Source organism: Streptomyces flaveolus, from assembly GCF_000716535.1.
Classification (GTDB): Bacteria; Actinomycetota; Actinomycetes; order Streptomycetales; family Streptomycetaceae; genus Streptomyces; species Streptomyces flaveolus_A.
On sequence record NZ_JNWV01000011.1, the window covers coordinates 54,675 to 277,551 of the forward strand.

A 222,877-nucleotide genomic window follows, 5' to 3' on the forward strand; every position below is an offset into this window, starting at 1 on the left:
CCCCGTGGACACCAGCGTGACCAGCCAGATCACCAGCGTCTGCAGCCGCCGCCGGCGCACGGCCGCCCGCGCGGCCAGCCATACCGCCCTCATACCGACGGCTCCAGACTCTGCTCGCCGGTCACCCGTCCGTCGGCCAGCCGCACCAGACGGCTCGCGCAGCGCTGGGCGAGATGCTCGTCGTGCGTGACGATGACCAGGGTCTGACCGATCTGGTTCAGATCGATCAGCAGGTCCATCACCTGGTCCCCGGCCCGGCTGTCCAGCGCGCCGGTCGGCTCGTCCGCGAGCAGCAGCCCCGGCCGGTTCATCAACGCCCGGGCCACCGCGACCCGTTGTCGCTCGCCGCCGCTGAGCACCGCCGGATAGGCGTGGCGGCGGCCGGCGATGCCCAGCTCCTCGAACAGCTCCAGCGCGCGCCGCCGGGCCTGCCGGGCGGGAGTCCCGGTCAACTGGGCCGCCAGCGCCACGTTGTCCAGGGCCGAGAGGTCGTCGACGAGGTTGAAGAACTGGAAGATCATGCCGATCCGGCGTCGCCGGTACAGCGCGAGCCCCTTCTCGCTCAACTCCCCGACGTTCTCGCCGTGGACGACGACCCGGCCGGCCGACGGACGGTCCAGGCCGGCGATCATGTTGAGCAGTGTCGACTTGCCGCACCCCGAGGGACCCATCACCGCCACCGCCTCCCCGGCCCGGATCTCCAGCGACACCCCGTCGAGGGCCACCGTCTCGCCGTACTCCTTGCGCACCCCGTCGAGCCGTACGACGGCGTCTGCCGATCTCACCTCAGTGACCATGGACAGGACGCTAGACGCGGGCCCGCGGCCCCGGCATCCCTCCCGGGACGGCATTCCCGCGCGGGACTCATCCTCCGGATGCACAGGACTGAACCCCCAGGTCGATGCGGATGTCAGTGCCGTCTGCGAGAGTGGGGGCCATGGGGGAGTACGACGTGCTGACGGCGGCGCTCGCGGTGGCGTGCGCGGCCGTTCTGGGGCTGACCGTGGCGTTGCTGCGGACCCGGCGCCGCTGGCAGGCGGCGGTCGGCGAGCGGGGCTGGCTGCTGGAGCGGGAGCGGGAGAGCGCCGCCGAGGCCGCCGTCGCGGCCGAACGCGACCGGATCGCCCGCGAGTTGCACGACATCGTCAGCCACAACGTCAGCCTGATGGTCGTCCAGGCGAGCGCCGCCCGCGAAGTGCTCGGCACGATGCCCGACGAGGCGGCGACCGCGCTCCGGGCCGTGGAGGACGCGGGCCGCGGCGCGATGACCGACCTCAGACATCTGCTGGGCCTGCTGGCGCCCGCGCAGGACGGCACGGACCCCGGTCCCGGAGCGGACGCGGACCCGGGGCGAACACCGCTCACCCCGCAGCCCGGCCTCGACCGGCTCGGCCCGCTGGTGGACCGGATATCGTTCGCCGGGCTGCCCGTCGAGGTCCGCGTCTCCGGCGAGCCGCGCCCACTGCCCCAGGGCATCGACGTGACCGCCTACCGCATCATCCAGGAGGCTTTGACCAACGCGCTCCGGCACGGCGACGGCGGCAAGGCCGAGGTGACCGTGCGCTACGCCGACCACGCCCTGCGGGTCGAGGTCCTCAACACCGGCCCCAGTGTCCTGACCGGCACCGCGCCGGCCGGGCGGGCGCCGCGCGCCGAGGGCGCCGGGCGCGGCCTGCTCGGCCTGCGTGAGCGGGTCGCCGTCCACGGCGGTGACCTGGACGCCCGGCGAAGACTCGGCGGCGGCTTCCGGGTCCGGGCCCGCATCCCCCTGGACCGTCCGTGACCCCGGACGTGCCCGAGCGGGCGCCGCGCGTCCTGATCGCCGACGACCAGACGCTGATCAGGACCGGCTTCCGGCTGATCCTCACCGCCCGGGGCATCGAGGTGGCCGGCGAGGCCGCGGACGGGGCCGAGGCCGTCGCCGCCGTCCGCGAACTCAGGCCGGACGTCGTCCTCATGGACATCCGCATGCCGGTCATGGACGGTCTGGAGGCCACCCGGCACATCCTGGCCGAGGCCCCCGGCTGCCGGGTGCTCATGCTGACCACCTTCGACCTGGACCGGTACGTGTACACGGCCTTGTCGATCGGGGCCAGCGGTTTCCTGCTCAAGGACGTCACCCCCGAGCACCTGGCGGCGGCCGTACGGCTCGTCGGCAGCGGCGACGCCCTGCTCGCGCCGCAGATCACCCGGCGCCTGGTGGAGCGGTACGCGGCCGAGGCCGAGCGGACCAACCCGGCGGTACCGGCCGGCCTGACCGCGCTCACACCGCGCGAGCGGGAAGTGCTGACGCTGATGGGCCGCGGCCTGTCCAACGGCGAACTGGCCATCGAACTGACGCTGAGCGAGGCCACGGTCAAGTCCCACGTGGCCCGCGTCTTCGCCAAGCTCGGCCTGCGCGACCGCGCCCAGGCGGTGGTCCTCGCCTACGAGACGGGACTGGTGAGACCGGGTGAGCAACCGCGCCGCGACGCCGTGCGGGAACCGCGGAGCCGTACCTGAGTAGCCGTACTCATGCGGGGCCTCGCACCCGCCCGGGACCGCCTCCAGGAAGCCACTCTTCCGTACGACGACCCGTGCGGGGCGCTCGGTCGAACTCCCCGCCTCGGCAGCGAGCGAGAGGACGGGGAGCAGGCGGGGAAGGACGGCGCCGGCAACCGGTCCGTGGCCGCCCGCACGCCGTCCGAGGGCCTCGAGTTCATCAGGTTCATGAAGGTGCTCGACTCGGTCGCGGAGCCGTGCGTGCCGCGGGCGCCGGCCACCGTAGCGCCCGAGCCGCCCGACCCGGGACGGCCGAGGACCGTGACCACGTCCCTGCCCCCACTCCCCGGCGGGCCGCCGGCCCCGGACGCCACCGGCACCCCGGTGGACCCCCGTGCGGAGGTGGCACTGAGCGGCGTCGAGAAGTGCGCCGCCTCGGTTACCTCGACGAGCGCGTCGGCGGTCCCCGGCCCTCGACCTGCGGATCATGGGCGGACAACTGTGCCAGGAGGTGCTCCGCGGCGCACCGACGTCACGTCGAGTCGCGCTTGACCAGCTCCGTCGGCAGGATCACCGCCGCCGGGTCCTCACCGCCGATCTGGGCGAGCAGCACCCGCACCATCTCGTTGCTGATCCGGTCCCACGGCTGCCGGATGGTGGTGAGCGCCGGGGTGGCGGCGGTCGCCGCCGGCGAGTCGTCGAAACCGCCGACGGCGATGTCCTCCGGGACCCGCTTCCCGGCCCGGTGCAGGGCCGCCAGCACCCCCTGCGCCATCAGGTCGGAGGCGACGAACACGGCGTCCATGTCCGGCGCCTGCGCCAGCAGCCGCTCCGCGCCCGCCTCACCGCTGGCCCGGCTGTAGTCGCCGGAGACGACGAGCCGCTCGTCGGCCGCGATGCCCGCCTCGGCGAGCACCTCCCGGTACCCGGCGAGCCGCTCCACACCGCCCGGGGTGTCCAGCGGACCGGTGACCACCCCGATCCGGCGCCGGCCCAGCGACAGCAGATGCCGGACCATGTCCCGGGCGCCGTCCCGGTCGTCGGCGGCCACGTAACTCACCTTCGAGCCGAGCCCGATCGGCTTGCCGCAGGCCACCAGCGGCACGCCCGCCTCCCGCAGTTCCTCGGCGACCGGATCGCCGGAGTGACTGGAGACCAGCAGCACCCCGTCGACGTGCCCGGCGGTGATGTACCGCGTGATGCGCCGCCGTTCGTCCTCGGTGCCCGCCAGCATCAGCAGCAGCGGGACGTCGTGCGCGGCCAGCGCCTGGGTGCAGCCGCGCAGCAGGACATTGAAGTTGGGGTCCTCGAAGAACCGCTCCTGCGGCTCGGTCAGCAGGAAGCCCACCGAGTCGGAACGACCCGTGATCAGCGAACGGGCGTGCCGGTTCACGACGTACCCGGTCTTGCGGATGGCGGCGTTGACCGCCTCCTGGGCGGCGGGGCTGACGTAGTGGCCGCCGTTGAGCACACGCGAGACGGTGCCGCGCGAGACGCCTGCCTCGCGCGCCACGTCGTGGATCGTCGGCGGTCTGCGCCGGCCCCCCGTATTGCTCATGGTCATGACTTTACGGCCCCGGACAGCAGATCGAGGCTCCAGAAGCGCTGGATGACCAGGAAGAGGGCGATCAGCGGGAGCACCGCGAGGAACGCGCCCGTGATCACCAGGGTGTACAGCGCGGGTGTGTTCGCGCCCTGCTCCAGCAGCGTGTACAGCCCCAGCGTGAGCGGGAACCTCTCGTCGTCGCTGAGCATGATGTACGGCAGCAGGAAGTTGTTCCAGATCGCGACGAACTGGAACAGGAACACGGTGACCATGCCGGGGATCATCATCGGCAGCGCGACCCGGGTGAAGATCCGCCACTCGCTCGCCCCGTCCATCCGCCCGGCCTCGACCACGTCGGCGGGCACGGCGGCGGACGCGTAGATCCGGGCCAGGTAGACGCCGTACGGGGAGAGGATCTGGGGCAGCAGCACGGACAGGTAGGAGTCCGTCAGGTCGGCCTTCGCCAGCAGCAGGTACTGCGGAATCGCGAGGATCACCGGCGGCATCAGGACGCCCGCGAGCAGGACGTTGAACATCGTCTCGCGGCCCTTGAAGCGGTAGGTCGCGAGCGCGTAGCCGCTGAACGCCGAGACGGCGGTGGACAGCAGGGCGCCGAGACCGGCGTACAGGGCGGAGTTGCCCATCCACTGCCAGTAGATCCCGCCCCGGTAGGCGTTCAGGTCCTTGAGGTTGTCGGCGAAGCCGGTGCCGGGCAGGAAGGTGAACGTGGAGAACAGTTCGTGCCCGGACTTCGTCGACGCGATCACCACCCAGGCGACCGGGAGCAGCGTGTAGATCGCGCCGAGCAGCAGTGTGACCGTCGGGATCAGCGCGATCCGGCGGCGCGTGGGGGTCCCCCCGCCGAAGGCAGGGGGAGGGCCCTGCGCGGTACCGGGGGTGGTGCCGGCGGCCGGGGCCGCCTTGCGGACGGCGAGGGTCCTCATCCCGCTGCCTCCTGCTTGTTCCGGCGGTTCGCGGCCCGCAGGAAGCCGAACGACAGCAGCAGCGTGACCACGGCGATCAGCGTGGCCTCGGCCGCCGCCGAGTAGATGTCGTTCCGGCCGAAGGCGTCCTGGTACACCTTCATCAGCGGGCTCCAGGTCGTGTTGACCGAGTTGGTGAGGGGCTTCAGGGTGGTCGGCTCGTTGAACACCTGGAGCGTCGCGATGATCGAGAAGAAGAAGGTCAGCACCAGCGAGGGCGCCACCATCGGGATCTTGATCCGCACCGCGACCTGCAACGGGGTGGCGCCGTCCAGCTTGGCCGCCTCGTGGACCTCGGCCGGGATGGACCGCAGCGAGGTGTAGATGACGATCATGTTGAAGCCGGTGCCGCCCCAGACCGCGATGTTCGACAGGGCGAGGTAGAGCGGACCGCCGTCCAGCAGGTCCGGCTGCGGCAGGCCCAGCTTGTCGAGCACGAAGTAGAACGGGCTGACGTCCGGCAGGTACAGGAAGCCCCACAGCAGCGCGGCCACCACGCCGGGGATGGCGTACGGCAGGAAGATCGCGAGCCGGGTGAACGGGGCGAGCCGCACCTTCTCGGAGTCCAGCATCAGCGCGAACAGCAGGGCGAGGCCGAGCATCACCGGGACGACGACGCAGCCGTAGCCGAGCACGCGCAGCGCGCCGTGCAGCAACTCGCTGTCCTGGAAGGCCTGGGTGTAGTTCTCGAAGCCCGCCCACACCTCCTTCCGGGCACCCGACCCCAGGCCGAGGCCAAAGACGCGCACCTTGCGGAAGCTGAGCCAGACCGCGTAGCCGATGGGCAGCGCGAAGAAGAGGGCGAACAGGATCGTGGCGGGGAGGAGGAAGCCGTACGGGGCCCCCTTGACCCCGTACGACCTCCGGCTGGTGGAGCTGCTCACCGAGCGACCTCGAAGCCCTGCTTCTTCATGTCGGCCACCGTGTCGTCCTGCATCTTCTTCAGGGCGGCGGTGAAGTCCGACTTGTTCTTGGCGGCGGCGCCGAAGGCGTCCTTGAAGGAGGTGTAGGCGACGTTCACGTTCGGGCCCCACGCGGACGGCGCGGTGGTCTTCGCGATCCCGGCGGCCTTGGTGTAGAAGTCCGCCTGGTTGGAGAAGTACGCCGGCGGGTTGGAGAAGGCGCCGCTGAGCTGGGCGGAGGTGGAGGCGGGGTAGATGCCGCCCTCCTTCGCCAGCGCGTTCAGGGCGTCGTGGTCGGTGTTCAGCCAGGCCGCGAACTCGGCGGCGGCCTCCTTGTGCGCGGAGTCGGTGGTGACCGCCGTCGAGGAGCCGCCCCAGCTACCGGTGACATCCTGGTCGGCCGACCACTGGGGGAGCGGGGCCATGGCCCACTTGCCCTCGGTGTCCGGTGCCGCCGTGGTCAGCGTGCCGGGCGCCCACACGGCACTCACCCAGGCGATCTGCTTGCCGGTGTTCAGCGCCTTGTTCCAGGCCGGGGTGTACATCGGCTGGTTGTCGATGACGCCCTCCTTGACCAGACCGCCCCAGAACTCGGCGACCTTCCGGGTGGCGGCGTCGTCGATGCCGACCTTCCACTTGTCGCCGGAGGTGGTCCACCACTTGGCGCCGGCCTGCTGGGCGAGGCCGGCGAAGAGACCGGAGTCGTTGGCGGAGAAGGTGGTCAGGTCCTTGTCCGGCGCCTTCTTCTTCAGCAGGCGGGCGGTCTCGGCGAACTGCTCCCAGGTGGTGGGGACCTTGAGGCCGTACCGCTTGAAGAGGTCCTCGCGGTAGTAGAACATCATCGGCCCGATGTCCTGCGGCACCGCGTAGACCGCGTCCGTGCCGAGCGTGGTCTGCTGCCAGACGCCTTCGGCGAACTTGGTCTTGACGTCGCCGACCTCGTCGGCGATGTCGGCCAGCGCGTCGTTGCTGACCAGCGTCGGCAGCGCCTGGTACTCGGCCTGCACCAGGTCGGGGGCCTTCTTCGCCTTGTGCGCGGTGAGGATCTTGGTGACCAGTGTGTCGCCGGACGCCTGCTTCTTCACCGTGACGGTGATCCGGTCCTTCTTCCCCGGCCCCTTGTTCCACAGGTCCACGACCTTGTCCATGCCGGGTGTCCAGGTCCAGTACGTGAGCGAGACGGGACCCGACTCGGCCTTGGTGTCGTCCTCGGAACCGCAGGCGGCGAGGGCGGTGGCGCCGAGGGACACGGCGACGGCGGTTGTCACGAGGCGACGGCGCTTCGTGTGCGGCATGGTTTCTCCCCTGACCTGGGTCCCCGCCCGCTGCGGGGACCTGCCATGCAGATGTGCACGTTCACATGACCTGGGTGCCCGCAGCTCCGGAGCCCCTGGCATGCTTCTGTGAGCGTTCACAGTAGAGAAACATCCCGGACACTTGTCAATGGTTGTTGCTGTGCGGTTATGTTGGGCTCGCACCGCCGAAGATGTGTGTGCACGTTCCCAAATGATCGATTTCCCGGGAGAGATCCATGCCGGACACCAGCCCCAGGGGCCTCACCAGGCTCGCCTTCGGCGGGGACTACAACCCCGAGCAGTGGCCGGAGTCCGTCTGGCAGGAAGACGTCAGGCTGATGCGCGAGGCCGGCGTCACGATGGTGAGTGTCGGGATCTTCTCCTGGGCGCTGCTGGAGCCGGCGCCCAGGGAGTACGACTTCGGCTGGCTCGACCGGGTCATCGGCCTCCTGCACGAGAACGGCATCCGCGTCGACCTCGGAACGCCCACCGTGGTGCCGCCCGCCTGGTTCTACCGGGCCCACCCCGAGGCCCTGCCGGTCACCGCCGAGGGCGTGCGTTACGAGTTCGGCTCGCGCGGCGCGATCTGTCACAGCAACGCCGACTACCGTGCCGCCGCCGCGAACATCACCACCCGGCTCGCCGAGCGCTACGGCGACCACCCGGCGCTGGCCCTGTGGCACGTCCACAACGAGTACGGCGTCCCCGTCTCGGCCTGCTACTGCGAGTCCTGCGCGAACCGGTTCCGCCACTGGCTCGCCGACACCTACGGCAGCGTGGAAGCCGTCAACGAGGCCTGGGGCACGGCCTTCTGGGGCCAGCGCTACACCGACCTGGCGCAGATCAACCCGCCCCGGGCCACCCCGACCGTCGGCAACCCGGGCCAGGCACTCGACTACAAGCGCTTCGCCGACGCCACCATCCGGGAGAACTTCCGCGCCGAGCGGGACATCCTGCACCGCCTCTCACCGGGCGTGCCGGTCACCACCAACTTCATGACCGCGCTCAGCCAGTGCGACTCCATGGACTACTGGGCGTGGGGCCGCGAGGTCGACCTCGTCACCAACGACCACTACCTGATCACCGACGGCCGCCGCACCCACGTCAACCTCGCGATGGCCGCCGACCTCACCCGCTCCGTCGCCGGCGGCGCCCCCTGGCTGCTGCTGGAGCACTCCACCTCGGGCGTCAACTGGCAGCCCCGCAACCCCGCCAAGGCCCCGGGCCAGATGGCCCGCAACTCCCTCGCGCACGTGGCGCGCGGCTCCGAGGGCGCGATGTTCTTCCAGTGGCGGCAGTCCCGGCGCGGCGCCGAGAAGTTCCACTCGGCGATGCTGCCGCACGGCGGCACCGACACCCGCGTCTGGCGTGAAGTGGTCGAACTCGGCGCCTCGGTGGGAGCGTTGGACGAGATCCGGGGCACCCGCACCGAGGCCGACGCGGCCATGCTGTGGGACTGGCAGTCCTGGTGGGCGCAGAACCTCGCCTGGCGCCCCAGCGAGGACCACGACCCGCGCGAGCGCGCCGACTCCTTCTACGAGGCGCTCTACGACCGTCACCTCACGGTCGACTTCGCCCACCCCGAGGCCGACCTGTCGAGGTACCCCCTGGTCGTCGTGCCGGCCCTGTACCTGATGACCGAGGCCGCCGGGAACAACGTCCGGGAGTACGTCGAGAACGGCGGCACGCTCGTGGTGTCGTACTTCTCCGGCATCGTGGACGAGTACGACGCCGTCCACGAGGGCGCCTACCCGGGTGCGCTGCGCGATGTCCTCGGCCTCACCGTGGAGGAGTTCTCGCCGCTGCTCAAGGACGAGCGGGTCCGCCTGACCGGCCCGGACGGCTCCGAGCTGACCGGGGACGTGTGGACCGAGTTCGTGGTCCCGCGCGGCGCCGAGACCGTGTGGACCTACGCCGACGGGCTCACCGCCGGCCGCCCCGCCGTCACCCGGCACCGGCTCGGCCGGGGCACCGCCTGGTACGTCTCCACCCGCCTCGACGCCCAGGGCCTGGACGCGCTCGTCGGCTGGGCGGCCGACGACGCCGGTCTCGCTCCGCGCGCCGACCTGCCCCGGGACGTCGAGGTCGTGCGCCGCCACGGCGACTCGGGCACCTACCTCTTCGTCATCAACCACACCGCCGGCGACACCAAGGTGCCGCTGGACGCGCCCGGGACCGAGCTGCTGACGGGCGAAGCCGCCGCGGGCCGCCTCGCGGTCCCGGCGGGGGCCGTCCGGGTCGTGCGACTCGACGGCTGAGCCGGCTCCCCTCCGCCCGCGTGTGCCACGAGAGCCGTGGGCGGAGGGGTTCTCCTCCAGCCCCACCGGAGGACACCCCTCCCAGTTACGTCGAAGGGACGACGGACGATGAAGTTCCATCCCAGACGCACCATCAGGGCCCTGCTGCTGCCGCTCGCGGCCGGGCTCGCACTCACCGCCCTGCCCGCCCAGACCGCCCAGGCCGCGAGCACCCTCGCCAACGGCGGCTTCGAGTCCGACGGCACGGGCACGGCCACGCCCGCCGGCTGGTCGGAGTACGGCGACACGGGCGCCTCGTACACCGAGTCCGGTGGCCACGGCGGGAGTTACCGCCTCAGCCACTACGCGTCGTCCGCCTACAAGGTGGAGACGTACCAGTACCTGTCGGGGCTGACCAACGGGACGTACACGTTGACGGCGTGGGTCCGGTCCAGTGGCGGGCAGAAGGCCGCGTACATGGCACTCAAGAATTGCGGCAGTGCGGAACAGCGCACCGATCTGCCGATATCGTCCAGTGGGTGGATACGGATCGTCACGTCGGTCAAGGTGACCAACAACCAGTGCACCATCAGCGTCAACAGTGACGCGAATGCGGGCAACTGGATCAACGTTGACGATCTCACCTTCACACCCGGCACCACGGGTACATCCATCCACGGCGCCGACATCTCCTCCCTCGCCAAGAGCGAGGCCAAGGGCGGCGTCTACAGGACGAGTTCCGGAACGACCGGGGACGCGCTGTCCGTCCTCAAGTCGTACGGCATGAACTACGCGCGCCTGAAGGTATGGGTGAACCCGGCCGACGGCTTCAACGACAAGGCGCACGTCCTCGCGACGGCCAAGCGCGTCAAGGCGCAGGGCATGAAGCTGCTGGTGGACTTCCACTACTCCGACAGCTGGGCGGACCCGGGCCAGCAGAACAAGCCGGCCGCGTGGGCGGGCCATACGTACAGTCAGCTCAAGACGGACGTGTACAACCACACGTACGACGTGTTGAACGCCTTGAAGGCTCAAGGCACCACCGCCGACATGGTCCAGGTGGGCAATGAGATCAACGGCGGCATGCTGTGGTCCGAGGGATCCACCGACAACTGGAGCCAACTCGCCGGGTTGATCAACTCGGGCTACGCCGCCGTCAAGGCGGTCAACTCGTCGACCACGGTCGCGCTGCACCTGGCCAAGGGCGGGGACAAGGCCGGCACCGAGTGGTGGTTCGACAACGCGGTGGCGAACGGCGTCAAGTTCGACGCGATCGGCCTGTCGTACTACGGCTACTGGCACGGCCCGCTCTCCGACTTCCAGAGCACGCTGGACGACGCGGCCTCCCGCTACGGCAAGCCGGTGTTCGTCGCCGAGACGGCCTATCCCTTCCGGCTGGACAGTGACGACGCGCTCACCAACCAGATCGACACCACCGGTGAACTGGTCTCCGGCTACCCGGCCACCGTGGCCGGCCAGACCAAGTGGATGAACGACGTGGCGAGCATCGTGGAGGCCGTCCCGAACGGCCGCGGTCTCGGCGTCTTCTACTGGGAGGCGACCTGGACCGCCATCACCGGCAACGGCTGGGACCCGGCGGACGCCACGTCCGGCAACGGCTGGGAGAACCAGGCCCTGTTCGGCTACGACGACAAGGCGCTGTCCTCCATGACGTGGTTCGGTCACCGCTGAACCGCCCGTGACGGGGCCCGGTCGCGCGGCGGCCGGGCCCTCGCCGTGTCCCCGGCGACGGGACCCCGCCTCGGTCGCAAAGCCGTTCGGTACCGGACAACGGCCGCCGAGTCCCGGACATGACGGCGTCGGCCGCGCCACAGTGGGAAGACTGCGTACGAGGAGGCCGGGGACGGGAGGGCGGACGGATGACGGGGACTCCCTCGGGCCGGATGCGGCGGACCATCCTGGAATGGCTCAAGGACCCGCCGGCCCACTTCCCGGCCCCGCGCCGCCGCGATCCCGCCGAGACCGGCGTCACCGCGCGGGCCGTCGCCGCCAAGCTGGGCGTGCCCCGCCGGACCGCACTCGCCCACCTCGACTTCCTCACCCGACTCGGCGTCCTGCGCACCCGCCGGATCCACGGCCGCACCTACTACCGGCGCGACGAGGTCCGCATCGCCGAGGTGGCCCGGATGTTCGAGAAGGGCTGGTGACGGGGACAGCCACGGGGCGGCTGCCGGCAGGGGCACCGACGGAAGGGACCGCACATGGACCGATCCACGGCACTCGTACCGCTCCACTACGTCTCCCTGCGCGCCCGCGGCCCCGAGGACGTCGTCGCCGACCCGCACGGGCGCGTGCTGACCGGAGTGGCGGACGGGCGCATCCTCCGCGTCCACCACCCCGGCGACCCGCTCACGGCCCGCACCGAGGTGGTGGCCGAGACCGGAGGCCGTCCCCTCGGGCTCGAACTGCTGCCGGACGGCGACCTCGTGGTGTGCGACGCCGAACGCGGCCTGCTGCGCGTCGGTCCGCACGACGGCACGGTCCGCGTCCTCGCGGACGCGGTGGCGGGGGAGCGGCTCCGCTTCTGCAGCAACGCCGTCGCCCAGCCCGACGGCACCGTGTACTTCACCGTCTCCAGCCGCCGCCACCCCCTGGACCGGTGGATCGGCGACATCGTCGAACACACCGGCACCGGACGCCTGCTCCGGCTCGCCCCCGGGGACCGGGAACCCGAAGTCCTGCTGGAGGGGCTGCAGTTCGCCAACGGGCTCGCCCTCAGCGCCGACGGCTCCTTCCTGGTGGTCGCCGAGACCGGCTCCTGCCGGCTCACCCGCTGCCGGCTCACCGGCCCCCGCGCCGGACACGCCGAACCCTTCGCCGACCTGCCCGGCATGCCGGACAACCTCTGGCGCGAGGGCCCCGACGGGCCGGTCTGGGTCGCCCTGGCGAGCCCCCGTGTCCCCCCGCTCGACCTGCTGCACCGCACCCCGCCGGCCGTCCGCCGCGTCACCGCCCGGGCCGCCGTCCACGCGCCGTACCGCCCGAGCGGGACCGTCGGCGTCGTCGCCGTCGACGACCGGGGCCGGACCGTCCACCACCTCACCCGCCGGCACTCCGGATTCCGCATGGTCACCAGCGTGTGCGCCGTCGGCGACCACCTGGTGCTCGGCAGCCTCTGGGAGTCCGGTGTGGCGGTCTGCGCCCGGCCTGCCGCCCACTGAGGCGGCGGTACCCTGGTCCCGGCCTTGATCGCCCGTCGGGACCGGGGCCGAACAGGAGACGTACCAGCATGACCTTCCCGGAGACGGAGATCCGCGGCGTCCGGCCCACCCGGCGGCGGTCCGCGTGGCGTGCGCAGGCGCCCGTCGTCGCGGTCGTCGCGGTGGGCGGCGCGCTGGGCGCGGTGGCCCGCTACGCACTCGCGCTCGCCTGGCCCACGCCCGCCGGCGGCTTCCCCTGGGCCACCTTCTGGACCAACGTCTCCGGCTGCGCGGCGATGGGCGTGCTCATGGTGCTCGTCACCGAGGTGTGGGCCGCCCACCGCCTGCTGCGGCCGTTCTTCGGCACCGGTGTCCTCGGCGGCTTCACCACGTTCTCCACCTACGCGGTCGACATCCGGGGGCTGGTCGGCGCCGGCCGCCCCGGCGTGGGACTCGCCTACCTCGCCGTGACGCTCCTCGCGGCCCTCGCGGCGGTGTGGCTGGCCTCGGCCGCCGCCCGCCGGGTGCTGACCGGGAGGCGCCGATGACGTCACCCACCGGGGGCTTCGCGTCTTCCTCCGCATCCGCCTGCCAGGGTGTCCTCCCACCCACCTCGGACAAAACGGACAGCGGAGGTAAGAAGTCGTTGTGAACTGGCTGCTCGTCGTCGCGGGAGCCCTCGTCGGCGCACCGCTGCGCTATCTCACCGACCGCGCCGTGCGGGCCCGTCACGACTCGGTCTTCCCGTGGGGCACCTTCGTGGTGAACGTGGTCGGCTGTCTGGTCCTCGGGCTGCTCACCGGGGCCGTCGCCGCCGGGGCCGCCGGGCCGCGACTGCAGCTCCTGGGGGGCACCGGGCTGTGCGGTGCGCTGACGACGTACTCGACCTTCTCCTACGAGACCCTGCGGCTGACCGAGACCGGCTCGGGCCTCTACGCTGCCCTGAACGTCGCGGCAAGCGTCGCGGCGGGGCTCGCGGCGGCCTTCACCGGGGTCTCACTCGCCGACGCCCTGTGGGCCTAGGTGCTTGCCGTACGGCCGGGCACAGCAAGTACTGTCTACAGCAATGTCGACCAACTCTCCTCAGAACTGGATCCCATGAGCGCCATCTCCGTCGGTCAGGCCGTCGTCCTCGGAGTAGTCGAGGGGGTGACCGAGTTCCTGCCCGTGTCCTCCACCGGCCACCTGAAGATCGCCGAGGGGCTCATGGACATCCCCGTCGACGACAAGTCCGTCGTCGGGTTCTCCGCCGTCATCCAGGTCGGCGCCATCGCCGCCGTGCTCGTGTACTTCTTCAAGGACATCAAGCGGATCGTCACCGCCTGGTTCCGAGGTCTGGCCAACCGCGAGGAGCGCTACCACCACGACTACAAGTTCGCCTGGTGGGTCATCGCCGCGACCATTCCGATCGTGCTGGTGGGTCTGGCCGCGAAGCCGCTGATCGACGGCCCGCTGGCCTCGCTGTGGGTGGTCGCCGGATCGCTGATCGTCGGCTCGGGCGTGATGTGGGCCGCCGACCAGATGGGCCGGCACAAGCGCGGCGAGGACGACACGTCGTTCAAGGACGCGATGTGGGTCGGCTGCTCCCAGATCCTCGCCCTGCTCTTCCCCGGCTTCTCCCGTTCCGGCGCCACCATGTCCACCGCGCTCATCCTGGACCTTGACCGCGTCGCCGCCACCCGGCTCTCCTTCTTCCTCGGCATCCCGGCCCTGACCGGCGCGGGCCTGTACGAGCTGAAGGACGCCCTCGGCGCTGGGGTCGGCGCCGCCCCGCTGGCCGTCGGCACGATCGTCTCGTTCGTGGTCGCCTACGCCTCCATCGCCTGGCTGCTCAAGTTCGTCGCCAAGCACTCCTTCAACGCCTTCGTGATCTACCGGATCGTCATCGGCGCCGGCCTCCTCGGCCTGCTGGCCACCGGCACACTGAGCAGCTGAGAGAACGCCGCTGATCACCCACGGGGTGCGGATGCCTGCATTCAGGCGCCGCACCCCGTGAATGTTTCCTTACGGGATGTCTTGACAGTCCCTGCCCGCAACCCGCAGGATCGCTCCCGTGAACCTGTCAGACAGCCAGACAGGTGGTCCGGCCCCGCGGCGCGTCAGCGCCATGGAAGCGGTGCTCGCCCACCTCCGCGACGCCATCGAGCGCGGCCGGTACGCCATCGGCGACAAGCTTCCCTCCGAGGCCGAGCTCTGCCGCACCCTGGAGGTGTCCCGGCCCGTGCTGCGCGAGGCGCTGCGCGCGCTGCAGACGATGGGCCTCACCGTCTCCCGGACCGGCAAGGGCACCTTCGTCGTCGCGAACGCGGTCGAGGACCCGACCTTCGGCGACTACGCGGCCAGCGACCTGCTCGAAGTGCGCCGCCACATCGAGATCCCGGTCGCCGGGTACGCGGCCCTGCGCCGCACCCCGGAGAACCTGGACCACCTGGCCCACCTGCTCGACCGCATGGAGCGGGAGACGGACACCACCGCCTGGGTCGCGATGGACACCCTCTTCCACCTCGCCGTGGCCGAGGCCGCCCAGAACCCGGTCTTCCGCCGGGTCATCGAGGAGATCCGCGACGCACTGGCGCGCCAGTCGGCCTTCCTCAACGAACTGGGCGGGCGCCGCGAGCAGTCCAACCGCGAGCACCGGGCGATCGTCGAGGCGCTGGCCGACGGTTCCGAGCACGACGCGGTGGAGGCCATGAGCCACCACCTGGACCGCGTCGAGACGACCCTCACCGACATCGTGCGTCCCCAGCGGACGGACGCCCCCACGGAAGGCGGACCCGAGGCGTGAGCGAGCAGCACCTCAAAGACGAGACGCGCCCCTCGTCCGGCCATGTCGACGCCGGAGACGCCGGCTACAGCAAAGGTCTGAAGCACCGGCACGTCAACATGATCGCCATCGGCGGTGCCATAGGCACCGGCCTCTTCCTCGGCGCGGGCGGCCGGCTCGCCGACGCCGGGCCCTCCCTCTTCATCGCGTACGCCGTCTGCGGCGTCTTCGCCTTCCTGGTCGTCCGGGCCCTCGGCGAACTCGTCCTGTACCGCCCGTCCTCCGGTGCCTTCGTGTCGTACGCCCGGGAGTTCCTGGGCGAGAAGGGCGCGTACACCGCGGGCTGGATGTACTTCCTGAACTGGGCGACCACCGGCATCGCCGACATCACGGCGGTCGCCACCTACACCCACTACTGGGGCATGTTCTCGGACATCCCCCAATGGTTGATCGCATTGATCGCCCTCGCGGTCGTGTTGACCGTCAATCTGATCTCGGTCAAGATTTTCGGCGAACTGGAGTTCTGGTTCGCGATCGTCAAGGTCGGCGCGCTCGTCGTGTTCATGTGCATCGGCATCTTCCTGCTGGTCACCCAGCACCCGGTCGACGGCCACCAGCCCGGCCCGTCCCTGATCACCGACAACGGCGGCGTCTTCCCGAGCGGCCTGCTGCCCATGCTGCTGATCATCCAGGGCGTCGTCTTCGCCTACGCCTCCGTCGAACTGGTCGGCGTCGCCGCCGGCGAGACCGAGAACCCCGAGAAGATCATGCCCAAGGCGATCAACTCGATCATGTGGCGCGTGGGCCTGTTCTACGTCGGCTCGGTCGTCCTGCTCTCGATGCTGCTCCCCTGGAACAAGTACTCCGCCGGCGAGAGCCCGTTCGTCACGGTCCTGTCCAACATCGGCGTCCCGGCGGCCGGCGGGGTGATGAACCTGGTCGTCCTGACCGCCGCCATGTCGTCGCTGAACTCCGGCCTGTACTCCACCGGCCGCATCCTGCGCTCCATGGCGATGAGCGGCTCGGCCCCGAAGTTCACCGGACGGATGAGCCGCAGCCAGGTGCCGTACGGCGGAATCCTGCTCACCAGCGGTATCTGTGTCCTCGGCGTGGGCCTGAACTACGTCGTCCCCTCCGACGCGTTCGAGATCGTCCTCAACTTCGCGGCGATCGGTATCCTCGCCACCTGGGGCATGATCATGATCTGTCACCTGATGTTCTGGCGGAAGACCCGGAACGGCGAGCTGACCCGGCCGTCGTACCGGCTGCCGGGCTCCCCCTGGACCGAACTCGTGACGCTGGCGTTCCTCGCCTCCGTCCTGGTCCTCATGTACGCCGACGGCGGCGCCGGACGCACCACCGTGCTCTGCCTGCCGCTGATCGTCGCCGCACTGGTCGCGGGCTGGTACGTCATCCGAGCCCGCATGACCCGCACGTCCACCGGCGCCGACGCGTGACCCGCGTACCGGCCGACCCCGACCCCATGATGCAGGCAGTGATGCACAGCAGTTCCCCCGCCGACGCCCCCGTCGTCCGCGAACCCCTCCACGCCCCCGTCGCCCACCTCGTCCGCGGCGGGGTCGTCGAGGGCATCCATTACGGCTCCGTCGTCGTCCTCGGCACCGACGGCCAGGTACGGTTCCAGCTCGGCGACATCGAGGCGGCCTTCTACCCGCGCTCGGCCATCAAGCCCGTCCAGGCCGTGGCCATGCTGCGGGCCGGACTGCCGCTCGACGGCGAACTGCTGTCGCTGGCCGCCGCGAGCCACTCCGGCGAGGAGCGCCACCTCGCCGGCACCCGGCGCATCCTCGAACTCGCCGGTCTCGCCGAGGACGACCTGCGCAACGTGCCCGACATGCCGTTCGACCCGGTCGTCCGGGACGCCTGGGTCCGCGAGGGCCGGCTGCCCTCCCGGCTCGCCCAGAACTGCTCCGGCAAGCACGCCGCCATGCTGTGGACCGCCAAGCTCAACGGCTGGTCCCTGGACGACTACCTCGCCCCGGAGCACCCGCTCCAGCAGGCCGTCGCCGCGACCGTCGAGGAGCTGACCGGCCAGCGCGTCGCCCGGGTCACCGTCGACGGCTGCGGCGCGCCGCTGTTCTCCATCTCCCTGCACGGACTCGCCCGCGCCCTCGCCCGGATCACCTCCGCCGCGCCCGGTACGCCCGAGGCCCGGGTCGCCGACGCGATGCGCGAGCACGCCGAGATGGCCTCCGGCTCGGGGCGTGACGTGGCCGCGCTGATGCGGGCCGTGCCGGGGCTGCTGGCCAAGGACGGCTTCGAGGGCGTGCAGGTCGCCGCGCTGCCCGACGGCCGCGCCGTCGCCGTGAAGATCGCCGACGGGGCGAACCGGGCGCGGATCCCGGTCGCCGCGGCGGCGCTCGCGCGTGCGGGCGTCGACCCCGCCCTGCTCACCGAGTTCGCGGGGGAGCCGCTGCTCGGGGGCGGGGAGCCGGTGGGATGCGTGCGGGCGGTGCGCGCGCTGGACCCGGTTCCGCTCACTGCCTGCGCGTAGCGCTCCGCTGCCTCGGCCGTCCCGGATCCGCGGGTCCGTCGTGGTCCATCGCGCAGTTCCCCACGCCCCTTTCGGGGGCGCTCTCACCTCCGTACCTCAGGAAGAGGACCGTACCCTCATGACCGCCGCCACCCGCAGCGAACACGATCTGCTCGGCGACCGCGATGTGCCCGCCGACGCGTACTGGGGTGTCCACACCCTGCGCGCGACGGAGAACTTCCCCATCACCGGCACGCCGATCTCCGCCTACCCGCATCTGATCGACGCCCTGGCCGCCGTGAAGGAGGCCGCCGCTCTCGCCAACGAGGAACTCGGGCTGCTGGCGCCCGAGAAGGCGGCCGCGATCGTCGCCGCCTGCCGGGAGATCCGGGCCGGCGAGCTGCACGACCAGTTCGTCGTGGACGTCATCCAGGGCGGTGCCGGCACCTCCACCAACATGAACGCCAACGAGGTCGTGGCGAACCGCGCGCTGGAACTGCTCGGCCACGCCAAGGGGCAGTACACGCATCTGCACCCCAACGAGGACGTCAACCTCGGCCAGTCGACCAATGACGTCTACCCGACGGCCGTCAAGGTAGCGACGATCTTCGCGGTACGTGGACTGCTCAAGGCGATGTCCGTACTCCAGGACGCGTTCGCCCGTAAGGCCGTCGAGTTCCGTGACGTGCTCAAGATGGGCCGTACACAGTTGCAGGACGCGGTACCGATGACGCTGGGCCAGGAGTTCTCCGCATTCGCCGTGATGATCGAGGAGGACCGCAGCCGTCTCGCCGAGGCCGTCGAGCTGATCCATGAGATCAACCTCGGCGCCACGGCCATCGGCACCGGCCTCAACGCTCCCGCCGGGTATGCCGAGGCGGCCCGCCGGCACCTGTCCGCCATCACGGGCCTGCCGCTCGTCACGGCGGCCAACCTGGTGGAGGCCACGCAGGACTGCGGCGCCTTCGTCCAGACGTCCGGCGTGCTGAAGCGCATCGCGGTCAAGCTCTCCAAGAGCTGCAACGACCTGCGGCTGCTGTCCTCCGGTCCGCGCGCGGGTCTCGGCGAGATCAACCTGCCGCCGGTGCAGGCCGGTTCGTCGATCATGCCGGGCAAGGTCAACCCGGTCATCCCCGAAGTGGTCAACCAGGTCGCCTTCGAGGTGATCGGCAACGACGTCGCCATCACCATGGCCGCCGAGGCCGGACAGCTCCAGCTCAACGCCTTCGAGCCGGTCATCCTGCACTCCCTGTCGGAGTCCGTCACGCACCTGCGCGCGGCCTGCCTGACGCTGGCCGAGCGCTGTGTGTCCGGCATCACCGCCAACACCGAACGGCTGCGCGCCACCGTCGAGAACTCCATCGGCCTGGTCACCGCGCTGAACCCGCACATCGGCTACACCGCCGCCACCGACATAGCCAAGGAGGCCCTCGCGACGGGCCGTGGCGTGGCCGAACTGGTCCTGGAGAAGGGCCTGCTGCCCGCCGAACAGCTCACGGGACTCCTCCGGCCCGAGGTGCTCGCGGGCAGCGGGACCACGTCGGCGATCTGACCCGACGGCACCCGCGTGCCACCCGGGCCGGTCTCCCACCCGGGCCGGTCCTCCCGCCCGGCCCGGTTCTCCCGGCCGGCCCGGTCCGGGTGCCGTCACACCCCGGGGACTCCCCTGTGGGCCTCCCGGCACTGCCGCGAACGGAGTCGCCCGACGTCCCCGGAGCGCCCCGGCGTCAGGGGTGCGGCATGATGACGATCATGTCCTCGCAGTTCCAGCCGGTCCTCGATCGCATCATGGCGGAGATCGATCGCACTCCCGGGCGCGGCCGGTCCGCCGACTACATCCCGGCGCTCGCCGCCCGCGACCCGCGCCGGTTCGGCATGGCCGTCGCCGAACTGGACGGCACGGTGTACGGGGTGGGGGAGTGGCGGCAGCCGTTCTCCACCCAGTCGATCACCAAGGTCTTCACGCTCGCCCTGGACCTGGCCCGCGAGGGCGACGAACTCTGGGAGCACGTGGGCCGCGAGCCCTCCGGCAACCCGTTCAACTCCCTGGTCCAGCTGGAGTACGAGAACGGCATCCCGCGGAACCCCTTCATCAACGCGGGCGCGCTCGTCGTCACCGACCGTCTGCACACCCGTACCGGGGACGCGGCCGGCGAACTGCTGTCCTTCCTGCGTGCCGAGAGCGGCAACCCCGATCTCGGGTTCGACGAGGAGGTCGCCGCCTCCGAGACCGCCCACGGTGACCGCAACGCCGCCCTCGCCCACTTCATGGCGTCCTACGGCAACATCGACAACGAGGTGCCGGTCCTGCTCGACCAGTACTTCCGGCAGTGCTCCATCGCCGCCTCCTGTGCCGACCTGGCCCTCGCCACCGGCTTCCTCGCCCGGCACGGCATCCGCGCCGACGGCAGCCGGCTGCTCAGCCGCAGCCAGGCCAAGCAGGTCAACGCGGTCATGCTGACGTGCGGCACGTACGACGCGGCCGGCGACTTCGCCTACCGGGTCGGCCTGCCCGGCAAGAGCGGGGTCGGCGGCGGGATCATCGCCGTCGTACCGGGCCGGTGCACGCTCTGCGTGTGGAGCCCGGGCCTGGACGAGCGCGGCAACTCGGTGGCGGGTGTGGCGGCCCTGGACCGTTTCACGACGCTGACCGGGCTGTCGGTGTTCTGAGGGTCACTCGGGGGACCTCGGGGGGAGCGACCGGCCACGGCGGACCGGCAGGCCGATCCAGCCGGAACACACCACGCGCCGGTCACACCTCGGCCCCCGCCCCGCAGGGCTGACGTCGCCTTCCGGCCACCCGGCGTTGACACGCTGCCCCGGTGTTGGCCATGGCATTCCCCGTCGATCTCCGCCGCTGCCAGGTGATGGGCCTGGCCGGTACCGCCTCTCTCGCGCTCGGCGGTGAGACGGCCGGCGCCCTCCCCGTCCGGGACCTGCTGGCGCCCGCCTCGGTGCAGGCGGCGCTCGGCCTGGTCGGGGTGTACTTCGGGGTCGTACTCCTCGTCGCCGCCTGGGTGCTCCTCGGCCGGCTGGTGCGCGGGCCCGAGGCGCCCACGCCGCGCGCCCTGCTGCTCGTCCTGGCCGTGTGGGCGGCCCCGCTGCTGCTGGCCCCGCCGCTGTTCAGCCGGGACGTCTACAGCTATCTCGCGCAGGGCGCCATGGTCGACGCCCACATGGACGTCTACGCGCACGGCCCGGCGCAGCTCGGCGGGCCGCTCGCCGACGAGGTCGCCCCGATGTGGCGGCACACCGGCGCACCCTACGGGCCCGCCTTCCTGGGCCTCGCCTCGGCGCTGTCCGGACTGACCCGCGGCGAGGTGCCCGCCGGCCTGCTCGGCATGCGCCTGGTCGCCCTGGCCGGCGTGGCCCTCATGGCGGTGGCGCTGCCCCGCCTCGCCCGGCACAGCGGGGCCGACCCGGCCGCCGCCCTGTGGCTCGGCGCCCTGAACCCGCTGGTGCTGCTGCACCTGGTCGCGGGCGCCCACAACGACGCCCTCATGCTCGGCCTGCTCGGGCTCGGCCTGGTCGCCGCGCGGGGCCGCAGACCCGTCGTCGGCGCCGTCCTCGTCACCCTCGCCGCCCTGGTCAAGGCACCGGCGGCGCTCGGCCTGCCGGCCGTCGTGGCCCTGTGGATCCGTTCCGGCCGCCGTCCGCTGCCGGCCGTGCTGTCCACGGCGGCGGCCTCCGCCTCGACGACGGTCGCCGCCACGGCCGTCGCCGGCACCGGCTACGGCTGGATCGGCGCCCTGGACACCCCGGTCTCCCCGCACAACTGGGCGCTGACCAGCCTGCTCGGCCGCGCCACCGGCGCCCTGCTGGAACACCTCGGCAGCGGCCTGGCCCCGCTGGCCCTCCCGGCCTGGCACCTGCTGGGCCTGGCCGCCACCGCCGTGGCCGTCGTGCTGATATGGCTCCGGCTGAGGCCCCGGCCGGTGTACGCGGTGGGCCTGAGCCTGCTCGCGGTCGCCGTCCTCGGCCCGGCGATCCGCCCCTGGTACGTGCTGTGGGGCCTGTTCCTCATCGCCGCCGCCGCGCCCAGCACCTCGGTACGGCACCGGGTGGCCGCCCTGGCGGGAGTGCTCGCCCTCGCCGTACTGCCCAGCGGCGGCCCGGCCGACCTCGGGCAGTTGGTGCTCGCGGTCTCCGGCGGGGCGCTGGGGGTGGTCGTCCTGTGGCAGGCCCACCAGGCGGCCCGGGCCCCGGTTCCGGGACGCGTGGCATGACGGGCCGGTGGGGGCGGCCGGGAGAGCCGTGGCCGCGCACGGACCGGGGCCGGCTGCTCATCGTCCTGCTCCTCGTGGTGGCCGTGACCGTGTTCACGGCCACGGTGCCGCTGCTGCGCGGCTTCTTCGACCTGCGGGTGTACTACGGCACCGTGCACACCTGGGTGCACCACGGCGGCCGGATCTACGACTACAAGGTGCCGGGCACCGCCTACGGCTTCACGTATCCGCCGTTCGCCGCCGTCGCCATGCTGCCGCTGGCCCTGCTCGGCCGGACCGCGGCGATCGTCGTGTCCCTGCTGGTGAACCTGGCCGCGCTCGCGGTGGTCCTGCGGATCCTGGCCGGCCCGCGCCGGCGCCGCCACGGCTGGTACCGGTGGGCGCTGCGCCTGTGCCTGCTCGCCCTGTTCGAACCGCTGCGGGACACCGTCAGCTTCGGCCAGGTCAACCTGGTGCTGCTCGCCCTCGTCCTCGGCGACTCCTGGCTGCTCGCGAGCGGCCGGGGCCGCTGGGCGGGCGCGGGGATCGGGCTCGCCGCCGCCGTGAAGCTCACCCCCGCCCTCTTCATCGGTCTGCTGCTGCTCGCCGGGCGCCGGCGGGCGGCCGGCACCGCGGCGGCCGTCACCGTGGCCGCGACCGCGCTGGCCGTCTGGGCGGACCCGGCGGCCTCCCGCTTCTACTGGACCGAGGCGCTCTGGGACACCGGCCGGGTGGGCCGCCTCGACTACGTGTCGAACCAGTCGCTGCAAGGGGTGCTGGCCCGCCTCGGTGAGACCGGCCGCCCCCTGTGGGCGACGGCGGTCCTGCTGACCCTCTGCGTCTGGGCGTGGCGCGGGCGGCGGGCGGTCGCGGCCGGCGACTGGGCGGCGGCGTTCGCGCTCACCGGTGCGGCGGCCTGCCTGGTCAGCCCGGTCACCTGGGTGCACCATCTGGTGTGGCTGCTGCCCTCCTTCGCGGTGCTGGTCCGCGCCGGGCACACGCGGATCGCGGCCGCCCTGTACGCGGTGCTGTGCACCAGCGTGGTGTGGCTGTGGTTCGACGACGCCTCCGGCCTCGACGGGTTCCTGGGCGGCAATCTCTACACGTGGATCTCGCTGGGCCTGCTGCTCGGCGTGCCGGTGGGTCAGTCGCGGGCGCCCCGGTTCGCCTTGGCCCGCAGCACCAGCGCCACGGCCCCCGCGCCGAGCCCGGAGAGCCCCGCGACGACGGCGGTGCCGGACCAGTCCGAGTCGTCGTCCGGTGCCACGGCCGCCACCACCGGCGTCGCGGACGCCGCCGGACGGGAGGAGTGCGGCCGCAGTCCGTCCAGCGAGCCGACCGGGTCGACCCGCCCGGCCGCCGCGAAGCCCCAGTCGAGCAGGGCGCGGGCCTCCTCGTACACGGTGAACCCGCCGTCGGCCTGAGGGTTCAGCACGGTCACCACGAGGGTGCGCCCGCCCCGGCGTGCCGCGGCCACCAGGGTGTTGCCCGCGTTGCTGGTGTAGCCGTTCTTGATGCCGATGAGCCCGGGGTACGGCGCCACGCCGTCCTCGCCGGTCAGCAGCCGGTTGGTGTTCTCGATGGCGTACGGCGTCCCGTCACCGGGGAAGGGGGCCTCGGCGGTGGCGCAGTACCGGGCGAAGTCGGGATTGCGCAGGCCCGCCCGGCCGAACACCGCGAGGTCGTAGGCGGAGGACACCTGGCCGGGGGCGTCGTAGCCGTCCGGGGAGACGACATGGGTGTCCAGGGCGCCGAGGGAGCGGGCCTTGTCCTGCATCCGGGCGGCCGTGGCCTCCCAGCCGCCGCCCATCCGGGCGAGCACGTGCACGGCGTCGTTGCCGGAGCTGAGGAAGACACCGCGCCACAGGTCGGCCACCTGGTAGGTGTGCCCTTCCTCGACACCGACCAGGCTGCTGCCCTCGCCGACGTCGTCCAGTTCGCCGTACCGCACGGTGTGCTGCTGCCCGCTGGGCAGCACCGGCAGCACGGTGAGCGCGAAGAGGGTCTTCAGGGTGCTCGCGGGCGGGAGCTCGCGGTGGGCGTCGTACGCGGCCAGCACCTCGCCGCTGCCCGCGTCGGCGACGAGCCAGGAGAGCGCCGAGACGTCCGGCAGCCCGGGCGAGTCCCGGTGCGGCCGGACCTGGATGCCGGAGTGGTAGAGCAGGGAGGGGCCCGGCACCGTCGCCCGGGGGCGGGGCGGGGCGGGCTCCCCGGCGGGTTGCGCGGCCCGGGGTCCGGCGGCGGCAGCGGCCGGCGTGAGCGCCAGCAGGCCCGCCACACAGAGGGAGCAGGCCGACACCGCCGCGCGATAAGAGAATCCGGTGATCATATGATCAAAGTACGAACTTGGTGCGTATGCACCACGCCGCCGGGCCGTTCGGGTCGCCGGGGCAACCCGGATGCCGCACCCGGCCGCCCCGGGGCCGCGCGTCAGGCGCCCGGCAGGGTGGGCCGGACCTGCCGCAGGAACGCGGCGTTGCCGGGTGTGGCGCGCAGCCGCTCCAGCAGGGTCTCCAGCCCGGAGGGTCCGCCGTCCCGGGAGCGCAGGACGCGTCGCAGACCGTGTACGGCCGTCAACTCGGCCGGGGTGAGCAGGAGTTCCTCGCGCCGGGTGCCGCTGGCGTCGATGTCGACGGCGGGGAAGACACGGCGGCCGGCGAGTTCCCGGTCCAGGCGCAGTTCCATGTTGCCCGTGCTCTTGAGCTCTTCGAAGAAGTAGCCGTCGGCGCGTGAGCCGGTGTCCACGAGGGCCGTGGCGAGGATGGTGAGCGAGCCGCCCCCCTCCGCCTGGCGCGCGGCGCCGAAGAACCGCTTGGGGCCGAGCAGCGCACCGGCGTCGACACCGCCGCTCAGGGTACGGCCGCCGGCGGCGGAGGCGTTGTTGTGGGCCCGGCACAGCCGGGTCAGCGAGTCCAGCAGGACGACGACGTCCTCACCGGCCTCCACCAGGCGCTTGGCCCGCTCCACGACCAGGTCGGCGAGGGCGATGTGCTCCTTGGCCGACCGGTCGAAGGTGGAGGCGTACACCTCGCCGCGTACCGAGCGGCGCATCTCGGTGACCTCCTCGGGCCGCTCGTCCAGGAGGAGGACCATCAGCCGGCACTCGGGGTGGTTGCCGGCCACGGCAGCGGCGAACTGCTGGAGCAGCACCGTCTTGCCGGTCTTCGGCGGGGCCACGATCAGGCCGCGCTGGCCCTTGCCGACCGGTGCCAGCAGATCGGTGACGCGTCCGGCCAGGCCGGAGGCGGGGTGCTCCAGGCGGATGCGGCGGTGCGGGTGGAGCGGGGTGAGGTCGCGGAAGTGCGGCCGGGAGCCCAGCTCGCCGGGGGTGCGTCCGTTGACGCGCGCGACCTCGGTCAGGGCCCGCTGTGCGCCCCGGACGCCTTCGACCAGGTCGCCCTTGCGCAGACCGTGGCGGCGGATCAGGGCCGGTGCGACCTGCGGATCGGCGGGGGAGGGCAGGAGGTTCGCGGCCCTCAGGTGCCCCTTGCCGTGCGTGTCGATGTCGAGGACACCGGTGACGAGCGTGGCCGCCGGGGTCTGCCGGGTCACGGGCGGGTGTTCGAGTGTGGTGGTCATGGGGTGGAGTCCTTTCGCGGACGGATCAGGGCGAAGAAGGGGGAGGGCCGCGAGCGGGAGGCGTCTGTGACTGCCTCGGGGCGGCGGGAACGGCACCTCGGGTACGGAGCGGAAGACCCGTCACAGGGTGCTGAGAAGCTGACGCGCCGGGAACCGGACATCCGGAAAACGGCGGACGGATCAGCGTGAAGAAGAGAAACTGGCACCGGCGGCCACGGTGGCCGTACACGAGTGCTGAGGGAACGGTACCACTCGGGGGAGTGCCACGTCCGTGATCCGGTCAACAAACCGCCGGATCGGGCTATTCCCGTGGGCGTCCTCTCAGGGAGACGTCGGGAGGATTCGCCTTGTCAGGGGAACGTCAGGACCATCGGCCGGACACCTCGGCCGCCCGCACCCCGCACCGCCTGGACCCCGCCGGCGGCTGCCCGCACGCCGTCAACGCGCGCTTGCTGGCCCAGGGTGCCGTGGCGCCGGTCGAGCTGCCCGGCGGGATCGAGGGCATGGCCGTACTCGGGCACGAGGCGCTGAAGGAGTTCCTGCAGCACCCCGGGGTCGCCAAGAACGCCCGCCACTTCACCGCCCTGCGCGAGGGGAGGATCCCCGAGGGCTGGCCGTTGCTGACGTTCGCCACCGTGCCGGGCATGACCACCGCCGACGGCGACGACCACCGGCGGCTGCGGTCCCTGGCCGCCGGTGCCTTCGCGCCGCGCCGGGTGGCGGAACTGCGGCCGCGCGTCGAGGAGTTGACGGATTCGCTGCTCGACGACCTGGCGCGGGCCGCCGCCGCGGGCGACGGGGTCGCCGATCTGCGACGGCACTTCGCCCTGCCCCTGCCGATGGGTGTGATCTGCGAACTCCTCGGCGTGGACACGGAGTTCCGGGACCGCCTGCACCGGCTCGGCAGCCTGGTCGTGGCGACCGACACCGCACCGGCCGAGGCCGTCGCGGCCAACCGCGAACTCGTCGCACTCCTCGGCGAGATCGCCGCGGCGAAGGCCGCGCTGCCCGGCGACGACCTCACCAGCGCGCTCCTCGCCGCCCGCGACGAGGGCGGCGACCGGCTCGGCGAGCAGGAGCTGATCGGCACTCTGCTGCTGATGATCATCGCCGGGCACGAGACCACCCTGAACCTGATCACCAACGCCGTGCGCGCCCTGTGCGCCCACCCCGAGCAGCTCGGCCTGGTGCGCGCGGGCCGGGCGAGCTGGGCGGACGTGGTGGAGGAGACGCTCCGCTGGGACGCGCCGGTCAGCTACTTCCCGTTCCGCTATCCCGTGCGGGACCTGACCGTGGCCGGCACGCTCATCCCCGCCGGAACCCCCGTGCTCGCCGGTTACTCCGCCGCAGGCCGCGACCCGGCGGCGCACGGCCCGGACGCCGACCGCTTCGACGTCGCCCGCTCCGCCCGCCCCGGCGCCGTACGGCACCTCTCCCTCGGGCACGGTGCCCACTACTGCCTGGGCGCACCGCTCGCCCGGCTGGAGGCCACCGTCGCCCTGGAGCGGCTGTTCACCCGCTTCCCCTCGCTGCGACTCGCCGTGCCCGACGCCGACCTGGCGCCGCACGCGGGCTTCGTCGGCAACAGCGTGCGCGGCCTGCCGGTGCGGCTCGCGGCGGGGTGACCCGCCCCGCGGCCGCGCACCCGCCGGACCGTCAGGGACCGGGAACAGAAGTCCGCAGACCATAACGATCCAGGACGTCGGGGGACTTGACCACCAACCGTGCACTATCTTCGCGACATGTCCACGCCACCGCAGCCCCCGCAGCCGGCCGGCCAACCCGACCAGCGGCCCCCACAGGCCCAGCAGCCCGCGCAGCAGCCGACCGTCCCGCCGCAGCCGACGGCCTACCCGTACCCGAACCCGCAGTCGGCTCCGCCGGGAACCTTCCACGCCCAGCCCACCCTGGCCGCCCAGCCCGCGCCGGGACAGCCGCAGCCGGGGAACCCGTACGCGCAGCCACCCCAGTACGGGCCCCTGCCGCCCGTTTCTCCCGCCAGTGGCGGTGGCGGGGCCGCCCGTGCGGTGCTGTGGGCCGCCGTCGGCGCGGTCGTGGCCTCCGCCGCGTGGGCGGCCGGTGTCTTCCTCGTCGGCGGGCGCGGCGACAGCGCGGACCTGCGCGGTTACTCGGCGCCCTCCAACATGTGCTCCAGTGCCGACTACTCGTCCTTCAAGGACGAGTACACCGAGAACGACTCCTCGCCGACCCGCACCTCGCTCAGGGACAAGGCGCTGGACGAGAGTTACTGCAGCCTGGGCCTGAAGAAGTCCGGCTCGTCGTACGCGGACGCCTATCTGACCATGCAGCTCGACCTGCACAAGAAGACCGATCCCGCTCCCGAGTTCACCGCCACCTGGAAGAACTACGGGGACAGTCACACCGGTTACGACGTCGACCCGGTCGAGGGCATCGGCGACGAGGCCTACCTGGTCAGCCAGGACACCACGAACGGCTCCTCCTCCAGCGGCTCCCGGTACGCCACGCTCGCCGTCCGCGACGGCTGGGTGACGTACACGATGAGCTACAGCGTCTACCTCACCTCGTACGACGAGGACAAGGACCCGCCCGCGCTGACCGACGTCACCGACTGGCTGAAGACCGACGCGAAGGCCACGCTGCGGCAGCTCCAGGACTGACCGCCGCGGCGGGCGCGGCGGTTCACGCCGACCGCGCCTCGGCATCCTTGACGATCTGCTCGAACCGCGCGGCCATGGCCTCGCGGAGGGCCTGCGCGCCCGACAGCGGACGGACCATGACCATGAGGTCGTCGATCAGGCCGTCCTCGTTCACGTGCAGGAAGTCGCAGCCGGTCAGCTCCCGGTCGCCGACCCGCGCCCGGAAGACCAGCGCGTGGTCCGAGCCGTCCGGGTCGCCGATCTCCCGGACGTACCGGAAGTCGTCGAAGACGTGGACCACCGCGCGCAACACCGCCGCGGTGATCGCCTTGCCCGGGTACGGCTTGAAGACGACCGGGCTGGTGAAGACGACGTCCTCGGCCAGCAGTGCCTCGACGGCGTCCAGGTCCCCGGCCTCCACCGCCTCGCGGAACGCGCGCATCGGCTCACCCCACTCACTAGTCAACTTGTTGAATAAGTGTGGATGAGATTAGTCAACTGACTGCTAGCCTGTCCACATGTCGCTCAAGTACGCCGTCCTGGCCGCCCTGCTGGAGGGCGAGGCCTCGGGCTACGAGCTCTCGAAGGCCTTCGACGTCTCGTTCGCCAACTTCTGGCCCGCGACCCCCCAGCAGCTCTACCGGGAGCTGGAGCGCCTCGCCGGTGACGGGCTGGTCCAGGCCCGCACCGTGCAGCAGGAACGCCGGCCCAACAAGCGGATGTTCACGCTCACCGAGACCGGCCGGGCCGAGCTGAGCGCGTTCGCCGCCGAGCCCCCGAAGCGGCCCACCGCGATCCGGGACGAACTCCTCATCAAGGTCCAGGCCATGGACGGGGGTGACCCGGAGGTCACCCGGGAGCTGATCGAGGAACGCATGGGCTGGGCGCGCGGCAAGCTCGACCGCTACCGGCGGGTGCGCGAGCGCCTGCTCGACGGCCGTACGGAGGAGGAGTTCCTGGAGGCCGCCGACCGGGTCGGGCCGTACCTCACGCTCATGGCCGGGATCGCCTTCGAGGAGGAGAACCTGCGCTGGTGCGAGCGGGTCCTCGCGGTGCTCCGACGGCGCCGTGCCGCCGCGTCGGCCCCGCGGATCGCTCATCAGGGTGGTGATCCCCTGCGGAACGGGTCGTGACCCCGGGCGGTGCGGCACAGTGGGCGGGTGCCTCGCCGACTTCTTCCGCTGCTGGTGGCGGCGCTGGTGACCGTCGCCGGCTGCACCACCGTCAGCTCCGTTCCCCCGCCCGATGCCGCCCGGCCCCGGCGCTCCCTCGCGCCCGACACGGCGGTGCGGCCCTCGGTGCTCCAGGAGCCGGTCGCAGCGCCGTCCGGGTACGCGGCGCTGGTCCGCACCGGCCACGGGCCGCGACGCAGTCACCGGACCGGACCCGGGCCGGTGCCCGCGGCGCCTCCCCGGGCGGTGGCACCGGCCGCCCCGCCGGTGCGACACCCCCGCCCGGAGCACCGGACACCGGTACGACGCCCGGTCCGACGCCCCCGCCCGGCCTCCCGGCCGCCCGCCGCCGTCCGGATGCGCGACCTGTGCCGCCAGGCGGACGGCGTGACCACACCGGAGATCGCGCGGCTGTGCCACGACACCTTCGGTTGAACGCGGTCGCTGCGGCCGGTGCCGGGCCCGCGGTGGGAGCCGGTCGTCGCTCCGGTTCGCCTTCTCCCGTGCCGGGACACCGCCGTCATAGGCTGACGTCATGTTCGGTCCCGAAGGCCCCACGCTCCGCGAGCTGGCCGTGCAGGCGCTGTCCTCCGTGGAGCACGGCTACGACCTGCTCGCGCCGAAGTTCGACCACACCCCCTTCCGGACGCCCGACGCCGTGCTGGACTCCGTGGCGAAGGCGCTCGCCCCGCTCGGCCCCTTCACGGACGGACTGGACCTGTGCTGCGGCACCGGCGCCGGAACGCACCTGCTGACCGGACTGTGCCGCCGCAGCGTCACCGGGGTCGACTTCAGCGCCGGCATGCTCGACGTCGCCCGCCGGCGGGTGCCGGCCGCCGACGGGCCCGCGGTCGCATGGGTGCGCGGCGACGCCCGGGCCCTGCCGTTCACGGCCGCCTTCGATCTCGTCGTCTCCTTCGGGGCGTTCGGTCACTTCCTGCCCCGCGAACTGCCCGGGCTCTTCGCCCAGGTCCACTCGGTGCTGCGGCCCGGCGGCCGCTTCGCCTTCCCGGTGTTCGCGCCGCCCGGCCCGGCACACCCCGGCTTCTGGACGCTGCTCGGCTTCGACGCGGTGATGCGGGTGCGCAACGCGCTGTGGCGACCGCCGTTCGTCATGTACTACCGGACCTTCCGACTCGGCACCGTGCTGCGCGAGTTGGAGCGCGCGGGCCTGACGGTCGAGCTGGGTGCCCTGCCGGGCTTCGGCCGGCGAGCCGACGGCTCCCCGCGCGCCCGGCTGGTGGTCGCCCGACGGGCCGACGCGGCGCCCCTCGGTGGTCAGCCGGCGGCGGGCAGCGTGAACTCGTAGACCAAGGCGTCGCGTTCGGCGTTCACCACCAGGTCGGTGATCTCCAGCGGGCGCGCGTACTGGTCGTGCACGCGCCGGGTCACCCGCACCGAGGAGGCGTCGCCGACCTGGGTGATGGCGTCCCGGTGGTGCAGGGTCAGGCCCGCCCTGCGCATCCAGTCGTAGGCCCGCCGTAGCTGCGCGGGCGTGGCCCCGTCGGCCCGGTCCCGGTAGCGGCCCAGCTCGGCCACCTCGGCCAGCGCCACGGCGGAGAACGACGTCACCGCCGTGCGCAGCGACCGGCCGTCCGGCGTCACCGACCGGTAGCGGTGCACCAGCGTCGGCCGGTGCGGGGCCAGGCCCAGAGCCCGTGCGTGCTCCGGTGGCGGCTCCTCCCAGGTCACCGTGGCCCGGTCGACCGCGTAGGGGTCCACCGGCCGCGCGCCCACCGGGAAGGCGAGCGATTCCGCCGTCTCGACGGGCCGGCCGGGCAGCGTCGCGTGACTGCCCCGCCGGTCGGTGGCGACCGCACCGCTGCGGCGCAGCACCTCCAGCGCCTGACGGACGGTCTCCCGGCTGACCCCGTAGTGCGCGGCCAAGTGCCGTTCGCCCGGCAGTCGTTCGCCCGGTGGAATGGTGCCGGCGCGCAGTTCGTCGAGCAGCAGCGCCGCGATCCGCCCGTACAGGGGCCGGTCGTCGCCGGGCGGGGGATCGTGCGGGGTGGTGCGGGCCATGCCGCGCCCTCCTGTCGGTGACAAAAGGTAGTCATGCGGGTTCAGTGCGCGACCATGACTACCATTGGTCTAAACCACGACGGAAGAGCGGTCCGCCGGTTCGACCGAAATCCACCCGCGCGCACGGCGGTCACCAGGCGCCGCGCCCCGCCCTCACAGGGCGCTGTAGAGGGCGTCCACCAGCGCTGTTTTCCGTGGATCATTGGCGATGTGCGGCCCCATCCGGTTCATCACGTACCCCAGCGACACCCCCGCGTCCGGGTCGGCGAGCCCGCAGGAACCGCCGAATCCGTCATGGCCGAAAGCCCGTGGATTCGGGCCGTACGACCCCTGGGGCCCGCTCAGCCACAACCCGAGCCCCGCCTCCGTCTCGCTCTCGAAGCCCGCGCCGATCACGAGGTCGCGACAGCGGCCCTGACCCTCGCGCACCCGCTCCGCCGCCTCCGGTGACAGGATCCGCCGGCCGCCGTACGAGCCGCGCCCGGCGAAGACGCCGTACAGCGCCGCGACGGCCCGGGCGGTGCCGTGGCCGTTGGCCGCCGGGATCTCCGCCGCCCGCCAGGCGGGGGTGTTCGCCTCCGCCGCCCCGACGAGGGGGTTGGTCAGGGCCGCCAGCGCGGCCGGTGCCAACTGGCTGAAGACCGCCGCCTGTTCACCGCGCGACGCGGCCGGTGGATGCACCAGTTCCGCCGCCCGGCCGGAGTCCCGCTCCGGCAGGCCCACCGTGAAGTCCAGTCCGAGCGGTCCGGTCACCTCCCGCTCCAGGAAGGCCCCCGGCCGCAGTCCCGAGACGCGCCGCACGACCTCCCCGACCAGGAAGCCGTACGTCAGCGCGTGGTAGCCCGACCGGGTGCCCGGCTCCCACCAGGGCGCCGTCGCCGCGAGCCGCGCGGTGGTCAGCTCCCAGTCGTACAGCTCCTCCAGGGTGTGCGGCTCGCGCAGCCCGGACAGCCCGGAGCGGTGCGACAGCAGGTGCCGTACGAGCACCTTGTCCTTGCCTTCGGCGGCGAATTCCGGCCAGTAGGTGGCCACCGGAGCGTCGAGGTCGAGCAGCCCCCGGTCGGCGAGGATGTGCGCGCACAGGGCCACGGGTCCCTTGGTGGTCGACCACACGTTCACCACGGTGTCCCGTGCCCAGGGCCGGGTGCGGGCCGCGTCCGCCCAGCCGCCCCACAGGTCCACGACCGTCTCCCCGGCGACGGTCACCGCCACCGCCGCGCCGAGTTCACCGCGTTCGCGGAAGTTCTCCGCGAACGCCTCCCGTACCGCTGCGAACCGCGGATCGCAGTGCCCGTGGATCCGTGCGTCCGTCTCCGGTGTCTGCCGGTTCTGCTGGGCTTCGTGCGCGGACATGTGGCCTCCGTCGTCGCCGGGGACCGGGCCGCGGCACCGCGGCCCGGGCGCTCCGAACGTACCGACTGGTCGGACCGGAGGAAAGACCGGTGCTGTCCGTCAGGCGTACGACCGCAGCCAGCGCATCTTCTCCGCCTCCTGGAAGGGGCCGCCGCCCTCGTGGTCGTTGAAGTCGTACACCTCGATCGCCTTGTCCTCGTGCGCCCACGCGTTGAACGCCGCGAACACGGTCGACGGCGGGCAGGTCTGGTCCTCCAAGGCCGCCGAGAACAGGGCCGGTGCCCGGCCCCGGGCCGCGAAGTGCACCCCGTCGAAGTAGGACAGCGTGCGCAGCACATCCGCCGAGCGCCCGCGGTGCGTCTTCAGGAACAGGCCGATCTCCCGGTACGGGTGACGGTCCGTCAGGGTCGCGGCGCGCGGGAAGTCGCACAGGAACGGCACGTCCGGGGCGACCGCCACCAGGTCGGGGACCAGGCCGCCGACGGCCAGGGCGATGCCGCCGCCCTGACTTCCGCCGGTCACCGCCGTCCGCGCCGGGTCGGCCAGCGGGTGGGAACGGGCGGCCTCGACCGCCCGCACGGCGTCCGTGAACACCCGGCGGTAGTAGTAGTTCTCCGGCGCGTCGATGCCCCGCGTCATGAACCCGGGGTACGCGGGCGCCGCGCCCACCGGGTCCGGCGTGCCGCCCCCGCCGCCCCAGGCGCTGCCCTGGCCGCGGGTATCCATCGCGAAGTGGGCCCGGCCCGTCGACGCCCACAGCAGGTTCTCGTGCGGCAGGCCGCGCCCGCCGCCGTAGCCGATGAACTCCACGACCAGCGGCAGCGGTTCCGTGGCCCCGGCCGGCAGCCGCAGCCAGCCCTTCACCGGGTGGCCGCCGAACCCGGCGAACGTCACGTCGTACACCTCGACCGTGGACAGTCCGGTCTCCACCGGCTCGAAGCGCGCGTCCAGCTCGTGCTCGCGGGCCTGCCGGAGCGTCTTGTCCCAGAAGGCGTCGAAGTCGTCCGGCTCGGAGGACTCGCTGCGGTACGCGCGGAGTTCGTCGAGGGGGAGATCGAACAGGGCCATCAACAACCGCCTTCGTGAAGGGAGACTGCGTCGCCTCACCGTACGTGGGTGATCGGATGACTCGCCAGGGTCGGATGGGGGTACGGACCGGGTTCGGTTGTTCCTACCGGTGTCTCATCGTGGCTGGCCGACCGATGAGTAAGCGCTTGCTCCCGGATGGTGGGAGGGTGACGAGGACGCTCGCAGTGGTCGGGTCACCTGACAGCAACTGGCAGCCGACTGACACCCGCGTCCGGCGGCCGGGGTCATGCGCGCGGCTGGGTCCACCGGGGTCCTGTCCGGGCCCACTCCCGCTCCCACTCGGCCAGCCGGTGGCGCAGGGCGATCCGGCGCTCGATCGCGTGCCCGAGGAAGACGAGGGTCGCCGTACCGCCCGCCGCGCACAGCCCCACGGTGACGGCGTGCTGCCACACCGCGACGTCGTCCGGCGGCGGTGCGGCACTACGGCCCCGGGAGTCGAACCACACCGACACCGGCTCCCCGGCGCGGGTCCCCGCCGGCACCCGCGCCCACGCCGTCCGGACGCCCTTGCCAGGCTCGGTCCAGCGGACCTGGGCGCGGTAGGGCTGCCGCTGGTCGCTCTGCGAAGCGGTCAGCCGCTGGGGCGTCTCGCCGACCACCACGGCACGCACCTGATGGCGTTCGGCACGCTGGGCCGCGGCGAGCGCCCGGGCCTGGTCGTGCGCGTGCAGACCCGCGGCCACCCCGACCAGGGGGGCGACCACGAACATCAGGACGGCGACCACCAGCACCGTCCACGCCTCCACGACGTCCGACCGGCGCCGCAGCGGATTGCGCCGCCAGCGCCAGCCACGCACCCGGGTACGCATGTCCACCTCCTCGCCACCGCCGGAGCCGGAGAGCGGGAGGAGCCGGGTCGCCGGTCCACCGCCCCCGCCGCTCACGGACACGAGCGTCCACACCCGTCTCGTACCCCGTTCGGCGCACCTCGCGCATGCCGCGAACCGCGAGATCCAGCCCATATGGCGCACGGCACACACCATGCGCCCCACGATCGCGCGCCGTGCCCCGCCCCGCGACCCGAACGCCCGGCCGGGTCCCGGCCGAGCCGTTTGAGCGGGCCGGTGCGCGAACCACTCCGTGCCCGCGGACGGTCGGTCCCGGCCTGCCTGCTCGGTGCCGCCGGACCCACCGCCCCTCGGCTCGCCCGGTCCGCCCCTCGGCGTCAGCCGAAGCGCTCGATCCGGATGCGGTCCACCGGCTGGCCGGCCGCTACCAGCAGCCGGGAAGCGTGTTCGGCGAAGCCGTTGGACCCGCACACATAGGCCTCCCACCCACCGACGGGCTGTTGGGCCAGGAGCGGCGCCACATGTGCGGCCGTCATACGTCCCACCGGCACCCCGGGCGGAGCGCTGCGTGTGAACACCGGCGTCGTCTCCGCACCCAGCTCGGACGCGTAGATCAGCTCCTCGGGACTGCGCGCCGACACCAGCATCCGCACCGGGACGGAGAGGCCGCGCGCCCGCTGGTGCCGGATCATCGACATCAGCGGTACGACCCCGGAGCCGGCCCCGATCAGCAGCGCGGGCCGGTCGCCCGCCCAGGCGAAGAAGCCGCTGAGCGGACCCCGCACCTCCACCGTGTCACCGGGGCGGGCCACGGTGTGGAACCAGCCGGAGACCTCGCCGTCCGGCACCCGGTCCAGGGTCAGCTCGATGTGCCCGGAGCCGTCCGGCGCCGACGCGATCGAATAGTGGCGCTGCGCCGCATAGCCGTCGGCCGCGGTCAGCCGCAGCAGCAGATGCTGGCCCGGCAGATGTCCGGCCCAGCCCGGTACCGCCAGCCGGAACGTGGCCGCGTGCGGTGTCTCGCGCCGGATCTCCGTCAGCGTGGCCGTCTGCCACACGGAGGCCGCCTGCTCGCTCACGGCGATCCGCCCGGGCACCGCGAACCGCGTCACGGAAGTCGTCGTCTCAGTCACCGGAGTACCGCTGTTCCTCCCACGGGTTGCCGCGCGCGTGGTAGCCGTTGCGCTCCCAGAAACCCGGCTCGTCGTGGTCGAGGAGTGTGATGCCCGCGATCCACTTGGCGCTCTTCCAGAAGTACAGGTGGGGCACCAGGAGCCGCGCCGGGCCGCCGTGTTCGGGCGGCAGCGGTGCGCCGTCGTACTCCCAGACGATCCACGCCCGCCCGCCGGTGAGGTCGGCCAGCGGCAGGTTGGTGGTGTAGCCCGTGTGGGAGTGGGCGACGGCATGTGTGGCGGACCCATGGGGGCGCACCACATGGAAGAAGGCGTCCAGCGAGACGCCGCCGAACCGCACGCCGAACTTCGACCAGCCGGTCACACAGTGGATGTCGCCGTCGTACGCCGACGCCGGCAGGGCGTGCGCCGCATCCCAGTCCCAGGTGTGCGGGCGCTCGACCAGACCGTCGATGCGGAAGGACCAGTCGGCGGGGGCGAGGTCCGGGGTGACCTCGGCGGACAGGACGGGCCAGTCGTCGCGCGCGTCGTACTGCCCGGGCGGCAGCCCCGGGTTGTGGACGCGCGGGCGACCCGTGAAGCCTCGCGTGACGTTCATGGTTCAACCGTACGCGGTCGGCCGGGATGCCCCGTCCCCGGCCGCCGGCCCCGCGGCGCGCGCGTCCTGGCGCCCCGTGGCGCCGTGCCGCGGGTCATGGCACGGCATTGCAGCCGTATGAACTCCGTCCCGGGCCGGGAATACCGGCCCGACGTCGCTCCTTGCCGCTCAGTGCCGGCTCCGGTGCGCCGGTGACAGCACGAGAGAAGTGAGGAAACGAGGATGCCCCAGGCCCATGTCCGCAGGACCGTGACCGAGGTGGCCGGATGAGTGTCGTGAGCAGCCAGGGCGCCCCCGGTTCGGCCCCCGCCGGTGTCCCGCACGTCCTCGACAACCCGGCGCTCGCCTCCCTGACCGGCCCGCACGCCCACTTCGCCGAGCGGCGCGGCCGGGTGCTGCGCTATCCGGTCGACGTCTCCCCGTGGCTGGCTCTCCCCGACGAGCCGGACGCGCGGGACTGGGCGGACGTCGCCGCGCTGGCCGGTCCCGGCGCCGAGATCCCGCTGCTCGGCTTCCGCGGGGAGGTCCCGGAGGGGTGGGAGACCACCTTCCGGGTCGAGGGCGTGCAGTTCGTGGACGACGGCCTCGCCGCGGCGCCGGACCCGGAGGCGGTCCGCCTCGGTCCGGCGGACGTGCCCGAGATGCTGGACCTGGTGGCGCGGACCCAGCCGGGGCCGTTCCTGGCGCGCACCGTGGAACTCGGCACCTACCTGGGCATCCGTCGCGGCGGCGCGCTCATCGCCATGGCGGGGGAGCGGCTGCATCCGCCGGGCTGGACCGAGATCAGCGCGGTCTGCACCGACCCCGCGTTCCGGGGCGAGGGCCTGGCCACCCGCCTGATCCTCGCGGTCGCGCACGGCATCCGGGAGCGCGGGGAGACGCCGTTCCTGCACACGGGCGCCCAGAACACGAACGCCATCCGGCTGTACGAGTCCCTCGGCTTCCGGCTGCGCCTGCGTACGGCGTTCCTCGCGGCCAGGGCACCGCAACGGCACGCGGACGACCGGGTCGCGGTACCGGTGCCGTAACCCGGCACCGCCTCCTGGGCCGGGCCGCGGTGCCGCGGCCCGGCGCCGCCCCTGGCCCGGGCCGCCGCCTCAGTCCGGGGCCGTGCTCCCGGGACCGGCGTTGTACCGCTCCAGGTAGGCCGCGAAGCGCACCAGGTCCTCCTCCGGCCAGTCCGCGAGCCGTTCCCGGAACGCGGCCCGTCGGCTGTGGGTGACCTGGGCCAGGATCTCCTGACCGGCCTCCGTCAGGTGCAGCACCTGGACCCGGTGGTCCTCCGGGTCCAGCCGGCGCTCGATCAGCCCGGCCCGCTCCAGCGCCGCCACCTGGCGGCTCACCGTGGACTTGTCCAGGGCGTAGTGTGCCGCCAGGTCCGTCGCCCGGCAGCCGCCGCGCTCCTCCAGGTGGCCGAGCAGGGTGTACGACACCAGGGACAGCTCGGGGTGCATGCGGCCCGCCGAGGCGCGGGCCCGGCGGGCGAAGATGGTCATCTCGCGCTGGATCGTCTCGACGGCCGACTCCGCTGCGCTCACGGGAATACCTCCTCCGGCTTTCTAGTTGTATAGTACAACTTGAAGTGAGAGTTGTATAAGCCAACCTTTGGAGGGCCGCGCGCGATGAGGTCACCGGCACTGCGCCATGTGCTCACGCACCTGATCACCCCGCTGCTGATGTGCCTGGGCATGGGGCTCGCGTACATGGGTGCGTTCGTCACCCCGGAGCCGAACCACCTGCCGGTCGCCGTCGTCGGCACCGCCCCGAAGGCGAAGGTCTTCGCACAGACCGTCAAGGACGCCGCGGGGGACAAGCTCGACGTCCGCACGGTCGCCACCCGGGCCGCCGCCGTCGACCTGCTCAGGTCCCGTGAGGTGACCGGCGCCTATGTGCCGAGCGCCAAGGCGCCCGAGCTGCTGGTGGCGACCGCCGCGTCCGACATGGGCGCCACGGCCGTGGAGAAGGTCTTCACGCCGGTCGCCGCCCAGGAGGGCGTCCCGCTGAAGGTCACCGACGTGGCCGCCCCGGTCGCCGACGACCCCACCGGCCAGGGCCTGTTCTTCCTGCTGGTCGCGGTCAGCATCGGCTCGTACGCCTCGGTCGCCGCGCTCGGCGCCGCGGGTGCCGCCCTCGCGATGCGGGTCCGGGCGCTGCTCGCGCTCGGTGTCGCCGCCGTGGTCGGCGGCATCGGCGCGCTGCTCGCCGGGCCCGTGTTCCACCTCGCCCACCACGACCTCGCGGGCGTCTGGGGCATGGCCTCGCTCTACTCGGCGGGCATCCTCCTCATCGGCGTCGGTCTGCACACGTTCCTGAAGCGGTGGACCACGCTCACCATGATGGTGCTGTTCGTGATGCTGAACTTCACCAGCTCCGGCGGCCTGTTCCGGCCCGAGCTGCAGAACGGCTTCTTCGGCACCCTGCACGCCTTCTGGAACGGCGCCGGCTTCGTCGAGGGCGCCCGCAGCCTGCTCTACTTCGGCGACGACGGCCTCGCCCGCAGCGTGTGGACCCTGGTGGGCTGGCTGCTCGCCGGTGTCCTGGTGACCGCGGTGGCGGCCCTGTACGAGCGCACCCGCACCGCCCGCCAGGAAGCCGCCGCCCCCGCGGCACAGTCCGTACCCGCTGTGGCCGGGCCCGGTCTGGGGGCCCGGCGGGCCGCCGAGGAGGAGGCCGCGCAGGAGGCCGAGGAAGAGGTCGAGGAGACGGTCGGCGTCTGAACCCGGCGTCCCCGAGGGCCCGTCGGGGCCGTGGGGTAAGGTGGGCGTCCGGCCGCGGACGCCCGCGGCTTCGACGACGAGGAGGTGAGACCCATTACCGCTGTGTCGGCTGGGGTGCTCTCTCCTCGTGACGGCGCGGTTCGCCGGAACCGGTGACCGCGGGAGCGCCCTGAAGGCTTCGCGCTCCCGAAAGGCTCTCGGCTTCCATGCCCACTCCCGTTCCGCTCTCCCCGTCCGCCGTCGTCTCCGCGTTGCGCGCCGCAGGGTGCGTCTTCGCCGAGGACGAGGCCGACTTGATCCTCGCCACCGCCCGCACCCCCGAGGAGGCGGCCGGCATGGTGGACCGGCGCGCCGCCGGACTGCCGCTCGAACAGGTCCTCGGCTGGGCCGAGTTCCACGGGCTGCGCGTCACCCTGGAACCAGGGGTGTTCGTCCCCCGCCGCCGTACCGAGTTCCTGGTCGACCAGGCGCTGGCCGCCGCGCCGGACGCGACCGTCGTCGTGGACCTGTGCTGCGGTTCCGGCGCGCTCGGCGCGGCCCTGGCCGCCGCCCTGGCCGGGGCGGAGGTGCACGCCGCCGACATCGATCCGGCCGCCGTGCGCTGCGCCGCCCGCAATCTGGCCGCGTTCGGCGGGCGGACGCACCACGGCGACCTGTACGACGCCCTGCCCCCCGGCCTGCGCGGCCGGGTGGGTGTCCTGACCGCGAACGTGCCCTACGTACCCACCGACGAGGTGGCCCTGCTGCCGGCGGAGGCCCGCGAACACGAGCCGTTGGTCGCGCTGGACGGCGGAGCCGACGGGCTCGACGTGCTGCGCCGGGTGGCCGCCGGGGCACCCGAGTGGCTCGCCCCCGGCGGCTGCCTGCTGACCGAGACCAGCGAACGCCAGGCACCGGCCGCCGTACGGGCCTTCGAGACCGCGGGCCTGACGACCCGTCTGGCGGTGAGCGAGGAGATGTACGCGCACGTGGTGATCGGCGTACGGCCCCGGGCCGGAGGGTGATTCCGGTCGGCCACGGGCCGCCGGTTCCTCGAACCACGTGACTCGCTCGACCGCCCGGGGCCGCAGGGGCCCTACGGCAGTTCCTGCGCCCGGGCGATGAGCAGGGCGACGTCGTCGTGGTTGTCCGGGTGGTGCAGCGTGCTCAGCAGGAGGTCGCAGGCCTCCTCCAGCGGGCGGGCCGGGTCGTCGAGCAGGGACAGCAGGGAGGCCAGGCGCTCGTCCAGCGAGTGCGAGCGGGTCTCCACCAGTCCGTCGGTGTAGAACACCAGCTCGTCGCCGGGCTCGAAGTCGACCGTCACGGTGGAGAAGCCGACCCCGCCCACCCCCAGCGGCACCCCGGTGGGCAGGTCGAGCAGCTCCGCCGGGTGGCCGGGCCGTACCCGGGCCGGCGGCAGGTGGCCGGCGTTGGCGATCCGGCACTGCCGCAGATGCGGGTCGTGGACGGCGTAGACACAGGTGGCGATCGAGTGGTTCAGCGCCGAGGTCGTCTTGTCCAGGTGCTCCAGCAGTCGCGCCGGGTCGAGATCCAGGGCGGCCAGGGTGGTCGTCGCGGTGCGCAGCCGGCCCATCGTGGCGGCGGCGCTGATGCCGCTGCCCATCACGTCGCCGACGACGAGCGCGGTCTTGCCCCCCTCCAGCGGGATCACGTCGAACCAGTCCCCGCCGACCTCGCTGGTGGCGCCCGCCGGCTGGTACCGGGAGGCCACCTCCAGGCCGGTGGTGACCGGCGGATGGCTGGGCAGCAGGCTGCGCTGCAGGGTCAGCGCGGTGTTGCGGGCGTTCTGGTACCAGCGCGCGTTGTCGATCTGCACGGCCGCGCGGGCGGCCAGCTCCCGCGCCAGCAGCACGTCGTCCTCGTCGAAGGGTGCCGGATTGCGGGTGCGTTTGAGGTCGAGCGCGCCCAGCACCTCGCCGCGCGCGATCAGCGGCACCGCCAGATACGAGTGCAGGCCCGCCCGGCCCAGCAGCACCGCCGCCTCGGGGGAGCGGGCGATGCGCGGCAGGTCCTCGTCCTTCACCTGCGGCACCAGGACCGCCTCGCCGGTGCGCACGCATTCGGTGACCAGGCGGTCGGGCGCGTACCGGGCGATCTGGCCGGGCGGGTCGGCGGCCAGCACCGCCTCCGAGCCCTCCGCCGGACGGACCGCGAGGGCCCGGATCACCGCTGCCTCGGAGGGGCCCAGGGTGCTGCGCCGGCCCTCGACCACCGCTTCCAGCAGATCCACGGCCGCCACGTCCGCCAGTTCCGGCACGGCGACGTCGGCCAGCTCGCAGGCGGTGCGTTCCAGCTCCAGCGTCGTACCGATCCGGGCGGAGGCGTCCGCGATGATCGCGAGCCGGCGCCGGGCGGCCTCCCGCTCCACCGAGGCCCGGTGCTGCTCGGTGATGTCGGTCATCGAGACCGCCACCCCGAGCACGTTGCCCATGGAGTCCTCCAGCCGGTACAGCGAGTGCGCCCAGGTGTGGTCCGCGTCCGGGTCGGCGGGGGTGCGGCCGACGAGCGTGGCGTCGATCATCGGCACGCCCGTCTCCAGCACCCGCCGGGCGGCGGTCTCCAGGGACTCGGTGTCCAGCATCGGCAGCACCTCGCGCAGCGTCCGGCCCACGTGCCCGGCGGCCGGCACCCCGTTCATCTTCTCGAGGGCCGGGTTGACCGAGGCGAACCGCAGGGCGGTGTCCAGGACGGCGTAGCCGATCGGTGACTGCATCACCATCCGCTCCGACAGCGCCACGTCCTGCTCAAGCCGCCGTACGGTCGACTGGTCGGCGGCGAGCCCGAGCGCGTACACGTCCCCCTGGTCGTCCAGCAGCCGCATGTTGCGGAACTCCACCAGACGGGTGCTGCCGTCCTTGTGCCGGACCGGGAAGCCGCCGGCCCAGCTCTGCCCGGTGCGCATCACGTCGGCGAAGAGCTTGCCGACGAGCTGGATGTGCCGTTCGTGCACCATCAGCCGGGCGGCGTACTGGCCGAGGGCCTCCTGCGCGGTGTACCCGAACAGCTCCTCCGCCTGCGGGCTCCACAGCACGATCCGCCCGTCGGTGTCCAGCACCACCGACGCCACGCCGAGGACGTCGAGCAGGCCGCCCGGAGGCACCGGCCCACGCGCCGGCTCGCCGCTCTCCGTCGCCGGAGCCTCGGGTGCACTCATGCCACGCACCGCCTTCGCCCGTCCGCACGGCACGCCGTCCCCCGTGCCGACTCCCCTTGTTCTACCGCGCTCACACCCGACTCTCCGACGCGTTCGCCGTCTACCTCCACCATCCCTCAACACGGCGCGGCCGTCCGCCGAAGCCGTCGTGCCGGCGGCGCGCGCGGTGCCGGACCTCCTGCCGAGACCGTACAGCGCGGTCCCGCGGGCCGTGAGAGTTCACGCTCATGTTGCTCTGTTGGTCTGTACATGACTACGGCGCCACGCCAGACTGTCCGCCGACCGAGTGTTCCCGCCCGCTCACCCTGGGTCCCCAACCCCGTCAGAGGAGTCGGCCATGCCCGCGTCCGCCCGGCAACGTTGTCACGCAGTTCTCGCCGGACTCGTCACCCTCGCCACCGCCGCCGTCGTGTCGCTCGCCGCAACCGCGCCCGCCAGCGCGGCCGACACCTGGACCGAGACCGGCTCCGACCGCGCCGACCCGCTGACCGAGAGCCAGGGCCTGACCTCGGTGGAGGTCCCGGCGAACAGCCCCAACCGCTACACCGGAATCGGCACCATCCCCCTCGGCGTCTCCAGCCGCGGCTGGAACCACGTCGGCGACCCCGACGCCTCGTACGACGGCTACTACATCGAGCCCTACCAGCGGGACTCCGGCAACTCCAAGATGTTCCGGGTGCAGGCACCCGGCGGCGCCTGGTCGGAGTACGTCCACACGCTGAGCGCGGGTGAGGCGCTGAACAACTCCTGGGCCGCGATCTCGCCCGACGGCCAGTGGATGCTGTCCGGGGAATGGGGCACGATGACCCGGCTGCTGGTCTTCCCGACCCCCGGGGTCAACCCGGCCACCTCCCCCTCGGCCAACCTCCCGCAGGCCTCCACCGTCCGCCTGGACCACGCCGTCCGCGACGTCCAGGGCTGCGACTTCTCCGGCCCGACCACCCTGCTGTGCTCCTCCGACGACCCGGAGGGCAGCCTGTTCGGCCTCACCAAGCCGCTGCTCCAGATCGACCTGTCGGCCGCGCCGAACGGCACGGCCGACGTCTCGGGCCATGTCACGGCGCTTCGCCAGTTGCCGCTGCGCAGCTCCTGCTCGGGCACCTTCGAGGCGGAGGGCATCGACTACGACCGCCGGAGCGGCACCCTGCGCGTGATCGTGGTCTCGCCCGGCTTCTGCGTGCTGACGGACAGCAAGACGTACAAGTTCTCCCGCGGCTGAGGTGTGTCCGGCGGCCGGTGGTGCTTTGCTGAGGATGGATGCGGTTCGGCGGGGTACCCCGTTCCACCGCAGCGCGGCCACGAAAGGAGCGATCATGGCAGACACGGAGCGGTCGCATCCGGAAACCGTCTCGGTGGAGATCAGCGGTTATTCCAAGGACGACGCCCGGCTCGTCTTCGAAGCGCTCAGCGCCTGCTTCGCCTCCGACCGGGCTCCGGAAGAGGTACCGCAGCAGCTCCACGAGACCCGTCCGATGGTATGGCTCGGCACGTACGACGTCGCGGAAGCCCGCGGCGGGGGCTGCCCGCCGGTGCACCTCGACTCGCCCGTCCAGGCGGACGTGCAGGGCAGCTACTGGGCGGTCGAGCGGTTCCGTCACACCCTGGACTCGATGTTCACCGTGCAGGAGACCTGCACGGCCTCCGGCGACCAGGAGCGGGACCTGCACCTGCGCCTGGAAAGCCGCTGAACACGCCGGAGTTCCAGCCCTGCGCCCCGGCCGGCCCATCGCCGGCCGGGGCGTCGTCGCGTCCGGCCGTCCGTTCCCGCGCACCACCACGGTTGTGCAACTAGTTGCACAAAGCCTCGGGCTTCCTCTACAACAAGAGGTGACGACACCGCGCACGGAGGGCCCGATGAGCCGTTACCCGCATCTGATGACCCCGCTCGACCTGGGCTTCACCACGCTGCCCAACCGCGTGCTCATGGGCTCCATGCACGTCGGCCTGGAGGAGGCCGAGCGCGGCTTCGAACGGATGGCGGCGTTCTACGCGGCACGCGCGCGTGGGGGAGTGGGACTCATCGTCACCGGCGGCATCGCGCCCAACGAGGAGGGACGGCCGTACGAGGGCGGAGCCATGCTCACCACCGAGGCGGAGGCCGAGCGGCACCGGACCGTCACCGAGGCCGTGCACCGCGAGGGCGGCCGGATCGCGATGCAGATCCTGCACTTCGGCCGCTACGCCTACCACCAGGACCTCGTCGCGCCGAGCCCGCTCCAGGCGCCCATCAGCCCCTTCGCGCCCCGGGAGCTGACCGACGCCGACGTCGAGCGCACCATCGAGGACTACGCCCGCGCCGCCCGCCTCGCGCGGCAGGCCGGCTACGACGGCGTCGAGATCATGGGCTCCGAGGGCTATCTGATCAACGAGTTCATCGCCGCGCGGACGAACCGGCGCACGGACCGCTGGGGCGGCTCCTACGAGAACCGGATGCGGTTCCCCGTCGAGATCGTCCGGCGGGTGCGCGAGGCCGTCGGCGAGGACTTCATCGTCGTCTACCGGCTGTCCATGCTGGACCTGGTCCCGGGCGGCTCCTCGCTGGACGAGGTGATCGCGCTCGGCAAGGCCGTCGAGGCCGCCGGGGCCACGATCATCAACACCGGCATCGGCTGGCACGAGGCCCGCATCCCCACCATCGCCACCTCCGTGCCGCGCGGCGCCTACACCTGGGTCACCAAGAAGCTCATGGGCGAGGTGTCCGTGCCCCTGGTGACCACCAACCGCATCAACACCCCGGAACTCGCCGAACAGTTGCTGGCCGACGGCTGCGCGGACATGGTCTCCATGGCCCGCCCGATGCTCGCCGACCCCGACTTCGTCGCCAAGGCCGCCGCCGGCACCCCCGAGGCCATCAACACCTGCATCGGCTGCAACCAGGCCTGCCTCGACCACACCTTCAGCGGGCAGATCACCTCCTGCCTGGTCAACCCGCGCGCCTGCCACGAGACCGAGTTGGTCCTCGCGCCGACCCGGCTGAGGAAGCGCGTCGCCGTCGTCGGCGCCGGCCCGGCCGGTCTCGCCTGCGCGGTCTCCGCCGCCGAACGCGGCCACACCGTCACGCTCTTCGACGCGGCGAGCGAGATCGGCGGACAGCTCAACGTCGCCCGCAAGGTGCCCGGCAAGCAGGAGTTCGACGAGACGCTGCGCTACTTCCGCCACCAGCTCGACGCCCACGGCGTCGACGTCCGCCTGGAGACCTGGGTGGAGGCCGGCGACCTGGAGGACTTCGACGAGGTCGTCGTCGCCACCGGCGTCACCCCGCGCACCCCGGACATCCCCGGCGTCGACCACCCCCGCGTCCTCGGCTACCTCGACGTGCTGCGCGACAACGCCCCCGTCGGCGACCGCGTCGCCGTCCTCGGCGCCGGCGGCATCGGCTTCGACGTCGCCGAGTTCCTCACCGACGGCGGCGACAAGGCGAGCGAGGACCCGGAGACGTACTTCCGGAACTGGGGCGTCGACATGGCCTACCGGGCGCCGGGCGGGCTCGCCGCCCCCGAGCGGCCCGCGCCGCCCCGCCAGGTCCACCTGCTCCAGCGCAAGACCAGCAAGGTCGGCGCCGGACTCGGCAAGACCACCGGCTGGATCCACCGCACCGAGCTGAAGCACCGGGGCGTGACCATGGTGCCGGGCGTGCGCTACGACCGCATCGACGACGCCGGGCTGCACATCACCGTCGGCGAGGAGAGCACGGTCCTGGAGGTCGACACGGTCGTGCTCTGCACCGGCCAGGAACCGCGCCGGGAGCTGTACGAGGAGCTGGTGGCCGCCGGGCGCGGCGCGCACCTGATCGGCGGCGCGGACGTCGCGGCCGAACTCGACGCCAAGCGGGCGATCAAGCAGGGCACGGAGCTGGCGGCGGCGCTGTAGGGGCCGCGCACGCGTCCCTAGGATGAGCCCATGTCACTCCCGCACGCGATCCTCACCGCCCTGCTGGAAAAGCCGTCGTCGGGACTGGAGCTGACCCGCCGGTTCGACAAGTCGATCGGCTACTTCTGGTCCGCGACGCACCAGCAGATCTATCGCGAGCTGGGGAAACTGGAGGCGGAGGGCCTCATCCGCACCTTGCCGGCCGTGCAGCCGGCCCGCGGGCAGAAGAAGAGCTACGAGGTCCTGCCCGCGGGCCGCGCCGAGCTGGCCCGCTGGACCGCCGCCGCACAGGACCCGAAGACCATGCGGGATCCGCTCCTGCTGCGGCTGCGCGCGGCGGCCGTGGTCGGCACCGCGGGCCTGGAGGCGGATCTGCGCCGCCATCTGGAGCTGCACCGGCGGCAGCTGGCCGAGTACCGGCAGATCGAGGAGCGCGACTTCCCGCCCGACCGGGACGCCCCGCAGGACCGGCTGCGGCACCTGGTCCTGCGGGCGGGCATCGACCTGGAGACCTTCTGGACCCAGTGGCTCACCCACGCCCTGACGGAGTTCGCCGAGCTGCCGGACACCGACTGAGGCGCGCTCGTTCGCCGGTACGGCCGTGAGGACCGCTCAGAGCCGGTAGGGCTTCGAGCGGCGGCGCAGGACCCAGCCCGTGGCCACGACCCCGGCGCCGACCAGGGCAGCGCCGACGCCCAGGGTCAGCGGGCCGTAGTCGCGGGCGGCGCCGCCGAGTCCGCCCATCACGCCCCGGGACGGTGCCGGGACGGACGTCGAGGAGATCGTCGGTTTCGCGGGTGCCGGCGTGGACACGGGAGCGGAAGCGGGCGCGGACCCGGACACGATCACCGACTGGCTGCCCGCCGTGAGGCCGCTGGAGCAGACCACCACCACGGTGTACGTCCCCGGGCTCACCCCCGTCCAGGCCGCTGACTGGCTGACGGACGTGCCGGACAGGGCCACCTGCCGGCCCTGGGCGAAGTTCGCCTGCCGGCTGGTGAGCAGGGCTGCCGTTCCCCAGCTGCCGTTGATCTGGGTGCAGGCGCTGGTGACCACGGAGACCGTGGTGCCAGTGGTGCTGACCGAGATGCCCGAGACCGCGGCGGACGGCCCGGCGAGCGCGGCCGGCAGGGCGGCGGCGGCCGCCAGGGTCAGGCCGGAGCGGAGCAGAAGTCGCGAGGTGTGCATGGGCTGGCCTCCGGCGGCACGGTCGGCGGTACGTCCCATGCGCCGCCGGGGGTCGGGAAACGTCCGTGCTGCCTCAACCGCAGCCAACGCGTCACCGGACCCACCCGCATGCGGGACGCGTCCGGCCGGGTGACGGGCTACTCCGTCCGGCGCACACGGACACGCCGACCCGATGCTCCGGTCAGCCGCGCGTCGTCACGCCTGCGGGGTGCGCCGGTCAGCCGCCCGTGGTCACCGTCCGCTCCACCGACCAGCCGCCCCAGGTGCCGTCCGGGAGTCGGGCCCGCAGTCGCACCCGGTGTTCCTCCCCGGCGGTGGTGCCCACGTAGAAGCTGTGGCGTGCCCGGCCTCGCGGCGGTGTGCCGCCCCAGACCAGGGAGGTGGTCGCGGTGCGGTCCAGCTCGATCCGGTACTCGGTGATCACTCCGTCCGTGCGCGGCGGGTCCCAGGCCAGGTCGATGTAGTGGGCCCCGCCGGAGCGGTGGGTGGCGGCGGTGAACCCGGTGGGCGCGGTGTTCCGGCCGTCGTCGGTGCCCGGCGTGGTGAGGCGGACCGGGGCGCCGGCGGGGGAGAGGTTGTCGGCGGCGTCGCGGGCCCGGACCGTGAAGACGTAACGGCTGCCGGGGCGCAGGCCGGTGACGACGGTGGCGGTCTGGTCGCCGCCGACGCTGTGGATCTTCACTCCGCCCTGGTAGACGTCGTACGACAGCACGCCCCGGTCGTCCCGCGACGCGCCCCAGGACAGCTGGACCGCGCGGCTGCCCACGGCCCGCCCGGTGGTCGTCGCCGGCCGGGTCGGCGCCGAGTGGTCCGCCGCCGCCACAGCCGGCGTCCGGGCGCGCACCGCCCGGCTCGGCGGGCCCGAACGGCCCGCGCCGTCCCGGGCCCGCACGGTGAACGCATACATGGTGGACGGCCTGAGCCTGGTGACGTCCACCATGTGCTGTGAACCCGGTACTTCCGCCACCTTGGTGGGGCCGCGATAGACCTCGTAGACGCGGACGCCTGAGCCGTCCGGTGCCGCGTTCCACATCACGTGGACGCTGGTGGCGCTGCCCGCCGCGGCGGTGACCCCGACCGGGGCGCCGGGCACCCGGCCCTCGCCGCCACCGTCGTCGGCACGGCTCCAGCCGCAGGACGCGACCAGCAGCAGCGAGCCGCAGACCAGTACGAGCGGAACGGGAACGCGTCGCACGGTTCTGCCTCCCCCGGACGGCCTCGGCATCCCTAAAGGTCCGGACCAATATGGCCCGGCCGGTGCGGCCACAGCAAGGGGGCCGCGTTGGTGAGCATCCCCGGACGTTACGTATGCTGAGCGTCCCAACGGCTGAACTACCCAAGAGGGCGGGGAAGTTCATGCCCGTGGCGCGGACACGCTGTCGTCGCCGAAACCGCGCCGGCGCGGGTGGCCGGGGGATCCGGGTCGGTACCCGGTCCGGATCCCCGGCCCCTGTTGTCTCCGCCGAGCCCCGAGGCTCGCCCAGTTGTCCCCTTACGGGGTGTCAGAAGCGTGCTCCATCCGGCCCCTTCGCGGCGGCCCCCGTGGCCCTGCGCCCGGAGCCGCACCACAGTGTGCTGGATGTCCGCCATGTCCCCGACGAGAGGGTCCCTCATCGTGCGTGTCCCGTCGCTGATCCTGGCCGCGGCCGGCGCCGCCCTGATCGCCCCGGCGGCGCTGCCCGCCCCGGCCACCGCCGTCCCGCCCCGCGAGCGGCCCGCGGCCCGGGGTGAGGGCGGGGTCACCGCCGCCGACCTGCTGGCTCGGACCGGCACGTGCACCGAGCTCTCCCGGGGCCGGTACCGCACCGACGCCGGCAGCCCCGCGACCGTCCCCGTCTGCGGCACCGACGACGCCGTCTTCTGGAAGGCCGACCTGGACGTTGACTGCGACGGGCGGCCCACCACCCACTGCAACTCCGGCACCGACCCGGTCTTCGCCCCCACCACGGCCTTCCAGCAGTCCGACGGCCTCCACCTGAACGCCGAGACGCTGCCCTACATCGTGGTCCCCGCGCCCAGCTCCCGCTGGGACTACCGCGAGCACGGCATCCAGGGCGGCTCCGTGGCGGCCGTCGTCCACGGCGACCGGGTGCGGTACGCGGTCGTCGGCGACACCGGCCCGAGCGACCTCATCGGCGAGGCCTCCTACGCCACCGCCGAGGACCTCGGCATCGACCCCGACCCGCTCACCGGCGGCGCGCCGTCCGACGTCACCTACATCCTCTTCCGGAACTCCCGGATCACCCCGATCGAGGACCACGAGGCAGCGGTGTCGACGGGCGAACGGCTGGCCAAACAGTTCCTCACGACCGACTGACCGACCGGTCCGGGGTACCCGGCGCTCCTCCGGCGCCCGCGCGGGCCGCCATGCCTCGGCGGCCACTGGCCGGCCCGGCACGGAAGCCCGAGCCGATCGTCACTGGCCGGCCCCTCAGGGAACCCCGGCCGACCGTCGGCCGGGCCGGGGCCCCGGTGGCACACCTTGCGGTACCCCGGTGTCACACCTTGCGGTAGCTGTACGCCTCCGCCGCCGCGGCCTCCACCGCGTCGAGGTCCGCCCCGGCGGCGGAGGTGACCACGGCGGCCACCGCGCCCTCCACGAACGGCGCGTCCACCAGGCGCGTGCCGTCCGGCAGTTCGTCGCCCTCGGCGAGCAGCGCCTTCACCGTGAGCACCGCGCTGCCCAGGTCGGTGAGGACCGCCACCCCGGCCCCCCGGTCCACCGAGGCCGCCGCGGCGGAGACCAGCTCGGCGCTGGTGCCGAGCCCGCCGTCCGCGGTGCCGCCCGCCGGGGCCACCGGTACCGCGGTCGCCCCGCCCGCCAGCCTCTTGGCCAGCTCGGCGACCGAGGCGGCCACCTCCGCGCTGTGCGACACCAGCACGATCCCGACCAGCTTCCCCTCGCTCACTGCTCCGCCTCCGCCGTCTCGGCCAGCGCGGCGATCAGCAGCGCCGACGAGGTCGCCCCCGGGTCCTGGTGGCCGATGCTGCGCTCGCCCAGATAGCTCGCCCGCCCCTTGCGGGCCTGCAACGGGATGGTCGCCCGCGCGCCCTCCTCGGCGGCGGCCCGCGCGGCGCCGAACCCGGTCCCGAGCGCGTCCACGGCCGGCACCAGGGCGTCGATCATGGTCTTGTCGCCGGGTGCCGCCCCGCCGAGCGTCATCACCCCCTCCACGCCCGCGCGCAGCGCCGCGGCCAGCTCCTCCTCGCCGACCTCGGCGGCGTCCCCGAGCGCCTTGCCGGTCCGGCGCAGCAGGGTGCCGTACAGCGGTCCGGACGCACCGCCGACCGTCGAGATCAACTGCCGCCCGGCCAGCGTCAGCACGGCACCCGGGGTGTCCGGCGCCTCCTTCTCCAGGACGGCCGTCACGGCCGTGAACCCGCGCTGCAGATTGCTGCCGTGGTCCGCGTCCCCGATGGCCGAGTCGAGGGCGGTGAGCCGTTCCGCCTCGCGGCTGACGGCCGCGGCGGCCGTCGCCATCCAACGGCGGAAGAATTCGGCGTCGAGCACTGGATCTCCTCGCGTGGTAGGGCTGTCGGCCGTTCGGCCGGGATGGGTCGCCGTCTGCTCCGCCGTGTCACATTCCCCAGCGCAGCGCCGGGGTCTTCACCGGCGCGTCCCACAGCCGCAGCAGCTCCTCGTCGGCCTGGCACAGCGTCACCGAGGCGCCCGCCATGTCCAGCGAGGTCACGTAGTTGCCGACGAGGATGCGGGCCACGGCGACCCCGCGTTCCCGCAGCACCCGCTGCACCTCCGCGTTGAAGCCGTACAGCTCCAGCAGCGGCGTCGCGCCCATCCCGTTGACCAGCACCAGGACCGGGCTGCGCGGCGGCATGTCCTCCAGGATGGCGTTGACCGCGAAGTCGGCGATCTCCCCGGAGGTCATCATCGGCCGCCGCTCGCGGCCCGGCTCACCGTGGATGCCGATGCCCAACTCCAGTTCGCCGTCGGGCAGGTCGAAGGTCGGGCTGCCCTTCGCCGGGGTCGTGCAGGCGCTCAGGGCCACGCCGAAACTGCGGGAGTTCTCGTTGACCTGGCGGCCGATGGCCTCCACGCGCTCCAGCGGCTGCCCCTCGGCCGCGGCGGCGCCCGCGATCTTCTCCACGAAGAGCGTCGCGCCGGTGCCGCGCCGGCCGGCCGTGTAGAGGCTGTCGGTGACGGCCACGTCGTCGTCGACGAGCACCTTGGCGACCTGGATGCCCTCGTCCTCGGCGAGCTCGGCCGCCATGTCGAAGTTGAGCACGTCGCCGGTGTAGTTCTTCACCACGAACAGCACGCCCGCGCCGCTGTCCACGGCTGCCGCGGCACGCGCCATCTGGTCGGGCACCGGCGAGGTGAACACCTCTCCGGGGCAGGCCGCGGACAGCATGCCCGGGCCGACGAACCCGCCGTGCAGCGGCTCGTGCCCCGAGCCTCCGCCCGACACGAGCGCGACCTGACCGGCCACGGGGGCGTCCCGGCGGACGATCACCCGGTTCTCCACGTCCACGTTCAGGTCCGGATACGCGGCCGCCATACCGCGCAGCGCGTCCGCCACGACGGTCTCCGGGACGTTGATCAGCATCTTCATGCGTATCTCCTCGTGAGCTCGGCGCTTTCGCCCAGGACCGGCGTCGACAGGACGTCAGGTGCCGACGGCCGCCCGAGGGGGGAGGCCGCCCGTCCCGTCTACTGGAAGTATCGACCTTGCGGCGGCGAAGGTCACCTGCGACCGCGCCGCTTCACGGTGCGTAGCCGCCTCTCGACCCACAGTGCCCGCCGGGCGATCTGCGCGGTCGGGCCGAACCGCGCCAGGACGGTCATGGTCGGCCGGACGTTGCGTGCTCCGGGCAGCCGCCGCAGCACGGGCCGGACCACGCCGAAGTACGCGCCGCGTCCCCGGGGCAGCGGCAGTTCGCGCACCTCGGTGACGGCCGGGTGCGCCGTGCGGATCTTCGGCACCTCACCGGCGACGAGCCCCCAGGACATGGGCGGAGCGAGATAGCCCTGCGCCGTCTTCATCCGACCGCGCCGGGTGCGTTCGCTGAACCACCGCGGCACCGCGTCGAAGACCAGTGCTCCGCAGGGGAACGCCTCGGCGCAGCCGGCGATCAGGTGCCGCACCTCGGCCGGGCGCAGGTACATCAGCAGGCCCTGGGCGGTGACGAGCACGCCGTGCGACGGGTCGACCTCGTCCCGCCAGGACAGGTCCAGTGCCGACCGCGCCGGCGTCCGGCGGCGTTCCCGGTCCGGCAGCAGTGCCCGGCGCACCTTCGCCGTCTTCGGGGGTTCCACGCAGAGCCAGTGCGCACGGCCGTTGTCGACCCGCCAGAACTGCGTCTCCAGCCCTTCGGCGAGCGTGACGACGGTGCCGCGGGGATGCTCCTGGAGGAAGGCCCTGACGGCGTCGTCGAAGGTGCGCACCCGCAGGGCCTGCCCCTGGGCGAGGAGTGGGGAGGGCGTGCCGAAGGTCTCTTCGAAGGGGTAGTCGATGCGCTCGACGAGCTCGATCGCCTTCGGGTCGTCGAGCACGGGTCGCGGCTGCCGTGCCTCGAAGGCCCGCTGGTGGAGGTTCCACAACAGTGTCTCGGGGACGCCCTCCAGGTCGATGCGCCGCCGCCCGTCGTCGTCCGTCGCGCCCGTCCCCCCACCGGTCCGTCGCCGCCGTGCTACTCGAGTCTCTCGGCCCGGTCCTCCTCCCCGACGGGCAGGCCCACCGGACGGCGGCTCGGCGGCTGCTGGGGTTCCGGGAGCGCGGGCGCGGGGGGCATCGGGCGGTCGACCGGCTCGCCGGTGGTCAGGGTCATCAGCTCCCCGTTGTGGAGCACGTCGAGTGGTTCGCCCTCCACGAGCTGGTAGCGCGCGCGCGACCGGCCGATCTCCACCTTCAGTCTGCGTCCGCGTACCAGCACGGTGAACGCCAGCCTGGACAGCGCTTCCGGCAAGCGCGGTGTGAACGCCAGCCGGCCTGTACTCCCGTCCTCGTCGAGGTACCGGCGCAGCCCTCCGAAGCCCGCGACGAGGGCGATCCAGGTCCCGGCGAGGGAGGCGATGTGCAGCCCGTCACGGGTGTTGTGTTCCAGGTCGTCCAGGTCCATCAGCGCGGCCTCACCGAGGTAGGCGTAGGCCAGGCGCAGATGGCCGGTCTCGGCGGCGAGCACCGCCTGACAGCACGCCGAGAGGGAGGAGTCGCGGACGGTCAGCGCCTCGTAGTAGGCGAAGTTGCGCGCCTTCTGCTCGTCGGTGAAGGCGTGCGGGCACTCCATCATGGCCAGCACCAGGTCGGCCTGCTTCACCACCTGTTTGCGGTACAGGTCGAAGTAGGGGTAGTGCAGCAGCAGCGGGTAGTTCTCGGGCGGGGTGGCCTCGAAGTCCCAGCGCTGGAAGGTCGTGAACCCGGCCGACTGTTCGTGGACACCGAGGGATTCGTTGTACGGCAGCGCAATCCGGGCCGCCGCGTCCCGCCACACCGCGGCCTCCTCGTCGTCGACGCCGAGTTCCGCCGCCCGGTGGGGATGACGCACCGCCGCGTCCGCGGCGGCCAGGAGGTTGTGACGGGCCATCAGGTTCGTGTACAGGTTGTCCCGGGCGAAGGCGCTGTACTCGTCGGGACCCGTGACCCCGTCGATGTGGAAGACGCCTTCCGGGTCGTGGTGACCGAGCGAGCGCCACAACCGGGCGGTTTCCACGAGGAGGTCGAGCCCCTCGGCCCGCTCGAAGTCCTCGTCCTGGGTCACCATGACGTACCGTACGACGGCCATGGCGATGTCGGCGTTGACGTGGAAGGCGGCCGTACCGGCGGGCCAGTAGGCGGAGCACTCGGCGCCGTCGATGGTCCGCCAGGGGAACGTCGCTCCCGACAGCCCGAGTTGACTCGCGCGTTCCCGCGCCGCCGGCAGCGTCCGGTGCCGCCAGCGCAGCGCCGACGCGACGGCCTCCGGCGCGGTGAAGGTCAGGACGGGCAGCACATAGGACTCGGTGTCCCAGAAGGAGTGCCCGTCGTACCCCGTGCCGGTCAGGCCCTTCGCGGGAATCGCCCGGTTCTCGCCGCGGGCCGCCGCCTGGAGCACGTGGAAGAGGGCGAACCGCACCGCCTGCTGGATCTGCGCGTCACCGTCCACCTCGACGTCCGCACCGGCCCAGAAGCGGTCCAGGTACGCCCGCTGTTCGGCGACCAGTCCGTCCCAGCCGGTGCTGACGGCGGCCGCGACCGCCCCGTCCACCTGGTCGTGCACGGCCGGCAGCGAACGCTCGCCGGACCAGCCGTAGGCCACGAACTTGACCAGCCGCAGCGGCTGTCCGGGCACCAGGTCCGCGGTCACCGTCAGCCGGCTGACGTCGGGCTCGCTCTGCGCCGTCCACTTGGTGCTCTCGGGCCCCTCCACGAGATGGTCGGCCGCCGCTCCCACCCGCAGCCTGCTGCGGCCGGTGCAGTGCACGAGCCGGAGCCGGGTGTCCTGCGCGAAGTACTCCTCGGGCATCAGCGGGGACTCGGTCGCCGCGGCGACGCGCGGGTCGCCCTGGAAGCGGGGCAGCTGTTCGTTGGCGACGAGTTCGGACTGCACGGCGACCGTGGTCGGCCCGTCGACCGGCTCCACCTCGTACACCACCGCGGCCACGGCTCGCTGGGTGAAGGACACGAGCCGGCGGGAGGTGATCCGGACGGTACGGCCGCCGGGTGACGTCCACCGCGCGGTACGGCTGAGCACACCGGTGCGGAAGTCCAGCACCCGCTCGTGCGCCAGCAGCCGGCCGTAGCGCAGATCGCACGGGTGGTCGTCCACGAGCAGCCTGATGATCTTGCCGTCGGTGACGTTGATCATCGTCTCGCCGGACTCGGGATACCCGTAGCCCGCTTCCGCGTACGGCAGCGGGTGCCGCTCGTACACGCCGTTGAGGTAGGCGCCGGGCAGCCCGTGCGGCTCTCCCTCGTCGAGGTTGCCGCGCCAGCCGACGTGCCCGTTGGACAGCGCGAACACCGATTCGCTCTGGGCCAGCACGTCGAGGTTCAGCTCGGTTTCGCGCAGGCACCACGGTTCGACCGTGTAGCTGGGATGAGTGATCAACGCGACTCCAGAAGCTCGGCCAGGTCCCGGACCACCACATCGGCCCCGTGCTCGCGCAGTTGCTCCGCCTGGCCCACCCGGTCGACACCCACGACGATGCCGAACCGTCCCGCCCGGCCCGACTCGACGCCGGCCAGGGCGTCCTCGAACACGGCCGCCTCGCCCGGCTCGACGCCGAGTTCGCGGGCCGCCTCCAGGTAGGTGTCCGGGGCGGGCTTGCCGCGCAGATGACGCTCGCGTGTCACCACGCCGTCGATCCGCTCGTCGAACAGGTCCTCGATCCCCGCCGCCACCAGGACGTCCCGGCAGTTGGCGCTGGACGACACGACCGCGCAGCGCAGCCCGGCCTCCCGCACCGCGTGCACGAAACGGACCGAGCCCTCGTAGGGCTCCACCCCTTCCTCGTGGATCCGCCGCAGGACCAGGTCGTTCTTCCGGTTGCCCAGTCCGTTCACGGTCTCCGCCTCCGGCGGGTCGTCCGGTGATCCCTCGGGCAGGTGCACCCCGCGCGAGGCGAGGAACGTGCGCACCCCGTCCTCACGAGGCCGGCCGTCCACGTATTCGTCGTAGTCGTCGACCGCGTCGAAGGGGACGAACGCGGTGCCCTCACGGGTCGCGCGCTCGCGGAGATAGCCGTCGAACATCTCCTTCCAGGCGGCCGCGTGCACTTTCGCGGTCTGGGTGAGCACCCCGTCGAGGTCGAACAGGCAGGCACGGACGTGAGCAGGAAGCCCCAACATGCCGTCGAGGCTAGAAGCCCGGTGCGGCCCGCGGCGGCAGGACACCGCCCGGCGGGCCGGAAGGCACCCACTCGGTGGAGGCGGGAACGGCGGCGGGGCAGGGGGCCACCGACCGTGCCGCGGTGGCCCGGCCCGGCCTCACCAGGTGACCGGCAGACTCAGCGGGAAGCGGCGGATGGTGCCGTTGTCCCATTCGATCTCGTCGGCGGGGACGTCGAGGCGCAGCTTGGGGAAGCGGGCCAGCAGGCCGGAGACCGCGCTGTCCAGCTCCGCCCGGGCGAGCGGTGCCGCGAGGCAGTGGTGCCCGCCCCAGCCGAAGGTCATGTGCGGGCGCACCGGCCGTTCCAGGTCGAGCTTGTGCGGGTCGGGGAAGACGGCCGGGTCCCGGTTCGCCGCGAGGTAGGACACGTGCACGTAGTCGCCCTTGCGGATCGAAACGCCCTCGATCTCCGCGTCCTCCAGCGCGATCCGCGGAATGCCCACGCCCTTGCGGAACGGGATGAACCGCAGCAGCTCCTCCAGCGCGGCGGGGAACCGCTCGGGGTCGCGCGCGAGCGCGGCCGTCTCCTCGGGCCGGGTCAGCAGCAGATAGGCGATGTCGCTGATCTGGCAGGTCGCGGTGTCGTTGCCGCTGAGGATGAGCGTCACCGCCAGGACCGCCAACTCGTCGTCGCTCAGGGGCTCCTCGCCCTCCGGCACCGGGGCGTTGGCCAGCGTGCTGAGCAGGTCCTCACCCGGCGAGCTCCGCCGGGCCGGGATCAGCTCGGCGAAGTACGTCCGCAGGCAGGCCTTGGCGTCGGCCGCATCCTGCCGCGCGTCCGGCGACGTGGCCAGCAGCCGCATGGTGTGCGCGCGCAGCTCGTCGCGGTCGGCCTCGGGGACCGCGAGCAGCTCGCAGATCGTCAGGTGGGGCAGCGGTACGGACAGATGGGTGACCAGGTCCGCGGGCGGCCCCGCCTCGTCCATCGCCGTCAGCAGCCCGGCCACCACCCGGTCCACGGCCGGCCGCATGGCCGCCACCCGCTCCCGGGTGAACGCCTGGGCCGCCACGTGCCGCAGCCGGGTGGCGTGCGGCGGGTCCGTCACGTTGATCGACTCGGGTGACACGATCGGCTCGGGCGTCATCCGCGGATAGTCGCGTCCGACGATCGCCGCCCGGCTGAACCGGGGATCGCACGTCACCTGCCGCACTCCGGCGAAGCTGGTCACCAGCCACGCCTCCGCCTCGCCGTAGGGCAACCGGATCCGGCTGACCGGGCCGCGCCGTGCCAGCGCGTCAAGCGCGGGGTCGTACTCCAGTGCGTCGGCGAAGTCGAAGGGGCAGTCGAGCACTGCCGGGTCGTGGGACGACATACAGCCTCCTTTGCGCGCCGCCGGGCGCGTCGCTTCCGGGGGGCCGGTCCTACCCGTGCCGGCCGCTGAGCGTCGTCGCGGCGGCCCCGGGGGCGAAGGCGTGGTGCGCGGGCAGCCCCGGTCCTCCCCAGCCGACCTGGTGCGAGAGCTGTGTTCACTATGCGGTACTTCGACCGGTCTCGCACCACGGGCGCCTCAGGCGACGAACCGGCTCAGGCCGTCAGCAGTACGTTCACCAGGACGACGACCACACCGGCCGCGACGGCCGCGACGACCACCCAGGGCCACATCGCGTGTTCCTCGGCCGGCTGGACCGCCGGACGAGCCTGCGGCCGGAGCGTCGGCTGGACCTCGGTGGACTTGGGCACGGTGGCTCCTCGCGGGGCGGACGACGGGACGGACGGCCGGAAGTACGGGGGCTGACCGGCTCCATCGTGGACCGTGCTGGGGCCGCGCCGCAGTCGGGGTGGCCACCGGTCCCCGGGTGGAGTTTTCTCCACCCGCGCCTTCGCCGGCATTTCCGACCGGCCCGGCGCGGCACCGCATCGGCCGGGCCGGCCGGGGAACTCGGTGGCCCGGGGCCCGGGATGCCGCCGATCGGCGGAGGAGGTGCCGTTGCCGTGGACGACTGGGAGATGTGGGAGATGCGCGACGAGGTACGGCTGTCGACGCGCGAGCGGCTGGTGCTGTTGCGGATCGAGGCGGACCTGCGACGGGACCGGCGGTTCGCGCGCCGTATGGGCGCCGCCCCGCGCGAGGTCTGGCTTCCGGCGGCGGTGCTGCTGCTGACGGTCGCGTCGGTGTTCGTCGCCGTCATGGGCATCCGCACCTCGGACCCCGCGTTGCTGTGGTGCTTCGCGCTGCTGTGGCCGCTGACCCTCTTCCAGGCGTTCCGGCTGCTGTGCCGGGCGACCCGCACCCGTCCCCGGAGCGGTGCCCGGACGCCCCGTGGCACGGAACCGTGGCTGTGAACCGTGGCTCTCCGGAGCGCAGATGAGCCAGCACGGAACCGTGGCTCGGCCCTCCGGGACGAGCCCCGACGCCTGTCGTGCGTCCAGCCGACGCCGCCCGGCCCCCGCGGGCCCGGGCGGCGTCGTTCTCCGTCAGCCCCCGCTCTCCACGCCCAGCCTCAGCTCTCCTTGCCCCGCCCCGTCAGCGCGTCGCGCATCCGGTCGACCAGACCGGCCCCCGGTGCCAGCAGCTTATTGGCCGGGGGCTTGTCCGGTGCCGACGGGTGCGGACGGGTGGGCGCCATCTTCTTCGCCCGGCGGACCTTGTCGCCGAGATCCATCAGCGCGTCCGGGGGACAGGCCGCCTCCAGTTGCGGGAAGAGGTTCTGCTCCTCGTCCGTCACATGGGACCGGATCTCGCTCATCAGTTGCGCCATCAACGAGTCGAACTGCGGATCGTCCGCCTGGCAGCCCTCCAGGTCCTTCATGATCTGCTCGGCCTTGGCGTGGTCCTCCAGTTCCTTGTCGGCCAGGGCGTCCCCGCCCGTCAGGTGCCGGCGCACCGCCGGGTAGAGGTAGGCCTCCTCCGCGACCGAGTGGCGCACCAGCTCGATCGTGGCCTGGTCGCAGAGGTTCTTGCGTTCCTGGGAGCCGGGCGGCAGCGCCTCGATGCGGCCGAAGATCTCCTCGACCTCGCGGTGGTCCGTGGTCAGCTCCTGGATGACGTTTCCGCCGTGACCCATGGTCGTTACCTCCTGCGTGAAACGCGGCGGCCCGTGAACGGCCGGCCGTCGCCGCGCCGAGTGCCCCGGGCCGGGCCCGCTACACGGCCCGTCGCGCCCGGTCAGCGCATCGAGTGGCAGGCTGCGGCCGTCCGGCCCGCCCCGGACAGCGCCCACGCCCACCAGTGGTCCAGGATGTCCGGGTTCAGCGCGTCCGCCGCCACCAGCGCCGGCCAGTCCAGGGCCCGGGCCTGGGCGCTCAGCTTGGCGCCGCCCGCCACCGGGTCGACCGCGATCACCGGGGTGCCGGTGCGCAGGCCCAGCACCAGGCCGTGCAGCCGGGTGGTGACGACCAGGTCGAGGCGGGCCACGAGGGCGAGGAACTGCTCGGCGGTGGCGCACAGGCGCCAGTCGTCGGTGGCCAGCCGGGTGTCGGCCGGCACCCGGGCGCAGTCCTTGCCGGCCAGCCAGCCGGTGATCCGATCGGTCACCTCCCCGTGCCGCCGGCGTGCTCCGTACTCGCCCTGGCCGTGGGAGAGGACCACCCCGGCCACGGGCGGCAGCGGGCCCGCCGGCGCGTCGGCCGCGAGATCGCGCCGGGCCGGGGCGGCGGTGCCGTCCCGCGCGACGACCGCGTGGAAACCGGCGACCGCCGGGTCCGCCGGATCGACCACCGAGACCCCGGCGGCCAGTCGTCTGCAGAACCTGAACCTTCCATGCAGAGCGGCGACTTGGGACCCGTACACCGGGCCGCACACGAAGAGGAGAGTGTCGTAGGCCCGCGGGTCGGCCGTCTCCAGCGACAGCGCACCGGGCCGGAAGCCGGGGCTCCACGCCGTCTCGTGCCGGACGCCCGCCCCGGTCAGCGCGGCTGACATGTGCTGCTGCGCGAGCACGTCCCCGGCCGTCGCCTCGCCGTCCCGGAAGCTGAACCAGCCGGTGAGCAGCAGCCGCTTAGGAGGCCGGCCCGGCCCGCGCAGGGCACGCAGCACCGCCTCCGCGACGTCGTCGTGCATGAACCTCTCCCCTGTGGTGATCGGGGCGCAGGAGTCGCGCGAGTACCCCTGAGTCCGGACAATAAGGATGCAACGTGTGAATCCAACTGGCAGGGGAACTCAGCTGCCAGTGCCGTCCAGCAAGCGGCGGCCGACGAGGCCGGTCCTCCAGTTCAGTGGGGACCCGGGCCGGATCCCTTTTCCTCCCAGCGGGCCGACGACGTCGGTCCCGGCGACGCGGCGCGCGCCGAACGCCCAGGCAGAGGCGTTCCCAGGCGCGATCGACGTGGACGAAGGAACAGCCCCATGACTGGTGACACACCGTTCTCCTGGCGGCGCGCCCTCGTGACCGGCGGCGCCGGCTTCCTCGGCTCCCATCTGTGCGAGCGGCTGCTGGATTCAGGTGTCGAAGTCGACTGCGCCGACAACCTGGCCTGCGGGCGGCGCCAGAACGTCGCGCACCTGGAGGACCGGCCCGGTTTCCGGTACGTCCACTGCGACGTCTCCGCCCCCGACTGCACCGAGCGGCTCGCGGGCCCGTACGACCTGGTGCTGCACTTCGCCTGCCCGGCCTCGCCCGCCGACTATCTGCGCATGCCCCTGGAGACCCTGGACGTGGGCAGCCTCGGCACCCGCAACGTGCTGGCGGTCACCGAACGCGACGACGCCCGCTTCGTGCTCGCCTCCACCTCCGAGGTGTACGGCGATCCCCTTGTGCACCCGCAGCACGAGGGCTACTGGGGCAACGTGAACCCGGTCGGACCGCGCAGCGTGTACGACGAGTCGAAACGGTTCGCCGAGGCCCTGGTCACGGCGCACGCCGGCACCAGGGGGACGAACGCCGGGATCGTACGGCTGTTCAACACCTACGGACCGCGGATGCGGGCCCACGACGGCCGCGCCGTGCCCACCTTCATATGCCAGGCCCTCGCCGGGGAGCCGCTCACGGTCACCGGCGACGGCAGCCAGACCCGCTCGCTGTGCTACGTGGACGACACGGTCGACGGCATCCTGCGGGTGGCCGCGAGCAGGTCCGTACGACCGGTCAACATCGGCGGCAGCGACGAGATCACCGTCGCCGACCTGGCCCGCCGGGTGGTCGCCCTCACCGGTTCCCGCTCCCCGATCGCGTTCATAGACCGGCCCGTCGACGACCCCGGCCGGCGCCGCCCCGACACCACCCTCGCACGCGAACTGCTCGGCTGGTCGCCGCAGGTCCCCTGGGAAGAGGGCCTGAAGCAGACCATCGCCTACTTCGCGGCCCTGCCCCCGGAACCGGCCCCGCGCGCGGAGGAACCGGCCCCGCGGACCTGACCCGGTCCCGCCCCCTGCACGTTCCCCGGCCCTGGAGACAGCGCATGCACGTCCTCGGTATCAACGCACTCTTCCACGACCCGGCCGCCGCCCTCGTCACCGACGGCAGGGTCGTGGCGGCGGCGGAGGAGGAACGGTTCTCCCGCCGTAAGCACGGCAAGCGGCCCGTTCCCTTCTCGGCCTGGGAACTGCCCGAACAGTCGGCCCGCTGGTGTCTGGAGCAGGCCGGCCTCACCCCCTCCGACCTGGACGCCGTCGCCTACTCCTACGACCCCGCGCTGGCCCGCCCCGCCGACGAGATGGGGCTGCACGACCCCTGGGACCACCTGCGGCAGCAGTACGCCCGCGAGGCGCCCGACTTCCTCGCCGAGGCCCTGCCCGGACTCGACCCGGCGAAGGTGCGGTTCGTCCCGCACCACGTCGCGCACGCGGCCTCCGCCGGGCCCGTCTCGCCGTACCCGGACTGCGCCGTCCTCGTCCTGGACGGCCGCGGCGAATGCGGCTCCCACCTGGCCGGCCGCTACACCGACCGCGAACTGACCGTCCTCGCCACCCAGCGACTGCCGGACTCCCTCGGCCTCTTCTACGAGGACCTCACCCAGCACCTCGGATTCCTGCGCAGCAGCGACGAGTTCAAGGTCATGGCCCTCGCCTCGTACGGCACCCCGCGCTTCGCCGGCCGGCTGCGGGAGTACGTCCGGGCCGACGACGACGGCGGCTTCCGGGCCCGCCCGGTGCCCTGGGCCGAGTTCGTCCCGCCGCGCCCGGCCGGCGGCACCTGGAGCCAGGACCACGCCGACCTCGCCGCGAGCGCCCAGCTCTGCCTGGAGGAGGCCGTGCTGGCCCTCGCCCGGTGGCTGCGCGAGCGCACCGGCGAGGACGCGCTCACCATGGCCGGCGGTGTCGCCCTGAACTGCGTCGCCAACACCCGGCTGTGGCGGGAGAGCGGCTTCGAGCACGTATGGGTGCAGCCCGCCGCCGGCGACGCCGGCACGGCCCTGGGCGCGGCCGCGCACGTCGCCGGGCAGAAGGACACCCTGGAGCCGATGCCGACCGCCGCGCTCGGCCGGGGCTGGAGCGACGCCGAACTGCGCGCGTGGCTGGAGCGGGCGGCCGTACCGTACGAGGAACCCGCCGACATCGCCGAGACCGCCGCCCAGGCGCTGGCCGATGACGGGATCGTGGCCTGGTTCCAGGGGCGCAGCGAGTACGGGCCGCGCGCGCTCGGACACCGCTCGCTGCTCGCCCACCCCGGCAAGGCGGAGAACCTGGAGCGGCTCAACGCGGTCAAGGGACGCGAGGAGTTCCGGCCCGTCGCGCCCATGGTGCTCGCCGAACGCGCGGGCGAGATCTTCGACGGGCCGCTGCCCAGCCCCCACATGCTGTTCGTGCACGACGTGGCCGCCGAGTGGAAGGCCCGCATCCCGGCCGTGGTGCACGTCGACGGCACGGCCCGCATCCAGACCGTGGACCGCGCCCAGGAACCCCTCGTGGCCCGTGTCATCGAGGGCTTCGAACGGCGCACCGGACTGCCCGTGGTGGTCAACACCAGCCTCAACACCGCCGGACGGCCCATGGTCGACGACCCCCGGGACGCCCTGGAGTGCTTCGGCTCGGCACCGGTCGACCTGTTGGTGCTCGGCCCGTTCGCGATCCGCCGTGGGAAGGCCTTCGCATGACCGACGCCCCCGCCTACACCGTCGTCGTCCCGACGATCGGCCGCCCCTGCCTCGCCGAGTGCCTGCGCGCGCTAGCCGCGGCCGACGGCCATCCGCCGCACGAGGTGGTCGTCGTGGACGACCGGCCCACGCCCGACGGCGACCTGCCCCTGGAACCGGCCGCGCAACTGCTCGACCGGGTGCGCACCCTGCGCACCGGCGGCAAGGGGCCGGCCGCCGCCCGCAACGCCGGCTGGCAGACCGTCCGTACGCCCTGGACGGTCTTCCTGGACGACGACGTCCAGGTGCTGCCGGACTGGTCCCGGCGGCTCGCCGACGACCTGCGGCAGGCCGGCCCCGACGTCGGCGGTGTCCAGGGGCAGTTGCGTGTCCCCCTGCCCCTGGACCGCCGGCCCACCGACTGGGAACGCACCACCAAGGGCCTGGAGAACGCCGCCTGGGCCACCGCCGACATGGCCTACCGCACCGAGGCGCTCAAGCGGACCGGCGGCTTCGACGAACGCTTCCCGCGGGCCTTCCGCGAGGACGCAGACCTCGCCCTGCGCGTGCAGCGGGCCGGCTGGTCGCTGACCCGGGGCACACGGGTCACCCGGCACCCGGTCCGCCCCGCCCACTGGTGGGCCTCGATGCCCGCGCAGCGCGGCAACGCCGACGACGCGCTGATGAACCGGCTGCACGGCCGCGACTGGTGGGACCGCGCGCAGGCACCGCGCGGCCGGCTGCCCCGCCACCTGATGGTCACCGGCGCCGCCCTCGCCGCGGCCGGCTGCGCCCTGGCCGGGCGGCGCCGGGCCGCGACCGCCTGCGCCGCCCTGTGGACGCTCGGCACCACCGAGTTCGCCCTCGCCCGCATCCTGCCCGGGCCGCGCACCGCCCGCGAGATCGCCGGGATGCTCGGCACCAGCGTGCTCATCCCGCCGCTCGCCGTCCGGCACTGGCTGCGCGGAGCCGTCCGGCACCGGCACGCCGAACCCCTGGGAGGTGCCGGGTGAGCAGGCTGTCCGCCGTCCTGTTCGACCGTGACGGCACCCTCGTCGTGGACGTGCCGTACAACGGCGATCCCGACCGGGTGCGGCTGATGCCGGGCGCCGCCGCGGCCGTCGCGCTGGCCCGGTCCGCCGGGCTGCCCACCGGGGTGGTCAGCAACCAGTCCGGCATCGGCCGCGGGCTGCTCACCGTCGACCAGGTCGTCCGCGTCAACGAGCGCGCGGACGAACTGCTGGGCGGGCTGGACACCTGGGTGTTCTGCCCGCACGCCCCCGACGCCGGCTGCGCCTGCCGCAAGCCCCGCCCCGGCCTGATCCACATCGCAGCCGCCCGGCTGGGCGTACCGCCGTCGGAGTGCCTGGTGATCGGCGACATCGCCGCGGACGTACTGGCCGCCCGCGCGGCCGGCGCCCGGGGCGTCCTGGTCCCGAACACGGCCACCGCGCCGGCAGAGGTGGAACGTTTCGCCACGGAGAGTGCCCCCGATCCCCTCACCGCCGTCCGCGCGGCCCTGACCGAGGCGGGCCTGGCCCCGGCAAGGCGCCGCCCCCCGCACGCCCCGCCCGCACGGACCGCACCGGCCGGTGACGGGATGCGGTGGTCCCGCCAGGGCACCGCGGTGGTCTCCGAAGGCCGGTGGTCCTCCGTGCGGGACGCGGAGAGGCCTGAGGGGATACGGCCGACCGGGCAGGGCGCCGCCACGGTCACCGAGTCCCGGCGACCGTCTGCGCCGGGTGCGGGGGGTTCGGACGGGGTTCGGTCGGTCGTGTCGGGGGCGGCGGCTTCGGATGTGGCTCGGTCCGCTGTGCCGGGGGCGGTGGCTTCGGATGTGCCGGGGGCGGTGGCTTCGGATGTGGCTCGGTCGTCCGTGCCGGGTGCGGCGGCCTCGGATCGGTCCCGGTCGTCCGTGCCGGGTGCGGCGGTTCCGGATGAGGCTCGGTCGGCTGTGCCGGGCGTGGCAGGTCCGGAGGGGTCGCGGTCGGCTGCGATGGATGCGGTGGCTTCTGACCGGACCCGGCCGCCGTCTATGCCGGGTGTGGCCGCCTCGGACGGGTTGCGGTCGTCTGCGCCGGGTGCGGGGGGTTCGGACCGGTCCCGGTCGTCCGTGCCGGGTACGGCGGCCTCAAACCAGACGCGACCACCGTCTATGCCGGGCGTGGCAGGCCCGGACGGGTCTCGTTCGGCCGTGCCTGGTGCGGTTCCGGACGGGACTCGGTCGGTCGTGTCGGGCGTGGCGGCTTCAGAGGCGTCCCCGTCGTCCGTGTCGGGCGAGGCCACCCCGCAGCGGCCCCGCTCGTCTGCGCCCGACCCGTCGGCCCCTGACCGGTCCCGGTCGGCCGTCGCCGGCGTCGGTCGGGGCCTTCGGAGGTGGTCGGCGTGAAATCGCTCGTCGTCCGGCTCGACAGTTTCGGTGATGTGCTGCTCGCCGGTCCCGCCGTGCGTGCCGTCGCCGCCCGTTCCTTCCACGTCACCCTGTTGTGCGGCCCGCGCGGCGCGGACGCGGCCCGGCTGCTGCCCGGGGTGGACGAGGTGCTGGTGTGGGAGGCGCCCTGGGAGGGGTTCGACCCGCCCCCGGTCAGCCCCGCGGACATCGACGGGCTGGTGGGGCGGCTGCGTGCCGGGGCCTACGACACCGCGCTCGTCCTCACCTCCTTCCACCAGAGCCCGCTGCCGACCGCCCTGCTGCTCCGGCTCGCCGGTGTCGGCCGGATCGGCGCCGACAGCGTCGACCACCCCGGCCGGCTCCTCGACGTACGCCACCGGCGGCTGGAGGGCCGGCACGAGGCCGAGGCGGCCCTGGACACCGCCGCCGCGCTCGGCTTCCCGCGGCCGCCCGGCGACGACGGGCGGCTGCGCGTCCTCCCGCCCCCGGACACCAGCAGCCTCACCGGCCACGGCCCCTACGTCGTCCTGCACCCCGGCGCCAGCGCCCCCGCCCGCGCCTGGAGCCCGCACCGCTGCGCCGAGGCGGTCGCGCTGCTCGCGGACGCCGGGCACCGCGTGGTCGTCACCGGCGGCCCCGAGGAGACCGACCTCACCCGGCGGGTCGGCGGGGATCTGGCCGTGGACCTCGGCGGCCGGACCTCCCCGCGCACCCTCGCCGGCGTGCTGCGCATGGCCGACGTCGTGATCAGCGCCAACACCGGCCCCGCCCACCTCGCCGCGGCCGTCGGCACCCCGGTCGTCTCGCTGTTCGCGCCCGTCGTACCGGCCGAGCGCTGGGCGCCGTACGGCGTCCCCGTCATCCTGCTCGGCGACCAGTCGGCGCCCTGCGCGGACACCCGGGCCCTCACCTGCCCGGTGCCCGGCCACCCCTGTCTGGACGAGGTCACCGGACAGGACGTGGTGCGCGCCGTGCACAAGCTCATCCAGGAGCGGCACTCATGAACATCCTCGTCTGGCACGTGCACGGATCCTGGCTCACCGCCCTCGTGCAGGGCCCGCACACCTACCTCGTCCCGGTCACCGACAACCGCGGACCCGACGGCCTCGGCCGCGCCCTGACCTGGAACTGGCCGGAGAGCGTGCGGGAACGCACGCCGAAGGAACTGTGGGACTGCGACATCGACCTGATGGTCCTGCAACGCCCGCACGAACTCGACCTCGCCCTGCGCTGGACCGGCCGCCGGCCCGGCGTGGACGTGCCCGCCGTGTACGTCGAGCACAACAGCCCCGACGAGTCGCCCGAGCGCCAACTCCACCCGCTGGCCGGGCAGTCGGCGATCCCCCTGGTACACGTCACCCACTTCAACCGGCTGATGTGGGACAACGGCCAGGCCCCCACCGAGGTCGTCGAACACGGCATCATCGACCCCGGCGCGCTCTACACGGGCACCGAGCGGCGCGCGGCCGTCGTGGTCAACGAGCCCGTGCGCAGAGGCCGTACCACCGGCACCGACCTGCTGCCCCGGTTCGCCCGGTCCGCCCCCCTGGACGTCTTCGGCATGCGCACCGAAGGACTCGCCGAGCACCTCGGCCTGCCGCCCGAGCGCTGCCGCACCCGGGACCTGCCGCAGCACGAACTGCACCGGGAGATGGCCCGGTGCCGGGTCTACCTGCACCCCGTGCGCTGGACCTCGCTCGGTCTGTCCCTGCTGGAGGCCATGTTCCTGGGCATGCCCGTGGTCGCCCTGGACACCACGGAGGCCCGGGAGGCGATACCCGAGGGCGCCGGGGTGGTCTCGAACCGCCTCGACGTCCTGGAGGACGCCGTACGGGCCTTCCTCGCCGACCCGGGGCTGGCCCGCCGCACCGGCGCGGCGGCCCGGGCCGCGGCCCAGGGCCGCTACGGAGAGCGGCGCTTCCTGGACGACTGGGAGCGCCTGATCAAGGAGGTCACCCGATGAGCCGCATTCCGCACACGGCCGGGCGCGTCGCCATGGTCTCCGAGCACGCCAGCCCCCTGGCCGCGCTCGGCGGGCCGGACGCGGGCGGCCAGAACGTGTACGTGGCGCAGGTCGCCCGGCAGCTCGCCAGGAAGGGATACCGGGTCACGGTGTACACCCGGCGGGACTCCGCGGGCCTCCCGGACCGGGTCACCCTCATCGACGGCGTCCAGGTGGTGCACGTGCCCGTCGGACCGCCCGCACCCGTCCCCAAGGACGAACTCCTGCCCCACATGGCCGAATTCGGGAACTTCCTGGCCAGGCAGTGGGCCCAGAGCCCGCCCGACGTGGTGCACGCCCACTTCTGGATGTCGGGCCTGGCCGCCCTGGCCGGCGCCCGCGACCTCGGCATCCCGGTCGTGCAGACCTACCACGCGCTGGGCACGGTGAAGAAGCGCTACCAGGGCGTCGCCGACACCAGCCCGCCGCAGCGCCTCGCCGTCGAGGAGGCCATCGGCCACGAGTGCGCCCGGATCATCGCCACGTGCAGCGACGAGGTGGCCGAACTGAAGGCCATGGGGCTGCCGGAGGACCGGATCAGCGTCGTGCCGTGCGGGGTCGACCCCGACCAGTTCGCCCCCGTCGCCCGCACCCGCCCCTCCGGCGCCCGCAGACGGCTGCTGGCCGTCGGCCGGCTCGTGCCCCGCAAGGGCTTCGACCGCGCCATCCGCGCCCTGGCCGGCGTTCCCGACGCCGAACTCCTCATCGCCGGCGGCCCCGAGGCCGACCTGCTCGGCGCCGAACCCGAGGCCGCACGCCTCTACGGCATCGCGGGCGAGTACGGCGTCTCGGACCGGGTCACCCTCCTCGGCGGGGTCAGCAGGGCCCGGATGCCCCGGCTGATGTCCAGCGCCGACCTGGTGCTGTCGCTGCCCCGGTACGAGCCCTTCGGCATCGTTCCCCTGGAGGCCATGGCCTGCGCCACGCCGGTCGTCGCCACCGCCGTCGGCGGTCAGCTCGACACGGTCGTGGACGGCACCACGGGCGTCCTGGTCCCGGCCGACGACGACCACGACCTCGGCGCGGTCGTCCGCGCCCTCCTCGCCGACCCCGACCGGCTCGCCCGGTACGGGGCCGCCGGCCGCGCCCGGGTGCTCAGCCACTACACCTGGGACCGGGTGGCCGACGGCGTGGCCGGGGTGTACGGCGCCGTGTCCGCCATCCGCTCGCTCTCGGGAGTGGTCCGATGAAGAGTCCGACGAAGACCGTCACCGACGCGGCGCACGGGAACACCGCCACCGCGCACTGCGACGACCTCGCCAAGGCCCTGGAGGCGTTCCGCGACCACGGTCCGCTCATCGAGCGCTGGGGCACGGAACTCGCCCGGCGGCTGGGCGCCGGTGCCCGGCTGCTCGTCGCGGGCAACGGAGGCAGCGCCGCCCAGGCCCAGCACCTCACCGCCGAACTCGTCGGCCGCTACCGCGACGACCGGCCGCCGTTCTCCGCGGTCGCCCTGCACGCCGACACCTCCTCCACCACGGCGATCGCCAACGACTACGGCGTCCAGGAGGTGTTCGCCCGCCAGACCGCCGCGCACGGCCGCCCCGGCGACGTGCTCCTGCTGCTGTCCACGAGCGGCGCCAGCGCCAACCTGCTGGCCGCCGCCGACCGCGCGCACCGGCTCGGCATGACGGTGTGGGCGCTGACCGGACGGGCACCCAACCCGCTGCAACTCGGCGCGGACGCGACGCTGTGCGTGGACGCCCCCGTCGCGGCCACCGTCCAGGAACTGCACCTGGTCGCCGTCCACATGCTCTGCGAGGCCTTCGACGCGGCCGTCGAACGGGGGGAGGCCGACCACGGGGTGGCGGACACCGGCGCCGACGAACGGGCGGACGCCGGGGGCAGGCCGGGCGGCGGTGGCGGGCGGGGCGCCAAGGGCAAGCGCGTCGTCGACGGCCAACGGGGTCCCGACGGCGGGCCGGACGCCAGTCGTCGGCCGGGTACGGATGGCCGGCCGGGTACCGAGGGCCGGCCGGATGCCGGTGGTCGGCCCGGTGACGATGGGCGGCCGGGTGCCGACGGCAAACCCGGCGTCGTGGGGCGGCTCGTGGGCCGTGCCCGCACCGTCGGCCGGGCCACGCCCGGCGCGCCCGTAGCCCCCAGGAAGGGACACACATGACCGCCTCCCAGGCACCCTTGGTCGTCGTGGGCGACGCCCTGCTCGACCACGACCTGTGCGGCCGGGCCGAGCGGCTGGCCCCGGACGCGCCCGTCCCCGTCGTCCACGGCACCCGGCGCAGCTCCCGCCCGGGCGGCGCCGCCCTCGCCGCCTGCCTCGCGGCGGCCGACGGACGCGCCGTCACCCTGGTCACCGCCCTCGGCGCCGACGCCGCCAGCGACACCCTGCGGGAGCTGCTGGCGGGCCGGGTCGGCCTGGTCGAGGTGCCGCTGGAGGGCAGCCTGAGCAGCAAGACCCGCGTCCTGGCCGGGGACCGGCCGCTGCTCCGCCTCGACGACGGCGAGGGCCGGGCCCGCGAGGCGACCCAGGAGGCGGTGTCCACGATCGCGGCGGCCGGCGGTGTCCTCGTCGCCGACTACGGCCGCGGTACCGCCGACGTCCTCCGCGACGCCCTCACGCACACGGCGGCCGCCATCGTCTGGGACCCGCACGTGCGCGGCCGGCCCCCGGTCCCCGGCGTCCGCCTGGCCACGCCCTCGGCCCAGGAGGCCCGCGCCTTCGCCCGGCAGCTCGACGACGCCGAGCCCGGCGACGCGGCCGGGCTGCGCACCGCCGCCCGGGACGCCCGCGCCCTCGTGCGGGCCTGGCGCGCCCAGGCCGTCGCGGTGACCCTCGGCGAACGCGGCGCCCTGCTCTCCCACGGCGAGACCCCGCTGCTCGTGCCGACCCCGGCCGCCGCCACGGGCGACCCCTGCGGCGCCGGCGACCGGTTCGCCGCTGCCGCCGCCGGCCTGCTCGCCGACGGCGCCCTCACCGAGGCCGCCGTGCAGGCCGCCGTCCACGCCGCCACCCGCTACGTCGCCGAGGGCGGCGCCCGCGCGGTCGCCGTCCCGGAGCAGCCGGAGGGGGCCGAGGAGGCGCCGGGTGACGGCGACACCACCGCGGACGCCGTGCGCACGGCCGCGCGGGTGCGGGCCGCGGGCGGCACCGTGGTCGCCGCGGGCGGCTGCTTCGACCTGCTGCACGCCGGGCACGTCGCCCTGCTCCAGGCCGCCCGCCGGGCCGGGGACTGCCTCATCGTGTGCGTCAACTCGGACGACTCGGTACGCCGTCGCAAGGGCGACGGCCGCCCGCTCGTCCCGGCCGCCGACCGGGTGCGGGTGCTGCGGGCCCTGGAGTGCGTGGACGCCGTCGCCGTGTTCGACGAGGACACGCCCGAACGCATCCTCGGCGAACTCCGCCCGCACATCTGGGCCAAGGGCGGCGACTACGCCCGGACCCGGCTGCCCGAACAGCCCCTCGTGGAGAGCTGGGGCGGCCAGGTCCTCCTCCTGCCCTACCTCGACGGCCGCTCCACCACCGGCCTCGCCCGCCGCGCGGCCCTGTCCCCGGCGCCCACGGGAGGAGACCCGAGGTGACGGGGGACTGGCCGATGAGCGTCGGCCGCGCAGCACATCCCGCGCCCCGGGCCGCCCTGCCGCCCGAGGGCCCGGACGCGGGGTGCCTTCGGCGCGCCCGGGGTCGGGATGCGGGGTGCCTTCGGCGCGCCTGGGGTCGGGATGCCATACCGGCCGGTGGCGCGGGTGTGGGGCCTCTGGTGTCGGCCGGAGGAGTGTCGGTCCCGCCCTCGCGGCACATCCCGGGCCTGGACGGGCCTTTGGCGGCAGACGTGGGCGTTTCGCCGTCGTTGTATGTCCCGGGTCGGGGTGGGCCACCGGCCGCAGGTGCAGGCGTCTCACCGGTGCCCTGCGTCCCGGGCCTGGACGCGCCATCGACCGCAGACGTAGGCGTCTCACCCGAGCCCCGCATCGTCGGTCGGGACGCGCCATCGGCCGCAGGCGTAGCCGGTTCACAGGTGCCCTGCATCCCGGGTCTGGGTGGGCCATCGACCCCAGGCGTGGGCGCCGCACCGACGCCCCGCATCGCCGGCCGGGGCGCGCCACCGGCCGCAGGCGTAACCGGCTCGCACACGCCCCGCATCCCCGGCCGGGACGCGCCACCGGCCGCAGACGCAGCGGGCTCGCCCACGCCCCGCATCCCCGGCCCGGCCGGTCCATCAGCCGCAGGCGCACACGCCTCGCCCACGCCCCGCCTCCCCGGCAGAGGCGCACCGCCCGCTCCAGTGGCCCGCGTCGGCGGACGGAGCCCGGCCCGCCGTCCGTCCCCGGCTTCCGCACGCAACGGAGGACCCACTCGGTGACCCGCACCCCGATCCCTACCCCGGACCCCCCGACCGTCCTGGTCCTGCGCGCCCTGGGCCTGGGCGATCTACTGGCCGGTGTGCCCGCGTTGCGGGGCGTCCGGCGAGCCTTCCCCGGGCACCGGGTCGTCCTCGCCCAGCCGCCGGGCCTCACCGAACTCGCCCTGGAGAGCGGGGCGGTCGACGCCGTGTTCCCGGCCGAGGCGCCGGGCCGCGCGGTGCCGGACCTCGGCCACTGGCCCGGCCCGCCCCCCGACGTGGCGATCGACCTGCACGGCAACGGCCCCGAGAGCCGCGACGCCCTGGCCGCCCTGCGCCCGCGCCGGCTGCTCGCCCACGCCTGCCCGGACGGCCCGCCGTGGCGGGACCAGGCGAACGAACGGGACCGCTGGTGCGGCTTCCTGCGCGGCTACGGCATCGCGGCCGACCCCCTGGACCTACGGCTGCCCCGGCCCACCACGCCGTCCCCGGCCCCGGGCGCGGTCGTCGTGCACCCCGGCGCGGCCTCGGGCTCCCGCCGCTGGCCGGGGGAGCGGTTCGCCGCCGTCGTACGGTGTCTGCGTGCCGCGGACCACCACGTGGTCCTCACCGGCGGCCCCGGCGAGGACGCCCTGGTCCGCTCGGTCGCCGAACGCAGCGGCCAGCGCGGCTGCGACGTGCTGACCGGCGGCCTGCCGTTCGGGGAACTGTCCGCGCTGGTCGCCGGTGCGTCCCTGGTGCTCAGCGGCGACACCGGCCTCGCCCATCTCGCGGTGGCCCACGGCACCCGCTCCGTCACCCTGTTCGGACCGGTCTCCCCGCGCCTGTGGGGGCCACCGCCGAGCCCGGACCACCTCGCCCTGTGGAAGTCCGGACCGCCCGGCGACCCGCACGGCCGCACCCCCGACGCCCGCCTGCTGCGCATCCGTGCCGGTGAGGTCGCCGCCGCCTGTCTGATGCTGCTGCGGGACGTGCGCGGCCGGCAGCGGCCGACGGGACCGGAGGTGGCCCATGTCCACTGAGCAGGCCCCGGCCCGCGTCCGCCGGCCCACGACGCCGGGCGACCCGCGCGTCACGGTCGCCGTCATCACCCGCGACCGCAGCGCCAGCCTGGTGCGCACCCTGGACGCGCTGGCCGCGCTGCCCGAGCGGCCGCCGGTCATCGTCGTCGACAACTCCCGTGACGACACCACCCGTCGTGCCGTGGCCGGCCACCCGGCGATCGCCCGCCTGTTGCGGCCCCCCGCCAACACCGGCGCCCTCGGCCGCAACCTGGCCGTCCGGCACGCCGACACCCCCTACGTCGCCTTCAGCGACGACGACTCCTGGTGGGAACCCGGGAGCCTCGCCCGCGCCGCCGACCTCCTCGACGAGCACCCCCGGCTCGGCCTGCTCGCCGCCCGCACCCTGGTCGGCGACCAGGGCGTCGAGGACCCCCTCAACGCGGTGCTCGCCGACTCCCCGCTGCCCCTGGAACCGGACCTGCCCGGCCGCCCGGTGCTCGGGTTCCTCGGCTGCGCCTGCGTGGTCCGCCGCGAGGCCTTCCTGAGCGCCGGCGGCTACCACCCGTTGCTGTTCTTCGGCGGCGAGGAGACCCTGCTCGCCTACGACCTGGCCGCCGCGGGCTGGGGCGTCGCCTACGAACCCTCCCTGCGCGCCCGCCACCACCCCGAGGACCACGACCGCACCGGCCGCTCCTTCCTCGTCCGGCGCAACCACGTGCTGACGACCTGCCTGCGCCGCCCCTGGCCCGTGGTCCTGCGCGCCGGCGCCGACCTGGCGCTGGCCGCCGCGACCGGCCGCCCCGGCGCGCGCCGCGCCCTCAAGGAGACCGTCGCCCGGTTCCCGGCCGCCCTCGCCCGCCGCCGTCCCCTGCCCCCGCGCGTCGAACACGCCGCGGGCCTGCTCGACCGCGAGACACCCGGCCGCCCCCGGCAAGGCACCAGGCAATGACCGGGCCGGCGGCGCGGCTCATGCTCGCGACCCGCCTTCACACCCCCCCGCGAAGGCACGGCCCGCGGACCGCGACCGCGCTCCGCCCGGCCATCCACGGGGAGGCGCCGGACGATGACCATCCCGACCGCCCTCACCACCCACGGGAAGGGCGCGCCACACGCCCCGGCCCACCACGGGAAGGCGCGCCGGACGATGACCACCCCAACCGGCCCTGACCACCCACGGGGAGGCGCCAGACGATGACCAGCACCGCTCCCGAGGCCGCTACCCGGATCGTCCCCGACGACCGTACGACCGTCGTCCTGATCACCCACAACCGCCGTGACGAACTGCTGCGCACCCTCGGCCTGTTGCGCCGGCTGCCCGAGCGGCCGCCCGTGATCGTCACCGACAACGCCTCCACCGACGGCACCGCCGATGCGGTCGCCCGGGACTACCCGGAGATGACCCTGCTGCGTCCCGGACGGAACCTCGGCGCCATCGGCCGCAACCTGGCCGTGCAGCGGGTGCGCACGCCCTACGTCGCCTTCTGCGACGACGACACCTGGTGGGAACCCGGCAGCCTGCGCCGGGCCGCCGATCTGCTGGACGCCAGGCCCCGGCTCGCGGGCGTCACCGCACGGATCCTCGTGGAACCGGAGGGCACCGAGGACCCGGTCGTGCGCGAGCTGCGCGAGTCCCCGCTGTCCGGACCCGACTGGCTGCCGGGACCCGCCCTCGGCTCCTTCCTCGCCGCCGCCACCGTGCTGCGCACCGAGGCCTTCCGCGCCGGCGGCGGCTTCCACCCGGGCCTGTGGCTCGGCGGCGAGGAAGAACTGCTCGCCTGCGACCTGCTGCGCCAGGGCTGGTGGCTCGCCTACGCCGAGGAACTCACCGTGCACCACCACGCCTCCCGGCTGCGCGACAGCACGGCCCGGCGGGTCCTCGGACTGCGGAACACGCTGTGGTTCACCTGGCTGCGCCGGCCACTGCTGCCGGCGCTCCGCCGCACCGGGCACCTCGTCCGGACCGTGCCCCGGGACGCCGCCTCCGCCCGCGCCTTCGCCCACGCCACCGCCGGGCTGCCGTGGGTGCTGCGCCAGCGCGACCCCGTACCGCCGGACCTGGAACGCCGGCTCGCCGCACTGGAACGGGCCCGCAGGGACTCACCCGCCCGGCGGTACGTCGGCTGAGACGCGAGCGGTACGTCGGCTCATCCGCCGACGGCGCGACACGCCCCGGGGAACGTCGTTGCATCCCCCTCACGGCGCGGGCACAGTGATGTCCCGGTCAAGACGCGGCCGGCTGATCCTTCCTCCCCCTCCAGGAAGCCCGATCCCCGTGGAAACCCGATCACCCATGGAAGACGGTCAGCCGTCCCCCGCCCGCGTCCGCCCCGGCGGGCCGGCCCCGCTGCTCCTGCAGACCGTGCACGAGCACCGCCCGGGGCTCGGCGGCATCAGCGTCCTGAAGACCCGGGGCACGGTCGACGCCTCCAACGCCCGGCTGTTCTCCGAAGCCCTCGCCGAGCACGTGGCCCACGCCGGCCAGGCCGGAGAACACCCCCTGCTGGACCTGAGCGAGGCGTATCTCGCCTGCGCCGACGCGGTGCGCTCGCTGGACCGGGCGACCGGGGCCCTCGCCCGCACCGGCCGCGCCCTGTCCGTCGTACAGCCCCGGCCGCACGTCCGGGAGGCCCTGACCTCGGCCGGCCTGCCGGGCATCCGGGTGCACGCCACCCTGGCGTCGGCCCTGGACGCCCTGACGTCCCGCGAACCGGCCCGCGAACGGGTGTGCGAGCCGGCGTACGAACCGGCCCGCCCGGAGCCCGGCGGCCTCGGATAGCGGCCGCGCGGCCCACCGCTCCGCCGCACGGCGCGGTGGATGGCGCGGCAGATGGCCCGGGGCCTACCGTGCGGGATGGCGCGTAGGTCGGGAAGAGGCCGATCGAGTTCTTTGGGACGTTCTGTCTGGGTGATGCGATGAAACCTTCTTCCGGCCGACCTGCGGCACCGGCTCCCCTCGTGATCGAGTCCTCCGTCGTCGAGGGGCTGCCCGCCGAGGGCGCCCTCCTGCTGCGCATGTCGGGCAGTCTCGACGCCGACGGTGCCCAGGCCTGGTCGGAGGAGCTGCGCGGTCACCTGGAACAGGCCGACCGCGCCGGGCTGCGCCCCGTGCTCGACATGGCGCACGTCCAGCTCGGCGGCGCCGCCGTACTGCGCACGCTCAGCGAGACGACCCGGGCGCGCACCGGACGCCCCGACCTGATCATCGTCCGCGCCCGGCCCGGGGTCCGCGAGGCGGTGCACCTGGCCCGCCTGGACGGCGTCCAGCTGTACGCCACCCTGGACGAGGCGCTGCGCGAGCTGGCCCGCGCGGCGTCCCGCGTGGAGGAACTGCCCGCCTGGCGGTCGCAGATGGCGGACCCGCTGCGGCCCTCGTACGAGGACCTGCACAAGGAGGTCCGCGCGCTGCGCGCCCGGGTGCGCACCGCGCCGGTGATCGGCATGGCGCAGGGCACGCTCATGGTCCGCTACGGACTGCCGGACTCCGGCAGCGCCTTCCGGGTGCTGCGCGAGGCCTCCCAGCGGTTCAACGTGCCGCTGCGGGTCCTCGTCTCGGCCGTGGTGGTGGCCCGGCCCCCGGACGGCGACGTGTGGTTCCCGGGCCGCCGTTCGCTGCCGGTGCCGCAGCTGCGGATGCTGGGCCGCGGCGGCCGGGACCCGCGGTACCGGCGGCAGATGATCGACGCCGTCCTGCACGAGGCGCTGGCCATCGGCCGGGCGCCCGCCGGGTACGTGCAGTTCGTGGACCCGGCCGTGAACACCCTGATGCTGGAGACCCACTACGGCTGTGCGGAGACGCTCCTCGACCAGCTCGTGCGCGGCCGGGGCGACGGCACGGCCGACGCGGCGGCCCGGATCCGGGGCCGCCAGGTGAGCGTGCCCGACGTCGCGACGGACGCGGAGCTCTCCGACGACTGCCGGCGCGTGCTGCTGGCCACCGGTACCCAGGCCGTGCACAGCGTCCCGGTGCTCTCCTCCGCCGGCTCGTGCACCGGCGTGATCACCCTGCACTGGCCCGACGCCGGCCACCGGACGACCCCCGCGCAGGCCGAGGCGCTGGCCCTGCTCGCCTCGGACACGTCGGCCTGGCTGAGCTGGTACCACCGCTCGGTGCTCCTGGACGCCCTCGAACACCTCCACCGGGCGCTGACCCGCCCGGCGCCGTGAGCTCCGGTCCGCCGCCGGTGTGCGTCACCCCCGGCCCTCTGGGAACCCGGACGCGGAACGGAGCACGCACCATCCGGAGGGAGTCCGGCGCATGTCCAATCCGCAGCAGCCCGAACAGCGGCGCAGTGACAAGGGTGGCGCCACCCCGCAGGACAGCGGCGAGCTGAAGGCCCGCCAGACGGCCGAGCGGGACGCGGGCGGCCGTCCGCACGGCTCCGACAAGGCAGGAAAGGGCGGCAAGGGCGGGGGAGAGGGCGGCGGGGTGCCTCCGGCACAGCAGCCCGACCACCCCTGACCTGGTAGGCCCGATGCCCTGCCGAACGGCCCCTCCGCGGGGCCGTTCGGCACGTCCGGCCGGGTCCAGGCGCTACGCTCCGGAGTATGCGGATCTCCGTCTCCTCCGACATGGACGAACCCGTCGCCCGGCTGCTGGTCGCTGAGCTGCGGCGGCGTGGTCACGAGGTCCGGGAGCACGGCGCGCTGCGGCCCGGGGCCGACGCGCAGTGGGCGGTCTGTTCGGAGGCCGCCGCCCGGGACGTGGCCGAGGGTGCGGCCGACCAGGCCGTGGTGTGCTGCTGGACGGGTACCGGCGCGTCCATCGCGGCCAACAAGGTGCCGGGCGTGCGCGCGGCGCTGTGCACGGACGCCGGTACCGCCGACGGAGCGCGCCGCTGGAACGACGCCAACGTCCTCGCGCTGAGCCTCAGACTCACCTCGGAACCGGTGCTGAAGGAGATCCTCGACGCGTGGTTCGCGGCCGAGCCCAGCCAGGACGCGGAGGACCGGCAGAACGTGGCCCGCGTCGGCCGCCTGGACGCCGCCCGGAAGTCTTCCTAGGGGCGTACGGCGGTCCGGCGCGGGCCGGGTTGCCGGGATCGACGGGGGCCGGGATCGGCGCGGCCGGGGCTCAGTGGGCGCCGAGTCCGCCGCCGCCGAACGAGCCGCTGGAGCCCTTGCTCCAGCGCGGACGCTCCTTCGACTGGCTCGTCCGGGTGTCCATGTTGGTCAGCTCGTACGGGGTGAGCGGGCGGTCGCCCTTGGGGATCCGCGGTATCTCCGCGGACTCCCGGTTCTCCCGGACCTCGTGCACGGGTCCCTCCGGCGGCAGCTTGGGCTGTTCCTCGGGGCGGGGGCGCGGGGACTCGCGGTATCTGACGCGAGAGGTCATCCAGAAGCCGCCGGCCAGCAGCGCGAGCACGGCCACGGCCACGATGAACAGGAACAGGCTCATCAGGCCGCTCGCCGCGGCCAGCTGCATCGATGCAGTGTTCATAGAACAGGAATACCCGGCCAGAACCGGACGAACCCGGACACTATGGGTTACGGCGCATGGTCGCGCGGTATCCGTCCGCCCGGCCCCAGGGACAGTGGTTTGTGGCCGCCCGCCCCGGCTACCCGCACGGTGTGACATCGCCGACTTCGCAGCAGCAGCTCTACCGGTTCCTGGAGGACCGTTTCACCTGTGCCCAGGCGTGCACGGAGTGCGCCCGGGCCTGTGCCGTGCGCGCGAGCCTGGTCGACCCGGACGGGAGTGAGCACCAGGAGCGGGCGCGCCGGCTGGGCATCATGTGCGCCGAGGTGTGCGACGCCACCTGCCGCGTGCTGTGCGAGGAGAACCGACAGGACGAGGAGGCGATCCGGGTCCGGGTGGACTGGTGCCGCTCGGTCTGCCTGGAGTGCGCCCGCGCGTTCGACGAGCACCCCGGTGCCGAGTCCGCCGCGGCCGCCTGCCGGGCCTGCGCCGACGCCTGCGCGGACTTCCTGGAAACGCTCGGGTGAGCGCCCCCGGCCGTAGGCGCCCCCGAATCCGCCCGGGCCCCGGCATTCCCAATTTCTGAAACACGTTCTACGGTGTGCGCCGTCAGGACCGCCCTTGGGGAGCCTGGAGGCGCCGTGCACCTCGACCACACGCCCGAGCAACAGCGGCTGCGCACCGAACTGCGGGCCTACTTCGCCGAGCTGGTTCCGGACAACGCCTACGCCCGGTACGCCGACCCGGGCGCGCAGAAGCGGTTCTACCGCGACACCGTCCGCCGGCTCGGCGCCGACGGCTGGCTCGGCGTCGGCTGGCCCGAGGAGTACGGCGGGCGCGGGATGACGGCGATGGAGCAGTTCATCTTCTTCGACGAGGCCGCGCAGGCCGGCGTACCCCTGCCGCTGATGGCCCTCAACACCGTCGGGCCGACGATCATGCGGTACGGCACCGACGAGCAGAAGGCGTACTTCCTGCCGCGCATCCTCTCCGGCGAGATCGACTTCGCGATCGGCTACAGCGAGCCCGGTGCGGGCACGGACCTCGCGTCCCTGACGACCCGCGCGGTCCGGGAAGGCGACGAGTACGTCGTCAACGGCCACAAGATCTGGACGACCAACGGCGACACCGCCGACTGGGTGTGGCTGGCCGTGCGCACCGACCCCGAGGCCCCGCCGCACAAGGGCATCACCATGCTGCTGGTGCCGACCTCCGACCCCGGCTACTCCTGCACCCTCATCCGCACCCTCGCCTCCCACGACACCACCGCGAGCTACTACGAGAACGTCCGCGTCCCCGTCTCCCGCCGCGTCGGCGCCGAGAACGAGGGCTGGCGTCTGATCACCAACCAGCTCAACCACGAACGCGTGACCCTCGCCGCCCACGGCACCATGGCGATCCGCGCCCTGCACGACGTGCAGCGCTGGGCGATGGGGACCAAGCTCGCCGACGGCCGCCGGGTCGCCGACCTGGCCTGGGTACGCCGCCTCCTCGCCCGCACCCACACCCGCCTCGACGCGCTCAGACTCCTCAACTGGCAGATGGTCACCGCCGTCCAGGACGGCACGCTCGCCCCGCAGGACGCCTCCGCCGTCAAGGTGTACGGCTCCGAGGCCCGCCGGGACGCCTACGCCTGGCTCATGGAGATCGTCGCCGCGGCCGCCCCCCTGAAGGAGGGCTCGGCGAGCACCGTCCTGCACGGCGAACTGGAACGCGGCTACCGCTCGGCGGTCATCTTCACCTTCGGCGGCGGCAACAACGAGATCCAGCGCGAAATCATCTCCTGGACCGGCCTGGGGATGCCACGCGTACGGCGTTAGCCCTGTCTGCGTCAGCCCTGTCCGCCCGGCGCGGGACCCGGGCGATTAGGCTGCACGGAGGAAGTCCGGCGTGCGCTTCGGCGCACGCGCGGGTCGGCGGCGGCAAGGGGTGACGTCCGGTGGCTGTGGGCACATCCGTGGGCACTTCTGCGAGCGCGGGCGATCCCGGACTGTTCACCCCGGCCTCCGTGACCTGGCAGATGCACGGCGACCCCATGATGTGGATCGCCGGGGTCCGCGCGCTCTACCTCCAGGCGTTGCATCCGCGTGCGGTCCGGGGGGTCATGCAGAACTCCGACTTCCGGCGGGACGCCTGGGGGCGGCTGATGCGCACCGCGCACTTCGTCGGGACCACGACCTACGGCACGAGCGAGGCCGCCGAGCGGGCCGGCGCGCGGGTGCGGAAGATCCACAGCATGCTCACCGCGACCGACCCGGACACCGGCGAGCGGTACGGCGTCGGTGAACCGGAGCTGCTGCTGTGGGTGCACTGCGCGGAGATCGACTCCTATCTGCACGTCCTGCGCCGCTCCGGCTTCCCGCTCACCGACGCCCAGGCCGACCGGTACATAGCGGAACACCGCGTCAGCGCCCGCCTGGTGGGGCTCGACCCGCACACGGTGCCGGCGAGCCGGGCGGAGCTGGCCGCGTACTTCGAGGCGGTCCGGCCGGAGCTGGCCGCCGGCCCCGAGGCACACGACGTGGACGACTTCCTGCTCCGCCCGCCGACGCACCCGCTGCTCGTCCCGGCGCGCGAGCTGCTGTGGCGGCGGGTGGCGCTGCTGGCGTACGCGGCCCTGCCGCCGTACGCCCATGAGCTGTACGGCAGGCCCGCCCCCGCGCCCGCCGTCGTCACCCGCCGGCTGCGCGTCACCGGAGCCGTGCTCCGCCGCGTCCCCGCACGGCTGCGCTGGCAGCTCCCGCCGAAGCACATCCTGCGGGCCATGGCGCGGCTCGGCCCGCAGGCGCGTCCGGCACCGCACAAGGTGAGGGGCTGACCCGGCCCCGGCCCGCCTCTGGCCGTCGTGGATCACCGCGTGCTACGAAGAACCATGTCCGCGAACGAGGGAACCCGCGCGTACGACGCCGTCATCGTCGGCGCAGGCCACAACGGCCTGGTCGCCGCCGCCTACCTGGCCCGGGCCGGCCGCTCGGTGCTGGTGCTGGAGCGCCTGGACCACACCGGTGGCGCGGCCGTCTCCACCCGCCCGTTCGCCGGGGTCGACGCCCGACTGTCGCGCTACTCCTACCTGGTCAGCCTGCTGCCGGAGAAGATCGTGCGCGACCTCGGGCTCGACTTCCGCGTCCGCTCCCGGACCATCTCGTCGTACACCCCGGCCGAGCGCGCGGGCCGGCCCACCGGCCTCCTCGTCGGCGGCGGCGAGCAGCGCACCCGGGAGGCCTTCGCCCGGCTCACCGGCGGCGACCGCGAGTACGAGGCCTGGCAGCGCTTCTACGGCATGACCGGCCACGTCGCCCAGCGCGTCTTCCCCACGCTCACCGAACCGTTGCCCACCCGCGACGAACTGCGCGGCCGCATCGACGACGAGGCCGCCTGGCGTACCCTGTTCGAGGAGCCGGTCGGCGTCGCCATCGAGCGGACCTTCACCGACGACCTGGTCCGGGGCGTCGTCCTCACCGACGCGCTCATCGGCACCTTCGCCGACGCCCACGACCCGACCCTCGTCCAGAACCGCTGCTTCCTCTACCACGTCATCGGCGGCGGAACCGGCGCCTGGGACGTGCCCGTCGGTGGCATGGGCGCGCTGACCGACGCGCTGGCCGCCGCGGCGCGCGCGGCGGGCGCGCGCATCGCCACCGGGCACGAGGCGATCCGGATCGACACGGACGGGAAGACCGCCGAGGTCGTCTACCGCACCGCCGCGGGGGAGGGCACCGCCGCCGCCCGGCACGTCCTGGTGAACGCCTCCCCGCACGAACTGGCCGTCCTCACCGGCGACCCGGCGCCCGAACCCGTCGAGGGGGCCCAGCTCAAGGTCAACATGCTGCTCACCCGGCTGCCCCGGCTGCGCGACCCCGAGGCCGACCCGCGCGAGGCGTTCGCCGGCACCTTCCACATCGCCGAGGGCTACCGGCAACTGGCCACCGCCCACGCCCAGGCCGCCGCCGGCGAACTCCCCGCCAGCCCGCCCTCGGAGATCTACTGCCACTCCCTGACCGACCCCACCATCCTCGGCGCCGACCTCGCCGAGCGCGGCTACCAGACCCTCACCCTCTTCGGCCTGCACGCCCCGGCCCGGCTCTTCGACCGGGACAACGACGCCGTACGCGAGGAACTGCTGACGTCCACCCTCGCCCAGCTCGACGCCCACCTCGCCGAACCCCTCGCGGACTGCCTGGCCACCGACGCCGACGGCCGCCCCTGCATCGAGGCGAAGACACCGCTCGACCTCGAACGGGACCTGCGGCTGCCCGGCGGCAACATCTTCCACCGGGCCCTGTCCTGGCCCTACGCCCAGGAGGACAGCGGCCGTTGGGGCGTGGAGACGCGGCACCCCAACGTGCTGCTGTGCGGGGCCGGCGCGGTGCGCGGGGGCGGTGTCAGCGGGGTGCCCGGGCACAACGCGGCGATGGCGGTGCTGGAGCGGGACTGACCACGGGGCGCGGGCTCAGTCGGCCGAGCCCTGCCACCCCACCGCCGCGATCCGTGCCGCGTCCGCCGGGCGCGCCCCGTCGAACAGCACCGTCCCGCCCGCGTCGACGCGCAGCGCGTCGACGTACGCGCCCCGGCCGACGTACAGCGCGTCCGTGGTGTACCGCCAGCGCAGGGCCAGCCGGGGGTCGGCGGGCAGGGCCGCGGTCAGCCGGTGCCAGACGCGGCCCGACCAGCCGGTGACCGTGCCCTCCGGGTGGTCCTCGGGGTCCTCGCCGTGGCGGGTGGTGGTGAAGGGAACCGGGTGCCAGGAGGCGCCGCCGTCCGTGGTGGACTCCAGGGCCACCAGGTCGGAGCGGGGTTCGGTGTCCCACCACAGGGCACAGCGCAGCCGGGCCGTGCCGGAGGAGGTGTCCAGCGCCGGCAGGGTGAGCGTGGCGGCCGTGGCGTTCGCCATGCCCGAGAACCAGGCCGTACGGCCGCTCGCCGGGCGGACCGGCACCGCGCGGGCGAGGTGGTTGCCGGCGGCGACCCGGGGAGCCGAACCGGACCGCCAGGTACGCACCGGATGCACGGAGTTGCCGAGGACGACCAGGAAGGAGTCGGTCGTGGGGTCGAGCACGAGAGAGGTGCCGGTGAAGCCGGTGTGGCCGGCCGTGCGCGGGGTGGCCATCGCCCCCATGTACCAGTGCTGGTACAGCTCGAAGCCGAGGCCGTGCTCGTCGCCGGGGAAGGCCGTGTTGAAGTCGGTGAACATCAGGTCCACCGACTCGGGCCGCAGGATGCGGGCCCGGCCGTAGCGGCCGCCGTTGAGCAGCGTACGGCCGAGGACCGCGAGGTCCCACGCGCTCGCGAACACGCCGGCGTGACCGGCCACGCCGCCCAGGCTGTACGCGTTCTCGTCGTGCACCTCGCCCCACACCAGCCCGCGGTCCAGCCCGGACCAGGGCTTGCGCGCGTCCTCGGTCGCCGCGATCCGCGGCTTCCAGGAGGCGGGCGGGTTGTAGCGGGTGCTGCCCAGGCCGAGCGGACCGGTGATCTCCTCGCGCAGCAGCACGTCCAGGGCGCGGCCGGTGACCTTCTCCAGGACGAGCTGGAGCGAGATCAGGTTCAGGTCCGAGTAGAGGTAGGCGGTGCCCGGCGGGTTGAGGGGTGCCTCGTTCCAGATGAGCTGGAGCTTCTCCTCGTACGTCGGCGCGTTGTACAGCGGGATCCACGCGCGGAAGCCCGAGGTGTGGGTGAGGAGCTGACGGATCGTCACCGACTGTTTGCCCGCGCGCCCGAACTCCGGGAGGTACGAGGCGACCGTCCCCTCCAGGGCCAGCGTGCCGCGCTCGATCTGCTGCACGGCGAGCAGCGAGGTGAACAGCTTGGAGACGGAGGCCAGGTCGAACACGGTGTCCCGGGTCATCGGGAGCTGCTGTTCGGGCGGCAGTTCGACGCCGGTGTCGGTCTTCTCGTCGTACCGGGCGTAGCGCACCGCCATGCCGATCGGCTCGTGCAGCGCCACGGTGCCGCCGCGCCCGGCGAGCAGCACGGCACCCGCGTACCAGGGGTGCCGGGGGGAGGGCGCGAGGAACGCCTCGGCGTCCGTGACGAGTTGCCGCAGGTGCGCGGGGAGCAGCCCGGCGCGTTCGGGTGAGCCGTGGCGCAGGGTGGGGTGACGGCCGGAGGCGGGTGCGGCGGCGGCCGGGCCCGCCGGGAGCACGCCGAGGGCGAGTGCGCCGCTCGCTGCCAGTGTGCCCGCGACGAGCCGGCGGCGGGTCGGCCCGCTCGCTCGTCCGCCTGCCACGTCGTCCGTCATGCTGCGGCCTCCCGCGTGAAAGTATTTTTCGGCGCCTGCCTTGCACCGTGAAACTTTCCTGTCAGGAAGGGGATGTGTCAACGGGGCGCGTGACCTTCCGAGAAATCTGACGAGCAGTCAGAAAAGGTCTTCCGTCGTCCGGTCGGCTGCGGCATCCTGCGCCCATGCAGACGGAGCTGAGCAGGAAACTGGGAATCGAGCACGCCGTCTTCGGCTTCACGCCGTTCCCCGCCGTCGCCGCGGCCATCAGCCGGGCCGGCGGCTTCGGCGTGCTCGGCGCGGTCCGCTACACCGCCCCCGACGACCTCAAACGCGACCTCGACTGGCTCGACGCCCACGCCGGGGGCCGGCCCTACGGGCTGGACGTGGTCATGCCCGCGAAGAAGGTCGAGGGCGTCACGGAGGCCGACGTCGAGGCGATGATCCCCGAGGAACACCGCCGGTTCGTACGGGACACCCTCGCCGCGCACGGCGTCCCCGAACTGGCCGATGGCGAGGCCTCCGGGTGGCGCATCACCGGCTGGATGGAACAGGTCGCCCGCACCCAGCTCGACGTCGCCTTCGACTACCCCATCAGGCTGCTCGCCAACGCCCTCGGCTCCCCGCCCGCCGACGTCGTCGCACGCGCCCACGACCGCGACGTCCTGGTCGCCGCGCTCGCCGGCAGCGCCCGGCACGCCCGCAAGCACCAGGAAGCCGGCATCGACATCGTGGTGGCCCAGGGCTACGAGGCCGGCGGCCACACCGGGGAGATCGCCACCATGGTGCTCACCCCCGAGGTCGTGGAGGCCGTCGACCCGCTGCCCGTCCTGGCCGCGGGCGGCATCGGCAGCGGACCGCAGGTGGCCGCCGCGCTCGCCCTCGGCGCCCAAGGTGTATGGCTGGGCTCCATATGGCTCACCACCACAGAAGCCGACCTCCACTCGCCCGCCCTGACCCGCAAACTGCTCGCCGCCGGGTCCGGGGACACCGTCCGCTCCCGCGCCCTGACCGGGAAACCCGCACGCCAGCTCCGCACCGCGTGGACCGAAGCCTGGGACGACCCGGCCGGACCCGGCACCCTGCCCGTGCCCCTGCAGGGCCTGCTGGTCGCCGACGCCGTCTCCCGCATCCAGAAGTACGAGGTCGAGCCCCTGCTCGGCACGCCGGTCGGCCAGATCGTCGGCCGGATGACCGCCGAACGCAGCGTCCAGGCCGTCTTCGACGACCTCACCCGCGGCTTCGAGAAGGCCGTGGACCGCGTCAACCGCATCGCCGGAAGGAGCGGCCGGTCGTGAGCGCACCCGCCGGCACAGCCCCCGGTTTCTGGGTCCAGGCCGCCCAGGACCCCGGCCGTACGGTCCTGATCGCGCCGGACGGAGAGGAGTGGACGGCCGGACGGCTGCACGCCGCCGCCAACCGTCTCGTCCACGGCCTGCGCGCCGCTGGCCTGCGCCGCGGGGACGCCTTCGCGGTCGTCCTGCCCAACGGCCCCGACTTCTTCACCGCGTACCTCGCCGCCAGCCAGGCCGGTCTCTACCTCGTCCCCGTCAACCACCACTTCGCGGGCCCGGAGATCGCCTGGATCGTCGCCGACTCCGGCGCCAAGGTGCTCCTCGCCCACGAGCGGTTCGCCGGCCCGGCCCGCCGGGCGGCCGACGAGGCCGGGCTCCCGCCGAGCCACCGGTACGCCGTCGGCACGGTCGAGGGCTTCCGGCCGTACGCCGAACTCCTCGACAAACAGCCCGAGTCGGCACCGCGGGACCGCGAGCTGGGCTGGGTCATGAACTACACCTCGGGCACCACCGGCCGCCCGCGCGGCATCCGCCGCCCGCTGCCCGGCAAGCGCCCCGAGGAGGCCTACCTCGGCGGCTTCCTCGGCATCTTCGGCATCAAGCCGTACGACGACAACGTGCACCTCGTCTGCTCGCCGCTGTACCACACCGCGGTCCTCCAGTTCGCGGGCGCCTCCCTGCACATCGGCCACCGCCTGGTGCTGATGGACAAGTGGACGCCCGAGGAGATGCTCCGCCTCATCGACACGCACAAGTGCACGCACACCCATATGGTCCCGACCCAGTTCCACCGGTTGCTGGCCCTCCCGGACGACGTCAGGGCCCGCTACGACGTCTCGTCCATGCGGCATGCCATCCACGGGGCCGCACCCTGCCCGGACCATGTGAAGCGGGCCATGATCGACTGGTGGGGGAACTGTGTGGAGGAGTACTACGCCGCCAGTGAGGGCGGCGGGGCCTTCGCCACCGCCGAGGACTGGCTGAAGAAGCCCGGCACCGTCGGCAAGGCCTGGCCCATCAGCGAACTCGCGATCTTCGACGAGGACGGCGAGCGGCTGCCGCCCGGTGAACTCGGCACCGTCTACCTGAAGATGAACACCGGCGGCTTCTCGTACCACAAGGACGAGGCCAAGACGCGGAAGAACCGCATCGGCGACTTCTTCACCGTCGGCGACCTCGGCTGCCTGGACGAGGACGGCTACCTCTTCCTCCGCGACCGCAAGATCGACATGATCATCTCCGGCGGGGTGAACATCTACCCCGCCGAGATCGAGTCCGCCCTGCTCGCCCACCCCGCCGTCGCCGACGCAGCCGTCTTCGGCATCCCGCACGACGACTGGGGCGAGGAGGTCAAGGCCGTGGTCGAGCCGGCCCCGGGCCACCAACCGGGCCCGGAACTGGCCGCCGCGCTCCTCGACCACTGCGCCGCGCGGCTCGCCGGCTACAAACGGCCCAGGAGCGTCGACTTCATCGCCGAGATGCCCCGCGACCCCAACGGCAAGCTGTACAAGCGGCGGCTGCGGGACCCGTACTGGGAGGGACGCACACGCCCCGTATGAGACCGGTGTGGTCCCGCCCCATGGGGGACGGGACCACAGACGGGGCGCGGATCAGTGTTCGCGCCGGATCGCCCCCGATCCGCACGTCGTGCCTCCCAACGTCGTGGAGGAAATCAACGGTTGGCGCGCCGACCGGTACGCGTCCGGGCCGGCCGGGTGCTTGACCCACCCAGGCGACGGACCCAGGATCTTGAGTCATGACGCAGGGACAGGGCAGCACGGTGGACGGGGTGCTGCGGCGCAGCGCCCGGCGCACCCCGGCACGGATCGCGGTCGAGTACGCCGACCGTACCTGGACGTACGAGGAACTGGACGAGGCCGTCTCCCGCGCGGCGGGCGTCCTGCTCGGCCAGGGCCTCACCCCCGGCGACCGGGTCGGCTCCTACGGCCACAACTCGGACGCCTACCTGATCGGCTTCCTGGCCTGCGCCCGCGCCGGTCTCGTGCACGTGCCGGTCAACCACAACCTCACCGGCGACGACCTCGCGTACATCGTCCGCCAGTCCGGCAGCTCCCTGGTCCTCACCGACCCCGGCCTCGCGGACCGGCTCCCCGGTGACGTCCGCACGCTGCCCCTGCGCGACACCGACGACGCACTCCTGGCCCGACTCGCGACGACACCCCCGTACGACGGCCCGGAGCCGCGCACCGAGGATCTGGTGCAGCTCCTCTACACCTCGGGCACCACCGCCCTGCCCAAGGGCGCGATGATGACGCACCGCGCCCTGGTCCACGAGTACCTGAGCGCGATCACCGCCCTCGACCTCAGCGCCGGCGACCGCCCCGCGCACTCCCTGCCGCTCTACCACTCCGCGCAGCTGCACGTCTTCCTGCTGCCCTACCTGGCGGTCGGCGCCACCAACCTGATCCTCGACGCGCCCGACGGGGACCGCCTGTTCGACCTGATCGAAGCGGGGCGCGTGGACAGCCTGTTCGCCCCGCCGACGGTCTGGATCGGCCTCGCGGGCCGCCCGGACTTCACGACCCGGGACCTGTCCGGACTGCGCAAGGCCTACTACGGCGCGTCGATCATGCCGGTGCCGGTCCTGGAGCGTCTGCGCGAGCGGCTGCCGGAACTCGGCTTCTACAACTGCTTCGGCCAGAGCGAGATCGGCCCGCTGGCCACCGTCCTCGCGCCCCACGAACACCAGGGCCGGATGGACTCCTGCGGCCGTCCCGTCCTGTTCGTCGACGCCCGCGTGGTCGACGAGGACGGCAAGGACGTCCCGGCCGGCACGCCCGGCGAGATCGTGTACCGCTCACCGCAGTTGTGCGAGGGCTACTGGGACAAGCCCGAGGAGACCGCCGAGGCCTTCCGCGACGGCTGGTTCCACTCCGGGGACCTCGCGGTACGGGACGCCGATGGGTACTTCACCATCGTGGACCGGGTGAAGGACGTCATCAACTCCGGCGGTGTACTGGTGGCTTCGCGCCAGGTCGAGGACGCCCTGTACACCCATGAGGCGGTCGCAGAGGCCGCCGTGATCGGCCTGCCCGACGAGCGGTGGATCGAGGCCGTCACGGCGGTCGTCGTCCCGCGCGGCGAGGTGACGGAGGAGGAGCTGATCGCGCATGTGAGGGCGCGGCTCGCGCCGTTCAAGGCACCCAAACGGGTGGTGTTCGTGGGGGAGTTGCCGCGCAACGCGAGCGGCAAGATCCTCAAGCGCGAGCTGCGCGACCGCTTCGGCGGCTAGCGGGCGCGTACGGCCACCGACCCGGGGGCGCGGTGCTCGGGCCCGGGCACACGGCGCTCGGTCAGGGCGTACGGCGCCTGGCCGGGGCGTACGGCCGCCAGCCGACCGCTCAGCGGCCGGCCGGGTCCTTCGCCGGCAGCAGCGCGTCGGCCAGCGACCGCCAGTGCGGCAGCGCCGACTCGCCCGGCTGCACGCCGATCACCTGCACGGCCACGTGGTCGGCGCCCGCGTCGACGTGGCCGCGCAGCTTCCGTACGACGGCGTCCGGGTCGCCCCAGAACACCAGGTCGTCCACGAAGCGGTCGCTGCCGCCGCCGGAGAGGTCGTCGTCGGTGTAGCCCAGCCGGCGGAACTTGGCGAGGTTGTACGGCGTCCGCAGATAGCCGTCCAGATGTTCGCGCGCGAGGCCGCGGGCGCGGACCGGGTCGGTCTCGAACAGCACGGCGTGCTCGACGGCCAGGAACGCGTCCGGGCCGAGGGTCTCCCGGGCCTGTGCGGTGTGGGCCGTGTTCACGTGGTAGGTGTGGGCGCCCGCGGCGCGGTCGCGGGCGAGCTGGAGCATCTTCGGCCCGTAGGCGGCCAGCAGCCGCCGGACCGGGGTCCGCGGGAGCGGGTTCGGCGTCTCCAGGGTGTCCAGCTCGTCCAGGTACGCGGACATGGCCGCCAGCGGCTTGACCCCCGGCCGGGGGTCACCGCCGAAGCCCAGGCCCAGTACGTGCCGGCCCGGGTAGGCGTCCGCCAGCAGCAGCGCGGCGCCGTGCGTCCAGCGGGCCTCGCGGGACCAGATCCGGGCGATGCCGTTGACGACCGTCAGCCGCCGGCCGGCGGAGAGCAGCAGGCCGGCGTGGGTGAACGCGTCCCGGCCGAGCGCCTCGGGGATCCACAGCGTCCGCCAGCCCATGTCCTCGAGCTGCTGGACGGAGTCCCGGATCCGCGTGGCCGGCAGGTGCTCGAAGTCGAAGGTGTAGATCCCGAACGTGCCGAGGTCCATGGGTGTGCTCCCTCGCAGGACAGAACTTGTTTCGTCGATTCGGAATATCGCAGATTCTCGATATGAGATGCAAGGGGGAGCGCCGGCGGCGGAAACGCCAGTGGTGGGACGGTGGCGCCGGGAAGGAGACGGCTAGAGGGTCTGCCCGAGCCGGGCGACGAGGTCGGCGATGCGCTGCTCGTCCCGCTTGTAGTGGGTCCACTTGCCGACCCGGGTCGCCCGGACCAGACCCGCGCGCTGGAGTTCCGCCATGTAGGCCGACACGGTGGACTGCGCCAGCCCCGCCTTCGCCTGAATGTGGCTCACGCACACACCCACCTCGGCGGGGTCGGCGATGGCCGCCTCCATCGGAAAGTGCCGCTCGGGCTCGCGCAGCCATCGCAGCATCTGCAGGCGCATCGGGTTGGACAGCGCCCGCAGCGCGTTGACCAGGTCCGGCTCCGGGGTGGGGGCGGTGTCCGTCATGGCTCCGGAGTATAGGCCGCGGCCGACGTTTCGAGGTACGTCGATACGAATACAGGGAGCGGCTGTCCCGCGCGGTCGTGGCTGTCCCGGTCGTGGCTGTCCCGCACGGTCAGGGCTGTCCACGCGGTCGGGGCCGTGCTGTCCACGCGGTCGGGGCCGTCCCGTATGCCGGTTCCCTACCCGGCGTCGCGCGGCCGCAGGTCCACGATCCGGCGGATCTTGCCCACCGAGCGCTCCAGTGACTCGGGCTCCACGATCTCCACGCCGACCGACACCCCGATGCCGTCCTTGACCGCCGCGACGATGGCCCGCTCCGCCGCCTCCCGGACCTCCGGCGGTGCGTCCGGGCGGGCCTCGGCCCGCACGGTCAGCGCGTCCATGCGGCCCTCGCGGGTGAGGCGCAACTGGAAGTGCGGCGCCACACCGGGCGTGCGCAGCACGATCTCCTCGATCTGGGTCGGGAACAGATTGACCCCGCGCAGGATCACCATGTCGTCACTGCGCCCGGTGATCTTCTCCATCCGCCGGAACACCCGGGCCGTGCCGGGCAGCAGCCGCGTCAGGTCCCGTGTGCGGTACCGGACGATCGGCATGGCCTCCTTGGTCAGCGAGGTGAACACCAGCTCGCCCCGCTCGCCCTCCGGGAGCACCTCACCGGTGATCGGATCCACGACTTCCGGGTAGAAGTGGTCCTCCCACACATGGAGGCCGTCCTTGGTCTCCGCGCACTCCTGGGCGACGCCGGGGCCGATCACCTCGGAGAGTCCGTAGATGTCGACGGCGTCGATCGCGAACCGCTCCTCGATCTCCCGCCGCATCTGCTCGGTCCAGGGTTCGGCCCCGAAGACGCCCACCCGCAGCGAGGTGGCGCGCGGGTCCACGCCCTGCCGTTCGAACTCGTCCAGCAAGGTGAGCATGTAGGACGGCGTCACCATGATGACGGACGGTTCCAGGTCCTGGATCAGCTGCACCTGCCGGGCCGTCATGCCGCCGGACGCGGGGACGACCGTACAGCCCAGGCGCTCGGCGCCATAGTGGGCGCCGAGCCCCCCGGTGAACAGCCCATAGCCGTACGCCACATGTACGACATCCCCCGGCCGGCCGCCGGCCGCCCTGATCGACCGCGCCACCATGTCGGCCCACATGGAAAGGTCGTTGTCCGTGTAGCCGACGACCGTGGGGCGTCCCGTGGTGCCGCTGGAGGCGTGCAGCCGGCGGATCCTCTCCCGGGGCACGGCGAACATGCCGTACGGGTAGTTCTCCCGGAGGTCCGCCTTGGTCGTGAAGGGGAAGTGCGCGAGGTCGGCGAGGGTGCGGCAGTCCTCCGGGCGGACGCCCGCCTTGTCGAAGGACTCGCGGTAGAACGGCACGTTCTCGTACGTGTGCCGGAGCGACGCGCGCAGCCGCTCCAGCTGGAGCGCCCGCAGTTCCTCGGGTCCGAGCCGTTCGCCCGCGTCGAGCAGGTCCGTCACATCCGCCATCGCGACGTCTCCCTCACCAGCAGCACCATTCCACCGACCGATCATTCGGTTGATGTGTTCCGGGTCAGTAAATGCAGCTCACGGACCCTGAGGCAAGAGGGCGGCGAAGATTTTCCGTGCGGGGCATGGCACAGGCGTTGCGGTCGAGGGGCGAGGAACACCATGATCAGCGGCATGCCGATCTTCACCGCGTCCGATGGCACCCGGCTCGCCTACCACCTGCGGGGGGAGGGGGAGCCGCTCGCCGTGGTGCCCGGCGGGCCCATGCGGGCCTCCGAGTATCTCGGGGAGCTGGGCGGGCTGACCGCGCACCGCAGGCTGGCCCTGCTCGACCTGCGGGGGACCGGTGGCTCCGAGGCGCCGGCGGACCCCGCGACGTACCGCTGCGACCGGATGGTCGAGGACCTTGAGGTATGGCGGGTCCACATGGGTCTGGAACACATGGATCTGCTCGCCCACTCGGCGGGTGCCGCCCTGGCGATGCTCTACGCGGCCCGTCACCCGCAGCGGATACGACGGCTGATGCTGATCACCCCCAATCCGTCCGCCCTGGGGCTGCGGGCCGTACCCGAGGACCGGCTCGCCGCGGCCCGGCTGCGTGAGGGCGAGCCGTGGTTCGGGCGGGCGTTCCCCGCCTTCCGGGCCTGGCTCACGGGCGAGGCGGACTTCGACGACGTGTTCCTGCCGTTCTTCTACGGCCGCTGGGACGACACCGCCCGGGCTCACACGGACGCCGAACTGCGACAGACCAACGAGGAGGCCGGCGAGCGCTACTTCGCCGAGGGCGCCTTCGCCCCGGACGCGACCCGGAACGCCCTCGCGGCCCTGACCGCGCCGGTCCTCGTGTACGCGGGCGCGCTCGACGGCTGGCCGAGCCCCGCCGTCGCCCGCCGCGCCGCCGAGGCCTTCCCGCACGCCGAGTACGCCGTCCAGCCCGGCGCCGCGCACTACCCCTGGCTGGACGACCCGGAACGCTTCGTCAGCCGGACGCTCGCCTTCCTGGACCGGTGACGGGTTCCCCGGCCGACGGCGGGTTCGCCAGTCCTTGAGGGGTGCCTCACCAGTCCTTGAGGGTGCCTCGACGCTTGTCGGCTTCCTCGGCCGCAGGCCCGAGGCCGGAGGTCAGCCCGGCCGCGGGCCGTACGCCCGCAGGAACCGGTCCCGGAAGGCGTCCATCGCCCAGACGGGGGCGTCCGCGGCCGGCTTCAGATCCTCGGTCCAGCCCCAGCCGGAGATCCGCTCCAGCACCCGGGGTCGTGGGCGACGACAGGCCGCTCGCGACGGGTCGACCCGGGCAGCCGGGGCGCTCGCACCCCCGCCCTGTCGTCACTCTCCGTCAGTGAACAGCCCGGCCGTGCACACAGAGTATTCCTCGGCTGCGGACCCGGCGGCGCGGGGCACCCCGGGCTACGGCCGCTCCGCCGCCGCCACCTGCCGCGCCCACCGGTAGTCCGCCTTACCGCTCGGCGACCGCTGGATGGCGTCCGTGATGACCAGCCGGCGGGGGACCTTGTAACCGGCCAGGCGGGTACGGCAGTGGCTCTGGATGTCGGCCAGCGAGGGGCGCGGCGCCCCCGCGCGCAGCTGCACCACGGCCGCCACATGGTTGCCCCACCTGGAGTCCGGCACGCCGGCGACCAGCGCGTCGTACACGTCCGGGTGCGCCTTGAGCGCCTGCTCGACCTCCTCCGGGTACACCTTCTCGCCCCCGGTGTTGATGCACTGCGAGCCCCGGCCCAGGACGGTGACCACGCCGTCCGCGTCGACCGTCGCCATGTCTCCGAGCAGCACCCAGCGCCGCCCGTCCTTCTCGAAGAACGTCTCGGCGGTCTTCACCGGGTCGTTGTAGTAGCCGAGCGGTACATGACCGCACTGCGCGACCCGGCCCACCTCGCCCGGCGCGACCGGCTCGTACGTCACCGGGTCCACCACCCGGGTACGGGAGTTGACCCGGATGCGGAACCCGCGCTCGGGCCCCGCGTCCTCGGTCGCGGTGCCGTTGAAGCCGGACTCGGAGGAGCCGAAGTTGTTCAGGAGCATCGCGTGCGGGACCAGCTCGTGGAACTGCCGGCGCACCGTCTCCGACATGATCGCGCCCGACGAGGAGACGCTGAACAGGGCGGAGCAGTCGGTGCCCTTCAGGGGGCCGCCGAGCGCGTCGATGAGCGGCCGGAGCATGGCGTCCCCCACCAGGGACATGCTGGTGACCCTCTCGCGCTCGACGGTCCGCAACACCTCCTCCGGCACGAACCTGCGGTGCAGCACGACCCGTTGGCCGAAGTTGAAACCGATGAACGCGGTGAGCGTCGACGTGCCGTGCATCAGCGGGGGAGTGGGGAAGAAGGTGATCCCGGCGCCGCCCGCGGCCACCCGCCGGGCCAGCTCCTCGGGGGCCCGCACCGGCTCCCCGGTCGGCGCGCCGCCGCCCAGTCCGGCGAAGAACAGATCCTCCTGACGCCACATCACGCCCTTGGGCATGCCGGTCGTACCGCCGGTGTAGATGATGAACTGGTCGTCCCCGGAGCGCGCGGGGAAGCCTCGCCCGGGCGACCCGGCGGCCTCCGCGTCGGCGAACGGCACCGCGCCGGGCACCGCCTCCACGGCCGGCGCGCCCACCCGCAACAGATGCCGTAGCTTCGGCGCCCGCGGCAGCGCCCGCGCGACCCGGTCCTCGAACTCCGCGTCGAAGACCAGCGCCACCAGGTCCGCGTCCCGGTAGAGGTACACCAGCTCCTCTTCGACATAGCGGTAGTTGACGTTGACCGGGACGACCCTGGCCTTCAGGCAGCCCAGGACCGTCTGGAGGTACTCGACGCCGTTGTACAGGTGCAGGCCGAGGTGTTCGCCGGGGCGTACACCCCGGTCGGTCAGGTGGTGCGCGACGCGGTTGGCTGCGGCGTCCAGCTCCGCGTAGGTCAGCCGGCGCTCCGAGCCCGTGCCGGGATGGTCGAGGTACACGAGCGCCTCACGGTCCGGGACCACGTCGACGACCGACTCGAACAGGTCGGCAAGGTTGTACTCCACCGCTTCCTCCTGACCCCGGCAGCGCTGTCGAAGAGAGGCGCATCCGTCGGTTCGCCGGTCATCAGAGCGAAGCGCGCCGCAACTGTGAAGGGTCCGCACCGAAGGAATCTGACTGTCTGTCAGAAAACCCTTGAAGTGCCCCCTCGCCTCCTGCAACCTGTTCTCGCTCCGACCGAGGGGAGATGGCCCATGGGTGGGACGGAACACCTCACCGTGCAGCGAGAAGGCGCCACACTGGTGCTCACGCTCAACCGGCCCGACGCCAGGAACGCGCTCTCACCGGCGATGCTCGTCGGCCTGTACGACGGCTGGATCGAGGCCGACGCGGACGACTCCGTCCGCTCGATCGTGCTCACCGGCGCCGGCGGCTCCTTCTGCGCCGGCATGGACCTCAAGGCGCTGGCCGGCGACCGCATGCGGGGGGAGGAGCACCGCGACCGGCTGAAGGCCGATCCCGACCTGCACTGGAAGGCGATGCTGCGCCACCACCGCCCCCGCAAACCCGTGATCGCCGCCGTCGAGGGCCCCTGCGTCGCGGGCGGCACCGAGATCCTCCAGGGCACCGACATCAGGGTCGCGGGCGAGTCCGCGACCTTCGGTCTGTACGAGGTGAGACGCGGCCTGTTCCCGATCGGCGGCTCCACCGTCCGCCTCCAGCGCCAGATCCCGCGCACCCACGCCCTGGAGATGCTGCTCACCGGACGCCCCTACAGCGCCCGGGAGGCGGCCGGGATCGGCCTGATCGGACATGTCGTCCCCGACGGCACCGCCCTCGCCAAGGCCCTGGAGATCGCCGAGCGGGTCAACGCGTGCGGCCCGCTCGCCGTCGAAGCCGTCAAGGCCTCCGTGTACGAGACCGCCGAGATGACCGAGACCGACGGACTGGCCGCCGAACTCGTCCGGGGATGGCCGGTCTTCGACACCGCCGACGCCAAGGAGGGCGTCCGCGCCTTCGCGGAGAAACGGCCGCCCCTCTACAAGCGTGCGTGACGCTCCGCCGGGGGGCGGCAGACGCCGTTCGCGGCACCGCGGGCCGGCCTCGGCCGGTCGCGCGGTTCCCCGCGCCCCTCACGGGGGGCCCGCCTTCACCGTCGACCTCCCAAGGAGGCAGTCGATGCCAGACGTCCTCACAGCCCCGCTCGTCGCCGAGTTCCCCTTCACCCGCTCCCTCGGCCCCGTCCAGAGCGCCTTCCTCACCGGCCTGCGCGAACGCGTCGTCCTGGGCGTGCGCACCACCGACGGCCGCACCCTGGTCCCGCCCGTCGAGTACGACCCCGTCACCGCGGAGGAGATCCGCGATCTGGTGGAGGTCGCCCCCACCGGCACGGTCACCACGTGGGCCTGGAACCACGCCCCCCGCCGCGGCCAGCCCCTCGCCACGCCGTTCGCCTGGGTCCTGGTCCGGCTCGACGGCGCCGACACCGCCCTGCTGCACGCCCTCGACGCCCCCGGCCCCGACGCCGTCCGCACCGGCATGCGCGTCCGCGTCCGCTGGGCCGGGGAACGCACCGGCGCCATCACCGACATCGCCTGCTTCGAACCGTACGACGGACCGCCCGCCGAACCGGGCGGTCACAGCAGCACGTTCGAGAACCCGCTCACCGGCATCGTCGCCCCCGCCCGTCTCGACTACACCTACTCGCCCGGCCGCGCCCAGTCCGCCTACATCGAGGCCCTCTCCGCGCGGCGCACCGTCGGCGAGCGCTGCCCGTCCTGCCGCAAGGTGTACGTGCCGCCGAGGGGTGCCTGCCCCACATGTGGGATCGCCACAGCCGAACAGGTCGAAGTGGGTCCCCGGGGCACAGTCACCACCTTCTGCATCGTCAACATCAAGGCGAAGAACCTCGACATCGAGGTCCCGTACGTCTACGCCCACATCGCCCTGGACGGCGCCGACCTCGCCCTGCACGCCCGCATCGGCGGCATCCCCTACGACCAGGTCCGCATGGGCCTGCGCGTGGAACCGGTGTGGACCGAGGGCGCCCGCCACCCCGACCACTACCGGCCCACCGGCGAACCCGACGCGGCCTACGAGACGTACAAGGAGCTGCTGTGACCAGTGAGGAAGCACCCGGCCCCCGGGACGTCGCCGTCGTCGCCTTCGCCCAGACCGACCACCGGCGCTCCACCCAGGAATCCTCCGAGGTCGAGATGCTCATGCCGGTCCTGCACGACGTCCTGGCACAGACCGGCCTGAGGACCGCCGACATCGGCTTCACCTGCTCCGGCTCCAGCGACTACCTCGCCGGCCGCGCCTTCTCCTTCACCCTCGCCCTCGACGGCGTCGGCGCCTGGCTGCCGATCTCCGAGTCGCACGTCGAGACGGACGGCGCCTGGGCCCTGTACGAAGCCTGGACCAAGCTGCTCACCGGAGACGCCGACACCGCGCTCGTCTACTCCTACGGCAAGTGCTCGCCCGGCTCCGTCCGCGATGTCCTCACCCGCCAGCTCGACCCGTACTACCTCGCCCCCCTGTGGCCCGACACCATAGCGCTCGCCGCCCTCCAGGCCCAGGCACTCATGGACGCCGGACACACCGACGAACCCGCGCTCGCCGCCGTCGGCGCCCGCAGCCGCTCCGACGCCACCGCCAACCCCCACGCCCAGCTCACCGGCCGCGTACCGCAGGGCGACTACGTGGTACGGCCGCTGCGCACCGGTGACTGCCCGCCCATCGGTGACGGCGCCGCCGCCGTGATCCTCGCGGCGGGGGAGCGGGCCCGCCGGCTGTGCGAGCGGCCCGCCTGGATCCGGGGCATCGACCACCGCATCGAAGCCCACGGCCTGGGCGTGCGCGACCTCACCGACTCACCCTCCACCCGGCTCGCCGCCGAGAACGCGGGCGCCTTCGAACGGCCCGTCGACACCGCCGAACTGCACGCGCCGTTCAGCGCACAGGAGGTGATCCTGCGCCGGGCCCTCCGCCTCGGCGACAGCGTGCGCGTCAACCCCTCCGGCGGTGCCCTCGCCGCCAACCCCGTCATGGCCGCCGGACTCGTCCGCATCGGCGAGGCCTCCGCCCGCATCCACCGCGGCGCCTCCGACCGCGCCCTCGCCCACGCCACCTCCGGCCCCTGCCTCCAGCAGAACCTGGTCGCCGTACTCGAAGGGGATCCACGATGAGCAAGGAACCCGTGGCCGTCGTCGGGATCGGCCAGACCGGGCACGTGGCCGCCCGCCGGGACGTGTCGATCGCCGGACTCGTCCGCGAGGCCGCCCAACGCGCGCTGAGCGACGCCGAGTTGACGTGGGCCGACATCGACGCCGTCGTCATCGGCAAGGCGCCCGACTTCTTCGAGGGCGTGATGATGCCCGAGCTGTACCTCGCCGACGCGCTCGGCGCGGTCGGCAAACCCATGCTGCGGGTGCACACGGCGGGCTCCGTCGGCGGCTCCACCGCGCTCGTCGCCGCGAACCTCGTCGCCGCCCGCGTCCACGGCACGGTCCTCACCCTCGCCTTCGAAAAACAGTCCGAGTCCAACGCCATGTGGGGCCTGTCCCTGCCCATCCCCTTCCAGCAGCCCCTGCTCGCCGGAGCGGGCGGCTTCTTCGCCCCCCATGTGCGCGCCTACATGCGACGCAGCGGCGCCCCGACAGCATCGGCGCCCTCGTCGCCTACAAGGACCGGCGCAACGCCCTGAAGAACCCCTACGCCCACCTCCACGAACACGACATCACCCTGGAAAAGGTGGTGGCGTCACCCATGTTGTGGGACCCCATTCGCTACTCCGAGACCTGCCCGTCCTCCGACGGAGCCTGCGCCATGGTCCTCACCGACCGCGCCGGGGCCACCCGCGCACCCCGGCCGCCCGCCTGGCTGCTCGGCGGCGCCATGCGCAGCGAGCCCACCCTGTTCGCCGGCAAGGACTTCGTGTCCCCGCGGGCCGGCCAGGACTGCGCCGCCGACGTCTGCCGGCAGGCCGGCATCGCCGACCCGCGCCGGGACATCGACGCCGCCGAACTGTACGTGCCGTTCTCCTGGTACGAGCCCATGTGGCTGGAGAACCTGGGCTTCGCCGCGCAGGGCGAGGGCTGGAAGCTCACCGAGTCCGGCGTGACCGAGCTCGACGGGGACCTGCCCGTCAACATGTCGGGCGGCGTGCTCTCCACCAACCCCATCGGCGCCTCCGGCATGATCCGCTTCGCCGAGGCCGCCCTCCAGGTGCGCGGCCAGGCCGGAGAACACCAGGTGGACGGCGCCCGCAGGGTGCTCGGGCACGCGTACGGCGGCGGCTCCCAGTTCTTCTCGATGTGGCTCGTGGGCGCCGAGCCCCCCGACTCCTGACGGTCCCGCCGGAGCGGCCGGCCGGCCTGCCGGAGGGTTCTCCCCGCGTGCCCTGTCCGCCGTAGCGACCGGTCGCTAGGCTGACCCGCGGACGACGAACCGGGAGGAGCAGGGACGTGGCCGAGAGCACCATCCAGCAGCAGCCGTTCGCGGGCTGGGACAAGCCGGAGCTGGACCTCAGCAAGGCCGAGTGGCAGTCCAGCAGCCGCGGTCTGGGCGATGTCCAGATCGCCTTTGTCGAGGGCTTCATCGCGATGCGCAACAGCGGCCGGCCGGAGAGCCCCTCCCTGATCTTCACCCCCGCGGAATGGGGCGCCTTCGTCTCCGGCGCGCGGGAGGGCGAGTTCGACCTCACCTGACAGCTCGTCCGAAGCCGTACCCGGACCTGACGGTTCCTCGCCCCGCCTCACCTGAACCGGGGGTGTTCCGGCCGGATTTCCGGACACGCGACCGGCAGCGCCCCGCGGAGGCCGGACCTGAGCCAGGCTGGCCCCAGCAAGGGGGAGGTCGTGTTCCGGAGGTGAGGCAAGGATGAACGCTGCGCCGGTCATCGCCGCGGTCGACGGTTCCGCGGACAGCCTGCGGGCCCTGGACTGGGCCCTGGACGCCGCCCGCCGCCGCGCGGCACCGCTGCGCGTGGTGCACGTACGGCAGTACGCCGCCTGGGGCCAGGCCGACGTACTGGTCGCCGGGCCGCCCGAGGCGGAGGGCGATCCGGTGCTCGACGAGGTGCGCGGCCGGCTCGCGGACCACGCGGGGCCTCCGGCCGTGGAGTACCTCGCCCTGGAGGGCGTACCGGGTGCCGTCCTGCCCGAACTGGGGGGCGACGCCCAGCTCCTGGTGCTCGGCTCCCGGGGCCGCGGTGGCTTCGCCAGCCTGCTGCTCGGCTCCAACGGCCTCGCCGCCGCCCGGGACGCCGAGTGCCCGGTGGTCGTCGTACCCCGGCCGGGCCGGGAGGTGCACGGGGAAGGACCGGCAGAGCCCGGGCCCCGGGTCGTCGTCGGCCTGCACGTCGACAGCCCCGACGAGTCCGTCCTCGCCTTCGCGTTCGCCGAGGCCGCCCTGCGCGACGCCCGGCTCCAGGTGATCGCCGCCTACCCGTGGCCGGTGCAGACCTGGTCGGCGCCCGGCCAGCTGGTGCCGCCCCTGATCGACCAGGACTCCGTGGCGCACGAGACCCGCACCCTCGCCGAGGGCTTCCTCAGCCCGCACCGCGAGCGGCACCCCGGGGTACGCGCCGACGCCGAGGCGCTGCCCGGCGACGCGGCCGGCCACCTCGTCGCCGCCTCGAAGGACGCCGACCTGGTCGTCGTCGGCCGCCACCGGCGGCGGCTGCTCGCCCCGGCCCGCATGATGGGCTCGGTCACCCAGGCGGTACTGCTGCACGCGGCGAGCCCGATCGCGGTGGTGCCGCCCGCCCCACCACAGGAGTGAGGTCGAGGAGCGACGACAGGGGAGTGCGGTCGGCGCAGTGCGGTCGGGGCGCGAGGCCGGTACCGGCGAGGTGATGCAGGCGTGACGTCGGCTTAGCAGACCGCACCGTGCTCCGCAATCCGTCCGGTGCCGACGGACGCTCCGACCGCTGTGGTGCGCCGCGCCATGGTGCCCGGACACACCCGAACCTATGGTTCCGGCACTCCCGGCTGGTTCCACCGCGCTCGGCGCGCCAGGCGCCGCCCCTGCGCGGGAGCGGCCGGGACCGTGTGTCCACCCGAAGGAGCCGCCATGTCACTGTCCCCGTTCAGCAGGGCACCCGGAGCGCCACCACGGGCCCGCCTGCTGCCTCGCCTCCTGCCCCGCCTTCTCGCCGTCCTCGCCGTCGTCCTCGGCACCGTGCTCGCCGGCCCCGCACCCCGGGCCCACGCCGCCGTCACGCTCACCCGGGTGAGCGACTTCGGCACCAACCCGGGCGCCCTCACCATGTACGTGTACCGCCCCGCCACCCTGCCGGCCCACCCGCCGGTGGTCGTGGCCCTGCACGGCTGCACCCAGAACGCCCAGGTCTACGCCGACGACTCCGGGCTGCCGCAACTCGCCGACCGTGACGGCTTCCTCCTGGTGCTCGCCGAGACCGGCACCGCCAACAACGCGAGCAAGTGCTTCAACTGGTTCCAGGCAGGCGACAATCAGCGCGGAGGGGGCGAGGCCCTGTCCGTCCGGCAGATGGTGAGCCGAGCCGTCACCGCCTACGACGCCGACCCGCAGCGCGTCTATGTCACCGGCCTGTCCGCCGGCGGCGCGATGACCGCGGTCATGCTCGCCGCCTACCCCGACGTCTTCTCGGCCGGCGCGGTCGTCGCCGGCCTGCCCTACGACTGCACCAGGGACAACAGCCCCTACACCTGCATGAACCCAGGCGTCGACCTGAGCCCGGCCGCGTGGGCCCAGCGGGTGCGGGACGCCTACCCGTCGTACGGCGGGCCGTGGCCGCGCACCGCCATCTGGTACGGCGACCAGGACAGCACCGTCGTACCGCGCAACGCCACCGAGCTGCGCGACCAGTGGACGGCCCTGCACGGCCTGTCCCAGACGCCCACGCGTACGACGACGATCGGGCCGGACGCCACCCGTCAGGACCAGTACCTGGCCGCCGACGGCACGGTCGCCGTCGAGGTCGACCGGGTCCCGGGCATCGGGCACGGCACCCCGGTCGACCCCGGCACCGGCAGCGAACAGTGCGGAAGCACCGGAGCCCCGTATTTCCTCGACTCGATCTGCTCCAGCCGCTGGATCGCCCGGTTCTTCGGCCTGGACACCAGCGACCCGGGCGACCCGGACCCGGACCCGGGCGGCGGCACCGCCGCCTGCTGGACGGCGAGCAACTACGCCCATGTACAGGCGGGACGGGCCACCACCAGCGGCGGCTACACCTACGCCAAGGGGTCCCAGCAGAACATGGGCCTGTACAACACGTTCGTCACCCACACCCTGAAGGAGTCGCCCCCGGGCTACTTCACCCTCGCCGACACCGGCTGCCCCTGACAGCCGGTCAGTGACCCACAAGGGCCGCCATGGTGCCCGACGCCGCCGAACGCGCCGTCATCATGGCGGCCCCACACATGTCCGGAACCCCCACACCACTCCTAACCTCCAGCGCGTCCCCAACCCGCCGGAGGAACCACATGCTTCCCCACCACATGCCACCGCTCGGCCCGCCCGGACGGCGCACCCGGGCCGCGCGGCGCACCGCCCGGCGCACCGCGCTGGGCGCCCTCTCCCTCGCCGCCGCCTGCTCCCTCCTGGTCACCCCCGCGACCGCCGCACCCGTCGCCCCGGGCACACCGGACGCCCACTGCGCGGAGCAGGCCCTGCTGCACGTCCCCGGCGCCGCCCGCCAGCAGGCCGACTGCCTGGACGAGCTGACCACCGCCGGGACCGTGGCCACCGGTCACACGGACCCGGCCGACTACGCGGGCCTCACCCCCAAGGACCTGTCCACGCCCAGCGGCGTCCCCGGCATCCAGATCGACGGCTACTTCCCGGACACCTCCACCACCAACACCAACCACGGCTGGCACCACGACTCCCAGTTCGTCATCCGGCTGCCCGACCACTGGAACGGCGGCCTGGTGGTCGCCGGCACCCCGGGCAACCGCGAGCAGTACGCGAACGACCGGGCCATCGCCGACTGGGTGCTCGCCCGTGGCTACGCCTACGCCGCCACCGACAAGGGCAACACCGGCACGGCCTTCTACCGCGACGGCCGCCGTCCCGGCGACGCCATCGCCGAATGGAACAGCCGCCTCACCCAGCTCACCCGCGCCGCGCGCACCATCGTCACCCAGCGCTACCACCAGCCCCCCACCCGCACCCTCGCCACCGGCATGTCCAACGGCGGCTACCTGGTGCGCTGGCAGCTCGAGCACCACCCCGAGCTGTACGACGGCGGGGTCGACTGGGAGGGCACCCTCTGGCGCACCGACGGCCCCAACCTGCTCACCTTCCTGCCGGCCGCGCTGCGCCACTACCCCGCCTACGCCGCCGGCGGCCCCGGCGCCACCGAGGCCGAGGCGGCGCTGCACCGGGCCGGCTTCCCGGCCGGCTCCGAGTTCCTGTGGCCGTACCACCACCAGGTCTACTGGGACCTCACCCAGCGGATCTACCGCGAGGAAGTCGACCCCGGCTACGACGGCGACACCGAGGCGGGCACCCCGTACTGCGCCTCCGGCACCCCGGCCTGCGACGCCGACTACGCCTACCCGGACCGGCCCGCCGCCGTCCACCGGGCGGTCGACCGCATCGCCCTGACCGGACGCATCGGCAAGCCCTTGATCACCCTCCAGGGCACCCTCGACGTACTGCTGCCGATCAGCCAGGACTCCGACGTCTACGCGCGCATGGTCCACCAGGCCGGCCGCGGCTCCCTGCTGCGCTACTACCGCATCGAGGACGGCACCCACACCGACTCGCTCGCCGATGCCTTCCCCGACCGGCTCCGCCCGATGGTGCCCTGCCACCGCTCGGCCTTCACGGCCCTGGAACGCTGGATCGCCGGAACCGGCCGCCCGCCCGCCGACCGCACCGTCGCCCGCCCGGCCGACGCGGACCCCGCCACCCTGCTCACCAGCTGCCCCCTGCGCTAGCCGATCACCCGGGCGCCCACAGGTCACCCACCGGAGCCCGGACACGTACCATGGCCGCATGTCGTTCCTCCGCCGCCGCAGCGCGACCCCCGCCGGACCCGACTTCGACGTGCTGGCCATGGACCCGGGCGACTGGCCGGGCAACCTCGGCGCGGGCCTGCTGCCCGCCCCCGACGGCACCTGCCAGGGCGTCTTCCTGCGTTACGACCTGTTCGGCGGACGCGGCCCCGCCATGATCATCGGCAACCTCCCCGAGGGCTCCCCGGCCCGTGACGTCGCCGAGGGCGAGATCCCCTTCGAGGTGGGGCAGCTGCTGCTGGCACTGGAGAACGACGAGGAGGTCACCGTCGTCGGCGTGGAGGACACCCCGGTGCTCCAGGGCGACAACCTCCTCATCGTGCGACGGCTGAAGCTCTCCGAGAGCCGGATCTCCTGTGTCCAGTTCGACCGCAGCGACGGCGTCCTCGTCACCATCGCCGCCTGGGACCGCCCGATCACCGACGACCTGTACGCCCTGCTGAAGCCGCTCCCGGCGGAGCTTTTCCAGCAGGGCTGAGAACAGGGACGGGCGCCGGGACAGACACCCCGGCTAGTGCGCCGCCGCTTCGAGCGTCACGTCCGCCGCACGGACGAACCCGACCCGGTGGCCGTACTGGATCTCGTAGTACAGGTCCTTGCCCACCACGACCCGGTGCGAGTCGGGAGTGAAGGTGACCGCGTAGTAGTACTCGCCCGGCACCTCGTCGCCGACCACGTACTTCTGCCCGGCCGGGATCGTGTAGGGCAGCGGCACCACCGACTGGGCGGGGACGTCCGCCGGGTAGGCCTCCTTCTCCGGGTAGGCGCGGCCGTACACCGGGACGCTCGTCAGACCGTCCCTCGGCGTCACCACGAGGCCCCTCGCCGGTACGGCCGCCGGGTCCTCGGACGGGTTGCGGAACCAGGCCTTCTGCCCCAGGTACCAGATGGCCGTCCAGTCGCCCCAGCGGTCGGCCACCGCGAACTGCTGGCCGGTGGAGACCCGTGAGGACAGATCGTTCACCCCGTCGGTCGGGTCGGTCTTCAGGCCGATGTCCTTGACCAGCGGGGCGGTCACGTCATGGTCGGTGTACAGCCGGACCTCGCTGGAGCCGTGCGCCGCGCACGGCTCGCCCTTGGTGGTGCAGCCGGTGTACACGGGCCGGTTCGAGGCGTAGTCCGGCAGGATCGTCACCACTGAGGCGTGCCGGCCGGCCGTGGGCCGGAACGGGTGGCCGAGCAGCTGGAAGTAGTGCCGCCAGTCCCAGTAGGGGCCGGGGTCCGTGTGCATCCCCGGGACGGTGGACGCGGTCGGGCCGGGCACGTTGTCGTGGCCCAGGACGTGCTGCCGGTCCAGCGGGACGTCGTACGTCCGGGCCAGGTACCGCACCAGCCGCGCCGAGGACCGGTACATCGCCTCCGTGTACCAGGCGTCCGGCGAGGCGAGGAAGCCCTCGTGCTCGATGCCGATCGACTTGGCGTTGACGTACCAGTTGCCGGCGTGCCACGCCACGTCCTTGCCCTTGACGTGCTGGGCGATCAGACCGTCGGTGGAGCGGATCGTGTAGTTCCAGGAGACATAGGTGGGGTCCTTGATGAGGTTCATGACCCCGTCCCAGGCGCCCTCCGTGTCATGGATGACGATGTACTTGACGCTCTGCGACGCCGGGCGGTCGCCGAGGTCGTGGTTGCCGTAGTCGTTGTCCCCGAACTCCTCGTAGGGCGCCGGAACCGACACACAGGACACCGACTTCGGGCACTCGGTGCCGTCCGTGGGCAGCGTGCGCAGGCCGGCCCGCTCCAGCCGGCCGGTGTCGGCGGTCAGCCGCGGCTGGGAGGCCAGGGCCACCTGCTGGCCGTCGTCCGTGACGCGCTCCTCGCCGGTGCGCAGCACGTCGTACACGTCGTCGGCGTACGCGGCGGCGGTCGCCCTGTCGTCCGCCCCGGAGAACCGGGCCACCGCGCCGTACCAGTCGGCCGGGTCGGCGCTCAGCGGTTCGCCCAGCTCCTTCTGCGCGGCGGCGAGCAGCGCGGCGCCGCCCGCCACGTTCGCCGCCGGGTCGGTGCGCAGCTCCTCGGCGGGGAGGCCGGTCAGCTCCGCGGCCCTCGGCAGCGTCTTCAGACGGGCCGGGACCGCCGACTCGGCCGGCACCTCGACGACGGGGTGCAGGGCGGCACGGGCACTGTCGCCCCGGGCGTCCTCCGTACCCTCGGCGAAGTGCTCCGCGGTCGCGAGCGCGGTCCGGGCGTCGGTGAGGTGCATCGGGCCGTAGCCGCCGGTCACGCTCGGCGCGCCGCCGTGCGCGTCCCAACGGGACTGGAGATAGGAGACGGCCAGCAGAACGCTCTGCGGCACGTGGTAGTCGGCCGCCGCGGTGGCGAACGCCTGCTGCAGCCGGTGCGTGGCGGAATCCGCGGCGGTGGGGGCCGGGGCCGCGCCGAGCAGGGGCAGCAGCAGGGCGGCGGAGGCGAGCGGGACGGCGGTCCGCCGTAGACGTCTGTGGCCGGGTGTGGACGTGGGGTCGGTGGCGGATCCTCGCAATGCGGCCTCCTGTGACGGGCGGGGCGTGGCGGGGCGTACGGCGCTGAGCTGGGTCAGTGGTACCGGCTTGCCGACGATCCGTCAATGATGCCTTCGGGACAGCGATTTCCCACGTCACGGAGGGTTTCCGGCGAGTTTCGCGGCGGCGGTGCGCGGGCCTGCGCGGCGTCACTGGCATACACCAGTGGCTGTGGACGCCCAGGCGTGCGAGGAAGGCTCCGCGGTGCGCCGCCGCTCAGGACGCACCGCGGAGAGCCATCGCCCCGTCAGCGAGTGCCGACCGCCGCGCGGACGGCCTTGCGGGCCATCTGGCAGTCGTCGTGCAACCGCCGGAGCAGCAGCCGCTGTTCCTCGCCGGACGGCATGGCACCGGGGTGGGCCGAGGCCGGTGCCGCCGGGGCCGTGTCGTGCATCGAACGCTGCACGGCCGTCTCGTACCTACGGATCTCCCGGGTCAGCAGGAGCATCAGGTTCACCAGGAAGGCGTCCCGGGAGGCCGTACCCGCCGACTGGGCGATCTGGCTGATCTGCCGCCGGGCCACCGGCGCGTCCCCGAGGACCAGCCACAGCGTCGCCAAGTCGTACCCCGGCAGATACCAGCCCGCGTGCTCCCAGTCCACCAGCACTGGACCGGCCGGTGACAACAGGATGTTCGACAGCAGGGCGTCGCCGTGGCAGAACTGGAGCATGCCGTGCCGGCCCACCTCGTGGGCGATGCCGTGCAGCAGCTTCTGCAGGTCGCCGAGGTCCCGGTCGGTGAGCAGGCCCAGCTCGTGGTACCGGGAGATCCGCGCCGCGTAGTCCAGCGGCATGTCGAAGGTGCCCGCCGGGGGCCGCCAGGCGTTCAGCCGGCAGATCGCACCGAGCGCGGCCCGGATGTCCGCGCGTGGTGGGGCCTCCATCGGATGCCGCTGGAACGCCGCCGTCCGGCCCGGCATCCGTTCGATCACCAGCGTGCAGTTGTCCGGGTCCGCCGCGATCAGCCTCGGCACCCGGACCGGCGGCCGGTGCCGGACGAACGAGCGGTATGCGGCTATTTCCTGGCGGCTCCGCTCCGCCCAGGCCGGTGAGTGGTCCAGGAGACACTTGGCGACGGCCGTGCTGCGCCCTGTCGTCCCGACGAGGAGGACGGACCGTCCGCTGCGCCGCAGGACCTGCACCGGGGCGAACTCCGGGCAGATCCGGTGCACCGAGGCGAGCGCGGTGCGTAGCTGCGCGCCCTGGGGGCCGGACAGGTCCAGCCTCCCGCTGAGCGGTTGGGTCCCGGGCTGGCCCGGCACCCGCCGGGCCCGGCCCGCGACCGGTACGGGACCGCCCGGGCGTGGCGCCGGGTCGAGGTAGGGCGCGCCGCCCGCCGGGCGGGGGCGCAGCGGCCGGGGCGGGGCGGACACGGAGGACGATGCTGCGTACATGGGAGAAACAGATCCCTTCGTGTGCCTGCGGTGCCTGCCTGTACGTCCGCGTTCCGAACTCATGCTCAGGTCCAGTGCCCCGTGAGCGTGGTTCCGGAAGCGTGCGCCCCCCGGCCCGGCCGTGCGGGTACACCCTGGGGAGTGTGCCCGTCATCGCCCGCCGTGCTCGGCCTCATACGGCCGTCATATGCGGGTGGCGACCGGGTCGGGGTGGCGCGTTCCTACCTGACACCCGATCGCCGGTGGCACACCATCTGGCGGACCCTGGCGAACCGTGGCGAATAGTCGCCCGGCAACCTCCACGGGGCTACTGTCAACTCAGCCGAGAACCTGGGGGCTTGACGTGAGCGGACAACCCAACACCCGCCTTGCGGACCTGTTCGGCCTGGCCGGCTGGTCCAAGGGTGAACTCGCGAGGCTGGTCAACCGGCAGGCGGCGGCCATGGGCCACCCCCAGCTGTCGACCGACACCTCCCGGGTGCGGCGGTGGATCGACATGGGAGAGATCCCGCGCGATCCGGTGCCGCGGGTGCTGGCGGCCCTGTTCACCGAGCGTCTCGGCCGTGTCGTGACCATCGAGGACCTAGGTCTGGTGCGGCACGGGCGTACGGGGAAACGGCAGAGCGACGGGATCCAGGAACATCCCGACGGTGTGCCGTGGGCGCCCGAACGGACCGCCGCGGTCCTCACCGAATTCACGGGAATGGACCTCATGCTCAACCGACGCGGCTTGGTGGGCGCGGGTGCAGCGCTCGCCGCGGGATCCACACTCAGCAGCGCCATGCGCGACTGGCTGCACACCGACCCGGCCCTGAAGGCCGACGCCCCTGTCCTCGACGACCCCCTGCACGCCGACCCCGCCGGGTTCGACCGCTACGAGGCCGCCCCCATCGGGTCCCAGGAGATCGAGGAACTGGAGCGCTCGGTCGAGGTGTTCCGCGCCTGGGACGCGGCCCGTGGCGGCGGGCTGCAGCGCAAGGCGGTCGTGGGCCAGCTCAACGAGGTGGGCGGCATGCTCGCCTACCACCATCCACCCCACCTCCAGCGGCGCCTGTGGGGCGTCGCGGCCAACCTCGCCGTCCTCGCGGGCTGGATGTCGCACGACGTCGGTCTGGAGCCCACGGCACAGAAGTACTTCGTCATCGCCGCCCACGCCGCCAGAGAGGGCGGTGACCGGCCGCGCGCGGGTGAGGCGCTGTCCCGGGCGGCCCGGCAGATGGTGCACCTCGGCCGGCCGGACGACGCCCTCGACCTGATGAAGCTCGCCCAGTCCGGCGCAGGAGACCGCCTGCAGCCACGGACGAAGGCGATGTTCCACACGATCGAGGCCTGGGCGCAGGCGTCGATGGGCAAGGGCCAGGCGATGCGCCGCACGCTCGGGCAGGCGGAGGACCTCTTCGTCTCCGACGGGCAGGACGTGGAACCGCCGGACTGGATGCAGACCTTCAAGGACGAGGATCTGTACGGCATGCAGGCGCTCGCGTACCGCACGCTGGCGGAGTTCGACCCGGGCGCCGCCGCGCACGCCCAGTACTACGCGGAGAAGGCCCTCGCCCTGCGCGTCGACGGGCGGGAGCGGTCGAAGATCTTCGACCATCTGTCCATGGCGTCGGCCTGCTTCATCGCCGACGACCCCGAACAGGCCGACCGCTACGCCCGGCTGGCCCTGATGTCGATGGGCTCGAACTCCTCCCGGCGCACCTGGGACCGGCTGCGGCAGATGTACCGGCTGACCGCGGAGTACGCCGGCTATCCGAAGATCCATGAGCTGCGGGAGGAGATCAGGCTCGCCCTGCCCAAACAGAGGGCCAAGGCGGACGGCAACAGCACACAGGCGTAAGGGGCCTGTGCGCCGCCCGACCCGTCGGGTCGGTCATGTGGTGACCGTCAGGTCGTGACCTTGGCGACGAGCACGCACGCGTCGTCCTCGCGCCCGGATCCACCGAACTCCTCGACGACCGTTCGCACACAGTCCTGCGCGGTGCGCGCCGCGCCGAACCGTGGGGCGAGGCCGAGAAGCCGGTCCACAGCCGCCGTCCTGCCGTGGCCCGACATCAGCCCGTCGGTGTGCAGGAGGAGCAGGTCGCCCGGGAGCAGGGTGACGACGGACTGTCCGTAGACGGCGCCCGAGGAGGCGCCGAGCAGCACGCCGTCCGGTGTGTCCAGCACGCGCCCCGTCCCGTCGCGGTACAGCAGCGGGGCGGGGTGTCCTGCCTGCGCCCAGACCAGCGTGCGGGTTTCGGGCCGGTAGCGGCAGCAGACGGCGCTGCCGAGGGCGGGCTGCACGGTGGTGTCGAGTAACTGGTTGAGCAGGGTGAGCAGTTGACCGGGCTCCGTGCCGGCCATCGCCATCCCGCGTACGGCGCCCAGCAGCGTGGCCATGCCGGAGGCGACGGCGACGCCCTGGCCGGTGAGGTCGCCGACGCTGAGCAGCGTCTGGCCGTCGGTCAGCTCCAGGGCGTCGTACCAGTCGCCGCCGAGCGGCGTGGCGGTCGCGGCCGGGAGGCGGTGGGCCGCCAGGTCCAGCGCGCCCGGCCCCTGGCGCGGGAGCCGCTGGGAGCCGCGCCATGGCGGCAGCACGGCTTCCTGCAGCTCTGCCGCGATCCGGTGCTCGGTCTGCTCCTGCCGGCGGTGTCGGTGCAGCGAGTCACGGGTCTCGCGCACCGTCCGCTGGCTGCGGCGCAGTTCGCTGACGTCGCGCAGCACGGCCCACATGGACGTCGTGCCGCCGTCGGCGCCGAGCACCGGCTCGCCCATCATGTGCACGGTCCGCACGGAGGCGTCGGGCCGTACGACACGGAACTCGCCGTCGATCGGCTTGGCGTCGACCAGGCAGTCCGTGACCATCGCGGTGAGTGTCGGCCGGTCCTCGTCCACCACCAGGCTGGGCAGCTCGTCCAGGGTGAGGGCCGGGCGGGCCGGATCGAGGCCGAGGATCTGGTACAGCTCGCCGGACCAGGTGGCCTCGTCCGTCAGCAGGTTCCACTCGGCGCTGCCGACGCGGCTGAGCAGCGAGCCGCTCGGGGCGGCGGCCGGCGCGGGCCGTGCCGCGGGCGGCGCCGCGGGCTCGGCCGGGGCGGGCTGCGGGCCGTCCCGCAGCTGGGCCAAGTGGGCGTCCAGATCGTCGAGTTGGTGCAGGGCTAGGTCGCACAGGGCGCGCTGCCAGCGTTCCTCGGGGTCCGCACCGTCGCTCCGGGTGTCCCGCCGTACGGCGTCCACGTCACCCTTGAGCCGCCGCGCCTGCGTTATCAGCGCCTCGACCGAGCCGCGCCCGGGCGGCTGGGCGGCTGGGTGGTCCGCGGAGACTGGGGACGGCATGACGCACTCCGATGCGGGACGGTACGACGGGGACGACGGGGGACCGCTACGACTGTCGCACAGCCCGCGACGCCCTGTAAGGGATTTGGCAACACACGATACGGTGGTGCTTCCGGCATATGCCAGAGTCTTCCCGGAGTGATCCGCGGGTACGAATGACGTACGCGCAGGGTTGGCCAAGCCGTAGCAACGGTACGCGAGTTGAGCCAGGCGACGGCGTCCGCGCCCAGTGTTCAAGCGTGTGTTCGACGCTTCTCTGTTCCATGGCGATGCGGAGCGGCCGGTACCTGCCGAACTCTGACCGGAATTGACGGCATGCGACAGGGTGGCGCGGACTCCTTAAGAGCATGGACATCACCGTCGAACAGCTCGCCGAGGCCCGGCTCGTCACCGCCCAGGACCAGGAGGTCCCGGTGTCCGCCACGCTCCGCTACACCGCCGACGACCCCCTCGCCGTGTTCGTGGACTTCCCGGCCGAGGCCGCGCTGCACGGCGAGGAGGTCACCTGGACCTTCGCGCGCACCCTGCTCGACGAGGGGCTGAGGGCCCCGTCCGGCCACGGGGACGTGCAGATATGGCCGTACGGCCGCACCCGGACGGTCGTGGAGTTCCACTCCCCGCACGGCATGGCCCTGCTGCTGTTCCCGGCGTCGGTGCTGCGGCGCTTCCTGGTGCGCACGTACGCGGTGGTGGCGAACGGGCACGAGGACGTGGAGAGCGTGGTGGAGCGGGGGCTGAGCGCGTTGTTCGGCGGGGTGTGAGCCGGCGCGGGAAGTGGTTGGGGCCGATCCCTCGCGATCTCCTCGGAGATCACCGACTCGCCTCGAGACGACCGACTCGGCTTCCTCGGCGGTGAAGTTCACCCCGGAGCCTGCGCCGCCTGCCTCAGCGGCTGGGCACGGCGTACAGGTCCGGGCGCGGGGCGAGGTCGACGGCCACCCGGCCTCCGGTCTCCAGCGCCCGGACCCCCGCCTCGGCGACGACGGACGCCGCGTAGCCGTCCCACACGTCCGGCCCGGTGACCTCCCCGCGCCGGGTCGCGTCGACCCACGCCTGCAGCTCACGGTCGTAGGCGTCGGCGAAGCGGACGAGATAGTCCTGCGCCACCTCTTCCCGGGCGCCGTCCCGGGTGGTGACCACCATGGTGTGCTCGTCCCCGATCCGGGCGCTGCCCGCCTCGCACACGGCCTCGCAGCGCACCTGGTAGCCGAAGCCGCTGTTCACGAAGACCTCCACGTCCACCAGGGCGCCGCGCTCGGTCTCGAACAGCACGAACTGCGGGTCGAGAAGGCCCTCGGGGGCGCCCGAGGACGGTGTGGGCCGCAGCACGGTGACCGCCGTCAGCTCCTGCCCGAGCAGCCAGCGGGCCGCGTCGATCTCGTGCGAGACGGAACTGTTGATCAGCATGGCGCTGGTGAAGCCGGCGGGGGAGGACACGTTGCGGTGCGTGCAGTGCAGCATCAGGGGCCGGCCCAGACCGCCCCCGTCCAGCAGGGCCTTCAGCCGCCGGTACTCGGGGTCGTAGCGGCGCATGAAGCCGATCTGCGCCAGTCGGCGGCCGAGCGCCGCCTCGGCCTCCACGACCCGCAGGGCACCGGCGGAGTCCGGCACCATGGGCTTCTCGCACAGCACGGGCAACCGGCGGGCGAAGGCGGCGAGCAGCGCCTCCTCGTGCGCGGGGCCGGGGGAGGCGATCAGGACGGCCGCCACACCGGGCGCGTCGAGCGCGGCCACCGGGTCCGTGTGCACGCTGACCCCGTCGAGCCCGGCCACCGCTGACGCGGCGCGCTCGGCATCAGGGTCGGCCACCGCCGCCACCCTGGCTCCGCTGACCACCTGGTCGAGCCGTCGTATGTGATCGGCCCCCATGTGCCCGGCACCCAGTACCGCCACACCCAGCAGGTCACCCATGTGTGCGCTCCCTTACGCCGACGATCACGCCGTAGCGTACGCCGACGCAAGGGCGGGCCCTCAGGGTCAGTACCGCAGCACTCCCGCGATGCCGTGGGCGTCGTCCAGCGTGCCGTCGGGCACGAAGCGCACCTCGGCGCCCGTCTCCAGACACTGCTCGACGATCTCGTCCACGATGTCGTCGCGGGCGTCCAGGTCGCCGGGTTCGGCCGGCACCAGATGCTCGCCGAGATCGCGGACGGTGGCCCGGAAGTTCTCCTCCACGGCCAGCAGCCGGACCCGGCCCTCGCGGGCGCTCTGCCACAGCTCGTCCAGCCCGGCCGCGTACGTCCGGTGGCCGCGCGCCGAGGTCAGCTCCCCGACGACGGCCGTGGCGTCCTTGCGGGACTCCTCCGTCAGCACCGGGCGCAGTGCCTGCCGGACCGCGTCGGGGCCGGCGTGCCCGAGGCCGCCGTGCGGGACGTGGACGGCGGACTTGGCGACGCTGCCGACCTCGTCCAGCAGGGACAGCGCCGCCTGCTCGCCCATGACGTAGAGCGGCCGGGGCTGCTCGCGCAGGACCGTGCTCATGGCGGTGTCCGCCTCGCGCAGGAACTGCCGGGTGCCCTCGTCGCGGAAGGTGCTCGGCAGATCGCCGATCTGCATCTGACGCTCGGCGTCGAAGTTCTCCCGTCTGCGCTCCAGCGGGAAGCCGCCCAGGTGGTCCTCGACGACCCGGTCCGGGCCGCCGCTCCACAGGGTGACGCGGTCCGCGGAGACGGACAGCACCCAGTAGGGCCGCTCGGCCGTGTGCGCGGCGACCAGGTTGCGGGTGAGGAAGGTGTCGGACAGCACCACCCTCTCGGGGACGGGCCGGGCCAGGGACCAGACCTGGTGCTCACCCGGCGCGGCGAAGATCACCAGGCCGTCCTCGGCGTGCGTCAGATCGACCTCCGCGAGGGCCCGGTCGAGCTGTGCCTCGACGTCGGCGCGCCGCTCGCGGGTGACGGCGGGGTCGGACTCCAGGCGCCTGCGCGCCTCGGTCAGCGCGTTGCGCAGCCGGACCGGATCCTGGCCGCTTCCGCGCTCCCGGCGGTGCGTCGGGGTCAGCACGGAGACTGCCGGATAGGGGCGCGGGCGCCGCAGTTCGGCGAGGGTCGCGGGACTCAGTGCGTGCTCCATGACACGACGATAGGGCGGATTCACCTTTACGGCATTCGGGGTAATCCGGGCCTCGCCACCTTCGCCGACCACCGCCCGGAATCCCGGCTGACGGCGGTGACGTGGGCGCCGCCGCCGGTTACCGTACTCGTCGGTAACCGGACCGTGCCGCACCCAGGAGGCCCTCATGCCGCAGCTCGACGTCGACGGGGCGAGGCTGACGTACGACGACGAGGGACCGCGCGACGCGGTCGAGGTGCCCGTGGTGTTCGTGCACGGCTGGACCGCGAACCGGCACCGCTGGGACCACCAGATGGCGCACTTCTCCGCACGGCGCCGGGCGATCCGGCTGGACCTGCGCGGACACGGTGAGAGCACGGGCACCGGGGCGCGGACCATCGCCGAGCCGGCGCGGGACGTCGTCGCACTCCTCGATCACCTCGGCGTGGAGCGGTGTGCGCTGGTCGGCCACTCGATGGGCGGGATGATCGCGCAGACCGTCGCCCTCGCGCACCCCGCGCGGCTGGAGCGGATGGTGCTGGTCAACTCCATCGGCCGGATGGCCTACAGCCGCGGCCGGGGCCTGTTGCTGGCGGCCTCCACCCTGGTGCCGTTCCGGCTGTTCGTGGCCGCCAACATCCGACGCGCTTTCGCGCCCGGCCATCCGCGCGAGGAGGTCCGGGCGCACATCCGCGCCTCCGCCGCCACACCGCGCGAGGTCGTCATGACCCTCTATGGCGCGATGCGGGCCTTCGACGTCCTGGACCGGGCCGGGGAGATCGCCGTACCGACCCTGATGGTGCACGGCTACCACGACGTCCAGCTGCCGGTGCGGCAGATGCTCCGGCTGGCCAAGGCCTACCCCGACGCGGTCGTCCGCGTCCTGGACGCCGGCCACGAACTGCCGGTGGAGAAGCCGGCCGAACTGACCGGGGCGCTGGACTCGTTTCTGACCGCGAAGCCGTAGCGACGGCCTACCGCTCCGGCCGCTTGAGGAAGTTTTTGCCCGTGGCCGGTTCATTTCGCCCGATGCCCGGTGGCGGGCCTGTCCGTGGATTTTGCTGGGGCAAAACGCGGCTGAAATCATGGGGCAGTCGCCCGTGCCGTGTTACAGCCCAGTTGACTCGGGCGACCATCCGACGGACGCTCGTCATATAGGTGCTCGATACAACTGGTTCGCCCGGCCGGTCCTCCGCGACCGCGAAAGCGCAGGTGAACGCGTGCTGAGGCGCAGCCGGAGGCAGGAGGTAGCGCATGTGCGGCATCACCGGATGGGTCTCCTTCGACCGTGACCTGGCGACCGAGGCCACCACATTGCATGCGATGACCGAGACGATGGCCTGCCGGGGCCCGGACGACCGCGGCACCTGGTCCGAGGGCCCCGCCGCCCTGGGACACCGCCGGCTCGCCATCATCGACCTCCCCGGCGGCCGTCAGCCGATGTCCCTGCGGACCCCCGAGGGCACCGTCGCCCTCGTCTACTCCGGGGAGACCTACAACTTCACCGAACTGCGCCGGGAACTCACGGACCGCGGCCACCGGTTCACCACCGACTCCGACACCGAGGTCGTGCTGCACGGCTACCTGGAGTGGGGCGACGCCGTCGCCGAACGGCTCAACGGCATGTACGCGTTCGCCGTGTGGGACGGCCGCCACGACAAGCTGGTGATGATCCGCGACCGCATGGGCATCAAGCCGTTCTACTACCAGCCCACCGACGACGGCGTCCTCTTCGGCTCGGAACCCAAGGCCATCCTCGCCAACCCGCTGATCCGGCCCCGCGTCACGCTGGACGGCCTGCGCGAGCTGTTCGTCATGATCAAGACGCCGGGCCACGCCTTCTGGGACGGCATGCGCGAGGTGGAGCCCGGCACGGTCGTCACCGTCGACCGCTCCGGCCTGTCCACCCGCGTGTACTGGCGCCTGGAGACCCGCCCGCACACCGACGACCGCGGCACCACCATCGCCACCGTGCGCTCGCTCCTCGACGACATCGTGCGCCGCCAGCTCGTCGCCGACGTGCCGCGCTGCACCCTGCTCTCCGGCGGACTCGACTCCTCGGCCATGACCGCCCTGGCCGCCCGGCAACTCGCCGCGCAGGGCGAGAAGGTGCGCAGCTTCGCCGTCGACTTCGTCGGCCAGACCGACAACTTCGTCGCCGACGAACTGCGCGGCACCCCCGACACGCCCTTCGTGCACGACGTGGCCCGGCTCGCCGGCACCGACCACCAGGACATCGTGCTCGGCGCCGACGCCCTCGCCGACCCCGCCGTCCGCGCCCAGGTCATCCGGGCCCGCGACCTGCCGTCGGGTCTCGGCGACATGGACAGTTCGCTGCTGCTGCTCTTCCGCGCCATCCGGGAGAAGTCCACGGTGGCCCTGTCCGGCGAGTCCGCCGACGAGGTCTTCGGCGGCTACCTCCAGTTCTTCGATGAGGAGGCGCGCCGCGCCGACACCTTCCCGTGGCTGACGACCATGGGCCGCCACTTCGGCGAGGACGCCGGCGTGGTGCGCGCCGACCTCGCCAAGTCCCTGGACCTGGAGAGCTACGTCGCCGACGGCTACCGCACCGCCGTCGCCGGCATCGACCGGCTGGACGGCGAGAGCGACTTCGAGTACCGGATGCGGCAGATCAGCCACCTGCACCTGACCCGCTTCGTGCGCATGCTGCTCGACCGCAAGGACCGCATGAGCATGGCCGTCGGACTGGAGGTCCGGGTGCCGTTCTGCGACCACCGCCTGGTCGAGTACGTCTACAACGCGCCCTGGGCCCTGAAGTCCTTCGACGGCCGGGAGAAGAGCCTGCTCCGGGAGGCGGCGGCGGACGTCCTGCCGCGCTCGGTGTACGAGCGCGTCAAGAGCCCGTACCCGTCCACGCAGGACCCCCGGTACGCCCGCGCCCTCCAGGAGCAGGCCAAGGAACTGCTCGCCCGGCCCTCCCACCCCGTCTTCGACCTCGTCGACCGGGACCGGGTCCGGCAGGCCGCCGAACGCGAAGAGCCGGTCAGCACCCAGGCGGCCCGGCGCGGCCTGGAACGCACCCTGGACCTCGCGGAGTGGCTGGACCTCTACTCGCCCGAGGTGGTGCTCGACTGAACTGATCAGCCGAGCCCGATGGCGCGGTCAGCGGCCGCCGCCGACCGCTGCCACCACGTGGTCACCGGCTCCCACACCAGCACCTGGCGCCCGGTGCCGAGCCGCCCCGCGGTGAAGGAGCGGCCCCAGTGCGCGGCCGACGCCGCCACCCCGACCCCCACCACCCGGCGGGCCTCCGGGTCCGCCGGGTCGGCGATGGTCCGCACGTCGGCGTAGGCCGTGCCGCCCGCCGCGAGCCGGTAGGTGCCCGTGCCGCCCTCCGGCACGGGCAACGCGATCCCGTCCAGGTCCCCGAAGGTCACCGTGGGCACGCGGTCGACGGCACACGCGCGCGGCCCGTGGTTGGTGACGCTGGTGCGCAGCACGGTCGGGTGGCCGGCCACGGCCTTCGCCCGGATCGTCAGCGCCTTCTCGGTACAGCGGGCGGGCAGGTCCTGGCCGGTGGCGGCCTGGCTCTGCGGAGCGGTCAGCAGCAGGGCCGCCACGGCGGCCGAGGCGGCGGGTACGGCGGTGACGGCGCGCATGCGCATGACGGGCTCCCTGTCGCGGTCACGTACGGGATACGGCGGGATACGGCGGCCTGGGCGCGCCTTGTCGAGTGGGACGGCCGACGCGGCCGGGAGGTTGCCCCGGTGCACGGCATTCACCCGGATGCGCCACGTTCGACACCGGCCGGCGCGGAGGGAGACCGGCGGCCGGAGGCGTGCGGCCCTCAGCCGGTGCTGTCCGAGGTGACATTCTGGCGGGTCGCGTCGGCCGGGCAGGAGCTGCCGCTCGCGGGCAGCGAGCCGTACAGCAGGAAGTCATTGACCTTGCGGTGCACACACATGGAGGACGAGTACCCGGTGTGGCCCTCGCCCTTGTTGTCGAGCACCACCGCCGACGGGCCGAGCCGGTGTGCCGTCTCCACGGTCCACCGGTACGGCGTCGCCGGATCACCGCGCGTGCCGACGAGCAGCATCTTCGCGGAGCGCACGTTCTTCACCCGGTCGCGGATGAAGTCGGTGCCCTTGGGCCGGCCGTAGCACAGCAGCAGCTGGGTGAGCCGGTAGCGGCCGAAGACCGGCGAGGCCTGGTCGTAGGCGGCCCGCAGGTCCTTCAGGTCCTTGGTGAGCCGTGCGGCGGTGGGCCGGTCGGGGTCGTCCGCGCAGTTGATCGCCATCAGCGCGGCCGGCAGGTTGTCCGCCGGGACGTCCTGGGCGTCGACCAGCCCGCCGTCCGTCCGGGGCCGCTCACGGGGCAGGCCGATGCCGCCCGTGGCGAAGGCCATGACGCGCCGGGTGTCGCCGTCCTCGATCAGCGAGGCCAGCGCCCGCTCCAGCGAGGGCCACAGCTCCCTGCTGTACAGAGCCTGCCCGATGGCGCCCACCAGGTCCTGGCCGGAGAACGAGCCGCCGAAGTCCGTGGGCACCGGGTTCTCGTCGAGCGAGCGCACCAGCCGGATCACCTTGGCCCCGGCCGCGCGCCGGTCCTGCCCGAACGGACAGCCGAGGTCCGTCGCACACCAGTCCAGGAAGTCGTCCAGAGCCGTCTGCTGCCCCTCGGCCCCCGCCACCCCCTGCTCGGCCAGCGACTCGGTCAGCGTGTCCACGCCGTCCAGGACGATCCGGCCGACCTTGCCGGGGAACTGCGCCGCGTACACCGCGCCGAGCCGGCTGCCGTAGGAGAAGCCGAGGTAGTTGAGGTGGTCGTCGCCGAGCGCCTGGCGAATGACGTCCAGGTCGCGGGAGGCGTTCACGGTGCCGATGTGCGGCAGCACCGGGCCGGAGAACCGGGCGCACTGGTCGGCGGCCTGCCGCAACCGCTCGAGCAGCGTCCGCGGATGACGGATGTCGGCGTCCTTCTCCGTCACGGCCGAGGCCACGTCGCTGCCCTCGCCGCAGCTGACGGGGGAGGACCGGCCGACCCCGCGCGGGTCGAAGGTGACCAGGTCGTAGCCCTTGGTCAGGTCCATGAACTGCTTGCCCTCGGCGGCCAGCGCGGGGATGCCGGCGCCGCCCGGGCCGCCGAAGTTCAGCAGCACCGAGCCCTGGGACGCCCCGCTGGCGCGGTAGCGGGCCAGTGCCACGTCGAGCGTCCCGGCGCGTGGCCGCGCGTAGTCGAGCGGGACGGTGACCTTCGCGCACTGCAGGTCCTTCGGCATGTCCCTGCCCCGACAGGCGGCCCAGGTCAGCTTCTGCCGGTAGAACCGGGACAGGTCGGGCTGCGGCTGGTCGGCGGCAGCCGCGGGCAGCCCGGCTCCGAGCAGCGCGAGAGCGAGGGCCGAGGCACCCGCGCAGCGCCGGACGGCGGGCCGTGTGGACAGCTTGGCCAGCATCGTTCGCCTCCCGGGGCGCCCGCCGCGGACCGGGACGGCGCCCTCGGAACAGGTTAAGCGGGCCCCGGACGGCCCGCCTCCGGGCGAGCGGAGCGGCTCCCTCCGGGGTAGCCTGCGCGGCCTTCATGCCCCGTTGGTGATCTTTCAGCGGCTTTACATGCAGTTCGATAACCGTGCCGCTCGATGGGGTGAAAGACCGATTAGCCATAACTCCGATTGGTTCGACTCCGTTTTAGGTGGTGCGGGTGAGTGCTCGCGATGATGTCTGGAAGGCAGGGAACCTATGAGACGGGCTACCCGAAACGGTGTGATCGCCGTCGCCGCCGCGTCCGGCGCGATGGCCGTGGCGCTGCCGGTGTCCACCGCCTTCGCGGCGGGCGGGGCCGACGCCCACGGTTCGGCGGCCGGCTCGCCCGGGCTGGTCTCCGGCAACGGCATCCAGCTGCCGGTGCATGTGCCGGTGAACGTCTGCGGCAACACGGTGGACGTCGTGGGGCTGCTCAACCCGGCCGCGGGCAACGCGTGCGCGAACACCGGCGGCGGGAAGAGCGGCGGTACGGGGAAGAACAGCGGCACGGGGAAGGACGGGGCGTCGGCCGCGTCCGGCGGGGCCTCCGCCCGCGGCGGTGCCGAGGACTCGCCCGGAGTGCTCTCGGGCAACGGCATCCAGCTCCCCGTCGACCTGCCGGTCAACGTCAGCGGGAACAGCGTCGACGTCGTCGGCATCGGCAACCCGGCCCACGGCAACCAGTCGGTCAACGGCCCCGGCGACGAGCCGACCCGGCCCCCGCGGACCCCGGTTCCGACGTCCCGGGCCCCGAAGCCGCCGGCCCCCGTCCGGTCGCACCCCGCCCCGCACCCGGCGACCTCCACGCTGGCCCACACGGGAGCGGACGTGACGGCCCCGGCCGTCGCCGGCAGCGCCGCGCTCCTCCTCACCGGCGCGGTCCTGTACCGCCGCTTCCGCCCGGGCCGCCCGCACTGACGCGCCCCCCACACGGCCCCACCGGACCCCGGCCCGGCGGGGCCGTGCCCTCCGGGGGTGGCACAGAACGGTCCCGGTCCGGCGCACACGCCGGCAAGCGCCGCATGCGGGGGCGGAGGCGGAGACGGTCGGCAAGGCGGAACCGTACCCATCGGTCCCCGGTTCCGTGCGAGCGGCTGCGTCGAGCGCCGGCCCGGTGGGAACGTGTCCTCCGCGCGGTGGGGTGGAGCGGTGGCCGCTCGGGCAGGGGAGGGCCGGCTGCATGGCGACCGAGACCCGGTCATGACGTGTGCGCAGCGCCCGATGCCGCACGCCCCGCAGAGCGGCCGACGGCATGGCGACCCCGATCCGGCCGATCCCCGCGTCCCCCACGCCCCGCTTTTTCGAGAAGGTGGCCGACCTCGGCTCCTTCCGAGGAGGTGGCCGACCTCCCGATACCCCAGCATCCCCCAACTCCCTTGCCGCGCGCGCGGAGTCCGGCCGCAACGGCCGATCTCCCCGTGGCGCGGCCCCCGTTGATCCGGAAGGATGCTGTGGGCGGGCCGGCGGACGGCCGTGCCGTGTGGCAGCCCCCTCGACGGAAACGGAGCGCATCGATGACCTCGGCGACCCCCCACGACCTCGTCGTCACCCAGGCCACCCTCGACGACTGGCCGGTGATCAGCGGGTGGGCGGCCGCGGAGGGCTGGAATCCCGGGCTGTCCGACGGGCCCGCGTTCTTCGCGCAGGACCCTGAAGGGTTCTTCCTCGGCCGGATCGACGGGGAGCCGGTGTCGGCCATCTCCGTCGTCAACCACGGCCCCGACTACGCCTTCCTCGGCTGCTACCTGGTCCGCCCCGACCTGCGCGGCCGGGGGCACGGGCTCACCACGTGGAAGACCGCGCTGGCGCACGCCGGGAACCGGACCGTCGGCCTGGACGGAGTCGTCGCCCAGCAGGACAACTACCGCCAGTCCGGCTTCCACCCCGCCTACCGCACCATCCGCTTCACCGGCACCGCCCCCGAGAGCGGCACGCCCGCCGGCGTCCGCCCGGTCGGACCCGCCGACCTGGCCGCGCTCACCGCCTACGACAGCGCCTGCCACCCCGCCGACCGCCCACGCTTCCTCGCCGAGTGGCTCGGCACGCCCGGCCACCGTGCCGTCGTCCGTGAGGACGGCGGTCGCCCGACCGGCTACGGCGTGCTCCGTCCCGGCCACGACACCTTGCGGATCGGTCCCCTCTTCGCGGACACCGCCGACGACGCCCGGGCCCTGTTCGCCGCCCTCACCGCCGAGGCGGCCGGCAGCGAGGTGGCGATCGACGTCCCCGAGCCGAACGCGGCCGGCGTCGCCCTCGCCGAAGAGGCCGGCCTGCGCCCCTCGTTCGAGACCGCCCGCATGTACACGGGTCCGGTGCGCGCGTACGCCCGGGAGCGGGTGTTCGGCGTCACCACGCTCGAACTCGGCTGACGTCAGGCGGGACGGGCGCGCCCGGCGTGGTAGCGGCGGTGCAAATCCCGTACCTCGTCCACCCGTCCAACTCGGCAAGCATGCCGGAGAGCTGGACGGAGGAGACGATGTACACGACCCGGCCGAGCCCCACCCAGGCGTGCGCCGCCGCGCACATCGGGCAGTGCTCCCCGGAGGTGTAGACGGCCGCCTCCGCCCGTTCCCCGGGCGTCAGGTGCCCCGTCGACCAGCGGGCCGGCTCAACTCAGGCGGGACGGGCGTGCCCTGCGTGGTAGCGGCGGTGCAAATCCCGTACCTCGTCGGCACGCCCAACTCGGCGAGTATGCCGGAGAGCTGGACGGAGGAGACGATGTACACGATCCGGCCGAGCCCCACCCAGGCGTGCGCCGCCGCGCACATCGGGCAGTGCTCCCCGGAGGTGTAGACGGTCGCCTCCGCCCGTTCCCCGGGCGTCAGGTGCGCGGCCGACCAGCGGGCCAGCTCGAACTCGGGATGCCGGGTACGGTCCCCGTCCGCCACCCGGTTGCGGTCCTCCGCCAGCACGGTCCCGTCTCCGGCCACGAGCACCGACCCGAAGGGCTCGTCACCGGCGTCCAGCGCCTCGGTCGCCAGCTCCACACAGCGGCGCAGATAGCGCAGCTCACTGTCCCGTACCATCGGCCCACCTCCTCACGGCATGATCTCCGGCGGGGCAGGTTACGGCCACCGCGGCCGATCCGGCCAGCGCGTCCGTCCGAGCGGCGACGGCCGGTCGCCGGGCCGGGAAGGCGTGCCGGCGCCCGCCCGCGACCGTCGCGAGAGCCAGCAGGACCGGCGGCAGCGCGGTCCAGGGCAGCGCCCCGGCGCCCGCCGCGTCCAGCGCCAAGCCACCGGTGAGCGAACCGGCGGCGATGCCCGCGTTGTACACCGTGGTCTGCAACGAGGTCGCCACATCGGCGTCCGTCGGCCCCGACGCGTCGACCAGCGCGGTCTGGATCAAGGTGGGCGCCCCGCCGAAGGCCACACCCCACACCGCCACCGCGCCGACCAGCAGCCCGGGCACCCGGGCCCCCGCGCCCAGCACCAGCAGCACGGCCGCGACGAGAGCGAGCGCCGTGAGCAGGACGGGCCGTGGCCTGCTGTCGACCTGCACACCGGTGAGCCAGATGCCGGCCACCGTGGCGGACCCGAACACCGCGAGCAGCACGCCCGTACGGCCGTACCCCGCATGCGCGGCGAACGGGGCGACGTACGTGTACATCACCTGGTGCCCCAGCAGCAGGCACAGCGTCACGGACAGCACCGGGCGGATGCCGGGACGTAGGGCGACCCGGACCAGGGGCACGCGCGCGTGCGGCGGCTCGCCCGGGAAGCCGGGCACCCGCAGCCGTACCCAGCCCACGAGCAGTGCGGCGAGCACGGCGAGCGCCGCGAACGCGGCACGCCAGCCCACCGCTGCGGCCAGCGCGGTACCGGCGGGCACGCCCAGCGCCAGGGCCAGCGTGATCCCGGCCAGCACCACCGCGATGGCCCGGCCCCGCCGCTCGGCCGGCACCATCCGGGCCGCGTACCCGGCGAGCATCGCCCACAGCGTGCCGCCCATCGCCCCGGCCAGCAGCCGGGCCGCGACGGTGAGCGGGTACGACGACGACAGGGCGACCAGCGCGTCGCTGACGGCGAACCCCAGCAGCGTGCCGCACAGCACCGGCCGCCGGGGGAGCCCCCGCAGGGCCGCGGTCACCGGGATCGCGGCCACGAACGAGGTGGCGGCGTACGCGGTGACGAGGAAACCGATCCGGGACTCGGCCACCCCGAGCGGGGGCGCCATCGCGGGCAGCAGGCCCGCCGGGAGGAGCTCGGTCAGTACGGCGGTGAACGCGGCGCAGGACAGGGCGAGCAGCCCCGACCACGGCAGGCGACCGCCCCCGACCTGGGAGGACAGGGTCATGCGACCATGGTGGAAGCCTCACATCAGTGTGAAGGTCAAGCGTGGGTCCGGAGGCCGGAATGCGGATCGGTGAGCTGTCCCGCCGTACGGGCGTCCCCGCCCGGCTGCTGCGGTACTACGAGGAACAGCACCTGCTCCACCCGGAACGCACCGGCAACGGCTACCGCAGCTATCCGGAGTCAGCGGTCGCGCGGGTCGGGCAGATCCGCGGCCTGCTGGACTCCGGCCTGACCACCGAGATGATCCGCGCGATCCTGCCGTACCTCTGCGGTCCGGGGCATCTCGTGCCGGCTCCCGGGGACGTGCCTGCGGAGACGGCCGCCCTGCTCCAGGGGCACATCGACCGCATCCAGGCCCGCATCGACTGCCTGGCCCGCAACCGCGACCGTCTCACCGCCTACCTGGCGGCGGTACGGCAGGACGGCCGCTGACGGCCTGTCACCTCGTGCGGGCCTGCCTGTTAAATCCTTTGTGCCTGCCCGGTCGTCGTGCTGAAGTGAGGCCATGGATCACGCTGCTGTGCTCGCTGTGTACGACCGGGATCTGCGCGAGGGTGCCCGGCCCGACGGACCCGAGGTCCGGATCGAGCGGGTCGGCGGGGTGGTGCGTCAGGTCGCGGACGCGCACGGCTGGAACGGCGTGCTCTGGTCCGGTCTGGACGCGGCGGACGCGGACCGGGCGGTCCGCGACCAGATCGCCTACTTCGGCGGCCTGGGCCTGGACTTCGAATGGAAGCTCTACGCCCATGACGAGCCGGCCGATCTCGGCGACCGGCTGCTCGCCGCCGGATTCCGGGCCGAGCCCGCGGAGACGCTGATGGTGGCCGAGGTGGCCGGGCTCCCGCTGGACACCGCGCCGCCGGCCGGTGTCCGCTTCGTCGAGGCCGCCGATCCGGCCGGCGTCGACCTCGTCGTGGACGTGCACGAAAGGGTCTTCGGGACCGACGGCAGCGGGCTGCGGCACCAGTTGCTCGCCCGTCTGGCCGCCGACCCCGGCACGGTCGTCGCCGTGGCCGCCCTCGCCGGCGGCGAACCCGTGGCCGCCGCCCGCATGGAGCTGGCGCCCGGCACCCGGTTCGCCGGGCTGTGGGGCGGCGGCACGGTCGCGGCCTGGCGGGGCCGGGGCATCTACCGCGCCCTGATCGCCCACCGCGCCCGTGTCGCCGCCGCCCAGGGCTACCGCTACGTCCACGTCGACGCCTCGTCCATGAGCCGCCCGATCCTGGCCCGTCTCGGCTTCCACGCGCTGAGCACCACGACGCCCTACGTGTACGAGAACTGACTCAGCGCCGGGCCCGGCTCCGGTCCAGCGCGGCCACTCCGACGGCCGCCAGGGCTATCTGGATGAGCCACTCGATCCAGTCGGGCCCGTTCGTGTCGGCGACCCCCAGCCCGGCGGCGATCGCCGAGCCCAGCAGCGCGGCCACGATGCCGACGACGATGGTCCACAGGACCCCGATGTGCTGTCGTCCAGGGACGACCAGCCGGCCCAGTACGCCGATGACGAGGCCGATGATGACGGCGCTGATGATGCCTGAGATCTCCATGGCCGACCCTCCTTGACGGTCTTGTTCTTGATCCCCGCTGAAGTGGCATGTGCCCGCTGTAAGCGGAGCCACTCCGCTCCGGTTGCCCCCGGAAGCCTCTGTTCACCGCCCCTTCATGCCATGTACCTTTCAACCGTTCGACGCGTGTAGAACCCTCAAGCGGGCTCTACGCGCGCAGACTTGGCGCCCGCACCGCCCTCTTCCCCACCCCTTCATGGAGGTTCGACGGATGCCCGGATCCGGGAGATCCCGCCGCAGATTCACCACTGCCCTGGCCGGCCTGGGCCTGTTGGCCACCGGAGCCGCCCTCCAGGTCGGCACCGGCACCCCCGCCCACGCGGCGACCACGCACCGCGTCCTGTTCGACAACGCCCACGCCGAGACGGCCGGCAACGCCGACTGGATCATCTCCACCAGCCAGCCCGACCCGCTGGGCCAGGACTCCACCCCGTCCGCCGAGACGGACTGGACCGGCGCCCTGTCCTCCTGGGGCGTGGCCCTGCAGAAGACCGGCGAGTACAGCCTGAAGACACTGCCGTCGGGCTCCAGCCTCGGCTACGGCGGCACGTCCGCGACCGACCTGTCGAACTTCGACACGCTGGTCCTGCCGGAACCCAACACGCTGTTCACCAGCGCCGAGAAGACGGCGATCATGAACTTCGTGAAGAACGGCGGCGGGCTGTTCATGATCTCCGACCACACCGGCGCCGACCGCAACAACGACGGCTACGACGCGGTCGAGATCTTCAACGACCTGATGACGAACAACAGCGTCGACTCCACCGACCCGTTCGGCTTCTCCGTCGACTCGCTGAGCATCAGCTCCGACCACCCGTCCGCGATCAGCGACAGCAGCGACCCGGTGCTCCACGGCTCCTTCGGCACGGTCACCAAGAGCCTGATCGCCAGCGGTACGACCGCCACCCTCAAGCCGGCCGACAACGCCGCCGTCAAGGGCCTGCTCTACCGCACCGGTTACTCCGGCAACACCGGCGCCTTCTTCGCCACCAGCACCTTCGGCAGCGGCCGGGTCGCCTTCTGGGGCGACAGCTCACCCATCGACGACGGCACCGGCCAGTCCGGCAACACCCTGTACGACGGCTGGAACGACTCCAGCGCCACCGACGCGGCCCTCGCCCTCAACGCCACCGAGTGGCTGTCCGGCGCGAGCGGCGGCAGCGGCGGCGGGGGCGGTGGCGGCACCTGCACGGCCGCCCAGCTCCTGGCCAACCCCGGCTTCGAGTCCGGGGCCACCTCCTGGACCGCCTCCAGCGGTGTGATCACCAACGACACCGGCGAGGCCGCCCGCACCGGCTCTTACAAGGCCTGGCTGAACGGCTACGGCTCGGCCCACACCGACACCCTCGCGCAGTCGGTGACCATCCCCGCCGGCTGCACGAGCGCCACCCTCAGCTTCTACCTCCACGTCGACACCGCCGAGACGACCACCTCGACGGCCTACGACACCCTCAAGGCGCAGGTACTGGGCAGCGGCGGAACGGTGCTGTCCACCCTCGCGACCTACTCGAACCTGAACGCGGCGAGCGGCTACACCCAGCGCAGCTTCAACCTCGCGAGCTACGCGGGGCAGACGGTGACGATCAAGTTCACCGGCACCGAGGGCTCCACCCTCCAGACCTCGTTCGTCCTCGACGACACCGCGCTCACCGTGAGCTGAGCCGGGACAGGGGGTGGGCCGCCAGGGTCCACCCCCTGCGCGGTCAGGCCGCCGGCACCGTCCGCTCCGGCGTGTTCCAGCCGGAGACCCGCACGCTCGGTGCCGAGCCGCGCAGGTCGGCCGTCCGGTAGGTGGCCGTCAGCGTCACCGACTCGCCCGGCCACAGGCTCACCTCGTTGTCCGACCAGCGCACCGGCAGCACCGGCTTCCCCCGCTCGTCCACGAGGTGCACGTCCGTCAGCAGCGCCGGGGTCTTCCCGCTCCCGCCGTGGCGCAGGGTCACCGTCGTGGTCGACGTGCCGTCCGACGCACGCGTGGTCGCCGTCGCCGTCACGGGCACCCGCGCCATCGAGGCGAGCCCCTTCATGTCGGCGTAGCTCGTCGTCGGCGTGTGGTACCAGGTGGTGCCGTTCCAGTCGAGGGTGTCGGGCCGGGTGGAGAGCCAGTACACGTTCCGGCTCACCTCCGTGCCGTCCGCGTCCGTCAGCACCAGCCGGAGCAGATACGTCCGCGACAGTCCGCTCACCGAGGACGGCAGGGTCAGCGGTGTGCCGTGCGCCCCGTCCCCGTCCACCGCCACGCCGGTGACGGTCCTGTCGTACTTCTGCGAACCGTCGGTGTCGTACAGCGTGGCCCGCGCGGTGAGGCCCTTGGCGGCAGCGGGACGGTTGTTCACCACCACGACCGAGCGGTCGTCGTAGGAGTACTGGATGTGCAGCGGCTCGTTCGCCTTCTTCGCCCCGAAGTAGGAGCCGTTCTGGTCGAGGTAGCGGTCGGTCAGCTGCCAGTGCAGGGACGTCCAGCCGCTGTTGAACATCCAGTGGATCACCCCGGTGGCGGGCCGGTCCCGATCGGTCGCGTTGCGCCCGTACGCCTCGAACTGGGCGCGGACGTTCTCGTACTGGGCCAGCTGGGCCTTGCGGACGTAGTCGGTGAGGCCGGTCGGGGCGCCGTAGCGGCCGGCGAGGGCGTCGTCGTAGATCTTCAGCGTGCCGAAGACGGGGGACGGCGAGCGGTGGTACTGCCTGGCCCCAGGGTCCTTCCACAGGGTGTCGAGCTCGGCGGGCGTCATCATCCGGCGCAGGGTGTCGAGGGTGGGGATGCTCGGGCCCGCGCTGGTCTCGGAGTTGAAGCCGGTCGCCCCGCCCTCCCGCTTGGCGTACCAGTAGCCGGGCGGCACCCAGTCGTAGGGGCCGGTCATCTTCATGCCCGAGCTGCCCAGCCGTGGGGAGGAGCGGTCGGAGGCGGAGGAGACGACGGGGGTGGGCCAGTCGGCGGACTCCAGGGCGTCCAGGTAACCCTTCTCGATCGTCGCGTCGGGGGCGAAGTCGCTGCCGATCAGGAAGGAGATGACGCTCGGGTGGTCACGCAGCCGGGCGGCCTCGGCGGCCATGGACGCCCTGGCGACCGGGTAGTCGGCGTCGGTCCACCGGTTGCCCTTCTCGTCGCCGTTGAACGCGCCCTCCCATTTGTCGCAGCACTCCCAGCCCGGCAGGGTGAGCACGCCGTAGCGGTCGGCCAGGTCGAAGAACTCGTCCGGTTCCAGGTGGCCTTCCAGGCGGAGGGTGTTGAGGCCCAGGTCGAGGGCGTACTTCAAGCGGTCCTCGACGTAGGCGGGGTCCCAGCGCAGGAACTCGTCCGGGGACCAGCCGCCGCCCTTGATCAGCAGCTTGCGGCCGTTGATCCGGTACTGCCGGGCGCCGTCGGAGTTCAGCGGGGCCCGCACGTCCCGGATGCCGAAGGTCTCGTGCGCGGTGTCCGACGTCGTGCCGGCCACGGTGGCGGTCAGGTCGAGGTCGTACAGCGGCTGCCCGCCCATGCCGGCCGGCCACCACACCTTCGGGTCGGTGAGGTGCAGGCCGGGAGTGTCGGCGGGGGAGAAGGTGACGGTCTTCGTCTCGTGTGCGGCGAGCGAGACCGTCGTGCGGAACTCCGTCCCGTCGACGCTGCCGCCGACCTCAGCGGTGACCGGCGCGTCCGTGGCGTTGCTGGCCCGCGCCTCGACGGTCAGGTCGGCCGTGGCGAGCGACGGCACCGCCAGCTTCGTGACCACGTGCGCGTCGCGCAGCGCGACCGGGCCGCCCCTGCGGACCAGGACGTCCCGGACGAGGCCCATGTTCTGGTCGGGCGGCGGCTGGATCCAGTCGATCCAGCCCATGGTCAGGTCGTCGAGCGGGTCGTTGGGCCGGACGCGGAAGGCCACCGTGTTGGTGCCGGACCTGACCAGCGAGGTGATGTCCAGCTCGTGACGGGTGTAGGCGCCGGTCACGTCGGCGGCCTTCGCCACCTGCCGGCCGTTCACGTAGACGTCCGCCGCCGAGACGACCCCGCTGAAGTCGAGGGAGGTGCGCTGCCGCGTGTCCCGGACGGTGAAGTCGGCGCGGTACCACCAGGGCACCTCGAAGTCGGCCCGTGGGATCTTCTGCTGGTCCGTGGAGTGGAACGGATCGGGGTAGACGCCGTTCGCCAGCAGGGCGGCCAGCACCGTGGAGCGCGGGCCCGCCGGGTACCAGCCCCGCGCCGGATAGCCGGGGGAGGACACGTCCGCCGCCGAGTCGCCCACCTTCGCCGTGGACTGGACGGCGTAGCCGGACAGCGGGGTGCTGCTGCCGGGGGCGGAAGGGACGTGGGTGATCCGGGCGGACCGGTGGGGCTCCGCCGTGTCCCGGGGGCCGGCCCAGGCGCCGGTGGCCAGGGAGCCGACCAGGGCGAGGAGCGCGGCGGTCATGGGGAGCCGGCGGGCGGGGCGAGGGAACACGGCGGTCTCCAGCCTCGTAAAGTTAGGAAACTTTACTAACTTGGGCCACGCTAGGGGGCGCCACGGGCCGTGTCAACGACCCCCGCCGTGGTGGCCGTTGAACGGGTCAGGTTCCGGCCGTCCGGCGTTCGAACACCAGGTCGCGGGCCGTGTCCAGCGCCGTGGCCACCGCGCCCAGCAGGACGGCGTCCTCGCCGAGCCGGCTCGGCGCGATCCGCGGCCGCAACGGGGTCAGTGCGCGCAACCGCTCCCGCACCGGCCGCAGCAGCAGGTCGACGCTGTGCCCGACACCGCCGCCGAGCACCACGAGATCCGGGTCCAGCACGGCGGCGGCCGCCGCCACGGTGTGCGCTATCCGCTCGCCCTCCAGCTCCACCGCCCGCACCGCGGCCGGATGCCCCTGCCGGGCCGCGTCGAAGACGGCCTTCGCCGTGAGCTGCCCGCGCATCCCGAACTGCCGGGCGGACTCCACCACCGCCACCCCCGACACCGCGTCCTCCAGCCGCTCCGGCTTCTGCCGGCCGTGCCACGGCAGGAATCCGATCTCCCCGGCCAGCCCGCGCGCGCCCGTGAACAGCCGTCCCTCGCTGACCACACCCATCCCCAGACCGGTGCCGATCAGGATGTACGCGAAGAGCCGGCTGCCCGCGCCGACGCCGTAGGTGTACTCGCCGAGCGCCGCCAGATTGGCGTCGTTGTGCACCTCCAACGGCACACCCAGCTCCGTGCGTATGCCGTCCACCAGCCCGGCCCGTCCCCAGCCCGGCAGGTGCATCGCGTAGCGCACCCGCCGCTGCTTCTCGTCGTACACCCCCGGCGTGCCCACCACCCCGTGCACCACCTCCGCCGGGTCCACGCCCGAGTTGGCGATCACCTGGCGGGCGGTGGTCACGACCAGGTCGGTGAGGGCGGCCGAGGCGCGGGCCCGGTTGCGTATGTCGGCCCGGGCCACGACCGTGCCGTCCAGGTCGACCACCGCCACGCGCAGCCAGCCCCGGCCGATGTCCACGCCGAGCGCGTACCCGGCGGCCGGATCGGGGGCGTAGAGCACGGCGGTGCGCCCGCGCTCCGGGGCCTGCGTGCCGACCTCGTGCACCAGGCCGGCCGCCGCCAGCGAGGCCAGCGCGCTGGAGACCGTCGGCTTCGACAGGCCCGTCTCCCGGGCCAGTTGGGCGCGCGAGGCGGCGCCGAGCGCGCGCAGCCGGTCCAGCAGCAGCCGCTCGTTGGTACTGCGCAGACGCCGGCGGCTCCAGGGCTGTTCCGGCTGCTCTACGACGTCGCTGGCGGGCATCGCACCATTCTCGTGCATTCCTGTCGCACACTTGACGCCTCTAGTAAGGCTCCTTAACTTTATCCGCCAGTCACCCTCCGCCGGGCGTCGCACGCCCGTCGCGTCAGGAGTCCCCATGTCCGGTAGCCCGCCACCCCCGGGTGGATTCGTCCGCCGTGTCGGCCTGTTCCAGGCCACGGCGATCAACATGAGCCAGATGTGCGGCATCGGGCCGTTCGTGACGATCCCGCTGATGGTCGCCGCGTTCGGCGGCCCCCAGGCGGTCATCGGGTTCGTCGCCGGCGCGGTCCTGGCGCTGTGCGACGGCCTGGTCTGGGCCGAGCTCGGCGCCTCCCTGCCCGGCTCGGGAGGCAGTTACGTCTATCTGCGCCAGGCCTTCCAGTACCGCACCGGCCGTCTGATGCCGTTCCTGTTCGTGTGGACGGCGATGCTCTTCATCCCGCTGATCATGTCCACGGGCGTGGTCGGCTTCGTCCAGTACCTGGGCTATCTCGCCCCCGGCCTCGGGCAGACCGCCGGCGACCTGATCGGCCTCGGCGTCATCGCCCTGGTGGTGATCCTGCTCTGGCGCGGCATCGAGCACATCGCCCGGATCACCGCCGTGATGTGGACCGTGATGATCGCCTCCGTGCTGCTGGTGATCGTCGCCGCCGCCACTCACTTCAGCCCGCACATGGCCTTCACCTACCCGGCGGGGGCGTTCAATGTGACGAGCAACCACTTCTGGCTCGGCTTCGCGGCGGGGCTGACCATCGGCATCTACGACTACCTCGGCTACAACACGACCGCTTACATGGGCGCCGAGATCAAGGAGCCGGGACGTACGCTGCCGCGCTCCATCCTCCTGTCGATCCTCGGCATCATGGCGATCTACCTGCTGCTGCAGATCGGCACCCTCGGTGTCGTCGACTGGCACCGGATGACCGACCCGGACGACATCGCCTCCTCGTCGGTGGCCTCCGCCGTGCTGGAGGAGACCTGGGGCAAGGGCGCCGCCGACACGGTGACCGTGCTGATCCTGATCACCGCGTTCGCCTCCGTCTTCGCCGGCCTGCTCGGCGGGTCCCGGGTGCCCTACGACGCGGCTCGCGACCGGGTCTTCTTCCGCCCGTACGGGAAGCTGCACCCGCGCCACCGCTTCCCGATGCTCGGCCTCGCCACCATGGGCGTGATCACCGCCGTCGGCTTCCTGATCGGCCGCCACACCGACCTCGCGACTCTCATCCAACTGCTCACCACGGTCATGGTCATCGTGCAGGCACTGGCCCAGATCGTCGCGCTGACGGTCCTGCGCCGCCGGCGGCCGGACCTGCCCCGTCCCTACCGGATGTGGCTGTACCCCCTGCCCAGCGTCGTCGCCTTCGTCGGCTGGTGCGTGATCTACGGCTACGCCGACAAGAACTCCCCGGGCCGTCATCCCATCGAGTGGTCCCTGGCCTGGCTGGCCCTCGGCGGCGTGGCCTTCCTGATCTGGGCCCGGCTGGAGAAGGTGTGGCCGTTCGGGCCGAAGGAGATCCGCGAGGAGACCGGCGCGGAGCCCGCGGGGGCGGTCACCGCAACTCCCTTGGCATGAGCTAGGATCACCGGCATCAAAGCGCACCTCCCCGGCGGACCGCGGTCCGCCGGGGAGGCTTTGTTTCATGACCGACATCATGACCGCGGACGTCGCCGTCCGCCCCGCGACCCCCGAGGACCAGCCCGCCGTGGAGCGGCTGTGGCTGATGTTCCGCCACGACCTGTCCGAGTTCACGGGCCTCCTGCCCGCCGCCGACGGCACCTTCTGCAGTGAACGCGTGGCATGCGCCTTCACCGAGCCGGGCTGGGCGCCGTACCTGCTGACCTGCGAGGAGCGCCCCGCCGGGTTCGCCTTCGTCCGTGGACTGGACGGTCCGGTCCGCGTGCTGAACAGCTTCTTCGTGGCGCGCGGCGCCCGGCGCCGGGGCATCGGGCTGCGGGCCGTGCGCGAGGTCCTGACGCGGCACCCCGGGCCGTGGGAGATCGCCTTCCAGCAGGACAACCCGGCCGCGGTGAGCTTCTGGCCGCGGGTCGCCGAGGATCTGGCCGGCGACGCGTGGACCCGCGAGCCACGGCCGGTGCCGGGCCGGCCGGAGCTGCCTTGGGACGTGTGGATCTCCTTCACGGTGACCGGCTGACCGTGCCGGACGGGAGACGGGCTTCCTTGACACGCAGGTAATTACCTGCATAACGTGAAGTGTGCGATCGGAGGACGACACCAGGATGGACAAGGTCTTCAAGGCGCTGGCCGACGACACACGCCGGCGCCTGCTCGACCGGCTCCACGAGAACAACGGCCAGACCCTGGGCGAGCTGTGCGAGCGCATCGCCATGACGCGCCAGTCGGTGACCCAGCACCTGGCCGTCCTGGAGGCCGCCAACCTGATCAGCACGGTGCGGCGGGGGCGGGAGAAGCTGCACTACCTCAACCCGGTGCCGCTCCACGAGATCCAGGAGCGGTGGATCGACAAGTTCGAGCGCCCGCGCCTCGCCGCGCTCGGCGCCGTGAAGCGACGAGCCGAGGAAGCCATGACCGACAAGCCCCGTTTCGTGTACGTCACCTACATTGCGAGCACGCCCGAGAAGGTCTGGGAGGCGCTCACCGACGCCGACCTCACGGCGGCCTACTGGGGGCACCGCAACGTCTCCGACTGGCGGCCCGGTTCCCGCTGGGAGCACGTGCGCGCCGACGGCTCCGGCATCGCCGACGTGGTCGGCCGGGTCGTGGAGAGCGAGCCGCCGAGCCGTCTGGTGACCACCTGGGCCGCGCCCGACCGGGAGGGGCAGGAGGACCGGCACTCCCGGGTCACCTTCGAGATCCGGCCGTACGAGGACATCGTCCGGCTGACCGTCACCCACGAGGACCTCGACGACGAGGGCGAGCGCGCGGACGTCGCGTCCGGCTGGCCGGCCGTGCTGTCCAACCTGAAGTCGCTGCTGGAGACCGGCCGGACCCTGCCGCAGGAGCCGTGGCTGGTGCCGTCCCGCTGACGGGTGGCTGGTGCCGTCCGCTACCGGTCGTGGCTGGTGCCGTCCGGCTCGGGCTGTGGCCGGTTTCGTCCCGCTGTGCGGGCGTGGGCACGCGGAGGCCGGTCCGCCCGGGGCGGACCGGCCCGCGTTCCTTCCTTCCTTTCCTCGGTCTTCTCTTTCAGGGCTCTTCTACGGCCTGGGGGCGCTCTTCGCCGCCGTACCGGCGCAAATCAGTCCGAGGACGAGGGCCAGGGCTCCGATGACGACGTTGTTGACGATGACGCCCACGTCGGGGCTGCTGCCCACGATCCACGGAGCGATGATCATCCAGATGCCCAGGGCGCACATGGCCCAGCTCAGGCCGTACATGCGCTCGGGTGCCCGGGTGAATCCCAGCGCCAGCAAGCCGATCGCGATGCCCATGATCAGGTTGTGGGTCGTCAGGGCGGGCTGGTTGGCGGTGTAGTGCAGGATCCACGGGGAGGCGGCGCAGTACAGGCCGAGCAGGAACACCGGACCGTCCACGAGCGCCACATCACGACCGCCGAGCATGCGGGCGTAGCGGTCCCGCATTTCGGAGACATCGGGGTGGCTGGATATGTCACCCCTGTGCAAGTTGGCCATGAGTCGTCTCCTTTTGACTTTGCTGGCCAGACCGCGTCTGGTGCGGCATGCGGTTAGCGCCGCATACTCCAGTTTGCCCTTATTTCTTCCTTATGTGTAGAGCTGGGAGCGGCGACGGGCTGTGACGCCTCGCAGCGTTTGTGCGCGCTTCCTCGTGTCCCCGGTCAGGACCCCGCCGCACGGTCCGGGTCCGGCCCGGTGCGCCGCTGGAGGCCGCAGCGCAACCGGTGCAGGCCCCGGCGGGCGTGGCTCTTGACCGTGCCCAGCGGCCACCCGGTGCGCTCCGCGATCTGGAGCTGGGTGAGGTCCTCGTAGTAGGCCAGGCGCAGCACACGCTGCTGGGGCGCGGGGAGCCGGGCCAGTTCGCGGCCGACCAGGACGCGGTCCAGGACCGCCTCGGGCCGGTCGGCGGCGGACTCGTCAGGCAGGGCGGTCGCCGCGGCCGCGACCAGCTCCCCGCGGCGCGTCCGCGCGGAGAGGGCGTCGGCGATCCTGCGACGGGTGATGCCGACGATCCACCCGGCCACCGACCCGCGACCGGGCCGGTAGCCGGCGCGGCCGCGCCAGACGGCGAGGAACACCTGCTGCGTGACGTCCTCGGCCTCCCCCGCGTCGCCCAGCGCGCGCCACGCGAGGGCGTGCACCATCGGGGCCCAGCGGCGGTGGATCGCGGCGAGACAGACGTCGTCGCCGGCGACCAGCCCCCGCACCAGGTCCGCGTCGCTGGGCGGCTCCTCGGCGGTCCGCCCCGGCGGCGCATCGGCGGTCGGTCCGGACGGGACCGTGGCGCCCGCCGCGACGGCGGTCGAACGCGAGCTCATGGCAACAGCTCCTTCGCGTCGGAGGGACGGGCCGGGCGGGGGCGGACCGGTGGCAAACACCCTCGGAGGGGCCGGTCGGGCGGTGCGGGGCCCATGCGCTCATCGTGTGAGCCGGTGTCCGGGGCGGACAACACGCATCGCTTCTGCGTCGTATGGTCGGCCGTATGGACGTGACCGGAGAACCGGGGACACCGCGGAGCGGGCGGACCGGTCCCAACGGCGCCGCGCTGCCCGGGCTGCCCGCGCTGACCACCGGAGCCCTGGCCCGCCGGCTCGGCGTGTCCCCGACCACCCTGCGGTCCTGGGACCGCCGTTACGGCATCGGCCCCGCCGCGCGCACCGGCGGCCGCCACCGGCGCTGGACGGCCGAGGACGTGGCGGCGCTGGAGACGATGTGCCGGCTGACCGCTTCCGGCGTGCCCCCGGCCGAGGCCGCCCGCGCCGTGAAGGAGCGGGCCGCCCCGGCGGCCACCGGGCGTCCGGCCGGATCGGCACCCGCATCGGTCGGCCCCGCCGGCGCCCGCCCCCCGGCCCACGGTGACGTCCGGCAGGAGGGCCGCGGGCTGGCCCGGGCCGCCGTCCGGCTCGACGCCGCGGCCGTCGAGGAGCGGTTGGAGGCCGCCGTCGCCGAGTACGGCGTCGTGACCGCGTGGCAGGAGGTGATGGTGCCGACCCTGCACGCCGTGGGCCGCAGATGGGTCTCGGCGGGGGACCGGTACGTCGAGGTGGAACACCTGTTGGCCTGGCATGTCTCCACCACTCTTCGGCGGCACACCCCGCGGCCCGCGGTGCCGGCGGGAGCGGGCCCCGTGCTGCTGGCCTGCGTCCCCGGCGAACAGCACACCCTCCCGCTGGAGGCGCTCAACGCCGCACTGGGCGGACTCGGCATCCCGGCGCGGATGTTCGGCGCCGCGGTCCCGGCGGAGGCACTGGTGGCGGCGGTGCGGCGGCTCGGCCCGGCCGTCGTGGTGCTGTGGGCGCAGGCCCGCTCCACCGCGAGCCTGCCGCTGGCGGAGCATCTCGCCGGCATGGAGTGGGGCACCAGGGGCGCCCGCACGACACCGCTGGTGATGCTCGGCGGCCCCGGCTGGGCCGGGCGGCCCGCTCGCGGCATGCTCCGCCCGGCCACCCTGTCCGACGCCCTCGACACCCTGGCGGCCCGCTACGCGGCCGGGCCGCCGGCCGGCCCGCTCAGTCGCGGCTCCGCGCCCGCCTGAACCGGGCCAGCCCCTCGGCGAGGTCGACGATCGGTTCGGGGTACGCGGCGACGCGCTCCCGGTCCGGGCCCGCCGTCCTCCACGGCTCGTGCACCGCCGCGCCCGCCACCTCCGCCAGCTCCGGCACCCACCGCCGGACGTACGCGCCGTCGGGGTCGTGCCGCTTGGCCTGGGTCACCGGGTTGAGGACCCGGTTGGGGCGGGTGTCCGTGCCGGTGCCCGCGACCCACTGCCAGTTCAGCTGGTTGTTGGCCAGGTCCCCGTCGACCAGCCACTCCAGGAAGTACCGGGCGCCGACGCGCCAGTCGACGTACAGCGTCTTCGTCAGGAAGCTCGCCGTCAGCAGGCGGGCCCGGTTGTGCATCCACCCCTCGTGGCGCAGCTGGCGCATCGCCGCGTCGACCACCGGATAGCCGGTACGCCCCTCCCGCCAGGCCTCGATGTCGTCCCGCGCCGTCCGCTCGGACCGCCAGCGGTCGTGCCGGGTGCGGTAGTCGGCGCGGGCCGCGCCCGGACGGGCCGCCAGCACCTGGCGGTGGAAGTCCCGCCAGGCGACCTGCCGTACGAACGCCTCAGCCCCCTCACCGCCCGCACGGCGCGCCCGGTGGACCAGCTCGACGGGGGACAGCGTGCCGAAGTGCAGGTGCGGGGAGAGCCGGGACGTCGCGTCCCCGGCCAGGTCGTCGTTCCGGTCCGCGTAGGCGGCGACGCCGGAGCGCAGCCACGCGGCGAGCCGTCTCCGGCCGGCCGTCTCGCCCCCCTCCGCCAGCCCCGGCGAGACGCCCGGCAGCGAGGCCCGGGACGGCAGCTCCTCCGAGCCGATGCCGGGCGGCACCCGGACCGAGCGGGGCGCGCCGAGGACGTCCCGGGGCCGCTGCCCCGACCACTGCCGGAAGTACGGCGTGAAGACCGCGAAGTGGTCCGCGGACGCGGGTGTCACCCGGCCGGGCGGCACCACCGTGGTCACACTCTCGTGGACGTGCAGCCGCCGCCCCTCGGCCTCCAGGGCGCGCCGCAGCCGCCGCTCCCGCTGCTGGGCGTAGCCGCTCACGTCGGCCGCCATGTGCACCTCGTCGGCGTCCGCCTCCGCGGCCACCGCGCACACCTCCTCGACGACGTCACCGGAGCGCACCACCAGCCGTCCGCCGCGTTCCCGCAGCCCGGCGTCCAGATCCCGCAGACAGTCGGCGAGGAACGCCAGCCGATTGGGCGCGGCGAAGCCCGCGTCGGCCACGCCCCGGTCGCGGACGAACAGCGGGACGACCTGACGGGGGCCGTCCAGCGCGGCCCGCAGCGGTGGATGGTCGTGCAGGCGCAGGTCGGCGGTGAACAGGACGACCGAGACGTACATGGCGGCTCCGAACGGGAAAGGGGGACAACCGGGTGGTTCCGGCCCGGCGGGTCCGGTGGATGCGGTGTCAGCGGGCGCCGTCGGTGCCCTGCCGGGCCGCCGCCCGCGCGATGTTGCGGGCCATGCCGCCGAAGACCAGGGCGTGGAACGGCGAGACGCCCCACCAGTAGGCGTGGCCCAGCAGCCCGCGCGGGTGGAACATGGCCCGCTGCCGGTACCGGCTGCGACCGTCGCCGGCCGGTTCCGCGCACATCTCGAGCCAGGCCAGCCCGGGCAGCCGCATCTCCGCCCGCAGGCGCAACAGGCGGCCCCGCTCGATCTCCTCCACCCGCCAGAAGTCCAGCCCGTCGCCCGCGCGCAAGCGTTCCGCGTCCCGTCGGCCCCGGCGCAGTCCCACGCCGCCGACCAGCCGGTCCAGCCACCCGCGCAGGCTCCAGGCCAGCGGGAAGGAGTACCAGCCGTGCTCTCCGCCCACGCCCTCGATCACCCGCCACAGCTCGTGCGCCGGGGCGTCCACCACCGTCTCGCGACGGTCCGTGTACAGGCTGCCGCCGGCCCAGTCGGGGTCGGTGGGCAGCGGATCACTGGGCGCGCCGGGTACCGCGGCGGACGACCAGCGGGTGGTCACCCGTGCCTCGCGCACCCGGCGCAGGGCCAGCCGTACGGCCTGCTCGAAGCCGAGCGGATGCCCCGGTGGGTCGGGCAGGTACCGGGTGATGTCGTGCTCGCGGCAGACCACCTCGTGCCGCAGCGACTCGGTCAGCGGCCGCGCGATGGACGCCGGGACGGGCGTGACGAGTCCCACCCAGAGGCTGGACAGGCGGGGGGTGAGGACCGGCACGGGCACGATGAGCCGCCGGTGCAGCCCCGCCACCCGCGCGTACCGGGCCATCATGTCCCGGTAGGTGAGGATGTCCGGCCCGCCGATGTCGAAGGCCCGGTTCACGTCGTCCGGCAGGCCCGCGCTGCCGACCAGCAGCCGCAGCACGTCCCGTACGGCGACGGGCTGGATGCGGGTGCGCACCCAGCTGGGCGTGACCATCACCGGGAGCCGTTCGGTCAGGTAGCGCAGCATCTCGAAGGAGGCCGAGCCCGAGCCGATGATCACGGCGGCACGCAGGACGGCGGTCGGCACCCCGGACGCCAGCAGCATGCGGCCCACTTCCGTCCGGGACCTCAGGTGCGGGGAGAGCCGGTCCTCGGGCACTCCGGCGGGCGCGAGACCGCCGAGATACACGATGCGCCGCACACCGGCCGCCTTCGCCCGTTCCCCGAAGACGCGGGCCGCGCGGCGGTCGGTGTCCTCGAAGTCCTTGCCGCTGCCGAGCGCGTGCACCAGGTAGTAGGCCACGTGGACGTCCCGCATCGCCGCGGCGACCGAGTCCGCGTCCGTGACATCCCCTCGCACCACTTCCGCCTCACCGGCCCACGGGTGGTCGCGCAGCTTGCCGGGGGAGCGGGCCAGACAGCGCACCCGGTGACCGGCGGCCAGCAGTTCGGGCACCAGCCGGCCGCCGATGTAGCCCGTGGCTCCGGTCACCAGGCAGTGGAGCCGGTCCGTCGAGTCGTCGTGGTTCATCCCGTGCAGGTCCTCCGCGTCGGCGGTCCCCCGGGAATCACTTCCCGCCGTGCGCGGCGCGCGGATGCGTGTCCTCCGGTCGGCCGATCGGCTGGGCGTGGTCTCCCTACGGCCGGTCGACCGGTGCGAGTCGATCCCACGTCCCGCGCGGTGGCCGGTGCCCGGTGCCCGGCGAACGTGAACGGTGAACGGTGAACGGTTGGTGACATGTCCTCACCGATCGGGGGCAGCCGGACCGGTACAAGCCGTACATTCCGTTCGGTCAGCGACGCAGGAGGTGTCCGCCGCCATGAGTGCCAAGGTGCTGGAGCGATTTCCCGCAGGGTCTCCACGTGGATCGTGGCCCGCGGAGGAGTACGCCGCCGCCAGGCGAGCCGAGGGGGAGCCGGCGACCGTGGTGATGGACCTGAATTCCGACGCGTTCCTCGTGGTGGTCGAGGGACAGGAGGAGGACGGCCGCGCCTGACCGCCCGGTCCCCGGCGTCCGAGCCGCCCGGCCCCGTGTCGCGTGACGGGAGCCGGGCGGTCCGGGTCCGGAGGGTTTCCCTCACCCGCCCGTCCCCATCTCGGGAATGCGCTGGTCCGTGATGCGAGACCGGCCTGGTTTTCCTTGACGGCTGTCGTCGGCGGCTGCCACGATCACGGCATGATGATGCGACTGGACCTCACGCGGCGACGCCATGTCGACCTCGCGCGCGTCTCCAGCGCCTCCTGTCGCCTCGCGGTCTGATCAGCCGTTTCCCCGCCGGTTCCCGGTTCTCCCCGCACGCCCGGCCTCCTCGCCCCCGACGTTCTTCTCCCGCTGCGACCGGCGTGCCCGAAAACGCGCCGTCCAGCCAATCGGCGAAGGCGGTTCCCGGAGTTCCGTGCGGCATTCTCCGCTGACCTCACCGGGCCGTCGTCTCCGTACGCAGGCCCGGCGCATTCCCGAAACGAGGCACTCATGGCCACCGTCCTGTCCGTCTCCGGCAGCCCCTCCGCCTCCTCGCGCACCGGCCGTCTGCTGCGCCACCTGGACCAGCGGCTCATCGCCCAGGGCCACGAGGTGATCCCGCTGGACGTCCGTACCGTCCCGGCCCAGGCCCTGCTCGGCGCGGACTTCCGGCACCCCGCCGTCGTCGAGGCCACCGAACTGTTCGCCCGCGCCGACGGCGTCGTGGTCGGCACCCCCGTCTACAAGGCGTCGTACTCCGGCGTCCTCAAGGCCCTTCTGGACCTGCTCCCGCAGTACGCGCTCACCGGCAAGACCGTGCTGCCCCTCGCCACCGGCGGCTCGACCGCCCATGTCCTCGCCATCGACTACGCCCTGCGCCCGGTGCTGAACTCCATGGGTGCCGCGCACATAGTCCAGGGCTGGTTCACCCTCGACAAGGACATCACCGTGGGGGAGGACGGCTCGGTCACCCTCGCGCCCACCACCGCCGAGGCCCTCGGGCACGTGGTGGACCAGTTCGCCGCGGCCCTGGACCGCACCCCGCTGCTGGCGGCGGCGGGCTGACGGCCCCGGCCGCCGAGTCCCCGCACCCGCCCCCCGCCCCCACCCCCGGCGAGGCGCCTCGCGCCGCACCGCTCGATCCGGCCGCCCCGGCACGGCCCGCTCTGATCGGAGACCCCACGTGTCCCTCACCTTCCACTGGTTCCTGCCCACCAACGGCGACAGCCGCCATGTCGTCGGCGGCGGACACGGCACCCCGGCGACCGCCTCCGGCCGGGACCGGCCGCCGACCGTCGCGTACCTGAGCCAGATCGCCCGGGCCGCCGAAGACCTGGGCTTCGCCGGCGCGCTCACCCCGACCGGCGCCTGGTGCGAGGACGCGTGGCTGACCACCGCCATGGTCAGCCGGCACACCGAGCGGCTGAAGTTCCTGGTCGCCTTCCGGCCCGGCTTCGTCTCTCCCACGCTCGCCGCCCAGATGGCCTCCACCTTCCAGCGGCACACCGGCGGACGGCTGCTGCTCAACGTCGTCACCGGCGGCGAGAGCCAGGAACAGCGGGCCTACGGCGACTTCCTCGACAAGGACGCCCGGTACCGCCGCACTGGCGAATTCCTGCACATCGTGCGGCAGTTGTGGGACGGCAAGAGCGTCGACCTGCACGGCGAGCACCTCCGGGTCGAGGAGGCGAGGCTCAGCCGGCTGCCCGATCCGGTCCCCGAGGTGTACTTCGGCGGCTCCTCGCCCGCCGCCGGGGAGGTCGCGGCCCGGTACGCCGACGTGTACCTCACCTGGGGCGAACCGCCCGCGCAGGTCGCCGAGAAGATCGCCTGGATCCGGAAGCTCGCCGCGGAGCACGGCCGCACCCCGCGCTTCGGGATCCGGCTGCACGTCATCACCCGGGACACCTCGGCGCAGGCATGGGCGGAGGCGGACCGGCTGCTCGAGGGCTTCGACCCCGAGACCGTACGGGCCGTCCAGACCGGCCTCGCACGCAGCGAGTCGGAAGGGCAGCGGCGGATGCTCGCGCTGCACGGCGGCAGCCGGGAGAGCCTGGAGATCCATCCCAACCTGTGGGCCGGCATCGGGCTGGTGCGCGGCGGTGCGGGCACGGCGCTGGTCGGCAGCCATGAGGAGGTCGCCGAGCGCATCGAGGAGTACCACGCCCTGGGCATCGACGAGTTCGTCCTCTCCGGGTATCCGCACCTGGAGGAGGCCTACTGGTTCGGCGAGGGCGTCCTGCCCCGCCTCACCGCACAGGGGCTGTGGGCACACCCCGACAGCAGGGCGGCCGCGTCGACGGGGGTGCCGGTCGCGGGCTGAGCCAGTGGCCGGGGCCGAGCAGGTGGAGCAGGTGGAGCAGGTGGAGCAGGTGGAGCAGGTCAGCGGCGATCTCGACGGCGGTCCGTCGTACGCACAGGGGAGTGGCTGAAGGCCGGCGGCCAAGGCCGCGGCAGGCATGCGCGGGCGTGGGCCGGGGGGAGAAGGAACCGGACGCAGGCCGTCGGCCGACAGCGGCTGCTTCTATCGGTGCCGTTCCCCGGTGGCGGCCGGCGCCCCGCTCAGCGCCCGCAGATGCGCCGCGCGCGATTTCGCCGTCTGGCCCTGCACCAGCAGGAACAGCCCCTCCCGGGCCAGGCGTTGGGCGCGGCTCGTCAGAGCCATCGCACGGCCGCCGCCGGCCACCACCGCGGCGGTGGTGGCCGCGCGCAGCACGTCGTACGCCTCCGCGCGCACGGCCAGCCGCTCCTCGGCCCAGTCGTCCGCGCCTTCCCCGGCCCGCTCTCCCCGCACCGTCAGCCCGTGCCCAGCCCCCGCGGCGCCCGCCGTCCCCTGTTCCTCTGCCCACGTCTGAGGAACCGGAGCGTCGGCCAAGGCGTAGGCCCGTTCGCGGAGGTCGGCCAGGCGGGAGCGGAGTGGGGTGGCCGTGGCCTCGTCCAGGAGGGACAGCGCCGCCTCCGCCACGCCGAAGACCGCCGGGCTGGTGGTCAGGGTCTTGACCCGGTCGCCGGCGGCCCACCGGTCGTACGGCGTGTGCAGGGCCACCGCCTCCGCGGGCAGCCACAGGCCGTCCAGTTCCAGCGAGACCGTGCGCGCGGCGGTGAGGGCCGCCAGCCGCATCGGAGGCGAGGCCCGCAGCCCGGGCTGTTCGCGTGCCTCGGCGAAGGCGAACAGCACCTCGTCGGAGTCGGTCACCCCGGCCAGCAGCATCACGTCGTTCAGGCCCCATCCGGTGTACCAGGGGACGGTCCCGTCGAACCGCCAGCCGGCGCCCTCCCTGCGGACCCGCACCGGGCGGCGCGGATACGACCGCAGGTGTGCGTACGCCACCCCGGACAGCAGTTCCCCACGCGACAGCGGGCCCAACAGCCTTTCCCGCACCGGGAGTTCGCTGCGCGCCAGCGTCTGCACGGGTGTGTGGTGCTGGGTCTGCACGAACCAGGTCGCACAGCACGCGCCGGACAGGATCTCCGCGGTCGCCCGCTGCACGGCCGGCGACGCCCCCGCGCCGCCGTGTTCCGCCGGCGCGGCCACCCCGAGCAGCCCCGACCGCTTCACCGCCTCGAGGTGGCTCGCGGGCACCCACTCCTGGTCGACCCGCTCGGCCTCGGGGACCAGCAGGTCCGTGGCGAGCCGACGGGCGCGGACGACGAGCTGATGCGAGGTGAGGTCCATGCGGGAGATTCTTCCGTTCTTCCCTCCGCCTGGTCATTCCGGCTTTCCGGCATCCCGGTCTTTCCGGCAGGCCGACACGACAGCACTCCGCGCTCCGGTCTTCCGGCGGGCTGGCGCGGCAGCGCTCCGCGCTCCGGATTTTTTTCGCCACTCATGGCGCGCGGTGTCGATCCCGGGCCCGGCCGTTCGTGTAGGAGGTGAGACAGAGCCCGCCCCGGGCCCGACGCCTTGGAGGACGTCATGAAGCACTACCTGCTCAGCGTGGTCCAGCCGGCCGGCGCGACCCCGCCCGGTCCCGAAGCCCTCGCCGGGATCATGCGCAACGTCGAGGCCTTCAACGACGAGTTGCGCGCCGCCGGCGCCTGGGTCTTCGCCGGCGGTCTGCACGGCCCGGAGACCGCGACCATGCTCCGCCCCCAGGACGGTGACGTGCTCGTCACCGACGGCCCGTACGCCGAGGGCAAGGAGTACCTGGGCGGCCTGTGCCTCATCCGGGCCGCCGACCTGGACGAGGCCCTGGAGTGGGGCCGCAAGGCCGCCCTCGCGACCACCCTGCCCATCGAGGTACGGCCCTTCGTGGACCAGCACTGACGACGGAGCGGCACCGATGGCCGAGGCCCGCGACATCGAGGCCGTCTTCCGCGCCGAGTACGGGCGCGCGGTCGCCGTCCTCGTCCGCTTCCTCGGCGACATCGACCTCGCCGAGGAAGCGGTCCAGGACGCCTTCGCCACGGCCGTCACCCGGTGGCCGGAGACCGGTGTGCCGCCGAGCCCGGCCGGCTGGATCATCACGACCGCCCGCAACCGGGCCGTCGACCGGCTGCGCCGGGAGTCCTCCCGGGACGCCCGGCACGCCGAGGCCGCCCGGCTGCACGCCCCCGACGCACCGCCCGAGGAGGGCCCCGTGCGCGACGACCGGCTGCGACTGATCTTCACCTGCTGCCACCCCGCGCTCGCCCCGCAGTCCCGGGTCGCGCTCACCCTGCGCCTGCTCGGCGGCCTGAGCACCGCGCAGATCGCCCGTGCCTTCCTGGTGCCCGAGACCACCCTGGCCCAGCGACTGGTGCGGGCCAAGGCCAAGATCCGGGACGCGGGCATCCCGTACCGCGTGCCCCGGGACGCCGACCTGCCCGACCGGCTCTCCGCCGTCCTCGCCGTCGTCTACCTGATCTTCAACGAGGGCTACACCGGCGACCCGTCCCTGTGCGTCGAGGCGCTGCGCCTCGGCAGACTGCTCGCCGAGCTGATGCCGGACGAACCCGAGGTCACCGGTCTGCTCGCGCTGATGTTGCTGGTGGAGGCCCGGCGGCCGGCCCGGGAGGACGCGGACGGCGTGCTCGTCCCGCTGCCCGAGCAGGACCGCGCCCGGTGGGACCGCGCGCTGATCGCCGAGGGTCAGGAACTGGTCCGCCGCTGCCTGCGCCGCAACCAGCCGGGGCCGTACCAGATCCAGGCCGCCGTCAACGCGGTGCACAGCGACGCGTCCAGTGCGGCAGACACGGACTGGCACCAGATCCTCGCTCTCTACGACCAGTTGATGGCCGTGGCGCCGTCTCCGGTCGTCGCCCTGAACCGCGCCGTGGCGGTCGCCGAGACCGAGGGCCCCGCGGCGGCCCTGGAGCTGGTCGACGCCCTCGGCCTCGGCCGGTACCACGTGCTGCACGCCGTCCGTGCCGACCTGCTGCGCCGACTGGACCGGACCGCCGAGGCGGCGGCGGAGTACGGCCACGCCGCGGAGCTGGCGCCGAGCGAGGCCGAACGGACGTACCTGGAACGCCGACGACGGGAGACGGAACGGCGGGGGCCGGGCCGTAAGGGGACGTGACCCTCTTCACCCCTGCGCGGCTTCGGAATGAAATATGAAAGGTTGGTATCTACACCTGACCGACCGGAAACCCGGGCCCGGCCCGAACCGGCCTGTGCACCCAGTGAGGCACCCGTGAACGACTCCCTGCCCGAGCAGCCCGCCGACGTCGTGGCCCGGCTGCGCGCCACCTTCGCAGCCGGCCGGACCAAGCCCGTCGAGTGGCGCACCGGCCAGCTTCGCCGGCTGCGCGCGATGCTCACGGAACGCGGCGCCGACCTCGCCGCCGCCCTCCACGCCGACCTGGGCAAGAGCGGCACGGAGGCCCACCGCACCGAGATCGACTTCACGGTCCGGGAGATCGACCACACCCTGGAGCACCTGGCGGACTGGCTGCGCCCCGAGCCCGCGCCCGTCCCGGCGCACCTCGGTGCCGACGCCACGGCCTGGACGCAGTACGACCCCCTGGGCGTCGTCCTCGTCATCGCGCCCTGGAACTACCCGGCACAGCTCCTGCTCGCCCCCATGGTCGGCGCGCTGGCCTCGGGCAACGCGGTCGTCGCCAAGCCGAGCGAGCTGGCGCCGGCCACCTCGGCCGTCCTGGCCGAGTTGCTGCCGGCCTATCTGGACACCGACGCGGTCGCCGTCGTCGAGGGCGGCATACCGGAGACCACGGCCCTGCTGGCCGAGCGCTTCGACCACATCTTCTACACCGGCAACGGCACCGTCGGCCGTATCGTCATGCGGGCCGCCGCCGAGCACCTCACCCCGGTCACCCTCGAACTGGGCGGCAAGTCACCGGTGTTCGTGGACCGCGGCACCGACCTGGACACGGTCGCGGACCGGCTCGCCCGGGGCAAGTTCCTCAACGCGGGCCAGACCTGTGTCGCCCCGGACTACGTCCTGACCGACCCGGAGACCGCGACCGCCCTGGAGGCCGCGCTGGTCCGCGCGATCGAGGGACTGTTCGGCGCGGACCCACGCCACTGCGAGGAGTTCGGCCGGATCGTCGACGAACGCCACTTCGACCGGCTTTCCGCCCTGCTCGACTCGGGCCGCGTCGCCGTCGGCGGCGTGGGCGACCGGACGGCGAAGTACCTCGCGCCCACCGTCCTCGCGGACGTCGACCCGAATGCGCCCGTCATGCGGGAGGAGATCTTCGGCCCCATCCTGCCGATCGTCACCGTGCCGGGCCTGGACGAGGCGATCGACTTCATCAACGACCGCGACAAGCCGCTCGCCCTGTACGTCTTCAGCGAGTCCGCGGACACCCGTGACCGCATCGCCGCCGAGACCTCCTCGGGCGGCCTCGGCCACGGCCTGCCCCTCGCCCATCTCACCGTCTCCGACCTGCCGTTCGGCGGGGTGGGGGAGAGCGGCATGGGCAGCTACCACGGCCGCTACTCCATCGAGACGTTCAGCCACCGCAAGGCCGTGCTGTCGAAGCCGCTGCGCTGACGTCCTCCACAGTGCGGGCCCCGGCCGCGTGCGCGCGGCCGGGCCCGGCCTCCGTGTGCGCAACTCCGCTCCACCTCGCCGGTGTTCGCCGACGCAACCGGTCGACGATTGACTGGTCTACACCCTTGACTGGTACAGACCAAGGCGGTTGAGTGGGCCCAACCCCCCACCACGGCCGCTCCCACCTCTGTGGGTGCGGCCGTGCCGCACAAAGGAGTTGGTCCATGCCGAGGCGTCGCATCGCCGCGCTCCTGACCTCGCTCGCCCTGGGCACCTCCGTCCTGGTGCTCCAGGCGGCCCCCACGGCCTCCGCCGCCGGCTTCGTGGTCAGCGAGGCCCAGTTCAACCAGATGTTCCCGAACCGGAATTCCTTCTACACGTACAGCGGTCTGACCGCCGCCCTCGGCGCCTACCCCGCCTTCGCGAACACCGGCAGCGACACCGTGAAGAAGCAGGAGGCCGCCGCCTTCCTCGCCAACGTCAGCCACGAGAACTTCAACTACAAGGCCGCCGGCGACGCGCTCTGCTCAACAACCCGTCCCTGGTGCAGAACAACGCGTCCGTGGCCTGGAAGACCGGCCTGTGGTACTGGAACACCCAGTCCGGGCCCGGCAGCATGACCCCGCACAACGCCATGGTGAACGGCGCCGGGTTCGGGCAGACCATACGCAGCATCAACGGCTTCCTGGAGTGCGACGGCAAGAACCCCTCCCAGGTGCAGAGCCGGGTCTCCGTCTACCAGCGCTTCGCCCAGGTCCTCGGGGTCTCACCGGGCGCCGGCCTGTACTGCTGACGGGCCGTGACGGCGGCCGGGTGCCGTGTGCGAGACTCCGCCGATGACTGCAGACACGATCACCGCGGACGCCTCCGGCACCTGGGAACTCGGCGACCTGCCCGTCCACCGCGTCGGCTTCGGCGCGATGCGGCTGACGGGCAGCGCCGCCTTCCACCACGGCACCCCGAGCGACCGGGAACGGTCCCTCGCCGTCCTGCGCGAGGCCGTCGGGCTGGGTGTGAACCACATCGACACGGCGGCCTTCTACTTCTCCTCGCTGCGGTCCGCCAACGAACTCATCAACAGCGCGCTGTCCCCGTACCCCGACGACCTGGTCATCGCCACCAAGGTCGGCCCCTACCGCGACTACCACGGCGAGTGGGGCACCTCCGCCCGGCCCGACCAACTGCGCGGGCACGTCGAGGAGAACCTGCGCCAGCTCGGGCGGGACCACCTCGACCTGGTCTATCTCCGCCGGATGCGCCAGGACTCCATCGCCGAACACTTCGGCGCCCTCGCCGAACTGCGCGAGGCCGGTCTGATCCGGCACCTCGGGATCTCCGGCGTCGAACCCCGGCACCTCGCCGAGGCGCTGGAGATCGCGCCGGTGGTGTCCGTGCAGAACCGGTACGCGGTGGACCGGCCCGACCCCGTGGACGACGAGGTGCTGCGGCTGTGCGGCGAGCACGGCATCGCCTTCGTCCCCTTCTACGCCGTGGCCGGCAGGACCGGAGAGCGCGGTGCGACGACCGCTCACGACGACGCCGTGCTCTCCGTCGCCCGGGCCCATGGCGTCAGCCCCGCGCAGGTCCGCATCGCCTGGACCCTGCACCAGGGCCCGCACGTCCTCGCCATCCCCGGCACCGGCAACCCCGCCCACCTGGTCGAGAACATCGCGGCCGGCGCGCTGCGGCTGACCGAGGAGGAGCTGGCACGGCTCGGCGAGGGCCGCGCGCAGGCGGGCTGACCGGGGTGGGCGGCGCGCGGTACCCGCGCGGGGGCGGGCGGGGTGACCGGCACCGAGGGCCGGCAGGTCTACCCGTGAGGACGGCCAGGTCCTGGGCGCGTCCGGGAGCGAGCCGTACCCCGCTGCGTGATCACGACGGCGTGCGGCCGGGGCCGGCGCCGGCTGACTACGATGGCGTAGACGCCCTGCCGGACCGCACACGAAGCCGACCGCGCACGAAGCCGACCGCACACGAGGACGGGTGAAGAACCTCCCCATGACCGACGCCAAGGACGAACGCCGGCCGGCCGGCGAGCTCGAAGCGAGCGTCCTGGCCGCGCTCTGGGCCGCCGGCGCACCCCAGACTCCCGGCCAGGTCCAGCTCAGCCTCGGTGCGGACCTCGCCCGTACGACGGTGACGACGATCCTCACCCGACTGCACGACAAGGGCGTCGTCCACCGGCGGCGCCAGGGCCGCGGGTACGCCTACTTCCCGGCCCAGGACGTCCAGGACGCCCACGGCCTCACCGCTCGTCGGATGCACAGCGAACTGGACCGGGACAGCGACCGCGAGACGGTCCTCGCCCGGTTCGTCGCCCAGCTCAGCCCGGACGACGAACGCATCCTGCGAGACCTGCTCGAAGCCGACGGCCGATGACCGCCCCGCTCCTGCTGCTCCTGCCGCTGCTGCTGCCGTTCGCCCTGCCGCCCCTGGCCCGCCGGGCCCTGGAGCGGCTGACCCCGGTCGCGGCGCTGTGGTCCGTCACCGGCTGCGCGGTGCTCCTCGCCGGCTGCTCGACGCTGGCACTCGGCACGTCCGTCCTGACCGGGCTGCTGAAGCTGCCGCTCTTCGCCGCGCTCGGCGAACTGGTCCACCCGTTGCGTACCGCCTCCGACGCCTTCGTCGTCCCGGCCGCCATCGCCTCGGCCGGCGTGCTGGCCGGGTGCGGCGTGAGCCTCGTCCGCGCGGTCCTGGGCCAGGCCCGTGCCTTCCGGGCGGCCCGTGCGGAGGCCGCGTGCGGGGCCGTCGCCGGTGACCTGTGCGTGATCGACTCGCCCCGACCCGACGCCTACGCCCTGCCGGGCCGCCCGCGCCGGGTCGTCGTCACCACGGCGATGCTGCGCAGCCTGGACGGTCCCGAGCGGGAGGCACTGCTCGCCCACGAGCGTGCCCACACCGCGGGGCGCCACCACTACGCCCTCGCCGCCGCCGAACTCGCGGCGCACTGCCACCCCGCGCTGCGCCCGGTCCGGGCGACGATCCGGCTGGCCGCCGAGCGCGCCGCCGACGAGGCCGCCGCGGTCTCGGTCGGCGACCGGCGTCTGACCGCCCGCGCCATCGCCCGCGCGGCCCTCGCCGGGCAGGCCGCCCGGCCCGCGCGGCCGGGCTTCGCGCCCGGCGCGGCGACGGGCCCCGTTCCCCAACGTGTCCAGGCCCTGCTGGCCACCCCCCGCGCCCGTACCGCCCGCGCGATCTCCACACTCCTCATCGCCTGCACCGCCCTCTCCTGCGTGGCCTCGGCCACGGCGACGGCCGACGTCCACCACCGCGTGGAAATCGCGCAGGGCGACGAAGGCCCCTGAACCGAGACGTCGCCGACCCGCTCGGCGGCCACGACCTGCACACCGACCCGCCCTGACGCCCCCACGAGGCCCCAGACGGCGGAGCCGCCGCCCCCACCCCGCAACGCGCGTAGACCGAGACTGGCGTCCGAGTAGTTTTACGTATAACCTCACCGGCTAACCACCCCCACCGGAAGGTCGCCATGCGTCGCGTCGCCCTGGTCACCCTCGTCGTGCACAACTACGACGAGGCCATCCGCTTCTACACCGAAGCCCTCGGCTTCCGTCTCGTCGAGGACGCCCCGCGTCCGGACGGCTCGCGCTGGGTCGTCGTGGAGCCCGGGGGCGACGGACCCGGGCTGGTGCTGGCCCGCGCGAAGGGGGAGGAGCAGCGGGCCCGCGTCGGCGACCAGACCGGCGGGCGCGTCGGCTTCTTCCTGCACACCGACGACTTCGCGCGCGACCACGCCCGGATGACCGCCGCCGGCGTGACCTTCCTGGAGGAGCCGCGCCACGAGCCGTACGGCACGGTCGCCGTCTTCCAGGACCTGTACGGCAACCGCTGGGACCTGCTCCAGCCCGCCGGCCACTGAACCACCACCGCACCACCTGCCCGAGGACCCGAGGAAACGAAACGCCCATGACCGCGTCCCGCATCGACACCGAGACCCTCCGCCGGCTCCCCAAGGCCGTCCTGCACGACCACCTCGACGGTGGCCTGCGCCCCGCCACCGTCGTCGAGCTCGCGGCCGCGGTCGGCCACACCTTGCCCACCACCGACCCCGACGAGCTGGCCGCCTGGTACGTCGAGGCCGCCAACTCCGGTGACCTGGTCCGTTACATAGCCACCTTCGAGCACACCCTCGCCGTCATGCAGACCCGCGAGGGCTTGCTGCGCACGGCCGAGGAGTACGTCCTCGACCTCGCCGCCGACGGTGTCGTCTACGCCGAGGTCCGCTACGCCCCCGAGCTGAACACGAGCGGCGGGCTCACGATGCGCGAGGTCGTGGAGACCGTGCAGGAAGGTTTCGCCGCCGGTATGGCCAAGGCGGCCGCCGCCGGCACCCCCGTCCGCGTCGGCACCCTGCTGTGCGGCATGCGCATGTTCGACCGCGTCCGCGAGGCCGCGGACCTGGCCGTCGCCTACCGCGACGCGGGCGTCGTCGGCTTCGACATCGCCGGCGCCGAGGACGGCTTCCCGCCCGCCGACCACCTCGACGCCTTCGAGCACCTGCGCCGCGAGAGCGTGCCGTTCACCATCCACGCCGGCGAGGCGCACGGGCTGCCCAGCATCCACCAGGCCCTCCAGGTCTGCGGCGCCCAGCGCATCGGCCACGGCGTCCGCATCACCGAGGACATCCCCGACCTCGCGGCCGGCAAGCTCGGCCGTCTCGCCTCCTGGGTGCGCGACCGCCGCATCGCCCTGGAGATGTGCCCCACCTCCAACCTCCAGACGGGCTGCGCGACCTCGATCGCCGAGCACCCGATCACGGCCCTGAAGGACCTCGGCTTCCGGGTCACCCTGAACACCGACAACCGTCTGGTGTCCGGGACGACGATGACCCGCGAGATGGCCCTGCTGGTGGAGCAGGCGGGCTGGACCGTCGAGGACCTGCGCACGGTCACGGTGAACGCCCTGAAGAGCGCGTTCCTCCCGTACGACGAGCGCAAGGCCCTCATCGAGGACGTGGTCCTGCCGGCCTACGAAGCCGCGCTCTAGAGGAGTCCCCTGAGGTAGGCGGCCTGTCCGACGTGCTGAAGGTCGTCGGACAGGACGCTCACCAGGCGCACCCCCAGCGACACCGGCGGGTCCCAGCGCTCGTCCACGATGCGTTCCAGGTCCTTGGCGGCCAGCGCGCGCAGGCAGCCGAGGGTCTGTTGGTGGACGGCGTCGTAGTACCCGGTCAGCAGGTCCGCCGACTCCACCCGCACCTTCGCGACCTTGCCGGGGGTGTGCGCGTACCCCGTGTCGTGCCGGGGCAGGTCGAAGCCGCAACGCTTCTCCCAGCCCTGCGCGAGCCACACCTGGTCCAGGTCGAAGGCGTCGGCGATGTGGTCGTCCTGCACCCGTGTGAGGTGCCAGACCAGCCAGGCGATGGAGTTGGCGCCGGGGGCCGGGCGGTGGTGCAGCTCGTCCGGGCCGAGGCCGTCGAGGGCGGCATGGACTTCTTCCTGGATGCGGCCGTAGCCGTCGATGAGGATGTCCTTCGCATGCATACCGTCCACCATCGCAAATCGCCGGCGCTCACGCGCCCGGAACCCGGCTTCCCCTGGGCCCCGCCGGCACCCGCCCCCGCGGCCCTGTCGGCGCCACCGGCCGCGGGCCGGCGGCCGGCGCGCCGTCGGCCGACGTGAGTGGCTCCCGACCAGCGTCACCGCACCTGGTCGGAGGGACCGGTCAGGACCCCGTTTCGAGCAGGGTGACCAGCGCTCGCGCGGCCGGGCTCGTGGCCCGTTCCGGCGGCAGCAGGGCGACCGTCTCGTACTCCGGCTCGTCCGCGCCCTTCAGCGGGAGCGCCGTGAGCGACGGCCGCTTGAGCCGGAAGTGCCGGGGTACGACGGCGATCCCCAGGTTCTCGTCCACCAGGTCCAGCAGGCTGTGCACGTCGTTGACCTCCAGCGCGACCGTGCGCCGGACGCCGGCCGCGGCGAACGCGGCGTCGGTGGTGCGGCGCGGGCCCCAGTCGGGGTGGAAGTCGACGAAGACCTCCCCGGCGAGGTCCGCCGGGCCGAGCACGGCCGGGGCGGAGGCCAGGCGGTGGCTCGGATGGCACAGCACGGTCATGGACTCGCTGGTCAGCGACACCGAGCGGAGCTGGTCGGTGTCGGCCTGGGTGCGGTAGGCGAAGGCCAGGTCGAGCCGGCCGGCCGCGACCTCCTCGGCCAGCGCGCCGGAGCCGGCCTGCCGCAGCTGGATCTCCACGTCCGGGTGCCGGCGCCGGAAGGCCGCCAGCAGCCGGGCCACGTTCACCCCGGCGATGCACTGCTCGGTGCCGAGGGCCAGCGTGCCCCGCAGCACGCCCTGCACCGCGGCCACCGCCTCGTGCGCGGAGCGCACCTGCGCCAGGATCCGTTCGGCCTCCGCCAGCAGCGCGCGCCCGGCCTCGGTGAGCGTCACCCGGCGGGTCGTCCGCACGAACAGCGGCGCCCGCAGCTCCCGCTCCAGCGCCCGGATGGACGCCGACAGGCCGGACTGGGACACCATCAGGCGTTCGGCGGCCCGGGTGAAGTGCTGGTCCTCGGCGACCGCGACGAAGTGCTGGAGATGGCGCAGTTCCATGATTGAGAAGCTTATCCGCTGAATTCCATCGGATTCTTCTGTTGGACCGCTGCCCGCCGCCCGGGGAAGAGTGGCACCGGTAGATCGTGTGCCAACCCCTCTGGAGTCGCGTTGTACACCGCACACCCCGACCGCTACGCCGACATGCCCTACCGGCGCACCGGACGCAGCGGCCTGAAGCTCCCCGCCCTGTCGCTCGGCCTGTGGCACAACTTCGGGCCCGACCGGCCCGTGGAGACCCAGCGGGCCATCCTCCGCCGCGCCTTCGACCTCGGCGTCACCCACTTCGACCTGGCGAACAACTACGGCCCGCCGCCCGGCGCCGCCGAGTCCGCCTTCGGCGAGGCGATGAAGGCGGACTTCGCCGGCTACCGCGACGAACTGGTGATCTCCACCAAGGCCGGCTATCTGATGTGGCCCGGCCCGTACGGCGAGTGGGGTTCGCGCAAGTACGTGCTGTCCTCGCTGGACCAGAGCCTGAGCCGGATGGGTCTGGACTACGTCGACATCTTCTACTCGCACCGCTTCGACCCGGACACTCCCCTGGAGGAGACGATGGGCGCCCTGCACACGGCGGTGCAGCAGGGCAAGGCCCTCTACGTCGGGGTCTCCAACTACTCCGCCGAGCAGACCCGCGAGGCCGCCCGCATCCTCGGCGAGCTGGGCACGCCGCTCCTCATCCACCAGCCGCGCTACTCGATGCTCGACCGGCGCCCCGAGGACGAGGGCCTGCTCGACGCCCTGGACGAGCTCCAGGTCGGTTCCATCGTGTACTCCCCGCTGGAGCAGGGCCTGCTCACCGGCCGCTACCTCGACGGCATCCCCGAGGACTCCCGGGCGGCGAGCGACAGCCCGTTCCTGAACTCGGACGCGGTCACCGAGGACCTGGTCGCCCGGCTGCGCGCGCTGGACGAGATCGCCAAGTCCCGCGGCCAGACCCTGGCCCAGCTCGCCCTCGCCTGGGTGCTGCGCGGCGGCCGGGTGACCTCCGCCCTGGTCGGCGCGAGCAGCCCGCGGCAGATCGAGGACAGCGTCGCGGCCATCGGCAACCTCGACTTCGACGCCGACGAGCTCGCGCGGATCGACGGGATCGTCCGGCGGTAGCACCGGCGCACCGGACGGTACAGGGGAGCGGCCGCGACATCCGCGGCCGCTCCCTCAGTCGTACCGTCACGCCGTCGCCCTCCGGAGCGCGACGGCACCGGTCCGGTCAGGCGCCCGCCGGCACCCGGTCCAGGAATCCCAGCACCCGCCGGATGCGTCCCTCCTCGTCCAGCGTGACCACGTCGAACCCGGCCACCGGCGCCGAGCCGTCCACTTCGTTCACCAGCTCCCAGCCGAAGCGCGCGGTGTCGTGGTGGCCGTCGACCGCGCCGAGCGGACGGAACACGAAGCCGGGGAACTGCTCGTGGGCCGCCGCGATCACGGCCGCGATCTGCTCGTGCCCGCGGACGTCCACGAGCGGGTCGGTGTAGACGCCGTCCTCGGTCCAGGCGGCGGCGACGGCCTTCTCGACGTCCTCCGGCCGGGTGGCGTTCCAGGCCTCGAAGTAACGGGCGGCGGCGTTCTCGTGACGGTCGGTGTGAGCGGCCATGGCGAAGCATCCTCCATCGAGGTCGTCTCTGCTGGTCAGGTCCCGGATCCGGGGTTCGCCGATCCGGTGTGACCACCATGCGGGAGGAGCGGGGCCCGGGTCGATTACCTCCGGGGTCATGGCCGACGTCGGTGGGGCCGTCTCATTTCGGCCAGAACGGACGCGGAATATGCCAAGAGAGTGGCCGGAAAGTCATGGTGACAGTGGTTCAGTAGTGAACATACTCGACTGTGAGGACTTCACTTCCAGCGAGGTTCCGATCACGCACCGCACACGGCCGCACCGCAGATGAGCCGCACCGAAAGCGAGGCCCGCCGGCAGGCGAACGACGCGACGGGGGAGTGCGCATGCACGACGAGTTCCTGTGCCATGTCACCGCGTACGGCACCTGCGGCGGACAGCGCGTCGGAGTGCCCCTGGGCACCTACCGGGCGCCCACCCTGGCCCTCGCCCTGTGGTGGCTGCGGGACCGTGCCAACTGGATCGCCGACCGCCTCGACCCGCGGCCCGAGGCCGGGCACTTCCCGCCCAACGCGCTCGTCCCGGTCGCGGACACCGTGCCCGACGTGCCGGCCGTCCTGCGCGCGTGGTGCGGCGACCCGGCCCAGCAGGAGCTGGTCGCCGACGAGCTGGCCGCCGGGAGGCTGGTGCGGATCGCGACCGGCGACGACACGACCGAGTACGAGCTGCTGGCGGAGTCCGTCGACGCGCTGCGCATGCAGCGGACCATCCCGGCCCTCGTCGTACCCGTCGCCTGACCGGATTCCATTCGCCCCGCGCGGGGCGCACTGGTGAACGAACAGCCGGCATTCATGCTCGCCCCGGCCGGTGGTACCGGGGCCACGCTGCGCCGACGGCTGGTCCGCGTCGCCGGAGAAGCCCCTGGTGACCGAGGCCCCGGTGACGGAGACCGTGAGCCTCGGCACTGTGCGCGGTCGGCGAACGCATCCGGTGGACTGGCGGGCCGGGCTCGGGGTACGAGGACTGGTGCAACAGCGACCGGCCGGACCGGGTTTTCGAGAGAGACAGCATGACCAAGCACCTGGGCGAGGCAGTGATACCGACTGGTTTCGACGTACCCGTGGAGCCGCTGCGGCGCGCGGCGCACTACACCGGCGAACCCGGATGCATCGCCGAGGCACGCGCCTTCGCGGCCCAGTTCCTCCAGCAGCTGCGTACCGAGTGGTGCGCCACCGCCGACGGCCGGGTTGACGGCGAGCTGCTGCTGATGGTGAGCGAACTGGTCACCAACGCCGACCAGCACAGCAACGGCCCCTACATCCTGGAGCTGGAGGGCACCGACTCCTCGGTCGCGGTGTCCGTGTACGACAGCAGCACGGCCCTGCCCCGCCGTTACCCGAAGGACCCCGAGCGCGTCGGACGGCACGGGCTGGAGATCGTGCACGCCCTCGCCACGGAGGTCACCGTCGAGCGGGTGCCCGTGGGCAAACGCGTGCGGGCCGTCTTCCCGCTCCGGCCGAACGGGGACGGCCCGCCCCGGACCCGCTGAGGCGTCGGGTCGACGCCGCGACGCCGGCCCGACCGGGAGGTCAGGCGCAGCCGAGTTCGCCCAGCATCCCCTGCCGCAGCCGGGTGATGATCCGCTTGATCAGCCGGGAGACGTGCATCTGGGAGCACCCCAGCCGCTCCCCGATCTCGGCCTGGGTGGCCTCCTCCACGAACCGCATGTGGATGATCTGCCGGTCACGGTCGCTCAGCTCCGCCATGAGGGGGGCGAGCGCGTGGAAGTCCTCGACGAGCCGCAGCCCCTCCTCCTCCACACCGATGAAGTCGGCGAGCACGGCCTCGCCGTCCTCGGGGCCGTCGCCGGTGAGCGCGGCGTCCAGGGAGGCGGAGTTGTAGCCGTTCGAGGCGATCTGGGCCTCGACCACCTCGTCCTGGGAGATGTTCATCAGCGTGGCCAGCTCGGCGACCGTCGGGTCCCGGTCCAGCCGGCTGGACAACTCCTCACGCGCCTTCGCCAGCTCCACCCGCAGCTCCTGGAGCCGGCGCGGCACGTGGACGGCCCAGGTGGTGTCCCGGAAGAACCGCTTGATCTCGCCGACGATGTACGGCAGCGCGAACGACGTGAACTCGACCTCGCGCGCCAGTTCGAACCGGTCGATGGCCTTGATCAGGCCGATCATGCCGGTCTGGACGATGTCCTCCATGTCGTCGCCGCGGCCCCGGAACCGTCCGGCGGCGAACCGCACCAGCGACATGTTCATCTCGATGAGCGTGTTGCGCGCGTACTGGTACTCGTGCGTCCCCTCTTCCAGCTCGGTCAGCCGGCGGAAGAACTGGCGGGACAGCTCCCGTGCGTCCCGGGGGGCGACGGACGCGGGGTCCGCGATGCCAGGCAGTGATCCCTCGCCCGTCCTGTCCTGCTCGGTCCGCTCGATGACCTCTGCTTCCGACCGGATCCCGGCGGCGGTGTTCATTACCTCTCCCACGAAAGTCACGGTTCGACGTCTCCCTGTACGGCGGCTTCGACGGCCCCGGACGCAGGTCGCGTGCCCTGCGGTTACCCGGTGCGCGGCGGGTTATTCCTCCCGACGAAGCCGCTCACGGCGCGAGTACCCCCGGTGACGGCACGCATGCGTCCGCCGCGCCGCAGTGGCGCGAAACCGCCGCTCCGGCCGGGTTTCCCTGAGGGCGGAACGCCGCGCCCTTGTACCGCACCGTACCGCTCCTAGGCTGACGGGATGAGCAACCCGCTGAGCGAGGAAGCCCGAGTGATCCCCCTGCGCCCGGACCCCGTCCGCCCGGAAGCGCCGGACGGCGAGGCCGCCCCCAGGGAGCCCCTGTGGCGGGATCTCGTCGGCGAGGTGCTGCGCCGGGAGCGGCAGGCGCAGGAGCGCACGCTCAAGGACGTGGCCGACGCGGCCCGGATCTCGCTGCCCTATCTGTCGGAGGTCGAGCGGGGCCGCAAGGAGGCCTCGTCGGAGGTGCTGGCCGCTGCGGCCCACGCGCTCGGCCTGGGCCTCGGCGACCTGCTGTCGCTGGCGCACGGCGAGCTGATTCGGCGCACGGCCGAGCGGCACCGGCCCGCCGTCGTGCCCCGCCGGCCCGCCAGCGCGCCGCACCGGCCGTACCGGGGGCTCTGCCTGGCCGCCTGACCGGACGCGCCACGACCGCGGCGTCCGCTCACGTTCCTCGGCGTCGGGCCCGGCCGGGTCCTCTCCTGGCCCGGCCCGGTGTACGCGTGCCTGCCGGACCGCAGGTCGAGGCGGACGCCGCTCGCTGTCCCACCGTCCGGCCGTGCCTCGGCGGCCCGCCGGTCATGAGGGCCGCCGGTGCGCGACCAGCTCGCACGGGTGGCCGGCCGAACGCCGTACCCCCAGCCCGTCCCGGCGGCCGGACGGGCCGGACGGGCCGGCGGGTGCGGTCGGGGCATGCGGGTCGTCGAGGTCGCGATCCGGATGCCAGGCGGACTTCCTTCACCCTTTCGGATGGTCCGGCGGCCGGGCCGATGAGTTTCGCCCGGGGGAGCGGTCCCCATCCATGACGGCGTTCCACGCCCGGTTCCCCACCCACCTTCACGCCCCGGGAGGCGCTCATGACCACCGCCGGATTCACCACGTGCCTCTGGTTCGACGGCCAGGCGGAGGAGGCCGCGCACCACTACGTGTCCGTCTTCAAGAACTCCGGCATCGGGCGCGTCGTCCGCTGGCCCGAGGGCGGGGCCGGACCGGCCGGCTCGGTGCTGACCGCGGAGTTCACGGCCAACGGCCAGAACTTCGTCGCGCTCAACGGCGGCCCCGAGTTCACCTTCAACGAGGCGGTCTCCTTCCAGATCCTCTGCTCCGGCCAGGAGGAGATCGACCACTACTGGACGAAGCTCACCGAGAACGGCGGCGAGGGCGGACCCTGCGGCTGGCTCAAGGACAAGTACGGCGTCTCCTGGCAGGTCGTCTACGCGCCGCTGCTGGACATGGTCGCCGACCCCGACCCGGAGAAGGCCGCGCGTGCCGTCAAGGCCATGATGGGCATGGGCAAGCTGGACGCGGCCGCGCTGGAGAAGGCGTACGCGGGCGAGTAGCCCGACGTCCGACCGGCCGTCACCGTCGACCGGCCTCGGCGAGGATCTCGGCGATCACATGCCGGGAGTTCTCCGCCAGGACCGGGTTGGTGTGCCAGTAGTACGGGAGCTGGATCAGCGAGATCGACAGCGCCCAGCCCCGCCCGCGCGCCCACTGGGCGTCGTCGGCGCCGACGGCCTTGCGGAAGGTGTCCCGGGCGGACGCGGGCAGCAGGTTCCAGGCCACGATCAGGTCCACGGCCGGGTCGCCGACGCCGGCACAGCCGAAGTCGATGACCGCGCTCAGCCGGTCCCCGTCGACCAGCACGTTCCCCGGGGAGAGATCCCCGTGCGCCCAGGCCGGCGGACCGGCGTGGGCCGGGGCCCGCAGCGCCTCCTCCCACAGGGCCGTCACGGCCGCCGTGTCGATCCGGTCGGTGAGAGCGGTGAGCCGGGCCAGCGCGGCCCGGGTCGGCTCGTCCCGGGCGGTGAGCGGCACACCCCGGGAGGCGGGCGGCCCGTCGTGCGGGTCGATCCGGCGCAGCGCGGCGACGAACGCCCCGAGACGCTCGGCGAGGCGCTCCGGTTCCGCGACGGCACCGGCGACCGGGTTCCGCCCGTCCAGCCAGCGGTACACCGACCAGGGCCACGGGAAGCCCTCGCCGGGCGCGCCGAGCCCGGCCGGCTCCGGCGTGGCCACCGGCAGCAGCGGGCCGAGACGGGGCAGCCAGCGCTGCTCGTGCCTCACGTCGGCGACGGCGCCGGGATGCCGGGGCAGCCGTACCACCAGGCCGGTGCCCAGGCGGAACATGGCGTTCTCCGTGCCGGAGGAGTCCAGGCGCCGTACGGGCAGCGCCGACCACTCGGGAAACTGCCGGGCGATCAGCCGGCCGACCAGCGGCGGGTCGATGTCGACCTCGCCCTCGCGCATCTTGACCGTATTCATCGCCGCTCATCACAGCGGGGAGCGGGCCTCGCTGTCGACCGAATTGCGGGTCCGGCTCGGCGCGCGGGCCGGACCCCGGATGGCTAGCGTGAACAAACGGGACACACCACCTCAGGAGGGCCGCCAGCATGGCCGTGCAACCCGAAGGAACGCCCTGTTGGGCCGATGCGATGTTCAGTGACGTCGAGGGAGCGAAGCGGTTCTACGGAGACGTCCTCGGCTGGACCTTCGGCGAGTCGTCGTCGGAGTACGGCAACTACACCCAGGCCTACGTGGACGGCAAGGCCGTGGCGGCGGTCGTCCCGCCCATGCCCGGTCAGGAGGGTCAGTCACAGTGGTGCCTGTACTTCGCCTCGCCGGACGCCGCCACCACCGCGGAGAAGATCCGGGAGAACGGCGGCGAGGTGCTGATGGAGCCGATGCAGGTCGGTGACTTCGGCACGATGTGCCTGGCCCGGGAACCCAGCGGAGCCGTGTTCGGCGTGTGGCAGGCGGGCACCCACGAGGGCTTCGAGGCGACGGCCACGCCCGGCGCCTACTGCTGGGCCGAGGTCTTCACCAGGGAGCCGGAACAGGCGGACGCCTTCCTCTCGGCGGTCTTCCCGTACCGGATGAAGGAGATCGAGGACGACGCGGTGGACTTCCGGATGTTCGACGTCGGCGAGGACACCGTCCTCGGCCGGATGCGGATGACCGACGACTTCCCGCCCGAGGTGCCGTCGTACATCAACGTCTACTTCACCGTCGACGACTGCGACGCGGCCGTCGACCGGGCCGTCAAGCTCGGCGGCATCCTCCGCTTCGGGCCGATGAGCAGCCCCTTCGGCCGGTTCGCGGCGCTCAGCGACCCGCAGGGCGCCAACTTCTCGGTGATCGACATCACCACCACCGAGGGCGAGATGCCGAAGGTCAAGGACGTCTGACCGGTCCCGGAACGGCGTCCCGCACGGCCATGGCATGATCGGGCACATGCGTGAACGTGTGGTGGCCGCGTGCGACGGGGCTTCGAAGGGGAACCCCGGACCGGCCGGATGGGCGTGGGTGGTCTCGGACGACGACGAGCGGACCCCGGCCCGCTGGGAGGCGGGCCCGCTCGGCCGGGCCACCAACAACGTCGCCGAGCTGACGGCCCTGGAGCGGCTGCTCACGGCCGTCGACCCGGACGTCCCGCTGGAGATCCGGATGGATTCCCAGTACGCGATGAAGGCCGTCACCACCTGGCTGCCCGGCTGGAAGCGCAACGGCTGGAAGACCGCCGCCGGCAAGCCCGTCGCCAACCAGGACCTGGTCGTCCGCATCGACGAACTGCTCGGCGGCCGGTCCGTCGAGTTCCGCTACGTCCCGGCCCACCAGGTCGACGGCGACCCGCTGAACGACTTCGCCGACCGCGCCGCCAGCCAGGCGGCCTCCGTCCAGGAAGCGGCCGGCAGCGCGCTCGGCTCGCCGGAGCCCCCGGCGTCTCCCGACACCCCGGCGGGGGCCGGGGCGCCGCGCAGGAAGGCGCCCCGCCGCACCGGCGGCACCGCGTCCCCACGCACCGGCGCCGCCGCGTCCGCCCGCACCATCAAGGCGAAGTTCCCCGGCCGCTGCCTGTGCGGCCGGTCCTACGCGGCCGGCGAGAAGATCGCCAAGAACGACCAGGGCTGGGGCCACCCGGAGTGCCGTACCGCCGAGGCCTGATCAGGCGTCGAACGTGTAGTACCGGGTGTGGTCCAGCAGGTCCGCCGGGCGCACGGTGTTCCACGGCTTCATCGTGTCGTTCAGGTCCACCACGTCCGGCGTGCCGCCGGCCGGCACGTACGCGGCGCCCGGGTGCCGCCGCTGCCACTCCGACCACAGCTTGTCGACATAGGCGTGGTGCAGCCAGAACACCGGGTCGTTGGGGGAGACCCCGGTGGCCATCTGCCCGCCGACCCACACGTGGACGCGGTTGTGCAGATTGACCCCGCGCCAGCCCTCCAGATGGTTGCGGAAGCCGTCCGAGGCGCTGTTGTACGGCGCCGTGTCGTACGTCGCGATCGACAGCACCGACTCCACCTCGGCGCGCGTCGGCAGCTCGCGCACGCTCGTGCCGAGCGAACGGCGCAGGAACGTACGGCCGTCGACGCGCACGTTGACGGGCCAGTTGCCGGTGGACGCGGCGAACGGGCCGTCCATCACCCGGCCGTCGGAGCCGCGCCCGGTGCCGCCGAGGAAGTCCGGCGCCCACAGCGAGGCCCGCACCGTGCGGTCGGTGCTCCAGTCCCAGTAGGGCAGCGCGACCGAGGAGTCCACGGACTGCAGCGCCTGCTCGAAGTCGAGCAGGAATCTGCGGTGCCAGGGCAGGAAGGAGGGGGAGCGGTGGCCGGTCCGCTCGCCGGTGTCGGTGTCCGCCATGATGAACTGGTTGTGCGTACGGACGAAGTCGTCGTAGCGCCCGCCGCGCTTGAGTTCGAGGACGGCGGCGACGAACCGGCGCTTCTCGTCGGCGGTCAGGGCGGCCTGGTTCTTGCGTACGGTCATGGTGCGGGGTACTCCGGAAGTCCTTGCGGTGGCGGTCAGTTGGCGGGGAACGGCAGCAGCGGCGCGCCCTGCAGCTCGTCCACCGCGGCACGGGCGGCGGCGCGCGGGGTGGCCACCGGGTCGTAGTGGCTGACGACGCTGATCCAGCTCCCGTCGGCGTTCCGCATCACGTGCAGCCGCACGCCGTCGACGAACACCGCGTATCCGCCGCCGTGTTCGTGGTGGTGTCCGCCGTCGCTCGCCGGACGGCCCTGTATCCGCCGGCCCTTGTAGACCTCGTCGAAGGAATCGGACGTGGCGGGCGCGTGGTGGCCGGCGGCCGACGCGGCGGGTGCGGCGAGGGCGGTGGCCGTGGCCGTCGCGGCGACGGCGGCCGCCGCGGTGAGCGCGCGGCGCCGGGTGATGTCGGGCATGCGGGGTCCTCCCGAGGAGTGGTCCGGTGGTGACGACGCATGCCTATCGGGACGTCGGGGAGCGAAAGAAATCGGCCGGAACCGGTTGGCTGCGATCCGGACAATCAGTTACATGTCGTACAGAGTTGAACCAAGATGATCTTGGCGTGACGGCGGTCCGATCCGCCCCGGAACGGGGAATTCCTTGCCGTGTGGACCGGCTTTCCGGTGATCCTTCCCGGCTGCGGTCCGTCCGGGTGGCGCGGCTCACCGCGCCAGACTGACGCGATCGGGCATGCCCGCACCCCTGCTACCCTCCGGTGTCGATCGACCACGTCCGGTGACTGTCAGGGGTGTGCGCGTGAAGGTCGTCTGTGTCGGAGGCGGACCCGCCGGTCTGTACCTCGCCATCCTGCTCAAGCGGCAGGACCCCTCCCATGACATCACCGTCCACGAACGCAACCCGCAGGGCTCCACCTACGGCTGGGGCGTGACGTACTGGCGCGGCCTCCTCGACAAGCTCCAGGCGTACGACCCCGCTTCGGCGTGGGCGATCGAGGAGCACTCCGTCCGCTGGAGCGACGGCGTCGCCCATGTACGGGACCTGACGACCCGGCACCACGGCGACCAGGGCTTCGGGATCGGCCGGCACCGTCTGCTCGACCTGCTCGCCACCCGGGCCCGCGCCCTCGGCGTCCGCCTGGAGTACGAGAGCGAACTCACCGAACCGCCCGCCGACGCGGACCTCGTCGTCGCGGCCGACGGCGTGCACAGCGCCCTGCGCACCCGCCGGGCCGGCCACTTCGGCACCCGGACCACCTCCGGCCGCAACTCCTACATCTGGCTCGGCACCAGCAAGGTCTTCGACGCCTTCACCTTCGCCTTCACCGAGACCGAGCACGGCTGGATCTGGGCCTACGGCTACGGCTACAGCGGCGACCACAGCACCTGTGTCGTCGAGTGCTCCCCGGAGACCTTCACCGGCCTCGGCCTGGACCGGGCCGACGAGGGCGAGGGTCTCGCCCTGCTGGAGAAACTCTTCGCCGGTGTTCTCGACGGCCACCCCCTGACCGCCCGCTCCGGTGCCTCCTGGCTGACCTTCCGCACCCTCACCAACGAGACCTGGCACGACGGCAACGTGGTCCTGCTCGGCGACGCGGCCCACACCACCCACTACTCCGTCGGCGCCGGCACCACCCTCGCCCTGGAGGACGCCATGTGCCTCGCCGACGCCCTGCGCGAACACCCCGTCCTGCCCGACGCCCTCGCCGCCTACCAGCACCGCCGCCAGGCCGAGCTGCTGTCCGTGCAGAGCGCGGCCCGCTACAGCGCCCAGTGGTACGAGAACCTGCCCCGCTACATCCACCTGCCCCCGCACCGGATGTTCGCCCTGCTCGGCCAGCGCCACTCGCCGCTGCTGCCGTACGTCCCGCCCCAGCTCTACTACGGCCTGGACAAGGCGGCCGGACAACTCCAGGCGCTGCGCCGGCTCAAGCGCTGGCTCGGCCCGCGCGCCGCCCGCGCCCTGCACGCCCGCGCGACGGCCCGCCGGGGCTAGCCACTCCCTCCCGCCTCCGCCGAGGAGTCCCGCATGGCCGTACCCCTCGCGTTCGACCACACCTCCACCGGCTACAGCCTCCAACGCGCCTACTGGCTGGCCCGCGCGGCCCACCTGGCCTACCAGGACCGGGCCGCCATCGAGGAACAGGCCGCCCGGTGGGGCTTCGAGGAGGTGCGCCACCATCACACCCGGTTCACCCCGCCCTTCCCGCTCCAGGACACCCGGGCCTGCACCCTGGCGAGCGACCGGATGATCGTCACCGCGTTCCGCGGCACCGAGCCCGACCGGATCAAGGACTGGCTCTCCGACGCCACCACCCCGCCCCGGCCCGGACCCGGCGGCCACGGCTACGTCCACCACGGCTTCGCCGAGGCCCTCGCATCGGTCCACCCGGCGGTCCACGACACCCTCACCGAGCTGCGCACCGACGGCCAGGCCGTCTACTTCACCGGGCACGGCCTCGGCGGGGCCCTCGCGATGCTGGCCGGCGCCCGCCTCTACCTGGAGGAGCCGCACCTGGCCGCGGACGGCGTCTACACCTACGGCCAGCCCCGCACCTGCGACCGGCTGCTGGCCGAGGCGTTCCACGAGGGATTCGGCGGCCGGATGTACCGCTTCGTCAACAACAACGACATCATCGCCCAGCTCCCGCCGGAGCCCGCCTACACCCACGTACGGGCCCTGCGCTATTTCGACTCCAAAGGCCGGCTGCACGAGTCGATGCCCATGCTGTCGGCGCTGGGCGACCGGGCCAGGGGCCTGACCGCGGACCCGTTCGCGCCCGCCTCCGACGGCGTCCGCGACCACTCCATGCACGCCTACCTGGCGGTCCTGGAACAGAACCTGGCCTGAGCCCGAACCTTCCCGTGTCCTGCCGTCGCGTCCTCCCCGATCGGGCTAGGAAACGTTGGTGAATGCCCATTCACTCGATAAGGTGAATGAGTATTCACCTCGTCACCGTGCCGCCGCAGGAGCGCTGATGGACCAGACCGCCCCGATATCGCCGTCGACCCGGCTGCGCGACCGGCTCACCATTCCGGTACTGGCCTCCGGCGGCATCCTCATGGCGGTCATGCAGACCGTGGTCGTCCCGCTCCTGCCCGACCTGCCCCGGCTCACCGGCGCGTCGGCCGCCACCGTCTCCTGGACGGTCACCGCGACCCTCCTCTCCGGCGCCGTCCTCACCCCCGTCCTCGGCCGGGCCGGCGACATGTACGGCAAGCGCCGGGTGCTCATCACCGCGCTCGCCCTGATGACCGTCGGCTCCGTGATGTGCGCCCTCTCCTCCGACATCGGCGTGCTCATCGCCGCCCGCGCGCTCCAGGGCGCCGCCGCCTCCGTGGTCCCGCTGTCCATCAGCATCCTGCGCGACGAACTCCCGCCCGAACGCCGGGGCTCGGCGGTGGCGCTGATGAGTTCCACCGTCGGCATCGGCGCCGCACTGGGCCTGCCGCTCGCCGCGCTGGTCGTGCAGTACGCCGACTGGCACACCATGTTCTGGCTGACCAGCGCCCTCGGCGCGGCGGGCGTCACGGCGACCTGGTGGGCGGTCAAGGAGTCCCCGGTGCGGGAACCCGGCCGGTTCGACGTCCTCGGCGCCCTCGGCCTCGCCGCCGGGCTGGTCTGCCTGCTGCTGGGCGTCTCGCAGGGCGGCACCTGGGGCTGGGGGAGCGCGCGGGTCCTCGCACTGTTCCTCGGGGCGGTCGCCGTCCTCGCCCTGTGGTGCCGGCAGCAGCTCCGCACGGCACGGCCGCTGGTCGACCTGCGGCTGGTCGCCCGGCCCCGGGTGGGCCTGTCCCATGTGGCGGCCCTGCTGACCGGGTTCGCCTTCTACGCCAACTCCCTGGTCACCGCCCAGCTGGTGCAGGCACCGAAGGCCACCGGGTACGGCCTCGGCCTGTCCATCGTCGCCACCGGGCTCTGCCTCCTGCCCGGCGGCGTCACCATGCTGCTGTTCTCCCCGCTGTCGGCCCGCATCTCGGCCGCGCGCGGCCCCAGGATCACGCTCGCGCTGGGCGCCGCCGTCATCGCCTGCGGGTACGCGCTCCGCATCGCCGACAGCCGCGACCTGTGGATGATCATCCTGGGCGCCACCGTGGTGGCGACCGGCACCACGCTCGCCTACTCCGCCCTGCCGACCCTCATCCTGCGCGCCGTACCGGCGGCGCAGACCGCGTCCGCCAACGGCGTCAACGTCCTCATGCGGACCATCGGCCAGGCCGTGTCCAGCGCGGCCGTCGCCGCCGTCCTCGTCCACCACAGCAGTCCCCTCGGCGGCGTCCCCGTGCCCAGCCTCCACGGCTACCAGCTCGCCTTCACCATGGCGGGCACCGTCGCCCTCGCGGCCTGCGCGGCGGCCCTGTCCATCCCCGGCGATCGCCCCGGCGCGGACACCGGGCGGACCCGGGGCGCCACCCGGGGCGCCCGCGACGAGGCGCTGGAGGGAGCATGAGGACCATGACCACGCCACCCGGTCAGGCGTCCGCCCCCGCTCGCCGGGACGCCGAGGCCACCAAGGCCGCCATCCTGAAGGCCGCCCGCCACCTCCTGGCCCGGCACGCGCACGCCGACATCACCCTCAAGGCCGTCGCCGACCGCGCCGGGGTGAGCCCGCCGCTGATCCTGAAGTACTTCGGCAACAAGGACGCCCTGTTCGCCCGCGTGATGTCCTTCGACACCGACGCCGACGCGCTGCTGGACGCACCGCTGGACGCACTCGGCCGGCACATGGTCCGGCACGTCGTGTCCAGCCAGCGCGAGCGCGGCGCCGACCCGTTGCTGCGCATCGCCTTCGCCCCGCTGCACGGCGACCACGGCGACGTCCTGCGCGCCAACTTCCGCGCCCAGGTCACCGAACGCCTCGCCGCCCGGCTCACCGGCCCCGACGCGGGCCTGCGCGCCGAACTCGCCGTCGCCGCCCTGGTCGGCCTCGGCGTCATGTACGGCATCGCCCGCGGCCCCCACCTGCGCGAGACGGACGCCGACGCCCTCGCCGACCGCTACGGGCCCGCCGTACAGGCGCAGCTGACGCCCGGCGACTGACACCCGGCGCCGACCGGAAGAACCCGGCCGGGCGGACCCGCGCGTGGCCGGCCGTGGGCCGCGGGTTCATCTCGTCAGGAGCCCCGGCGAGTTCCGCCGGGGCCGCCGCCGGGCCGGCAGCGGTCGTACCGGGGCGGCCGCCGACGCGGGACCGCCGGCCGGATGACAGACTGACGCCATGGACGAACGCGTAATCGGCAGGTCGGGTCAGTGGGCATCGGTGGTCGGACTCGGCACGTGGCAGCTCGGCGCCGACTGGGGCGACGTGGACGACAAGGAGGCATTGTCCGTCCTGGAGGCGGCGGCCGAGTCCGGGGTGACCTTCTTCGACACGGCCGACGTGTACGGCGACGGGCGCAGCGAGGCCACCATCGCCTCGTTCCTGCGCGGCCGGCCCGATCTGCACGTGCTGGTGGCCACCAAGATGGGCCGCCGGGTCGAACAGGTCCCGGAGAACTACGTCCTGGACAACTTCCGCGCCTGGAACGACCGCTCGCGCCGCAACCTCGGCGTCGACCGCATCGACCTGGTGCAGCTGCACTGCCCGCCCACCCCCGTTTACTCCTCGGACGCGGTGTTCGACGCCCTGGACACCCTGGTCGAGGAGGAGCGGATCGCCGCCTACGGCGTGAGCGTGGAGACCTGCGCGGAGGCGCTCACCGCCATCGCCCGGCCGAACGTGGCGAGCGTGCAGATCATCCTCAACCCGTTCCGGATGAAGCCCCTGTACGAGGTGCTGCCCGCCGCCCGCGCGGCCGGCGTCGGCATCATCGCGCGCGTGCCGCTCGCCTCCGGGCTGCTGTCGGGCAAGTACACGAAGGACACGGTGTTCGCGGCCAACGACCACCGCACCTACAACCGGCACGGCGAGGCCTTCGACCAGGGCGAGACCTTCTCGGGCGTCGACTACGAGACGGGAGTCGAGGCAGCCGCCGAGTTCGCCGCGCTCGCCCCTGAGGGGTACACCCCGGCCCAGCTGGCGCTGCGCTGGATCATCGAGCAGGACGGCGTGACCACGGTGATCCCGGGCGCCCGCAACCCCGAGCAGGCCCGCGCCAACGCCGCCGCGGCCAAGCTGCCGCCGCTGCCGCCGCGGACGTTCACCGCGATCCGCGAGCTGTACGACCGCCGGATCAAGGACCAGGTCGAGTCCCGCTGGTAGCGGTGCGCGCGGCGGGCGCGGGAACACCGGCCGTTTGAACGAACGGCCGGGCGGTTACACGCACCGCATGACGGCGCAAGAGCGGCGCAGGGGGCGCGACGAGACCGAGGAAGAGCGGGCCGACCGGATGTGGGGCGAGCTCATCCAAGAGGTCCGGGTGGCGCAGACGGGCGTACAGATCCTGTTCGGCTTCCTGCTGACGGTCGTCTTCCAGCCGAAGTACGGGAAGCTCGCCACCGTCGACCAGGTGATCTACATCGTGACCGTCGTCCTGGGCGCCTGCGCGACCGGCGCCCTCATCGGACCGGTGTCCCTGCACCGCCTGGTCGCCGGCCGCCGGGTCAAGCCGCAGGCGGTACGGCTGGCCTCCCGGATGACGTTCGTCGGCCTGGTCCTGCTGCTCGCCACGATGACGTCCTCCCTGCTGCTGATCCTCCGGGTGGCCACGCACGACGGCTACGTGCCGTACCTGGTGGCGGCCGTCGTCGCCTGGTACGTCGGCTGCTGGTACGGCCTGCCCCTGTGGGCCCGCCGCAGGCACACGGCCCGCTCCGACGGCTAGGCCGGGGCGGTTCTACCCGTCGGCGCGGACCGGGGCGACGCCCTCCAGCGTCCGCAGCCGGCGGTCGTGGACCCGGCTGAGCAGCAGCAGGGACAGGACGGAGCCGATCAGGGCGCAGAACATGTCCCACTGGGTGTCCCACACATCGCCCTGGGTGGCGAGGAACGCGTCCGCGCCGTGCCCGCCGATCTCGGCCGCCAGCCACTCCAGCAGCTCGAAGCAGGCGCTGAACGCCAGGCAGACGCACACGGTGAGCGGCGCCAGCCAGCGACTGCCGCGCAACGGCGAGGTGCGGCTGAGCAGTTCACGCACCAGCACGGCCGGGACGAAGCCCTGCATCAGGTGCCCGAAGCGGTCGTACGGGTTGCGCTCCAGGCCGAAGGTGTCGCGCACCCAGTCGCCCACGGGGACCTGCGCGTAGGTGTAGTGCCCGCCGACCGCCAGGACCAGCGCGTGCGCGGTCAGCAGCCCGCACAGCAGCCCGGTCAGGGGGAAGCGCCGCCAGAGCAGCACCACCAGGGGCAGCCCGGCCAGCGCCCAGAACGTCTCGAGGAACCAGGTGGTGCGGTCGCGCGCGCCCGACGCCGACACGCCCAGCCCGACGGCCACCACGCCGGCGAAGAGGGCGGGCGGCACGCGGCGCGGCGCGCGGAGCGGGGCGGGGTGCACTGCGGTCACGGCGGGGCTCCTTGCCTGAGGGCGGCCTGGGGGTCGTAGGAGCCCCATCGTGGCGCCGGGCCGGGGCCGCCGGCATGAGTACGGCTACTCAGCCGCGGAGAGGATCTCCGCCAGCAGCTCGTCCACCGGGACCCGTTCCCGGCCCGGCGGGACGACCTGGTGCGTCTCGCGCAGGAACGCGGCGATCGCGGGCGCCCAGGCGAACACCACCGCGTGGTGACGGCCGCCGTCCGGCCGGGTGTCCCCGAGGAACTCCAGGCGCAGTTCGTGCCACAGGCCGGTGGCCTCCGGACGCATCCGGACGTCGCCGATGCCGACCGGCCCGGCCAGCGCGTCGGCGAGCATCTGCCGGTCCAGCCGCCAGCAGGCCAGCACCCGGCCGTCGTGGGCGAAGGCGGCGGTGACGGCGAACGGGTCGTCGGCGTCGTAGCTGAGGTGGGCCAGCACCGGACACCGGCCGGTGCCGTGCGCGAGGAGCTGCACCACCAGGGTCTTGTGCACGAACGAGTTCACGCGGGGGCCTCCGGGACGATCGGCGTAGAGCCCTCTAGTACCCCCGCAGCGCCCGGAATGCTCACCCGTGTGACTGAATCCCGAGGACGGCGCGCCACGCGGCCGGGCGGCCGCCGTGGCCGCCCGGCCCGAGGGGCCACGCCCCGGAGTCCTGCCGCGGGGTGCCACGGCGTCAGCGGACGCCTCCCGCGGGGCGGTTCTGGGTCAGGCGAACGCCTCCCGCAGGGCCGGCAGCAGGGTCTTCGCCGACCAGTCCAGGAACTCGGGCTGCGTGTCGCCGCCGATCTGGACCAGGGCGACCTCCCCGAACCCTGCCTCCGCGTAGGGCCGTACGGCCTCCACGAACGCGTCCGGGTCGTCACCGCACGGGATGGACGAGGCGACGTCGTCCTCGGTCACGAACTGGGTCGCGGCCTCGAAGGAGTCCGGGTGCGGCAGTTCGGCGTTCACCTTCCAGCCCAGCCCGAACCAGCGGAACTGGGAGTGGGCGCGTTTGATCGCCGTGTCCCGGTCGGGGTCGTAACACACCGGTAGCTGGCCGACCCGGGGCTTTCCGGTGCCGCCGTGCCGGTCGAAGGCCTCCAGCAGGCCCGCCTTCGGCTCGGTCGCGATCACCAGGTCGGCGAAGTGCCCGGCCAGCTTGCAGGACTGCTCGCCGGAGACGGCGATGCCGATCGGCGGCGCCTCCTCCGGCAGGTCCCACAGCCGGGCCGACTCCACGTCGTAGTGCTGCCCGTGATGCGTGACGTGGCCGCCCTCGAACAGCGCCCGGATGATCTCCACCGCCTCTTCGAGCATCTCGTGGCGGACGTCCGCCGGTGGCCAGCCACCGCCCACGACATGCTCGTTCAGGTTCTCGCCGGCGCCGAGCCCGAGCCGGAACCTGCCCTCCGACAGGAGCTGCACGGTCGCCGCCTTCTGCGCCACGACCGCCGGGTGGTAGCGCAGGATGGGGCAGGTCACATACGTCATCAGGGGGATCCGCGAAGTGGCCTGGGCGGCGGCGCCCAGCACGCTCCACGCGTACGAGGAGTGCCCCTGCGAGCGCAGCCACGGGAAGTAGTGGTCCGAGATCACCGAGAAGTCGAAGCCCGCCTCCTCGGCCTTCACCACGTGGTCCACCAGGTCCCGGGGACCTGCCTGCTCGGTCATCATCGTGTATCCGATTCGCACCATAGGTGGCGAGTCCCCGGGTCGGCGCGCGGAAAACGGCCGACGGGCCAGGGTCACTCCTCCGGCGTGCGGAAGGTCCCCAGGAACGTCTTCAGCGCCAGCCGGCTGGCCGCGTCGTCCCAGGCCGCGGCCGGGGTGGTGAAGCGCAGCGAGAAGCCGCGCGTCCCGCCCAGCAGGAAGCCCCGCCCGAAGGTGTGCACCCGGGTGTCCCCGGTCCCCGCCAGCCACTCCAGGTCGGCGGCCCTGCGGCCCTGGTAGGTGGTCGCCCGCACGGCGCCGACACGGTCGTAACCGGGCAGTTTCCTCAACCCCGGCTCGACGTCGTCCCGCCACACGGCGACCGGGTCGGGGCCGACGCGCTCGCTGTAGGTCACGGCGAGCGTCGGCGCGTCGCCGCCCCGGCCGAAGGTGACGCGATAGGCCAGGCCGGACACCCGGGAGGTGGTCAGCCGGCGCCAGCCGTCGGGCAGTGCCACCGAGAAGCCCTCCGGGGCGGTGTACCGGCGGTAGCCGGCCGGCAGGGCGGGGGAGGCCGGGCCACTCGGCTGCGAGGGGGGCGTGGCGGTGGGAGAGGTGCCGCCGTCGGTCTGCCGGCCGGCGGGGGCGGACGGGGTGGCCCGCGGCGGCGCCCCGGCCCGGTCCGTGCCGGACGACAGCGCGCCGGAGGCGACCAGCACCGCCGCGGCCACGGTGACCACGGCCAGCGCGGTGCCGGCGGCCAGGGCCCGCCTCCCGCGCAGCGGTCCGGCAAGGCGCACGGCCCGGTACGCGCCGCGCAGCCGGGGCTCGGGGGCCGGCTGCCGCTCCGCGTCCGTGTCCTCGCGCAGCGCCCTGGTCAGCGCCTCGCGGACCACCGGCCGGGTCAGCCGCTCCCGCGCGTTCTTGCGCAGCAGGCCCTGCACGACCTGGGTGAGCGGCCCGGCGCGCAGCGGGGTGCGCAGCGGCAGCCGGTCCACCGCCTTCAGCGTGGCGTCGGGCCGGCCCCGGTCCCGGAACGGCGGCCGGCCCTCGACCATCGTGTAGAGCAGCGCGCCCAGCGCCCACAGGTCGGCGGCCGGACCGATGCGCTCGTCGCGGGCCTGCTCCGGTGAGGCGTACGACGGTGCCGTCAGCCGCGGCACGAGCGTCGCGCCCGCCAGCCCGAACCCGGTGACGACGACCGGGCCGCCGTCCCGCACGAAGACCTGGCCGGGGCTCAGCTCGCCGTGCGTGATGCCCTCGTCGTGCGCGGCCCGCAGCACGTCCAGCAGCTCCAGGCCGAGCCGGGCCGCGCGCACCGGGTGGAACGAGCCCTCCTGGGCGAGGAGTTCGCCCAGGGGTGTGCCGTGGACCCACTCGGTGACCGTCCACAGGGCGCCCGCCTCCACCACGGCGTCGACGACCGCCGCCACCTGGCCGGGGCGCAGCAGCCGCAGGGTCTCCGAGGTGCGGACGACCCGGGCGGTGACGCGCCGCGCGGTGTCCTGGCCGGCGGACTCCGGCAGGGCGGTCTGCGCCACCAGGCGGGGCTGTTCCGCCGCCACGTCCTCGGCGTACCACCACAGGCGGTTCGTCTCGCGGGAGAAGACGTCCAGGAGCCGGTACCGTCCGGCGAGCAACTCGTGTGCGGAGACGTGCGCCTTGACCATGGTCATCCCTCGCTGAAACCCCTGCCTCGTCTTTCCCAGAGGTACGCGGGGCGAGCGGGGGTGCGTTCAGGGGCGCGTCCAAAACCTCCGCGGCGGAGTCCCGACAGCGCGATCGTCACGGCAGAGTCGTCACAGCAGGGCCGTCACAGCAGGGCCGTCACAGCGGGGTCGTCACAGCAGTCCGAAGCGGCCGGCCCAGTCGGTGAGTTCCCGCGGTGTCGTGTTGCCGCCGCACACCACGAGCCCGATCCGGGCCCCGCCGCCGACCCGCTCCACCACCTGCCGGGCCGCCGGCAGCAGACAGCCCGCGGCCGGCTCGGCCCACACCTTGGCGTGCTCGGCGAGGTCCAGACAGCCCCGCACCGCGTCCCGGTCCGGGACCACCAGCACCTCCTCGACCAGCGCGGACACATGCTCGTACGTCAGGTGCGACACCGAGGGCGCGCTCAACGTGGTGACCAGGGAGGACAACGGCACCGGCACCGGAGCGCCGGCCTTCAGCGCCCCGGACATCGCCTCCGCGCCCTCGGTCTCCACGCCCCACACGCGCACCCCGGGCCGCCGGGCGCGCAGGGCCGCGGCGATCCCGGCGATCAGTCCGCCACCGCCCACGCTGACGACGACGTCCGTCAGCTCCCCGGCGTCCTCGGCCAGCTCAAGACCCACGGTGCCCTGTCCGGCGATCACGACGGGGTCGTCGAACGGGTGCACCAGGGTCAGACCCTCGTCCCGCAGCCGTGTCACCAGCTCGAAGGCGCTGTCCATGCCGTCGGTCAGCCGCACCACCGCCCCGGCCTCCTCGGCGAGCGCGAGGGAACGCGCCGGCGCGGTGCGCGGCATGACCACGGTCGCCTTCACATCCAGGGCCGCCGCCATCACCGCGAGCGCGATCCCGTGGTTGCCGCCGCTCACCGCGACCACGCCCGCCGCCCGCTCGGCCTCGCTCAGCGACAGCAGCTTCGCCGTGGCCCCGCGGGCCTTGAACGAGCCGGTGCGCTGGAGCAGTTCGAGCTTGGCGGTGACGGGGACGCCGAGCAGTGCGCCGAGGCCGGGGCTCGACACCGTCGGCGTGCGGACGACGTGCTCGGCGATCCGCTGGGCGGCGGTTTCGATGTCCGAGATCTCGATCACGGTGCTTCACCCTTCCGGCGCGGATCGGGACCGCGCCGTTCGCACCTTGACCCGTCGGGAGGCCGGAGGTCAACGCCGTTCCGGATCATGGCCACGGCGCGCGGCCCACCAGGGAGTCCAGCGGTTCCGTCAGCTCCCGCGCGGCGGCCGTGTGGGCACGGGCCTCGGCCCGGGCCGCCGTACGCCCACCCGCCGCCTCGATCAGCGCGGCGGCCTCCTCGGCGTGCCCGTCCCGGGCGAGCAGCGCGGGCAGCCACCGGGCCGTCGGGGAGCCGAGCGCGGCCGGCACCGGGAACGTCTTCTTCCGTGCCCGTGGGCCGCCGCCCACCGGCTCGCCGGGGTGGCGCCCGGCCCGGTCGAGCGCGTCGGCCGCGTCCCGGGGCGCCCCGCCGAGCACGGCGCTCAGGTCTTGCCCTCGAAAGAGCCCCGGCCCGAGGGGGCCGGGGCTCGGTCCGTCGACGGTCAAGACGCCGGTACGGCGGCGCGGGTCTGTCTGCCCGCCCAGGATCACACCAGGATCACCTGTGCAGGTTCAGTGCTGGTCCTTCTGGGGCGTCACCTCGCTCGGCCGCACCACGACGAAGCCCTCGCCCTGGAGCATCAGCTGCACGGCCTCACCCGAACCGCCGCGCAGCATGGAGCCGATGGACTGCGAGCGGTGCAGCGACGTCTCCAGGTGCGCGGTCCAGCCGACCACGGCGTCCGTGTCGACGTACACCGGTGCCTGCGCCGACACCGGGATGACCAGCGGGTTGCCGTCGCAGACCAGACCGAGCCGGCCCTGCCCGCTGAAGACGCTGTTGAACAGACCGCCACCGGCGATGCCGGAGCCCTTCACCGTCTTGATCTCGTACGACAGCGAGGCGTCGAAACACAGGACGTTGCGGCCGTTGACGGTGAACTGGTCGCCGGCCTCGACCTCCACGATGAAGCAGTTCTGCGCCTCGTGCGCGAACCAGGCCTCGCCCTGCCCGCGCACCGCCATGAGGGGCAGACCCTCACCGGTGACAGCACGCTTGAGCATGCCGCCGACGCCCTGCCCCTTGCGCTCGAACTTGAGGCCGCCGCGGTAGGCCACCATCGCGCCCTGCCGGGCGTACATCTCGCCGTTCACCGCGTACTTGATGCACTTGGCGTTCTCGACGGACATTCCCGGCTCCACGGCCGGCTGCACCACGTGCTGACTGGAAAAGAGATCACCCTTCATGCGGGGCATGGTGTCCCGGAGGATGTCATTCCGCCAAGATCACGGAACGTACCGGTTCAGCCACCGAACAGCTGCGTCCAGTACGTACCCGCCCGGCCGCCGCCCGTGAACCCGACGCCGAGGTGGGTGAACTTCCGCTTGAGGATGTTCGCGCGATGGCCCGGACTGTTCATCCAGCCGTCCACGACCTCGGCGGGGGAGCGCTGCCCGCAGGCGATGTTCTCGCCGATCAGGCGCCGCCGGGACCCCGCGGCCGCGGCCCGGTCCCAGGGCTGGGCGCCGTCGGGGGAGGTGTGCGCGTAGAAGTCCCGGGCCGCCATGTCGGCGCAGTGCGCCTGCGCCGCGGTGGTGAGCAGCGGGTCGACGGCCAGCGGGGGCAGCCCGGCCCGCCCGCGCTCGGCGTTGGTGCGGGCGACGACCTCGTCGGCCGTGCGCACCAGCCCGTCCGGTGTCAGCGGAGCGGCCCACAGCGCCGTCCAGTACCGGTTCCCCGCGTCGGCGTGGGCCAGTGCGGCATGCCGGAACGCCGGGTCGAGCAGGGTGCCCCGGGCCCGTGCCGAGCCCAGGCAGTGGTCCACGAACTCGGCCGGGGTGCGCGGCCCCGAGACCAGATGCTCGCCGACGGTCACGTACCCGTACCCGGCGGCCGAGATCCGCTGGTACACCGACACCCCGTCCCGCCCCTCCGCACCGAGCCGCCCCGCGTCCGCCATGGCCCGGGCATGCGCCCGCGCGGCGGAGAGCAGGCGGGGATCCGGTACGACCGGTGGGCGACCGGCGCGGGCGCGGGCGGAGTTGACGAGGTGGGTGAACTCGTCGGGCACGGGGGAGGGCCCGGGGCCGGCCGGGCGCTGCGGTGCCGACGGAGCCGTCTGTCCGCCGTCGTCCGCTACGTCCACCCCGAAGTCCCGGGCGAGTCCCGCCAGCCCGTCGGCGTAACCCTGCCCGATCGCCCGCAGCTTCCAGCCGGTGCCCGGACGGTGATACAGCTCGGCGAGGAGCAGCACGGTCTCCGGCCCGGGCCGTGGCGGCGCGAACCCGGCCACGGCACGGCCGGAGCGGTCGGTGACGTCGAGCCGGGGCGCGGGCAGCCGCCCGAGCGGAATGCCGGGCTCGGCCGCGCTGACCACGACCGTGACCCGGCACGCACCACCGCGCAGCCGCGCCGGATCGACGGCCAGCGTGTCCCCGCGCAGCCGGACACCGGGCGCGTCGGGCTGGTTGTAGAACACGAAGTCACCGTCTCCGGCGACCTTCCCGTCGGCCCCGGTGACGAGAGCGGACACATCGAAGGCACCGGCCACCCGAAGCCGTACCGGACCACAGGGCAGGGGCACATTGCCCCCGGGAACCAGCTCGCCCATGTCCGGTACAACGCCGGTCACAGGTCAGGAGGTTCCCCCGCAGAAAGCGGACTCCAGGGCACGGGCCAACGTGTCGAGCACCTTCCCGTTGTTCGACGTGTTGGCCACGGCCGTGAGACTCCGCCCCCCGTCCTTCGTGCTGAACGCGTACGTGTAGTACCCCTGCACCGCCCCCGTGTGCCCGTACACCGACATTCCGCAGGACAGATCCCGCCGCCGCAGCCCGAGCCCGTACGCCGTCGTGCTGTTCACCTTGGTGAACCGCTCCATCTCGGCGAGCCGCGCGGCGGACGTCAGTTTCCCCTTCAGCAGCGCGCCGTAGAAGACGTCGAGGTCCCGCGCGCTGGAGATGATGGCCCCGGCGCTCTGCGCCCAGGACACGGTCTGCGCGGTCGCGTCGACCAGCGGGGCGCCCGCCGTGTCCGGGGTCAGGTACCCGCGGGCGTACCGGCCCGGGATCGCGGTGTCCGGATGGACGTAGAACGTGTCCTTCAGCTTCAGCGGCCGGATGATGCGGTCCTCGTACGCCGTCCTCACGGACTGCCCGGTGAGCTTCTCGATGAGCAGGCCGGCGACGACGAAGTTGGTGTTGGAGTACGCGTACGCGGCGCCCGGCGCGTTGGTGCGGGGCTTCTTCAGGGAGAGGGCGACCAACTGCCGGTAGGTGAAGACCTTGTTCCGGACCGCCTCGAAGCCGGAGACACTGTTCGCGAACATGTCCTCGGTGTAGTCGTACAGCCCGCTGCGGTGGCCGAGCACATGGCGGACCGTGATCCGGTCGTCCGGCAGCAGGTGCGGCAGGTAGCGGTTGACCGGCGCGTCGAGCGAGAGCCGGTGCTCGTCCACGAGCTGGAGCAGCACGACGGCCGAGAAGGTCTTGGTGACGCTGCCGATCCGGAAGCGGTCGTCGGTGCTGATGGCCCGCCGGGTGGCACGGTCGGCGACGCCCTGGGTGACCCGGTACGTCCTGCCCCGGTCGTCGATCCGGGCCAGCGCCCCGGGCGCGCCCTGCTTCACGGCCGATCGCAGCACCGCGGCGAGGCCCGCGGTGTCGGGTGCCGGCAGCGCCGCCGCCGGCACCGGTGTGTCCGGGCCCCCGGTCGCGGCCCGCGCCGGGACCGCGAGCAGGGACAGCGCGACCGCTCCGAGTACCGCTCCCCGCCCCACCGTTGCTGAGACCATCCCCTACCCACTCCCATCGGTCGGTTCCTGATGCGATATCGGTCACATTCCGCCCTGGGAACCTAGGGGATCGGGACCACGTCTCCACAGCCGACACACAGTTGGTCATCTGGTGATCACTCTGCGGCGGCGGTTCGTAAAGGATTGTCATAGAAGTTCGCGAAATGGATCATTCCGGCTTTACGTGCCCATGACTGATCCGCAAGGGTTGCCCCTCGGGGCCAGACCAGCCCCCGTGGCGCCCAACCGCGCCATGCCTCAAGGCGGTTGGGTAACCCGGCCGCCTTCGAACGAAGGAACCCTGATCAGATTGCGTAGACCGCACATACGCACCGTGGCGGTCGCCGTCGCGGTGACGACCGCTGCCACGGGCCTGGCCGGTACGGCCTTCGCGGCTCCTTCCACGGGGGTGGAGCGGTCCGCCGCCACCGCCGCCCCGAACGCCACGGCGGTGGTGGAGGCGGCGCGCACCGCGGCCTTCGCGCACGCCTCGGCGACCGGCGTCTCCCAGGGCGACGAACTGCACGCGCAGGACGTCATGATCGACCCCGAGGGCGCCCGGCACGTCCGTTTCGTCCGCACCCACGGCGACCTGCCGGTGCTCGGTGGCGACCTCATCGTCCACCTCGACCGCGGGCTCGGCTACACGGGCGTGACCCGTGCCGCCGACCACGCCGTCAAGCCGGCCGCCGCCAAGGCCAAGCTGACCGCGGGCCAGGCCGCCGCCAAGGCCGCCCAGGCCGCCAAGGGCGAGGCGGGCGGCGCACAGCTCGTCGTCGACGCCCGGGGCGGCGCCTCCGCGCTCGCCTACCAGGTCACCGTCACCGACAAGGACAGCTCCCGCACGGTCGTCGTGGACGCGGTCACCGGCAAGGTGCGCAGCAACACGCCGACCAGGGACGAGTTCCTGTCGCCGAAGCTGCTCGACGCCCTGCGCGAGCGCGGCGAGACCCTCGACCCGGCCACCGGCACCGGCTCCGGCGCCGCCGTCTCCGGCCTGGTCGGCTCCCAGGGCGCCGGGGCCGCGGCCTACCCGTCGGCCGCCAAGGGCACCGGCAAGACCCTCTTCGTGGGCACCGTCTCCCTGACCACCACGCAGACCTCGCGCGGTCACTACCAGCTCAAGGACCCGAACCGGTACGGTACCGAGACGCGGGACGCCAAGGGCTCGTACACGGAGAAGTTCAGCGCCGGCACGAAGTTCACCAACACCACCAACGTGTGGGGCAACGGCACGACCAGCAGCCGGGTCAGCGCCGCCGCGGACGCCCAGTACGGCATCACCAAGACGCTGGACTTCTACAAGTCCACGTTCAAGCGCAAGGGCATCGCCAACAACAGCAAGCCCGCGCAGGCGATGGTCCACTGGGGCAAGAAGGTCGCCAACGCCTTCTGGGACCCGACCTGCAACTGCATGCTGTACGGCGACGGCGACGGCCAGATGTTCAAGAAGCCGCTCGTCGTGCTCGACGTCACGGGTCACGAGCTGACCCACGGCGTGGTGGAGGCGACCGCCAACCTTCAGCCGACCTTCGTCGACTCCGACGGCAACCAGTACGGCGAGCCGGGCTCGCTGAACGAGTCGCTCGCGGACATCTTCGGCTCGAACGTCGAGTTCTACGCCAAGAACACGAAGGACACGCCGGACTACCTGGTCGGTGAGAAGCTGGGCCTCGCGCAGAAGTTCCTGCGCCGTCTGGACCACCCGTCCCTCGACAAGCTCGAAGGCACGATCGACTACTGGTCGCCGGACACCTACTACACCGAGGTGCACGCCGGTTCGGGTGTCTCCTCGCACGCCTACTACCTCCTTGCCGAGGGAAGCGGCAAGAAGACGATCAACGGCGTGAACTACAACTCGCCGACGTACCACAACATCGTGGTCAAGGGCATCGGCCGTACCAAGGCCACGGCCATCTACTACCGTGCGCTCACCCGCTACATGGTCTCCACGACCGACTTCCACCAGGCGCGCACCGCGACGCTGAAGGCGGCCAAGGACCTGTACGGCGCGAACAGCACCGAGTACAAGACGGTGGACAAGTCGTGGGCCGCGGTCAACGTCACCGCCGCCAACACGCCGAGCGCCCGTCACTGACGGACACCGGACCCCACCGGATGCCCCGCCTCGTGCGGGGCATCCGCGTGTCCGGACGCACTCGCGAGTCCCAACGGCCTCCGTAACAGCCGCTGTTTCTTTTATTGACAGCGGAAAATAAGAGGCTTAGGTTCCCGGCCATGCGCTCCACCCCGCACGCCGAGATCTTCCCGGCGCACACGCCGGCTGCCGCCCAGGTCTTCACCACGGTCCTGTCCCACGGCCCCCTGACCCGCCTGGAGGCGGGCCGCCGGGCCGGACTGTCGCCGGCCGCCGTGACCAAGGCGGTACGCCCCCTGCTGGCGGCGGGATACCTGGTGGAGGGCGGTGACCCGGGGGAGAGTGCCGTGGAGGAGGCCCGCCCGGTGCTCGGCCGGCCCGCCAGCCTGGTCCGGGTCAACGGCGAACGCGCCCTGTTCGTCGGCGTGAAGGCGACCGGGGACGAGCTGATCGCCGTCCTGACCGACCTGTGCTGCCGGGTCCGGCTGGCCCGCCGCGCCCCCCTGCCGGACCGGGCCGCCGGGTCCGCGCTGGCCTCGATCACCGGCCTGGTCCACGAACTCCTCGCCCACGCCGCCGAGTCGGACGCACCGGTGGCCGGCCTCGGCATCGCCGTCTCCGGCGACGTGGACCGCGCCGAGGGAGTCGTACGCTACTCACCGTTCCTCGACTGGCGGGACGTGCCGCTGGCCGAACTCGCCACCACCGCCTGCGGACTGCCCGTCACCGTCGACAACGATGTCCGGGCGCTCACCGTCGCCGAGCAGTGGTTCGGCGCCGGAGCGGGACTCAGCGACTTCGCCGTGGTGACCGTCGGCGCCGGCATCGGCTGCGGACTCGTGGTGCACGGCCGGGTGGTGGCCGGCGCCCACGGGGTGGCGGGCGAGATCGGGCACGTCGTCGTCGACCCCGCCGGACCCCCGTGCCACTGCGGCAACCGCGGCTGCGTGGAGGCGATCGCCGGGGACGCCGCGATCGTCGCCCGCATGCGCGAGGTGACCGGGCACCAGGTCCCCGACAGCGCCGCCGCGGTGGCCCTCGCCCACCAGGGCCTGCCCGGCGCGCGCGAGGTGTACGCCCGGGCGGGCGAGGCCATCGGCCGGGGCATCGCCACGGTCGCCAACCTGCTCGGCCCCGAACGCGTGATCATCTCCGGTGAGGGGCTCGCCGCCTACGACCTCTTCGCCGAACAGATCCGGGAGGCGTTCACCACGGCCGCCTTCGGATCCGCCGCCCGGTGCGACGTCCAGACCCGCCCGCTCCCCTTCGAGGAGTGGGCGCGGGGCGCGGCCGCCGCCGCGATCCAGACCTTCATCACACAGAACCCCGCCAGCGGAAAGGGCTGACGCCCCGACCCGACCCACCCAGGAGGCAGACCCATGCGGTCACCCTCGTCTTCCGTCCTGCCCGCTCGCGGGCTCAGAGCCGCCGTCGTCCTCGCCCTCACCGCGGGCCTCGCGACGGTCGTCCCCGCCACCGCGCACGCCGACACCGCACCCGTCCCGGCCGCCAAGCCCTTCATGGGCTGGTCGAGCTGGAGCATGCAGTCGTCCAAGTACCCGGGCCTCAACCCGGACGGCGACTACAGCTATCTGACCGAGGCGAACGTCCTCAAGCAGGCCGACGCCCTCGCCGCCCGGCTCAAGCCGTACGGCTACACCTACGTCAACATCGACTCCGGCTGGTGGCGGGACAAGGACTGGAAGCCCGAGTTCGACGCCTACGCACGCCAGCAGGCCGACCCGGTCCGCTTCCCGCACGGCATGAAGGCGGTCGCCGACCACATCCACGGGCTCGGCCTCAAGGCCGGCATCTACCTGCCCGTCGGCCTGGAGAAGGAGGCGTACGGCGACGGCAAGGTGCCGGTCTGGCACGCCGACGGCTGCACCACCGGCGACATCGTCTACGGCGACCTGCGCACCACCAACGGCTGGGACAGCGCCTACAAACTCGACTTCGACAAGCCCTGCACCCAGAAGTACATAGACTCCCAGGCCCAGTTGCTCGCCTCCTGGGGCTACGACTTCCTCAAGCTCGACGGCGTCGGGCCCGGCTCCTTCAAGAGCGGCGAGAACTACGACAACGTCGCCGACGTCGCCGCCTGGCAGAAGGCGATCGCCGCCACCGGCCGCCCCATCCACCTGGAACTCTCCTGGTCCCTGGACATCGGCCACGCCGCCGACTGGAAGAAGTACTCCAACGGCTGGCGCGTCGACACCGACGTCGAGTGCTACTGCAACACCCTCGTCAGCTGGGAGAACTCGGTGGACGACCGCTTCACCGACACCCCCGGCTGGACGAAGCACGCAGGCCCCGGCGGCTGGAACGACCTGGACTCCCTCGACGTCGGAAACGGCGCCATGGACGGCCTGACCAAGGCCGAACGGCAGACCTACGCCACCCTCTGGGCCATCGCCAAGTCCCCGCTCTACACCGGCGACGACCTGACGAAGCTCGACGACTACGGCGTGAAGCTCCTCACCAACCGTGAGGTCATCGCCGTCGACCAGGGCGACTCGCCGCCCGCCCGGCCGGTCACCCCCTCCGACCCCCAGCAGGTGTGGGCCGCGAAGAACCCCGACGGCACCTACACCGTCGCCCTGTTCAACCTCGCCGACGCCCCCGCCGCCGTCACCGCCGACTTCTCCTCCCTCGGCTTCACCGGCAAGGCGTCCGTCCGCGACCTGTGGAACCACGAGAACCTCGGCTCCTACAAGAACAAGATCGCCGAGGCCCTGCCGGCCCACGGCTCCCGGCTGTTCACCGTCACCCCGCACGGCAGCGCCCTCACCACCACCGGCTACGAGGCCGAGGCCGGTGCCAACACCCTCGGCGGCCGGGCCTCCGTCTCCGACTGCTCCGCCTGCTCCGGCGGCAAGAAGGTCGGCGACCTCTACGTCGGCGGCAGCCTCCGCTTCAACAACGTGGTCGTGGACCGGGCCGGCACCTACCTGATCAAGGTGGCCTACGTCAGCGGTGACCCCCGCCCCGTGAACGTCTCCGCCAACTCCGGCGCCGCCACCCGCCACAGCTTCCCCTCCACCGGCGACTGGGGGACCGTCGAGACGGTCAGCGTCCCCGTCACCCTGAAGGCCGGCAGCAACACCGTCACCTTCGACAGCGGTTCGGACTACGCCCCGGACATCGACCGCATCGACGTCCCCTCGTCCCCGCGCTGACGCTCCGCCGGGAACGCCGCAAGGGGAACCGCGGCTCCGTCGTGGCCGGTCGCGCCCACGCGGCGGAGCCGCACACCGACACAGCCCCGCGCCCCTCCAGGCGCCGCACCGCCCCCGACAGAAGTTCGGAGCCCGCCTTGATACCCACCCCGCCCAGCAGACGTGGCTTCCTCGCGCTCGCCGCGGCCACCGGAGCCCTCGCCGCACTGCCCGCCTTCACCGCCACGGCCGCCCCGCAGCGGCCCACCGCGGTGCCCTCCGCCGACACCCGCCACCAGCTCTGGTGGCGGGCCCCCGCCGACGAGCACTCGCTCATCGAGCAGGGCCTGCCCGTCGGCAACGGCCGCCTCGGCGCCCTCGCCACCAACGACCCCGGCCGGGAACTCCTCCTCGTCACCGACGCCACGATGTGGACCGGCGGCCTCAACGACACCCTGGACGCCGACGGACAGTTCCCCTACGGCCGCGACGACTTCGGGTCCCTCACCCTCCTCGCCCGGCTCGCCGTCGACATCCCCGACCACGACCTGTCCGCCGTCACCGGCTACCGCCGCACCCTCGACCTCGCCCAGGGCGTGATCACCACCTCCTACGTCCGCTCCGGCGTCACCTACCGGCGGCGGCTGTTCGCCAGCCACCCCGACGACGTCATCGTGCTGCACTTCAGCCAGAGCGGCGGCGGCCGGTACACCGGCACGATCACGCTCGACGGCACCCACGGCGAGAACGGCACGGCCGACTCCTTCGCCGGCGCCTTCCCCGGCGGCCTGCGCTACGGCGCCGCGGTCGCCGCCCACGGCAGCGGCGGCACCGTCCGCACGACCGGCTCGCGCCTGGAGTTCACCGGCTGCCGCGAACTGACCGTCGTGCTCAGCGGTGGCACGAACTACACCCCCGACGCCGCCGCCCACTACCGCGACCCCGGCCTGGACCCCCGGGCACTGGCCCGCACCAAGGTCCGTACCGCCGCACAGCACTCCGCCGACACCCTGCTGCGCACGCACGTCGCCGACCACCGCGCCCTCTTCGACCGGTTCGGCCTCTCCCTCGGCACCTCCTCCGCCGAGCAGCGCGCCCTGGACACCTGGGAGCGGATCCAGGCCCGCGCCCGCGACGGCGCACCCGACCCCGAACTGGAAGCCGCCTACGTCCACTTCGGCCGCTACCTGATGATCGCCGGCTCCCGGGACAGCCTGCCGCTCGGCCTCCAGGGGCCCTGGCTCGACGGCAACGACCCGGACTGGATGGGCGACTACCACACCGACATCAACCTCCAGATGAACTACTGGATGGCCGACCGCGCCGGCCTGTCGTCCTGCTTCGACGCGTTCACCGACTACTGCGTGGCCCAGCTCCCCTCCTGGACCGACCTCACCCGCAGGCTCTTCAACGACCCCCGCAACCGCTACCGCAACTCCAGCGGCAAGAACGCCGGCTGGACCCTCGCCATCTCCACCAACCCCTTCGGCGGCGGAGGCTGGTGGTGGCACCCGGCCGGGAACGCCTGGGTGTGCAACTCCCTGTTCGAGCACTACGAGTACACCAACTCCCGCGCCCACCTGGAGAAGATCTACCCACTGCTCAAGGGCGCCTGCGAGTTCTGGGAGGCCCGGCTGCTCACCACCACGCTGCCCGACAGCGGCCGCGAGGTCCTGATCGCCGACAGCGACTGGTCGCCCGAGCAGGGCCCGCTCGACGCCAAGGGCATCACCTACGCCCAGGAGCTGGTCTGGGCCCTCTTCGGCAACTACCGCACCGCGGCACGTGAACTGGGCCGGGACGCCGGGTACGCGCGCACCATCGGCGCCCTGCGCGACAAGCTGTACCTGCCCGTGGTGAGCCCGAAGACCGGCCTGCTCGAGGAGTGGATGTCCCCGGACGACCTCGGCGAGACCACCCACCGGCACCTCTCCCCGCTCGTCGGCCTGTTCCCCGGCGACCGCATCCGGCCCGACGGCTCCACCCCCGCCGACATCGTCACCGGCGCCACCGCCCTGCTCACCGCGCGCGGCATGAACAGCTTCGGCTGGGCCAACGCCTGGCGCGCCCTGTGCTGGGCCCGGCTGAAGAACGCCGACAAGGCCTACCAGCTCGTCGTCACCAACCTGCGCCCCTCCACCGACGGCGGCAACGGCACCGCGTCCAACCTCTTCGACATCTACGAGGTCGAGCGGGGCCGGGGCATCTTCCAGATCGACGCCAACTTCGGCACCCCGGCCGCCGTCGCCGAGATGCTGCTCTACTCCCGCCCCGGGCACCTGGAACTGCTGCCGGCCCTCCCGGACGCCTGGGCCGCGGCCGGTTCGCTCACCGGAGCCGGGGCCCGCGGCGGTTTCGTCGTCGACCTGGAGTGGCGGGACGGGAAACCCACCGAGGTACGGCTGCACAGCATCGGCGGCACCACGACCTCCGTGGGCCACGCGGGCACGTTCCGCACGGTCCGCGTCCGGCCCGGCGAGACCGTCACGCTCCGGGACTTCTCCCGGTGAGCGCCCGCTTCGGACGCTGCTGGCGCGTCCTCGCCGTCCTGCTCACCGCCGTCGTCTGCCAGTCCGCGCCCGCCGCCCGGGCCGCCACGCTGCCCGAGTCCGCCACCCGGGCCACCGGCGTGGTCACCTGGGCGGCGAGCGCCGACCGCATGGGCGAGGGCACGGCCGGCCAGGCCTACCGGCTCGTCGTCCACACCAGCGTCGGCGGCAGCGACCTGCGCGTGCGCTTCACCAACGCCTTCGGCGACCGGCCGCTGACCCTGGACGGCGTCTACGCGGGAGTGCGCGCCCAGGGCGCCGCCCTGCGGCCGGGCAGCAACCGGCCGCTCACCTTCGGCGGCGCCCGCACGGTCACCGTCCCGGCGGGGGCCGTCGCCTGGAGCGACCCGCTGCCCGGCCGGATCGCCGCCGGCACCGACCTGCTCATCAGTCTGCGCACCCCGGACGCGGCCGGCCCGGCCACCGGCCACTGGATGGCGATGCAGACCTCCTACACCGGACAGGGCGAGCACACCGCCGAGGAGAGCGGAGCGAACTGGACGCAGACCACCGGGTCCTGGTGGTACATCGACTCCGTCGCCGTACGGCCCTCCCGGCCGGCCGACGGTGCCGTGGCCGCGCTCGGCGACTCCATCACCGACGGCTGGCAGTCCACCACCGACCTGAACCGCCGCTGGCCCGACTACCTCGCCCGGCGTCTGCACGCGGCCGGCGGGCCCGTCCAGGGCGTGGCCAACGAGGGCATCTCGGGCAACAAGGTCCTCGCGGACGGCGCCGGACAGGCCGCGCTGCACCGGCTGGACCGGGACGTGCTGTCCCAGCCCGGGGTGCGCACGGTCTTCCTCTTCGAAGGCGTGAACGACATCAAGGCCCACACCGGTGTCACCGCGGACGATCTCATCGCCGGTTACCGGGAGATCGCCCGGCGGGCGCACGCGGCGGGCAAGTGCGTGGTCGCCGCGACCGTCGCACCGTTCAAGGGCTGGTCGGAATGGGACCCGGCCGCAGAGGCCGTACGACAGGAGGTGAACCGGTTCGTGCGCGGCAGCGACGACGTCGACGCCGTCACCGACTTCGACCGCGTGCTGCGCAGCCCGTACGACCCCGAGCGCTTGCTGCCGTTCCTCGACGGCGGCGATCACCTGCACCCCAACGACAAGGGCATGCAGGCCATGGCCGACGCCGTCGACCTGGACGGCCTCGACTGCGCCCGCTGAGGGCCGCGCCCCGGGGAACGCGACGGCCGGGCCGGGGACGACCCCGGCCCGGCCGTCGCGTTCCTCAGCGCAGCGTCCGCGCCCAGTCCGCCGGCACCCGGCCCGCCGGACCCGGTACCGGCTGGTCGGCGGGATGGCAGTCCGGGGGAGCGAGTTCCGGCCCGGAGCCGTAGAGCTGGTCGGTGCTGAAGTCCCAGAACCAGTCCTCGCCCGGCTCGTAGCTTTGGATGATCGGGTGTCCCGTCTCCCGGTAGTGGGCGCTGGCGTGCTTCGACGGGGAGTCGTCACAGCAGCCTATGTGCCCGCACTGCGCGCACCGGCGGAGGTGGAACCACCAGCCGCCCGCCTCCTCGCACTCCACGCAGCCCGTGCCGCTGGGCGGGACGCTGGGGTCGATTCCGTCGATGTCGTTCATACCGGCTCCTCGTCGGGGGTCTCGGCGGTCAGGGGGAGCAGCACCTGGAAGCGGGTGTCACCGGGCACCGACTCGACCCGCAGGGCGCCGTGATGCTTGTTGACGACGATCCGCCAGGAGATGTCCAGGCCGAGCCCGGTGCCCTCGCCGACCGGCTTGGTGGTGAAGAACGGGTCGAAGATCCGGTCCTTGATCTCCGGCGGCACACCGGGACCGGTGTCCCGGAACTCGACCAGCAGCCGCTCGTTGTGGAGCGCCGTCCGCACGGTCAGCGTCCCCTGGCCGCCCGCGCCGTTCATGGCCGAGACGGCGTTGTCCACCAGGTTGGTCCACACCTGGTTCAGCTCGGCCGGGTACGCGGGCACCGGCGGGACCGTACGGTCGTACTCCTTGACGACCTCGATGCCCGGACCGATCTTCCCGGAGAGCATCAGCAGCGTGCTGTCGAGGAGTTCGTGCACGTCCACCACCCGGTACGGCGCCCGGTCCAGCTGCGAGTACTGCTTCGCCGCGTCGACCAGGTGCGAGATGCGGGTGGTGGAGTCCTCGATCTCGTTCATCAACAGCTCGGTCTCGATGGTGTAGTTGAGCCAGCCCACCGCGTTGGGCAGGATCTCCTCGTCCACCACCGCCGCGACGTGCTCCAGCCAGTCCACGTCGAGCCCGGCCTGCACGAAGGTGGGCGCGAGCTGCCAGCCGTGGTCGATGCCGTGGTCCTCCAGCCAGTCGGTGAGCGTGTCCTCCCGGTCGCTGGCCTCCAGCGGACTGAGCGCCGGCGCCTTCGCCACCCGCTCCGCGGTGCGCTCCTGGATCTCGACCAGGCTCACCAGCACATCGCGGGAGAACGGGCCCTCGGCGATCACGCCGAGCTTGCGCCGCATCTTGGCGACCCGCTCCCGCAGGGTCGCGGTCGCCCGGACCGCCGCCGCGGCGGGGTTGTTCAGCTCGTGCGTGAGGCCCGCCGACAGCGAGCCCAGCGCCAGCAGCCGCTCCCGCTGCCCGATCATCGCCTGGGTGTTCTTCGTCCCGAAGAACAGGCCCTCCAGCAGGTGCACGGCCATCGGGAACCACTCGCGCATGACGTCCGCGAAGAGGTCCGCCGGCAGCACGAAGAACCGCGTCGGCACCGTGACCCGCATGGAGTTGTTGTAGACCTGCCGCACCCGGTCGCCGAGGTACGCCTGCATCGCGCCCGCGTACACCCCGGGCTGCGAGGTCCGGGTGACCTCGACGTCGTCACCGCCGACCCGGCGGGACAGCACGACCGTGCCCTCGATCATCACGAAGAAGCAGGTGGCCGGGTCGCCCTCGGTGTACACCGGGCCGGGCTGGAACAGCTCCACCCGCCCCTGCGCGCACAGCCGGCCCAGTTGCTCGGGGGTCAGCTTCTCGAAGAGGAACAGGGAGCCGATCTCCTGCGGGCTGCACGCCACGATCTGCCCGCTCATGACTGCTCCAGATACCGGTGGACGAGCATCACGGCCATGGCTCCCTCTCCGACGGCGGACGCGACTCGCTTGGCGGACTCGGCGCGCGCGTCACCCGCCACGAACACCCCGGGGATGCTGGTCTCCAGGTGGTACGGCGGCCGGTCCAGCTCCCAGCCGGACGGCGGCCGCCCGTCGGCGGTCAGGTCGGGCCCGGCCAGGATGAACCCGCGCCCGTCGCGCAGCACCGTGTCGCCCAGCCAGTCGGTCAGCGGGGCGGCGCCGATGAACACGAACATCCACTGCGCGTCGACCCGCTCGGTCTCCCCGGACACCGTGTCGCGCAGCGTCAGCTGCTCCAGGTGCTCGGCGCCGTGCGCCTCCTCGACGACCGTGTGGCAGCGCACCGAGATGTTCGGTGCCTCGCTGATCTGCTGGATCAGGTAGTGCGACATGGACGCCGACAGGTCCGGGCCGCGCACCAGCAGTGTCACCGACTTCGCGCCGCGCGACAGGTACATGGCCGCCTGGCCCGCCGAGTTGGCGCCGCCGACGATGTACACGTCCTGGCCCTGGCAGGAGGCGGCCTCGGTCAGCGCCGAGCCGTAGAACACGCCGCAGCCGGTCAGGTCGGTGCAGCCCGCCGCCTCCAGCTGGCGGTACTGCACCCCGGTCGCGAGGATCACGCTGTGCGCGGCGATCGCCGAGCCGTCCGCGAACCGTACGACCCGTGCGGCGCCGTTGACCTCCAGGCCCGTCACCTCGCGGGTGGTCAGGATCTCGGCGCCGAACTTGGCCGCCTGCCGCCGGGCCCGGTCGGTGAGCTGGGCGCCGGAGACCCCGTCGGGGAAGCCCAGGTAGTTCTCGATCCGGGAGCTCTGCCCGGCCTGCCCGCCGGTCGCCGAGCGCTCCACCAGCACGGTCCGCAGCCCCTCGGAGGCCCCGTACACGGCCGCGCCGAGCCCGGCCGGGCCGCCGCCGATCACGATGAGGTCGTAGAAGTCGGCCGTCGGCGTCGTCGCCAGGCCCACGTGGGCGGCCAGCTCGGGCGCCTCGGGCTCGACCAGGACCGTGCAGTCCGGGGTGATCACCAGCGGCAGCCGCTGCCCGTCCTGCCCCGCCGCCGCCAGCAGCCGCTGCCCCTCCGGCTCCTCCACCGAGTACCAGCGGTACGGCACCTGGTTGCGGGCCAGGAACTCCCGCACGTCGGAGGAGCGCGCCGACCAGCGGTGCCCGACGACCTTGGTGCTGGGCACCGGCTTGTAGGCGCTGTTGCGCCACGCGTCCAGCAGATCGTCCAGGACCGGGTAGAGCTTCTCCTCCGGAGGGTCCCAGGGCTTGAGCAGGTAGTGGTCCAGGTCGACCACGTTGATCGCGTCGATCGCCGCGTTGGTGTCCGCGTACGCGGTCAGCAGCACCCGGCGCGCCCCCGGATACACGTCGAGCGCCTGCTCCAGGAACTCGATGCCGTTCATCTGCGGCATGCGGTAGTCGGCCAGGATCACCGCGACGAGGTCGCCGCGCAGCTTCAGCTCGCGCAGCGCGTCCAGCGCGGACTCGCCGGACTCCGCGCGCACGATCCGGTACGACTCGCCGTAGCGCCGTCTGAGATCGCGGGCGACGGCGCGGGAGACCCCCGGGTCGTCGTCCACGGTCAGGATGACGGTCCGCGCGGTGTCGGCGGCCTGTGTCATACGTCTCCCACCCGAGTTGCCGGATCCCCCCGGTCGGTGTCGTGCGGACCACCGCACCGTTCCAGGCCATCGTATGTTCGGTCCACCGGGTTGCGCTTGTCCGACGGAGACCGGTACTTGCCTCACAGCGACCACCGAGCGCGCCCGCTGTCCGGGGAACCGGTGCGACGGCCCGTGGGAGAGATCATCATGACGGTGCGCCGGTGCCCGACAGCGGGCACCCGGTACCCGAGGACGCGACGACGAGGAGGCCCACGGATGACACGCCCGATCACGGCAGGGGTGGACGGTACGGAGGAGAGCCTGGCCGCGCTGGACTGGGCGGCGCGGGAGGCCGTACGCCGGGGGCTGCCGCTGCGGGTGGTGCATGCCTGGCGGTACGCCGAGGCGCTGGCCACCGCCGACCGGGACACCCAGCGCGGCTGGGTTTCGGAGGGCGTCGCCGAGGCCGTGCGCACCGTCTCCGAGCGGCACCCCGGGCTGCCGGTGACCACCGACGTGGTGGAGGGCGCGGCCGCGCACGCGCTGGCCGGCGCGGCGGCCGAGGCCGAGATGCTGGTGCTCGGTTCGCGCGGCCACGGCCCCGTCGTCGGGTTCCTGCTGGGCTCGGTCGGCCAGCAGGTGATCGCGGAGGCGACCCGGCCCGTGGTCCTGGTGCGGGCCGGGGACCAGCCCACGGCGGAGGCGGCCGGCCGGGAGGTCGTGGTCGGCCAGCACGGTGGCCCGGAGGACAGCGCGGCGGCGCTGCGGTTCGCGTTCGAGACGGCGGCGGCCCGCGGCGCGGCCGTCCGCGCGGTCCGGGCGTGGACCCTGCCACCGGTCTTCGCCTACAGCCCCGGTTCGCTCAGGCTGCTGGACGACGCGGGCGGTCTCGAACCGTACGAGAAGCAGGCGCTGGCCGACGCCCTCCAGCCGTGGCGGGAGCGGTTCCCCGAGGTGCCCGTGGCCGAGCACGTCGAGATGGGCAGCGCCGGCCAGGTGCTGCTGTCGATGACCGGCCGGGCCCAGTTGATGGTGGTCGGGCGCCGGGCGCGCCGTACCGCCGTCGGCGCCCGGATCGGCTCGGTCGCGCACGGGGTGCTGCACCACGCCGACTGCCCGGTGGCCGTGGTCCCGCACGAGTGACCTACTCCGGGTCGGCCGTCTCCAGGCCGGCCCGGGCCTTGGGCAGCACGTTCTCGATGTAGTCCTCGACGGCGGTGTCGAGGCCTATGTCGTGCTGCGCGCGCTCGGACAGGTACCAGCGGTGTTCGAGGAGCTCGTGGTAGATCTCGGCCGGGTCCATGGAGCCGCGCAGCTCCGGCGGCACCGCCCGCACGGTCGGCCGGAACACGTCCCGCACCCAGCGGTGCGCCAGGACCTCCGGGCGGGCGGCCAGGGGGTCGCCGGGCGCGTAGTCGTCCTGGGTGGCCATCCAGCTCTCCAGGTCGTTCAGCAGCCGCCGGGCCTGGTTCTCCTCGGCGTCCAGGCCGGTCAGCCGGAGCAGCTGGCGCTGGTGGTGGCCGGCGTCGACGACCTTCGGCACGAAGGTGACGGTGTCGCCGTTGGACGAGTGCTCGATCTGCATCTCGGCGACGTCGAAGCCGAGGTCGTTCAGGCGGCGGATCCGGCGCTCGATGTAGTGGTACTTGCCCGCCGGGTACACCGAGGTGCGGGTCAGCTCCTGCCACAGCCCCTGGTAGCGGGTGCAGATCTCGTGGCCGAACTCGACCGGGTCGACGGACGGGTGCAGCGCGCCGGACGCCTCCAGGTCCAGCAGCTCGCCGCTGATGTTCACGCGGGCCAGGTCCAGGTCGTACTCCCGCTGCCCGGGGCTGAGCCGGGGGTGCAGGTCGCCGGTCTCGGCGTCGACGAGATAGGCCGCGTAGGCGCCCGCGTCCCGCCGGAACAGGGTGTTGGACAGCGAGCAGTCGCCCCAGGCGAACCCCGCCAGATGGAGGCGGACCAGCAGCACGGCGAGGGCGTCCATGAGCCGGTGCATGGTCGCCGGGCGCATGGTCGTCTCGAACATCGACCGGTACGGCATCGAGCCGCGCAGGTGCCGGGTGACGAGCACCGGCTCCAGCGGGGCGCCGGAGGGGTCGGTGCGGCCGGTGACCACGGCGAGCGGGTCGACGGCGGGGATGCCGAGCCGGTCCAGGTCGCGCAGCAGCTCGTACTCGCGCAGTGCGGGCCGCTCGGCCAGCTCCTTGACGGCGATCACCTCGTCGCCGGCGTGCGCGTAGCGCACCACGTGCCGGGAGATGCCGCGGGGGAGCGGCACGAGGTACTCCTCGGGCCACTCCTCCAGCGGCGTGTCCCAGGGCAGGGAGAGGAGGAGCGCGGGGTGCTCCGGGTTCGTGGCGCTGATCTGCAAGGCCATGGCACGAACCCTAAGGCCCCGCGCGTGTGTTCGAGGAGCCCGGTCCGTCAGGAGGCCCGGTGCTCCGGGCGGCCGGTCCTTCCGGGAGGCTCGTCGGCCCGGGACGCGCGTTCGCCTACGACGCTCGTTCGCGGGCCTGCTCGGCGGCGGCCCGCACCGGACCGTGGTGGACCGGTCCGTGGCCGGGCAGCAGGGTGTCGCCGTCGAGCGCGCCGACCACATCCAGGGAGGCCAGCGTGCGCGCGCGGTCGTGGTGGAAGAAGTCGGGCAGCAGTTGCGGGCCCTTGACCCGGGAGGTGGCGTGCCCGCTGACCAGGGCGTCCCCGGAGATCACGACGCCGGCGTCGGGCAGGTGGAAGACGCAGTGGCCGTCCGTGTGGCCGGGGGTGTGGACGGGGACCGGCCGCCCCGGCAGGTCGAGCGCTCCCTCGGCGGGGAACGGCTCGGGCGCCTTGACGGGGTGCTGCTCCGTGCCGCCCACGCGGATCACGTGCACCGCCCAGGGCAGCACGCCGGGCCGCCAGGCGTTGCGGACCACGTCGGCGATGGTCGCCTGCTGAAGGAAGTCACGCCGGGCGTGCGGGACTTCGGCGGGGTGGAGATAGACGGGGGTGCCGTGGGCGGCGCGCAGGTACTCGGCGGAGCCCAGATGGTCGTTGTGCGCGTGGGTGATGAGGACGGCGGCGACCGCGTCCGGTGAACTCCCCACCTCCGCGAGGGACTCCAGCAGCCCCTGCCGGTCCCCGGGATACCCGGTGTCCACCAGCGTGACGGCGTCACCGTCCTTGAGGATCACCCAGTTCGTGTTGTGGCCGTGCACCAGGTAGGTGCCGTCGGCCACCTGTCTTACCTCTGCCCGCATGATCTCTCCGAGCCCTCAGCGGCGGATCGTCGGGGACAGCCAACCAGATGGGCGCTGGTCCCGCGCGAGCGGGTCCGGTCGTCAGTGCACACCCTGCGGGCGGAACTGGATGCTGATGCGCGGTCCCGTGGACCGGCTGGTCTTGGGGACGCAGTGCTCCCAGGTGCGCTGGCAGGAGCCGCCCATCACGATGAGGTCGCCGTGGCCGAGCGGGCGCCGGACCGCCGTACCGCCTCCGCCGGCGGGCCGCAGCAGCAGGTCGCGGGGCTCACCGACGGAGAGGATCGCGACCATCGTGTCCTCCCGGGAGCCGCGGCCGATCCGGTCGCCGTGCCAGGCGACGCTGTCCCGGCCGTCGCGGTAGTAGCACAGCCCCGCGGTGGTGAACGGCTCACCCAGCTCCTCGGCGTAGTGCCGGGACAGGGCCGTGCGGGCCTCGTCGAGGATCGGGTGGGGCAGTGGGTCCTGGGCCCGGTAGAAGGCGAGCAGGCGCGGCACGGCCACCACGTTGTCGTACATCTTGCGCTGCTCCGCCCGCCACGGGACCTCGGCCGCCAGGCGTTCGAACAGGTCGTCGGCGCCGCTCAGCCAGCCCGGGAGTACGTCGATCCAGGCGCCGGAGCCCAGCTCGGTCCGGCGCAGCCCGTCGAGCGGGCCGAGCCGCAGCTCGTCGGTCTGGTCGAACAGGGAGCCCTGGAGGTGCGTGGACATGGGACCAGCGTACTCCTTAATCGAAAATCCGTTCCATTTGATCAGTGCGCTCCCAGAGGGTTTCGATACATCGGTGTATCCGATACATTCGCGTATTCAACGAGGGAGGCAGCCATGGAGACGGCCGGACGCGTCACCCGGCGCCGGGTCCGCACCCGTGCCCGACTGCTCGACGCCGCGTTCGAGGTGTTCGCGGCCAAGGGCTACGGGCGCGTCTCCATCGAGGAGGTCTGCGAGGCCGCCGGATTCAGCCGGGGCGCCTTCTACTCGAACTTCGCCACCCTGGACGAGCTGTTCTTCGCCCTCTACCAGCAGCGCGCCGACCTCATCGCCGCCCAGGTGGCCGACGCGCTCGCCCAGGACGGGCCCGACCTCGACGTGCCCGCCTCCGTGGACCGGGTCACCGAGGTGCTGCTGCTCGACGTCGACTGGCTGCTGGTCAAGACCGACTTCCTGGTGCACGCCGCCCGGAACCCGGCCGTCGCCCGGGCCCTCCTCGACCACCGCGCCCGGCTCCGGCAGGCCATCGCCGACCGGCTCTCCCGGGCCCGGGGCCACACCGCACTGCCCGCCGTGCTCGGCGACGTCGACGGCGCCGCGCACGCCGTGGTCGCCGCGTACGACGGGGTCACCACCCAACTGCTGCTCGACCGGGACGTCGAGGCCGCCCGGGCCTGGCTGGGGCAGCTGCTCACCGCGCTGCTCACGGACGGCAGCCGCACCCCCGCCACATGAGCCCGGCCGGCACAGCACCGTCGTACCGGCGCACGCGCACCGGCACGGGCCGGCACCGAGCACCGTCAGGAAGGACACAGTCGTCATGGACGCGGACGTCATCGTCGTCGGAGCGGGTCTCGCCGGCCTGGTCGCGGCACACGAACTCACCAGCCGGGGCCGCCGGGTGGCCCTGGTCGACCAGGAGAACGCCGCCAACCTCGGCGGCCAGGCGTTCTGGGCCTTCGGCGGGCTCTTCCTCGTGGACTCGCCCGAGCAGCGCCGCCTCGGCGTCAAGGACTCCTTCGCCCTCGCCTGGAGCGACTGGCGGGGCAGCGCGCGGTTCGACCGGCTCGCCGACGAGGACTCCTGGGCGGTGCGCTGGGCCCGTGCCTACGTCGAGTTCGCGGCCGGCGAGAAGCGGTCCTGGCTCCAGCAGCACGGCATCGATCTGCTGCCCACGGTCGGCTGGGCCGAGCGCGGTGACCTGCGGGCGGACGGGCACGGCAACTCCGTACCCCGCTTCCACATCGCCTGGGGCAGCGGCACCGGCGTGGTCGAGCCCTTCGTGCGGTACGCCCGGCAGGCCTCCCGGGACGGGCTGCTGACCTTCCACCACCGCCACCGGGTGGACGAGCTGGTCATCGAGGGCGGCACGGCACGCGGTGTGCGCGGCACCGTCCTCGCCCCCGACGACTCCCCGCGCGGCGTCGCCTCCAGCCGCGAGCGCGCCGGCGACTTCGAACTCACCGCCCAGGCCGTGGTCGTCACCACCGGCGGCATCGGCGCCGACCACGACATCGTCCGCCGCCACTGGCCCGAGCGGCTCGGCACACCCCCCGCCGAGATGGTCACCGGCGTCCCCGCCTACGTGGACGGCCGCATGCTCGACATCAGCGCCGAGGCCGGCGTACGCCTGGTGAACCGCGACCGCATGTGGCACTACACCGAGGGCCTGCGGAACTGGGACCCGATATGGCCGGGCCACGGCATCCGCCTCCTGCCCGGCCCGTCCTCCATATGGCTCGACGCCCTCGGCCGCCGGCTGCCCGACCCCTGCCTGCCCGGCTACGACACCCTCAGCACCCTCAGGTACCTGCGCACCACCGAGGACATCGCCGGGTACGACCACTCCTGGTTCGTCCTCACCCGGAAGATCGTCGAGAAGGAGTTCGCGCTCTCCGGCTCCGAGCAGAACCCCGACATCACCGCCAAGGACCGCAAGGCCGTCCTGCGCGACCGGCTGCTCGGCAAGGGTGCCCCCGCACCGGTGCAGGCCTTCCTCGACCACGGCGCCGACTTCGTCACCGCCGGCAGCCTGGAGCAGCTCGTCGAGAAGATGAACGCCCTGACCGGGAAGCCGCTGCTGGACGCGGCCGAGGTGCGCCGCCAGATCGAGGCCCGCGACCTGCAGATCGCCAACCCCTACAGCAAGGACGCCCAGGTCCAGGGCATCCGCAACGCCCGCCGCTACATCGGCGACCGGCTCGGCCGCGTCGCCACCCCGCACCGCCTCCTCGACCCGGCCGCGGGCCCCCTCATCGGGGTCCGGATGCACGTGCTGACCCGCAAGACCCTCGGCGGCATCCAGACCGACCTGGACTCCCGGGCGCTCGGCACCGACGGCACGCCGATCGAGGGGCTGTACGCGGCCGGCGAGGTCGCCGGGTTCGGCGGCGGCGGTGTCCACGGCTACAACGCCCTGGAGGGCACCTTCCTCGGCGGCTGCCTGTTCTCGGGCCGCGCGGCCGGCCGGCACGCGGCCCGGCACACCGGCTGACCTCAGTCCCGCAACAGCTCCGCGAGGACGTGCGCGTGGCTCTCCTCGGTCTTCTTGGACGCCGTGAGGAGGGTCACCGTGCCCTCGCGGGCCTCCGTCCGGAGGCGGTCCAGCAGTTCGGCGGCCCGGGGAGCCTCCAGCTCCTGCTCGTACCGGCTCCGGAACTCCTCGTAGGAGCCCCCGCCGTGATACCACGTGCGCAGCTCGCTCGACGGGGTCAGTTCCTTCGGCCACTCGTCCACCTGTACCGCGTCCTTGGCGAGACCGCGCGGCCACAGCCGGTCGACCAGCACGCGCAGGCCGTCGTCGGGCTCGGGCGGTTCGTAGATCCGGCGCACACGCACGCTCACGGTGGGGGCCCCTCTCGGGTCGTGGACGGTTGTGCGAGCGTACTGCGCCGAGCCGCCCCCACCCGGCGGCGACGCGACAGGACTTGACCGGAACAAGGGGGAAACCGGGCCCGCACCGCGCCTACTCTGTCGGCCAGTCGATCACCGGCCACTTCCGAGGAGCGCATGTGACGCCACCCCGCAGACAGCCCGCCCGACGCCGTGCCGCCGTGCTCGCCACCGTCCCCGTCGCCGTGGCCGCACTCCTCGGCGCCGCCGGACCCACGGCCCCGGGCACCACCGGAGCGCCCGGCGCGGGCGACCCGTACTTCCCGCTGAGCGGCAACGGCGGCTACGACGTCCGCCACTACGACCTGACGCTGCGTTACGACACCTCCTCCCGCGACCTGGACGCCACCGCGGTGCTCACCGCCCGCGCCACCCAGCGGCTCACCCGCTTCGACCTCGACCTCGCGGGCCTGAAGGTCACCGCCGTCACCGTCGACCGCGCGAAGGCGGCCTTCCGGCGCGCCGGCCAGGAACTCGTCGTCACCCCCCGCCACGCCCTGCGCGCCGGGCAGGAGTTCCGCGTCACGGTCGCCTACCACGGCACCCCGAAGCCGGTCACCGACCCCGACGGCTCGGCCGACGGCTGGATCCCCACCGACGACGGCGCGTTCGTCGCCGGGGAACCGCAGGGCGCGATGACGTGGTTCCCGGCCAATGCCCACCCCAAGGACAAGGCGTCGTACGACTTCACCATCACCGTGCCCGAGGGGCGCACCGCCGTCGCCAACGGCGTCCTCCTCGGACAGCGCACCGCCCACGGGAGGACGACCTTCCGCTGGCGCGAGACCCAGCCCATGGCCGCCTACCTGGCCACCGCCACCATCGGACGGTTCCAGGTCCAGCGGTACACCACCCGCGACGGCATCCAGGTGTACAACGCCGTCGACGCCCGCGAGGCCCGCGCCGCCGCCCCCGCGCTGAAGAAACTGCCCTCCGTGCTGGAGTGGGAGAGCAAGCTGTTCGGGCCGTACCCGTTCCGGGCCGCCGGCGCCATCGTCGACCACGCGCCGGACGTCGGCTACGCCCTGGAGACCCAGACCCGGCCGGTCTACGACTCCGCACCCGACCTCGACACCCTCGTCCACGAGAGCGCCCACCAGTGGTTCGGCGACTCCGTCACCCTCACCGCCTGGAAGGACATCTGGCTCAACGAGGGCTTCGCCACCTACGCCGAGTGGCTCTACGACGAGAGCCACGGCGGCCAAAGCGCCCAGCAGGCCTTCGACTCCCTCTACGCCCGCCCCGCGAGCGACGAGTTGTGGGACTACCCGCCCGGCGACCCGGGCAGCGGCGAGAACATCTTCGGCACGCCCGTCTACGCCCGCGGCGCCATGGCCCTGCACGAGCTGCGCCGGGCCGTCGGCGACCGGGACTTCTTCCGGATCCTGCGCGCCTGGGCGACCGGGCACCGCGGCGGGCACGGGACCACGGCACAGTTCGTCACGCTCGCCGAGAAGACTTCGGGGAAGCGGCTGGACGGGCTGTTCCACACCTGGCTGTACACGCGGGGCAAGCCGGACCGCCCCTGAACTTCGACCGGTTCCGCGTTCCGGCACCCCCGACGCTGACCGGTTCCAAACAACTGCCGGTCAAGATCGGCACATGATCCGACGCAGAACCGCCGTCGCTCTCCTCGCCTCCCCGCTGCTGCTCACCGGCTGCGGCGGCGGAGCCGAGGCGACCGAACGCCGGACCCCGGCCCGCCGTCCGGCACCGGCACCCACCCCCGGCACCCCCAGCCCGTCGGCCCCGCGCGGCATACCCGGCCTCGGGCCCGAGCGGACCGCGGCGATACCCGCGCGCTGCACCCAGGCCGTCGTCGTCACCGGGCGCGGCGAGAACTCCCCGCTCTGCACCGTCGTCCTGCACCAGCGCACCGCCACCGGCTGGCAGGCCGGACCCGCCTGGCCCGGCCACAACGCGCTGCACGGCTGGAGCGCCCACCACATGCTCGGCGACCTGCGCTCCCCGATCGGCGTCTACACCCTCTCCGACGCCGGCGGCCTGCTCCCGGACCCCGGCGCCAAGCTCCCGTACCACCACTCCAGCGGATTCCACTCGCCCGGCACCGGCTTCGAGGGCGAACCCCTGGAGGGCTCCTTCGACTACGTCATCGCCATCGACTACAACCGCGCGCGCGGCACCTCGCCCCTGGACTGGACCCGGCCGCTCGGCCCGGAGCGCGGCGGGGGAGTGTGGCTGCACGTCGACCACGGCGGACCCACCCACGGCTGCGTCAGCGTCGCCAAGGCGCACATGAAGGACCTCCTGCGCACCCTCGACCCCGGCCGGCACCCGGTCGTCGTCATGGGGCACGCCGACTGGCTCGCGCACTGAGCCGCTTAGGATCCGAACTCGTGTGCGCACATGTGCTGGTCGCCGAGGACGACGAGAAACAGGCCGAACTGATCCGCCGCTCCCTGCTGGCCGAGGGTCACACCGCCACGGTGGTGCACGACGGCGCGGCGGCGCTCGACGCCGCCCGCCGGCTGCGGCCCGACCTCGTCGTCCTGGACCTGATGCTCCCGCTCCTCGACGGCTACGGCGTGTGCCGGGCGCTGCGCGCCGGCCCGGAGCAGCCGGACATCCCGGTGGTCATGCTCACCGCCCGCTCCGCCGAGGACGACCTGTTGCTCGGCCTCGACGTGGGCGCCGACGACTACCTGACCAAGCCGTACAGCCCGCGCGAGCTGATGGCCCGTATCCGTACGGTCCTCAGGCGCAGCGGACGGGGCGTCGGCGCCCGGGACGACGACCCGGTCGTCCGGGCCGCCGGGATCAGCGTCGACCCGGTACGGCACGAGGTGCGCTGCGACGGCGCGCCGGTGGAGTGCACGCCGGCCGAGTTCCAGATCCTGCTGGCCATGGCGGGCGAGCCGGAGCGGGTGTTCACCCGGCGGCAACTGCTGCACTGCACCCGCGGCTTCGACCGGGCCTCCACCGAGCGGGCCGTCGACGTGCACATCATGAACCTGCGCCGGAAGATCGAGGCCGACCCGCGGCGGCCGGTGCGGCTGCTGACCGTGTTCGGCGTCGGCTACAAGCTGAGCGGCACCCGGCGATGAGGCGCCGGATCCCGGTGCGCAAACGGCTGGTCGTCCGGCTGCTGTTCGTCTCCGCACTGATCGCCGTCTGCTCCGTGGCGGCCACCGCCTGGCTCGCCGTGACCACCACCACCAGCGCCCTGAAGGAGGAGCAGGGGCAGGACCTCGCCGCCGACAACCGCATCCTCGCCCAGCTCAGCGGCTACGCCGCCACCCACTCCGACTGGGCGGGGGTCCGGCCGACCCTGCGGGAGCTGGCCGCCCGCACCGGACGCCGGATCGCCCTCACCACCGCCGACCGCACCCTGGTCGCCGACTCCGCGCCCCGCGGCACCCCCCTGCCGCCCCGGCCCGCCGCCACCGTCGACCCGCTGCGCACCGACACCTACACCGAGACCGGCGCCCAGCTCAGCGGCATCGACCCGCGCGTGGTGGGCCCCTACCGGCTGCCGGCCGCGGAACGCGCCAAGCTGGACACGCTGGCCGCGCGACGCGAACAGTGCTACGAGCGCTACGGCCTCCAGGCCACCGTCGAACGGACCGCGAGCGGGCGGCCCGTCGTCACCGTCGCGGACGGCGCCGACCCGTCCGCCTCCGGCGCCGACGTGTGCGAGGACGGCCGGCTCAACATCCCCACCCCGACCGAGCAGAAGGCCCTGGACACCCTGTCCGACCTGGCCCGGCCGTGCCTGCGCAAGAGCGGAATCGACCTCGACGTACGGCTGTTCCTCACCTCCGACCCCCGCAGCAAGGACTCCTTCGGCGGCTACCTGGTCGGCAAGTACGCCAAACCCGCCACCGGCGAGGCCGCGCGGACGGCCGAGCGCTGCGTCCAGGCCGCCCGTCGCACCCAGCTCCAGCCCTATGTCGCCCCGGTGACGGAGCTGTTCCTCGGCATCGGCGACCAGAACCCGGCCCGGTTCGACATGTCACCGGCCAACAAGGCCAAGGTGGTCGGCGTCGCCGGTCTGGTCCTCGCCGTCACCGTCGCCGTGACCGCCGTCGTCGCCGTCCGGCTGGTACGGCCGCTGCGCGCGCTCACCCTCGCCGCGCAGCAGCCGCCCGAGCTGCACGTGCGCGTGCCGGTGACCACCCGCGACGAGACCGGCATCCTCGCCGAGGCCTTCAACGACCTCACCGAGCGCCGCGCCCGCCTCGAAGCCCAGCGCAAGGCCATGGTCAGCGACATCGCGCACGAGCTGCGCAGCCCGCTCACCAACATCCGCGGCTGGCTGGAGGTCGTCCGGGACGGTGTCGTCGACGCCGACCCGGCGCTGCTGGAATCGCTGCACGAGGAGGCACTCGTCCTCCAGCGGATCATCGACGACCTCCAGGACCTCGCCGCGGCCGACGCCGGCACCCTGCGCCTGCACCGCGAGCCGCTGCGGGCCGGCGACCTGCTCGACCAGGTCGCCGCGGCCCACCGCGTCGCCGCCGACGCCGCCGGGGTCGCCCTGCGCACCGAGGCCGACGCCGCCGCCTGGCTGGACGCCGACCCGGTGCGGATGCGGCAGGCCCTCGGGAACCTGGTCTCCAACGCGCTGCGGCACACCCCCGCCGACGGCACCGTCACGCTCGCCGCCCGCCGGGACGGCGACGAGGCCGTGCTCACCGTCACCGACACCGGCTCGGGCATCGCCCCCGAGGACCTGCCGCTCGTCTTCGAGCGGTTCTGGCGCGCGGAGAAGTCCCGCAGCCGCCGCACCGGGGGCAGCGGGCTCGGCCTGTCGATCGTCCGGCACCTGGTGGCCGCCCACGGCGGCACCGCCGGGGTCACGAGCGAGCCGGGGGCGGGAACGGTCTTCACGCTGCGGCTTCCGGCCGCGCCGCCGCCCGGCGACGAGCCGTGAGAGGCGCGACGGGCCCCGAGAGCGGAGCGAGGGGATCCGGTTTCCGGCGCGCGCCGGGGGTACTCCGGTCGCGCAGGCGCAGCACAGGGAGGCAGCACAGGGAGGTCATGCCATGAGCGGACCGGACGACCTGCCAGTCTTGTCCACGCTGGCCGAAGTGGCCCGCCTGGTGGAACGGCACCGGGGTCTGTACGTGCGCTGGTCCAAGGGGCCGGGCACCGATCTCGACGACGTCTCCAGCACCGACGAACTGACCGGCGTCCCCATGCCCGGGCTGTCCGCCAACCCGCTCGACGTGGAGAACTGGTGGGAGGACCGGTCGGTGGAGCTGTGGGTGGCGCGCCGCCTCTACGACTACGCGCACCTGCCGCACGACAAGGGCCCCGGTGTGCGCCCCTGGGTCCTGCGGGGCCGCGAGACGGGCCGGGGCCCCGACAACGAGCCGCTCGTGGCCGACGTCGAGCCGCTGTGCTGGATCGCCGACGAGGTGATCGACGCGGCCCGGGACGAGGTGAGCCGGCAGGAGCGGGAATGGGGGACCCTGCGCCGCGGTGGCCGCTGAGTCCCCCCGCCGGGCCGCCGGTCAGCCGGAGCGCTGCCGGGAGCGGGCACGGCGCCGCAGCGCCCGGCGTTCCAGCTCCGTCGTACCGCCCCAGACCCCGATGCTCTGGCCCGTGTCCAGCGCCCAGTCCAGGCACTGCTCCCGGACCGGGCAGCGTCCGCACACCGCCTTGGCCTGCTGGGCCTGCACCTGCGCGGGTCCGGTGGTGCCGATCGGGAAGAACAGATCGGGGTCCTCGTGGCGGCACGCGGCATGTTCGCGCCAGTTGTCCATCGGAATCTCCTGGTTCGGAATCGAAGTCGTCCGTGCCTGTCGCATGCGTCGCCGATGGGTCGTGGAGGCGTTCCGCACGCGTTCTCCGGTTTCGGGTGACCGGTCAAGAGGGCGTGAAACGGCGCAAGGGGCGGAGATCGCGTGACGAGCGCGCGGCGGCCACCCCGGGGGGCGCCGGCCCGGCGGGGCCGTACCCGGTCAACAGGCCGCGCGGCGGGGCGCGGAGGACACCGGACCGCCCGACCAGGCGGGCGGCGACGGCGAGTTCGAACCGGCCGACCGCCAGGGGTTGGCGGGGGGAGTTGGAACCGGCCGACCGCCAGGGGTTGGCGGGGGGAAGTTGGAACCGGCCGACTGCCGGGGGCCGGCGACGGGGAGTTCGAACCGGCCGACCGCCGGGGGCCGTCCGGCGCCGACGAGGTGACGGATCGCCGGACGAGGACAGCGTCCGGGCCCCGTCGGCTTCAGCGGGAGCGGGCAGGGGCACGGCGGCTCGTCCCGTCGGCCTCCGGCACCGACGAGCGCCACGGCGGCTCGCGCCACCGGGCTCCAGTGCGGGAGCGGTATGGCGTCCCGGTCTGGTCGGGGTTGGGCGTCGGAGCGGAGTGCGCCGCAGTGTCCTCGTCCGGTCGGCGTTCCGTTCCGGTCAGCGGGGACGGCGGCGCGGCGTTTTGGCCCTGCGTGCTCCAGTGCGGGAGCGGTACGGCGTCCCGGCCTGGCCGGGGGTGGCCGTCGGAGCGGAGTGCGCCGCAGTGTCCCCGTCCGGTCGGCGTTCCGTTCCGGTCAGCGGGGACGGCGGCGCGGCGTCTTGGCCCTGCGTGCTCCAGTGCGGGAGCGGTACGGCGTCCCCGTCTGGCCGGGGTCCGGCGCCACGAGCGGGCTGCGCCAGGGTGTCCCAGCCCGGGCGGCCTTCCGCGCCGGTCAGCGGTACGGCGTCTCGGCCCGGCTGGGCTCCCGTGCCGAAGCGGCGCGGCGCGGCGGCACAGCCTCTTCGGCGCCACGGCTTCGTCCCGGCGGGTTGCGGCGGTCAGCCGCGCAGTGTCTCTGCCGCCGTCGTCGTCACCGCCTCGGCCAGGGACGCCAGTGCGGGGGAGTCGAGCTTCCACTGCTGCCAGTACAGCGTGACGTCCATCCATTCGCCGGGGGCGAGCACGACCAGCCGCCCCCGGTCGAGCAGCGGGCCGGCCTGTACCTCCGGGACCATGCCCCAGCCGAGCCCCGCCGCGACCGCGTCCAGGAACCCCTCCGAGGTGGGCACGTGGTGCCGGAACGGGCCGGCGGAGGCGCGGCCCAGCCGGCGGGCGAACCCGTCCTGGAAGTCGTCCTTGCGGTCGAACACCACGACGGGCGCCCGGGACAGCGCCTCCGGCAGGGACCGCCCGTCGAGGTGGGCCGCGGTGAACTCGGGGGCGGCGACCGGCAGATAGCGCATCCGGCCCAGCGGACGGACCGTGCAGCCGGGCACCGGATCGGACGAGGAGGTCACCGCCGCCATCACCAGGCCCTCGCGCAGCAGCGCCGCCGTGTGGTCCTCGTCCTCCCGGTGCAGCTCGTAGCAGAGGCCCGCCACCCTGGTCAGGGCCGGCAGGAACCAGGTCGCCAGCGAGTCCGCGTTCACCGCGACCGACACCCGCGTCGGCTCCCCGGTGCCGTTCAGCCCCAGCTCGCCCCAGGCGTCCCGTTCCAGCCGGGCGAGCTGCCGGGCGAACCGCACGAGCACCGCGCCGGACTCCGTGGGCCGCACCGGTTTGGTGCGCTGGAGCAGCACCCGGCCGGTGCGCTGTTCGAGGGCCTTGACCCGCTGGCTGACGGCCGACGGCGTCACGTGCAGCGCGGCGGCGGCCGCGTCGAAGGTGCCCTCGTCCACCACGGCCAGCAGCGTCCGCACCTGTTCCAGAGGCAGATCGGTCATCACGAGCACTAATGGTACGTAAAAATCTTTAGCTGTACTTGTGACCAGGAGTTTCCTAGCGTCGACGGCATGAACCACGCCCTGACCGCCGCGGCCGCCGGCTTCGGCACCGGCCTGTCCCTGATCGTCGCCATCGGCGCCCAGAACGCCTTCGTCCTGCGGCAGGGGGTGCGCCGGGACGCCGTGCTCGCCGTCGTCGGCATCTGCGCCCTGTCGGACGCGGCGCTCATCGCGCTCGGCGTCGGCGGGGTCGGCGCGGTCGTGGTCGCCTGGCCCGGCGCGCTGCGGGCGATCGGGATCGTCGGCGGTGTGTTCCTGCTCTGCTACGGCGCCCTGGCCGCCCGCCGGGTGCTCAGACCCGGCACCGGGCTGCGCGCGGAGGGCGAGGCGGCGGGCTCGCGCCGCCGGGCCGTGCTCACCTGCCTGGCGATGACCTGGCTCAACCCGCACGTCTACCTGGACACCGTGTTCCTGCTGGGTTCCCTGGCCGCCGACCGGGGCCCACTGCGCTGGACGTTCGGGCTCGGTGCCGCGTTCGCCAGCCTGTGCTGGTTCGCCGCACTCGGCTTCGGCGCCCGGCTGCTCGGCCGGTTCCTGGCCCGGCCGGGCGCCTGGCGGGTCCTGGACGGGCTGGTCGCCCTCACCATGCTGGCCCTCGGCGCGACCCTGGTCGCCGGATCGTGAGACTCGTTCGTGGCGCACAGGAGTTCCTGGGACAGTTAGGCTCTCGAAACGAAAAGGTGTAACGAGCAACCAGGACATCCGTGGACACGAGCGAGAGCAGCAGCACCGGGACCGACCGGCCCGAGAGCCGGCCGGAGAGCCGGTCCGAGACCCACGCGCCGGCGGCCGACGACCCGCCCCGGCGCGGCTGGCGCCGCTGGGCGATGGACACCCGGCCCCTGCGGATCCCGGCGTACCGGCGCCTGTGGTCGTCCACGATCGTCACCGCCGTCGGCAGCCAGCTCACCGCGGTCGCCGTACCGAAGCAGATCTACGACATCACCCACTCCTCGGCCTGGGTCGGCTACGCGAGCCTCGCGGGCCTCGTGCCCATGGTGGTCTTCGCGCTGTGGGGCGGGGCGGTCGCCGACACGGTGGACCGGCGCAAGCTGCTGCTGGTCACCAACATCGGCATCGCGGTGACCTCGCTGCTGTTCTGGGCGCAGGCCGTCACCGGTCTGGACTCGGTCGTCGGCCTCATGGTCCTGCTCGCGCTGCAACAGGCGTTCTTCGGGCTCAACTCGCCCGCCCGCACCGCCTCCATCGCCCGGCTGGTCCCCGCGGAGCAGCTGCCGGCCGCCAACGCGCTCGGCTCTACGGTGATGCAGACCGGCCTGGTGGCCGGCCCGCTGCTCGCCGGTGTGCTCATCCCGGTCATCGGGCTGCCGGAGCTGTACCTGATCGACGCGCTGGCGCTGTGCGTGACGGTGTGGGCCGTCTTCCGGCTGCCCGCGCTGCCGCCGCTCGGCGCCACCGCCCGCCGGGCGGGCCTGCGCGCGATAGCGGAGGGCTTCCGTTACATCTCCCGGCACAAGGTGCTGCTGCTGTCCTTCCTCGCCGACATCGTCGCCATGGTGTTCGGCATGCCCCGCGCCCTGTTCCCGGAGCTGGCCGCGCACACGTACGGCTCCTACGGCGAGGGCCTCGCGCTCGGTGTGCTGTTCGCCGGCATCCCGGTCGGCGCGGTGCTCGGCGGCCTGTTCTCCGGGGTCTTCTCGCGGGCCCGCCGGCACGGCTGGATGGTCATCGGCGCGGTCGTCGGCTGGGGTGTGGCCGTCGCCGGGTTCGGGCTGAGCGGGAACCTCTGGGTCGCCGTCGCCTTCCTCGCCGTGGCCGGGGTCGCCGACATGGTCTCCATGGTGTTCCGCGGCGCCATCCTGCTGTCCGCCGCGACCGACGAGATGCGCGGCCGGATGCAGGGCGTGTTCACGGTGGTCGTCGCGGGCGGGCCGCGCCTGGCCGACGTACTGCACGGCACCGCCGGTGCGGCCTTCGGCCCGCGGGCCGCCGTCGCGGGCGGCGGAGCCCTGGTCGTCGTGGTGATGCTGGCCCTGGCCGCCGCCGTGCCGGCCCTGCGCCGCTACCGGATCTGAGCGCCCGGCGCACCCGGGGCCCGGCGGGCCCGATGCCCCGGGCCCTGTCGGACCCTCCCGGCGTCGCGGGGCCTGGCACGCGCATCTGCCGCGTTGTCGTCGGCTGCCGGCTGCCCCGCGCTCGGCTGCGCTCGCGCGGGGGGACCCCCATCGCGTTGTCGCCGTCCTCCGCCTTGCGGCTGCACGTACCGGACCGCTCGGCTCGGCTCGATGGCGCCGCTCCTCTAGATCGGGCTGCTGCGCCGCCGCATCGTGTACTGCTCCATCAGCTTTCCCCGGGTCGTCTCCAGGCGGTGGGCGAGGATCTCGGCCACCGTCCGCACCAGCGAGAGCCCGAGCAGCGGGTCCTCCACGCACAGCCCGAGCACGGACGGCCCGTCGAACTCGTAGGCCCGTACGTTGCTGAAGGCCACCGCGCCGAAGTCCCACTCGTACGGCGGGAACAGCCAGGACCAGCCGAGCATGTCGCCCGCGCCCAGCGTGGCCACGGTCACCCGCTGCCGCGAGGTGACCTGCTGGTCGAGGTGGACCGCGCCCGAGCGGATCACCCAGAACCGGTCGGCGGTGCCGCCGGCCTCGAAGATGTGGGTGTCCTCCGGGAAGGACGCCTCCTTCGCCAGCTCCATCAGGCGCTCGCGCTGCGCCTGGGGGAGGGCGGTCAGCAGTTTGATCGCTTTGGTCATGGCGCATGACTCCTCGCCGGCGGCGGTTGCGGTCCGGGTGCTGGGCTGGCGAGCCCGTTTCGGCAGTGCTCCCAAAGCCCATTTCAGCCGCTGTGACCGTCCGGAGCACGTCGAGGGGAGCGGATCTCCACCGGCGTGTCGCGCCGGGGCAGCGAAAAGCCCTGGCTGGACGGGGGAAACCAGCCAGGGCCGTATGTGGTGACACGAGGAGCGGGGAAGGACGGTTCCGCACCGCTCCCGCGTCACTTATGGATGAACCATAAACCATCTGCCGTACTTTTGGGTAACCGGAAGCGGGTCAGGTGACCTGTTTCACTCCTTCCGCCCGCACCGGGCCCCCGCCCGGGCGGACGATCTCCTCAAGCACCCGCAGCACCGCCTCGAACGCCCGGGCCCGGTCCGCCGCCTCCCGCGCGCCCTCCGGGTCCGTCGCCGTCAGGCTCCGGGCCCGCTCCCGCCAGGCCCGTTCCTCCTCGGCCGCGCGCTCCTGGCCCCGCCGGATCCGCCGCAACAACTCGTCCGCGTCCACCACATCGGTCATGCCCGGCGGGTACCCGCTCGATCCGCCGTGATGACACCGGCACTGAGGGTGTTTGACATCGCCCGCAGGGGTCAGCCGAAAGGTGAAGAGAACCCTGCAATCCGGGCACCGCTCAAGGAGGAAGGGATGCTCGAAAAGCACCGGACCAGTTCCACCGCGACCCTGCCGGAGACGCACGGCCGGGTGCCGTGCCGGCCGGCCGAGGCCCGCAGAACGGTGGAGCGCGTCATGACCGAGCGGTGCCGGGCCCGCGCCCTGCCGTGTCCTCCCGAGGCCGTCGCGGACGCACTGCTGGTCACTTCGGAACTCACCACCAACGCCCTGCTGCACGGGGGTGGCATCACCGGCTTCGACGTCGACGTCGAAGCCGGCGGCGTCCGCGTCTCGGTGAGCGACAACAGCGACGACCTCCCGGTCGCCGACCCGGCCGGCGAGGAACGCGGCCACGCCCGCCCGGGCGGCCGTGGCTGGCCCATCGTGTGCCGGCTGGCCCGGGACGTCCGGGTGGCGGAGCTGCCTCGCGGCGGCAAGTGCATCACGGCCCTCGTGCCGCTGCGCTGAAGCGGTTTCGGAAGTTCCGCTCACCGCGTTTGCGCGTGGGGGCGAGGGGCAGACGGAATCTCGTGCTTCGGACCGGAGGCGCGCGCCCCGCGGGGACAGTCCCGCTGCCTGGGCCCCCCTTCCGGCGGGCCCGGTGGCTCACCCGCGGCGAACCCTGACACCACCGTTCGGGCCAGGACCCGGAACCGCAGTTCCGGCCGTGTGCCCTGAAACCACGTTCAGGAGCGATTCCGCATGCTGACCGACATGTCGACAAGCCGTCCCGGCACGACCGCCACCGCCGGCGACACCGCCGGTGCCGCCGCGGCGCCCACCCGGCGCAACCACGACGACGCTCCGGACACCGTGGAGCTGTTCGTCCGGCTGGCGGAACTGGAGGACGGACCCGAGCGGGACGCCGTACGCGACGAACTCGTCACCGCCTGGCTCCCCATGGCCCACCGGATCGCCGGCCGGTTCCGCGACCGGGGCGAGTCCGTCGAGGACCTGCGCCAGGTGGCGGCCCTGGGCCTGGTGAAGGCCATCGACCGCTTCGACCCCTCGCGCGGGGCTTTCGAGAGTTACGCCGTGCCGACCATCACCGGCGAGGTCAAGCGGCACTTCCGCGACCGGATGTGGGCCCTCAGGGTGCCGCGCCGGGTGCAGGAACTGCGCAACCGGGTGCGGGTGGCACGGCGGGAACTCACCCAGAACCCCGGCAGCCCCGAGCCCACGGTCGCCGACATCGCCGCCCACACCGGGCTCAGCGAGGAGGACGTGACCGCCGGCATGGAGGCGCTGGAGAGCTTCAGCACCCTGTCGCTGGACGCCGAACTCTCCAGCGGCGACGACGGCTACAGCCTCGCCGACACCCTCGGTGCCACGGACACCTCCTACGACGTCGTGGTCGACCGCGAGGCCGCCAAGGAGGGGCTGCGCCGACTGCCCGAGCGCGAGCGGGCCATTCTCTACATGCGTTTCTTCGAGGACATGACCCAGAGCCGCATCGCCGACCGGCTCGGCATCTCCCAGATGCACGTCTCCCGACTGATCAGCCGTAGCTGCGCCCGCGTCCGTGACGAGGTGCTGGGCAGCCGCCGCCCCGGCGCCGACCCGCGGTGAGCGCTCACTTCCGCGGCTGGGCCGGCCCGCCGGCCAGGCCCAGCGGCCGGGCCAGGCCGGAGACGGCCTCGTCCAGGCGCTGCAGATGGCGCAGTACCCGGTCGGTCACGCGGCCGTAGCGCGGGGTGCGCAGGGTGCCCGGCTCCAGCATCGACGCGATGCTGGGGCCGGTCTCGATCTGTGCGGGGGACTTCGGGTCCGCGACGTGCGCGGCGATCGCCTCGATGTTGTGCACGATCCGCCGGCCCGCCCCGCGCAGCCGGGGATCCGCAGCGATCGCGGGATGCGTCGGCAGCAACTCGGCCGTGGCCGCGAGCGACCGCCCGTGGTACGCGCAGGTCTCCAGCAGCGCCACCACATAGCGGGCCGTGTTCCGGCGCGAGCGCATCGGGGTGATCGGATGCGTGAGCGGCTGGGTGGCCGCGCGCAGGTCGGCCAGCGCCTGGTCCAGCTCGCGCGCCTGCTCCACCAGATCGCCGCCCGCCCCGCCGCTGAGCTGGTCGACGGCGCCCCGTGTGACGTCGGCGAGCCGGTCCAGCACCGCGACCAGCAGCTCGTTGGTACGGCGGTCGGTGTGGACCGGCAGCACCACGGCCGCCGCGATCACCCCGCAGGCCGCGCCGAGCGCCGTCTCCTCGATCCGCAGCACCAGCACCGACAGGCTGTAGGTGTTCAGCAGCGTGTACAGCAGCCCCAGCATGGCCGTCACGAAGAACGACATCAGCGTGTACGACAGGGGCGCGGTGTAGAACATCGCGAAGATGAACAGCAGCACCAGCGCGAACGCCGTCCAGGTGTGGTGCCCCACCAGGGCGGCGAGCCCGATGCCGGCCACCACGCCGAGCACCGTGCCCAGCAGCCGCCGGTAGCCCTTCACCAGGATCTCGCCGGTGGAGGCGGTGTTCAGGAAGACGATCCAGCAGGTCAGCACCGCCCAGTACCAGCGTTGGGTGGACAGCAGCTCACCGCCGGCGATGGCCAGCGAGGAGCCGACGGCGACCTGGACGGCGGCCCGGGTGGTGGGGCGTTCCAGGCCGGTCGGCTCCGGCTCCGCCGTCTCGCTCTCCTCGCTGCTCTCGATCGCGGCGTCCTCCGCGTCCAGCTCCTCGCGTGAGCGGGCGGTCGCCGGGGTGTCGTCGGACTCGTCCTGCGGCCCCTCAAGGGCGACCCGCAGGCCCAGGGCGGCCCGGGCGGCCTCGCCCAGACCCCGGAAGACGTCCTGCACGGCCGGCGAGGCCTGCGGCAGGTTCTCCTCCTCGCGGTAGCCGAGCAGCCGGTTGCGCACCTGGGCGAGCGCCGTCCCCGACGCCTCCCCGGCCGGGCGCAGCATCAGCAGCCGCAGCGCCTGCAGATTCCGGCGCAGAGCGGCCGTCGCCTCGTCCCGCACCGGCAGCTCGCCGCCGGAGGGCAGCGGGGCGCCCGGCAGGTGCAGGGTGAGGGTGTCGGTCCGCTGCGCGCTGCGCGCGGTGAGCAGCAGCAGGCCGAGCCGCTCGGCGGCGATCTCCGCGTCCGCGATCCGGCGCTGGAGCAGCCGGGCCACCGCCGGGTCCGGGGTGCCGTCCTCCAGCCGGCCCTGGATCAGCAACGCCGTCTCGTGCAGCCGCGCGGTGCCGGTGCGCAGGTCCGCGAGCACCTTCTCGGCCTCGTCGGGACCGGCGTCCAGCAACTCGGCCTGGCTGGCGAGCAGCTGGGCGAGCCGGGCGCGGAAGGCCCGCCGCAGCCGGTCCAGGGTGCCCGCCGGGGTCTGCGGCAGCAGCACGAACCGGGCGACGGCGCTGCACGCGAACGCCACGCAGATGACGCCGTACAGCTCGGGCAGCACGGACGCGGTGGCGCCCACGAACAGCGACAGGAAGTAGACCTGGAAGCCGATCAGCCCCAGTGCCGTGCCCCGGTCACCGAACCGGCGGCCGTAGACGGCGCAGAAGATGAGGACGACGAAGAACAGGTCGCCGGCGACGACCCGTTGGTTGAGCAGCGCGCCCAGCGACACCGAGGCCAGCGCCACCGGCAGGCCGACCGCCAGCGTCACGGCCTGCTGGGCGCGCTGCTTCTCCCGGATGGCGAAGGTGGCCACCATCGCCGCGATCGCCCCGGCGACCAGCTGGGGCACCGGGACGTGCAGCGCGGCGAGGACGGCGAGGGTGAGGGCGATCGCGGTGACCGTGCGCAGTCCCGCGGTCAGCCGGAGCAGTCCGGGGTCCGACGCCGCGAGCCGGTCCCACATCCGTACCCGTCCCGACCGTCCCACTGCCCTCACGCCGCCGTGCTCTCTCCCGTGCCGGAAATCGATCTCCGACCCAGCATCGCACGCGGCCCCGGCTCACCTGCCTTCGGCCAGGGTGGCGGCGACCAGCGCGTTGGCGTGTCCGTGCCCTACACCGTGCTCGGACTTCAGCCAGGCGACCAGCTCCATGTGCTTGGTCAGCGGCGAGGAGCGGATCAGCTCCTGCCACTCGCCGACCGGGCGGCCGTACTTCTTCTCGATCGACGGGAAGTAGCTCGCCGGGCCCTTGACGTTCTTCTCGGTCATGCCGGGGTGTCCCCTCCGTGTGACGTTCGCGGTCACCTGAGAAGACCGCCGGTCCGCACGGAAGTGATCGGCGGTCCCTCGGTGATCCACGTCACGTCACGGATGGTCGATGCCCGCGCCTTCCACCCGGGCCCGGACCTGTTCCGGTGTCAGGTAGGAGTCGGTGAACTCGAAGTCCTTCAGCCGGGCGGGCTTGCGGGCCTGGAAGCCGGTACGGACGAAGTCGTCGCCCGCGACCGCGTTCAGCAGCCAGTTGGTCATCACCCGGGCCTTGGCGACGTTGGTGCGCAGCGCCGACCAGTGGTAGCCGCGGGCCACCGCCTGCGCGGGCACCCCGCGCAGCTCGATCCCCAGCGGCTTGGACACCGCGTCCTTGCCGCCGAGGTCGACGACCAGGCCCAGGTCCTTGTGGACGTACGGCTGCATCTGCTGCCCGCGCAGCGTCGCGATGACGTTGTCGGCGACCTTCCTGCCCTGCCGCATGGCGTGCTGCGCGGTGGGCGGGCAGACCGCACCCTCCTCACCCTTGGCCAGGTCCGGCACGGCGGCCGAGTCGCCGAGCGCGAAGACCCCGTCGTGGCCCGGCAGGCACATTTCGGCGGTGACCGCGAGCCGGCCCTTGACCGTCTCCGCGCCGAGCGTGGCGATGAGCGGGCTGGCGACCACCCCGGCCGTCCAGATCAGAGTGTGCGTCGGCACCACTCGGCCGTCGGTGAAGGTCACCTCCTCCGGGCCGGCCTTGTCGATCGACACGCCCAGCGAGACCTCGACGCCGCGCCGCTTGAGGATCTCCTGCGCGCTGCGGCCGAGCTTGTCGCCCAGCTCGGGCATCAGCTTGGGCGCGATGTCGATCAGGTGCCACTTGATCAGGCCGGGGTCCAGCCGCGGGTAGCGCTGCACGGCCGCGTGCGTCAGCCGCTGGAGGCAGGCCGCGGTCTCGGTGCCCGCGTAGCCGCCGCCGACCACCACGAACTGCAGCCGCGCGGCCTTTTCGGCCGGGTCGTCGCTGGCGTCCGCCAGGTCGAGCTGCGAGATGACGTGGTCGCGGATGTAGGCGGCCTCGGCGAGGGTCTTCATCCCGAAGGCGTGCTCGGTCAGGCCCGGGATGTCGAAGGTGCGGGTCACGCTGCCCGGGGCCAGCACGATGTAGTCGTAGGGCACGTTGACGATCTTGTCGGTGATGGTGCGGACGACGCACACCTTGGCCTTCAGATCCACGCCGATCGCACCGCCCGGGATGATCCGGGTGCGGTACTTCTTGCTGCGGCGCAAGGACAGGGCGATCGACTGCGGCGTGAGCACGCCGGAGGCGACCTGGGGCAGCAGCGGCAGATAGAGCTGGTAGGCGAATGGCGTCACCAGCGTGACGTCGGCCTCGTCGAGGCCGAGTTTCCGCTCCAGGCGGCGGACGCATCCGACTCCGGCGAAGCCTGCGCCAACCACCAGGATCCTGGGTCGTGTCACGGTGTTCATCCCTTTCTGCGGCTCCAGGCGGTCCGACTCGACGCCGTTCGCATGCCCTGGATCGCTCTGCGCCAACTCCGATCCCACCGTTCCTCCAGCCGTTCCGCCAGCTGGGTACGGCAGGCAGACGAACGCGTGGGGACCAGCATGCCCCCACTGGGGGGTGGAGTAACCGGCTGGCGCACACCTACACGTCGAACACCTGTCACCAGGGCAGGAACGCGTGGATGTCCTTGCCGTGGTCGTGCACGACCACACTGACCTGGGTGCACAGCGTGTGCACCAGGTGCCAGCCGATGCCGCCACCGCCCGTGTGCGGGTGGAACGGCCGTGGCTCCGGCTTGGTCGTGCTGGTGTCCCGCATCGTCACGTGCACACCGTCGAACGTGCGGCGCATGCGCAGGTCGAACGGGCCGGGCGCGTACTGGATCGCGTTCGCGGCCAGTTCGGTCACGACCAGCAGGATGTCGTCCCAGTACTCGTGCGCGCCCGGCGGTGCGTCCCGGGCGAGGGCGCACAGGAACTCCTCCGCCGCGAGCCGCGCCCCCGTGACGTTGCGCAGCTCACCGGGGAAGGAGAACGTGCGCTCGTACTTCTCCTCCGAGGGCGGTGTGTCGTCCCAGCGCGGCTCCGTCACCATCTCGCATTCCCCGGCCCCGGCCCGGAAGGGGCCGGGGACGGCCTCTTCCGACCAGAACGGTCGTCGTTGCTGATCTCTCGCTGCGCTGCGGGTTCCCCCAGCCGCGCAGGCTATCCGTCTCCCCTTGACCCGGCCGCCCGTACGTCGTACTCCCGCGGCCCTCGTCAGCGGAAGACATCGTCCGGTTCGTCCCACTCGGCCGGCTCCTGCGGACCCGGCCGCGACCGGGAGCGGGCCTGGTACATCGCCTCGATCTCGGCCGCGTAGTGCCGTACGACGGCGTCCCGGCGCAGCTTCATGGACGGCGTCAGCAGGCCGTTGTCCGGTGCGAACGGTTCCTGGAGGACACGGTAGACCCTGATGGACTCCGCGCGGGACACCGCACTGTTGGCGGAGGCCACCGCCCGCACGATCTCCTCCCGCAGCGCGTTCTCCTCCCGGGTCTCCCTGCCCTGGGGGTCGCCCTGCAGTGCCAGGGCGGCCCGCCAGTCCGCGAGGAACTCCGGGTCCAGGGTGATCAGGGCACCCACGCACGGCCGGTCGTCGCCGATCACCACGGCCTGGTGGACCAGCGGATGCATCCGAAGCCGCTGCTCCAGCGGGGCCGGGGCCACGCTCTTGCCGCCCCTGGTGACGATGATGTCCTTCTTGCGCCCGGTGATCGTCAGATAGCCCTCGGAGTCCAGCCGTCCGATGTCCCCGGTGGCCAGCCAGCCCCCGCGCAGCGCGGCCCGGGTGGCCCGCTCGTCGCTGATGTAGCCCTGGAACACCGACGGACCGCGCACCAGGATCTCCCCGTCGTCGGCCACCTGGATCTCGGTGCCGGGCAGCGGCAGGCCCACGGTCCCGGACTTCTCCCGGCCCAGCGGCTGCATGGTGATCCCGCCGGAGGCCTCGGTGAGCCCGTACCCGTCGTGGAGGTACACGCCGATGCCCTCGTAGAACAGGCACAGTTCGCGGTCGAGCGCGCTGCCGCCGGAGGTGCCGCGCACCACCCGGCCGCCGAGCGCGGCCCGCAGCCTGCGGTACACCGTCCGCTCGTACAGGGCGTGTTGCAGTCGCAGATCCAGACCGGGACCCGGCCCGGTGCCCAGCCGCCGGCGCTCCTCCGCCGCGGCGAAGTCACGCGCGGTCTGCGCGGCCCGCTCGAACAGCGCGCCCCGGCCCGCCTGTCGGGCGGTGCGCAGAAAGGTCTTGTAGAGCTTCTCGAACACCGACGGCACGCCGTACAGGTACGTCGGCCGGAACGTGCTCAGGGCCGACGCCAGAGCCGGCCCGGTCAGCTCCGGCTCGTGCGCCATCAGGACCCCGCCGCGCACGCACATCAGCATGATCATGATGCCGTAGACGTGCGAGAACGGCAGGAACGCCAGCACGGACGGCTGCTCGCCCGGGGGCGCGGCGGTGTGCGCCCAGCCGGCCAGCAGCGTGTCACAGGGATAGGCGAGACCACGGTGGCTGAGCGCGCAGCCCATCGGGCGCCCCGAGGTGCCGGAGGTGTAGACGACGGCCGCCGTGGAATCCGGCAGCACGATCCTCCGCAGCGACTCCACCGTGGTGTACGGGACGGCCGTGCCCCGCTCCACGAGGTCCGGCAGGGCGCCCGCGTCGAGCTGCCAGACGTGCCGCAGCCGCGGCAGCCGGGTGCACACGGTGCCGACGGTCATGACGCCCTGCTCGTCCTCCACGACCACGGCCACACAGCCCGCGTCCCGCAGGATCCACTCCACCTGGTCCCGCGAGGAAGCCGGATGGACCGGCACGATCTCGGCGCCGACCGCCCACAGCGCGTGGGCGAGCACCGTCCACTCGTAGCGGGTGCGGGCCATCAGGGCCACCCGGTGGCCGGGCGAGATCCCGGCGGCGATCAGGCCCTTGGCCAGGTCGACCACCTCGTCCCGCAGCTCGACCGCCGTCACCTCCTGCCAGCCGGCAGCGGCCGGAACGGGCCGGCGCGCGAGGACCGGCAGTGCCGGATCCCGTTCCGCCATGGCGAACACGCTGTCGGCGAGGCCGCCGGTGAGCGGCGGGGCGACGGCGGGACCGGGGGCGAGGTTCCGCATGCGCTGCTCCTGGGGTACGGAGGGTCACTCCGCCGATCGGCTCGGTGTCGGCGGTGCTCGAATGTAGCCCAGGCAAGCGCGTTCGGTGACGGTAACGTGTAAGTCGTGATCGGCTGATGATGTGGGCGTGTCCTGGGGACTCGGGAGACATGAGTCATGTGAACCCCGATCCGGAACCCGAGCGCACGACCGGTCTGGAACCAGGTGGGGGAGTTCCGCCCGGTGAGACCCCGCCGGCCGAGAGCAGCATGCCCGAGGCCGGCCCCCGCGAGCCGCACGTCCAGCACAGAGGCTGGGCCAAGGCACCGCTGACCCTGATCCTGCTGCTGGTCGTCCTGATCGCGGCCTTCTTCCTGGTGTACGCCCTGGTACTGATCCTCTGACCGGCCCGCTCAGGCCTGTGTGCGCCGCACGCACTCGGTGACGACGTCCCGCAGGCTGCCGGTGTGCTCCAGCAGCCGGCGCTGCTCCCGTGCGCCGTTGCCCGTGCGCAGCAGCTCCTCGACGGCCCGCTCGGCACGGGCCGCGTCGCCGCTCTCGCTGAGCGCGTCCCCCGTGTACTCCAGCAAGGAGCGCAGCACCCGGGGCGCGCGCCGGGGCCGCATGGTCGACGGGTCGAGCAGGTCCTCCTCCAGGCCGTACCGGGCGGCCTGCCAGTCGGCCAGCCGCAGCAGGCTCACGCCCGGGTCGGGTGCCGACCGGCCCGCCCGCCACTCCCGGGCGGTCGTCTCCACGAGGGCACGGCAGAGCGTCGCGATCAGTACGGCGCTCTCCGCGCTCAGGCACACGTCCGCCACCCGGATCTCCACCGTCGGGTAGCGGGCGGACAGCCGTGCGTCGAAGTAGGCCATGGCCTCGTCGAGGATGACCCCGGTGGCCACCATGTCGGCCACCTTGCGGTGGTACCCCTCGGCGGACCCGAACGGCTCGGTCGGCCCGGCCGACGGCCACCGGTTCCACACCCGGCTGCGGTAGCTGGCGTAGCCGGTGTTCCGGCCCCGCCAGAACGGGGAGTTCCCGCTGATCGCGCGCAGTACCGGCAGCCACGGACGGAGCCGGTCGAGGACCGCGACGCCCTCCTCGTCGGACTCCACCGACACATGGACGTGGCAGCCGCAGACCAGTTGCTCCCAGGTGGGTATGCCGAACCGCTCGGCCAGCCACTGGTACCGGTCGTTCACGCTGAGGGAGGGACTGACCGGCAGCGGAGAGGTGGCCAGCGCGGCGACCGCGCAGCCGATCTGCCCGGCGTGCCGGGCCGCCTCCTTGCGGCAGCGGACGATCTCGTCACCGAGGTCCGCCATGTCCGACTGCGGATGCGTGGCGAACTCCAGCATCTGCCCGAACAGCTCCTTCTCGAAGACGTCCTGTCCGGGATCGTCCTGGGCCGCATGGGCGAGGACGGCCGCCGCCAGCGCCTTCGGGTCGCCGCTGTCCGGATCGACCAGAAGGAGTTCCTCCTCCACTCCGACGGTGCGCACGTGGTGCCGCCCTTCTGTCCGTGCCACGAGGGGCAGTCGCTGTCTGTACGACCCCGACTGCCCCTCGTACGGCCGCCGACACCTGCGGCTTTCAGCCCTCCGGCGTCAGCCAGACGGTGGCGAGCGGGGGCAGCGTCAGCTTCAGGAACCCCTCCTCCGGCTTGACCGGCCCCTCGGTGCGGACGCCGCTGCCGCCGTACCGGGTGTCGTCGGTGTTCAGCGCCTCGCGCCAGGCGGGCAACACGTCGGGGACCCACAGGCGGTAGTCGTGCCGGACGACCGGGGAGAAGTTCGACACCGCCAGCAGCGGGCCGCCGTCGGCGGCGAAGCGCAGGAACGCCAGGACGTTGTCGTCCGCCGCGTCGCACAGCACCCACCGGAAGCCGCCCGGGTCGGTGTCCCGCTGCCACAGCGCCGGCGTCGCCCGGTACACCGTGTTGAGGTCCCGCACCAGGGACTGCACGCCCCGGTGGTCGCCGGCGGAGTGGTAGTCGTCGGAGAGGAGCCACCACTCCGGGCCGTGCGTGTGCGACCACTCGGCTCCCTGGGCGAACTCCTGCCCCATGAACAACAACTGTTTACCGGGGTGCGCCCACATGAACCCGAGGTAGGCCCGGTGGTTGGCGCGCCGCTGCCACCAGTCGCCGGGCATCTTCGACACCAGAGCCTGCTTGCCGTGCACCACCTCGTCGTGGGAGATGGGCAGCACGTAGTTCTCGCTGTAGGCGTACACCATCGAGAAGGTCATCTCGTTGTGGTGGTACTTGCGGTGGACCGGCTCCTTCTGGATGTACTCCAGCGAGTCGTGCATCCAGCCCATGTTCCACTTCAGCCCGAAGCCGAGCCCGCCGCTGTCCGTCGGCCGGGTCACCCCGTCCCACGCCGTGGACTCCTCGGCGATGGTCACCACGCCCGGGCAGCGCCGGTACACGGTGGCGTTCATCTCCTGGAGGAAGGCGACCGCGTCCAGGTCCTCCCGGCCGCCGAACACGTTGGGCTCCCACTGCCCGGAGTCCCGCGAGTAGTCCAGGTAGAGCATGGAGGCGACCGCGTCCACGCGCAGCCCGTCGATGTGGAACTCCTCGCACCAGTACACCGCGTTCGCGACGAGGAAGTTGCGCACCTCGGTGCGGCCGTAGTCGAACTCGTACGTCCCCCAGTCCGGGTGCTCCGCCCGCAGCGCGTTCCCGGGCTCGTACAGCGGGTCCCCGTCGAACCGGGCCAGCGCCCAGTCGTCCTTGGGGAAGTGCGCCGGCACCCAGTCCATGATCACGCCGAGGCCAGCCCGGTGACAGGCGTCCACGAAGTACCGGAAGTCGTCCGGCGAGCCGAGCCGGGGCGTCGGCGCGTAGTAGGAGGTGACCTGGTAGCCCCAGGACCCGGTGAACGGGTACCCGGCCACCGGCATCAGCTCCACGTGGGTGAAGCCCATCTCCTTGACGTACGGCGGGAGTTCCTCAGCGAGCTGACGGTAGGTCAGCCCCGGCCGCCACGACGGGAGGTGTACCTCGTACACCGAGAACGGCGCCTGGTGCACGGGCGTGTCACCGCGGTGCGCCATCCACTCCGCGTCGCCCCACTCGTAGTGCGAGGACGTCACGACCGACGCCGTGTCCGGCGGCACCTCCGTGCCCCGCGCCATCGGGTCGGCCTTCAGGAACCGGTGCCCGTACCGCGAGGTGATCTCGAACTTGTACCGGGTGCCCTCGCCGATCCCGGGCAGGAACAGTTCCCACACCCCGGACGCGCCGAGCGACCGCATCGGGTACTGCGTGCCGTCCCAGTACGTGAAGTCCCCGGCCACCCGCACCCCCTGGGCGTTCGGCGCCCACACGGTGAAGCGGGTGCCGGCCACGCCCTGGTGGACCATCGGCTCGGCCCCGAGCGCCCGCCAGAGCTGCTCGTGCCGGCCCTCCCGGATCAGGTGCAGGTCGAGCTCGCCGAGGGCGGGCAGGAAGCGGTACGGGTCGTGCACCTCCTGCTCGGCGTCGTCGTACGCCACCAGCAGCGTGTACGGCGGGACCTCCGCGCAGGGCAGGACGGCGGCGAACAGACCGTCGCCCTCCGACCGCAGCTCGGTCGGACTGCCGTCGATCACGACGCTCACCATCCGGGCGTTCGGGCGCAGCGCCCGGAACAGCGTGCCGCCCGGTACCGGGTGGGCGCCCAGCAGGGCGTGCGGATCGTGGTGCGCGCCGGCCAGCAGCCGGCCGCGGTCGGCGGGGTCCAGGGCCACGGCCGCGGGCGGCTTGGGCCCCGCGGCCTCGGGGCGCGTGGTGTCCTTCAGTGCCATGAGTCAGCCTCCCCACACGGCGAGCCGTTTGATCGCCGCCATCGGTACCGGCAGCCAGTCGGGCCGGTGTCTCGCCTCGTACAGCACCTCGTAGACCGCCCTGTCCGTCTCGTGCGCGCGCAGCAGCGCGTGCTTCTTGCGTGGGTCCCAGCCGGCGCGGACCGCGTAGCCCGCGCAGAACGCCTCCCGGCAGCGGCGCGCCCACTCGGGTCGCCAGGGGCGGCGCTGCCGGGCCGCGTAGTCGAAGGAGCGCAGCATCCCGGCGACGTCCCGCACCGGGGACTGCGGGGCCCGCCGCTCGGTGAGCGGACGGGACGGTTCTCCCTCGAAGTCGATGACGAACCAGTCGCGTCCGGCCCGCAGCACCTGCCCGAGGTGCAGATCGCCGTGGATGCGCTGGGCGGGCGGCCCGGTGTCGCACGTGGCGAGCGCCGCGAACGCGGCCTTCAGACCGGGCACGTAGGGCAGCAGCCCGGGGACGGCGTGCGCGGCGGCGTCGAGCCGCGCGCACATCGCCTCGGCCGTACGGCCGTTCTCGCCCGGCCCGGCCGGCGGGAAGGCCTCGGCCAGCGCCAGGTGCACCTCGGCCATGGCCCGGCCCAGCGCGCGGGCCTCGGCGGTGAAGTGGTCGCCCGCGGCGAGCGCGCGCAGCGCCAGCGTCCAGCCGTCGGTGGCGTCCGGCAGGAACGGCTGGAGCACCCCGAGGGTGGCCGGGCGCGGGGCGGTCGTGGTGAACCAGGCCACCGGCGCGGGCACCCGGGTGCAGCCCTGCGCGGTCAGCGCCGCCGGCACCTCCAGGTCCGGGTTGACACCCGGCTGGATCCGGCGGAACAGCTTGAGGATGTACGCGTCGCCGTACACGATCGAGGAGTTGGACTGCTCGGCGTCCAGCAGCCGCGGCGGCAGACCGCCGGGCAGGTGGGCGGCCGGGTCCGTCTCGAACCGCAGCGGGCCCGCCGCACCGGGCTGCCGCAGCCGCTCCAGCAGCAGATGCGCCGAGCGCGGGTCGTGCAGGGCGTCGTACACCGCGAGCCCGGCCAGCGGGCCGTCCACGGCGCGCCCGATGAACGCCCGTTCCAGCCGCGGGGCGAGGTGCTGACGCAGGCCCAGCAGCAGCTGGTAGCAGTCCCCGGGCGGGGGAGTGCCGCCGGGGGTGGGCACCGGCACGTGCGAGGCGTGCACCAGCAGGTGCAGACACCCCGGGAACAGCTCCGTCACGGACAGCACCGAAAGATCGGTGACCGGCCGGTCCTTGCCCGCGAACCAGCGTTGCCTCGGCAGCCAGTCGCGCAGCAGCCCGCCCAACGAGGCCAGTGGCCCGTCGGGCCCGGCCGCGGTGCGCGGTCGGGGGGTGATGGTCTTCGGCATGGTGACGCGTCCTTTCCTCGGCGCCGGCGTTCAGCGGCGGCGGCCGATGCGGGATGCGACTCGGGTGAGCCGGAACCAGTAGAAGCCGTGGCCTTGCAGGGTGAGCAGGTAGGGCAGCTCACCGATGGCGGGGAAGCGCACACCGCCGATCAGCTCGACGGGGTGCCGCCCGTCGTAGGCCCGCAGGTCGAGTTCGGTGGGCTGGGCGAAGCGGGAGAAGTTGTGGACGCACAGCACGAGGTCGTCCTCGTACTCGCGCAGGAAGGCGAGCACCGCCGGGTTCGACGACGGCAGCTAGCCGTAGACCGGGTCCATGATCGTGGGGAGGTAGAGCCGGCCGGGGTCGCACGTCGAGAAGCCGGCGTTGCGGTCCGGGGTCCACTGCATGGGGGTGCGGACGGCGTCGCGGTCGCCGAGCCAGATGTTGTCGCCCATGCCGATCTCGTCGCCGTAGTACAGGATCGGTGAGCCGGGCAGGGACAGCAGCAGGGCGGTGAACAGCTCGATCTGGTTGCGGTCGTTGTCGAGCAGGGGCGCGAGGCGGCGGCGGATGCCGATGTTGGCGCGCATGCGCGGGTCCTTGGCGTACTCGGCCCACATGTAGTCGCGTTCCTCGTCGGTGACCATTTCGAGGGTCAGCTCGTCGTGGTTGCGCAGGAAGATGCCCCAC

General features: G+C 73.2%; 204 protein-coding genes and 6 pseudogenes (1 of these 210 running past the window's edge). 120 read left to right on the forward strand and 90 right to left on the reverse strand.

Annotated features, from left to right (window positions below):
• Positions 1-93: the 5' portion of an FtsX-like permease family protein gene (locus OO52_RS13495; protein WP_030644120.1), read on the reverse strand. It extends 2,217 nt beyond the left edge of the window; only the first 93 of its 2,310 coding nucleotides appear in the window; the start codon lies at positions 91-93; the stop codon falls past the left edge of the window.
• Complete coding sequence (locus tag OO52_RS13500; RefSeq protein ID WP_030644122.1) at positions 90-797, reverse strand: ABC transporter ATP-binding protein; 708 nt, start codon at positions 795-797, stop codon at positions 90-92. Before OO52_RS13500 ends, OO52_RS13495 begins: the two co-directional genes overlap by 4 nt.
• A 140-nt stretch (positions 798-937) precedes the next feature.
• Here OO52_RS13500 and OO52_RS13505 point away from each other — a divergent pair, with 140 nt between their 5' ends.
• The gene (locus tag OO52_RS13505; RefSeq protein WP_030644124.1) at positions 938-1,783 is read left to right on the forward strand and encodes a sensor histidine kinase; all 846 of its coding nucleotides are present in this window, start codon (positions 938-940) and stop codon (positions 1,781-1,783) included.
• Positions 1,780-2,502 (forward strand): response regulator, encoded by a 723-nt coding sequence (locus OO52_RS13510; RefSeq protein ID WP_167347914.1) that lies wholly within the window; start codon positions 1,780-1,782, stop codon positions 2,500-2,502. The genes OO52_RS13505 and OO52_RS13510 overlap by 4 nt, the downstream gene beginning before the upstream one ends.
• Positions 2,503-3,013: 511 nt before the next feature.
• On the opposite strand, the gene OO52_RS13520 is transcribed toward OO52_RS13510, so the two are convergent.
• From OO52_RS13520 to OO52_RS13535, 4 genes are read right to left on the reverse strand one after another with little or no spacing between them, the layout of a single operon-like run.
• Positions 3,014-4,045, reverse strand: a complete 1,032-nt coding sequence (locus tag OO52_RS13520) for a LacI family DNA-binding transcriptional regulator (RefSeq protein WP_030644130.1) — start codon at positions 4,043-4,045, stop codon at positions 3,014-3,016.
• Positions 4,042-4,971, reverse strand: coding sequence for a carbohydrate ABC transporter permease (locus OO52_RS13525; RefSeq protein WP_030644131.1), 930 nt, complete (start codon positions 4,969-4,971; stop codon positions 4,042-4,044). Before OO52_RS13525 ends, OO52_RS13520 begins: the two co-directional genes overlap by 4 nt.
• Positions 4,968-5,894 carry a carbohydrate ABC transporter permease gene (locus tag OO52_RS13530; protein WP_030644132.1) on the reverse strand — a complete coding sequence of 309 codons (927 nt, stop codon included), beginning with the start codon at positions 5,892-5,894 and terminating at the stop codon, positions 4,968-4,970. The genes OO52_RS13525 and OO52_RS13530 overlap by 4 nt, the downstream gene beginning before the upstream one ends.
• The gene (locus tag OO52_RS13535; protein WP_030644133.1) at positions 5,891-7,207 is read right to left on the reverse strand and encodes an extracellular solute-binding protein; all 1,317 of its coding nucleotides are present in this window, start codon (positions 7,205-7,207) and stop codon (positions 5,891-5,893) included. Before OO52_RS13535 ends, OO52_RS13530 begins: the two co-directional genes overlap by 4 nt.
• Before the next feature lie 236 nt (positions 7,208-7,443).
• On the opposite strand from OO52_RS13535, the gene OO52_RS13540 reads away from it, so the two are divergent.
• From OO52_RS13540 to OO52_RS54200, 14 genes are all read left to right on the forward strand, one after another.
• A complete protein-coding gene (locus OO52_RS13540) occupies positions 7,444-9,465 on the forward strand; it encodes a beta-galactosidase (RefSeq protein ID WP_030644134.1) in 2,022 nt (673 codons plus the stop codon).
• Positions 9,466-9,573: 108 nt separating this feature from the next.
• Positions 9,574-11,136 (forward strand): glycosyl hydrolase 53 family protein, encoded by a 1,563-nt coding sequence (locus OO52_RS13545; RefSeq protein ID WP_030644135.1) that lies wholly within the window; start codon positions 9,574-9,576, stop codon positions 11,134-11,136.
• Between the two features lie 188 nt (positions 11,137-11,324).
• Positions 11,325-11,612 (forward strand): helix-turn-helix domain-containing protein, encoded by a 288-nt coding sequence (locus tag OO52_RS13550; RefSeq protein ID WP_030644136.1) that lies wholly within the window; start codon positions 11,325-11,327, stop codon positions 11,610-11,612.
• 54 nt (positions 11,613-11,666) lie between these two features.
• Positions 11,667-12,626, forward strand: coding sequence for an SMP-30/gluconolactonase/LRE family protein (locus OO52_RS13555; protein ID WP_030644137.1), 960 nt, complete (start codon positions 11,667-11,669; stop codon positions 12,624-12,626).
• 68 nt (positions 12,627-12,694) lie between these two features.
• A complete protein-coding gene (crcB, locus tag OO52_RS13560; protein ID WP_030644139.1) occupies positions 12,695-13,153 on the forward strand; it encodes a fluoride efflux transporter CrcB in 459 nt (152 codons plus the stop codon).
• 100 nt (positions 13,154-13,253) lie between these two features.
• Positions 13,254-13,628 carry a fluoride efflux transporter CrcB gene (gene crcB, locus OO52_RS13565; RefSeq protein ID WP_030644141.1) on the forward strand — a complete coding sequence of 125 codons (375 nt, stop codon included), beginning with the start codon at positions 13,254-13,256 and terminating at the stop codon, positions 13,626-13,628.
• A gap of 75 nt (positions 13,629-13,703) precedes the next feature.
• A complete protein-coding gene (locus OO52_RS13570; protein WP_030644143.1) occupies positions 13,704-14,540 on the forward strand; it encodes an undecaprenyl-diphosphate phosphatase in 837 nt (278 codons plus the stop codon).
• Between the two features lie 172 nt (positions 14,541-14,712).
• Positions 14,713-15,390 carry a FadR/GntR family transcriptional regulator gene (locus OO52_RS13575; protein WP_030644145.1) on the forward strand — a complete coding sequence of 226 codons (678 nt, stop codon included), beginning with the start codon at positions 14,713-14,715 and terminating at the stop codon, positions 15,388-15,390.
• On the forward strand, positions 15,387-16,826 hold the full coding sequence (locus OO52_RS13580; RefSeq protein WP_030644147.1) for an amino acid permease: 1,440 nt from the start codon (positions 15,387-15,389) through the stop codon (positions 16,824-16,826). The genes OO52_RS13575 and OO52_RS13580 overlap by 4 nt, the downstream gene beginning before the upstream one ends.
• A gap of 41 nt (positions 16,827-16,867) precedes the next feature.
• The gene (locus tag OO52_RS13585) at positions 16,868-17,884 is read left to right on the forward strand and encodes an asparaginase (RefSeq protein WP_030644156.1); all 1,017 of its coding nucleotides are present in this window, start codon (positions 16,868-16,870) and stop codon (positions 17,882-17,884) included.
• A gap of 118 nt (positions 17,885-18,002) precedes the next feature.
• On the forward strand, positions 18,003-19,415 hold the full coding sequence (aspA, locus tag OO52_RS13590) for an aspartate ammonia-lyase (RefSeq protein ID WP_030644158.1): 1,413 nt from the start codon (positions 18,003-18,005) through the stop codon (positions 19,413-19,415).
• A 188-nt stretch (positions 19,416-19,603) separates the two neighbouring features.
• Positions 19,604-20,533, forward strand: a complete 930-nt coding sequence (locus tag OO52_RS13595) for a glutaminase (RefSeq protein ID WP_373309367.1) — start codon at positions 19,604-19,606, stop codon at positions 20,531-20,533.
• A 161-nt stretch (positions 20,534-20,694) separates the two neighbouring features.
• The gene (mptB, locus tag OO52_RS13600; RefSeq protein WP_030644162.1) at positions 20,695-22,089 is read left to right on the forward strand and encodes a polyprenol phosphomannose-dependent alpha 1,6 mannosyltransferase MptB; all 1,395 of its coding nucleotides are present in this window, start codon (positions 20,695-20,697) and stop codon (positions 22,087-22,089) included.
• On the forward strand, positions 22,086-23,492 hold the full coding sequence (locus tag OO52_RS54200; RefSeq protein ID WP_037629021.1) for a glycosyltransferase family 87 protein: 1,407 nt from the start codon (positions 22,086-22,088) through the stop codon (positions 23,490-23,492). The genes mptB and OO52_RS54200 overlap by 4 nt, the downstream gene beginning before the upstream one ends.
• A gap of 59 nt (positions 23,493-23,551) precedes the next feature.
• Here the strand turns inward: OO52_RS54200 and OO52_RS47185 are convergent.
• Both OO52_RS47185 and rho read right to left on the reverse strand, forming a co-directional pair.
• Positions 23,552-24,397, reverse strand: a pseudogene (locus OO52_RS47185) (D-alanyl-D-alanine carboxypeptidase family protein); the annotation flags it as partial.
• A gap of 101 nt (positions 24,398-24,498) precedes the next feature.
• Positions 24,499-25,647, reverse strand: a complete 1,149-nt coding sequence (rho, locus tag OO52_RS13610) for a transcription termination factor Rho (protein ID WP_030644165.1) — start codon at positions 25,645-25,647, stop codon at positions 24,499-24,501.
• Between the two features lie 347 nt (positions 25,648-25,994).
• Between rho and OO52_RS13615 the strand changes: the two genes are divergently transcribed.
• The gene (locus OO52_RS13615) at positions 25,995-27,272 is read left to right on the forward strand and encodes a cytochrome P450 family protein (RefSeq protein WP_030644167.1); all 1,278 of its coding nucleotides are present in this window, start codon (positions 25,995-25,997) and stop codon (positions 27,270-27,272) included.
• 117 nt (positions 27,273-27,389) lie between these two features.
• Positions 27,390-28,286 (forward strand): hypothetical protein, encoded by an 897-nt coding sequence (locus tag OO52_RS13620; RefSeq protein WP_234339807.1) that lies wholly within the window; start codon positions 27,390-27,392, stop codon positions 28,284-28,286.
• A 22-nt stretch (positions 28,287-28,308) separates the two neighbouring features.
• Here the strand turns inward: OO52_RS13620 and OO52_RS13625 are convergent, their stop codons facing one another.
• Positions 28,309-28,707 carry a nuclear transport factor 2 family protein gene (locus OO52_RS13625; RefSeq protein ID WP_030644171.1) on the reverse strand — a complete coding sequence of 133 codons (399 nt, stop codon included), beginning with the start codon at positions 28,705-28,707 and terminating at the stop codon, positions 28,309-28,311.
• Positions 28,708-28,783: 76 nt separating this feature from the next.
• Here OO52_RS13625 and OO52_RS13630 point away from each other — a divergent pair, with 76 nt between their 5' ends.
• From OO52_RS13630 to OO52_RS13640, 3 genes are all read left to right on the forward strand, one after another.
• Entirely contained in the window at positions 28,784-29,398 is a 615-nt protein-coding gene (locus OO52_RS13630) for a PadR family transcriptional regulator (protein WP_051818402.1), read from the forward strand.
• A 27-nt stretch (positions 29,399-29,425) separates the two neighbouring features.
• Positions 29,426-29,872: a hypothetical protein gene (locus tag OO52_RS13635; protein ID WP_234339808.1), complete on the forward strand. Its 447-nt coding sequence runs from the start codon at positions 29,426-29,428 to the stop codon at positions 29,870-29,872.
• A 100-nt stretch (positions 29,873-29,972) separates the two neighbouring features.
• Positions 29,973-30,746: a class I SAM-dependent methyltransferase gene (locus OO52_RS13640; protein WP_030644177.1), complete on the forward strand. Its 774-nt coding sequence runs from the start codon at positions 29,973-29,975 to the stop codon at positions 30,744-30,746.
• Here the strand turns inward: OO52_RS13640 and OO52_RS13645 are convergent.
• From OO52_RS13645 to OO52_RS13670, 6 genes are all read right to left on the reverse strand, one after another.
• A complete protein-coding gene (locus tag OO52_RS13645) occupies positions 30,716-31,459 on the reverse strand; it encodes a GntR family transcriptional regulator (protein ID WP_030644179.1) in 744 nt (247 codons plus the stop codon). The genes OO52_RS13640 and OO52_RS13645 overlap by 31 nt on opposite strands.
• A 153-nt stretch (positions 31,460-31,612) precedes the next feature.
• Positions 31,613-32,812: a serine hydrolase domain-containing protein gene (locus OO52_RS13650; protein ID WP_051818404.1), complete on the reverse strand. Its 1,200-nt coding sequence runs from the start codon at positions 32,810-32,812 to the stop codon at positions 31,613-31,615.
• 99 nt (positions 32,813-32,911) lie between these two features.
• A complete protein-coding gene (locus OO52_RS13655) occupies positions 32,912-33,880 on the reverse strand; it encodes an acetylxylan esterase (RefSeq protein ID WP_030644183.1) in 969 nt (322 codons plus the stop codon).
• Between the two features lie 245 nt (positions 33,881-34,125).
• Positions 34,126-34,710 (reverse strand): Rv1733c family protein, encoded by a 585-nt coding sequence (locus OO52_RS13660; protein WP_030644185.1) that lies wholly within the window; start codon positions 34,708-34,710, stop codon positions 34,126-34,128.
• Between the two features lie 356 nt (positions 34,711-35,066).
• On the reverse strand, positions 35,067-35,822 hold the full coding sequence (locus OO52_RS13665) for a ferredoxin reductase (protein ID WP_030644187.1): 756 nt from the start codon (positions 35,820-35,822) through the stop codon (positions 35,067-35,069).
• Positions 35,815-36,420: a sulfite oxidase-like oxidoreductase gene (locus tag OO52_RS13670; RefSeq protein WP_030644189.1), complete on the reverse strand. Its 606-nt coding sequence runs from the start codon at positions 36,418-36,420 to the stop codon at positions 35,815-35,817. Before OO52_RS13670 ends, OO52_RS13665 begins: the two co-directional genes overlap by 8 nt.
• Positions 36,421-36,686: 266 nt before the next feature.
• On the opposite strand from OO52_RS13670, the gene OO52_RS13675 reads away from it, so the two are divergent.
• On the forward strand, positions 36,687-37,448 hold the full coding sequence (locus tag OO52_RS13675) for a GNAT family N-acetyltransferase (protein ID WP_030644191.1): 762 nt from the start codon (positions 36,687-36,689) through the stop codon (positions 37,446-37,448).
• A gap of 69 nt (positions 37,449-37,517) precedes the next feature.
• Here OO52_RS13675 and OO52_RS13680 read toward each other — a convergent pair whose 3' ends face one another.
• The gene (locus OO52_RS13680) at positions 37,518-37,958 is read right to left on the reverse strand and encodes a MarR family winged helix-turn-helix transcriptional regulator (RefSeq protein WP_030644193.1); all 441 of its coding nucleotides are present in this window, start codon (positions 37,956-37,958) and stop codon (positions 37,518-37,520) included.
• An 84-nt stretch (positions 37,959-38,042) separates the two neighbouring features.
• On the opposite strand from OO52_RS13680, the gene OO52_RS13685 reads away from it, so the two are divergent.
• Complete coding sequence (locus OO52_RS13685) at positions 38,043-39,137, forward strand: membrane protein (protein ID WP_030644196.1); 1,095 nt, start codon at positions 38,043-38,045, stop codon at positions 39,135-39,137.
• Positions 39,138-39,343: 206 nt separating this feature from the next.
• Complete coding sequence (locus OO52_RS13690; protein ID WP_030644198.1) at positions 39,344-40,141, forward strand: putative protein N(5)-glutamine methyltransferase; 798 nt, start codon at positions 39,344-39,346, stop codon at positions 40,139-40,141.
• A gap of 71 nt (positions 40,142-40,212) precedes the next feature.
• Here OO52_RS13690 and OO52_RS13695 read toward each other — a convergent pair whose 3' ends face one another.
• On the reverse strand, positions 40,213-42,291 hold the full coding sequence (locus tag OO52_RS13695; RefSeq protein WP_030644199.1) for a SpoIIE family protein phosphatase: 2,079 nt from the start codon (positions 42,289-42,291) through the stop codon (positions 40,213-40,215).
• 337 nt (positions 42,292-42,628) lie between these two features.
• Between OO52_RS13695 and OO52_RS13700 the strand changes: the two genes are divergently transcribed.
• The 4 genes from OO52_RS13700 (at position 42,629) to OO52_RS13715 (ending at position 46,737) form a co-directional block, all read left to right on the forward strand.
• On the forward strand, positions 42,629-43,510 hold the full coding sequence (locus tag OO52_RS13700; RefSeq protein ID WP_030644201.1) for a hypothetical protein: 882 nt from the start codon (positions 42,629-42,631) through the stop codon (positions 43,508-43,510).
• A gap of 94 nt (positions 43,511-43,604) precedes the next feature.
• On the forward strand, positions 43,605-43,979 hold the full coding sequence (locus OO52_RS13705; RefSeq protein WP_015493191.1) for a hypothetical protein: 375 nt from the start codon (positions 43,605-43,607) through the stop codon (positions 43,977-43,979).
• 166 nt (positions 43,980-44,145) lie between these two features.
• Positions 44,146-46,161 (forward strand): NADPH-dependent 2,4-dienoyl-CoA reductase, encoded by a 2,016-nt coding sequence (locus OO52_RS13710; protein WP_030644203.1) that lies wholly within the window; start codon positions 44,146-44,148, stop codon positions 46,159-46,161.
• A gap of 30 nt (positions 46,162-46,191) precedes the next feature.
• A complete protein-coding gene (locus OO52_RS13715; RefSeq protein ID WP_030644204.1) occupies positions 46,192-46,737 on the forward strand; it encodes a PadR family transcriptional regulator in 546 nt (181 codons plus the stop codon).
• A gap of 36 nt (positions 46,738-46,773) precedes the next feature.
• Here OO52_RS13715 and OO52_RS13720 read toward each other — a convergent pair whose 3' ends face one another.
• Together OO52_RS13720 and OO52_RS13725 are read right to left on the reverse strand one after the other, a co-directional pair.
• Positions 46,774-47,349, reverse strand: a complete 576-nt coding sequence (locus OO52_RS13720; RefSeq protein ID WP_030644205.1) for a hypothetical protein — start codon at positions 47,347-47,349, stop codon at positions 46,774-46,776.
• Between the two features lie 217 nt (positions 47,350-47,566).
• Complete coding sequence (locus OO52_RS13725; RefSeq protein WP_030644206.1) at positions 47,567-48,544, reverse strand: fibronectin type III domain-containing protein; 978 nt, start codon at positions 48,542-48,544, stop codon at positions 47,567-47,569.
• A gap of 420 nt (positions 48,545-48,964) precedes the next feature.
• On the opposite strand from OO52_RS13725, the gene OO52_RS13730 reads away from it, so the two are divergent.
• On the forward strand, positions 48,965-49,666 hold the full coding sequence (locus tag OO52_RS13730) for a glycoside hydrolase family 75 protein (RefSeq protein WP_030644207.1): 702 nt from the start codon (positions 48,965-48,967) through the stop codon (positions 49,664-49,666).
• Positions 49,667-49,847: 181 nt separating this feature from the next.
• Here the strand turns inward: OO52_RS13730 and OO52_RS13735 are convergent, their stop codons facing one another.
• From OO52_RS13735 to OO52_RS51480, 8 genes are all read right to left on the reverse strand, one after another.
• Complete coding sequence (locus tag OO52_RS13735; RefSeq protein ID WP_030644208.1) at positions 49,848-50,258, reverse strand: PTS-dependent dihydroxyacetone kinase phosphotransferase subunit DhaM; 411 nt, start codon at positions 50,256-50,258, stop codon at positions 49,848-49,850.
• Positions 50,255-50,860, reverse strand: a complete 606-nt coding sequence (dhaL, locus tag OO52_RS13740) for a dihydroxyacetone kinase subunit DhaL (RefSeq protein ID WP_030644209.1) — start codon at positions 50,858-50,860, stop codon at positions 50,255-50,257. The genes OO52_RS13735 and dhaL overlap by 4 nt, the downstream gene beginning before the upstream one ends.
• 67 nt (positions 50,861-50,927) lie before the next feature.
• Complete coding sequence (gene dhaK, locus OO52_RS13745) at positions 50,928-51,920, reverse strand: dihydroxyacetone kinase subunit DhaK (protein ID WP_030644211.1); 993 nt, start codon at positions 51,918-51,920, stop codon at positions 50,928-50,930.
• A 131-nt stretch (positions 51,921-52,051) separates the two neighbouring features.
• Entirely contained in the window at positions 52,052-52,909 is an 858-nt protein-coding gene (locus OO52_RS13750) for a class I SAM-dependent methyltransferase (RefSeq protein WP_420711435.1), read from the reverse strand.
• An 89-nt stretch (positions 52,910-52,998) separates the two neighbouring features.
• Entirely contained in the window at positions 52,999-55,395 is a 2,397-nt protein-coding gene (locus tag OO52_RS13755) for a glycoside hydrolase family 65 protein (protein ID WP_030644215.1), read from the reverse strand.
• Positions 55,392-56,135 carry an HAD family hydrolase gene (locus OO52_RS13760; protein WP_030644216.1) on the reverse strand — a complete coding sequence of 248 codons (744 nt, stop codon included), beginning with the start codon at positions 56,133-56,135 and terminating at the stop codon, positions 55,392-55,394. Before OO52_RS13760 ends, OO52_RS13755 begins: the two co-directional genes overlap by 4 nt.
• A 138-nt stretch (positions 56,136-56,273) precedes the next feature.
• A complete protein-coding gene (locus OO52_RS13765) occupies positions 56,274-57,488 on the reverse strand; it encodes a cytochrome P450 (protein ID WP_030644217.1) in 1,215 nt (404 codons plus the stop codon).
• A 212-nt stretch (positions 57,489-57,700) separates the two neighbouring features.
• Positions 57,701-57,856, reverse strand: coding sequence for a hypothetical protein (locus tag OO52_RS51480; protein ID WP_167347915.1), 156 nt, complete (start codon positions 57,854-57,856; stop codon positions 57,701-57,703).
• Between the two features lie 252 nt (positions 57,857-58,108).
• Here OO52_RS51480 and OO52_RS13770 point away from each other — a divergent pair, with 252 nt between their 5' ends.
• The gene (locus OO52_RS13770) at positions 58,109-58,459 is read left to right on the forward strand and encodes a DUF3040 domain-containing protein (protein WP_030644218.1); all 351 of its coding nucleotides are present in this window, start codon (positions 58,109-58,111) and stop codon (positions 58,457-58,459) included.
• Positions 58,460-58,617: 158 nt separating this feature from the next.
• Here the strand turns inward: OO52_RS13770 and OO52_RS13775 are convergent, their stop codons facing one another.
• Together OO52_RS13775 and OO52_RS13780 are read right to left on the reverse strand one after the other, a co-directional pair.
• On the reverse strand, positions 58,618-59,181 hold the full coding sequence (locus tag OO52_RS13775) for a hemerythrin domain-containing protein (RefSeq protein WP_030644219.1): 564 nt from the start codon (positions 59,179-59,181) through the stop codon (positions 58,618-58,620).
• Between the two features lie 101 nt (positions 59,182-59,282).
• Positions 59,283-60,176 carry a polysaccharide pyruvyl transferase family protein gene (locus OO52_RS13780; RefSeq protein WP_030644220.1) on the reverse strand — a complete coding sequence of 298 codons (894 nt, stop codon included), beginning with the start codon at positions 60,174-60,176 and terminating at the stop codon, positions 59,283-59,285.
• A 285-nt stretch (positions 60,177-60,461) separates the two neighbouring features.
• On the opposite strand from OO52_RS13780, the gene OO52_RS13785 reads away from it, so the two are divergent.
• From OO52_RS13785 to OO52_RS13860, 16 genes and pseudogenes are all read left to right on the forward strand, one after another.
• A complete protein-coding gene (locus OO52_RS13785) occupies positions 60,462-61,469 on the forward strand; it encodes an NAD-dependent epimerase/dehydratase family protein (RefSeq protein WP_030644221.1) in 1,008 nt (335 codons plus the stop codon).
• Positions 61,470-61,513: 44 nt separating this feature from the next.
• Positions 61,514-63,148: a carbamoyltransferase family protein gene (locus OO52_RS13790; RefSeq protein ID WP_030644222.1), complete on the forward strand. Its 1,635-nt coding sequence runs from the start codon at positions 61,514-61,516 to the stop codon at positions 63,146-63,148.
• Positions 63,145-64,140, forward strand: coding sequence for a glycosyltransferase family 2 protein (locus tag OO52_RS13795; RefSeq protein WP_030644223.1), 996 nt, complete (start codon positions 63,145-63,147; stop codon positions 64,138-64,140). The genes OO52_RS13790 and OO52_RS13795 overlap by 4 nt, the downstream gene beginning before the upstream one ends.
• A gap of 50 nt (positions 64,141-64,190) precedes the next feature.
• On the forward strand, positions 64,191-65,516 hold the full coding sequence (locus OO52_RS54205; protein ID WP_324608304.1) for an HAD-IIIA family hydrolase: 1,326 nt from the start codon (positions 64,191-64,193) through the stop codon (positions 65,514-65,516).
• Positions 65,513-66,523 carry a glycosyltransferase family 9 protein gene (locus OO52_RS13805; RefSeq protein ID WP_030644225.1) on the forward strand — a complete coding sequence of 337 codons (1,011 nt, stop codon included), beginning with the start codon at positions 65,513-65,515 and terminating at the stop codon, positions 66,521-66,523. Before OO52_RS54205 ends, OO52_RS13805 begins: the two co-directional genes overlap by 4 nt.
• Positions 66,520-67,482, forward strand: coding sequence for a glycosyltransferase (locus OO52_RS13810; RefSeq protein WP_030938496.1), 963 nt, complete (start codon positions 66,520-66,522; stop codon positions 67,480-67,482). The genes OO52_RS13805 and OO52_RS13810 overlap by 4 nt, the downstream gene beginning before the upstream one ends.
• Positions 67,479-68,711 (forward strand): glycosyltransferase, encoded by a 1,233-nt coding sequence (locus tag OO52_RS13815; protein ID WP_030644227.1) that lies wholly within the window; start codon positions 67,479-67,481, stop codon positions 68,709-68,711. The genes OO52_RS13810 and OO52_RS13815 overlap by 4 nt, the downstream gene beginning before the upstream one ends.
• Positions 68,708-69,409, forward strand: a pseudogene (locus OO52_RS52630) (D-sedoheptulose-7-phosphate isomerase); the annotation flags it as partial. The gene OO52_RS13815 and the pseudogene OO52_RS52630, both read left to right, overlap by 4 nt.
• A 230-nt stretch (positions 69,410-69,639) precedes the next feature.
• Positions 69,640-71,061 (forward strand): PfkB family carbohydrate kinase, encoded by a 1,422-nt coding sequence (locus OO52_RS13825; RefSeq protein WP_030644232.1) that lies wholly within the window; start codon positions 69,640-69,642, stop codon positions 71,059-71,061.
• Between the two features lie 778 nt (positions 71,062-71,839).
• On the forward strand, positions 71,840-72,844 hold the full coding sequence (locus tag OO52_RS13830) for a glycosyltransferase family 9 protein (protein WP_030644234.1): 1,005 nt from the start codon (positions 71,840-71,842) through the stop codon (positions 72,842-72,844).
• Positions 72,834-73,775, forward strand: a complete 942-nt coding sequence (locus OO52_RS13835; RefSeq protein WP_030644236.1) for a glycosyltransferase family 2 protein — start codon at positions 72,834-72,836, stop codon at positions 73,773-73,775. The genes OO52_RS13830 and OO52_RS13835 overlap by 11 nt, the downstream gene beginning before the upstream one ends.
• A 242-nt stretch (positions 73,776-74,017) precedes the next feature.
• Positions 74,018-74,950, forward strand: a complete 933-nt coding sequence (locus tag OO52_RS13840; RefSeq protein WP_037629025.1) for a glycosyltransferase family 2 protein — start codon at positions 74,018-74,020, stop codon at positions 74,948-74,950.
• A gap of 166 nt (positions 74,951-75,116) precedes the next feature.
• Positions 75,117-75,602 carry an STAS domain-containing protein gene (locus OO52_RS13845; protein ID WP_234337790.1) on the forward strand — a complete coding sequence of 162 codons (486 nt, stop codon included), beginning with the start codon at positions 75,117-75,119 and terminating at the stop codon, positions 75,600-75,602.
• A 179-nt stretch (positions 75,603-75,781) separates the two neighbouring features.
• Entirely contained in the window at positions 75,782-76,990 is a 1,209-nt protein-coding gene (locus tag OO52_RS13850; protein WP_030644243.1) for an ANTAR domain-containing protein, read from the forward strand.
• 91 nt (positions 76,991-77,081) lie between these two features.
• A complete protein-coding gene (locus OO52_RS13855) occupies positions 77,082-77,285 on the forward strand; it encodes a hypothetical protein (RefSeq protein WP_030644246.1) in 204 nt (67 codons plus the stop codon).
• An 86-nt stretch (positions 77,286-77,371) separates the two neighbouring features.
• Complete coding sequence (locus OO52_RS13860; protein ID WP_030644248.1) at positions 77,372-77,827, forward strand: RpiB/LacA/LacB family sugar-phosphate isomerase; 456 nt, start codon at positions 77,372-77,374, stop codon at positions 77,825-77,827.
• Between the two features lie 70 nt (positions 77,828-77,897).
• On the opposite strand, the gene OO52_RS13865 is transcribed toward OO52_RS13860, so the two are convergent.
• On the reverse strand, positions 77,898-78,263 hold the full coding sequence (locus tag OO52_RS13865) for a DUF6479 family protein (protein ID WP_030644250.1): 366 nt from the start codon (positions 78,261-78,263) through the stop codon (positions 77,898-77,900).
• A gap of 131 nt (positions 78,264-78,394) precedes the next feature.
• Between OO52_RS13865 and OO52_RS13870 the strand changes: the two genes are divergently transcribed.
• From OO52_RS13870 to OO52_RS13885, 4 genes are all read left to right on the forward strand, one after another.
• Complete coding sequence (locus OO52_RS13870) at positions 78,395-78,769, forward strand: ferredoxin (protein ID WP_030644253.1); 375 nt, start codon at positions 78,395-78,397, stop codon at positions 78,767-78,769.
• Between the two features lie 114 nt (positions 78,770-78,883).
• Positions 78,884-80,062, forward strand: coding sequence for an acyl-CoA dehydrogenase family protein (locus tag OO52_RS13875; protein WP_030644255.1), 1,179 nt, complete (start codon positions 78,884-78,886; stop codon positions 80,060-80,062).
• A gap of 200 nt (positions 80,063-80,262) precedes the next feature.
• The gene (locus tag OO52_RS13880) at positions 80,263-81,060 is read left to right on the forward strand and encodes an oxygenase MpaB family protein (RefSeq protein ID WP_234337792.1); all 798 of its coding nucleotides are present in this window, start codon (positions 80,263-80,265) and stop codon (positions 81,058-81,060) included.
• 54 nt (positions 81,061-81,114) lie between these two features.
• Positions 81,115-82,677, forward strand: coding sequence for a phytoene desaturase family protein (locus OO52_RS13885; protein WP_030644259.1), 1,563 nt, complete (start codon positions 81,115-81,117; stop codon positions 82,675-82,677).
• A gap of 15 nt (positions 82,678-82,692) precedes the next feature.
• On the opposite strand, the gene OO52_RS13890 is transcribed toward OO52_RS13885, so the two are convergent.
• On the reverse strand, positions 82,693-84,480 hold the full coding sequence (locus tag OO52_RS13890; protein ID WP_030644261.1) for a serine hydrolase domain-containing protein: 1,788 nt from the start codon (positions 84,478-84,480) through the stop codon (positions 82,693-82,695).
• A gap of 164 nt (positions 84,481-84,644) precedes the next feature.
• Here OO52_RS13890 and OO52_RS13895 point away from each other — a divergent pair, with 164 nt between their 5' ends.
• The 3 genes from OO52_RS13895 to OO52_RS13905 all read left to right on the forward strand — a co-directional run bounded on the left by OO52_RS13895 (position 84,645) and on the right by OO52_RS13905 (position 89,007).
• The gene (locus OO52_RS13895; RefSeq protein WP_030644263.1) at positions 84,645-85,757 is read left to right on the forward strand and encodes an NAD(P)H-dependent flavin oxidoreductase; all 1,113 of its coding nucleotides are present in this window, start codon (positions 84,645-84,647) and stop codon (positions 85,755-85,757) included.
• Positions 85,754-87,313 carry an acyl-CoA synthetase gene (locus tag OO52_RS13900; protein WP_030644265.1) on the forward strand — a complete coding sequence of 520 codons (1,560 nt, stop codon included), beginning with the start codon at positions 85,754-85,756 and terminating at the stop codon, positions 87,311-87,313. The genes OO52_RS13895 and OO52_RS13900 overlap by 4 nt, the downstream gene beginning before the upstream one ends.
• 197 nt (positions 87,314-87,510) lie before the next feature.
• Entirely contained in the window at positions 87,511-89,007 is a 1,497-nt protein-coding gene (locus tag OO52_RS13905) for an acyl-CoA synthetase (RefSeq protein WP_030644267.1), read from the forward strand.
• 109 nt (positions 89,008-89,116) lie between these two features.
• On the opposite strand, the gene OO52_RS13910 is transcribed toward OO52_RS13905, so the two are convergent.
• The 3 genes from OO52_RS13910 to paaK all read right to left on the reverse strand — a co-directional run bounded on the left by OO52_RS13910 (position 89,117) and on the right by paaK (position 91,944).
• A complete protein-coding gene (locus OO52_RS13910) occupies positions 89,117-89,998 on the reverse strand; it encodes a TIGR03620 family F420-dependent LLM class oxidoreductase (RefSeq protein WP_030644269.1) in 882 nt (293 codons plus the stop codon).
• A 132-nt stretch (positions 89,999-90,130) separates the two neighbouring features.
• Positions 90,131-90,463: an ArsR/SmtB family transcription factor gene (locus OO52_RS13915; RefSeq protein ID WP_030644270.1), complete on the reverse strand. Its 333-nt coding sequence runs from the start codon at positions 90,461-90,463 to the stop codon at positions 90,131-90,133.
• 176 nt (positions 90,464-90,639) lie between these two features.
• On the reverse strand, positions 90,640-91,944 hold the full coding sequence (gene paaK / locus OO52_RS13920) for a phenylacetate--CoA ligase PaaK (protein WP_030644272.1): 1,305 nt from the start codon (positions 91,942-91,944) through the stop codon (positions 90,640-90,642).
• Between the two features lie 174 nt (positions 91,945-92,118).
• Between paaK and OO52_RS13925 the strand changes: the two genes are divergently transcribed.
• On the forward strand, positions 92,119-92,955 hold the full coding sequence (locus OO52_RS13925; protein ID WP_030644274.1) for an alpha/beta fold hydrolase: 837 nt from the start codon (positions 92,119-92,121) through the stop codon (positions 92,953-92,955).
• A gap of 111 nt (positions 92,956-93,066) precedes the next feature.
• Here the strand turns inward: OO52_RS13925 and OO52_RS53965 are convergent, their stop codons facing one another.
• Positions 93,067-93,192 (reverse strand): hypothetical protein, encoded by a 126-nt coding sequence (locus OO52_RS53965; RefSeq protein ID WP_267885027.1) that lies wholly within the window; start codon positions 93,190-93,192, stop codon positions 93,067-93,069.
• A 159-nt stretch (positions 93,193-93,351) separates the two neighbouring features.
• Positions 93,352-94,968 (reverse strand): acyl-CoA synthetase, encoded by a 1,617-nt coding sequence (locus OO52_RS13930; RefSeq protein WP_030644276.1) that lies wholly within the window; start codon positions 94,966-94,968, stop codon positions 93,352-93,354.
• A 189-nt stretch (positions 94,969-95,157) separates the two neighbouring features.
• Between OO52_RS13930 and OO52_RS13935 the strand changes: the two genes are divergently transcribed.
• From OO52_RS13935 to OO52_RS13975, 9 genes and pseudogenes are all read left to right on the forward strand, one after another.
• Positions 95,158-95,958, forward strand: a complete 801-nt coding sequence (locus OO52_RS13935) for a crotonase/enoyl-CoA hydratase family protein (RefSeq protein WP_030644278.1) — start codon at positions 95,158-95,160, stop codon at positions 95,956-95,958.
• Between the two features lie 124 nt (positions 95,959-96,082).
• Positions 96,083-97,024 (forward strand): Zn-ribbon domain-containing OB-fold protein, encoded by a 942-nt coding sequence (locus tag OO52_RS13940; protein ID WP_030644280.1) that lies wholly within the window; start codon positions 96,083-96,085, stop codon positions 97,022-97,024.
• The gene (locus tag OO52_RS13945; RefSeq protein WP_030644282.1) at positions 97,021-98,091 is read left to right on the forward strand and encodes a thiolase domain-containing protein; all 1,071 of its coding nucleotides are present in this window, start codon (positions 97,021-97,023) and stop codon (positions 98,089-98,091) included. The genes OO52_RS13940 and OO52_RS13945 overlap by 4 nt, the downstream gene beginning before the upstream one ends.
• Positions 98,088-99,253: pseudogene (locus OO52_RS13950) on the forward strand (thiolase domain-containing protein). The gene OO52_RS13945 and the pseudogene OO52_RS13950 overlap by 4 nt, the downstream one beginning before the upstream one ends.
• 116 nt (positions 99,254-99,369) lie before the next feature.
• On the forward strand, positions 99,370-99,612 hold the full coding sequence (locus OO52_RS13955; RefSeq protein ID WP_030644284.1) for a DUF397 domain-containing protein: 243 nt from the start codon (positions 99,370-99,372) through the stop codon (positions 99,610-99,612).
• A gap of 172 nt (positions 99,613-99,784) precedes the next feature.
• Positions 99,785-100,687: a universal stress protein gene (locus OO52_RS13960; protein ID WP_030644286.1), complete on the forward strand. Its 903-nt coding sequence runs from the start codon at positions 99,785-99,787 to the stop codon at positions 100,685-100,687.
• A gap of 291 nt (positions 100,688-100,978) precedes the next feature.
• Positions 100,979-102,235, forward strand: coding sequence for an extracellular catalytic domain type 1 short-chain-length polyhydroxyalkanoate depolymerase (locus OO52_RS13965; protein ID WP_030644288.1), 1,257 nt, complete (start codon positions 100,979-100,981; stop codon positions 102,233-102,235).
• Between the two features lie 140 nt (positions 102,236-102,375).
• Complete coding sequence (locus OO52_RS13970) at positions 102,376-103,836, forward strand: tannase/feruloyl esterase family alpha/beta hydrolase (protein ID WP_030644289.1); 1,461 nt, start codon at positions 102,376-102,378, stop codon at positions 103,834-103,836.
• A gap of 58 nt (positions 103,837-103,894) precedes the next feature.
• On the forward strand, positions 103,895-104,392 hold the full coding sequence (locus tag OO52_RS13975; RefSeq protein WP_014670824.1) for a hypothetical protein: 498 nt from the start codon (positions 103,895-103,897) through the stop codon (positions 104,390-104,392).
• A 33-nt stretch (positions 104,393-104,425) separates the two neighbouring features.
• Here OO52_RS13975 and OO52_RS13980 read toward each other — a convergent pair whose 3' ends face one another.
• The gene (locus OO52_RS13980; RefSeq protein ID WP_030644291.1) at positions 104,426-106,396 is read right to left on the reverse strand and encodes an N-acetylmuramoyl-L-alanine amidase; all 1,971 of its coding nucleotides are present in this window, start codon (positions 106,394-106,396) and stop codon (positions 104,426-104,428) included.
• Between the two features lie 266 nt (positions 106,397-106,662).
• The gene (locus OO52_RS13985; protein ID WP_030644293.1) at positions 106,663-107,808 is read right to left on the reverse strand and encodes an aminoglycoside phosphotransferase family protein; all 1,146 of its coding nucleotides are present in this window, start codon (positions 107,806-107,808) and stop codon (positions 106,663-106,665) included.
• Between the two features lie 343 nt (positions 107,809-108,151).
• Between OO52_RS13985 and OO52_RS13990 the strand changes: the two genes are divergently transcribed.
• On the forward strand, positions 108,152-109,648 hold the full coding sequence (locus tag OO52_RS13990) for a DNA-binding protein NsdB (protein WP_030644295.1): 1,497 nt from the start codon (positions 108,152-108,154) through the stop codon (positions 109,646-109,648).
• A gap of 47 nt (positions 109,649-109,695) precedes the next feature.
• On the opposite strand, the gene OO52_RS13995 is transcribed toward OO52_RS13990, so the two are convergent.
• A complete protein-coding gene (locus OO52_RS13995; protein ID WP_030644297.1) occupies positions 109,696-111,126 on the reverse strand; it encodes a PP2C family protein-serine/threonine phosphatase in 1,431 nt (476 codons plus the stop codon).
• 347 nt (positions 111,127-111,473) lie between these two features.
• On the opposite strand from OO52_RS13995, the gene OO52_RS14000 reads away from it, so the two are divergent.
• A complete protein-coding gene (locus OO52_RS14000) occupies positions 111,474-111,887 on the forward strand; it encodes an SsgA family sporulation/cell division regulator (RefSeq protein ID WP_030644299.1) in 414 nt (137 codons plus the stop codon).
• Positions 111,888-112,011: 124 nt separating this feature from the next.
• On the opposite strand, the gene OO52_RS14005 is transcribed toward OO52_RS14000, so the two are convergent.
• Positions 112,012-113,037 (reverse strand): Gfo/Idh/MocA family protein, encoded by a 1,026-nt coding sequence (locus OO52_RS14005; protein ID WP_030644301.1) that lies wholly within the window; start codon positions 113,035-113,037, stop codon positions 112,012-112,014.
• A gap of 66 nt (positions 113,038-113,103) precedes the next feature.
• Complete coding sequence (locus OO52_RS14010; RefSeq protein WP_030644304.1) at positions 113,104-114,198, reverse strand: hypothetical protein; 1,095 nt, start codon at positions 114,196-114,198, stop codon at positions 113,104-113,106.
• A 166-nt stretch (positions 114,199-114,364) separates the two neighbouring features.
• On the opposite strand from OO52_RS14010, the gene OO52_RS14015 reads away from it, so the two are divergent.
• Together OO52_RS14015 and asnB are read left to right on the forward strand one after the other, a co-directional pair.
• Positions 114,365-115,144: an alpha/beta fold hydrolase gene (locus tag OO52_RS14015; RefSeq protein WP_030644306.1), complete on the forward strand. Its 780-nt coding sequence runs from the start codon at positions 114,365-114,367 to the stop codon at positions 115,142-115,144.
• Between the two features lie 287 nt (positions 115,145-115,431).
• The gene (gene asnB, locus OO52_RS14020) at positions 115,432-117,273 is read left to right on the forward strand and encodes an asparagine synthase (glutamine-hydrolyzing) (protein ID WP_030644308.1); all 1,842 of its coding nucleotides are present in this window, start codon (positions 115,432-115,434) and stop codon (positions 117,271-117,273) included.
• 5 nt (positions 117,274-117,278) lie between these two features.
• Here asnB and OO52_RS14025 read toward each other — a convergent pair whose 3' ends face one another.
• The gene (locus tag OO52_RS14025) at positions 117,279-117,803 is read right to left on the reverse strand and encodes a DUF4232 domain-containing protein (RefSeq protein WP_030644310.1); all 525 of its coding nucleotides are present in this window, start codon (positions 117,801-117,803) and stop codon (positions 117,279-117,281) included.
• Between the two features lie 182 nt (positions 117,804-117,985).
• Positions 117,986-119,590: an alpha/beta hydrolase gene (locus OO52_RS14030; protein ID WP_030644312.1), complete on the reverse strand. Its 1,605-nt coding sequence runs from the start codon at positions 119,588-119,590 to the stop codon at positions 117,986-117,988.
• Between the two features lie 307 nt (positions 119,591-119,897).
• Here OO52_RS14030 and OO52_RS14035 point away from each other — a divergent pair, with 307 nt between their 5' ends.
• Both OO52_RS14035 and OO52_RS14040 read left to right on the forward strand, forming a co-directional pair.
• Positions 119,898-120,575: a chaplin gene (locus OO52_RS14035; protein WP_030644314.1), complete on the forward strand. Its 678-nt coding sequence runs from the start codon at positions 119,898-119,900 to the stop codon at positions 120,573-120,575.
• 596 nt (positions 120,576-121,171) lie between these two features.
• On the forward strand, positions 121,172-122,026 hold the full coding sequence (locus tag OO52_RS14040; protein WP_030644316.1) for a GNAT family N-acetyltransferase: 855 nt from the start codon (positions 121,172-121,174) through the stop codon (positions 122,024-122,026).
• On the opposite strand, the pseudogene OO52_RS52635 reads toward OO52_RS14040, so the two are convergent.
• The 3 genes and pseudogenes from OO52_RS52635 to OO52_RS14050 all read right to left on the reverse strand — a co-directional run.
• Positions 122,004-122,267: pseudogene (locus OO52_RS52635) on the reverse strand (hypothetical protein); the annotation flags it as partial. The gene OO52_RS14040 and the pseudogene OO52_RS52635 sit on opposite strands and share 23 nt — an antisense overlap.
• Positions 122,237-122,683: a nucleoside deaminase gene (locus tag OO52_RS14045; protein WP_106971983.1), complete on the reverse strand. Its 447-nt coding sequence runs from the start codon at positions 122,681-122,683 to the stop codon at positions 122,237-122,239. The gene OO52_RS14045 and the pseudogene OO52_RS52635, both read right to left, overlap by 31 nt.
• Entirely contained in the window at positions 122,667-123,953 is a 1,287-nt protein-coding gene (locus OO52_RS14050) for an MFS transporter (protein ID WP_030644319.1), read from the reverse strand. Before OO52_RS14050 ends, OO52_RS14045 begins: the two co-directional genes overlap by 17 nt.
• Before the next feature lie 59 nt (positions 123,954-124,012).
• Between OO52_RS14050 and OO52_RS14055 the strand changes: the two genes are divergently transcribed.
• Both OO52_RS14055 and OO52_RS14060 read left to right on the forward strand, forming a co-directional pair.
• Positions 124,013-124,384, forward strand: a complete 372-nt coding sequence (locus OO52_RS14055; protein ID WP_030644321.1) for a MerR family transcriptional regulator — start codon at positions 124,013-124,015, stop codon at positions 124,382-124,384.
• A gap of 73 nt (positions 124,385-124,457) precedes the next feature.
• Positions 124,458-125,234 carry a GNAT family N-acetyltransferase gene (locus OO52_RS14060; protein ID WP_030644323.1) on the forward strand — a complete coding sequence of 259 codons (777 nt, stop codon included), beginning with the start codon at positions 124,458-124,460 and terminating at the stop codon, positions 125,232-125,234.
• Between the two features lies 1 nt (position 125,235).
• On the opposite strand, the gene OO52_RS14065 is transcribed toward OO52_RS14060, so the two are convergent.
• Complete coding sequence (locus tag OO52_RS14065; protein ID WP_030644325.1) at positions 125,236-125,499, reverse strand: GlsB/YeaQ/YmgE family stress response membrane protein; 264 nt, start codon at positions 125,497-125,499, stop codon at positions 125,236-125,238.
• A gap of 229 nt (positions 125,500-125,728) precedes the next feature.
• Between OO52_RS14065 and OO52_RS14070 the strand changes: the two genes are divergently transcribed.
• Positions 125,729-127,177: a hypothetical protein gene (locus OO52_RS14070; protein WP_030644327.1), complete on the forward strand. Its 1,449-nt coding sequence runs from the start codon at positions 125,729-125,731 to the stop codon at positions 127,175-127,177.
• A gap of 43 nt (positions 127,178-127,220) precedes the next feature.
• On the opposite strand, the gene OO52_RS14075 is transcribed toward OO52_RS14070, so the two are convergent.
• Entirely contained in the window at positions 127,221-129,935 is a 2,715-nt protein-coding gene (locus tag OO52_RS14075) for a glycoside hydrolase family 2 protein (protein ID WP_030644330.1), read from the reverse strand.
• Between the two features lie 106 nt (positions 129,936-130,041).
• Positions 130,042-131,226 carry an ROK family protein gene (locus tag OO52_RS14080; protein ID WP_030644332.1) on the reverse strand — a complete coding sequence of 395 codons (1,185 nt, stop codon included), beginning with the start codon at positions 131,224-131,226 and terminating at the stop codon, positions 130,042-130,044.
• Between the two features lie 115 nt (positions 131,227-131,341).
• Here OO52_RS14080 and OO52_RS14085 point away from each other — a divergent pair, with 115 nt between their 5' ends.
• The 3 genes from OO52_RS14085 (at position 131,342) to OO52_RS14095 (ending at position 134,232) form a co-directional block, all read left to right on the forward strand.
• Positions 131,342-132,799, forward strand: a complete 1,458-nt coding sequence (locus OO52_RS14085) for an APC family permease (protein ID WP_078629978.1) — start codon at positions 131,342-131,344, stop codon at positions 132,797-132,799.
• 67 nt (positions 132,800-132,866) lie between these two features.
• Positions 132,867-133,379 (forward strand): GNAT family N-acetyltransferase, encoded by a 513-nt coding sequence (locus tag OO52_RS14090; RefSeq protein WP_030644336.1) that lies wholly within the window; start codon positions 132,867-132,869, stop codon positions 133,377-133,379.
• An 85-nt stretch (positions 133,380-133,464) separates the two neighbouring features.
• Positions 133,465-134,232 (forward strand): ArsR/SmtB family transcription factor, encoded by a 768-nt coding sequence (locus OO52_RS14095; protein ID WP_030644338.1) that lies wholly within the window; start codon positions 133,465-133,467, stop codon positions 134,230-134,232.
• Between the two features lie 168 nt (positions 134,233-134,400).
• Here the strand turns inward: OO52_RS14095 and OO52_RS14100 are convergent, their stop codons facing one another.
• The gene (locus OO52_RS14100) at positions 134,401-134,835 is read right to left on the reverse strand and encodes an SPW repeat protein (protein WP_030644340.1); all 435 of its coding nucleotides are present in this window, start codon (positions 134,833-134,835) and stop codon (positions 134,401-134,403) included.
• Positions 134,836-134,999: 164 nt separating this feature from the next.
• Positions 135,000-135,656, reverse strand: a complete 657-nt coding sequence (locus tag OO52_RS14105; RefSeq protein ID WP_048910450.1) for a sigma-70 family RNA polymerase sigma factor — start codon at positions 135,654-135,656, stop codon at positions 135,000-135,002.
• 164 nt (positions 135,657-135,820) lie between these two features.
• Between OO52_RS14105 and OO52_RS14110 the strand changes: the two genes are divergently transcribed.
• The gene (locus OO52_RS14110) at positions 135,821-136,873 is read left to right on the forward strand and encodes a MerR family transcriptional regulator (protein WP_078877091.1); all 1,053 of its coding nucleotides are present in this window, start codon (positions 135,821-135,823) and stop codon (positions 136,871-136,873) included.
• Here OO52_RS14110 and OO52_RS14115 read toward each other — a convergent pair.
• Both OO52_RS14115 and OO52_RS14120 read right to left on the reverse strand, forming a co-directional pair.
• Positions 136,848-138,224 carry a cryptochrome/photolyase family protein gene (locus OO52_RS14115; protein ID WP_030644347.1) on the reverse strand — a complete coding sequence of 459 codons (1,377 nt, stop codon included), beginning with the start codon at positions 138,222-138,224 and terminating at the stop codon, positions 136,848-136,850. The genes OO52_RS14110 and OO52_RS14115 overlap by 26 nt on opposite strands.
• A gap of 67 nt (positions 138,225-138,291) precedes the next feature.
• Positions 138,292-139,803, reverse strand: coding sequence for an SDR family oxidoreductase (locus OO52_RS14120; RefSeq protein WP_030644348.1), 1,512 nt, complete (start codon positions 139,801-139,803; stop codon positions 138,292-138,294).
• Positions 139,804-140,092: 289 nt separating this feature from the next.
• Here OO52_RS14120 and OO52_RS51485 point away from each other — a divergent pair, with 289 nt between their 5' ends.
• The 4 genes from OO52_RS51485 to OO52_RS14130 all read left to right on the forward strand — a co-directional run bounded on the left by OO52_RS51485 (position 140,093) and on the right by OO52_RS14130 (position 142,559).
• Positions 140,093-140,269 (forward strand): hypothetical protein, encoded by a 177-nt coding sequence (locus tag OO52_RS51485; protein ID WP_167347916.1) that lies wholly within the window; start codon positions 140,093-140,095, stop codon positions 140,267-140,269.
• 186 nt (positions 140,270-140,455) lie between these two features.
• Positions 140,456-140,533, forward strand: a complete 78-nt coding sequence (locus tag OO52_RS54550) for a putative leader peptide (protein ID WP_356194973.1) — start codon at positions 140,456-140,458, stop codon at positions 140,531-140,533.
• A 213-nt stretch (positions 140,534-140,746) separates the two neighbouring features.
• Entirely contained in the window at positions 140,747-141,301 is a 555-nt protein-coding gene (ssuE, locus tag OO52_RS14125; RefSeq protein ID WP_030644350.1) for an NADPH-dependent FMN reductase, read from the forward strand.
• Between the two features lie 118 nt (positions 141,302-141,419).
• A complete protein-coding gene (locus tag OO52_RS14130) occupies positions 141,420-142,559 on the forward strand; it encodes an LLM class flavin-dependent oxidoreductase (protein ID WP_030652722.1) in 1,140 nt (379 codons plus the stop codon).
• A 201-nt stretch (positions 142,560-142,760) separates the two neighbouring features.
• Here the strand turns inward: OO52_RS14130 and OO52_RS14135 are convergent, their stop codons facing one another.
• Entirely contained in the window at positions 142,761-143,912 is a 1,152-nt protein-coding gene (locus OO52_RS14135) for an acyl-CoA dehydrogenase family protein (protein ID WP_030652725.1), read from the reverse strand.
• A gap of 240 nt (positions 143,913-144,152) precedes the next feature.
• On the opposite strand from OO52_RS14135, the gene OO52_RS14140 reads away from it, so the two are divergent.
• From OO52_RS14140 to OO52_RS14180, 9 genes and pseudogenes are all read left to right on the forward strand, one after another.
• Positions 144,153-144,503 carry a YciI family protein gene (locus OO52_RS14140; RefSeq protein ID WP_030652728.1) on the forward strand — a complete coding sequence of 117 codons (351 nt, stop codon included), beginning with the start codon at positions 144,153-144,155 and terminating at the stop codon, positions 144,501-144,503.
• A gap of 16 nt (positions 144,504-144,519) precedes the next feature.
• Entirely contained in the window at positions 144,520-145,737 is a 1,218-nt protein-coding gene (locus OO52_RS14145) for an RNA polymerase sigma factor (RefSeq protein WP_037630255.1), read from the forward strand.
• A 114-nt stretch (positions 145,738-145,851) separates the two neighbouring features.
• The gene (locus OO52_RS14150) at positions 145,852-147,174 is read left to right on the forward strand and encodes an aldehyde dehydrogenase family protein (RefSeq protein WP_030652734.1); all 1,323 of its coding nucleotides are present in this window, start codon (positions 145,852-145,854) and stop codon (positions 147,172-147,174) included.
• Positions 147,175-147,488: 314 nt separating this feature from the next.
• Positions 147,489-147,967 (forward strand): annotated as a pseudogene (locus OO52_RS14155) (chitinase); the annotation flags it as partial.
• Between the two features lie 43 nt (positions 147,968-148,010).
• Positions 148,011-148,916: an aldo/keto reductase gene (locus OO52_RS14160; protein ID WP_030652737.1), complete on the forward strand. Its 906-nt coding sequence runs from the start codon at positions 148,011-148,013 to the stop codon at positions 148,914-148,916.
• Between the two features lie 256 nt (positions 148,917-149,172).
• On the forward strand, positions 149,173-149,553 hold the full coding sequence (locus tag OO52_RS14165) for a BlaI/MecI/CopY family transcriptional regulator (RefSeq protein WP_030652740.1): 381 nt from the start codon (positions 149,173-149,175) through the stop codon (positions 149,551-149,553).
• Positions 149,550-150,479: a M48 family metalloprotease gene (locus OO52_RS14170; protein WP_030652743.1), complete on the forward strand. Its 930-nt coding sequence runs from the start codon at positions 149,550-149,552 to the stop codon at positions 150,477-150,479. The genes OO52_RS14165 and OO52_RS14170 overlap by 4 nt, the downstream gene beginning before the upstream one ends.
• A 182-nt stretch (positions 150,480-150,661) precedes the next feature.
• Positions 150,662-151,051, forward strand: a complete 390-nt coding sequence (locus tag OO52_RS14175) for a VOC family protein (RefSeq protein WP_030652746.1) — start codon at positions 150,662-150,664, stop codon at positions 151,049-151,051.
• Positions 151,052-151,098: 47 nt separating this feature from the next.
• Positions 151,099-152,178, forward strand: coding sequence for an adenosine deaminase (locus OO52_RS14180; protein ID WP_030652749.1), 1,080 nt, complete (start codon positions 151,099-151,101; stop codon positions 152,176-152,178).
• On the opposite strand, the gene OO52_RS14185 is transcribed toward OO52_RS14180, so the two are convergent.
• Both OO52_RS14185 and OO52_RS14190 read right to left on the reverse strand, forming a co-directional pair.
• Positions 152,175-152,675, reverse strand: a complete 501-nt coding sequence (locus tag OO52_RS14185; RefSeq protein WP_030652752.1) for a mycothiol transferase — start codon at positions 152,673-152,675, stop codon at positions 152,175-152,177. The genes OO52_RS14180 and OO52_RS14185 overlap by 4 nt on opposite strands.
• 181 nt (positions 152,676-152,856) lie before the next feature.
• On the reverse strand, positions 152,857-153,738 hold the full coding sequence (locus OO52_RS14190) for a LysR substrate-binding domain-containing protein (protein WP_030652755.1): 882 nt from the start codon (positions 153,736-153,738) through the stop codon (positions 152,857-152,859).
• Between the two features lie 111 nt (positions 153,739-153,849).
• Between OO52_RS14190 and mgrA the strand changes: the two genes are divergently transcribed.
• Positions 153,850-154,842 carry an L-glyceraldehyde 3-phosphate reductase gene (mgrA, locus tag OO52_RS14195; RefSeq protein WP_030652758.1) on the forward strand — a complete coding sequence of 331 codons (993 nt, stop codon included), beginning with the start codon at positions 153,850-153,852 and terminating at the stop codon, positions 154,840-154,842.
• 106 nt (positions 154,843-154,948) lie between these two features.
• Here mgrA and OO52_RS14200 read toward each other — a convergent pair whose 3' ends face one another.
• On the reverse strand, positions 154,949-155,332 hold the full coding sequence (locus OO52_RS14200; protein ID WP_030652760.1) for a nuclear transport factor 2 family protein: 384 nt from the start codon (positions 155,330-155,332) through the stop codon (positions 154,949-154,951).
• A gap of 347 nt (positions 155,333-155,679) precedes the next feature.
• Here OO52_RS14200 and OO52_RS14205 point away from each other — a divergent pair, with 347 nt between their 5' ends.
• On the forward strand, positions 155,680-156,090 hold the full coding sequence (locus tag OO52_RS14205; protein ID WP_030652763.1) for a hypothetical protein: 411 nt from the start codon (positions 155,680-155,682) through the stop codon (positions 156,088-156,090).
• Between the two features lie 272 nt (positions 156,091-156,362).
• On the forward strand, positions 156,363-156,842 hold the full coding sequence (locus OO52_RS14210) for an ATP-binding protein (protein ID WP_030652766.1): 480 nt from the start codon (positions 156,363-156,365) through the stop codon (positions 156,840-156,842).
• A 40-nt stretch (positions 156,843-156,882) separates the two neighbouring features.
• Here the strand turns inward: OO52_RS14210 and OO52_RS14215 are convergent, their stop codons facing one another.
• A complete protein-coding gene (locus OO52_RS14215) occupies positions 156,883-157,773 on the reverse strand; it encodes an RNA polymerase sigma factor SigF (protein WP_030652769.1) in 891 nt (296 codons plus the stop codon).
• 264 nt (positions 157,774-158,037) lie between these two features.
• Here OO52_RS14215 and OO52_RS14220 point away from each other — a divergent pair, with 264 nt between their 5' ends.
• Positions 158,038-158,451, forward strand: a complete 414-nt coding sequence (locus OO52_RS14220) for a helix-turn-helix domain-containing protein (RefSeq protein ID WP_030652772.1) — start codon at positions 158,038-158,040, stop codon at positions 158,449-158,451.
• Between the two features lie 440 nt (positions 158,452-158,891).
• Complete coding sequence (locus OO52_RS14225) at positions 158,892-159,374, forward strand: VOC family protein (protein ID WP_030652776.1); 483 nt, start codon at positions 158,892-158,894, stop codon at positions 159,372-159,374.
• Between the two features lie 19 nt (positions 159,375-159,393).
• Here OO52_RS14225 and OO52_RS14230 read toward each other — a convergent pair whose 3' ends face one another.
• Positions 159,394-160,299, reverse strand: a complete 906-nt coding sequence (locus OO52_RS14230) for an aminoglycoside phosphotransferase family protein (protein WP_030652780.1) — start codon at positions 160,297-160,299, stop codon at positions 159,394-159,396.
• A 128-nt stretch (positions 160,300-160,427) separates the two neighbouring features.
• Here OO52_RS14230 and OO52_RS14235 point away from each other — a divergent pair, with 128 nt between their 5' ends.
• Together OO52_RS14235 and OO52_RS14240 are read left to right on the forward strand one after the other, a co-directional pair.
• Positions 160,428-161,222: a VOC family protein gene (locus tag OO52_RS14235; protein ID WP_037630260.1), complete on the forward strand. Its 795-nt coding sequence runs from the start codon at positions 160,428-160,430 to the stop codon at positions 161,220-161,222.
• Between the two features lie 34 nt (positions 161,223-161,256).
• On the forward strand, positions 161,257-161,979 hold the full coding sequence (locus OO52_RS14240) for a ribonuclease H family protein (protein WP_030652786.1): 723 nt from the start codon (positions 161,257-161,259) through the stop codon (positions 161,977-161,979).
• Here OO52_RS14240 and melC2 read toward each other — a convergent pair whose 3' ends face one another.
• Together melC2 and melC1 are read right to left on the reverse strand one after the other, a co-directional pair.
• A complete protein-coding gene (gene melC2 / locus OO52_RS14245; protein ID WP_030652789.1) occupies positions 161,980-162,801 on the reverse strand; it encodes a tyrosinase MelC2 in 822 nt (273 codons plus the stop codon). It lies immediately after the preceding gene.
• A 35-nt stretch (positions 162,802-162,836) separates the two neighbouring features.
• Entirely contained in the window at positions 162,837-163,214 is a 378-nt protein-coding gene (gene melC1, locus OO52_RS14250; protein WP_030652793.1) for an apotyrosinase chaperone MelC1, read from the reverse strand.
• 340 nt (positions 163,215-163,554) lie between these two features.
• On the opposite strand from melC1, the gene OO52_RS14255 reads away from it, so the two are divergent.
• The 6 genes from OO52_RS14255 to OO52_RS14280 all read left to right on the forward strand — a co-directional run bounded on the left by OO52_RS14255 (position 163,555) and on the right by OO52_RS14280 (position 169,520).
• On the forward strand, positions 163,555-164,751 hold the full coding sequence (locus tag OO52_RS14255; protein ID WP_234339809.1) for an FAD-dependent monooxygenase: 1,197 nt from the start codon (positions 163,555-163,557) through the stop codon (positions 164,749-164,751).
• 33 nt (positions 164,752-164,784) lie between these two features.
• Entirely contained in the window at positions 164,785-165,606 is an 822-nt protein-coding gene (locus tag OO52_RS14260) for a lipase family protein (protein ID WP_030652800.1), read from the forward strand.
• A 127-nt stretch (positions 165,607-165,733) separates the two neighbouring features.
• The gene (locus tag OO52_RS14265) at positions 165,734-167,206 is read left to right on the forward strand and encodes an MFS transporter (protein ID WP_030652803.1); all 1,473 of its coding nucleotides are present in this window, start codon (positions 165,734-165,736) and stop codon (positions 167,204-167,206) included.
• A complete protein-coding gene (locus tag OO52_RS14270; RefSeq protein WP_030652805.1) occupies positions 167,203-167,796 on the forward strand; it encodes a TetR family transcriptional regulator in 594 nt (197 codons plus the stop codon). Before OO52_RS14265 ends, OO52_RS14270 begins: the two co-directional genes overlap by 4 nt.
• Positions 167,797-167,974: 178 nt before the next feature.
• Positions 167,975-168,958, forward strand: a complete 984-nt coding sequence (locus OO52_RS14275) for an aldo/keto reductase (protein ID WP_030652809.1) — start codon at positions 167,975-167,977, stop codon at positions 168,956-168,958.
• A gap of 67 nt (positions 168,959-169,025) precedes the next feature.
• Positions 169,026-169,520, forward strand: coding sequence for a DUF6328 family protein (locus OO52_RS14280; RefSeq protein WP_030652811.1), 495 nt, complete (start codon positions 169,026-169,028; stop codon positions 169,518-169,520).
• 12 nt (positions 169,521-169,532) lie between these two features.
• On the opposite strand, the gene OO52_RS14285 is transcribed toward OO52_RS14280, so the two are convergent.
• The 9 genes from OO52_RS14285 to OO52_RS14325 all read right to left on the reverse strand — a co-directional run bounded on the left by OO52_RS14285 (position 169,533) and on the right by OO52_RS14325 (position 178,396).
• Positions 169,533-170,156: a DUF2238 domain-containing protein gene (locus OO52_RS14285; RefSeq protein WP_030652814.1), complete on the reverse strand. Its 624-nt coding sequence runs from the start codon at positions 170,154-170,156 to the stop codon at positions 169,533-169,535.
• A 126-nt stretch (positions 170,157-170,282) separates the two neighbouring features.
• On the reverse strand, positions 170,283-170,711 hold the full coding sequence (locus tag OO52_RS14290; protein WP_030652817.1) for an SsgA family sporulation/cell division regulator: 429 nt from the start codon (positions 170,709-170,711) through the stop codon (positions 170,283-170,285).
• A 204-nt stretch (positions 170,712-170,915) separates the two neighbouring features.
• Positions 170,916-171,887 (reverse strand): LLM class F420-dependent oxidoreductase, encoded by a 972-nt coding sequence (locus OO52_RS14295; RefSeq protein WP_030652818.1) that lies wholly within the window; start codon positions 171,885-171,887, stop codon positions 170,916-170,918.
• A 50-nt stretch (positions 171,888-171,937) separates the two neighbouring features.
• A complete protein-coding gene (locus OO52_RS14300) occupies positions 171,938-173,518 on the reverse strand; it encodes a serine/threonine protein kinase (RefSeq protein ID WP_030652819.1) in 1,581 nt (526 codons plus the stop codon).
• Between the two features lie 165 nt (positions 173,519-173,683).
• Positions 173,684-174,643, reverse strand: a complete 960-nt coding sequence (locus OO52_RS14305) for a threonine/serine dehydratase (protein WP_030652820.1) — start codon at positions 174,641-174,643, stop codon at positions 173,684-173,686.
• An 85-nt stretch (positions 174,644-174,728) separates the two neighbouring features.
• Positions 174,729-175,109 carry a hypothetical protein gene (locus OO52_RS14310; protein ID WP_420711436.1) on the reverse strand — a complete coding sequence of 127 codons (381 nt, stop codon included), beginning with the start codon at positions 175,107-175,109 and terminating at the stop codon, positions 174,729-174,731.
• Between the two features lie 66 nt (positions 175,110-175,175).
• A complete protein-coding gene (locus tag OO52_RS14315; protein WP_030652827.1) occupies positions 175,176-175,850 on the reverse strand; it encodes an AIM24 family protein in 675 nt (224 codons plus the stop codon).
• A gap of 56 nt (positions 175,851-175,906) precedes the next feature.
• Positions 175,907-177,214: a CAP domain-containing protein gene (locus tag OO52_RS14320; RefSeq protein WP_030652830.1), complete on the reverse strand. Its 1,308-nt coding sequence runs from the start codon at positions 177,212-177,214 to the stop codon at positions 175,907-175,909.
• Positions 177,215-177,238: 24 nt separating this feature from the next.
• Positions 177,239-178,396: a serine hydrolase domain-containing protein gene (locus OO52_RS14325; protein ID WP_030652833.1), complete on the reverse strand. Its 1,158-nt coding sequence runs from the start codon at positions 178,394-178,396 to the stop codon at positions 177,239-177,241.
• Between the two features lie 310 nt (positions 178,397-178,706).
• Here OO52_RS14325 and OO52_RS14330 point away from each other — a divergent pair, with 310 nt between their 5' ends.
• The 5 genes from OO52_RS14330 (at position 178,707) to OO52_RS14350 (ending at position 187,379) form a co-directional block, all read left to right on the forward strand.
• Entirely contained in the window at positions 178,707-180,494 is a 1,788-nt protein-coding gene (locus tag OO52_RS14330; RefSeq protein ID WP_030652835.1) for a M4 family metallopeptidase, read from the forward strand.
• A 140-nt stretch (positions 180,495-180,634) separates the two neighbouring features.
• Positions 180,635-181,840, forward strand: a complete 1,206-nt coding sequence (locus tag OO52_RS14335) for an ROK family transcriptional regulator (protein ID WP_030652839.1) — start codon at positions 180,635-180,637, stop codon at positions 181,838-181,840.
• 33 nt (positions 181,841-181,873) lie between these two features.
• A complete protein-coding gene (locus OO52_RS14340; RefSeq protein WP_030652842.1) occupies positions 181,874-183,673 on the forward strand; it encodes an alpha-galactosidase D in 1,800 nt (599 codons plus the stop codon).
• 137 nt (positions 183,674-183,810) lie between these two features.
• The gene (locus tag OO52_RS14345; protein WP_030652845.1) at positions 183,811-186,162 is read left to right on the forward strand and encodes a glycosyl hydrolase family 95 catalytic domain-containing protein; all 2,352 of its coding nucleotides are present in this window, start codon (positions 183,811-183,813) and stop codon (positions 186,160-186,162) included.
• Positions 186,159-187,379: an SGNH/GDSL hydrolase family protein gene (locus tag OO52_RS14350; RefSeq protein WP_030652848.1), complete on the forward strand. Its 1,221-nt coding sequence runs from the start codon at positions 186,159-186,161 to the stop codon at positions 187,377-187,379. The genes OO52_RS14345 and OO52_RS14350 overlap by 4 nt, the downstream gene beginning before the upstream one ends.
• A 64-nt stretch (positions 187,380-187,443) precedes the next feature.
• On the opposite strand, the gene OO52_RS14355 is transcribed toward OO52_RS14350, so the two are convergent.
• From OO52_RS14355 to OO52_RS14365, 3 genes are read right to left on the reverse strand one after another with little or no spacing between them, the layout of a single operon-like run.
• Positions 187,444-187,794 (reverse strand): UBP-type zinc finger domain-containing protein, encoded by a 351-nt coding sequence (locus OO52_RS14355; RefSeq protein WP_030652850.1) that lies wholly within the window; start codon positions 187,792-187,794, stop codon positions 187,444-187,446.
• Complete coding sequence (locus OO52_RS14360; RefSeq protein ID WP_030652854.1) at positions 187,791-189,242, reverse strand: ATP-binding protein; 1,452 nt, start codon at positions 189,240-189,242, stop codon at positions 187,791-187,793. The genes OO52_RS14355 and OO52_RS14360 overlap by 4 nt, the downstream gene beginning before the upstream one ends.
• Positions 189,239-190,915: an FAD-dependent oxidoreductase gene (locus tag OO52_RS14365; protein ID WP_030652857.1), complete on the reverse strand. Its 1,677-nt coding sequence runs from the start codon at positions 190,913-190,915 to the stop codon at positions 189,239-189,241. Before OO52_RS14365 ends, OO52_RS14360 begins: the two co-directional genes overlap by 4 nt.
• Before the next feature lie 258 nt (positions 190,916-191,173).
• On the opposite strand from OO52_RS14365, the gene OO52_RS14370 reads away from it, so the two are divergent.
• The gene (locus tag OO52_RS14370; RefSeq protein WP_030652861.1) at positions 191,174-192,040 is read left to right on the forward strand and encodes a universal stress protein; all 867 of its coding nucleotides are present in this window, start codon (positions 191,174-191,176) and stop codon (positions 192,038-192,040) included.
• Between the two features lies 1 nt (position 192,041).
• Here OO52_RS14370 and OO52_RS14375 read toward each other — a convergent pair whose 3' ends face one another.
• The 3 genes from OO52_RS14375 to OO52_RS14385 all read right to left on the reverse strand — a co-directional run bounded on the left by OO52_RS14375 (position 192,042) and on the right by OO52_RS14385 (position 194,850).
• Positions 192,042-193,277 carry a DUF4032 domain-containing protein gene (locus tag OO52_RS14375; RefSeq protein ID WP_030652864.1) on the reverse strand — a complete coding sequence of 412 codons (1,236 nt, stop codon included), beginning with the start codon at positions 193,275-193,277 and terminating at the stop codon, positions 192,042-192,044.
• Between the two features lie 115 nt (positions 193,278-193,392).
• The gene (locus OO52_RS14380; protein ID WP_030652867.1) at positions 193,393-194,139 is read right to left on the reverse strand and encodes an MBL fold metallo-hydrolase; all 747 of its coding nucleotides are present in this window, start codon (positions 194,137-194,139) and stop codon (positions 193,393-193,395) included.
• An 81-nt stretch (positions 194,140-194,220) separates the two neighbouring features.
• On the reverse strand, positions 194,221-194,850 hold the full coding sequence (locus OO52_RS14385) for an alpha-ketoglutarate-dependent dioxygenase AlkB (RefSeq protein WP_030652868.1): 630 nt from the start codon (positions 194,848-194,850) through the stop codon (positions 194,221-194,223).
• A gap of 114 nt (positions 194,851-194,964) precedes the next feature.
• Between OO52_RS14385 and OO52_RS14390 the strand changes: the two genes are divergently transcribed.
• Both OO52_RS14390 and OO52_RS14395 read left to right on the forward strand, forming a co-directional pair.
• The gene (locus OO52_RS14390) at positions 194,965-195,585 is read left to right on the forward strand and encodes a TetR/AcrR family transcriptional regulator (RefSeq protein WP_030652869.1); all 621 of its coding nucleotides are present in this window, start codon (positions 194,965-194,967) and stop codon (positions 195,583-195,585) included.
• An 85-nt stretch (positions 195,586-195,670) separates the two neighbouring features.
• Entirely contained in the window at positions 195,671-197,344 is a 1,674-nt protein-coding gene (locus OO52_RS14395; protein ID WP_030652871.1) for an FAD-binding dehydrogenase, read from the forward strand.
• A gap of 2 nt (positions 197,345-197,346) precedes the next feature.
• On the opposite strand, the gene OO52_RS14400 is transcribed toward OO52_RS14395, so the two are convergent.
• The gene (locus OO52_RS14400) at positions 197,347-197,694 is read right to left on the reverse strand and encodes a DUF488 domain-containing protein (RefSeq protein ID WP_030652873.1); all 348 of its coding nucleotides are present in this window, start codon (positions 197,692-197,694) and stop codon (positions 197,347-197,349) included.
• Positions 197,695-197,861: 167 nt separating this feature from the next.
• On the opposite strand from OO52_RS14400, the gene OO52_RS14405 reads away from it, so the two are divergent.
• From OO52_RS14405 to OO52_RS14425, 5 genes are all read left to right on the forward strand, one after another.
• On the forward strand, positions 197,862-199,271 hold the full coding sequence (locus tag OO52_RS14405) for a M1 family metallopeptidase (protein ID WP_030652876.1): 1,410 nt from the start codon (positions 197,862-197,864) through the stop codon (positions 199,269-199,271).
• 73 nt (positions 199,272-199,344) lie between these two features.
• Positions 199,345-200,079, forward strand: coding sequence for a L,D-transpeptidase family protein (locus OO52_RS14410; protein WP_030652879.1), 735 nt, complete (start codon positions 199,345-199,347; stop codon positions 200,077-200,079).
• 20 nt (positions 200,080-200,099) lie between these two features.
• Positions 200,100-200,807 (forward strand): response regulator transcription factor, encoded by a 708-nt coding sequence (locus OO52_RS14415; RefSeq protein ID WP_030652882.1) that lies wholly within the window; start codon positions 200,100-200,102, stop codon positions 200,805-200,807.
• The gene (locus OO52_RS14420) at positions 200,804-202,636 is read left to right on the forward strand and encodes a sensor histidine kinase (protein ID WP_030652885.1); all 1,833 of its coding nucleotides are present in this window, start codon (positions 200,804-200,806) and stop codon (positions 202,634-202,636) included. Before OO52_RS14415 ends, OO52_RS14420 begins: the two co-directional genes overlap by 4 nt.
• Before the next feature lie 112 nt (positions 202,637-202,748).
• Entirely contained in the window at positions 202,749-203,198 is a 450-nt protein-coding gene (locus tag OO52_RS14425) for a DUF6098 family protein (RefSeq protein ID WP_030652897.1), read from the forward strand.
• Between the two features lie 21 nt (positions 203,199-203,219).
• On the opposite strand, the gene OO52_RS14430 is transcribed toward OO52_RS14425, so the two are convergent.
• Both OO52_RS14430 and OO52_RS14435 read right to left on the reverse strand, forming a co-directional pair.
• Positions 203,220-203,471: a WhiB family transcriptional regulator gene (locus OO52_RS14430; RefSeq protein ID WP_014670730.1), complete on the reverse strand. Its 252-nt coding sequence runs from the start codon at positions 203,469-203,471 to the stop codon at positions 203,220-203,222.
• Positions 203,472-204,498: 1,027 nt separating this feature from the next.
• Positions 204,499-205,386, reverse strand: coding sequence for a LysR family transcriptional regulator ArgP (locus OO52_RS14435; protein WP_030652899.1), 888 nt, complete (start codon positions 205,384-205,386; stop codon positions 204,499-204,501).
• A gap of 66 nt (positions 205,387-205,452) precedes the next feature.
• Here OO52_RS14435 and OO52_RS14440 point away from each other — a divergent pair, with 66 nt between their 5' ends.
• Together OO52_RS14440 and OO52_RS14445 are read left to right on the forward strand one after the other, a co-directional pair.
• Entirely contained in the window at positions 205,453-206,067 is a 615-nt protein-coding gene (locus OO52_RS14440; RefSeq protein WP_030652902.1) for a LysE/ArgO family amino acid transporter, read from the forward strand.
• Between the two features lie 80 nt (positions 206,068-206,147).
• The gene (locus OO52_RS14445; protein ID WP_030652905.1) at positions 206,148-207,479 is read left to right on the forward strand and encodes an MFS transporter; all 1,332 of its coding nucleotides are present in this window, start codon (positions 206,148-206,150) and stop codon (positions 207,477-207,479) included.
• Between the two features lie 224 nt (positions 207,480-207,703).
• On the opposite strand, the gene OO52_RS14450 is transcribed toward OO52_RS14445, so the two are convergent.
• Positions 207,704-208,162, reverse strand: a complete 459-nt coding sequence (locus tag OO52_RS14450) for a cyclic nucleotide-binding domain-containing protein (RefSeq protein ID WP_030652907.1) — start codon at positions 208,160-208,162, stop codon at positions 207,704-207,706.
• A gap of 298 nt (positions 208,163-208,460) precedes the next feature.
• The gene (locus OO52_RS14455) at positions 208,461-208,703 is read right to left on the reverse strand and encodes a hypothetical protein (protein ID WP_030652910.1); all 243 of its coding nucleotides are present in this window, start codon (positions 208,701-208,703) and stop codon (positions 208,461-208,463) included.
• 126 nt (positions 208,704-208,829) lie between these two features.
• Between OO52_RS14455 and OO52_RS14460 the strand changes: the two genes are divergently transcribed.
• Together OO52_RS14460 and OO52_RS14465 are read left to right on the forward strand one after the other, a co-directional pair.
• Complete coding sequence (locus OO52_RS14460; RefSeq protein ID WP_030652913.1) at positions 208,830-209,264, forward strand: ATP-binding protein; 435 nt, start codon at positions 208,830-208,832, stop codon at positions 209,262-209,264.
• 234 nt (positions 209,265-209,498) lie between these two features.
• Positions 209,499-210,365, forward strand: a complete 867-nt coding sequence (locus tag OO52_RS14465; RefSeq protein WP_030652917.1) for a SigB/SigF/SigG family RNA polymerase sigma factor — start codon at positions 209,499-209,501, stop codon at positions 210,363-210,365.
• A 4-nt stretch (positions 210,366-210,369) separates the two neighbouring features.
• Here the strand turns inward: OO52_RS14465 and OO52_RS14470 are convergent, their stop codons facing one another.
• The 5 genes from OO52_RS14470 to OO52_RS14490 form a co-directional block, all read right to left on the reverse strand.
• Positions 210,370-212,592, reverse strand: a complete 2,223-nt coding sequence (locus OO52_RS14470) for an FUSC family protein (RefSeq protein WP_030652919.1) — start codon at positions 212,590-212,592, stop codon at positions 210,370-210,372.
• 96 nt (positions 212,593-212,688) lie between these two features.
• A complete protein-coding gene (locus OO52_RS14475) occupies positions 212,689-212,898 on the reverse strand; it encodes a DUF4287 domain-containing protein (RefSeq protein ID WP_030652921.1) in 210 nt (69 codons plus the stop codon).
• Positions 212,899-212,994: 96 nt separating this feature from the next.
• Entirely contained in the window at positions 212,995-214,371 is a 1,377-nt protein-coding gene (locus tag OO52_RS14480; RefSeq protein WP_030652924.1) for an NAD(P)/FAD-dependent oxidoreductase, read from the reverse strand.
• Positions 214,372-214,567: 196 nt separating this feature from the next.
• A complete protein-coding gene (locus tag OO52_RS14485; RefSeq protein WP_030652926.1) occupies positions 214,568-215,002 on the reverse strand; it encodes an ATP-binding protein in 435 nt (144 codons plus the stop codon).
• A gap of 164 nt (positions 215,003-215,166) precedes the next feature.
• A complete protein-coding gene (locus OO52_RS14490) occupies positions 215,167-217,065 on the reverse strand; it encodes an AMP-dependent synthetase/ligase (RefSeq protein ID WP_030652927.1) in 1,899 nt (632 codons plus the stop codon).
• A 149-nt stretch (positions 217,066-217,214) separates the two neighbouring features.
• Between OO52_RS14490 and OO52_RS14495 the strand changes: the two genes are divergently transcribed.
• Positions 217,215-217,448: a DUF6480 family protein gene (locus tag OO52_RS14495; protein WP_030652929.1), complete on the forward strand. Its 234-nt coding sequence runs from the start codon at positions 217,215-217,217 to the stop codon at positions 217,446-217,448.
• A gap of 9 nt (positions 217,449-217,457) precedes the next feature.
• Here the strand turns inward: OO52_RS14495 and OO52_RS14500 are convergent, their stop codons facing one another.
• The 4 genes and pseudogenes from OO52_RS14500 to OO52_RS49600 form a co-directional block, all read right to left on the reverse strand.
• The gene (locus OO52_RS14500; protein ID WP_030652932.1) at positions 217,458-218,546 is read right to left on the reverse strand and encodes a glutamate--cysteine ligase 2; all 1,089 of its coding nucleotides are present in this window, start codon (positions 218,544-218,546) and stop codon (positions 217,458-217,460) included.
• Between the two features lie 91 nt (positions 218,547-218,637).
• On the reverse strand, positions 218,638-220,839 hold the full coding sequence (gene glgB, locus OO52_RS14505; protein WP_030652934.1) for a 1,4-alpha-glucan branching enzyme: 2,202 nt from the start codon (positions 220,837-220,839) through the stop codon (positions 218,638-218,640).
• A 3-nt stretch (positions 220,840-220,842) separates the two neighbouring features.
• Entirely contained in the window at positions 220,843-222,207 is a 1,365-nt protein-coding gene (locus tag OO52_RS14510; protein WP_030652936.1) for a maltokinase N-terminal cap-like domain-containing protein, read from the reverse strand.
• Positions 222,208-222,237: 30 nt separating this feature from the next.
• Positions 222,238-222,877: pseudogene (locus OO52_RS49600) on the reverse strand (alpha-glucosidase C-terminal domain-containing protein); the annotation flags it as partial.

Excerpts from the sequence above, each read along its gene's own strand:
- OO52_RS13500 (WP_030644122.1), bottom strand. The coding sequence starts at position 797 with ATGGTCACTGAGGTGAGATCGGCAGACGCCGTCGTACGGCTCGACGGG.
- OO52_RS13505 (WP_030644124.1), top strand. The coding sequence starts at position 938 with ATGGGGGAGTACGACGTGCTGACGGCGGCGCTCGCGGTGGCGTGCGCG.
- OO52_RS13520 (WP_030644130.1), bottom strand. The coding sequence starts at position 4,045 with ATGACCATGAGCAATACGGGGGGCCGGCGCAGACCGCCGACGATCCAC.
- OO52_RS13525 (WP_030644131.1), bottom strand. The coding sequence starts at position 4,971 with ATGAGGACCCTCGCCGTCCGCAAGGCGGCCCCGGCCGCCGGCACCACC.
- OO52_RS13535 (WP_030644133.1), bottom strand. The coding sequence starts at position 7,207 with ATGCCGCACACGAAGCGCCGTCGCCTCGTGACAACCGCCGTCGCCGTG.
- OO52_RS13540 (WP_030644134.1), top strand. The coding sequence starts at position 7,444 with ATGCCGGACACCAGCCCCAGGGGCCTCACCAGGCTCGCCTTCGGCGGG.
- OO52_RS13545 (WP_030644135.1), top strand. The coding sequence starts at position 9,574 with ATGAAGTTCCATCCCAGACGCACCATCAGGGCCCTGCTGCTGCCGCTC.
- OO52_RS13550 (WP_030644136.1), top strand. The coding sequence starts at position 11,325 with ATGACGGGGACTCCCTCGGGCCGGATGCGGCGGACCATCCTGGAATGG.
- OO52_RS13555 (WP_030644137.1), top strand. The coding sequence starts at position 11,667 with ATGGACCGATCCACGGCACTCGTACCGCTCCACTACGTCTCCCTGCGC.
- crcB (WP_030644139.1), top strand. The coding sequence starts at position 12,695 with ATGACCTTCCCGGAGACGGAGATCCGCGGCGTCCGGCCCACCCGGCGG.
- OO52_RS13570 (WP_030644143.1), top strand. The coding sequence starts at position 13,704 with ATGAGCGCCATCTCCGTCGGTCAGGCCGTCGTCCTCGGAGTAGTCGAG.
- OO52_RS13575 (WP_030644145.1), top strand. The coding sequence starts at position 14,713 with ATGGAAGCGGTGCTCGCCCACCTCCGCGACGCCATCGAGCGCGGCCGG.
- OO52_RS13585 (WP_030644156.1), top strand. The coding sequence starts at position 16,868 with ATGCACAGCAGTTCCCCCGCCGACGCCCCCGTCGTCCGCGAACCCCTC.
- aspA (WP_030644158.1), top strand. The coding sequence starts at position 18,003 with ATGACCGCCGCCACCCGCAGCGAACACGATCTGCTCGGCGACCGCGAT.
- OO52_RS13595 (WP_373309367.1), top strand. The coding sequence starts at position 19,604 with ATGATGACGATCATGTCCTCGCAGTTCCAGCCGGTCCTCGATCGCATC.
- mptB (WP_030644162.1), top strand. The coding sequence starts at position 20,695 with ATGGCATTCCCCGTCGATCTCCGCCGCTGCCAGGTGATGGGCCTGGCC.
- OO52_RS54200 (WP_037629021.1), top strand. The coding sequence starts at position 22,086 with ATGACGGGCCGGTGGGGGCGGCCGGGAGAGCCGTGGCCGCGCACGGAC.
- rho (WP_030644165.1), bottom strand. The coding sequence starts at position 25,647 with ATGACCACCACACTCGAACACCCGCCCGTGACCCGGCAGACCCCGGCG.
- OO52_RS13620 (WP_234339807.1), top strand. The coding sequence starts at position 27,390 with ATGTCCACGCCACCGCAGCCCCCGCAGCCGGCCGGCCAACCCGACCAG.
- OO52_RS13625 (WP_030644171.1), bottom strand. The coding sequence starts at position 28,707 with ATGCGCGCGTTCCGCGAGGCGGTGGAGGCCGGGGACCTGGACGCCGTC.
- OO52_RS13630 (WP_051818402.1), top strand. The coding sequence starts at position 28,784 with ATGTCGCTCAAGTACGCCGTCCTGGCCGCCCTGCTGGAGGGCGAGGCC.
- OO52_RS13640 (WP_030644177.1), top strand. The coding sequence starts at position 29,973 with ATGTTCGGTCCCGAAGGCCCCACGCTCCGCGAGCTGGCCGTGCAGGCG.
- OO52_RS13645 (WP_030644179.1), bottom strand. The coding sequence starts at position 31,459 with ATGGCCCGCACCACCCCGCACGATCCCCCGCCCGGCGACGACCGGCCC.
- OO52_RS13650 (WP_051818404.1), bottom strand. The coding sequence starts at position 32,812 with ATGTCCGCGCACGAAGCCCAGCAGAACCGGCAGACACCGGAGACGGAC.
- OO52_RS13655 (WP_030644183.1), bottom strand. The coding sequence starts at position 33,880 with ATGGCCCTGTTCGATCTCCCCCTCGACGAACTCCGCGCGTACCGCAGC.
- OO52_RS13660 (WP_030644185.1), bottom strand. The coding sequence starts at position 34,710 with ATGCGTACCCGGGTGCGTGGCTGGCGCTGGCGGCGCAATCCGCTGCGG.
- OO52_RS13670 (WP_030644189.1), bottom strand. The coding sequence starts at position 36,420 with ATGAACGTCACGCGAGGCTTCACGGGTCGCCCGCGCGTCCACAACCCG.
- OO52_RS13675 (WP_030644191.1), top strand. The coding sequence starts at position 36,687 with ATGAGTGTCGTGAGCAGCCAGGGCGCCCCCGGTTCGGCCCCCGCCGGT.
- OO52_RS13685 (WP_030644196.1), top strand. The coding sequence starts at position 38,043 with ATGAGGTCACCGGCACTGCGCCATGTGCTCACGCACCTGATCACCCCG.
- OO52_RS13690 (WP_030644198.1), top strand. The coding sequence starts at position 39,344 with ATGCCCACTCCCGTTCCGCTCTCCCCGTCCGCCGTCGTCTCCGCGTTG.
- OO52_RS13695 (WP_030644199.1), bottom strand. The coding sequence starts at position 42,291 with ATGAGTGCACCCGAGGCTCCGGCGACGGAGAGCGGCGAGCCGGCGCGT.
- OO52_RS13700 (WP_030644201.1), top strand. The coding sequence starts at position 42,629 with ATGCCCGCGTCCGCCCGGCAACGTTGTCACGCAGTTCTCGCCGGACTC.
- OO52_RS13705 (WP_015493191.1), top strand. The coding sequence starts at position 43,605 with ATGGCAGACACGGAGCGGTCGCATCCGGAAACCGTCTCGGTGGAGATC.
- OO52_RS13710 (WP_030644203.1), top strand. The coding sequence starts at position 44,146 with ATGAGCCGTTACCCGCATCTGATGACCCCGCTCGACCTGGGCTTCACC.
- OO52_RS13715 (WP_030644204.1), top strand. The coding sequence starts at position 46,192 with ATGTCACTCCCGCACGCGATCCTCACCGCCCTGCTGGAAAAGCCGTCG.
- OO52_RS13720 (WP_030644205.1), bottom strand. The coding sequence starts at position 47,349 with ATGCACACCTCGCGACTTCTGCTCCGCTCCGGCCTGACCCTGGCGGCC.
- dhaK (WP_030644211.1), bottom strand. The coding sequence starts at position 51,920 with ATGAAGATGCTGATCAACGTCCCGGAGACCGTCGTGGCGGACGCGCTG.
- OO52_RS13760 (WP_030644216.1), bottom strand. The coding sequence starts at position 56,135 with ATGTTGGGGCTTCCTGCTCACGTCCGTGCCTGCCTGTTCGACCTCGAC.
- OO52_RS13765 (WP_030644217.1), bottom strand. The coding sequence starts at position 57,488 with ATGTCGTCCCACGACCCGGCAGTGCTCGACTGCCCCTTCGACTTCGCC.
- OO52_RS13775 (WP_030644219.1), bottom strand. The coding sequence starts at position 59,181 with ATGGGTCACGGCGGAAACGTCATCCAGGAGCTGACCACGGACCACCGC.
- OO52_RS13780 (WP_030644220.1), bottom strand. The coding sequence starts at position 60,176 with ATGCACGACGACGTCGCGGAGGCGGTGCTGCGTGCCCTGCGCGGGCCG.
- OO52_RS13785 (WP_030644221.1), top strand. The coding sequence starts at position 60,462 with ATGACTGGTGACACACCGTTCTCCTGGCGGCGCGCCCTCGTGACCGGC.
- OO52_RS13790 (WP_030644222.1), top strand. The coding sequence starts at position 61,514 with ATGCACGTCCTCGGTATCAACGCACTCTTCCACGACCCGGCCGCCGCC.
- OO52_RS13795 (WP_030644223.1), top strand. The coding sequence starts at position 63,145 with ATGACCGACGCCCCCGCCTACACCGTCGTCGTCCCGACGATCGGCCGC.
- OO52_RS13810 (WP_030938496.1), top strand. The coding sequence starts at position 66,520 with ATGAACATCCTCGTCTGGCACGTGCACGGATCCTGGCTCACCGCCCTC.
- OO52_RS13815 (WP_030644227.1), top strand. The coding sequence starts at position 67,479 with ATGAGCCGCATTCCGCACACGGCCGGGCGCGTCGCCATGGTCTCCGAG.
- OO52_RS13825 (WP_030644232.1), top strand. The coding sequence starts at position 69,640 with ATGACCGCCTCCCAGGCACCCTTGGTCGTCGTGGGCGACGCCCTGCTC.
- OO52_RS13835 (WP_030644236.1), top strand. The coding sequence starts at position 72,834 with ATGTCCACTGAGCAGGCCCCGGCCCGCGTCCGCCGGCCCACGACGCCG.
- OO52_RS13840 (WP_037629025.1), top strand. The coding sequence starts at position 74,018 with ATGACCAGCACCGCTCCCGAGGCCGCTACCCGGATCGTCCCCGACGAC.
- OO52_RS13845 (WP_234337790.1), top strand. The coding sequence starts at position 75,117 with ATGGAAGACGGTCAGCCGTCCCCCGCCCGCGTCCGCCCCGGCGGGCCG.
- OO52_RS13855 (WP_030644246.1), top strand. The coding sequence starts at position 77,082 with ATGTCCAATCCGCAGCAGCCCGAACAGCGGCGCAGTGACAAGGGTGGC.
- OO52_RS13860 (WP_030644248.1), top strand. The coding sequence starts at position 77,372 with ATGCGGATCTCCGTCTCCTCCGACATGGACGAACCCGTCGCCCGGCTG.
- OO52_RS13865 (WP_030644250.1), bottom strand. The coding sequence starts at position 78,263 with ATGAACACTGCATCGATGCAGCTGGCCGCGGCGAGCGGCCTGATGAGC.
- OO52_RS13880 (WP_234337792.1), top strand. The coding sequence starts at position 80,263 with ATGCACGGCGACCCCATGATGTGGATCGCCGGGGTCCGCGCGCTCTAC.
- OO52_RS13885 (WP_030644259.1), top strand. The coding sequence starts at position 81,115 with ATGTCCGCGAACGAGGGAACCCGCGCGTACGACGCCGTCATCGTCGGC.
- OO52_RS13890 (WP_030644261.1), bottom strand. The coding sequence starts at position 84,480 with ATGACGGACGACGTGGCAGGCGGACGAGCGAGCGGGCCGACCCGCCGC.
- OO52_RS13895 (WP_030644263.1), top strand. The coding sequence starts at position 84,645 with ATGCAGACGGAGCTGAGCAGGAAACTGGGAATCGAGCACGCCGTCTTC.
- OO52_RS13905 (WP_030644267.1), top strand. The coding sequence starts at position 87,511 with ATGACGCAGGGACAGGGCAGCACGGTGGACGGGGTGCTGCGGCGCAGC.
- OO52_RS13910 (WP_030644269.1), bottom strand. The coding sequence starts at position 89,998 with ATGGACCTCGGCACGTTCGGGATCTACACCTTCGACTTCGAGCACCTG.
- OO52_RS13915 (WP_030644270.1), bottom strand. The coding sequence starts at position 90,463 with ATGACGGACACCGCCCCCACCCCGGAGCCGGACCTGGTCAACGCGCTG.
- paaK (WP_030644272.1), bottom strand. The coding sequence starts at position 91,944 with ATGGCGGATGTGACGGACCTGCTCGACGCGGGCGAACGGCTCGGACCC.
- OO52_RS13925 (WP_030644274.1), top strand. The coding sequence starts at position 92,119 with ATGCCGATCTTCACCGCGTCCGATGGCACCCGGCTCGCCTACCACCTG.
- OO52_RS13935 (WP_030644278.1), top strand. The coding sequence starts at position 95,158 with ATGGGTGGGACGGAACACCTCACCGTGCAGCGAGAAGGCGCCACACTG.
- OO52_RS13940 (WP_030644280.1), top strand. The coding sequence starts at position 96,083 with ATGCCAGACGTCCTCACAGCCCCGCTCGTCGCCGAGTTCCCCTTCACC.
- OO52_RS13960 (WP_030644286.1), top strand. The coding sequence starts at position 99,785 with ATGAACGCTGCGCCGGTCATCGCCGCGGTCGACGGTTCCGCGGACAGC.
- OO52_RS13965 (WP_030644288.1), top strand. The coding sequence starts at position 100,979 with ATGTCACTGTCCCCGTTCAGCAGGGCACCCGGAGCGCCACCACGGGCC.
- OO52_RS13970 (WP_030644289.1), top strand. The coding sequence starts at position 102,376 with ATGCTTCCCCACCACATGCCACCGCTCGGCCCGCCCGGACGGCGCACC.
- OO52_RS13975 (WP_014670824.1), top strand. The coding sequence starts at position 103,895 with ATGTCGTTCCTCCGCCGCCGCAGCGCGACCCCCGCCGGACCCGACTTC.
- OO52_RS13985 (WP_030644293.1), bottom strand. The coding sequence starts at position 107,808 with ATGTACGCAGCATCGTCCTCCGTGTCCGCCCCGCCCCGGCCGCTGCGC.
- OO52_RS13995 (WP_030644297.1), bottom strand. The coding sequence starts at position 111,126 with ATGCCGTCCCCAGTCTCCGCGGACCACCCAGCCGCCCAGCCGCCCGGG.
- OO52_RS14000 (WP_030644299.1), top strand. The coding sequence starts at position 111,474 with ATGGACATCACCGTCGAACAGCTCGCCGAGGCCCGGCTCGTCACCGCC.
- OO52_RS14005 (WP_030644301.1), bottom strand. The coding sequence starts at position 113,037 with ATGGGTGACCTGCTGGGTGTGGCGGTACTGGGTGCCGGGCACATGGGG.
- OO52_RS14010 (WP_030644304.1), bottom strand. The coding sequence starts at position 114,198 with ATGGAGCACGCACTGAGTCCCGCGACCCTCGCCGAACTGCGGCGCCCG.
- OO52_RS14015 (WP_030644306.1), top strand. The coding sequence starts at position 114,365 with ATGCCGCAGCTCGACGTCGACGGGGCGAGGCTGACGTACGACGACGAG.
- asnB (WP_030644308.1), top strand. The coding sequence starts at position 115,432 with ATGTGCGGCATCACCGGATGGGTCTCCTTCGACCGTGACCTGGCGACC.
- OO52_RS14025 (WP_030644310.1), bottom strand. The coding sequence starts at position 117,803 with ATGCGCATGCGCGCCGTCACCGCCGTACCCGCCGCCTCGGCCGCCGTG.
- OO52_RS14030 (WP_030644312.1), bottom strand. The coding sequence starts at position 119,590 with ATGCTGGCCAAGCTGTCCACACGGCCCGCCGTCCGGCGCTGCGCGGGT.
- OO52_RS14040 (WP_030644316.1), top strand. The coding sequence starts at position 121,172 with ATGACCTCGGCGACCCCCCACGACCTCGTCGTCACCCAGGCCACCCTC.
- OO52_RS14045 (WP_106971983.1), bottom strand. The coding sequence starts at position 122,683 with ATGGTACGGGACAGTGAGCTGCGCTATCTGCGCCGCTGTGTGGAGCTG.
- OO52_RS14050 (WP_030644319.1), bottom strand. The coding sequence starts at position 123,953 with ATGACCCTGTCCTCCCAGGTCGGGGGCGGTCGCCTGCCGTGGTCGGGG.
- OO52_RS14055 (WP_030644321.1), top strand. The coding sequence starts at position 124,013 with ATGCGGATCGGTGAGCTGTCCCGCCGTACGGGCGTCCCCGCCCGGCTG.
- OO52_RS14060 (WP_030644323.1), top strand. The coding sequence starts at position 124,458 with ATGGATCACGCTGCTGTGCTCGCTGTGTACGACCGGGATCTGCGCGAG.
- OO52_RS14065 (WP_030644325.1), bottom strand. The coding sequence starts at position 125,499 with ATGGAGATCTCAGGCATCATCAGCGCCGTCATCATCGGCCTCGTCATC.
- OO52_RS14070 (WP_030644327.1), top strand. The coding sequence starts at position 125,729 with ATGCCCGGATCCGGGAGATCCCGCCGCAGATTCACCACTGCCCTGGCC.
- OO52_RS14080 (WP_030644332.1), bottom strand. The coding sequence starts at position 131,226 with ATGCCCGCCAGCGACGTCGTAGAGCAGCCGGAACAGCCCTGGAGCCGC.
- OO52_RS14085 (WP_078629978.1), top strand. The coding sequence starts at position 131,342 with ATGTCCGGTAGCCCGCCACCCCCGGGTGGATTCGTCCGCCGTGTCGGC.
- OO52_RS14090 (WP_030644336.1), top strand. The coding sequence starts at position 132,867 with ATGACCGACATCATGACCGCGGACGTCGCCGTCCGCCCCGCGACCCCC.
- OO52_RS14095 (WP_030644338.1), top strand. The coding sequence starts at position 133,465 with ATGGACAAGGTCTTCAAGGCGCTGGCCGACGACACACGCCGGCGCCTG.
- OO52_RS14100 (WP_030644340.1), bottom strand. The coding sequence starts at position 134,835 with ATGGCCAACTTGCACAGGGGTGACATATCCAGCCACCCCGATGTCTCC.
- OO52_RS14105 (WP_048910450.1), bottom strand. The coding sequence starts at position 135,656 with ATGAGCTCGCGTTCGACCGCCGTCGCGGCGGGCGCCACGGTCCCGTCC.
- OO52_RS14110 (WP_078877091.1), top strand. The coding sequence starts at position 135,821 with ATGGACGTGACCGGAGAACCGGGGACACCGCGGAGCGGGCGGACCGGT.
- OO52_RS14115 (WP_030644347.1), bottom strand. The coding sequence starts at position 138,224 with ATGTACGTCTCGGTCGTCCTGTTCACCGCCGACCTGCGCCTGCACGAC.
- OO52_RS14120 (WP_030644348.1), bottom strand. The coding sequence starts at position 139,803 with ATGAACCACGACGACTCGACGGACCGGCTCCACTGCCTGGTGACCGGA.
- OO52_RS51485 (WP_167347916.1), top strand. The coding sequence starts at position 140,093 with ATGAGTGCCAAGGTGCTGGAGCGATTTCCCGCAGGGTCTCCACGTGGA.
- OO52_RS54550 (WP_356194973.1), top strand. The coding sequence starts at position 140,456 with ATGCGACTGGACCTCACGCGGCGACGCCATGTCGACCTCGCGCGCGTC.
- ssuE (WP_030644350.1), top strand. The coding sequence starts at position 140,747 with ATGGCCACCGTCCTGTCCGTCTCCGGCAGCCCCTCCGCCTCCTCGCGC.
- OO52_RS14135 (WP_030652725.1), bottom strand. The coding sequence starts at position 143,912 with ATGGACCTCACCTCGCATCAGCTCGTCGTCCGCGCCCGTCGGCTCGCC.
- OO52_RS14140 (WP_030652728.1), top strand. The coding sequence starts at position 144,153 with ATGAAGCACTACCTGCTCAGCGTGGTCCAGCCGGCCGGCGCGACCCCG.
- OO52_RS14145 (WP_037630255.1), top strand. The coding sequence starts at position 144,520 with ATGGCCGAGGCCCGCGACATCGAGGCCGTCTTCCGCGCCGAGTACGGG.
- OO52_RS14160 (WP_030652737.1), top strand. The coding sequence starts at position 148,011 with ATGACTGCAGACACGATCACCGCGGACGCCTCCGGCACCTGGGAACTC.
- OO52_RS14165 (WP_030652740.1), top strand. The coding sequence starts at position 149,173 with ATGACCGACGCCAAGGACGAACGCCGGCCGGCCGGCGAGCTCGAAGCG.
- OO52_RS14170 (WP_030652743.1), top strand. The coding sequence starts at position 149,550 with ATGACCGCCCCGCTCCTGCTGCTCCTGCCGCTGCTGCTGCCGTTCGCC.
- OO52_RS14175 (WP_030652746.1), top strand. The coding sequence starts at position 150,662 with ATGCGTCGCGTCGCCCTGGTCACCCTCGTCGTGCACAACTACGACGAG.
- OO52_RS14180 (WP_030652749.1), top strand. The coding sequence starts at position 151,099 with ATGACCGCGTCCCGCATCGACACCGAGACCCTCCGCCGGCTCCCCAAG.
- OO52_RS14185 (WP_030652752.1), bottom strand. The coding sequence starts at position 152,675 with ATGCATGCGAAGGACATCCTCATCGACGGCTACGGCCGCATCCAGGAA.
- OO52_RS14190 (WP_030652755.1), bottom strand. The coding sequence starts at position 153,738 with ATGGAACTGCGCCATCTCCAGCACTTCGTCGCGGTCGCCGAGGACCAG.
- OO52_RS14200 (WP_030652760.1), bottom strand. The coding sequence starts at position 155,332 with ATGGCCGCTCACACCGACCGTCACGAGAACGCCGCCGCCCGTTACTTC.
- OO52_RS14205 (WP_030652763.1), top strand. The coding sequence starts at position 155,680 with ATGCACGACGAGTTCCTGTGCCATGTCACCGCGTACGGCACCTGCGGC.
- OO52_RS14210 (WP_030652766.1), top strand. The coding sequence starts at position 156,363 with ATGACCAAGCACCTGGGCGAGGCAGTGATACCGACTGGTTTCGACGTA.
- OO52_RS14215 (WP_030652769.1), bottom strand. The coding sequence starts at position 157,773 with ATGAACACCGCCGCCGGGATCCGGTCGGAAGCAGAGGTCATCGAGCGG.
- OO52_RS14220 (WP_030652772.1), top strand. The coding sequence starts at position 158,038 with ATGAGCAACCCGCTGAGCGAGGAAGCCCGAGTGATCCCCCTGCGCCCG.
- OO52_RS14225 (WP_030652776.1), top strand. The coding sequence starts at position 158,892 with ATGACCACCGCCGGATTCACCACGTGCCTCTGGTTCGACGGCCAGGCG.
- OO52_RS14230 (WP_030652780.1), bottom strand. The coding sequence starts at position 160,299 with ATGAATACGGTCAAGATGCGCGAGGGCGAGGTCGACATCGACCCGCCG.
- OO52_RS14235 (WP_037630260.1), top strand. The coding sequence starts at position 160,428 with ATGGCCGTGCAACCCGAAGGAACGCCCTGTTGGGCCGATGCGATGTTC.
- OO52_RS14240 (WP_030652786.1), top strand. The coding sequence starts at position 161,257 with ATGATCGGGCACATGCGTGAACGTGTGGTGGCCGCGTGCGACGGGGCT.
- melC2 (WP_030652789.1), bottom strand. The coding sequence starts at position 162,801 with ATGACCGTACGCAAGAACCAGGCCGCCCTGACCGCCGACGAGAAGCGC.
- melC1 (WP_030652793.1), bottom strand. The coding sequence starts at position 163,214 with ATGCCCGACATCACCCGGCGCCGCGCGCTCACCGCGGCGGCCGCCGTC.
- OO52_RS14260 (WP_030652800.1), top strand. The coding sequence starts at position 164,785 with ATGGCCGTACCCCTCGCGTTCGACCACACCTCCACCGGCTACAGCCTC.
- OO52_RS14265 (WP_030652803.1), top strand. The coding sequence starts at position 165,734 with ATGGACCAGACCGCCCCGATATCGCCGTCGACCCGGCTGCGCGACCGG.
- OO52_RS14270 (WP_030652805.1), top strand. The coding sequence starts at position 167,203 with ATGAGGACCATGACCACGCCACCCGGTCAGGCGTCCGCCCCCGCTCGC.
- OO52_RS14275 (WP_030652809.1), top strand. The coding sequence starts at position 167,975 with ATGGACGAACGCGTAATCGGCAGGTCGGGTCAGTGGGCATCGGTGGTC.
- OO52_RS14280 (WP_030652811.1), top strand. The coding sequence starts at position 169,026 with ATGACGGCGCAAGAGCGGCGCAGGGGGCGCGACGAGACCGAGGAAGAG.
- OO52_RS14295 (WP_030652818.1), bottom strand. The coding sequence starts at position 171,887 with ATGGTGCGAATCGGATACACGATGATGACCGAGCAGGCAGGTCCCCGG.
- OO52_RS14300 (WP_030652819.1), bottom strand. The coding sequence starts at position 173,518 with ATGACCATGGTCAAGGCGCACGTCTCCGCACACGAGTTGCTCGCCGGA.
- OO52_RS14315 (WP_030652827.1), bottom strand. The coding sequence starts at position 175,850 with ATGAAGGGTGATCTCTTTTCCAGTCAGCACGTGGTGCAGCCGGCCGTG.
- OO52_RS14320 (WP_030652830.1), bottom strand. The coding sequence starts at position 177,214 with ATGGGCGAGCTGGTTCCCGGGGGCAATGTGCCCCTGCCCTGTGGTCCG.
- OO52_RS14325 (WP_030652833.1), bottom strand. The coding sequence starts at position 178,396 with ATGGTCTCAGCAACGGTGGGGCGGGGAGCGGTACTCGGAGCGGTCGCG.
- OO52_RS14335 (WP_030652839.1), top strand. The coding sequence starts at position 180,635 with ATGCGCTCCACCCCGCACGCCGAGATCTTCCCGGCGCACACGCCGGCT.
- OO52_RS14340 (WP_030652842.1), top strand. The coding sequence starts at position 181,874 with ATGCGGTCACCCTCGTCTTCCGTCCTGCCCGCTCGCGGGCTCAGAGCC.
- OO52_RS14355 (WP_030652850.1), bottom strand. The coding sequence starts at position 187,794 with ATGAACGACATCGACGGAATCGACCCCAGCGTCCCGCCCAGCGGCACG.
- OO52_RS14360 (WP_030652854.1), bottom strand. The coding sequence starts at position 189,242 with ATGAGCGGGCAGATCGTGGCGTGCAGCCCGCAGGAGATCGGCTCCCTG.
- OO52_RS14365 (WP_030652857.1), bottom strand. The coding sequence starts at position 190,915 with ATGACACAGGCCGCCGACACCGCGCGGACCGTCATCCTGACCGTGGAC.
- OO52_RS14370 (WP_030652861.1), top strand. The coding sequence starts at position 191,174 with ATGACACGCCCGATCACGGCAGGGGTGGACGGTACGGAGGAGAGCCTG.
- OO52_RS14375 (WP_030652864.1), bottom strand. The coding sequence starts at position 193,277 with ATGGCCTTGCAGATCAGCGCCACGAACCCGGAGCACCCCGCGCTCCTC.
- OO52_RS14380 (WP_030652867.1), bottom strand. The coding sequence starts at position 194,139 with ATGCGGGCAGAGGTAAGACAGGTGGCCGACGGCACCTACCTGGTGCAC.
- OO52_RS14385 (WP_030652868.1), bottom strand. The coding sequence starts at position 194,850 with ATGTCCACGCACCTCCAGGGCTCCCTGTTCGACCAGACCGACGAGCTG.
- OO52_RS14390 (WP_030652869.1), top strand. The coding sequence starts at position 194,965 with ATGGAGACGGCCGGACGCGTCACCCGGCGCCGGGTCCGCACCCGTGCC.
- OO52_RS14395 (WP_030652871.1), top strand. The coding sequence starts at position 195,671 with ATGGACGCGGACGTCATCGTCGTCGGAGCGGGTCTCGCCGGCCTGGTC.
- OO52_RS14410 (WP_030652879.1), top strand. The coding sequence starts at position 199,345 with ATGATCCGACGCAGAACCGCCGTCGCTCTCCTCGCCTCCCCGCTGCTG.
- OO52_RS14420 (WP_030652885.1), top strand. The coding sequence starts at position 200,804 with ATGAGGCGCCGGATCCCGGTGCGCAAACGGCTGGTCGTCCGGCTGCTG.
- OO52_RS14425 (WP_030652897.1), top strand. The coding sequence starts at position 202,749 with ATGAGCGGACCGGACGACCTGCCAGTCTTGTCCACGCTGGCCGAAGTG.
- OO52_RS14430 (WP_014670730.1), bottom strand. The coding sequence starts at position 203,471 with ATGGACAACTGGCGCGAACATGCCGCGTGCCGCCACGAGGACCCCGAT.
- OO52_RS14440 (WP_030652902.1), top strand. The coding sequence starts at position 205,453 with ATGAACCACGCCCTGACCGCCGCGGCCGCCGGCTTCGGCACCGGCCTG.
- OO52_RS14450 (WP_030652907.1), bottom strand. The coding sequence starts at position 208,162 with ATGACCAAAGCGATCAAACTGCTGACCGCCCTCCCCCAGGCGCAGCGC.
- OO52_RS14455 (WP_030652910.1), bottom strand. The coding sequence starts at position 208,703 with ATGACCGATGTGGTGGACGCGGACGAGTTGTTGCGGCGGATCCGGCGG.
- OO52_RS14460 (WP_030652913.1), top strand. The coding sequence starts at position 208,830 with ATGCTCGAAAAGCACCGGACCAGTTCCACCGCGACCCTGCCGGAGACG.
- OO52_RS14465 (WP_030652917.1), top strand. The coding sequence starts at position 209,499 with ATGCTGACCGACATGTCGACAAGCCGTCCCGGCACGACCGCCACCGCC.
- OO52_RS14470 (WP_030652919.1), bottom strand. The coding sequence starts at position 212,592 with ATGTGGGACCGGCTCGCGGCGTCGGACCCCGGACTGCTCCGGCTGACC.
- OO52_RS14475 (WP_030652921.1), bottom strand. The coding sequence starts at position 212,898 with ATGACCGAGAAGAACGTCAAGGGCCCGGCGAGCTACTTCCCGTCGATC.
- OO52_RS14480 (WP_030652924.1), bottom strand. The coding sequence starts at position 214,371 with ATGAACACCGTGACACGACCCAGGATCCTGGTGGTTGGCGCAGGCTTC.
- OO52_RS14485 (WP_030652926.1), bottom strand. The coding sequence starts at position 215,002 with ATGGTGACGGAGCCGCGCTGGGACGACACACCGCCCTCGGAGGAGAAG.
- OO52_RS14490 (WP_030652927.1), bottom strand. The coding sequence starts at position 217,065 with ATGCGGAACCTCGCCCCCGGTCCCGCCGTCGCCCCGCCGCTCACCGGC.
- OO52_RS14495 (WP_030652929.1), top strand. The coding sequence starts at position 217,215 with ATGAGTCATGTGAACCCCGATCCGGAACCCGAGCGCACGACCGGTCTG.
- glgB (WP_030652934.1), bottom strand. The coding sequence starts at position 220,839 with ATGGCACTGAAGGACACCACGCGCCCCGAGGCCGCGGGGCCCAAGCCG.
- OO52_RS14510 (WP_030652936.1), bottom strand. The coding sequence starts at position 222,207 with ATGCCGAAGACCATCACCCCCCGACCGCGCACCGCGGCCGGGCCCGAC.